The 230686-nt window shown below is 32.4% G+C and carries 210 protein-coding genes, 1 pseudogene and 1 riboswitch (2 of these 212 cut by a window edge); of the genes and pseudogenes, 77 read left to right on the forward strand and 134 right to left on the reverse strand.

Annotation, left to right across the window (positions count from 1 at the left end; genetic code table 11):
- Both BK821_RS00625 and BK821_RS00630 read right to left on the reverse strand, forming a co-directional pair.
- On the reverse strand, window positions 1–75 hold the 5' portion of the coding sequence (locus tag BK821_RS00625) for an alkaline phosphatase (protein ID WP_071330969.1). Its footprint begins 1359 nt before the window's first position; 75 of the gene's 1434 nt are visible here — the first part of the coding sequence; its start codon is at window positions 73–75; the stop codon falls past the left edge of the window.
- 302 nt (window positions 76–377) lie between these two features.
- Complete coding sequence (locus BK821_RS00630) at window positions 378–1766, reverse strand: amino acid permease (protein WP_071330970.1); 1389 nt, start codon at window positions 1764–1766, stop codon at window positions 378–380.
- 313 nt (window positions 1767–2079) lie between these two features.
- Between BK821_RS00630 and BK821_RS00635 the strand changes: the two genes are divergently transcribed.
- The 3 genes from BK821_RS00635 (at window position 2080) to BK821_RS00645 (ending at window position 3526) form a co-directional block, all read left to right on the forward strand.
- Window positions 2080–2910: a formate/nitrite transporter family protein gene (locus tag BK821_RS00635; RefSeq protein ID WP_071330971.1), complete on the forward strand. Its 831-nt coding sequence runs from the start codon at window positions 2080–2082 to the stop codon at window positions 2908–2910.
- A gap of 71 nt (window positions 2911–2981) precedes the next feature.
- Entirely contained in the window at window positions 2982–3344 is a 363-nt protein-coding gene (locus tag BK821_RS00640; RefSeq protein WP_046835734.1) for a hypothetical protein, read from the forward strand.
- Window positions 3341–3526, forward strand: coding sequence for a hypothetical protein (locus tag BK821_RS00645; RefSeq protein ID WP_046835735.1), 186 nt, complete (start codon window positions 3341–3343; stop codon window positions 3524–3526). Before BK821_RS00640 ends, BK821_RS00645 begins: the two co-directional genes overlap by 4 nt.
- 63 nt (window positions 3527–3589) lie before the next feature.
- Here BK821_RS00645 and BK821_RS13565 read toward each other — a convergent pair whose 3' ends face one another.
- From BK821_RS13565 to BK821_RS00660, 3 genes are all read right to left on the reverse strand, one after another.
- Window positions 3590–3781, reverse strand: a complete 192-nt coding sequence (locus tag BK821_RS13565) for a hypothetical protein (RefSeq protein ID WP_046835736.1) — start codon at window positions 3779–3781, stop codon at window positions 3590–3592.
- Window positions 3782–3792: 11 nt separating this feature from the next.
- Complete coding sequence (locus BK821_RS00655; protein ID WP_046835737.1) at window positions 3793–4431, reverse strand: HAD family hydrolase; 639 nt, start codon at window positions 4429–4431, stop codon at window positions 3793–3795.
- 242 nt (window positions 4432–4673) lie between these two features.
- On the reverse strand, window positions 4674–5588 hold the full coding sequence (locus BK821_RS00660; RefSeq protein ID WP_071330972.1) for a bile acid:sodium symporter family protein: 915 nt from the start codon (window positions 5586–5588) through the stop codon (window positions 4674–4676).
- 268 nt (window positions 5589–5856) lie between these two features.
- Here BK821_RS00660 and BK821_RS00665 point away from each other — a divergent pair, with 268 nt between their 5' ends.
- Complete coding sequence (locus tag BK821_RS00665) at window positions 5857–6387, forward strand: hypothetical protein (protein WP_046835739.1); 531 nt, start codon at window positions 5857–5859, stop codon at window positions 6385–6387.
- Window positions 6388–6489: 102 nt separating this feature from the next.
- On the opposite strand, the gene BK821_RS00670 is transcribed toward BK821_RS00665, so the two are convergent.
- The gene (locus BK821_RS00670) at window positions 6490–8079 is read right to left on the reverse strand and encodes an alpha-glucoside-specific PTS transporter subunit IIBC (RefSeq protein ID WP_046835740.1); all 1590 of its coding nucleotides are present in this window, start codon (window positions 8077–8079) and stop codon (window positions 6490–6492) included.
- Window positions 8080–8312: 233 nt separating this feature from the next.
- Between BK821_RS00670 and BK821_RS00675 the strand changes: the two genes are divergently transcribed.
- Window positions 8313–9074: a MurR/RpiR family transcriptional regulator gene (locus tag BK821_RS00675; RefSeq protein WP_046835741.1), complete on the forward strand. Its 762-nt coding sequence runs from the start codon at window positions 8313–8315 to the stop codon at window positions 9072–9074.
- 132 nt (window positions 9075–9206) lie between these two features.
- Here BK821_RS00675 and BK821_RS00680 read toward each other — a convergent pair whose 3' ends face one another.
- The 7 genes from BK821_RS00680 to hutU form a co-directional block, all read right to left on the reverse strand.
- Complete coding sequence (locus BK821_RS00680) at window positions 9207–9713, reverse strand: SRPBCC family protein (protein WP_046835742.1); 507 nt, start codon at window positions 9711–9713, stop codon at window positions 9207–9209.
- Window positions 9714–10000: 287 nt separating this feature from the next.
- A complete protein-coding gene (locus tag BK821_RS00685; protein WP_046835743.1) occupies window positions 10001–11293 on the reverse strand; it encodes a Na+/H+ antiporter NhaC family protein in 1293 nt (430 codons plus the stop codon).
- A 432-nt stretch (window positions 11294–11725) separates the two neighbouring features.
- A complete protein-coding gene (locus tag BK821_RS00690) occupies window positions 11726–12607 on the reverse strand; it encodes an SDR family oxidoreductase (protein ID WP_046835744.1) in 882 nt (293 codons plus the stop codon).
- A gap of 84 nt (window positions 12608–12691) precedes the next feature.
- Complete coding sequence (locus BK821_RS00695) at window positions 12692–13816, reverse strand: amidohydrolase (protein WP_071330973.1); 1125 nt, start codon at window positions 13814–13816, stop codon at window positions 12692–12694.
- A complete protein-coding gene (locus BK821_RS00700) occupies window positions 13816–14985 on the reverse strand; it encodes a SulP family inorganic anion transporter (RefSeq protein WP_046835746.1) in 1170 nt (389 codons plus the stop codon). The genes BK821_RS00695 and BK821_RS00700 overlap by 1 nt, the downstream gene beginning before the upstream one ends.
- Before the next feature lie 133 nt (window positions 14986–15118).
- Window positions 15119–16351 carry an imidazolonepropionase gene (hutI, locus tag BK821_RS00705; protein WP_071330974.1) on the reverse strand — a complete coding sequence of 411 codons (1233 nt, stop codon included), beginning with the start codon at window positions 16349–16351 and terminating at the stop codon, window positions 15119–15121.
- On the reverse strand, window positions 16348–18012 hold the full coding sequence (gene hutU, locus BK821_RS00710) for a urocanate hydratase (protein ID WP_071330975.1): 1665 nt from the start codon (window positions 18010–18012) through the stop codon (window positions 16348–16350). Before hutU ends, hutI begins: the two co-directional genes overlap by 4 nt.
- Window positions 18013–18360: 348 nt before the next feature.
- On the opposite strand from hutU, the gene BK821_RS00715 reads away from it, so the two are divergent.
- Window positions 18361–19236 carry a LysR family transcriptional regulator gene (locus BK821_RS00715; protein ID WP_046835749.1) on the forward strand — a complete coding sequence of 292 codons (876 nt, stop codon included), beginning with the start codon at window positions 18361–18363 and terminating at the stop codon, window positions 19234–19236.
- Here BK821_RS00715 and hutG read toward each other — a convergent pair.
- Window positions 19226–20155, reverse strand: coding sequence for a formimidoylglutamase (gene hutG / locus BK821_RS00720; RefSeq protein WP_046835750.1), 930 nt, complete (start codon window positions 20153–20155; stop codon window positions 19226–19228). The genes BK821_RS00715 and hutG overlap by 11 nt on opposite strands.
- Before the next feature lie 255 nt (window positions 20156–20410).
- Between hutG and sdpC the strand changes: the two genes are divergently transcribed.
- Complete coding sequence (gene sdpC, locus BK821_RS00725; RefSeq protein ID WP_071330976.1) at window positions 20411–21904, forward strand: peptidoglycan release complex CPBP-like subunit SdpC; 1494 nt, start codon at window positions 20411–20413, stop codon at window positions 21902–21904.
- Window positions 21905–22234: 330 nt separating this feature from the next.
- On the opposite strand, the gene BK821_RS00730 is transcribed toward sdpC, so the two are convergent.
- Entirely contained in the window at window positions 22235–22921 is a 687-nt protein-coding gene (locus tag BK821_RS00730) for a ribose 5-phosphate isomerase A (RefSeq protein ID WP_177165119.1), read from the reverse strand.
- 159 nt (window positions 22922–23080) lie between these two features.
- Between BK821_RS00730 and BK821_RS00735 the strand changes: the two genes are divergently transcribed.
- Entirely contained in the window at window positions 23081–23749 is a 669-nt protein-coding gene (locus tag BK821_RS00735; protein ID WP_071330978.1) for an MOSC domain-containing protein, read from the forward strand.
- Between the two features lie 82 nt (window positions 23750–23831).
- On the opposite strand, the gene BK821_RS00740 is transcribed toward BK821_RS00735, so the two are convergent.
- From BK821_RS00740 to BK821_RS00750, 3 genes are all read right to left on the reverse strand, one after another.
- Complete coding sequence (locus BK821_RS00740) at window positions 23832–24842, reverse strand: aldose epimerase family protein (RefSeq protein WP_071330979.1); 1011 nt, start codon at window positions 24840–24842, stop codon at window positions 23832–23834.
- 531 nt (window positions 24843–25373) lie between these two features.
- Window positions 25374–26612 carry an ABC transporter permease gene (locus BK821_RS00745; RefSeq protein ID WP_046835755.1) on the reverse strand — a complete coding sequence of 413 codons (1239 nt, stop codon included), beginning with the start codon at window positions 26610–26612 and terminating at the stop codon, window positions 25374–25376.
- Window positions 26605–27504 carry an ABC transporter ATP-binding protein gene (locus BK821_RS00750; protein WP_046835756.1) on the reverse strand — a complete coding sequence of 300 codons (900 nt, stop codon included), beginning with the start codon at window positions 27502–27504 and terminating at the stop codon, window positions 26605–26607. The genes BK821_RS00745 and BK821_RS00750 overlap by 8 nt, the downstream gene beginning before the upstream one ends.
- Before the next feature lie 244 nt (window positions 27505–27748).
- Here BK821_RS00750 and BK821_RS00755 point away from each other — a divergent pair, with 244 nt between their 5' ends.
- On the forward strand, window positions 27749–29365 hold the full coding sequence (locus BK821_RS00755) for a ribulokinase (protein ID WP_071330980.1): 1617 nt from the start codon (window positions 27749–27751) through the stop codon (window positions 29363–29365).
- A 125-nt stretch (window positions 29366–29490) separates the two neighbouring features.
- Here the strand turns inward: BK821_RS00755 and BK821_RS00760 are convergent, their stop codons facing one another.
- Window positions 29491–30075, reverse strand: coding sequence for a DUF805 domain-containing protein (locus tag BK821_RS00760; protein ID WP_046835758.1), 585 nt, complete (start codon window positions 30073–30075; stop codon window positions 29491–29493).
- A gap of 191 nt (window positions 30076–30266) precedes the next feature.
- Between BK821_RS00760 and BK821_RS00765 the strand changes: the two genes are divergently transcribed.
- A complete protein-coding gene (locus tag BK821_RS00765) occupies window positions 30267–30878 on the forward strand; it encodes a DNA-3-methyladenine glycosylase (RefSeq protein WP_071330981.1) in 612 nt (203 codons plus the stop codon).
- A 233-nt stretch (window positions 30879–31111) separates the two neighbouring features.
- Complete coding sequence (gene gltS, locus BK821_RS00770; protein ID WP_046835760.1) at window positions 31112–32320, forward strand: sodium/glutamate symporter; 1209 nt, start codon at window positions 31112–31114, stop codon at window positions 32318–32320.
- Between the two features lie 65 nt (window positions 32321–32385).
- Here the strand turns inward: gltS and fni are convergent, their stop codons facing one another.
- Together fni and corA are read right to left on the reverse strand one after the other, a co-directional pair.
- Window positions 32386–33426: a type 2 isopentenyl-diphosphate Delta-isomerase gene (gene fni, locus BK821_RS00775; RefSeq protein WP_046835761.1), complete on the reverse strand. Its 1041-nt coding sequence runs from the start codon at window positions 33424–33426 to the stop codon at window positions 32386–32388.
- A gap of 68 nt (window positions 33427–33494) precedes the next feature.
- The gene (corA, locus tag BK821_RS00780) at window positions 33495–34442 is read right to left on the reverse strand and encodes a magnesium/cobalt transporter CorA (RefSeq protein ID WP_046835762.1); all 948 of its coding nucleotides are present in this window, start codon (window positions 34440–34442) and stop codon (window positions 33495–33497) included.
- Between the two features lie 136 nt (window positions 34443–34578).
- Here corA and BK821_RS00785 point away from each other — a divergent pair, with 136 nt between their 5' ends.
- Together BK821_RS00785 and BK821_RS00790 are read left to right on the forward strand one after the other, a co-directional pair.
- Entirely contained in the window at window positions 34579–35046 is a 468-nt protein-coding gene (locus BK821_RS00785) for a thioesterase family protein (protein WP_046835763.1), read from the forward strand.
- Window positions 35047–35060: 14 nt separating this feature from the next.
- On the forward strand, window positions 35061–35462 hold the full coding sequence (locus BK821_RS00790) for a hypothetical protein (RefSeq protein WP_046835764.1): 402 nt from the start codon (window positions 35061–35063) through the stop codon (window positions 35460–35462).
- A gap of 310 nt (window positions 35463–35772) precedes the next feature.
- Here the strand turns inward: BK821_RS00790 and BK821_RS00795 are convergent, their stop codons facing one another.
- Window positions 35773–36672 carry an alpha/beta hydrolase fold domain-containing protein gene (locus BK821_RS00795; RefSeq protein ID WP_046835765.1) on the reverse strand — a complete coding sequence of 300 codons (900 nt, stop codon included), beginning with the start codon at window positions 36670–36672 and terminating at the stop codon, window positions 35773–35775.
- Window positions 36673–36962: 290 nt separating this feature from the next.
- On the opposite strand from BK821_RS00795, the gene BK821_RS00800 reads away from it, so the two are divergent.
- Entirely contained in the window at window positions 36963–37604 is a 642-nt protein-coding gene (locus BK821_RS00800; RefSeq protein ID WP_046835766.1) for a hypothetical protein, read from the forward strand.
- Window positions 37605–37679: 75 nt separating this feature from the next.
- On the opposite strand, the gene BK821_RS00805 is transcribed toward BK821_RS00800, so the two are convergent.
- The gene (locus tag BK821_RS00805; protein ID WP_046835767.1) at window positions 37680–39581 is read right to left on the reverse strand and encodes a DHA2 family efflux MFS transporter permease subunit; all 1902 of its coding nucleotides are present in this window, start codon (window positions 39579–39581) and stop codon (window positions 37680–37682) included.
- Between the two features lie 12 nt (window positions 39582–39593).
- Window positions 39594–40241 carry an HlyD family secretion protein gene (locus tag BK821_RS00810; protein WP_046835768.1) on the reverse strand — a complete coding sequence of 216 codons (648 nt, stop codon included), beginning with the start codon at window positions 40239–40241 and terminating at the stop codon, window positions 39594–39596.
- Between the two features lie 131 nt (window positions 40242–40372).
- Here BK821_RS00810 and BK821_RS00815 point away from each other — a divergent pair, with 131 nt between their 5' ends.
- Window positions 40373–40921, forward strand: coding sequence for a TetR/AcrR family transcriptional regulator (locus tag BK821_RS00815; protein ID WP_046835769.1), 549 nt, complete (start codon window positions 40373–40375; stop codon window positions 40919–40921).
- A 79-nt stretch (window positions 40922–41000) separates the two neighbouring features.
- Here the strand turns inward: BK821_RS00815 and tcaB (BK821_RS00820) are convergent, their stop codons facing one another.
- From tcaB (BK821_RS00820) to tcaR, 3 genes are all read right to left on the reverse strand, one after another.
- Complete coding sequence (gene tcaB, locus BK821_RS00820; RefSeq protein ID WP_046835770.1) at window positions 41001–42215, reverse strand: putative multidrug effflux MFS transporter TcaB; 1215 nt, start codon at window positions 42213–42215, stop codon at window positions 41001–41003.
- A gap of 265 nt (window positions 42216–42480) precedes the next feature.
- Complete coding sequence (tcaA, locus tag BK821_RS00825) at window positions 42481–43866, reverse strand: membrane-associated protein TcaA (RefSeq protein ID WP_046835771.1); 1386 nt, start codon at window positions 43864–43866, stop codon at window positions 42481–42483.
- A 347-nt stretch (window positions 43867–44213) separates the two neighbouring features.
- A complete protein-coding gene (gene tcaR / locus BK821_RS00830) occupies window positions 44214–44675 on the reverse strand; it encodes a MarR family transcriptional regulator TcaR (RefSeq protein ID WP_483316218.1) in 462 nt (153 codons plus the stop codon).
- A gap of 223 nt (window positions 44676–44898) precedes the next feature.
- Here tcaR and BK821_RS00835 point away from each other — a divergent pair, with 223 nt between their 5' ends.
- The gene (locus tag BK821_RS00835) at window positions 44899–45870 is read left to right on the forward strand and encodes a YdcF family protein (protein WP_071330982.1); all 972 of its coding nucleotides are present in this window, start codon (window positions 44899–44901) and stop codon (window positions 45868–45870) included.
- Window positions 45871–45990: 120 nt separating this feature from the next.
- Here BK821_RS00835 and BK821_RS00840 read toward each other — a convergent pair whose 3' ends face one another.
- Window positions 45991–46659: an ABC transporter ATP-binding protein gene (locus tag BK821_RS00840; RefSeq protein ID WP_046835773.1), complete on the reverse strand. Its 669-nt coding sequence runs from the start codon at window positions 46657–46659 to the stop codon at window positions 45991–45993.
- Window positions 46659–47711 carry an ABC transporter permease gene (locus tag BK821_RS00845; protein ID WP_046835774.1) on the reverse strand — a complete coding sequence of 351 codons (1053 nt, stop codon included), beginning with the start codon at window positions 47709–47711 and terminating at the stop codon, window positions 46659–46661. The genes BK821_RS00840 and BK821_RS00845 overlap by 1 nt, the downstream gene beginning before the upstream one ends.
- Window positions 47712–47866: 155 nt before the next feature.
- On the opposite strand from BK821_RS00845, the gene BK821_RS00850 reads away from it, so the two are divergent.
- Complete coding sequence (locus BK821_RS00850) at window positions 47867–48541, forward strand: response regulator transcription factor (protein WP_046835775.1); 675 nt, start codon at window positions 47867–47869, stop codon at window positions 48539–48541.
- Window positions 48534–49901 (forward strand): HAMP domain-containing sensor histidine kinase, encoded by a 1368-nt coding sequence (locus tag BK821_RS00855; protein ID WP_046835776.1) that lies wholly within the window; start codon window positions 48534–48536, stop codon window positions 49899–49901. The genes BK821_RS00850 and BK821_RS00855 overlap by 8 nt, the downstream gene beginning before the upstream one ends.
- An 83-nt stretch (window positions 49902–49984) precedes the next feature.
- Here BK821_RS00855 and mqo read toward each other — a convergent pair whose 3' ends face one another.
- Window positions 49985–51466, reverse strand: coding sequence for a malate dehydrogenase (quinone) (gene mqo / locus BK821_RS00860; protein ID WP_046835777.1), 1482 nt, complete (start codon window positions 51464–51466; stop codon window positions 49985–49987).
- Between the two features lie 417 nt (window positions 51467–51883).
- Between mqo and BK821_RS00865 the strand changes: the two genes are divergently transcribed.
- Entirely contained in the window at window positions 51884–53044 is a 1161-nt protein-coding gene (locus BK821_RS00865; RefSeq protein ID WP_046835778.1) for a glycosyltransferase family 4 protein, read from the forward strand.
- A 129-nt stretch (window positions 53045–53173) separates the two neighbouring features.
- Here the strand turns inward: BK821_RS00865 and BK821_RS00870 are convergent, their stop codons facing one another.
- Window positions 53174–54775: an L-lactate permease gene (locus BK821_RS00870; RefSeq protein WP_046835779.1), complete on the reverse strand. Its 1602-nt coding sequence runs from the start codon at window positions 54773–54775 to the stop codon at window positions 53174–53176.
- A 296-nt stretch (window positions 54776–55071) separates the two neighbouring features.
- Here BK821_RS00870 and BK821_RS00875 point away from each other — a divergent pair, with 296 nt between their 5' ends.
- Window positions 55072–56757 carry a CDP-glycerol glycerophosphotransferase family protein gene (locus BK821_RS00875; RefSeq protein WP_046835780.1) on the forward strand — a complete coding sequence of 562 codons (1686 nt, stop codon included), beginning with the start codon at window positions 55072–55074 and terminating at the stop codon, window positions 56755–56757.
- A gap of 139 nt (window positions 56758–56896) precedes the next feature.
- Here the strand turns inward: BK821_RS00875 and BK821_RS00880 are convergent, their stop codons facing one another.
- From BK821_RS00880 to BK821_RS00890, 3 genes are all read right to left on the reverse strand, one after another.
- Window positions 56897–57721 carry a hypothetical protein gene (locus BK821_RS00880; RefSeq protein WP_071330983.1) on the reverse strand — a complete coding sequence of 275 codons (825 nt, stop codon included), beginning with the start codon at window positions 57719–57721 and terminating at the stop codon, window positions 56897–56899.
- A gap of 128 nt (window positions 57722–57849) precedes the next feature.
- Window positions 57850–58767, reverse strand: coding sequence for a hypothetical protein (locus BK821_RS00885; protein WP_071330984.1), 918 nt, complete (start codon window positions 58765–58767; stop codon window positions 57850–57852).
- Window positions 58768–59032: 265 nt separating this feature from the next.
- Window positions 59033–59554: a GNAT family N-acetyltransferase gene (locus tag BK821_RS00890; RefSeq protein WP_046835782.1), complete on the reverse strand. Its 522-nt coding sequence runs from the start codon at window positions 59552–59554 to the stop codon at window positions 59033–59035.
- A gap of 274 nt (window positions 59555–59828) precedes the next feature.
- Here BK821_RS00890 and BK821_RS00895 point away from each other — a divergent pair, with 274 nt between their 5' ends.
- Together BK821_RS00895 and glcP are read left to right on the forward strand one after the other, a co-directional pair.
- A complete protein-coding gene (locus tag BK821_RS00895) occupies window positions 59829–60818 on the forward strand; it encodes an acrylyl-CoA reductase family protein (protein WP_046835976.1) in 990 nt (329 codons plus the stop codon).
- A gap of 413 nt (window positions 60819–61231) precedes the next feature.
- A complete protein-coding gene (gene glcP, locus BK821_RS00900) occupies window positions 61232–62596 on the forward strand; it encodes a glucose transporter GlcP (protein WP_177165114.1) in 1365 nt (454 codons plus the stop codon).
- A 302-nt stretch (window positions 62597–62898) separates the two neighbouring features.
- Here glcP and BK821_RS00905 read toward each other — a convergent pair whose 3' ends face one another.
- The 9 genes from BK821_RS00905 to BK821_RS00945 all read right to left on the reverse strand — a co-directional run bounded on the left by BK821_RS00905 (window position 62899) and on the right by BK821_RS00945 (window position 70471).
- A complete protein-coding gene (locus BK821_RS00905; RefSeq protein WP_046835783.1) occupies window positions 62899–63300 on the reverse strand; it encodes a GNAT family N-acetyltransferase in 402 nt (133 codons plus the stop codon).
- Window positions 63301–63400: 100 nt separating this feature from the next.
- Window positions 63401–64432, reverse strand: coding sequence for an NAD(P)/FAD-dependent oxidoreductase (locus tag BK821_RS00910; RefSeq protein WP_046835784.1), 1032 nt, complete (start codon window positions 64430–64432; stop codon window positions 63401–63403).
- 200 nt (window positions 64433–64632) lie between these two features.
- Complete coding sequence (locus BK821_RS00915) at window positions 64633–65049, reverse strand: DUF2871 domain-containing protein (RefSeq protein ID WP_046835785.1); 417 nt, start codon at window positions 65047–65049, stop codon at window positions 64633–64635.
- 76 nt (window positions 65050–65125) lie between these two features.
- Window positions 65126–65719 (reverse strand): YcnI family protein, encoded by a 594-nt coding sequence (locus BK821_RS00920; RefSeq protein WP_046835786.1) that lies wholly within the window; start codon window positions 65717–65719, stop codon window positions 65126–65128.
- Window positions 65720–65732: 13 nt separating this feature from the next.
- The gene (locus tag BK821_RS00925; protein ID WP_046835787.1) at window positions 65733–66983 is read right to left on the reverse strand and encodes a copper resistance CopC/CopD family protein; all 1251 of its coding nucleotides are present in this window, start codon (window positions 66981–66983) and stop codon (window positions 65733–65735) included.
- Between the two features lie 239 nt (window positions 66984–67222).
- Window positions 67223–67669, reverse strand: coding sequence for a ribose 5-phosphate isomerase B (rpiB, locus tag BK821_RS00930; protein WP_046835788.1), 447 nt, complete (start codon window positions 67667–67669; stop codon window positions 67223–67225).
- A 28-nt stretch (window positions 67670–67697) separates the two neighbouring features.
- Window positions 67698–68330: a dihydroxyacetone kinase subunit DhaL gene (gene dhaL, locus BK821_RS00935; RefSeq protein ID WP_046835789.1), complete on the reverse strand. Its 633-nt coding sequence runs from the start codon at window positions 68328–68330 to the stop codon at window positions 67698–67700.
- Window positions 68331–68342: 12 nt separating this feature from the next.
- The gene (locus BK821_RS00940; RefSeq protein ID WP_046835790.1) at window positions 68343–69341 is read right to left on the reverse strand and encodes a dihydroxyacetone kinase subunit DhaK; all 999 of its coding nucleotides are present in this window, start codon (window positions 69339–69341) and stop codon (window positions 68343–68345) included.
- Window positions 69342–69388: 47 nt separating this feature from the next.
- The gene (locus BK821_RS00945) at window positions 69389–70471 is read right to left on the reverse strand and encodes an MDR/zinc-dependent alcohol dehydrogenase-like family protein (protein ID WP_046835978.1); all 1083 of its coding nucleotides are present in this window, start codon (window positions 70469–70471) and stop codon (window positions 69389–69391) included.
- A gap of 175 nt (window positions 70472–70646) precedes the next feature.
- On the opposite strand from BK821_RS00945, the gene BK821_RS00950 reads away from it, so the two are divergent.
- A complete protein-coding gene (locus tag BK821_RS00950) occupies window positions 70647–71411 on the forward strand; it encodes a DeoR/GlpR family DNA-binding transcription regulator (RefSeq protein WP_069822914.1) in 765 nt (254 codons plus the stop codon).
- A gap of 52 nt (window positions 71412–71463) precedes the next feature.
- On the opposite strand, the gene BK821_RS00955 is transcribed toward BK821_RS00950, so the two are convergent.
- The 5 genes from BK821_RS00955 to BK821_RS00975 form a co-directional block, all read right to left on the reverse strand.
- Window positions 71464–72792: an LLM class flavin-dependent oxidoreductase gene (locus BK821_RS00955; RefSeq protein WP_046835792.1), complete on the reverse strand. Its 1329-nt coding sequence runs from the start codon at window positions 72790–72792 to the stop codon at window positions 71464–71466.
- The gene (locus tag BK821_RS00960) at window positions 72789–73805 is read right to left on the reverse strand and encodes an MsnO8 family LLM class oxidoreductase (protein WP_071330985.1); all 1017 of its coding nucleotides are present in this window, start codon (window positions 73803–73805) and stop codon (window positions 72789–72791) included. The genes BK821_RS00955 and BK821_RS00960 overlap by 4 nt, the downstream gene beginning before the upstream one ends.
- 244 nt (window positions 73806–74049) lie before the next feature.
- The gene (locus BK821_RS00965) at window positions 74050–74829 is read right to left on the reverse strand and encodes an SDR family NAD(P)-dependent oxidoreductase (RefSeq protein WP_046835794.1); all 780 of its coding nucleotides are present in this window, start codon (window positions 74827–74829) and stop codon (window positions 74050–74052) included.
- Window positions 74830–75039: 210 nt separating this feature from the next.
- Complete coding sequence (locus tag BK821_RS00970) at window positions 75040–76704, reverse strand: Na/Pi cotransporter family protein (protein ID WP_071330986.1); 1665 nt, start codon at window positions 76702–76704, stop codon at window positions 75040–75042.
- Between the two features lie 273 nt (window positions 76705–76977).
- Window positions 76978–78267 (reverse strand): YhgE/Pip domain-containing protein, encoded by a 1290-nt coding sequence (locus BK821_RS00975; RefSeq protein ID WP_071330987.1) that lies wholly within the window; start codon window positions 78265–78267, stop codon window positions 76978–76980.
- Between the two features lie 155 nt (window positions 78268–78422).
- Here BK821_RS00975 and BK821_RS00980 point away from each other — a divergent pair, with 155 nt between their 5' ends.
- Together BK821_RS00980 and BK821_RS00985 are read left to right on the forward strand one after the other, a co-directional pair.
- The gene (locus BK821_RS00980; protein WP_071330988.1) at window positions 78423–79028 is read left to right on the forward strand and encodes a TetR/AcrR family transcriptional regulator; all 606 of its coding nucleotides are present in this window, start codon (window positions 78423–78425) and stop codon (window positions 79026–79028) included.
- A gap of 81 nt (window positions 79029–79109) precedes the next feature.
- Window positions 79110–80048 carry a magnesium transporter CorA family protein gene (locus BK821_RS00985; protein WP_046835798.1) on the forward strand — a complete coding sequence of 313 codons (939 nt, stop codon included), beginning with the start codon at window positions 79110–79112 and terminating at the stop codon, window positions 80046–80048.
- A gap of 96 nt (window positions 80049–80144) precedes the next feature.
- Here the strand turns inward: BK821_RS00985 and BK821_RS00990 are convergent, their stop codons facing one another.
- Entirely contained in the window at window positions 80145–81587 is a 1443-nt protein-coding gene (locus tag BK821_RS00990) for a sucrose-specific PTS transporter subunit IIBC (RefSeq protein WP_046835799.1), read from the reverse strand.
- A 346-nt stretch (window positions 81588–81933) separates the two neighbouring features.
- Here BK821_RS00990 and rsp point away from each other — a divergent pair, with 346 nt between their 5' ends.
- Both rsp and BK821_RS01000 read left to right on the forward strand, forming a co-directional pair.
- Window positions 81934–84030, forward strand: coding sequence for an AraC family transcriptional regulator Rsp (rsp, locus tag BK821_RS00995; RefSeq protein WP_046835800.1), 2097 nt, complete (start codon window positions 81934–81936; stop codon window positions 84028–84030).
- A gap of 153 nt (window positions 84031–84183) precedes the next feature.
- Window positions 84184–84531 carry a DUF4889 domain-containing protein gene (locus BK821_RS01000; RefSeq protein WP_046835801.1) on the forward strand — a complete coding sequence of 116 codons (348 nt, stop codon included), beginning with the start codon at window positions 84184–84186 and terminating at the stop codon, window positions 84529–84531.
- Between the two features lie 143 nt (window positions 84532–84674).
- Here the strand turns inward: BK821_RS01000 and BK821_RS01005 are convergent, their stop codons facing one another.
- Together BK821_RS01005 and BK821_RS01010 are read right to left on the reverse strand one after the other, a co-directional pair.
- Window positions 84675–85949, reverse strand: a complete 1275-nt coding sequence (locus BK821_RS01005; protein ID WP_046835802.1) for a cation:dicarboxylate symporter family transporter — start codon at window positions 85947–85949, stop codon at window positions 84675–84677.
- A 485-nt stretch (window positions 85950–86434) separates the two neighbouring features.
- Window positions 86435–86791 carry a DUF3139 domain-containing protein gene (locus BK821_RS01010; RefSeq protein ID WP_046835803.1) on the reverse strand — a complete coding sequence of 119 codons (357 nt, stop codon included), beginning with the start codon at window positions 86789–86791 and terminating at the stop codon, window positions 86435–86437.
- 461 nt (window positions 86792–87252) lie between these two features.
- On the opposite strand from BK821_RS01010, the gene BK821_RS01015 reads away from it, so the two are divergent.
- The 3 genes from BK821_RS01015 (at window position 87253) to BK821_RS01025 (ending at window position 88793) form a co-directional block, all read left to right on the forward strand.
- Window positions 87253–87693, forward strand: coding sequence for a MarR family winged helix-turn-helix transcriptional regulator (locus tag BK821_RS01015; RefSeq protein WP_046835804.1), 441 nt, complete (start codon window positions 87253–87255; stop codon window positions 87691–87693).
- Between the two features lie 251 nt (window positions 87694–87944).
- The gene (locus BK821_RS01020) at window positions 87945–88322 is read left to right on the forward strand and encodes an Hsp20 family protein (RefSeq protein WP_071330989.1); all 378 of its coding nucleotides are present in this window, start codon (window positions 87945–87947) and stop codon (window positions 88320–88322) included.
- Window positions 88323–88358: 36 nt separating this feature from the next.
- Window positions 88359–88793: an Hsp20/alpha crystallin family protein gene (locus tag BK821_RS01025; protein ID WP_071330990.1), complete on the forward strand. Its 435-nt coding sequence runs from the start codon at window positions 88359–88361 to the stop codon at window positions 88791–88793.
- Window positions 88794–88898: 105 nt separating this feature from the next.
- Here BK821_RS01025 and BK821_RS01030 read toward each other — a convergent pair whose 3' ends face one another.
- Entirely contained in the window at window positions 88899–89435 is a 537-nt protein-coding gene (locus BK821_RS01030; protein ID WP_046835807.1) for a GNAT family N-acetyltransferase, read from the reverse strand.
- 244 nt (window positions 89436–89679) lie between these two features.
- Window positions 89680–90495: a formate/nitrite transporter family protein gene (locus BK821_RS01035; RefSeq protein WP_071330991.1), complete on the reverse strand. Its 816-nt coding sequence runs from the start codon at window positions 90493–90495 to the stop codon at window positions 89680–89682.
- A 202-nt stretch (window positions 90496–90697) separates the two neighbouring features.
- Between BK821_RS01035 and BK821_RS01040 the strand changes: the two genes are divergently transcribed.
- Window positions 90698–91099: an Rrf2 family transcriptional regulator gene (locus tag BK821_RS01040; RefSeq protein ID WP_071330992.1), complete on the forward strand. Its 402-nt coding sequence runs from the start codon at window positions 90698–90700 to the stop codon at window positions 91097–91099.
- Between the two features lie 63 nt (window positions 91100–91162).
- Here BK821_RS01040 and BK821_RS01045 read toward each other — a convergent pair whose 3' ends face one another.
- A complete protein-coding gene (locus BK821_RS01045; protein ID WP_071330993.1) occupies window positions 91163–91864 on the reverse strand; it encodes a GntR family transcriptional regulator in 702 nt (233 codons plus the stop codon).
- A gap of 171 nt (window positions 91865–92035) precedes the next feature.
- Between BK821_RS01045 and BK821_RS01050 the strand changes: the two genes are divergently transcribed.
- Window positions 92036–93931: a beta-glucoside-specific PTS transporter subunit IIABC gene (locus BK821_RS01050; RefSeq protein ID WP_071330994.1), complete on the forward strand. Its 1896-nt coding sequence runs from the start codon at window positions 92036–92038 to the stop codon at window positions 93929–93931.
- 20 nt (window positions 93932–93951) lie between these two features.
- On the forward strand, window positions 93952–95394 hold the full coding sequence (locus BK821_RS01055) for a 6-phospho-beta-glucosidase (protein ID WP_046835812.1): 1443 nt from the start codon (window positions 93952–93954) through the stop codon (window positions 95392–95394).
- Between the two features lie 64 nt (window positions 95395–95458).
- On the opposite strand, the gene BK821_RS13400 is transcribed toward BK821_RS01055, so the two are convergent.
- From BK821_RS13400 to BK821_RS01085, 7 genes are all read right to left on the reverse strand, one after another.
- On the reverse strand, window positions 95459–95635 hold the full coding sequence (locus tag BK821_RS13400; RefSeq protein ID WP_177165115.1) for a hypothetical protein: 177 nt from the start codon (window positions 95633–95635) through the stop codon (window positions 95459–95461).
- 82 nt (window positions 95636–95717) lie between these two features.
- Window positions 95718–96191, reverse strand: a complete 474-nt coding sequence (locus BK821_RS01060) for an SRPBCC family protein (protein ID WP_046835814.1) — start codon at window positions 96189–96191, stop codon at window positions 95718–95720.
- Window positions 96192–96785, reverse strand: coding sequence for a helix-hairpin-helix domain-containing protein (locus BK821_RS01065; protein WP_046835815.1), 594 nt, complete (start codon window positions 96783–96785; stop codon window positions 96192–96194).
- Window positions 96786–97074: 289 nt separating this feature from the next.
- A complete protein-coding gene (locus BK821_RS01070; RefSeq protein WP_046835816.1) occupies window positions 97075–97590 on the reverse strand; it encodes a YceI family protein in 516 nt (171 codons plus the stop codon).
- 180 nt (window positions 97591–97770) lie between these two features.
- Complete coding sequence (gene adcA / locus BK821_RS01075) at window positions 97771–99324, reverse strand: zinc ABC transporter substrate-binding lipoprotein AdcA (RefSeq protein WP_071330995.1); 1554 nt, start codon at window positions 99322–99324, stop codon at window positions 97771–97773.
- 163 nt (window positions 99325–99487) lie between these two features.
- Entirely contained in the window at window positions 99488–100093 is a 606-nt protein-coding gene (locus BK821_RS01080; protein ID WP_046835818.1) for a DsbA family protein, read from the reverse strand.
- A gap of 55 nt (window positions 100094–100148) precedes the next feature.
- Window positions 100149–100517 (reverse strand): cystatin-like fold lipoprotein, encoded by a 369-nt coding sequence (locus BK821_RS01085; protein WP_046835819.1) that lies wholly within the window; start codon window positions 100515–100517, stop codon window positions 100149–100151.
- 290 nt (window positions 100518–100807) lie between these two features.
- Here BK821_RS01085 and BK821_RS01090 point away from each other — a divergent pair, with 290 nt between their 5' ends.
- Window positions 100808–102046 carry an aminoacyltransferase gene (locus tag BK821_RS01090; protein WP_046835820.1) on the forward strand — a complete coding sequence of 413 codons (1239 nt, stop codon included), beginning with the start codon at window positions 100808–100810 and terminating at the stop codon, window positions 102044–102046.
- 311 nt (window positions 102047–102357) lie between these two features.
- On the opposite strand, the gene BK821_RS01095 is transcribed toward BK821_RS01090, so the two are convergent.
- Both BK821_RS01095 and BK821_RS01100 read right to left on the reverse strand, forming a co-directional pair.
- Window positions 102358–102705 (reverse strand): ASCH domain-containing protein, encoded by a 348-nt coding sequence (locus tag BK821_RS01095; protein ID WP_071330996.1) that lies wholly within the window; start codon window positions 102703–102705, stop codon window positions 102358–102360.
- Between the two features lie 158 nt (window positions 102706–102863).
- A complete protein-coding gene (locus tag BK821_RS01100) occupies window positions 102864–104303 on the reverse strand; it encodes an MDR family MFS transporter (RefSeq protein ID WP_046835822.1) in 1440 nt (479 codons plus the stop codon).
- Window positions 104304–104527: 224 nt separating this feature from the next.
- Between BK821_RS01100 and BK821_RS13305 the strand changes: the two genes are divergently transcribed.
- Window positions 104528–104635, forward strand: a complete 108-nt coding sequence (locus BK821_RS13305; RefSeq protein WP_101118117.1) for a putative metal homeostasis protein — start codon at window positions 104528–104530, stop codon at window positions 104633–104635.
- 290 nt (window positions 104636–104925) lie between these two features.
- Here the strand turns inward: BK821_RS13305 and BK821_RS01105 are convergent, their stop codons facing one another.
- The gene (locus tag BK821_RS01105; protein ID WP_046835823.1) at window positions 104926–105612 is read right to left on the reverse strand and encodes a 2,3-diphosphoglycerate-dependent phosphoglycerate mutase; all 687 of its coding nucleotides are present in this window, start codon (window positions 105610–105612) and stop codon (window positions 104926–104928) included.
- A gap of 377 nt (window positions 105613–105989) precedes the next feature.
- Between BK821_RS01105 and BK821_RS01110 the strand changes: the two genes are divergently transcribed.
- The gene (locus BK821_RS01110; RefSeq protein WP_046835824.1) at window positions 105990–106361 is read left to right on the forward strand and encodes an aggregation-promoting factor C-terminal-like domain-containing protein; all 372 of its coding nucleotides are present in this window, start codon (window positions 105990–105992) and stop codon (window positions 106359–106361) included.
- 224 nt (window positions 106362–106585) lie between these two features.
- Here BK821_RS01110 and BK821_RS01115 read toward each other — a convergent pair whose 3' ends face one another.
- Both BK821_RS01115 and BK821_RS01120 read right to left on the reverse strand, forming a co-directional pair.
- Window positions 106586–107455, reverse strand: coding sequence for a cation diffusion facilitator family transporter (locus BK821_RS01115; RefSeq protein WP_046835825.1), 870 nt, complete (start codon window positions 107453–107455; stop codon window positions 106586–106588).
- 194 nt (window positions 107456–107649) lie between these two features.
- On the reverse strand, window positions 107650–108036 hold the full coding sequence (locus tag BK821_RS01120) for a GtrA family protein (RefSeq protein WP_046835826.1): 387 nt from the start codon (window positions 108034–108036) through the stop codon (window positions 107650–107652).
- A gap of 277 nt (window positions 108037–108313) precedes the next feature.
- Here BK821_RS01120 and tcaB (BK821_RS01125) point away from each other — a divergent pair, with 277 nt between their 5' ends.
- Both tcaB (BK821_RS01125) and BK821_RS01130 read left to right on the forward strand, forming a co-directional pair.
- Window positions 108314–109519: a putative multidrug effflux MFS transporter TcaB gene (tcaB, locus tag BK821_RS01125; protein WP_071330997.1), complete on the forward strand. Its 1206-nt coding sequence runs from the start codon at window positions 108314–108316 to the stop codon at window positions 109517–109519.
- A 221-nt stretch (window positions 109520–109740) separates the two neighbouring features.
- Window positions 109741–110352 carry a C39 family peptidase gene (locus tag BK821_RS01130; RefSeq protein WP_071330998.1) on the forward strand — a complete coding sequence of 204 codons (612 nt, stop codon included), beginning with the start codon at window positions 109741–109743 and terminating at the stop codon, window positions 110350–110352.
- 239 nt (window positions 110353–110591) lie between these two features.
- On the opposite strand, the gene BK821_RS01135 is transcribed toward BK821_RS01130, so the two are convergent.
- Window positions 110592–111401, reverse strand: a complete 810-nt coding sequence (locus tag BK821_RS01135; protein WP_046835829.1) for a metallophosphoesterase — start codon at window positions 111399–111401, stop codon at window positions 110592–110594.
- A 198-nt stretch (window positions 111402–111599) separates the two neighbouring features.
- Here BK821_RS01135 and BK821_RS01140 point away from each other — a divergent pair, with 198 nt between their 5' ends.
- Both BK821_RS01140 and BK821_RS01145 read left to right on the forward strand, forming a co-directional pair.
- A complete protein-coding gene (locus BK821_RS01140; RefSeq protein WP_046835830.1) occupies window positions 111600–113621 on the forward strand; it encodes a cation:proton antiporter in 2022 nt (673 codons plus the stop codon).
- Between the two features lie 285 nt (window positions 113622–113906).
- Window positions 113907–114407 (forward strand): GNAT family N-acetyltransferase, encoded by a 501-nt coding sequence (locus BK821_RS01145; protein WP_071330999.1) that lies wholly within the window; start codon window positions 113907–113909, stop codon window positions 114405–114407.
- 88 nt (window positions 114408–114495) lie between these two features.
- Here BK821_RS01145 and pcp read toward each other — a convergent pair whose 3' ends face one another.
- The 3 genes from pcp to BK821_RS01160 form a co-directional block, all read right to left on the reverse strand.
- Window positions 114496–115137 (reverse strand): pyroglutamyl-peptidase I, encoded by a 642-nt coding sequence (gene pcp, locus BK821_RS01150; protein ID WP_046835832.1) that lies wholly within the window; start codon window positions 115135–115137, stop codon window positions 114496–114498.
- A gap of 142 nt (window positions 115138–115279) precedes the next feature.
- On the reverse strand, window positions 115280–115720 hold the full coding sequence (locus BK821_RS01155; RefSeq protein ID WP_046835833.1) for a DUF805 domain-containing protein: 441 nt from the start codon (window positions 115718–115720) through the stop codon (window positions 115280–115282).
- Between the two features lie 150 nt (window positions 115721–115870).
- Complete coding sequence (locus BK821_RS01160) at window positions 115871–117478, reverse strand: M20/M25/M40 family metallo-hydrolase (RefSeq protein WP_071331000.1); 1608 nt, start codon at window positions 117476–117478, stop codon at window positions 115871–115873.
- A gap of 273 nt (window positions 117479–117751) precedes the next feature.
- Between BK821_RS01160 and BK821_RS01165 the strand changes: the two genes are divergently transcribed.
- The 4 genes from BK821_RS01165 (at window position 117752) to lrgB (ending at window position 121532) form a co-directional block, all read left to right on the forward strand.
- Window positions 117752–119509: a sensor histidine kinase gene (locus BK821_RS01165; RefSeq protein ID WP_071331001.1), complete on the forward strand. Its 1758-nt coding sequence runs from the start codon at window positions 117752–117754 to the stop codon at window positions 119507–119509.
- Window positions 119506–120270: a response regulator transcription factor LytR gene (locus BK821_RS01170; protein WP_071331002.1), complete on the forward strand. Its 765-nt coding sequence runs from the start codon at window positions 119506–119508 to the stop codon at window positions 120268–120270. The genes BK821_RS01165 and BK821_RS01170 overlap by 4 nt, the downstream gene beginning before the upstream one ends.
- Window positions 120271–120390: 120 nt before the next feature.
- Window positions 120391–120834, forward strand: coding sequence for an antiholin-like murein hydrolase modulator LrgA (gene lrgA, locus BK821_RS01175; RefSeq protein ID WP_046835837.1), 444 nt, complete (start codon window positions 120391–120393; stop codon window positions 120832–120834).
- Window positions 120831–121532 (forward strand): antiholin-like protein LrgB, encoded by a 702-nt coding sequence (gene lrgB / locus BK821_RS01180; RefSeq protein ID WP_046835838.1) that lies wholly within the window; start codon window positions 120831–120833, stop codon window positions 121530–121532. The genes lrgA and lrgB overlap by 4 nt, the downstream gene beginning before the upstream one ends.
- A 178-nt stretch (window positions 121533–121710) precedes the next feature.
- Here lrgB and BK821_RS01185 read toward each other — a convergent pair whose 3' ends face one another.
- From BK821_RS01185 to BK821_RS01230, 10 genes are all read right to left on the reverse strand, one after another.
- On the reverse strand, window positions 121711–122469 hold the full coding sequence (locus BK821_RS01185) for an alpha/beta hydrolase (RefSeq protein WP_046835839.1): 759 nt from the start codon (window positions 122467–122469) through the stop codon (window positions 121711–121713).
- 18 nt (window positions 122470–122487) lie between these two features.
- Entirely contained in the window at window positions 122488–123174 is a 687-nt protein-coding gene (locus tag BK821_RS01190) for an ABC transporter permease (RefSeq protein ID WP_046835840.1), read from the reverse strand.
- Window positions 123174–124118, reverse strand: coding sequence for an osmoprotectant ABC transporter substrate-binding protein (locus tag BK821_RS01195; protein ID WP_046835841.1), 945 nt, complete (start codon window positions 124116–124118; stop codon window positions 123174–123176). The genes BK821_RS01190 and BK821_RS01195 overlap by 1 nt, the downstream gene beginning before the upstream one ends.
- A gap of 15 nt (window positions 124119–124133) precedes the next feature.
- Window positions 124134–124769, reverse strand: coding sequence for an ABC transporter permease (locus BK821_RS01200; protein ID WP_046835842.1), 636 nt, complete (start codon window positions 124767–124769; stop codon window positions 124134–124136).
- Window positions 124769–125953 carry a betaine/proline/choline family ABC transporter ATP-binding protein gene (locus BK821_RS01205; RefSeq protein WP_046835843.1) on the reverse strand — a complete coding sequence of 395 codons (1185 nt, stop codon included), beginning with the start codon at window positions 125951–125953 and terminating at the stop codon, window positions 124769–124771. Before BK821_RS01205 ends, BK821_RS01200 begins: the two co-directional genes overlap by 1 nt.
- Before the next feature lie 286 nt (window positions 125954–126239).
- Window positions 126240–126713 carry a thioesterase family protein gene (locus BK821_RS01210; RefSeq protein ID WP_071331003.1) on the reverse strand — a complete coding sequence of 158 codons (474 nt, stop codon included), beginning with the start codon at window positions 126711–126713 and terminating at the stop codon, window positions 126240–126242.
- Window position 126714: 1 nt separating this feature from the next.
- Window positions 126715–127680, reverse strand: a complete 966-nt coding sequence (locus tag BK821_RS01215; protein ID WP_071331004.1) for a 3-hydroxyacyl-CoA dehydrogenase NAD-binding domain-containing protein — start codon at window positions 127678–127680, stop codon at window positions 126715–126717.
- Complete coding sequence (locus BK821_RS01220) at window positions 127677–128567, reverse strand: beta-keto acid cleavage family enzyme (protein ID WP_046835846.1); 891 nt, start codon at window positions 128565–128567, stop codon at window positions 127677–127679. Before BK821_RS01220 ends, BK821_RS01215 begins: the two co-directional genes overlap by 4 nt.
- 181 nt (window positions 128568–128748) lie before the next feature.
- Window positions 128749–129294 (reverse strand): TetR/AcrR family transcriptional regulator, encoded by a 546-nt coding sequence (locus tag BK821_RS01225; RefSeq protein WP_046835847.1) that lies wholly within the window; start codon window positions 129292–129294, stop codon window positions 128749–128751.
- Between the two features lie 137 nt (window positions 129295–129431).
- Complete coding sequence (locus BK821_RS01230; protein ID WP_046835848.1) at window positions 129432–130028, reverse strand: YdeI/OmpD-associated family protein; 597 nt, start codon at window positions 130026–130028, stop codon at window positions 129432–129434.
- 188 nt (window positions 130029–130216) lie between these two features.
- On the opposite strand from BK821_RS01230, the gene BK821_RS01235 reads away from it, so the two are divergent.
- Window positions 130217–131578 carry an APC family permease gene (locus BK821_RS01235; protein ID WP_071331005.1) on the forward strand — a complete coding sequence of 454 codons (1362 nt, stop codon included), beginning with the start codon at window positions 130217–130219 and terminating at the stop codon, window positions 131576–131578.
- 244 nt (window positions 131579–131822) lie between these two features.
- Here BK821_RS01235 and BK821_RS01240 read toward each other — a convergent pair whose 3' ends face one another.
- The 4 genes from BK821_RS01240 to BK821_RS01255 all read right to left on the reverse strand — a co-directional run bounded on the left by BK821_RS01240 (window position 131823) and on the right by BK821_RS01255 (window position 135593).
- The gene (locus BK821_RS01240; protein ID WP_046835850.1) at window positions 131823–132995 is read right to left on the reverse strand and encodes an MFS transporter; all 1173 of its coding nucleotides are present in this window, start codon (window positions 132993–132995) and stop codon (window positions 131823–131825) included.
- Between the two features lie 233 nt (window positions 132996–133228).
- Window positions 133229–134005, reverse strand: coding sequence for an ABC transporter permease (locus BK821_RS01245; protein WP_071331006.1), 777 nt, complete (start codon window positions 134003–134005; stop codon window positions 133229–133231).
- A complete protein-coding gene (locus BK821_RS01250) occupies window positions 134002–134652 on the reverse strand; it encodes an ABC transporter ATP-binding protein (protein WP_046835852.1) in 651 nt (216 codons plus the stop codon). The genes BK821_RS01245 and BK821_RS01250 overlap by 4 nt, the downstream gene beginning before the upstream one ends.
- A gap of 161 nt (window positions 134653–134813) precedes the next feature.
- A complete protein-coding gene (locus BK821_RS01255) occupies window positions 134814–135593 on the reverse strand; it encodes a CPBP family intramembrane glutamic endopeptidase (RefSeq protein ID WP_046835853.1) in 780 nt (259 codons plus the stop codon).
- Between the two features lie 191 nt (window positions 135594–135784).
- On the opposite strand from BK821_RS01255, the gene BK821_RS01260 reads away from it, so the two are divergent.
- The gene (locus BK821_RS01260; protein WP_071331007.1) at window positions 135785–137371 is read left to right on the forward strand and encodes an FMN-binding glutamate synthase family protein; all 1587 of its coding nucleotides are present in this window, start codon (window positions 135785–135787) and stop codon (window positions 137369–137371) included.
- 73 nt (window positions 137372–137444) lie between these two features.
- Here BK821_RS01260 and BK821_RS01265 read toward each other — a convergent pair whose 3' ends face one another.
- Window positions 137445–137957 carry a thioredoxin domain-containing protein gene (locus BK821_RS01265; protein WP_046835855.1) on the reverse strand — a complete coding sequence of 171 codons (513 nt, stop codon included), beginning with the start codon at window positions 137955–137957 and terminating at the stop codon, window positions 137445–137447.
- Between the two features lie 209 nt (window positions 137958–138166).
- Between BK821_RS01265 and BK821_RS01270 the strand changes: the two genes are divergently transcribed.
- From BK821_RS01270 to BK821_RS01280, 3 genes are all read left to right on the forward strand, one after another.
- The gene (locus BK821_RS01270) at window positions 138167–139243 is read left to right on the forward strand and encodes a M42 family metallopeptidase (protein ID WP_046835856.1); all 1077 of its coding nucleotides are present in this window, start codon (window positions 138167–138169) and stop codon (window positions 139241–139243) included.
- A gap of 363 nt (window positions 139244–139606) precedes the next feature.
- Window positions 139607–141124, forward strand: a complete 1518-nt coding sequence (locus tag BK821_RS01275) for an NAD(P)H-binding protein (RefSeq protein ID WP_071331008.1) — start codon at window positions 139607–139609, stop codon at window positions 141122–141124.
- Window positions 141111–141617, forward strand: a complete 507-nt coding sequence (locus BK821_RS01280) for a TspO/MBR family protein (RefSeq protein ID WP_046835857.1) — start codon at window positions 141111–141113, stop codon at window positions 141615–141617. Before BK821_RS01275 ends, BK821_RS01280 begins: the two co-directional genes overlap by 14 nt.
- 64 nt (window positions 141618–141681) lie before the next feature.
- On the opposite strand, the gene BK821_RS01285 is transcribed toward BK821_RS01280, so the two are convergent.
- Window positions 141682–142107, reverse strand: a complete 426-nt coding sequence (locus tag BK821_RS01285; protein ID WP_046835858.1) for a pyridoxamine 5'-phosphate oxidase family protein — start codon at window positions 142105–142107, stop codon at window positions 141682–141684.
- A 108-nt stretch (window positions 142108–142215) separates the two neighbouring features.
- Between BK821_RS01285 and BK821_RS01290 the strand changes: the two genes are divergently transcribed.
- Both BK821_RS01290 and BK821_RS01295 read left to right on the forward strand, forming a co-directional pair.
- On the forward strand, window positions 142216–142584 hold the full coding sequence (locus BK821_RS01290) for a DUF1722 domain-containing protein (protein ID WP_071331009.1): 369 nt from the start codon (window positions 142216–142218) through the stop codon (window positions 142582–142584).
- A 27-nt stretch (window positions 142585–142611) separates the two neighbouring features.
- A complete protein-coding gene (locus BK821_RS01295; RefSeq protein ID WP_046835860.1) occupies window positions 142612–143988 on the forward strand; it encodes a cryptochrome/photolyase family protein in 1377 nt (458 codons plus the stop codon).
- 122 nt (window positions 143989–144110) lie between these two features.
- On the opposite strand, the gene BK821_RS01300 is transcribed toward BK821_RS01295, so the two are convergent.
- Window positions 144111–144929, reverse strand: coding sequence for an SDR family oxidoreductase (locus BK821_RS01300; RefSeq protein ID WP_071331010.1), 819 nt, complete (start codon window positions 144927–144929; stop codon window positions 144111–144113).
- A gap of 238 nt (window positions 144930–145167) precedes the next feature.
- On the opposite strand from BK821_RS01300, the gene BK821_RS01305 reads away from it, so the two are divergent.
- From BK821_RS01305 to hisF, 12 genes and pseudogenes are all read left to right on the forward strand, one after another.
- Complete coding sequence (locus BK821_RS01305) at window positions 145168–146709, forward strand: AbgT family transporter (RefSeq protein WP_071331011.1); 1542 nt, start codon at window positions 145168–145170, stop codon at window positions 146707–146709.
- 254 nt (window positions 146710–146963) lie between these two features.
- A complete protein-coding gene (gene ppx / locus BK821_RS01310; protein ID WP_046835863.1) occupies window positions 146964–148490 on the forward strand; it encodes an exopolyphosphatase in 1527 nt (508 codons plus the stop codon).
- 66 nt (window positions 148491–148556) lie between these two features.
- Window positions 148557–150716, forward strand: coding sequence for an RNA degradosome polyphosphate kinase (locus tag BK821_RS01315; RefSeq protein WP_071331012.1), 2160 nt, complete (start codon window positions 148557–148559; stop codon window positions 150714–150716).
- A 169-nt stretch (window positions 150717–150885) separates the two neighbouring features.
- Entirely contained in the window at window positions 150886–152187 is a 1302-nt protein-coding gene (locus BK821_RS01320) for a D-serine ammonia-lyase (protein WP_071331013.1), read from the forward strand.
- 282 nt (window positions 152188–152469) lie between these two features.
- A complete protein-coding gene (locus BK821_RS01325; RefSeq protein WP_046835866.1) occupies window positions 152470–153285 on the forward strand; it encodes an ATP phosphoribosyltransferase regulatory subunit in 816 nt (271 codons plus the stop codon).
- Between the two features lie 25 nt (window positions 153286–153310).
- A complete protein-coding gene (gene hisG, locus BK821_RS01330) occupies window positions 153311–153928 on the forward strand; it encodes an ATP phosphoribosyltransferase (RefSeq protein ID WP_071331014.1) in 618 nt (205 codons plus the stop codon).
- Window positions 153918–155186: a histidinol dehydrogenase gene (gene hisD, locus BK821_RS01335; RefSeq protein WP_235602276.1), complete on the forward strand. Its 1269-nt coding sequence runs from the start codon at window positions 153918–153920 to the stop codon at window positions 155184–155186. Before hisG ends, hisD begins: the two co-directional genes overlap by 11 nt.
- A complete protein-coding gene (locus BK821_RS01340) occupies window positions 155173–156177 on the forward strand; it encodes a pyridoxal phosphate-dependent aminotransferase (protein WP_071331015.1) in 1005 nt (334 codons plus the stop codon). Before hisD ends, BK821_RS01340 begins: the two co-directional genes overlap by 14 nt.
- Window positions 156155–156733, forward strand: coding sequence for an imidazoleglycerol-phosphate dehydratase HisB (hisB, locus tag BK821_RS01345; protein ID WP_071331016.1), 579 nt, complete (start codon window positions 156155–156157; stop codon window positions 156731–156733). Before BK821_RS01340 ends, hisB begins: the two co-directional genes overlap by 23 nt.
- Complete coding sequence (gene hisH, locus BK821_RS01350) at window positions 156730–157326, forward strand: imidazole glycerol phosphate synthase subunit HisH (protein ID WP_071331017.1); 597 nt, start codon at window positions 156730–156732, stop codon at window positions 157324–157326. Before hisB ends, hisH begins: the two co-directional genes overlap by 4 nt.
- A complete protein-coding gene (gene hisA / locus BK821_RS01355) occupies window positions 157301–158005 on the forward strand; it encodes a 1-(5-phosphoribosyl)-5-((5-phosphoribosylamino)methylideneamino)imidazole-4-carboxamide isomerase (protein ID WP_046835872.1) in 705 nt (234 codons plus the stop codon). The genes hisH and hisA overlap by 26 nt, the downstream gene beginning before the upstream one ends.
- Window positions 158002–159389: pseudogene (gene hisF, locus BK821_RS13570) on the forward strand (imidazole glycerol phosphate synthase subunit HisF). The gene hisA and the pseudogene hisF overlap by 4 nt, the downstream one beginning before the upstream one ends.
- 166 nt (window positions 159390–159555) lie before the next feature.
- Here the strand turns inward: hisF and BK821_RS01370 are convergent.
- Window positions 159556–160467, reverse strand: coding sequence for an ABC transporter substrate-binding protein (locus BK821_RS01370; protein WP_083248526.1), 912 nt, complete (start codon window positions 160465–160467; stop codon window positions 159556–159558).
- Between the two features lie 176 nt (window positions 160468–160643).
- Here BK821_RS01370 and BK821_RS01375 point away from each other — a divergent pair, with 176 nt between their 5' ends.
- Entirely contained in the window at window positions 160644–161012 is a 369-nt protein-coding gene (locus tag BK821_RS01375) for a VOC family protein (RefSeq protein WP_046835875.1), read from the forward strand.
- A 78-nt stretch (window positions 161013–161090) separates the two neighbouring features.
- On the opposite strand, the gene BK821_RS01380 is transcribed toward BK821_RS01375, so the two are convergent.
- The 3 genes from BK821_RS01380 to BK821_RS01390 all read right to left on the reverse strand — a co-directional run bounded on the left by BK821_RS01380 (window position 161091) and on the right by BK821_RS01390 (window position 162951).
- Window positions 161091–161645, reverse strand: coding sequence for a GNAT family N-acetyltransferase (locus tag BK821_RS01380; protein ID WP_083390143.1), 555 nt, complete (start codon window positions 161643–161645; stop codon window positions 161091–161093).
- Between the two features lie 38 nt (window positions 161646–161683).
- Window positions 161684–162184, reverse strand: coding sequence for a GNAT family N-acetyltransferase (locus tag BK821_RS01385; protein WP_046835876.1), 501 nt, complete (start codon window positions 162182–162184; stop codon window positions 161684–161686).
- Window positions 162185–162246: 62 nt separating this feature from the next.
- Window positions 162247–162951 carry an SDR family oxidoreductase gene (locus BK821_RS01390; protein WP_071331019.1) on the reverse strand — a complete coding sequence of 235 codons (705 nt, stop codon included), beginning with the start codon at window positions 162949–162951 and terminating at the stop codon, window positions 162247–162249.
- Window positions 162952–163137: 186 nt separating this feature from the next.
- Here BK821_RS01390 and BK821_RS01395 point away from each other — a divergent pair, with 186 nt between their 5' ends.
- Window positions 163138–163413 carry a DUF1413 domain-containing protein gene (locus BK821_RS01395; protein WP_071331020.1) on the forward strand — a complete coding sequence of 92 codons (276 nt, stop codon included), beginning with the start codon at window positions 163138–163140 and terminating at the stop codon, window positions 163411–163413.
- A 213-nt stretch (window positions 163414–163626) separates the two neighbouring features.
- Here the strand turns inward: BK821_RS01395 and BK821_RS01400 are convergent, their stop codons facing one another.
- The 14 genes from BK821_RS01400 to BK821_RS01465 form a co-directional block, all read right to left on the reverse strand.
- The gene (locus BK821_RS01400) at window positions 163627–163818 is read right to left on the reverse strand and encodes a hypothetical protein (protein ID WP_046835879.1); all 192 of its coding nucleotides are present in this window, start codon (window positions 163816–163818) and stop codon (window positions 163627–163629) included.
- Between the two features lie 202 nt (window positions 163819–164020).
- A complete protein-coding gene (gene uidA / locus BK821_RS01405) occupies window positions 164021–165814 on the reverse strand; it encodes a beta-glucuronidase (protein ID WP_071331021.1) in 1794 nt (597 codons plus the stop codon).
- Between the two features lie 56 nt (window positions 165815–165870).
- On the reverse strand, window positions 165871–167274 hold the full coding sequence (locus BK821_RS01410; protein ID WP_046835881.1) for a glycoside-pentoside-hexuronide (GPH):cation symporter: 1404 nt from the start codon (window positions 167272–167274) through the stop codon (window positions 165871–165873).
- 524 nt (window positions 167275–167798) lie between these two features.
- Window positions 167799–169013 (reverse strand): helix-turn-helix domain-containing protein, encoded by a 1215-nt coding sequence (locus tag BK821_RS01415; protein ID WP_046835882.1) that lies wholly within the window; start codon window positions 169011–169013, stop codon window positions 167799–167801.
- A 157-nt stretch (window positions 169014–169170) separates the two neighbouring features.
- Window positions 169171–170244, reverse strand: a complete 1074-nt coding sequence (locus BK821_RS01420) for a YkvI family membrane protein (RefSeq protein WP_046835883.1) — start codon at window positions 170242–170244, stop codon at window positions 169171–169173.
- Between the two features lie 429 nt (window positions 170245–170673).
- Window positions 170674–172032 (reverse strand): gluconate:H+ symporter, encoded by a 1359-nt coding sequence (locus BK821_RS01425; protein WP_046835884.1) that lies wholly within the window; start codon window positions 172030–172032, stop codon window positions 170674–170676.
- Window positions 172033–172250: 218 nt separating this feature from the next.
- Entirely contained in the window at window positions 172251–173798 is a 1548-nt protein-coding gene (gene gntK / locus BK821_RS01430; protein WP_046835885.1) for a gluconokinase, read from the reverse strand.
- 35 nt (window positions 173799–173833) lie between these two features.
- Window positions 173834–174514 (reverse strand): GntR family transcriptional regulator, encoded by a 681-nt coding sequence (locus BK821_RS01435; protein WP_046835886.1) that lies wholly within the window; start codon window positions 174512–174514, stop codon window positions 173834–173836.
- Window positions 174515–174993: 479 nt separating this feature from the next.
- A complete protein-coding gene (locus BK821_RS01440) occupies window positions 174994–175689 on the reverse strand; it encodes a GTP pyrophosphokinase (protein ID WP_046835887.1) in 696 nt (231 codons plus the stop codon).
- A gap of 195 nt (window positions 175690–175884) precedes the next feature.
- On the reverse strand, window positions 175885–176298 hold the full coding sequence (locus BK821_RS01445) for a DUF2188 domain-containing protein (RefSeq protein WP_071331022.1): 414 nt from the start codon (window positions 176296–176298) through the stop codon (window positions 175885–175887).
- 296 nt (window positions 176299–176594) lie between these two features.
- Entirely contained in the window at window positions 176595–178487 is a 1893-nt protein-coding gene (locus tag BK821_RS01450) for an FUSC family protein (protein ID WP_103356915.1), read from the reverse strand.
- A gap of 322 nt (window positions 178488–178809) precedes the next feature.
- Window positions 178810–179508, reverse strand: coding sequence for an acetolactate decarboxylase (gene budA, locus BK821_RS01455; protein ID WP_046835889.1), 699 nt, complete (start codon window positions 179506–179508; stop codon window positions 178810–178812).
- Window positions 179509–179685: 177 nt separating this feature from the next.
- Window positions 179686–179970 (reverse strand): putative quinol monooxygenase, encoded by a 285-nt coding sequence (locus BK821_RS01460; RefSeq protein WP_046835890.1) that lies wholly within the window; start codon window positions 179968–179970, stop codon window positions 179686–179688.
- Window positions 179971–180034: 64 nt separating this feature from the next.
- Window positions 180035–181312 carry a pyruvate MFS transporter gene (locus BK821_RS01465; protein WP_046835891.1) on the reverse strand — a complete coding sequence of 426 codons (1278 nt, stop codon included), beginning with the start codon at window positions 181310–181312 and terminating at the stop codon, window positions 180035–180037.
- A gap of 291 nt (window positions 181313–181603) precedes the next feature.
- Between BK821_RS01465 and uptA the strand changes: the two genes are divergently transcribed.
- On the forward strand, window positions 181604–182212 hold the full coding sequence (gene uptA / locus BK821_RS01470; RefSeq protein WP_046835892.1) for an undecaprenyl phosphate transporter UptA: 609 nt from the start codon (window positions 181604–181606) through the stop codon (window positions 182210–182212).
- A gap of 210 nt (window positions 182213–182422) precedes the next feature.
- On the opposite strand, the gene putP is transcribed toward uptA, so the two are convergent.
- Window positions 182423–183970, reverse strand: coding sequence for a sodium/proline symporter PutP (putP, locus tag BK821_RS01475; RefSeq protein WP_046835893.1), 1548 nt, complete (start codon window positions 183968–183970; stop codon window positions 182423–182425).
- Window positions 183971–184496: 526 nt separating this feature from the next.
- Here putP and BK821_RS01480 point away from each other — a divergent pair.
- Window positions 184497–186449: a fructose-bisphosphatase class III gene (locus BK821_RS01480; RefSeq protein ID WP_071331023.1), complete on the forward strand. Its 1953-nt coding sequence runs from the start codon at window positions 184497–184499 to the stop codon at window positions 186447–186449.
- A gap of 70 nt (window positions 186450–186519) precedes the next feature.
- On the opposite strand, the gene BK821_RS01485 is transcribed toward BK821_RS01480, so the two are convergent.
- Window positions 186520–188292, reverse strand: coding sequence for a cation:proton antiporter (locus tag BK821_RS01485; RefSeq protein ID WP_063410256.1), 1773 nt, complete (start codon window positions 188290–188292; stop codon window positions 186520–186522).
- A gap of 370 nt (window positions 188293–188662) precedes the next feature.
- On the reverse strand, window positions 188663–191644 hold the full coding sequence (locus BK821_RS01490; protein WP_071331024.1) for a glycoside hydrolase family 2 TIM barrel-domain containing protein: 2982 nt from the start codon (window positions 191642–191644) through the stop codon (window positions 188663–188665).
- 107 nt (window positions 191645–191751) lie between these two features.
- On the opposite strand from BK821_RS01490, the gene BK821_RS01495 reads away from it, so the two are divergent.
- A complete protein-coding gene (locus BK821_RS01495) occupies window positions 191752–192582 on the forward strand; it encodes an AraC family transcriptional regulator (RefSeq protein ID WP_071331025.1) in 831 nt (276 codons plus the stop codon).
- Between the two features lie 18 nt (window positions 192583–192600).
- On the opposite strand, the gene melB is transcribed toward BK821_RS01495, so the two are convergent.
- A complete protein-coding gene (melB, locus tag BK821_RS01500) occupies window positions 192601–193989 on the reverse strand; it encodes a melibiose:sodium transporter MelB (protein ID WP_071331026.1) in 1389 nt (462 codons plus the stop codon).
- 463 nt (window positions 193990–194452) lie between these two features.
- Here melB and BK821_RS01505 point away from each other — a divergent pair, with 463 nt between their 5' ends.
- Entirely contained in the window at window positions 194453–195868 is a 1416-nt protein-coding gene (locus BK821_RS01505) for an anion permease (RefSeq protein ID WP_071331027.1), read from the forward strand.
- Between the two features lie 83 nt (window positions 195869–195951).
- Here BK821_RS01505 and BK821_RS01510 read toward each other — a convergent pair whose 3' ends face one another.
- The 5 genes from BK821_RS01510 to BK821_RS01530 all read right to left on the reverse strand — a co-directional run bounded on the left by BK821_RS01510 (window position 195952) and on the right by BK821_RS01530 (window position 199846).
- Window positions 195952–196509, reverse strand: coding sequence for a cysteine hydrolase family protein (locus BK821_RS01510; protein ID WP_046835900.1), 558 nt, complete (start codon window positions 196507–196509; stop codon window positions 195952–195954).
- Window positions 196510–196742: 233 nt separating this feature from the next.
- The gene (gene mhqD, locus BK821_RS01515) at window positions 196743–197336 is read right to left on the reverse strand and encodes a methylhydroquinone degradation carboxylesterase MhqD (RefSeq protein ID WP_071331028.1); all 594 of its coding nucleotides are present in this window, start codon (window positions 197334–197336) and stop codon (window positions 196743–196745) included.
- Window positions 197337–197405: 69 nt separating this feature from the next.
- Window positions 197406–198305, reverse strand: coding sequence for a VOC family protein (locus BK821_RS01520; protein ID WP_046835902.1), 900 nt, complete (start codon window positions 198303–198305; stop codon window positions 197406–197408).
- Window positions 198306–198385: 80 nt separating this feature from the next.
- Window positions 198386–199342 (reverse strand): ring-cleaving dioxygenase MhqE, encoded by a 957-nt coding sequence (gene mhqE / locus BK821_RS01525; RefSeq protein WP_046835903.1) that lies wholly within the window; start codon window positions 199340–199342, stop codon window positions 198386–198388.
- A 72-nt stretch (window positions 199343–199414) separates the two neighbouring features.
- Window positions 199415–199846, reverse strand: coding sequence for a MarR family winged helix-turn-helix transcriptional regulator (locus BK821_RS01530; protein ID WP_046835904.1), 432 nt, complete (start codon window positions 199844–199846; stop codon window positions 199415–199417).
- A gap of 236 nt (window positions 199847–200082) precedes the next feature.
- On the opposite strand from BK821_RS01530, the gene aldA reads away from it, so the two are divergent.
- Window positions 200083–201525 (forward strand): aldehyde dehydrogenase, encoded by a 1443-nt coding sequence (gene aldA / locus BK821_RS01535; RefSeq protein ID WP_071331029.1) that lies wholly within the window; start codon window positions 200083–200085, stop codon window positions 201523–201525.
- A gap of 106 nt (window positions 201526–201631) precedes the next feature.
- Here aldA and BK821_RS01540 read toward each other — a convergent pair whose 3' ends face one another.
- Window positions 201632–202597, reverse strand: a complete 966-nt coding sequence (locus BK821_RS01540) for a metal ABC transporter solute-binding protein, Zn/Mn family (protein ID WP_071331030.1) — start codon at window positions 202595–202597, stop codon at window positions 201632–201634.
- Between the two features lie 199 nt (window positions 202598–202796).
- Between BK821_RS01540 and BK821_RS01545 the strand changes: the two genes are divergently transcribed.
- On the forward strand, window positions 202797–203075 hold the full coding sequence (locus tag BK821_RS01545) for a GNAT family N-acetyltransferase (protein WP_046835907.1): 279 nt from the start codon (window positions 202797–202799) through the stop codon (window positions 203073–203075).
- Window positions 203076–203178: 103 nt separating this feature from the next.
- Here BK821_RS01545 and BK821_RS01550 read toward each other — a convergent pair whose 3' ends face one another.
- A complete protein-coding gene (locus BK821_RS01550; protein WP_071331031.1) occupies window positions 203179–203724 on the reverse strand; it encodes a tubby C-terminal domain-like protein in 546 nt (181 codons plus the stop codon).
- Between the two features lie 182 nt (window positions 203725–203906).
- Between BK821_RS01550 and BK821_RS01555 the strand changes: the two genes are divergently transcribed.
- Window positions 203907–204716, forward strand: a complete 810-nt coding sequence (locus tag BK821_RS01555; protein WP_071331032.1) for a VOC family protein — start codon at window positions 203907–203909, stop codon at window positions 204714–204716.
- A 69-nt stretch (window positions 204717–204785) separates the two neighbouring features.
- Here the strand turns inward: BK821_RS01555 and BK821_RS01560 are convergent, their stop codons facing one another.
- From BK821_RS01560 to BK821_RS01580, 5 genes are all read right to left on the reverse strand, one after another.
- Window positions 204786–205445: an NAD(P)H-dependent oxidoreductase gene (locus BK821_RS01560; protein ID WP_071331033.1), complete on the reverse strand. Its 660-nt coding sequence runs from the start codon at window positions 205443–205445 to the stop codon at window positions 204786–204788.
- Between the two features lie 162 nt (window positions 205446–205607).
- On the reverse strand, window positions 205608–206420 hold the full coding sequence (locus BK821_RS01565) for a Cof-type HAD-IIB family hydrolase (RefSeq protein ID WP_046835915.1): 813 nt from the start codon (window positions 206418–206420) through the stop codon (window positions 205608–205610).
- A 153-nt stretch (window positions 206421–206573) separates the two neighbouring features.
- On the reverse strand, window positions 206574–207104 hold the full coding sequence (locus BK821_RS01570; RefSeq protein ID WP_046835916.1) for an NAD(P)H-dependent oxidoreductase: 531 nt from the start codon (window positions 207102–207104) through the stop codon (window positions 206574–206576).
- Between the two features lie 126 nt (window positions 207105–207230).
- A complete protein-coding gene (locus tag BK821_RS01575; RefSeq protein ID WP_046835917.1) occupies window positions 207231–208763 on the reverse strand; it encodes a sodium:solute symporter family protein in 1533 nt (510 codons plus the stop codon).
- A gap of 25 nt (window positions 208764–208788) precedes the next feature.
- A complete protein-coding gene (locus BK821_RS01580) occupies window positions 208789–209670 on the reverse strand; it encodes an N-acetylneuraminate lyase (RefSeq protein WP_046835918.1) in 882 nt (293 codons plus the stop codon).
- Window positions 209671–209891: 221 nt separating this feature from the next.
- On the opposite strand from BK821_RS01580, the gene BK821_RS01585 reads away from it, so the two are divergent.
- Window positions 209892–210764 carry an ROK family protein gene (locus BK821_RS01585; RefSeq protein ID WP_071331034.1) on the forward strand — a complete coding sequence of 291 codons (873 nt, stop codon included), beginning with the start codon at window positions 209892–209894 and terminating at the stop codon, window positions 210762–210764.
- A 54-nt stretch (window positions 210765–210818) separates the two neighbouring features.
- On the opposite strand, the gene BK821_RS01590 is transcribed toward BK821_RS01585, so the two are convergent.
- Window positions 210819–211616 carry a MurR/RpiR family transcriptional regulator gene (locus tag BK821_RS01590; protein WP_071331035.1) on the reverse strand — a complete coding sequence of 266 codons (798 nt, stop codon included), beginning with the start codon at window positions 211614–211616 and terminating at the stop codon, window positions 210819–210821.
- 163 nt (window positions 211617–211779) lie between these two features.
- Between BK821_RS01590 and BK821_RS01595 the strand changes: the two genes are divergently transcribed.
- Window positions 211780–212448 carry an N-acetylmannosamine-6-phosphate 2-epimerase gene (locus BK821_RS01595; RefSeq protein WP_046835921.1) on the forward strand — a complete coding sequence of 223 codons (669 nt, stop codon included), beginning with the start codon at window positions 211780–211782 and terminating at the stop codon, window positions 212446–212448.
- A 74-nt stretch (window positions 212449–212522) separates the two neighbouring features.
- Here BK821_RS01595 and srtA read toward each other — a convergent pair whose 3' ends face one another.
- Entirely contained in the window at window positions 212523–213116 is a 594-nt protein-coding gene (gene srtA / locus BK821_RS01600) for a class A sortase SrtA (protein WP_046835922.1), read from the reverse strand.
- A 211-nt stretch (window positions 213117–213327) separates the two neighbouring features.
- Between srtA and BK821_RS01605 the strand changes: the two genes are divergently transcribed.
- Entirely contained in the window at window positions 213328–213825 is a 498-nt protein-coding gene (locus tag BK821_RS01605) for a GNAT family N-acetyltransferase (protein ID WP_046835923.1), read from the forward strand.
- Between the two features lie 171 nt (window positions 213826–213996).
- On the opposite strand, the gene thiC is transcribed toward BK821_RS01605, so the two are convergent.
- The 3 genes from thiC to BK821_RS01620 form a co-directional block, all read right to left on the reverse strand.
- A complete protein-coding gene (thiC, locus tag BK821_RS01610) occupies window positions 213997–215733 on the reverse strand; it encodes a phosphomethylpyrimidine synthase ThiC (RefSeq protein WP_046835924.1) in 1737 nt (578 codons plus the stop codon).
- 97 nt (window positions 215734–215830) lie between these two features.
- Window positions 215831–215934: riboswitch (TPP riboswitch) on the reverse strand.
- 206 nt (window positions 215935–216140) lie between these two features.
- On the reverse strand, window positions 216141–217040 hold the full coding sequence (locus BK821_RS01615) for a phosphatase PAP2 family protein (RefSeq protein ID WP_071331036.1): 900 nt from the start codon (window positions 217038–217040) through the stop codon (window positions 216141–216143).
- A 405-nt stretch (window positions 217041–217445) separates the two neighbouring features.
- Complete coding sequence (locus BK821_RS01620; RefSeq protein WP_046835926.1) at window positions 217446–218120, reverse strand: haloacid dehalogenase type II; 675 nt, start codon at window positions 218118–218120, stop codon at window positions 217446–217448.
- Window positions 218121–218315: 195 nt separating this feature from the next.
- Here BK821_RS01620 and BK821_RS01625 point away from each other — a divergent pair, with 195 nt between their 5' ends.
- Both BK821_RS01625 and BK821_RS01630 read left to right on the forward strand, forming a co-directional pair.
- Window positions 218316–218579: a hypothetical protein gene (locus tag BK821_RS01625; protein WP_046835927.1), complete on the forward strand. Its 264-nt coding sequence runs from the start codon at window positions 218316–218318 to the stop codon at window positions 218577–218579.
- Window positions 218580–219373: 794 nt separating this feature from the next.
- A complete protein-coding gene (locus tag BK821_RS01630; protein ID WP_256201610.1) occupies window positions 219374–221401 on the forward strand; it encodes a helix-turn-helix domain-containing protein in 2028 nt (675 codons plus the stop codon).
- A 19-nt stretch (window positions 221402–221420) separates the two neighbouring features.
- On the opposite strand, the gene BK821_RS01635 is transcribed toward BK821_RS01630, so the two are convergent.
- From BK821_RS01635 to BK821_RS01670, 8 genes are all read right to left on the reverse strand, one after another.
- On the reverse strand, window positions 221421–222893 hold the full coding sequence (locus BK821_RS01635; RefSeq protein WP_071331038.1) for an ABC transporter ATP-binding protein: 1473 nt from the start codon (window positions 222891–222893) through the stop codon (window positions 221421–221423).
- A 9-nt stretch (window positions 222894–222902) separates the two neighbouring features.
- Window positions 222903–223622 (reverse strand): energy-coupling factor transporter transmembrane component T, encoded by a 720-nt coding sequence (locus BK821_RS01640; protein ID WP_046835930.1) that lies wholly within the window; start codon window positions 223620–223622, stop codon window positions 222903–222905.
- 1 nt (window position 223623) lies between these two features.
- Window positions 223624–224208: an MptD family putative ECF transporter S component gene (locus tag BK821_RS01645; protein WP_046835931.1), complete on the reverse strand. Its 585-nt coding sequence runs from the start codon at window positions 224206–224208 to the stop codon at window positions 223624–223626.
- 189 nt (window positions 224209–224397) lie between these two features.
- A complete protein-coding gene (locus tag BK821_RS13685; protein WP_071331039.1) occupies window positions 224398–226122 on the reverse strand; it encodes a glycosyltransferase family 2 protein in 1725 nt (574 codons plus the stop codon).
- 213 nt (window positions 226123–226335) lie between these two features.
- On the reverse strand, window positions 226336–228024 hold the full coding sequence (gene tarL, locus BK821_RS01655) for a teichoic acid ribitol-phosphate polymerase TarL (RefSeq protein ID WP_071331040.1): 1689 nt from the start codon (window positions 228022–228024) through the stop codon (window positions 226336–226338).
- Between the two features lie 106 nt (window positions 228025–228130).
- Complete coding sequence (locus BK821_RS01660; RefSeq protein WP_046835934.1) at window positions 228131–229159, reverse strand: alcohol dehydrogenase catalytic domain-containing protein; 1029 nt, start codon at window positions 229157–229159, stop codon at window positions 228131–228133.
- On the reverse strand, window positions 229152–229868 hold the full coding sequence (locus tag BK821_RS01665; protein ID WP_046835935.1) for a D-ribitol-5-phosphate cytidylyltransferase: 717 nt from the start codon (window positions 229866–229868) through the stop codon (window positions 229152–229154). Before BK821_RS01665 ends, BK821_RS01660 begins: the two co-directional genes overlap by 8 nt.
- A 367-nt stretch (window positions 229869–230235) precedes the next feature.
- Window positions 230236–230686: the final stretch of a gamma-glutamyltransferase gene (locus tag BK821_RS01670; RefSeq protein ID WP_046835936.1), read on the reverse strand. The gene runs 1142 nt beyond the window's last position; the window shows 451 of its 1593 coding nt (coding positions 1143–1593); its start codon lies beyond the right edge, outside the window; it ends in the stop codon at window positions 230236–230238.

Genomic DNA, 230686 nt, shown 5'->3' on the forward strand with positions numbered 1-230686 from the left:
TGTATTTCCCAATGCACTACCAACAAAAATTGCACTAGCTATAGAAACAGTTGCTAACTTATTATGAAATTTCATAAATTAATAACTCCTTTAATATGTATTATCTTACCTTTACATTTAGTGTACTGAAAGTTTTTTGAGTGATCATTTTTATTTTGTTAAGTTTATGTAAAATAAATATTATTTGAATTTGAAAATGCTAATTATAATTTCGAAATATTACACTCTAAAGGAAGATAATTAAACTAAATTCCATACCTTCTCAAAAAAATAGTTACACATCGATTGTTTTACTATCGACATGTAACTATGTATTTATATTTATATTTAAAATGATTAATGTTCTATAATATCAAACTGCTCAGCTATGCTTAAATTTAAATTTGTTCATCTTTACTTAACTTATGATATCCCTTAATGAAATAGAACACAGTCATAAATGCTAGGAAGATAATACCTATAACAATAGATACTACTGTTTCTTTATTAAACAACATTCCGATTAATACCATAATAAAGAATGCCATTGTTATATAATTAGTAAATGCACCGCCAGGCATCTTAAATGGATGACCTTTAACCTTTTCAGGGTATTGCTTTCTAAATCTCAAGTGACTAATTAAAATCATGAACCAAGGTACCATACCCGGTAAAATAGAAGCACTATATACATAAACAAAGATACTATCTGCACCTTTAATAAATAAAGGTAAGATGACATTTAATAAAGCACCCACTAAAATGCCAAGTGAAATTGCGCTCACAGTCCATACTGGAACACCATTTTTCATTACTTTCGTAAAGAATTTAGGCATTTGTCCATTTTTAGCTAATGTAAGTGTCATACGACTAGCACTGAATATACCTGAATTACATCCGGACATAGCAGCAGTCAATACAACAAAGTTAATTAAACCAGCTGCAAAAGTGATACCAACTTTAGAGAATGTAGCAACAAATGGGCTACCTATATTGCCTAATTCGTCCCAAGGATAAACTGTTACAATAACAAATATTGCGCCTAGATAGAAGATTAATATACGCCAAATTACGCCATTAACCGCGCTTTTAATATTCTTTTGTGGGTCTTTTGTTTCACCGGCTGTAATACCGATTAATTCAACACCTTGATAAGATCCGATAACGATTGAAAGGGCAAAGAAGAATCCAAGCCAACCATTAGGCATAAAGCCACCATGTGACCATAAGTTTGAAATACCAATAGCTTCTCCACCGTTACCTAAACCAAAGAATATAAGTCCAAAGCCAGCAACAATCATTAATACAATCGTCACTACTTTTATCATTGCAAACCAGAATTCAAATTCACCAAACGCTTTTACTGATACAAGATTAGCACTTGCTAATAAAGCAACTACGATGACCCCAGGTATCCATTGTGGTAAATCTGGGAACCAATAGTTCATATATTCACCGACCGCAATAACTTCACTCATCCCTACGACAATCCACTGGAATATATTGCTCCATGCAGTTAGATAGCCTGCCACAGGATGTATGTAATCACTAGCAAAGTTAGCAAAAGAGCCTGATGTTGGATCTAAATACACCATTTCTCCCATTGCTCTCATAACTAAAAATAAAAACATACCTGCAATCAAATATGCAAATATTACAGAAGGACCCGTCCACTTTATAGTGCTTGTTGCACCCATAAATAGTCCTACCCCAATTGTTCCGCCAAGCGCAATCATACGCATTTGACGTGCACCTAATCCCCTTTGCAGTTCATTATTCTCTTTCATTATTCAAACCCCATCTCTTTCAAATATAAGTATAAAAAATCACTTATCATGTCGCTATTATACTATAAATTCTAAAAATTAAAACAATTATCTTTAAAAATGTAAGCCCTTACATTTCCCGCTATCTATTGTAGGCGATTTTACAATAAAAAGCAAAGTATATTAGAAGATTCTTTTATTATCTCGCCGTTTTCAAAATATAGTTATGCTACCCAATACCTTTATATCAATATAATGTGTATTTATTGTGAAAATAATCACAATAAATACTTTCCATTGTATAATTAATCTGTAGAAAGTGAGGCGAAATAAATTGAACGAAAAAAATATTAAATGGGATAAAATATTTTATGGTAAGGTCTGGGTTACCCATGTAGTTGAAACAATTAGAACGAAAGATATACTTCAGAGTTTCTATTTCAAGCGCTACCTGTTGCGCGCTATTATGGCTGGCTTTATATTGGGGACAATAACGATATTTGTATTGTTGCTAAAAGCATCACTCAATCATGATATACCTCCTAGTGTTGTTAATATCATAGCTTCCGTAGCATTTAGTTTTGCTTTAGTTTTAATACTATTTACTAACTCTGAATTATTAACTAGTAATTTTATGTATTTTACAGTTGGTCTGTATTACCGTGTAATAAAGCCTTTACGTGTATTAAATATTTTTGCTTTATGTTTTATAGGTAATGCACTTGGCGGTCTTATATTTTTCTTATTATTAAGATGTTCAGATGTCATGTCTCCTGAAATGTTTAATCAATTAGAATCAACTATTATACATAAAACATTAACAGCAAGTTTTATCTCAATCATTACAAAAGGTATCTTTGCTAATTTTTTTATAAATATTTCTCTAGTTATCGCTATGCAAATAGAAGATATTTTAGCTAAGATGTTTGTCATGATGTTTGGAGTTTCAATATTTGCTTTTATGGGTTATGAGCATGTTGTATATAATTCCGTATTATTTGCTGGTGGCGTTGTCTATCAAAGTCATGTTCTATCATTTATACCTGCTGCAACAAATTTGATTGCCGCTGCAATAGGTAACTATATTGGCGGTGGACTTATCATTGGTTTATTCTATGCTTATTTAAATGACCATCATCAATTTGATACGAACCACAAATCGTAATTTCTAAAACTCTATATTATATCCTTAATATGTTATAATTTTGTTTAGATTTGATCACAAAGGAGTTCGCTATGAATAAACACTTAATCAAACGAACGATTACCATTTCAATTGTATTTGGTGTGTTATTTTTCTTATTAAATTATTTTAGTAGCTCACACCATAATGCAGTTGGTCAATTAATTTTAAAATCTTTACTTGCTATGATCGTCTTAGGCATTTTATATTATGTTTTATTTTCTATAGTCAATTCTCCAGAACGCAAATATAAATTTGGTATCACTATCCCTATTGCCCTATTAGTTGCAATTATTATCTGCTCGATAGTAGCCACTATCAAAATAGGTATTATTGTTGGTTTACTCATCGGTGTGATTGCAGGATATATGTGGGAATTTATAGAGAAAAATAAAAATGGTGGTGATCACAGATGAGTATAATTCTAGGTATTATTATCATTATTTTATTGGTTGTCAGCTTAATTCCCAACTTTAAAGCAGTTAAAAATTCTAAAGCAAACGGCGAAAAGAATCCTCGTTTTGCTATTATGGTTGGTATCGATGCGATACTCCTTGTATTAGTGGTAGTCACACTACTTTTTCAATTTTTAAATTAAACAACATCCTTATTGCTTCTTTAATAAAGAAGCAATAAGGATGTTTTATTTGTCTATTCCCTTTTAAAATCGGTCTTGTAACACTAAGTAATATAAAACAACAGCACACAATAAATAAATTACTGTTCCAACCATAAATGACCTAAATTGTATGGTGAATGGTATTTTTTTATTAAATATAGGTCCCAAGACTAAATTACTGAGCGCCAAAACTACAGGGCCAGCTAAAAAAAATAAAATTAAGTATCCATTCATGTATCTAACTCCTATTTTTTCTCAAAATAACTCGCAATCATTTCATTTACTGTTAAATCTCTACCTGAATATGCAACTTTACTAAAATCTTGTTGCTCCGTCATTTCATTAGTATTAACAATAACATCTAACCCTGCAGTAACAGCTGCTGTGGCTCCATTCACTGAATCTTCTATCGCTAAACAATTACCCGGAGCGTAGTTAAGTTGTTGTACTGCAGTTAAATATAACTCCGGATCAGGTTTCACAGATTCAACATCTTCTCTAGCCACGATAATCTCAATATATGCATCTAGTCCTAAGTTCTTAAAAGTTGGTAGAATATCTTTTCTATAACTACTTGTAGCTACCGCCATAGGTATATGACGTTTCTTACAATAATCCATCAACTGTTTAACATCTGCAATAATAGGTAGGTCAACGCTAGTAAGATTATGTTCTTCATAAATTTTTTGCTTGTTATCTATACCTAGTTGATTTTCTAAATAGTTATGTAATTCTGTTGCAGCACCACCAATAGATTGTCGATAATAATCTAGCGAAATTTCTGTTAAACCATTTTGCTTTAAATGTTTATTAATAATTTGAAATAAGTGCTTTTCTGTATCAATAATAGTGCCATCAAAATCAAATATTACTGCTCTATACATAATGATTCTCCCTTTTCAATTTATCGTTTGAGTTTAAACAAATTATAAATGCTTATATATCAATCACATTTAAGCATCTATTTATCTTGCCTATTCAAAATGAATTTACTAAAAGCTTATCATAATATGACTGATAATTATGTATTCCCACCTTATTTTTAGTTCTTACTTCATAAAAAAACTCACTCAATTAGAGTGAGCTAACTTATAACGATGTTTCTTACACAAAGTAATAAATACAATTATTTTTTGTGCCAGTATTTTGCTAATATAGGTCCAGTTATATTATGTACCAAACTAAAGACTGCCCCAGGTACTGCCGCCAATGGGCTAAAATGCACAGTAGCTAACGAAACCGCTAAACCAGAGTTTTGCATACCTACTTCAATTGAGACAGCTTTTTTATCCGCTCTTTCAAGTTTAAATATTTTTGCTAATGTATAGCCTAATGTATAACCTATAATATTGTGTAATATGACTACTGCAAAAATTAATAAGCCTGTTTGTAAAATTTGTGATTTACTGCCCCCTACAACTGAAGCCAATATTAATGAAATTGCTATAACAGATACGATAGGTAAAGCAGTCGCTGATTTTTCAGCAAATTTCTTAAACACTTTCTGTAAAATAAACCCTATAATGATTGGGATAAGTATGACTTGAATAACTGACCAAAACATACTCATAAACGAAACTTGCAACCATTGATGTGCAAATAAGTAAATAAGCGCTGGCGTTAATATTGGGGCTAACAATGTAGAAACACTTGTAATAGCCACAGATAATGCGACATTTGCATTCGCTAAATAACTCATCACATTACTCGATGTACCACCTGGGCAACAACCTACTAAGATTACTCCAATGGCAACTTCTGGTGGTAAATGGAATAACTTAGCAATTAAATATGCTGTAACTGGCATAATTGTATATTGTAATATCACACCAATGCCAACTGCTTTAGGTGATTGAAATACGATTTTAAAATCTTTAGGATCAATTGTTAAACCCATACCAAGCATAACAATACCTAATAAATATGGAACCCATCCACTCAACGTAGCGAGTTGATTTGGGAAAAAGAATCCAATTATCGCTGCGATTAACATCCATACCAAGAATGTGTTTGTTGCAAATCTACTTACTTTGGATAACATCTTTAAACACTTCCTCTATGTATTAATAAAGAAAAATGTATCACATTTTATACAAGTTAACAATATAATTTTCTAAATATTCAAAATCTTTTCGACCGAGGCAAACACTGCATTGTCGTATAATTTCAACTTCGTTCTAAAGACCTAGTGCTAAGGTTAAAAAAGAATGGTACAATTTAATAGAAATTAAAACAGGTAAAATTTAAGTACAAAAGAATATTATGCATAATATCCTAAATGTGACTTTATATAGAGGTGGAGGTATAATATGTTTTTAGATAGAACAGAAACATTTGTATTAAATATAGGCGGACTCAACCAACGCGCCACACGGAAACAATTAACTAAACTATGTAATCAAATTAATTTTTGTGATACATTCAAATTTACAATTTTCAAAGAAAAAAACTTGTATGCTTTAAAGATTAATTTACCAAAGCAGCAACTACCATATATAATTAGTTTCCTTAGCTTCCATAACTATACGATTTATCAAATTTTAGAAAATCATCATATTGAAGAATTATTAGATCCAACCCATTTACTATCATCATCCAAACGTTTTGAACTATCCATTGATGGATTACGTGATGCTTTTATTAAAGATAAAATGATAGATATTATGAATTTAATCAACAATACAGAACAAGTCATGTATACCTTCAACAGAGATAAGATTAATGTCTCATGTTCGCCCTCAACATTTGCTAAACTAATCTATCAAATTGCTACACACAACATAGATATACACGGTGCAATTTATCAACCGCGTTTAATCACTAAAGCTAGAATTTCTTAGAATTTATATATCATTTTAATAAAAAGCACAAACTCTCAGTAGTTTCTTTACTGTAGTCTGTGCTTTTTTAAGTTTATTTAAGTCAATAACGTCTAATGTTGACTAATTTTCTTCATTTCCAACAAGATGTTCAAACGCTTCTCTAACTTGAGGTACAGACATACCAACAATGACTTGGACATTTTTTCCACTTTTAACTAATCCATGGGCCATTTGATTATGGATAAAGTAATCATTATGTTCTACTTGTTCCATATCATTGACTGTCAATCTTAAGCGTGTTGCACAATTAGTGACATCTTTGATATTATCTTTGCCACCTAATCCTTCTAAATAATATATCGCTTTATCTTCAAACTCATTGCCAGCAGTTCCTTGCGGTGACTGGTCAGATTTTTTTCCTTTATAGTCTTGCTTACTATAAAGCTTAACACCTTCTTCGTCTTTTTTACGCCCTGGAAGTGGTATATTAAATTTTAAAATTAAGAAACGGAACACAACGAAATATATACCTGTAAATGCGAGACCTATAATCAGTTGTATTACATAAGTTAACCAATGATTCTGTGCAAGGGGGATCCAATTTGTTGCAAAGAAATCGATCAACCCACCACCAAAATTACCTACAAGCCCAAATCCATACATCAATGTATCCATTGTCGCTGAAAGTATTGCGTGTAGTACGAATAAATATGGAGCAATAAATAAAAACGTGAATTCTAAAGGCTCAGTAATACCTACCACTACAGCAGTTAATGTTGCAGGTATAAGTAATGCCGCAATTTTCTTTCTATTTTCTGTAGGCGTCGTCGAATACATTGCTAGTGCAATACCTATTGCCCCAAAGACTTTACCATTACCTTGTAACATAAAACCATATGGAAATTGCTCTTTTAATGGTTTTGTACTCTTCGCAAAATCATTAACATGTTCAAACCATTCAGCTTTTAAGCCTTGATTTACAACAACTGGACCTACTTCAATAGGCGCATAAATAAAGTGATGTAGTCCTGTTGGAATAAGTACTCTTTCTAAAAAATGGAATAGCCACACACCAATATAACCCGAACCAATAATAAAGCCTTGTAATGATGAAATACCATCTTGAATTGTAGGCCATACAATGCAAGTGATAACCGCTAATGGTAACATGATAAAAAATGAAATTGTGACAACAAATGTTAATCCTTGGAAAACGCCTAACATTTCTGGTAATTTTTTACTGTAAAATCTATTATGTACCCATGTCACAATACTAGAAATAACAATGCCACCTAAAATATTTGTGTCTAACGTTTCAATACCTGCAATAGCCTTAAGACCAGTAACATTTTCAACACCTTTTTCTAAGTTAGCGCCAAACGTGTGTGGCCATTGTGTAAGTATTGCATTGATAAATGTATTGAACATTAAATATCCCATTAAAGCTGCAAGTGCCGCATGGCCTGGCGCTTTTTTCGCTAATGACAGTGGCAGCCCTACGACAAATACCATTTCCATATGATCAAATATTGTCCAACCGCCCGCTTCGATTACGGACCAAATCTTAAACCACGTGGTTCCGTCATTGGCGATACTTCCCATTATTGAAGGGTTTTTAAATAAAGTAGCAAACCCTAATACAATACCAAAGAATGCAAACATAAGTACTGGTACAATCATTGCACTACCAAATCTCTTAATTGTGTTCATAGAACTACCCCCATTTATGACAAATTGAGTCACTTACATTGTAAATGAATGATACAGCTACAATATTTCAAAAATAATATTTAACGCTGCAATCAATGCTTTTAATTCTTATTTTAATCATAAAGGTAACGCTTACATTTAAACAATAGTTTGACACCATTCCGAATAATTTTGTATAATCAGATTATATTTTCAATATGTGAAAATATTTTCAGGAAGCGCGAGGTGATCTAATGTTTTTAGACAGTCGTATTAATAATAATTTTAATAAATTAAACGAAAATGACTTACATATTGCTCATTTTATCAACACACATATAAAGGCTTGTAAGACAATGAAAATACAAGACTTGGCTGAGCATACGCATGCTTCCAATGCTACAATTCATCGTTTCACACGCAAATTAGGCTTTGATGGATATAGTGATTTTAAATCTTATTTAAAATTCGAAGCTGAGCAATCTCACCAACTTCCTTCTGATTCTATTGAAGGATTTAAACAAGAAATTGAAAATACATTTTCATATTTAGATCGTATCGACTTTGAACTGGTCACTAATAAAATTAATCAATCAGAAACCATTTATCTATATGGTACAGGTTTGGCACAAATGAATGTCGCGCAAGAAGCACAAAGAATCTTCCTCACCATACATAAAAACATTATCGTATTACATGATATACATGAATTTAAAATGATTTTAAATAAAGCAACATCTAAAGACATCTTTTTCATCATTTCACTGTCAGGAGAATCCCATCAACTGTCAGATATTACGAATTTATTGCAACTACGCCAAAATTACTTTATTTCAGTGACTACTTTAAAAGATAATATGCTTGCTCAACGAGCGAATTATAATATTTATGTTTCTAGCAATACATTTTATTTAGAGGATGGGACGGACTATTCTAGTTTTATAAGCTATCATATATTTTTTGAAACCCTACTTCGTAAGTTTAATGAACGTAAAGAAAACGGGGAGATCATTTAAAACTACCTCATAGCTTTATTTGCTATGTTTAAATAAAAAAGGCTTATCGCATCCACTAAAAGTATGCAATAAGCCTTTTATGTATCACAATTAATCTTCAGCGCCATATACAGTTATATTTCAAACTGGGTATTATAGTCCCGCTTCGAACTCTTCTAACGTAAGTTGTAACTTATCAAACATAGTTTCAAAGCCATGAGCCGTAGAATCATGATATTCTTTTTTCTTTTGTTTATATTCTAAAGTTGTATATCGTCTTTCTCTTGGTACTAAAGCAATATAATTAAAAATCATTTGTGTAATACCTGGTTCTCTTTCAAATATTTCCACTTCAATCGTATCTTCCGAATCACTTAATTCTGGCATACCAATTGTCATGACAATATATTCATACGGTGTTAATGTAATAAAAGCACCTTTTATCACATTTTGTTTTCCGTTACGAGCATCAATAATTTCATAACTGCCATTTTGCTCTGTATTCACTTGTATAGATTTATTCGTTCTTGCAGTTGTCATAAACCATTGCTTAAGAAATCGTTGATCTGTCCATGCTTGATACAATAATTCAGGTTCGACTTTAAATAATCGCTCAAGTCTTATTTCAACGTTTTCATTTTCTACATTATATTTAGCCACGCTTGTTCACCTACTTTCACTCTTAAGTCTATTCTAACTTATTACACGAGACTTCTAAACTATAATCATGATATTTACAAAATGTTCATTGTATTTATACTAAAACAGGCGATTTACATATTTTGTTTTCTAGAAAAGTGAATGAACTTATTAAAAACAATGCTATTTTATATCTATATATTACACTATAATCACTCTAATTTTTAAAAATTAAGCTTATATATAAAGTAGGAAGGCATGTTTAACAAAATTTTGTTTAGAGAGGCCTTCCCACAATGCATTCATATTTATTTTTTATCTAATCTAGGCAATCCAAATACTATTGCAATTAATCCACACACACCTAAAATCATTGGATAAATAGAATATGGGACTAACTCAAACGGTGATATAGACGCAACGCCCGCAGCCGCTATAAGTTGAGGGCTATAAGGTAATAATCCTTGGAAACAGCTTGCAAACATATCTAAAATACTTGCCGACTTTCTCGGGTCTACATCATACGCTTCTGATATATTTTTAGCTAAAGGTCCTGCCATCAATATTGAAATCGTATTATTGGCTGTTGCTATGTCAGCAGTACTTACTAACCCTGCAATACCTAACTCTGCGCCACGTTTAGATTTAACTCTTCTACGAACGAAATTGAGCAGCCATGTGATACCACCGTTATGCTGAATCAGAGCTACAAGGCCACCAATAAGTAATGCTATAATAGCAATGTCCTCCATACCAATGATACCTTTAGAAATAGAGGTTAATAACCCTGACCATCCAAATGATCCATCAATTAAACCAATTACTGATGATAATACAATACCGCCAATCAGAACAATAATTACGTTGATTCCAATGATTGCTAATATCAATACTAATAAATAAGGTACAACTTTAATAAAATTGTAGCCGTAGTCTTTAGTTGCATCGATGTGAGCACCTTTTGTTAAGAACCATAAAACAATAATCGTAAAGATTGCCCCTGGTAATACAATTTTAATGTTCACTTTAAATTTGTCACCCATCTTAGTTTTTTGGGTACGCACGGCTGCAATCGTTGTGTCGGAAATCATTGATAAGTTATCACCAAACATTGCTCCACCAACAACTGTTGCCATTGTGATTGCTGCTGAAACATCTGTCGCTTGACTTAATCCAAATCCTACAGGAGCAATAGCAGCAACTGTACCTACAGAAGTACCCATCGAAACAGAAACAAACATACATATGATAAATAATCCTACGATAATTAGGTTTTCAGGTATTAATGATAAACCTAAATTAACAGTCGATTTCACGCCTCCCATGTCCTCTGTAGTTTGTGAAAAAGCACCTGCTAATAAGAAGATAAGCATCATCAATATAATATTAGAGTGCCCAGCGCCTTTCGTGAAAACCTCTACTTTTTGAGCGAATGTTTCTTTACGATTTAATACTAAACCTACAATTGATGCTACTATAATAGCAACATTTAACGGCATTGTTGAAAAGTCTCCTGTGCCAATGCCAACACCTAAAAACAAACCTACAAATACAATTAAGGGAATTAATGCCCATACATTGCCTTTCTTTGTTTCCTCCATACCTAACCAACTTTCTCCAAGGATAATATCACAATACTTTCATCGCACTAACATGTATACATATAAAAATTAAAAACTCTTTCCTACTTCATTGAAGAAAAGAGTATACGTTTATAATTGATTGCTATCTTCTAGCATTCATCCAAGCTATTGAAATTAGCACATGCATTACCATGTTGTCGAAGTATCGACAGACCTGCCCTATACCTCTCTTGATAAATATTTCAATGATTTTCTTACAGTACTTAATAGCTCATCATACGACAAATACTGCTAAATGTTAATATGGTATATACTTTTTGTCAATACGATATTAGAGCTGAAAATGACAAATACAAGAATTTATAATAAAGCATTAACTTAACTTTGGCATAATAAGAAGCTAGAAAATCTGTGGTATGATTTTCTAGCTTCTAAATTTGGTCTATAAATTTAGTCTAACTGCGTGCCTCCAGTTACACCGTATACTTGACCTGTAGTATAACTTGATTCTTCAGAAGCTAAATGGACATAAACACCTGAAAGTTCTACAGGTTGCCCTGCTCTACCCAGTACTTCTTTTTGCCCAAAGGTTGGTATTTTAGATTGTGGTTGACCACCCGAGATTTGTAGCGGAGACCAAAATGGCCCTGGTGCTACACAGTTTACTCGGATACCTTTAGCTCCCAATTCCTCTGATAAACTCTTGGTTAATGAGATGATAGCAGCTTTTGTAGCGGCATAATCATGTAAAATAGGACTAGGATTATAGCCCTGTACTGATGAAGTTAATGTAATCGTTGCTCCTGCCTGTAAATAGTCTAATGCTTTTTGAACTGTCCAAAATATCGGATAGACATTGGTTTCAAAAGTTTCCGAAAATGATGCGGTATCAAAATCTTTTATACTATTTTTGTATTGTTGATGACCTGCAACAAGTGTGACATTATCTAAACCACCCAGTTTATGATAAGCTTCTTCAACCAAATCATAATTGAATTGTTCATTACGTAAATCACCTGATATTAAAACAGCATGTCGACCTTCATTTTCTATGATTTCTTTTACCTCTTTTGCATCTTCTTCTTCATCGGGTAAATAGTTGATTGCTACGTCTGCTCCTTCTTTTGCATAAGCAATTGCGGCAGCACGACCAATAGCTGAATCGCCACCTGTGACTAACATCTTATAGTCTTTCAAGCGTCCATATCCCTTATAAGAGGTTTCACCACAATCAGGTTTAGGATCTAATTGTTGTTGTAGTCCAGGCGCCTGTTGTTCTTGTTGAGGGAAATCCGCATTTGAAAATTTTGTTCTAGGATCTTGAGATGCCATTATTAACACTCCTTCAATTAATGTCGTCTTTCATCCTTACCCAATTTTCATTTAATTTAATACATAGATACATCTGTTTTCTAGTTAGTTTTCATTCAAAAGCTTTAGTACAAATGTAATAAAGTAGTCTGGCACTTTTTCTAAAATGCGTTCATCTGGATCATACTTAGGGTGATGTAAATCATATTCACTATTTGAACCTATAAAAACAAACACACTAGGATATTTTTGTGAAAAACCAGAAAAATCCTCTCCTATTGTTAATGGTTTGTCCATAATCTCAACGTTATAACCTACTTGTTTTGCAACTTCAATCGCATCATTAGTTAGCTTTTCATCATTTTCAACAGCTCCAGGCAAGCGATGATAAATCGTTTCAATATCAACACCAAAAGCCTCTGCCAACCCTTTACCTATCGATTTCAAACGTGCTTCTATATAATCTCGTTTCTCTGCATCAAAAGTTCTCACAGTACCTTGAACATAGGCTTGATCTGCAATAACATTCCATGTATTACCACTTGAAACTTCACCGATTGTGACAACAGCACTATCGAAAGCTGATAAGTTTCTGCTAACAATAGACTGGATGCTATTTATTAATTGGCCCAGTACGATGGTAGGATCATTCCCTTGTTCAGGTTTAGCTGCATGAGCGCCTTTGCCTTTGATTTTAAATTCGAAACGATCTACTGATGATGTGATAACACCAGGTTTTACTGCAAAGTGTCCAATGTCTAACGTTGGATAGTTATGATAACCTAAAACAGCTTTAGCGCCATCAATAGCGCCAGTATCTGTTATGTGAAACGCTCCATAGCCCAATTCTTCAGCTGGTTGAAAAATAAGACGCACACGCCCATTGAGTTGATCTTCAATCGCTTTTAATCTCGTGGCTACAGCTAACACACTAGCCATATGTATGTCATGACCACACGCATGCATCACTCCTTTATTTGTTGAAGTGAATTCATGAATCACCTGTTCATCAATAGGCAAGGCATCGATATCAGTTCTTACAGCTACAAATTGCTCCCCTTGTCCAACTTCAGCGACTAATCCAGTCTCTAAAGGTAAATCTAATACTTTTATATCATATGATTCTAAAATACGTTTTAATCTTTTTGTTGTTTCATATTCAACATCCGACAATTCTGGAAATTGATGAAAAGTTCTTCTCCAATTAACGTAATCTTCATATTGTGGCATTATGTGTCACTACCTTTCTTTTTTAAATTATTAACTATATAATAACCAATTGTTACCAAAACAACACCAACTGCAAGGTTATTCGTAATTAATATAATAACGAATGTTAATATTACGGTACTACCATTAAGTATTGGAGCGCGTTTTATAAATGGTATTGTACGACGGTCAAAAGTATTAAGTGAAATGGTAATTAATACCGTAGATAAAACAGCCATTGGTATTTGACCAATGATTGCTCCAAAAATAAATATACTCACCAGTAAGAAACTGCCTGTTATAAATGTAGAAAGTCTGGAACTTGCACCCATTGACACATTGAATCGAGATTGTCCTACAAGTGCACTGCCCCCATAACCGCCTAAGATACCAACAATAAAATTTGCTATGCCTTGTCCAATAGACTCTTTATTTTTATCACTTTTTGAAGCTGTCACATCATCCATCATACGAGCTGTTAACGTTGTCTGCACGATAGCTACGATAGCCATTGTCACGCCATATACAAATGTAATCATTAAAAAATGCCAATCCCATACGTCTTTGGGAATAGATGGCTGTGGTATTTTTATATGAATTGGTGCCATATCACTAACTACTTTAATATTCGGTTTAAAGACCCAGGCAAACACAGTTAATATGATGATTGCTATTAAAGGTGCTGGTATTATTTTTATAAACTTAGGCGCAATCCAGATAAAGAAAAATGAAACAATCGTAATCATATAGGTTTCTATTGAGATATTGAAGATATTTTTCAACTGAGATGTAAATAATAGTATACCTAAAGCATTCATAAATCCAATTACAACACCTAAAGGAATCAAATCTAACAATTTATTAATATTGCAATATCCTAAGATGATTTGTATCGTCCCCATAAAAATTGTTGCCATAATTAATGCCTGCAAACCATGACTCGCTGCAAGTGGTGCGACTACAAGTGACACCCCACTGCTTGGTGCAGATACCATCAATGTCCTATTGCCTGTCACACTAATCACAAGCATCATCAGCCCTGTGCTTATCAATCCAATCGTCGGGCTAACACCCGCAATGAAGGAAAAAGCTATCGCTCCAGGAAGTAAAGCCAATGCAAGTAATATACCGGATAATATATTGTTACTTATATTTCCTTGCCACTGTTTAACATAAGTGGTCTCGCTCACATTAAACGTCACCTCCCCATACCTTTAATACTTATGTTATCATAATTGTCAAAATATTTAATCAATTATAGTTTATCCTTATTTCAACAAAAAAATGCAGTTAAGCTTTATATAGCTTAACTGCACTTATCTTTTATAAACTCAATTTATTATCAATAATAACTGCACCATCTTTAATCACTTTTTCAGCATGATTAATGCCATAGTGATATGGAATATATTCATGATTAGGCGCATCCCAAATAACGATATTTGCCTTATCGCCTTCGTTAATAGTACCTGCATCTACATCTATTGCTTTAGCAGCATTAACTGTAACTGCATTCCAAATTTCATTAGGTGATAATTTTAATTTTAATGCTGCAATTGACATAATCAGTTGCAGATTATTCGTTACACAACTTCCTGGATTGAAGTCTGTCGCAATTGCTATCGCACCGTTATTGTCTATCATACCTCTTGCATCGGCATATTGCTCTTTGCCTAAATAAAATGTCGTACCTGGTAATAATACAGCTACAGTATCACTATCTTTCAATTTCATTTTACCTTCTGTGCTTGAAGCCACTAAATGATCTGCAGAAATAGCTGCTTCATCAATGGCAAGTTCTAAACCACCAAGAGGATCAATCTCATCTGCATGTATTTTAACTTTGAAACCTAATGCTTTCGCAGCTTCCATATATTGCCTAGACTCTTCAACTGTAAACACTCCAGTTTCACAGAAAATATCTGCAAAATCTGCGTATCCTTTAACTTCTTGCAATAAATCTATCATTTCTTGCAAGAACGCTTGATTTGATTTTGCATCTTTCGGCACAGCATGCGGACCTAAGAAGGTATGTCTCATATCTAAGTTATATTTTTCAGCTAAGCGATTAGATACACGTAATTGTTTTAATTCGTTATCCTTATCTAATCCGTAACCGCTTTTACTTTCGACAGCTAGCACACCATGTTGAATCATCGTTAATAAGTTTTTCTCTGCTTTGTTAAACAGTTCATCCTCTGTCGCATTGCGTGTAGCTTCAACAGTAGATAAAATACCTCCACCTTGCTCAAGTATTTCTAAATAAGAAACACCTTGTCTTTTAAGGGACATTTCGTGTTCTCGAGAACCGCCGTGTACTAGATGTGTGTGTGCTTCTACAAGTGCTGGCGACACCACCTTACCTGTTGCATCGATTGTTTCTTTGGCCTCATAGTTATCAGTATGCGTCCCCGAATATATAACCTTGCCTTCATGGATGACTACTGTTCCATTCTCAACAATCTCTAGTTCGTCTAATTCCTTACCTTTTAAAGGACGGTCTATAGATTTAGGTAAAATTAATTGTTTAATATTTTGAATAATTAAATCGTTCATTTTTTATCTCCTTTGCCTGTAATCATTGGAATTTTAATACCTTTTGTTTTTGCTACATCGATAGATGATTGATAACCTGCATCAGCATGTCTCACTACACCCATACCCGGATCTGTCGTCAATACACGCCCTAAGCGACGATCAGCGCGTTCTGTCCCATCTGCTACTACAACCATACCAGCATGTAAAGAATAACCCATGCCAACGCCACCACCATGATGGAATGAAATCCAAGAACCACCTGCTGCTGTATTAATCAAAGCGTTCAAGATTGCCCAGTCCCCTACAGCATCAGAACCATCTTTCATACCTTCTGTTTCCCGATTTGGACTCGCAACTGAACCAGAATCTAAGTGATCACGGCCTATAACAATCGGTGCCGAAATTTCACCGTCTCTCACTAATTTATTTAATGCTAACCCCATTTTGGCACGTTCTTCATAACCTAACCAAGCAATACGAGAAGGCAAACCTTGAAAGGCAATTTTTTCTTCTGCTAAATCTAACCAACGAATTAATTTTTCATTATCAGGGAATAATTTTCTCATTTCTTTATCAGCACGCGCTATATCTTTCGGGTCTCCACTCAATGCTGCAAAGCGAAATGGTCCTTTACCTTCACAGAATAATGGGCGAATATAAGCTGGAACAAACCCTGGAAAGTCAAAAGCATTCTCTAATCCATTATTAAATGCAACTTGGCGAATATTGTTTCCATAATCAAATGTAACTGCACCTTTTTCTTGAAATTCGAGCATCAATTGGACATGTGCTTTCATTGAAGCTTCTGATTTTTTCACATATTCTTTTGGATCTTTATTGCGTAATGCTTTTGCTTCTTCTAAAGTATAGCCTTGTGGAATATAGCCATTTAATGGATCATGTGCACTCGTTTGATCAGTGACTATATCAATTTTAAAGTTTTTATCTAAAATTGCTTTGTGTGTATCTACAGCATTACCAACTAAACCAATAGAAAGCGGATTACCTTGCTGACGTGCCTCTTCAGCCAAGCGCAAAGCTTCATCTAAATCATGTGTTTTAACATCGCAATAACGTGTTTCAATACGTTTATCTATTCTTGTTTCATCTACGTCAACGCCAATGACTACACCGCCATTCATTGTAACCGCAAGTGGTTGTGCACCGCCCATGCCTCCTAATCCCGCAGTTAAAGTAACTGTGCCATTGAGTTTTCCATCGTAATGTTGGTTTGCCAGCTCACCAAATGTTTCATATGTGCCTTGAACAATACCTTGTGAGCCAATGTAAATCCAACTACCCGCCGTCATTTGCCCATACATCATAAGACCTTTTTTATCTAACTCATTAAAATGATCCCAGTTTGCCCATTCTGGTACAAGAACTGAATTTGATAATAATACGCGTGGTGCTTCTTCATGTGTTTTAAATACTGCAACAGGTTTACCCGATTGGACTAACATAGTTTCATCAGCTTCTAAAGAACGTAATGTTTCTTCGATTGCTTCAAATGCTTCCCAATTTCGAGCCGCTTTCCCTATACCTCCATAAACAACTAAATCTTCTGGGCGTTCAGCAACTTCAGGATCTAAATTGTTATACAACATTCTCAGCACTGCTTCTTGTTCCCAACCTTTACATTCAATATCTAAACCTTTTTTCGCTACTATTTTTCTCATGAACCATCACTCCTTGTGTTTAATAAAATACCTTATTCCAGTAAAAAATTATTTTTAAATACGCATGTTAACTAAGAAAATCATTTTAATGATTACGAATGTGATGATACAAAGTATGTACTTAATGCTTGTAAGTCGTTCAATGAATCATTGATTTATTTCTTGATTGAATACTTTCAACAACCAAGCACTTAACTATTTCATACCAGCTCAGACATCTCATTCGAAAGCATATTTTCTTCTATATTTCTTAGTATAATATGTTAATATATAGACTACCAATATAAATAAACTAATCATTTATAATTCAAAGCTATAAATCAACTAATTATTATTAGGAGGATGTACATGAAGATTATTCAATTAGAATACTTTGTCGCGGTGGTAAAATATAATAATTTTACAAAAGCAGCTAACTTTTTACATATTAGCCAACCTTCATTAACCGCTACTATTAAAAAATTAGAGAACGAACTAGGTTATGAACTTTTCATACGCACGACAAAAGATATTAAGATTACTGAAAAAGGAATACAATTTTACAATTATGCCGAAGAACTCATACAAACTTATCATCAAACTGTTGAAAAAATGCATGATCTCAATACTAGCCAAGAACCTAAAATCAAGTTATCCATATTAGAATCATCTAACCAATGGGTGTCACAAGTTATTGCTGCCCACCATAAGCACCATATGAACCAAACTTATCTCGTTTCAGAGATTCACGATCAAAATAAAATTCTTGAGCAGTTACTAAACTTCGAAAATCATATTGCTTTTACCAACGAACAGATTACACATGAAGCTATAGAATCTATACCATTATATGAAGAATCCTATGTCTTGATTGCACCTAAAGATACATTTCCAAAAACGAAAGCATTATCTATTCAATCATTACCACTCATATTACCAACTCAAGGTTCTCAAGTACGTAAACATCTAGATGATTACTTTAAACGGATGAATATACATCCCGAAATCATCATGGAAGTTGATCGTTTTGAAGCGGCTACTAATTTTGTACATAGAAGATTAGGCTATGCTGTGATTCCTCGTGTATACTATCAATCATTTAATGCCCGTGATTTAGATGCCATAGATATCCGACCACAAATTGGGCGTACCATCTATATTAATTATTTAAAAAAACGAAAGCACTCTGAACGAGTACTTTCGTTAATTGAACATTGCATTTCTTATTGGAATATTAAAGAATAAAATGATGGAAAAAATGAGCTGTCAATTTTGCAGTACGATTATCAACGTCATACTTAGGATTGGTTTCAGCGATACTAATTGTTGAAACCTTTTCATTTGGAATAATACGTTTAGCTAGTTCTAATACAACATGAGGGAATAAACCCAAAACTGCATTGGCGCTCACACCAGGTGCAAATGCACTATCAATTACATCCATACAAATTGTAAACATAATAACATCATGATCATGTATAAAACGTTCAATTTTATCTTTTATTGGAGGAGATATTTGATGTAAGAGTTCATCAGAATATACATAGCCAATATTTTTCTCTTCTGCATAATCAAAAAGCCCTTGTGTATTGCCTCCTTGCTGGATACCTAATACTAGATAGTCAGCGTTATTATCTTCTTCTAAAATTTGTCTAAAGCTAGTACCAGATGTAGATTTTCCTTCTTCTCTTGTATCAAAGTGGGCATCAATATTAATTACACCAATCGATGCATCTGGATATGCTTCTCGTGTCCCGAGATATTGCGCATATGCAATATCATGTCCTCCACCAAGTAAAAAAGTTTGGTTATGCCTTTGAATTGAAGTTGCTACATAATGTCCGAATTCTTGTTGTGTTTCCTCTAATGTTTCATGATCGTGTTCAACGTTTCCATAATCATACACGGCACATTCACGCACAACAGGAAGATTGGCAAAGTTTTGTTTAATGGCATCAGGCCCTTCACTAGCCCCTAACCTTCCCTTATTCAATTCAACACCTTTATCAACTGCATAACCTAATATCCCTACACCATGTCGTGATTCATTGGATTCTTCCTTTATATTTCGGAATTGGATTGTTTGAAAATGTCTAAACTGCTTTTCATCTGTTTCACTGTCAATTCTACCTGTCCATAATTCACGTTGTGCTAACTTATACATAGTCTTCCTCCTTTGAAATGCTACAACACATTTAAGTATACGCTTACATTTTTGTCAATTCAATTTATACTTACCTTTACCCGATAGTCCCAAATATAATATTTAAAATACACTTTAAATATTTCATTTACATGTTAGTTTACGTAAAACTATTACATTTCAATGATAAATACTTTAATTTAATTTATTTCTGTTTAATAAGTATGTATAATTAAAAACAAATGATTTTTCTGAAACCCAAATGGAGGTTACATAATGAATAAAAAGCGTATACCCGGTTTTCAATGGGCAATGATGATATTTATTTTCTTTATCATCTCTTATGCATTACCAATTATACTAAAAGATTTTCAAAATACAGTGCCGTTTAAAAGTTTTGTTTTTGATATGAGTGTCTTGGCACCGTTCATCGCTACAATTCTATGTATTATCGTTTTCAAACATAGAACGACTCAATTAGGTAGTTTGAAATTCACAATCAGCTTAAAGGTGATTGAGCGAATCTTATTAGCACTCATTTTGCCATTAATCATTTTTATTATAGCAATGGCAAGTTTTAATGTCTTTGCTGATAGTTATGTTTTATTACAATCTGAAGATTTATCAGTATCTATTTTCTCAGTTATACTCGGACAGTTAATAATGGCATTCTTAGTGGAGTTGGGTTTCCGTTCTTACTTACAACATATCGTTGAAACTAAGATGAATACCTTATTCGCTTCTATTTTAGTCGGTATTATGTATGCAATATGGAGTATTAATATAGCATTCAGTTTTGAATATACGTTATATAGTTTCTTATATTATTTCGCATTTTCTATGATTATCGGTGAGCTAATTAGAGCTACAAAAGGTCGTACAATCTATATCGCTACAATATTTCATGCAGCAATGGCATTTGGCCTAGTATTCTTGTTCAATGAAGAATTAGGTTATGTATTTTCTATGAAAGTCATCGCGCTTTCTACAACAGTAGTAGCAGTTATCTATATTGTGTTAAGCTTCATTATTCGTGGTATTTTCTACTTCTTTACTAAACGTAACTTAGACGAAGTAGATGAAAACAATTACTTAGATCATGTTAACGAAGACTCTGAAAATGATAATGCCGCGGCACAATCTCATACAAAACATGATGATAAATCACAAAAAAGTGAGCCAGCTACAACTCAACATGATAAACAAGTAGAGGACACACCAGTAGACAATGACAGTACACAGCAACAAGACTCGCAACATGCAAAGGATTCACGTGCTAATCAACAATCAAATCACGCAAGCACAAACCATACATCGCCTGTTGATGAACAAGACCTTGAACATCGTCATGATGAACCAAAAGCTAATGCCAATAATAATCAAGACATACAGAATGATTCAATCAATGATGATAGTCGTGCAAATATTATTTCACAGCCTACATCTGAGGATAAAGAAGATTCAAATCAAACAAAGCAAGTAGATAGTAAACAAAAACGCTATAGTCCTGTTGAAGCTTCAACGGAAAAAGCACACACTGATACTTCAAAAGGTACACAAGATGAAACAATTATGAAAAAAAAACGCTACGGTTCAAACCGTAAATCTTCTGCGGTGAAAAACGCTAAAGCATCTATAACGGAAGATAATGAACAAGATTCAGCTGAACCACAGCAAACAACTCAAAATGAAGAGTCAAATAATAATAAAAATAAATCGGCACAGCGTTCTCCTTTTAAACTAAAAAGTAAACGTGGCCATCGTCGATAGTGTAGTGACACTTAACTCATAGTAAAATATCAAAAAAAAGACAAAGCAAGTGCTAAAAATAGCATTTGCTTTGTCTTTTCATTTATCAAATACAATGTTGCATAATGACCGTAGAGTCGCAGCCTTTTTACAAGACTAATTACCATTTTTAACTTCATAGAAGGATTTTCAGGCTCATTCTTGAAGGAAAAATAATAACTAAACATTATAAAGTAAGACAATACTCTCAGAAAATATCCACAAAAAAACTGCCACAAAGTCAGAACGCTGGTCAACAATCTTAAACTTACATTGTTTTAATGTGAAGGTTTTCATATCGTTAAAGATAAATTATTTTTGAATCACTTTCACGCCTGCTTGTGTACCAATAATCACTTGGTCAGTTACATCTAGGAAATATCCTGTTTCCAATACGCCTACAAGATGAATAAGATATTCATGCATAGCATATGGATCTATATTTTTATGCAATACAATATCAAGTATGTAATTCCCATTATCTGTTATAAATGGTACATCATCAACCACACGACGAATCGTATTTACATTTTGGTCTGCTTCAATTTTTTTGGAAACGAGTAACCAATTAAATTTATCTACCTCAACTGGTAATTTAAATGTTTGGCCTAGGTAGTCTACACGTTTAGATTCATCAACTAATACAATAAACCTATCTGCCATTGCATCGATGACTTTTTCTCTAAATAACGCTCCCCCGCCGCCTTTAATCAAATTTAAATTTTCATCTACTTCGTCCGCACCATCAATTGCAACATCAATTCGATCAACATCATTCACATCCACTACTCGAATACCTAATTCTTTTGCTATAAATGCAGTCTTATTCGATGTACATACGCCTGTAATATGAATGTTTTCTTGATCTAGTTTGCTAGCAATTTTGGGAACAAGCAATTCTATTGTTGATCCAGAACCAATACCCACAATCATACCGTCTTTAATTTGGTCTAACGCATCATTAAATGTACTTATTTTCAACTGTTTCTTATCCATAATGCTTCCCCTTTACACACAGTACTTTTCCTTTTATTGTACATGAGATTTATAAAAATACATAGTTAAAAAAAGAATTTTCACTTCTAATTTATTGGTTTAGTTTGCATAATAGGAATATTGTTTTAAAATTATAATAATTAGTCTTTAAGGGGGAAAATAATGATATATGCCTTAAATGCAATCTCAACTGGTAAAATTCAAGATTTACCTTATAGTAAGAAACGCCCTATGCGTTCAGCACTAAACAAAGAAAAATTTCAAGGTACAATGTTACTCACTAAAACTGGATTTATTGAAGATGAGCAAGAATATAAAGGACATGGTGGTCCTAATAAGGCAGTTTGTGTTTACAGTAAAAAGAATTATAAATTATGGAAAGACGATTTACCAACTTTACCTAATTACGCTATGTTTGGGGAGAATTTAACTGTCCTTGATTTAGATGAAAAAGATGTCCATTTTGGTGATCAATTCTCACTCGGAGAAGCCATTGTCGAAGTTGCTGAAATCAGAGAGCCTTGTTGGAAAATTCAGGAGAAATATCAAATCCCTGACTTAGTCAAACGTATGTCCCGTTCATGTAGAACAGGCTTTTATTTCAGAGTATTGAAAGAAGGTGTGGTACATGATTCTTCAAATTTAAAATTAATAAAATCAGCCGATAAAGCTACATCACTCTCTGTTTTTGAACTTAATGATATTTATTACAATGACAATAAAAACATATCTCGATTAACATATGCATTAAATAATCCATACTTAACTGACGAACGTATTTCTAAGTTAGAGAAATTCTTAAAACGTGCACAAACCCTCGAAAACAAATAAAACCTATTCATATATAAGCGCATAATAATCAATTAAAAAGAACATACCACTTCAATGGTATGTTCTTTTTAGATGATCTTATTTATTGTTCAAAAATCTTATAAGACGTTTTAGAGTAATATGGTTTATTAGCTTCTAAGATTGAAGGTGCTTTATCTCCTAATAAATTAATATCATTAGGTATACATTGCGTTTCAAGTGTAAAACCAGAATGTGCTTTATAAATATTAAAGTCACTTTGCCAACTTGTAGTATCGTTAAATGTGAATATCACAATATTTGGCATATCAGTTTTTACTTTTAATAAAAAATGTTTGTTTTCGACAGTCATTTCATTACTTCCTAAATCAAATGGATGATCGATACCACCAAAACGATTCATTTGTTCTTTAATTACTGAATCTTCACTATTAAATATATCTTTAAATTGTATATTCTCAGAATTAAATTTATTCACTAAATCTACTGGCTCTAAACTTTGAACAATATTGTCTTCATTCAATAAATACATATCTAGCTTGGAACTTGCAATACTGTGATTATCAATAACCTTATTATCTCTATTCAAGTTAAAGTACACATGATTCATTGGATTAAATATCGTCTTTTCAGTAGCTATCGCTTTATATTCAATTGTCCATTTATGATCAACATCGTACGTATGTATGACTTCTAAATCAATATCTCCAGGGAAATGGTCAACTGAGCTCTTAATTGTAGTTTTAAAAATAACTTTCACTTGTCCAACTTGCTCTTCAACTTCATAATCAAAAAATTGTGTATCAAGTCCGTGTGGACCGCCATGAATATTATGTTGGCCATTATTGGAATCAAGTTGATACGTTTTTCCATCTAATTGGAAAGTTGCATTGGCTATTCTACCACCATAGCGACCAATTGTAGCACCAAAATTAAATGGATTTTCTGTGTAAAACTCATCCGCTTCTACTACATTACCAAGTACAATATTATTATCATCAAATTTCCATGAAACTATTCGTGCACCATAATTCGTAAAAACAATTTTCGTTTCCTCATTATCAATTTTTATTAAATCAATTCCATTACTTTGACTTTCTACTTTTGCAAACATCATCAATTACTCCCTTTCAAACCAAACATTTTCTCTTTATATCAACGCATGGTTTTATCATGAATAAAACATCAATTACAAACGTAACCTATAACCAATGCAAACGGGGTTATGTATCGGTTATAGGTAATTCTTAAATTCGCTAAAATCATCAACTGTCATACTACTACATGTTTCTGTATCCGAATGGGTGCTCTCATGCTTCCCTTAAACATAAGTGCATTACTGAAAGAAATTTAACATTAATCATAACTCATAGTATGAATGCATTCCTCTTACTTTTAATTCGTTATACTCTTATATTGTAACAATTTATACAAATATATATCTATACTAATCGTCAATTCTATCAAACTATTTCTAAAATTGTTATACTTTTTTACAATACTATGTATTTTCAACGCAAAATTTCTTTCTATTTTTAACATTTTCAAATTATAAATCATATATTACTTGTCTATATTTATTATATATTTAGGTTTTAAAAAGAAACGGTTACTTCCCTGGTTGGGGTTTAACCGTTTCTAAACTTTAATTTTTATTAAAGATATTTTTCATAGAATTCATAAAACCTTTATCAAAACTTAGTATCGTATCTTTATAACTTCGTACTGCTATCCATAACAACACAAAAATTGTTATTATCGATAACGCAATACTCACTAAAATTTCCCAAACAGCTACATCAGGCGTTGAAGCACGCACAAACATTACAAACGGAGAGAGTAAAGGAATAAAGCTTGTGATTTTTGCTAATAATGTATCTGGGTTGGTAGCACTAAAAATCGAGATATAAAAAGCTATCATACTCATTAAAGTCATAGGCATGAGTGCTTGATTGATATCTTCAATACGTGCAGTAATCGAACCTAAAATAGCTGCCAAAATAACATACGATAAAATACCGATAATCCAAGAAACGATACCTACAATCGTCAACTGCATCGTTAATTCATTAGGCTCTATATTAAATCCTTTGAGCATCTCTCCGATATCAAATATAAAGAAACAGATAACGCCTGTTAATATAATAATCACAATTTGTGTTAAAGCAACTGCAATGACAGCTGAAATCTTAGCAAGTATATGAGTCACTGGAGAAACGCTTGTTATAATCATTTCAATGACGCGTGACGTTTTCTCAGTTGCAATCTCCATCGCAACTTGCCCTGCATAATTGATAATGATAAAGAACATTAACATTATCCCTACATATACCATTACAGTATTAAATGTTTTTTGTGCTTCACTTAAATTTGACTGACTACCATTATCAGAGATAAGTTCTGTTGTTACCTTACTTTGTGATTGTAATTGTTTCAGTTCTTTTGGAGTAAGATCTAAATTCGAAGCTATAATTTGTGTTTGAATGGTGGTTAAAGTACCTTGTAATTTTTGCTTATCTTCTTCTGATACAGGATCTTTACTCAAAATGTTTCCCGATAGCTTGTTATCTTTATTTAAGTGGATCATATAAGCCTTATCCAACTTCTTGTTCTCTATTTGATATTTAGCTTGTTTCTCTGTTACTTTCTTAAACTTAGTATCATCATCCATTTGTTTGCCTTGTGCCTGAATAGCTTTATAAATATCATCATTTGAAGTAACGACTCCTACTTTATCTGGTCCGTCATCAAACACATCCATGATTTTATTTACATTTGAAGCGGCAATTATTAAAATAATGACAATTGTTGTGAATATCATAAATGATTTCGTCTTGATTTTGTTTTTGTATGTTAAGGAAAAGGTCGAAAGAAATTTATCCATGCAAATCACCAACTTTATCTATAAAAATCTCATTAAGTGATGGTTCAACAACTTGGAACCTTTTTACAAAACCATATTGTATAACAACCTCATAAATACTTTCAGCAATTGCTTCTGATTCAATCATCGCTTTAATCTCTTTCTTATTTCTTTCTACCTGAAGTACACCTGGTAAATTATCAATTTCTTTCATTTCGTGTTCTGTTTCTATAATGACGCTCTTGTTGCCATGGTTGGCCTTCACTTCGTTTATGGGCCCTGATACAACTAATTTCCCCTTATTCAATATACATACATCATCACAAAGTTCTTCTACATGTTCCATTCTATGTGAGCTATAAATTATTGTTGTACCAGCATTATTTAAATCTTGTACTGCTGATTTTAATAGCTCTACGTTAACGGGATCTAAACCACTGAAAGGCTCATCTAAAATCAGTAACTCAGGGTTGTGTAACATGCTTGCTAAAAGTTGAATCTTCTGTTGATTGCCTTTTGATAAAGCTTCAATTTTCTTTTCTCTATTTTCGCTAATATCAAAACGATTTAACCAGTAATCTATAGCTTTTGTTATTTCTTTTGCTTTCATACCTTTTAAAGTAGCGAGATAACGTAACTCTTTTTCAACTTTCATCTTAGGGTGTAAGCCTCTTTCTTCCGGTAAATAACCTATCCGGTTATATAAACTTCGATCGATTACTTTGTTATTATAGGTTATTTCTCCCTCAGTAATAGGCGTTAAACCTAATATCATCCGGAAAGTCGTCGTCTTCCCTGCACCATTTCTACCTAAAAAACCCAACATTTTACCTTGGTCTAACGATAATGAAATATCATTGACCGCAGTAAAATCTTTATATCTTTTAGTAATATGTTCGATTTTTAATGACATTTGTTCGACACCTCTCTTTTGTAAATAATATACCTTGATGATACCACTTCAAATTTAAATACACACTACTTTATAGGGTGTTATTTTTTATGTCACTTTCTAATCTTTCATACAATCTATGCCTTCTTTCACCAAAAAACATATTAGGTATATAAACTTTACATTATATTATGTAAGCACTATCATTATATTAAAATAGATTGTTCTTTATTTTCACTACTAATTATTTAGGAGGCTTCACAACATGAGTTATAGTATCGGAATCGATTATGGTACTGCTTCTGGTCGTGTATTCTTAGTAGATACATCGAACGGAGAGATTATTTCTACTTATATCAAAGCATATCCACATGGTACAATTTCAGGATCACTAAATGGTAAAGAACTTCCTCATAATTATTTTTTACAACATGCAGAAGACTATACAAATATACTTAAAGACGGTGTACAACAAGTAATTGATGACAGTAAAGTTGACCCTACTGCCATCATTGGTATCGGTATTGATTTCACAAGTTGTACGATTGTATTTTTAGATGAAGCATTTAAACCATTACATATGCACGATGATTTAAAAGATAATCCCCACGCGTATGTAAAATTATGGAAACATCATGGTGCACAAGATGAAGCCACTCATATGAAAAAAATCAGTGACGCTATTGATCCTTCTTGGTTAGATTACTATGGGCATAGCGTGAATAGCGAATGGATGATTCCTAAAATATTAGAGGTCAAACATCAAGCTCCAGAAATCTTAAAGCAAACTGCTTATATTATGGAAGCAGGTGATTATTTAGTTAGTTTATTAACTGGTAAAAACATTCGTTCTAATTGTGGTATTGGATTTAAAGGCTTTTACAATGAAGGTGATGGTTTTAATTATAAATTTTTCAAAGCAGTAGATGCTGAATTACCTGATATTATTAAATCAAAATGTGAAGGTGAAGTAATTAACATCGGTGAAAGTGCGGGAAGTCTTTCTCCATATTTCCAAAGTTTGTGGGGGTTATCTAAAGAAGTCCAAATCTCTCCATATATCATCGACGCACACTCTGGTGTACTTGGGGTTGGAGCAATTGAGCAAGGTGAATTTACTCCAGTCATCGGCACCAGTACGTGCCATTTAATGCTTGATGCTAAACAAGAAGCGATTCCTGCCATTACAGGTTCAGTAAAAGAGGCAATTATTCCAGGTTTATATGCTTATGAAGCAGGACAAGCAGCTGTAGGTGACCTATTTAATTATTCTGCTAGCCTAGCACCCAAACACATCGTTGATGCAGCAGAAGCTAAAAATATGACCGTCATTGAATATTTAGAAATATTAGCCTCTAATATTTCTATCGATAAGCAACACGTCACAGTGCTAGATTGGCATAATGGTAATCGTAGTATTTTAAGTGATAGTCACCTCACTGGCAGTATCTTTGGTTTAACATTACAAACACCTTTTGAAATGATTCATCGCGCATATTTGGAATCTACTGCTTTTGGAACAAAAATGATAATGCAACAGTTTGAGAATAATAACATTCCAGTCCATACCGTCTATGCAGCGGGTGGTATTCCTATTAAAAGTAAACTTCTTGTCGATATTTATGCAAACGTACTTAACAAAGAAGTCGTCGTCATAGATTCAAGTAATGCTACTGCATTGGGGGCGGCTATGCTAGGAGCCCATGTTGGCGGCGCTTATGATTCTCTAAAATCAACCGTCATGCATATGAAACAACCTGTATATTATCGTAAATATCCTGAACCAACAAAAGTTAAACAATATGAACGGCTATTCGAACGCTATCAAGCTTTACATGATTTATTAGGCATATCACACCCTGAATTGTCTTATATTAAATAATAATAAAACGCTGTAGTCTTATATAATTAAAGGCTACAGCGTTTTATTATTATTATTTAAAATTACCTTGTGATTCACCCATTATTTTATTTCTTAGATTACATTGGTTTTTAATCTACTATTTCTTAATTATAAATATCTACGTTACCATGACTTACTGGTTTAAGATGATTACCATATTTATGGCTCGGACCATATTTGTTTGTTCTTCTCTCACTATCTAGACAACAAATCACTATGTTATAGACACCCACAACTATATACATCACATAACTTACAATAACAATAATAGTACTTGATAAATACTGGTATTCAGGATCTTGATAATTTATTATCGACATTAATATGCAAGTTATAATTAATATAGTTAAAAATATAAGCGGGAGTACCATTGTTCTCCCTGTATCATGAAAACGTCTGATCAACATGGCCCAATTCGGAATTAATGTCGCTAAATTATAAATAGCGATATATATCCAACTTATAAATAATAAAATAAGACCTACCATTGCTGTAGTTGAATTATATGTGGAAATGCCTGTAATCATAGTCGTTAAACCAATTAATAATAAGATAAGACCCGGAACTATAAAGATAAGATGCCACAGCGCCATATACCAATACTCACTTCGACGTGCACGACCTTTAAAGTTAATATAATTCTTCCAAAATAGTTTCAATGCTTGGCCAAAGCCTATTTTTCTCTCCATATAATACCCTCATTTCACATACGTTAGTTCATTAGCTAGATTTTAGTTTTGTATTAAATTTTGATACATTATATATAAATAAAACTCATCCCAATATACTCAGTTTAACAAAACACAACGGGATTGATAATATAATTTTTAATAATTTTAAAAATAAATATTTTTTTAAAATTAAAATGGAGGCACAATCAATGGACTTTGTAAGTAGAGATACAGTTACTATAGCTAAAGATTTATTAGGTATACGTATCGTCTTTAAAGATGAGCTGCAAACCTTTACCGGTTATATAGTGGAAACGGAGGCATATGTAGGTGAACAAGATCAAGCTGCACACGGTTATAAAGGAAAAAGAACGCCAAAAGTGGAATCGTTATATAAAAGTGGTGGTACAATCTATGCACATGTGATGCATACACATCTTTTAATTAATTTTGTTACAAAAACGGAAGGTGTTCCTGAAGGGGTTTTAATTAGGGCTGTCGAGCCTGAAGAAGGTATTGAAGTTATGCAATTAAACCGAGGTAAAAAAGGGTTCGAACTAACAAATGGTCCTGGGAAATGGACAAAGGCTTTCAATATACCTCGACATTTAGACGGCTCTCGTTTAAATGAAGGCCGTTTACTGATAGATACAAAACATAGAAAATATCCTCAAGCCATTGAAGAGAGTGGCCGTATTGGAATCCCAAACAAGGGAGAATGGACATTAAAACCGCTTCGTTTTACAGTAAAAGGGAACCCTTATGTCTCTAGAATGCGAAAGTCAGAGATGACAAATCCTGACTTTACATGGCGAACATAGTATCACAAATATTATTTTATATTAGTTTAAAATAAGTTTATCCCTGTAACAATGGTATAATTTAATTATACTTAACCCATCCTTATGTCCTGTCATTAATTCTTAACTAGCATTATGATTCTCACATCTGTATAATAACAATCACGGCGTTTTGTAAACGCTTTTAATAATCACTTTTTTATTTATAAATCATGTACCAATCAGCTTGATTCGTATATTAAGGGGGAATGAAAATGCTAGAACTAGATGCTATTACAACTTTAGCACTGGCATGTGTCTTATATCTTTTAGGTATATTTATAGTTGACCATGTCTCTATACTGAGACGATTATGTATACCTGCACCGGTTATAGGTGGTTTGTTATTCTCGATAGTCGTTGCAATTTTACAATCAACACATATCATAACAATTAAACTAGATTCTGAATTTCTTCAGAATTTCTTCATGCTTGCGTTCTTTACAACTATTGGACTCGGCGCGTCACTCAAATTGTTACGCTTAGGTGGGAAAGTCTTAATACTGTATTTTATCTTTTGTGGATTACTTGCCGTTTGCCAAAATATTATTGGCGTCTCTTTAGCCAAAGTGCTCAATATACCTGCCTTACTTGGTCTAACAGCAGGTTCAATGTCAATGGAAGGTGGCCATGGCAATGCTGCCGCATATGGTCAAACAATACAAGGTTTGGGAATCGATTCTGCTTTAACTGCTGCTTTAGCTGCTGCTACATTAGGACTTGTAGCTGGAGGGTTAATTGGAGGACCTGTAGTTAAATACTTAATTAGTAAGTACGATTTAAAACCACAACATGCAGATGAAGCGACTAAAGATTATGGAAATGTAAAATCAAATCATTATTTACATAAGCGTATGAAACCTACGACTGTATTCTTTATTCAATTTACAATTGTGGCGATTTGTATGGCAATTGGAACTTACATTGGCAATACTTTTACTGATTTAACAGGAATTAATGTTCCTATATATGTAGGTGCTATGTTTGTTGCCGTAATCATACGAAATATTTCAGAATTTAATAATTTAAATCTTATAGATATGAAGATTGTAGATAGTATAAGTGATGTATCATTGAGCCTTTTCTTATCTATAGCTTTAATGAGTATTCAACTAACTGAAATCTATAAATTAGCTATTCCTTTAATTGTTATTGTATTAGTGCAAGTTATATTTATTGTTTTATTCTCAGTATTTGTTGTGTTCCGTGGCTTAGGTAAAAATTATGATGCTGCAGTTATGATTGGTGGTTTCATTGGTCACGGTTTAGGTGCTACACCTAACGCAATGGCTAACTTGGATGTTATTACGAAAAAATTTGGTGCTTCACCAAAAGCTTATCTTGTCGTACCAATCGTTGGCGCATTTCTAATAGATTTATTAGGCGTCCCTATCGTTACTACGTTCATTAATATTTTTAAATAGTTAACAGTGACTTCAATATATTAAAAGTGCCATCAAACTCAATTGTTTGATGGCACTTTTTATTATTAAATATTTAAATTTCTCTGTTCAATCCATGATTGAAGTTTAGGACTGAAAATCATTTGCGCATGTCTTAAATCTTCTATGTCTTTAGCATTAAGCATTGTCATAATTTTCTTCATATGATCAGAAAATTGCTCGACATATTCTAACGTAGCTGTAATACCATTATTTTCAACTTGATTTAAAAATGGACGTGACATTCCAACTGCACTTGCACCTAAAGCCAGACACTTCACTGCGTCTAATGGTGTACGTACGCCACCGCTTGCAAGTATATCCATGTCTTGTTGTGCGCCTGTACTTTCTAACATAGACTCAACTGTAGTTTGTCCCCATAAACCAAGATAATCCATATCTTTATAAGCACGTCTTTCATTTTCTATATCAACGAAATTCGTTCCTCCGCGTCCACTGACATCAACATAACGCACGCCTATTTCATTTAATTGTTTAATAGTTTCCTTACTCATTCCGAAACCAACTTCTTTAACGATGACAGGTACATCTACGTGTGCTACAATTTGAGATAAATTGTCCATCCAAGTGGAAAACGTTCTATTTCCTTCTGGCATCACAAGCTCTTGTGGTGCATTTACGTGGACTTGGAGTGCTTGCGCATCCAGTAGTTGTACTGATTCTTTCGCTTTATCTACAGGTACATCTGCACCAACATTACTGAAAATAATCCCTTGTGGATTCATCTCTCTCACTACAGTAAAAGAAGAAGCCATTTTACTATTACGTAATGCTGCATGCGTAGAACCTACAGCCATTGCCATTCCGGTTTCTCTAGCAATAACCCCTAGTTTTTCATTTATTTGCTTGGTCCATTCACTCCCACCAGTCATCGCATTAATATACAACGGATGCTCAAGCGTAAAGTCTTTCAACTGGCTTTGTAAATTAATATTCTCCACATCAATATTAGGAATAGAGTGATGTACAAACCTAATTTCATCAAAGTCTGAAATTGTAGAATCACTTTGTGCCATTGCAATTTCTACGTGTTCATTTTTTCTTTGTTCCCTTTTTAAATCGCTCATCTTTTTTGCTCCTACTTTCAATACTTTTTATATTTAAACTATAATTTTCTTTACCTTACAACAAATAATTAAAACCATTTCTTCCGTTTAAAATAAACAATACAAACTAGACTAATCAACAACATTATCGTGAGTACTATATAATAACCATAATGCCATTTGAGTTCTGGCATATGCGCAAAATTCATCCCATAAATACCCGTAATTAATGTTAAAGGTAGAAATACGACCGATACGAGTGTGAGTATCTGCATAATATTATTCATTTTAAACGATGTATAGGAAGCATAATTATCCCTAATTTCATTCGTCATTTCTTGTGACATTTTCAATATGTTTACTTGTTTAATCATATGGTCATCTATATGTTGAATATACATATGATTTTTATCATCTACAAGTAAAAGACTGTTTTCTTTTATATTATCTACTAATTCACGCATTGGATAAATCAAACGCTTTATTTTTATAATATTAGAACGTATTTTAAACACATTGTCCATAACTGTTTGACTTGAGTTATCATTAACATGTCTATCTTCAAACTCATATACTTTATCTTCAATAGCATAAATCGGTTCAAAGTATTCATCAACGAATTTATCTAATATATATAAAACAACATCAGATGCATCTAAGTCATTTTGAAAATGATTAGAAATCGAAGTATTTACCGTATCCAATATATCAAACGGCTTATGATGATAGGTAACCAGCATGTCATCTTTAATAAATAAATTGAGTGCCTTAATCCCCTCATATTTATTATCAATACTATGAAATACAAGGTATTGATATGAATCATAAGCTTTATACTTAGCTCGTGGCGTTCCATTCACTGTATCATCGATTTCTAATTTATTAAAGTTAAAGTATGATTTTAGTAGCGTATCTTCTGATTCAGTTGGCTCATTAAAGTCGCACCATATAAATGTTGCGGATTGTGGAATCTCATCAAAGTGTGAAACCTCCTTTAACGAGATATCAGCAGTCTGATATTTTATTGTGACACTCATCATTTCACACCTCAAATCATTTTCTTTATTTTACCATGAAATACAACCCGTGTAAGTTTTGAGTATTTTTAGTAAACTAGCCTTAAAATATAAATTTCAAAATATAATTTTTCTAATAATCAAGGAGCTGTTTGGTATGGAAACACCTTTTACAATGTATCAACACGTCACTAACGATATGATTGATCATAATGGCCATGTACATGATGCCAATTATAACATCATATTTAGTGAAGCTATTAATCAATTTAATTATCATCATGGCTTGTCTTTAAAAGATCGCACACTATTGAACTATACGCTTTTTACAGTAGAAGAACATACATCTTATCTTTCTGAATTAGTTGAAGGTGATCAATTTAAGGTGACAATTTATTTATACAATTATGATGAAAAAAGAGTGCATTTCTTTTCCATTATGACCCAAGAAAATGGTACAACTGTAGCTACCAATGAAGTAATGATGCTAGGTATAGATAGCGTAATAAAAAAAACCGCTCCCTTTCCACAGCAATATGCACATCAAATCAAGCAATACTATTGTCAGCAACCGCATATAGTTTGGCCAAAACAACTTGGTCACCGAATCAACATACCAAATTAAGGAGCTGTATTTACATGACACAAAGCATAAATGAAATTGTCCAATTACAACTTTACGATTTATTTGATGATACTAAATTTAAACTTAGTGAATTAAATCAAAATAAAAGTTTAGATATTAATGGTCCAGATAGTAAATTAATTAAGCGTGGATTAGATATTAGTTATTTGCAAGGACAAAAAAAAGCTATTGATGCAATTAATACTATTTTAAAAACATACCCTGCCACACAAGATTTCATCAATTACTACAATCAATATGCAAAAAATTATATACAGGAGTTTGAATCATCGAAGACTCAATTTCAAAATATGATATATCCACAAGATGAATTCGAAATTTTTTTAGCAAATTATTATCAGTTACTGGGTCAAAAATCAATTATTAATACAATCAATACGCTTGTAAACAACTGATTCAGCGTTAGAAATTCCTAATTTCATGCCTTTTTTATTTCTTTAGTATCCTATTTATTATAGGCGTAGTATTTTATGGCAAGCATACTTTTATATCACTGTACTGTTTTTGTAGCATTCATGCTTAGCTTATCCAAATGCTGTGGTTTTGTGCATAAAAAATTAGCGAATCGAGCCATATGAATTTAATATACACATTTAATTCATACGCAGAAAAAGCACACTTTCATTTAAATGAAAGTGTGCTTTTTCTTTTACCTATGGATATTTACATCTCAAATTCTATACTCATTTCTATATTAAATCCATTTTACGTATTAAGCGTCTCGACTATATGTTTCACGACCTTATGTGACTCTCTTATTGGTAATAATGGAAATGCGTTCACCATTCTCTTATATTCATAGAGATGTATAGGTTGTTGTTGTGCAGTCATCATATTCGCTAACTTGTACATATCAGGTAAATAAACCTCTCTTTCACCACCAAACAAATATAACGGTGGTAGATTGCTTAACTCCCCATAAATAGGCGAAACTTTAGCATCATTTAGTAATAAACCATCTGCCCAATAATTCATGATTTTTTGCACACCATCTCTATTAATAATGACATCTTTTTTCTCTAATTCTGGCGTTATTGACTCATTATTTAAGTTAGCGTCTAACAATGGAGAAAATAAATAAAGTTTGTTTGGCAATGGTTGATTCTCAATTTTTAATTGCTGTACGAAGCTTAAAGCTAGTGCGCCTCCCGTACCATCACCCATAACTACAATATCTTTATGACTAACTTCTGAGAGCAACTGTTGATACACATCTCGAATCGCTTGGAAAGTATCATTTATATGATATTGTGGTGCTTTAGGATATATTGGCATAACAACTTCATATAACGTACTTAATGCCAATTTATCCATGAACCTCCAATGAAATGCAGAAGGCTGTAAAATATTATATCCTCCGTGGATATAAAGTATTTTTTGCTTTTGGCTATGTCTAAATCTAAATCTAAAAAGTTGTATATCACCAATAAACTGTTTATCTAAATCTGACTTAACATTTAAGGTTTCTGGTTGCTTGTGTTTTTCTTTATTTAATTTCAATCGTAAATCTAAAAATTTTTCAAAGTCTTGATTGTCTTTAAACGTTATAGATCTATGAGGTAATAAATACTTATTAATAAATTTAGTTGTCAATCCTGATTTCATGTATAATCAACCCAATCTCAGTTTTATAATAAATGTTCAATCCAATGGAATTTTTTAGTATAACTTAGTTTTCAAAATAAATATTATGGTAAAATTAATTTAATGACATTAAAACAATAGTTATAATATAATGCGAGTAACTTAAAAATAGCGCTTTTAAACACTATATAAATTTAAATTGTTAACACCAATAGTTACTATTTATCAGTTATTGCATATTATAACAAAACAAAAATAAAAGTCATAAAATAAGTCGATGCTATTGTCCCCTATAGAGAAAGGAGCAGTTTATGCCTGAGAATAACCGTCAATTCAAAGATTTCGAACATACGCTAACAAGTGAGCCTATGCATAGAGGCAACCCCTATGGAAAAAAGAAAAAATCTTGGATGAGCATGATCATTCAATTTATAGTGCTGATTTTAGTGGCTATTACAGGTTATAGTATGTTTAAAGAACCTATATTTAATCTTGAGTTTGCAAAAGAGGCTGTCACTTTCCATCAACTTACAAACTTTCAAGAAACGGTTAATAATATAACAAATTTAAATATAAATATTGAAAACATTGATAACTTGCAATCTAAAATTGATTTGTTAATTTTAGTATTTTATGTATTTTTTGCCGCTTGTATCTTGAGTTTAATATTAACCATTTTCACTTTAGTTTTTAATAGAACTATTTTAAAAATTGTTAATTTATTCATTCTGGCAATTATGCTAGTTATTACATTTGGTTTTTCATATCTTATTAAAAATATTGCTGTTCGTATTTCTGACTCAATGAGTCAATACTATGTTACTGTAAAGCCTGAACAAATATTAACAGAATCTGATGCTATTCATAATGCTATTATTCTATTAACTTGTTGTATCGCATTAATTATTATAAGTCTCTTTTTTAGAAATAGAAAACCTAAACTTCACTCATAGTATTTCATAATTTATAGCTTAATCTAATAAAAACAGGAAGCCCATATATGAGGCTTCCTGTTTTTTTATCATCTCTTAATTTTCTTTTGACATATAATGTGATTTGCCTTTTAAGAATAAACTTAAAATAAATGCAAGTGCACTTAATCCTGTTGCGATTAAGAATGCACTATTCACACCATTAATCGAAGCGAGTTTTTGAACAAATTCAAGCACTTGTTGTGTAGCCATTTGATCTCCACCCATTGCTTGTCCCATTTCTTGTAAACGATCTTTTAAGAACGGATTCGTTTTATCAAGATCTTGTGTATATGTTGCTACATGTTCTGTTGTTTGCGTAGACATTACTGTAACTAACAAGGCAGTACCAATAGAACCAGCCAATTGTCTTAGTGTATTGGATAAAGCATTACCATGTGAAATTAAACGTGGTGGTAATGAATTCATACCAGCCGTCATAATAGGCATCATGATAAAACTCATACCGAATGAACGTACAATATAAATCATCATTAAATGACCATATGTCGTATTCATATTTAGTTTAGTCAATTCCCAAGTGGCATAAGTCATAATACCTGTACCTACGAGTGCCAATGGTTTAATACCAATTGTATCTAATAATTTACCCGCTATTGGACCCATTAATCCCATAATTAATGCGCCTGGCAGTAAGAGTAAACCTGATTGAATTGGTGAGAATCCTCTTAAGTTTTGTAAGTATAGTGGTAAAAGAATCATACCACCAAACAAGCTCATTGTAACAATCATATTAATGACTGTTGTTAAGGTGAATCCTGAATATTTCAGTACTTCCATACTTAACATCGGTACACGCATTGTCAATTCACGAATAACAAATGCTGCGATAAAAATAACACCTAATATGAGTGAAATCACAACAATTGGTGAGCTCCAAGTATTATTACCGGCCTCACTAAAGCCATATAACAAGGCTCCAAAACCTATTGTACTAAATATAATACCTGGTACATCCGCTTTTGGATTTGTTGTAACTTGATAAACTCTAAACCAAATATATGCAATTGCTAATGACACTAAACCGATGATAAACATACCATAAAACATTACGTTCCAATGATAGTTCTCAACGATATAACCTGATAATGTTGGTCCAATTGCTGGCGCTAATATCATCGCAATACCTAAAGTACCCATTGCTGCCCCACGTTTTTCTGGTGGGAAGATTGTCATGAATACGTTAGTCCCTAATGGCATTAATACACCTGCACCAATCGCTTGTAATACACGACCTGCCATCATCATTGTAAATGAACCTGATAAACCACAGACTAGCGATCCTAGTGTAAACAATGTCATTGCAACTAAAAATAGTTTACGGTAAGAATATTTATTAAATAAATACGCACTGATAGGAATCAAGATTCCGTTCACTAACATAAACCCTGTCATAAGCCACTGACCTGTATTGGCAGAGATATTGAAATCCGTATTTATTCTAGGCAAGGCTACATTAAGTAAAGTTTGGTTTAAAATTGCAATAAACATCCCGAAAATCATCGCAATTAAAACTTTACCTTGTGATGTCCCTTTTCCAAACATAAATGAACTATGTTTTTGTTTAAGCTTTTCATTAACGATAGCTTCTTCTGAGTCTGGATTGATACTTTCATGATCAACATCTGTAGGTCGTTGATCATCATTCACATCTGTCTCGAATGCTTCATCACCAGATTGTTGTAATTCAGATACTTCTTCTTCATCGTCATTCATCTTGCTTTTTGTTACTGACGCCTCAGTTGATTCTGTAGAATCTGCACGGTCTTTAACTTTAAATTTAGATTGATAATCTTCGTTAGACGCATTATTTTTATGCTTTGTTTGTTCCATTTGTCGATTAGCTTGTTTTTTTCGACTTTTAGTGAAAATTACATTAATCAAACCGACAAGAATGAGCGCTATGACTACGTAAATAATAATGAAGGTCATTGTCATTTTAGACCCCCCTTAATTTTTGTGAATTTTAACTTCAGCGTTCATTCCTGGAACAACGTTTTTAGATGGTTTTGAATCAAGTGAAATTTTCACAGGTACAACTTGAGATACTTTAGTATAATTACCATCACTATTTGATGAAGGCATCATTGAGAAGCTTGCAGCTGTTGCTTTACCAACTTCTTCTACTTTACCTTTAAGTTCGGCTTTTTCACCGTCAAGTTTTACATTTACATCTTTACCTTCTTCAACATCTGCAATATCTTTTTCATCAACATTTGCAGTAATATAAGTATCATCTAAATTATAAGCATAAGCAATTGGAGTCCCAGCTTGAGCCATTGAACCCTCTATACCGTCAGTTTTAACGATTGTACCTTTTTGTGGCATTTTAACATCCATATTTTGTGACTGGCCATCTTCACCTTTAGCTGCGATTTTTGCAACTGTGTCGCCTTTACTTAATTTGTCATTGTTTTTAACGTCGAAAGATTTTATTTCTCCAGATGCGGGTGCAGAAACCTTAATTTGCTCTCCATCAACTTTAGCATTGTCAGTACTTACATATCCTGTAGCTTGATTATAAAAGTGGAAACCAACTACTCCTATAATTACAAGTACTACAATGGTAATGACATTTACTAATACCATTTTCTTCATTACACTATTCCTCCTATTTGCTTTTAAATTACACTTTGTCTATTATAGAGACATGTAAAATAAAAAAACACCAACACATCATTAAAATGTGTCGGGTAATCATCATAAGTTGTTTTTTTGAAGGAGAAAAAATGAAACAGAATGCCAAAAATAAAATTATCAAAAATATGATTATCCTCTTAGAAGAGCAACCTTTTGAAAATATTACTATTAAAATGATTTGTGCCTATAGTGGTATTAACAGAACTACATTTTATGATTACTTTTTAGATAAATATGATCTGCTGTCTACAATTCAAAAACATCATTTACAGAAATATACCCATTTATTAAATGCTTTATACTTTAGCTATGATAAGTCAGAAATCAATCACTATAAACTATATAAATTCTTCAAAGTTATACTATCTTATATTAGTCGTCATTATGGTTTCTTTCATGCCATTTTAGTCGCTCATCCAAATCGAGATTTATTCTCTGAATACATTCAAACTACCAAAGAAACTTATACAAAAATGTTAGAAGACTATACGACTGTATTAAATAAGAAGCAAGTCGTCATTTATGCTGTGGGTGGACAAATCGGTCTTGTCTATTATTGGATTCGCGAAGGTTGTCCTGAATCTGAAGATGAATTGGCACAAATTTTACTATCTAATACGATTAAAATGAGACGCTAGTTGATACCAATAAAAGTATTTAATCAAAAGCATCCAAAAATAAGACCACTCAGATTTTTGAGTGGTCTTATTTTTCTAATTATGTTTGTCGAGGCACGTGTCTAAATACAAAATAATTCAATGTTTGTAAACTAATTAATAAAATACCAGCAATAATAATGATTGTAATATAAGGCATATAGCTTTCTTCCCCCATCATACCTACAAGCGGGGAAACAAGTCCACCTAACAAAGATTGAACTAATCCTAATAAACTAGAAGCACTTCCATTGCCACCTGTGCGTTCTTCCATAGCAATTGAAAACCCTAAGGTAGCCACACCTGTCACAGGTGCTACAAGAATAATAAAACTTATAAATAACAACCAAATCGATAAATGTGATAATAAAGTCAACACGACCAAAACAACACCTAGCAATTGAATCATCGTTAATATCCGTAACAATACTTGCCTATCAATATAATCCACTAACTTCCCTGTCAGTTGACTCGAAAATATAAGACTAATGCCAATAGCTGCAAACATGTAACTAAATTGTTGTGCAGTCATTCCATATATATTTTGTGTAATAAAAGGAGAAGCCGAGATATAACTAAACAACATAATAAATGTTACACCCTGTATTAACATTGGCAATACAAATCGAGGTGTAATTAATAATTGTTTGAAACCTTTAAAAATTCTACCAAGATGTGGACTGTCGCGATGATCAGTTGATAGTGATTCTTTAACCTTAAATATAGAACCACACAGCATTAACAATCCAAATATTGTTAGTATGACAAAAACCATACGCCATGTTGAAAAAGTTAAAATGATTCCGCCCAAAGCTGGCGCAAGGACTGGGGCAACACCATTTACCAACATGAGTAATGCCAAAAATTTAGTTAATTGCTTTCCACTATATAAATCACTTGAGATTGCTCTTGAGATTACAGCAGCTGCACCTCCGCAGAATCCTTGCACAAAACGAAGCGCAATCATCAACCAAATATTGTCTACAAATATAATACCAATACTAGCTAACGTAAATAATAACATTGCTATTGCTAATGGTTTTTTACGTCCGATTCCATCAGATATTGGTCCAACGAATAAGTTACCTAACGCTAAACCAATCATAAATAAAGAAAGTGTCAGTTGTGTATTTGAAGTTGTCGTGCTAAAATCCGACTGTATTTGGGGCAAGCCAGGTAAGAACATATCGATAGATAATGCTCCTATAGCAGTCAGCGCTCCTAATATAATAATAAACAGTAATGACTGCTTATGTTGTTCTTGATTGTTAGTCATACTCATGCTCCTTGAATTTTATAGTGGACTATTTATTTAGTTTTTAGAGTTATATCATCTACAGATGATTACTCACTTTTTAATACGTTCTTCATTTAGGTAAGTTATTTTCTTTGTATGTTGCTATAATTATAGCTTTTGCCAGAACAATTTTAAATAGCTTAAAGTAGATTACTTATAAAACATAAAAAAACACTAAGCAAATTTATAAAATGCTTTGCTTAGCGTCTTTAAGTTCTATTCAAATATAATCTGCTGAGATAATTTATTCTGAGTATTTCACTACTTTTAAATTACTTGCATTATCATTGCCCTCTAATTGGTAGTCCACTTTACCATATTGGCCATCCGATTTAATCGTTTGTGCAGTAACATAAAACGTTTTACCTTGCTTTACAATTTCAGTAATTTGCGGTTGTTGGAAATATGTTAAAGTTTGTGACGTTACGTTATTTTTAGTTTCTTTGTAGCTTTCCGTATCTTTCTTTAAATAAGAAGAAATTACTTTAAAATCACTTTGACTATATGCATTATTCAGCGCCGAAGTATATTTCCCGAAAAAATTAGTCACTTTATTTCTAAAGCTATTTTCTTCTTTTTCCTTTTTTTCGACATACGTTTTAATCTCATCACTATCAAAATTCAAAGTGACATGCGTTTGATCTTTAAGATTATCCGTTTTAACTATAGTTTCACTTGATTTAAATGTTTTTTTCTTCGCTTGGCCTTCTGCAGAAATCGTTAATTCTTTTGTTTTTGGATATGGTCCAATTTCTTTAGCCTTTTCATAATCAAACATTTTATCATTTATTTTAATTTTAAGCGTACGTTTATCTATTTCACTCGCACCACTTAAATCTATCAAGACATGAGCTTCATTAAAATCTTCATTAACTTCTATTGTTTCATTATTACTATCATTAAAGTTAAACTTAAGTTCACCATTAAACTGGCCATTAGCCATTTCTTTCTTTGCTTCAAGTATGTAACTACCTGGAATAAAATGACCTAAGGACGTTGCTTTATTTTTATCTGCAATAACTGTTTTTTCTTTATCATCAGCTTTAAATTTATACTTTGTATCGTACTTGGGCTTTACAATTGCCTCTTTTGTTGGTGCAGTAAAATTCATGTTATTAAATAAGAAATAACGTCTCCCATTTTTACTGATGCGCAATACTTTTTCCCCATTTTTAGCTGTGACAAAATTCGCTTCTTTATTCTCACTCTTATTTAATTGTTTAATTTGACTATTTACATCATTCACAAAGTTTTTCATGCCAACTTCTTTTTTAATATATTTAGTATAAGCCTTAGCCTCATTTTCATCTACACTATTGTCTTGTGTGCTTAATAGCGTGGCAAGCTTCTGTGTATCATTGTTATCTACTGCATTTATTAAGATTTCAGATTGTGCTTCAGGTGAATTGAAATTTTTCAATAAAAAGAAAATAATAATGAGTAGTATAATGATAAAGAATGCAATTCCCCAAGGAATAATTTTACGTGCACTAATGTTTGTGGTTTTATTACCTTCTTTAGATGCTCGTGTCATTTTTTCAGAGTCATTTTGACTAACCTGATACCCACAATGACGACATAATTTCTGTCCATTTCTCATGTTTCCCCCACACTTAGGACACTTTTGCATTTTATCACCTCTTCATACTTACATTTTTTACACCATCACATTATTTTAACATAACATGGGTTGAAACCATATGATTGTATTAACACTGTCACAGTTGAAATAGTATTGTAATTTGGAGAAACTTCACCTATTTTATTTCTATATTTTTAATTATATAAGGCGTCATAAAAAATAGATATACATATTTAGTCTAATATGGTTGGCCCTATAATGCTGATATCATCAGTAAATAAATAACCTCAAAAAATACCACTTCTACTAACAATAAGAAGTGGTACTATATCGTAATAATCTATATACATACTCACATAAATGACTAAGTATTATTATAGCTTTTTCAAATTGTTTTACAAATGGCCTCCAACATTAAAATTCTTCAAACGTTGGTCTATAACTTCTAATACGGAACGAGCTTGTTCAATTTCATCTTCGGATAAATCATGTAGAATATCACTTACGATGTTACTTATTATAGACTTACTTTCACGGTTAAACTGTTTTCCTTTTTCAGTCAATTTTATATACTTTAAGCGTTGATCTGCACTTTCTTCAGACTTATCCCACTGAACTAATTCTGCTTGAATTAATTTTTTAATCCTTCTACTGACAGCAGCTTTATTCACGCCTTGTCTCTCAGTAATTTCTGTTAAAGTCATTGCCTTTTCTTTTTCTAACATTAATATAACGTTCGCTTGCTCTTTTGATATATTATAAACCTCGCGTAATTCTTTTAATAATTTAGCTAACAATGTATTAACATCATTGATAAATTCTCTCATAAATTCTATATGATCTTTTATATTTTTCACCGTATTTGCACCTCTATCATCCGACTAAATACAATTCGTTTTTTGATTATTCAATATTCATATTAATATTATCAATATTCCCATCTTTATAAAAGGTAGAAATTTCAGAACTTTCACGCTACAAAACGTTGCTCAAACAAAATACGTGTAATAACATAGATACATTTGATTAATTCAAATCTTTACTCTACATTTAATATACAATAAAAAATCGGGGTGTAACATGGACATTTTGTCATTATTTTGCTGTTTAATTATTCTAATTCATTTCGTAGCCCTATATTTAAATTTAAAATATTCGGCAAACATCCGTTTCTTTATTTCCCAGGCAATATTAGGTTATATAGTTATAATATTGAATATCGGATATCACACATTACCACTCTATTTAATCGTTGCCATGGTTATAGGTTGTTTATTACTTCACTTTAAACATAAGCACTTATTCCAAGAACGTCAAAGTGTACTATTTATAAAACGTTTATATATGCTTATTTTTAAAGTTATTATCTTTATGGTGGCATGTGCTTATATTTCCTTGATTCCAAATGCTATCAACATCATATTTTTATGGCTATCTGCTATAGCTTTAAGTGCACTTTATACTTTTCTGTGCTTTATATCTACTTCTTCACGTTATCTAAATACCAATCATATCAAACACTTTGACATAATTTTCGTCTTGGGAGCAGGTATATTTAGTGAACAAGTCACACCTATGTTGGCCAATCGTCTTGATCAAGCATTAACACTCTTCCGCCAACACCCTAATGCACATTTTATTGTGAGTGGAGGCAAAGGTAATGATGAACCTATTTCAGAAGCGTTAGCTATGCGTCGTTATTTAGAAGCACAAGGCGTTGACTCATCACGTATATTAATGGAAGACCAATCTACCAGTACCTATGAAAATATTAAATATACAAAAGCACTTATAGCGCGCACCTATGATATTACACCAAACATCGTCTGTATAACTAGCCAATTTCATATTATGCGTGCCTTGCGATTCGGACAAAAATTAAATCTTAAATTAAATGGTGTCGGCAGTACTACGCCTTATCATTTTTTTGAAATTGCATTGATTCGTGATTTTTTAGCCTTAATGTATCAATATAAACTTTTATTGACCATATATTTTGCCTCATTATTTTTAATCTGTGCACTTACATTATGGTATATACCGAGATTTTAATACTTAAACTATAAATAAGAGGACAACCAGATTGAACTGGTTGTCCTCTTATTAGTTTCTAAACTTTATGCCTTAATATATTCTTTTGATATTTCTAATGTTAAAGTGCTAAGTTATAGTTTATGAATTTACAATAACTCCATCATCTAATTCTATAACTCTATCTGCATAATCAAATAATCGCTTATCGTGTGTAATCATGATTCCAATCATTTTTTTATTTTGAATTTGCGATTTTATCATTTCTATAACTTCTGTAGCTCGCTTAGCATCTAAACTTGCTGTTGGTTCATCTGCAAGTATAATTTTAGGATTATTCATAAAAGCACGCATTATTGCTACACGTTGCTTCTCGCCTCCCGATAACATATGAGGGAAAACGTTCAAGCGGTGTGCCAATCCTATTTGGCTTAATAACATCTCCGCTCTTTGTTCCGCATCTTTTTTTGACATGCCCGCTTCTTTTCCAATCGTTGTCAATTGCGCTTTAACTTTTAAATAAGGTACTAAGTGTGAAGATTGGAATATAAATCCAATCTCATTTAATCTTAAATCTGCCGGCTTATTTTTAACAGAATATAAAGGCTCATCATTATATACAATGTCTCCACTATCTTGTGAAAGTAACCCACCCAAAATAGTAAGCAAAGTAGTCTTACCTGAACCTGATGCACCATTAAGAATTACAAATTCTCCATCATTCACTTCAAAATTTATACCTTTTAATACAGTCGTTTCTGACGTTCCTTTACCAAATGATTTTTTTATGTCTTTAACTTGTAGCGTCATTAATCTGCACCTCCGATTGCTTCAATAGGATCTACTTTGAATAATTTAATAAATGATAATGCTGCTCCAATAATTGCAACAATAATGAATACAGCTACAACTAACAATAGATTTGAAAGTGTAATATGAAATGGCATTGTTACTGGCATCACTAATGATAAACTACTGACAATTCCAACAGATATTAGTACACCAATCATTGTTGTAATTAATATTTGGATAACTAAAGCGCTCAGTAAGTGTTTTGTTTTAATACCTATAGCTTTTAAAATACCTATTTCTGATATTTTTTGAATCGTCATTACGTAGAAAAATGCACTCAATACAATTGCTGATATTACAAACAGACTGACAATCATCATGTTTAATGGCGACTGTTCTGCTTGATAACTTGCAATTTCACTTGTAATTTCATCTTCACTGAACGTTTTTACACCAGCCATTTGGTCTATCTCTTTTTGTTGTTTCTCTGATAAATCTTTTACAGGATACACTGTACTTACTTGTTCATTTAATTTATCGAAACCAGCGTTATTCATCATCACGACTGAACTATGTGAATACATTGTATCATCAAGAATACCCGATACTTTTAATTTTTTGCCGCCTTTAACTTTTACAGTATCTCCAATAGTAATACCACCAGCAGTTAATTTATTGTTTAGCGCAACTTCATTATTATCAGTTGGATAACTACCTTCTTTTAATTTTGGCTTTTCATTATTAACAGTATTAGTCATGATTACATCTTCTTCACTTTTATCAATATTCAATGTCTGAGAAGCTAACTTTAATGGTTTTTGATCAGTAATATCTTCTATTTTCTTTTGTTGTCCTGGCTTAATTAATGATTTTTCAATTTGCGGTTTCTTATTATCTTGTAATATATACTTCTCAGTTTTCATGTTATCTAACATCGATACGTTTTCTCTTGCTAACCCTTGTGCTAATCCACTTATAAACAATACCATTATACCTAGTAGTAAAATGATCAACATGATTAATATAAAACGGAACTTATAAAATTTAATTTCTTGCCATGCTAATTTCATTATTGTTTCTCTCCTTCTCTAAAACTTATAAATAGAGTTTAGGACACTTATATGAACTCAATATGAACAACAATACATTTTTCTACTTTTCAAAATTTGTTATGTACAAAAGTAACGTTTATAATAGCTATAAAATGACTAAGGAGACCTTATACATGACAAGTTGCCTAATCGTCGACGATGACATTAAAATTTTGGAGTATGTTTCAAATTATATTAGTCGTGAAGGTTTAAAAACTATTACCCAATCCAGTGCAGAAGATGCCTTAACTTATCTTGAAACTCAACAGGTAGATATTGCAATCGTTGATATTATGATGGGAGGTATGAGTGGTTTTGAACTTTGTAAATTATTAAAAGAAGACTATAAAATCCCTGTTATTATGCTAACTGCACGTGATGCACTCAGTGACAAAGAACAAGCATACTTTTCAGGCACCGATGATTATGTCACTAAACCTTTTGAAGTCAAAGAACTTATCTTTAGGATTAAGGCAGTACTTAAGCGTTATAACATCAATGCAAATAACGAAATAACTATTGGTAATTTGACATTGAATCAATCATACCTTGAAGTAGCATCTGCCACAAAAGCAATGAATTTACCAAACAAAGAATTCCAATTACTTTTTTTACTTGCTTCACATCCAAAACAAGTTTTTAATCGTGATGATTTAATCGAAAGAATTTGGGGATTTGATTACGAAGGAGATGAACGTACTGTCGATGTACATATTAAACGTCTTAGAAAAAGGTTAGAAAAACTAGAAGCCTCTGTAACAATTCATACCGTTCGTGGCTTAGGTTATAAGGTGGATGATTATGTTTAAATCACTCTATACGCGCATTGCAGTTTATACAGTTATGGTTATGTTATTTAGTGCGATTGTCAGTTTCTTATGTACTAATATTATTTATCACAACCATTTAAAAGCTAATAATGACGCTAAAATCATGCGTACTTTAAAAGATTCAAGTACATATCAAAAAGAATCTAGTATGCACAATTTACCAGCATTTTTTCAACATATGGGCGAAATGAACTATCAAGTCATGACTGTTTCTGAAAAAGGCAAAAAATCCTTTTACGGTACTGCTTTTAGAAAAGATAATATTTCTAAGCAAGAAATACAATCTGTATTACAAGGTCATGATTATCATGGAATTAAAAATCTCCCTTACAATCCTTTTGTAACTGGTTTTTTCGAAAATACCACTAAAAATACAGTAGGTATTACTTTTAATCAAAATAATGAAAAGACTGCGGTGTTTATGCGACCTGATATAGGCAAAACATTTAGTGAGTTTAGAATATTTTTAGCTATTTTAATTACTTTATTGCTTATATTTTCAATTATATTAATAATTTCTTCAACTTATTCGATTATTAAACCGATACAGCAATTAAAACAAGCAACTAATAGACTTATGCAAGGCAACTTTGACACTTCCATTAACATTACACGCAAAGACGAGTTCGGTACGTTACAATATCGTTTTGACAAAATGCGCCTCTCACTCAAACAACTTGATGATATGAGACAACATTTCGTTCAAAATGTATCACATGAAATTAAAACACCATTAACACACATCCATCACTTACTTGATCAAATGAAATATGCAAAATCAAGTACAGAACGAAATCAATATATTGGTGATATATATCAAATCACAACACAATTAAGCGAGTTAACTAAAGAATTATTGTTACTTTCAGAAATAGATAATGGCGCGCATTTAGAGTTTAAAGATCACATCACTTTAAATAAACTTTTAAAACAAATCATCCGTCACGAACAATTTTTAGCAAATCAAAAAGATCTCATCATTATGTCCGATTTAGCAGATGTACAAATTATTGGCAATGAACGATTACTATATCAAGCATTTCAAAATTTAATAACTAATGCGATTAAATATTCAAAACACGGTGGTACCATTGAAGTTACACTCAAACAAAATATTGATACTATCATTTGTACAATTACTGATGATGGACAAGGTATGACAGAAGAAACACAAGCACATTTGTTTGAACGTTTTTATAAAGCAGGTAATAACGATAATAGTAACGGTTTAGGCCTCGCTATTGCTAAAGCCGTTTTTGAACTTCATGGGGGAAGCATCAGTGTGAAGAGCAAAAAAAATAATGGAACTACATTTTCTATCAGTATAGATAATCAATAAAAAAGCGCACCCTTCTTTTAGAAATACATCTAGAAGAACGGTGCGCTTAATACTGTATTGCTTTTATTATTAAATAATTAAAATTAATCTATTTTTAAATATTCTTTAATTTCTTTATTAACCTGCGTGTAGAGTGCTTCATTTTCAGATAGTTTCATACCATACGAAGGAACAAGCGTCTTGATTTTTTCCTCCCAAAGTTGGAATTCATCCTTATAACAACGCTTAAGTAAATCAAGCATAATATCTACAGCAGTAGAAGCTCCTGGTGATGCACCTAATAAAGCCGATAATGATCCATCTTCTGACGTGATAACTTCTGTACCAAACTGTAAGGTACCTTTACCACCATTTTCAGTATCTTTAATAACTTGTACGCGTTGACCAGCAACAACTATTTCCCAATCTTCAGTCTTAGCATTTGGAACAAATTCACGTAAATCTTCCATGCGCTGCTCATTAGATAGCGTTAGTTGTGAAATTAAATATTTTGTTAAATTCATTTCTTTAATACCTGCAGATAACATTGTAATAATATTATTAGGCTTAACAGATTTAATTAAGTCTAAATTTGATCCAGTTTTCATAAACTTAGGTGAGAAACCAGCAAAAGGTCCAAATAACAATGTTCTTTCTCCATCAATGTAACGTGTATCTAAATGCGGTACTGACATTGGTGGCGCACCTACTGAAGCTTTACCATAAACTTTTCCAAGATGTTTTTTTGTAATATCTTCATTTTTACAAACTAAGAATAAACCACTAACTGGGAAACCGCCTATGTGCTTAGATTCTTTGACTCCTGTTTTTTGTAGTAATTGTAAACTCGCGCCACCTGCACCAATAAATACAAATTTACTTTCAACAACCGTAACTTTGTTTGTTTTTAAGTCTTTTACTTTAACTTCCCAAAGCCCATCCTTACGTTGTTTCAAATCTTCTACTTCGTGTTCATAGTTTAATTCAACCTGTTTCGTTTCAAGATTTTTAAATAATTTTTTAGTTAATTCACTAAAATTCACATCTGTTCCAGTTTTATCATATGTAATTGCCATAGGAATATGAGACGTGCGCCCTTCCATTATTAATGGCGTCCATTCAGCGATTTTCTCTTTATCATCTGTAAATTCCATATTATTAAACAAAACGTTTTTATTTAGTCTATCCACACGTCTTTTCAAGAAATCTACATTACGCACCCCTTGAACAAAACTCATATGCGGTACCGGTTTAATAAATGATTCTGGACTATCAAGCTGACCATCTTTAACTAAGTAACTCCAAAATTGTTTAGAAATTTGAAACTGTTCATTAATTTTTACAGCTTTACTAATATCTATTGATCCGTCTTTATTTTCGTTTGTATAGTTTAATTCACATAATGCAGAATGCCCTGTCCCCGCATTATTCCATGCATTAGAACTTTCTTCAGCTGGTGTAGCTAATCTTTCAAACACCTTAATTTCTTTATCGGGTGCAAATTCTTTTAATAAAGTTCCTAATGTTGCGCTCATAATACCGCCACCAATTAAGATGACATCTGTTTTGCTATGTAGTTTACTCATAACAAACACAGTCCCCCTTTATATATGTTTATAGATACGTTATCTTCATCTACTTAAAATTAGAAACCAATCTATTTTTCATAGAATAAAGCGTTTTCTATAACTAAAAAATAAAAAACTTTTCAACGCTATTTTCATCTTAAAGAACAATGTCATAACGATATAAACCTTCTTAACTACTCTAATTATATACGTTATTGCCCTATGAAAAAAGGGATTTCAGTAATTCTACACAAATTTTGTTAATATGTGTTAACTAGCATCGAAGCCATTCGTCCACCTACGATTGCGTCAAAGATTGATTTCATCCTATTTACCATGCTAAAGTGTATCTTTTTTGATGTTATAAGGTGCTTAAAAACATTTCATGCTATAATGTATTTTAATTTAAGTTTAGACAATTTTGGAGGTTTTCTTATGAAATCAATCACATTTTTCATGCACAATGTTTACGCTATGGGAGGTACGGTTAAATCTATTTCGCAATTAGCTAACACACTCGCAGAAAAAGGACATAGTGTAGAGATAATCTCAGTATTTAAAGGAAACGATCGTCCCTATTTTGATCTTCATAATTCTATAAAGATAAAACCTTTAATTAATTATCAATTACATCCATTAAATATTAAAGACCTTGTATTTAATCGCATTAGCAAATACACATCATTTTCTAATCCTCGTCTGCTCTCTCAATATGAGCCAGGCATCAACCAATTCTCGCATTATATTGAAAAAAAAATGATTAAAGCAATTCACAAAGTGAACACTGATGTAATTGTTGGAACAAGAGCAAGCTTTAATATTTTAATTGCAAAATATGCTGGCAAATCTGTAGATAAAGTTGGTATGGAACATATGAATTTGGATGCACATCCTGAGGCCTATCAACGCGAAATCTTAAATGCATATACTTATTTGGATAAAGTAACAACACTTACTTCAGCAGATCAACAAAAATATCAAGCGTATATCCAAACTCCTGTGTTTGTTGTGCCAAATATTTTAAATGAGCCGAGATTCAATAAAACTAAGGAAAAATTAATTACTGCTGCGGGCCGTTTGGAATTTGAAAAGGGATTTGATTTACTAATTAAAAGTATTAATCCCATTCAACAAATTGTTCGGCAGTTCGGTTATCAAGTGCATATATATGGTAGTGGTCAAGAAGCAGCTGAATTACAACAACTCATTGATCAATATCAACTGCATGACATTGTAAAATTACAAGGATCAACACAACAGTTAAATGAGAAACTATCTATTAGTGAAATTACTGTCATCCCTTCTCGAAATGAAGGATTCGGAATGGTTATTTTAGAAGCAATGAACCAAAGTAATATTGTCGTTAGTTTTGATGGTAACGTAGGTCCTGATTCAATTATTAAAAACAATGTGAATGGTTACTTAGTAGAACATGATAATGTCGATGCGCTATCAAATAAATTACGTAGACTGATTAATCAAGAATTTAAAGAAACTGTAATTATTCATAATGCCTATCAAACAGTGAAAGCATATGCACCAGACGCTATTTATCAAAAATTTGAAACACTGTTAAATTATAACGCACCACATTAAGTAAAATTTTATAAGCGAAAGTATTTTCAGCATTGTTAAATTATCATTAAACACAGCATATCAAGTGTCTTTGAATAATTTAAATAACGCAAAATACTTTCGCTTATTTTAATGACTTATAAAATTATTTTAAATCAACAAGTTTAAGATGAATGTCCAAATACAAATGAATATTAATAATGCAAAACTATAGCGTAATGTCATTTTTAACAATTCAGATTCTTTACCTACTTGTTTAACTGCCGCTGTCGCAATTGCAATAGATTGCGGAGAAATTAATTTACCTGATACGCCCCCGACAGTATTAGCTGAAACTAATAAAGAGCCGTTTGTACCTATATTATGGGCAACCGCAGCTTGGATAGGTGCGAACAATGAATTATTATTTACAACTGACCCTGTCATAAAGACACCTAACCACCCAAGTACTGGAGATAGTAGTGGAAATACATTTCCAGTTTTAGCGATACTTTCTCCTAATATTGAACTTAATCCAGCATATGTCATTAATTTTGAAATAACCAATATAAAACATATTGTTAGAATAGATAACCATAATTCTTTAAATGTTTCTTTAAATAAACGACATGCATCTAAAAAATGAACTTGTTTAGACAACAATAAGGTAATTAATATAACAATTAAAATTGCTGTGCCCGTTTGTCCTACGATATTCAATGGCAATACAATCGCTTTGTTAGCAACCTCGCTATAAGTTCCAGGCACTGTTATATTTGCTACTAAATGTGCAAGCGCTCCGTTTGGCTCAAATAAACTTTTAAATTGAGGTGTGCTCCAAATCATAACAATAACTGTCAAAATATAAAAAGGACTCCATGCGTACATTACTGATTTAAATTTATGTTTTACTACTGGTTCTGGCTTAACATCTTTTTGAACTCTGAAAATATGTTTGGGTTGGAATCTTTTAGAAAATAATGCTAATGCTAGCATGGATGCTAACGGTGGAATGATGTCCGCTAATTCAGGTCCAATAAAGAATGTAATCACGCCTTGTAATATTGTATACGTACTGCCTACAACTAATATTGCAGGTAATGTTTCCTTGATACCTTTAAAACCATCTACTATCCATATTAATAAAAATGGAATAAACATATTAATGATTGCTAAAGTCAGTACGGACATTTGTGAAACAGCCATACTTTTAATATCTCCAGTTAAATTAAGTGAATCTATGACTGATACCGGTAATCCAATTGCGCCAAAAGCACCTGCTGAAGCATTAGCAATTAGACATAACATAGCTGCTTGTAAAGGACCAAATCCAAGTTGTGTAAGTAATAATGCACATATAGCTATTGGAACCCCAAATCCTGCTACGCCTTCTAAAAAACCATTAAATGCAAAAGCAATTAACAGCAACTGAATACGTTGATCTTGTGAAATACTAGAGATACTGTCTTTAATTGTATGAAATTGTCCAGTTTCATTTGTTATTTTGTAAAGTAATACTGCCATGATTACAATATAACCAATTGGTAATACGCCTTGAAAAAATCCTTCCACAAATGCTCCAGATGCAATCCCAATTGGTAATTTAAAACATGAAATCGCAATGATTAAAGTTACAACTACCGTAGTAATAGCCCCATATATACCTTTCATCTTAAAAACTGTTAAACATAATAAAAATAAAATAATTGGAATTGCTGCCACTATACTAGATAGCAACATGTTGTTAAAAGGGTTAAAATTATCTACAAACATTTTGACTCACTTCCATTTTCTATATTTATTTATATCTAGCTAGAATATGTAAAAGTTATTGTGAATTATTTCACAATTAGATTATATCACTTTTAACGCTAAAAACAATATGTTTTTTAAAATTCACATTAACTTTTTTACTTGTTTTATATTGTGAATAGTTTCAATAAATTAGACATTTATGTTATATAATCTTGTGTTTTAATTTTTTCTTTTTCCAGTTATAAAGGATTCTTTTATCTAAAGTATGGGACGTGGTAAAATAAAGGGAACAACTATTGAGTAGAGGGATATTAATGATAAAACAAATTGATTTAGATTCGTGGGACCTTTTAGAAGATCAACTTCAAAAAGCATTTTCAGAAGGGTATTCACATATTGTACTAACAAATAATAATATAAAAATATATAAAAATATGATGGCTCATGTGCAATTAGAACCTTGTACTATTGTTCCTGATTATACGATTCATCAACAATATTTAAATGACTGTCGCTATTTCGGTAAAAAAAACATTACTTTTAATGACTGGATTGAAAATATCAATCATTACCCAAATATCATCTTTCATATCGAAACTACCCAATCCATATTAAGTAGTTTTAAGGTCAATCATTTATTCGATTTAGCATTGCTATCTTTGCTACAAGATGAAGTAATCACAGATAGTCATGTTGTCTTTGATTTCTCTTCAGAACTCATAACGAGTAAAGAAGTTTGGAAGGATATACATCGATTCGAACCATTAAACACTACAGCTTTTAATTTGAATAAGCTAGCTTACGCACATAAACATGCATTGCCATTTAAATCTAGTGAAACACTTTCACCAGAACAAATGCGTTTTACTGATAAGTTATTGAAGTCCACAGGTTTTAAAGTTCCCCACTGGATTTTCAACTCAATACATCATCACTTTGTGAAAAAACATCGCGCATTAAGCTATATTTATGAAAAGGATACTTCAAAAATTAAGAATCATATCGTATTTTTAGGTTTTGATTATGGTTTTAGAGGTAATTCACGTTATTTATTTAACCATTTTGCGAAGCATTTTACGAAATTGCCGATTTATTTTATTACTGCTGACGTAAACGGTCCAAATTTTATTAAACCAGATGATCCAAAAGCCAAAGAAATTATTGAAAGTGCACGTGTAGTCATTTTGGAAAGTTATATTCCAGATAATTTAAAACCTAACGGCACAATTATACAACTTTGGCATGGTACTCCAATAAAGAAACTTTTCCTAGATAGTCGAGAACCACAACAAAATTTGAATATATATAATTATCGTGCAAGAAAATATAACAAATGGTTACATCAAGATTATTTTATAAGTGATTGTGAAGATATTATTGATTATTTTAAAACAGCATTCCCACAGCAACATACACATATATTAAATTGTGGGTATCCAAGAATTAGGTACTTATTAGATAAACAATCTGATCAACCATACCTGTCATTCATCAAGCAAGAGCTAAAACTAGATACTAATAAACCAACTTTACTTTACGCACCAACATGGAAAACTGAAACCAACGAATCTGATTTATTACCTATCAGTGATGGGTTACTTAATAAATATAATGTTATTTTTAAAGGTCATATTGAAGATAACTCTGACTATATACCTGAAAATGCTATCCTTGCTCCTGCCCATATTGAGGTCCAAGATTTATTATTAGTTTCGGATATCGTTTTAACAGACTATTCTTCTATTATCTTTGATGCATTAACTATTGATAAAATTGTGTGTCAGTATACACCTGATCACGAAAAATATATTTCAGAACGAGGTGTATATGAGGATGTCATGCACTCACTTGCTACAGTAAGATATAGTGATTCAAAAGCATTGCTCAATGATTTAATCAGTCATCAAATGAAAGACATCCACACTAGTGCATTTGTCAATAAGGATAATCATGCCTTCGAAACACTTTCCCATATAATAAAAAAATGTATTAACACTTAACAATTTTATTGCTTTAATAAGACTAAAAATTATGGCTACATAATTAAAAACTGGACATCCTCATCTATATTGAGGTTGTCCAGTTTTTTATTTAATGTTAACAAACGTAGTCATTATATCTTTTAAAAGCAAAGTATTTTTATTGTTGATAAGCTGGATCTACAACTCTTACAGTACCTTGTTGATCTACTGTAGCAATAGAATAAGTACCTGGTTGTGCTTGATTTTGGAAGCTAAAGATATAACTATAATTACCCTCACTGCCTTCAACACTATAGTCATTGTAATAATTAGACTGACCATTAATTGCATTCACTTCAGCTGTAGCGTTATCTAGTGAATTTTGAAAATTAGGTAAATGTTGTAACGCGGTTTGATTATTGACACTACCTGATGAAATGTTTTGTGATACTGGTACTGCATTCTGTCCTTGATATGGCACAACATATTGTGTTGTTCCATTATTCGAACTATTGTTATTCGCGTTACTATTGGCATTTGCTGTCGTATCTGAATTACTATCTGAACCATTTGTATTACTACTGCTTCCATCTGTAGTGCCACCACTGTTATCACTTGTACCATTTGAACTACCTGCACTGCTACTACCATTAGTGCCATCATTATCTGAATCTGAGCTACTATCAGTACTTGATGAGGCACCATTGCTAGAGTTACTATCGCTATTACTATCATCAGTACTTGCACTATCTGATTTATCATTGCTAGAGTCACCATTTGAATCTTCGCTTGAACTATCTTTATCATCTTTACTTGAGTCTTTGTCTTTATCAGAGCTATCATTATTCTTTTTATCATCATTTTTTGAATCTTTTGACTTATCATCAGAAGATTGTTTATCCTTAGCGCTATCGTCCTTTTTACTACTATCATCCTCGCCACCATTTGAACATGCCGCTAATGCTAAAGATAATGTTAAGAAACCTGCTAATAGTTTTTTCATGATTGAAAGACCACCTTATTTTTAATCTACATTATTGTTATGTTTTCACAAGTCATCTTTTTCACTAGATGAATTTGAAGTAGTTTAAGTATCACTACTTAAACTACTTCTTCTAGACCTTATATATCCTATGATTCAGTGCTTGCTGAGTCTTCTGTTGAACTAGTTGAACCGCTGTCGCTCGTTTGGCTACTTGATGACCCTTGATCTGAGCTTTCTGAACCGCTATCGCTCGTTTGGCTACTTGATGATCCTTGGTCTGAGCTTTCTGAACCACTATCGCTCGTTTGACTACTTGATGATCCTTGGTCTGAGCTTTCTGAACCGCTATCGCTCGTTTGACTACTTGATGATCCTTGGTCTGAGCTTTCTGAACCGCTATCGCTCGTTTGACTACTTGATGATCCTTGGTCTGAGCTTTCTGAACCGCTATCGCTCGTTTGACTACTTGATGATCCTTGGTCTGAGCTTTCTGAACCGCTATCGCTCGTTTGACTACTTGATGATCCTTGGTCTGAGCTTTCTGAACCGCTATCGCTCGTTTGACTACTTGATGATCCTTGGTCTGAGCTTTCTGAACCGCTATCGCTCGTTTGACTACTTGATGATCCTTGGTCTGAGCTTTCTGAACCGCTATCGCTCGTTTGACTACTTGATGATCCTTGGTCTGAGCTTTCTGAACCGCTATCGCTCGTTTGACTACTTGATGATCCTTGGTCTGAGCTTTCTGAACCGCTATCGCTCGTTTGACTACTTGATGATCCTTGGTCTGAGCTTTCTGAACCGCTATCGCTCGTTTGACTACTTGATGATCCTTGGTCTGAGCTTTCTGAACCGCTATCACTTGATTTACTATCTGAACTACTTGAGCTATCTTTGTTATCTTTGCTATCTTTTTTTTCTTCAGTTTTTTCTTTTGCTTTGTCTTTCGCTTTTTCTTCAGTTTTTTCTTTTTCAGAACCTGCTTTACCACTATCCTCGCCACCATTTGAACATGCTGCAAGTGCTAAAGATAAAGTAAGAAAACCAGCTAAATATTTTTTCATTATTGAAAGACCTCCTAAAATTTTAATACTCAATAACCATGCAATATTTATATTTAATTACACAGTCTTATTGAGCATTAGTACGTTATTCACCTGAAAACAATAAATAAACGTTTTTTATTGGAAATCCATCTCTTTTTATAAAAAAATAATACAAGCTAAATAAACTTTAAATATGCTTTACATAAACTTTAATTGCCCTCTTTTCGACTTTGTAAAAACAAACTTAATGTGTATTATTACTATAACTTAATTTCAGATAATTTTATAGTTCTTTTTCCATAATTAAATCAACGTCTTCAACTGATCCTGTATAAAAATAATGTTTCCCCGTTACATTTAACCCCTGTTTTTTATAAAATTCAAAAGCTTGTTTATTTTTTTCATAGACTCCTAACCATATTTTAATTTTATTTAGCTCTTTAGCTTTTTGTATTGTGAATTCAAATACATGCTTACCTCTGCCACCACCTTGGGCATGTGGTAAGAAATAAATTCGTTGCAACTCAAGATGTGCGTCTCCCATTTTTTCAGTTTGTGCATCATTTATATTTAATTTAAAATAACCTACAACTTCTTCATCTTCTTTATAAAAATATGTAAAAGCATGTTCATCTAATAGTTCACTTGTTAACTGTTTAACACTATAAGCGTTAGCAAAATAATGGCTAAAATCTTCATCTGTATATTGTTCTTCATCTTTAAAAGTGTTTTTAAAGGTTTGAATAGCCAAATTTTGTAACTGCTCGACTTCTGATAGTTTGACTTTTTCAATACTATAACTCATAAATCTTCCTCCTTTTAATATAAATATTTATCATTTATTATACTAAAATGAGCTTGAATTTACTATGAATTATTAGAATATTCAAATAATATTTATTTGTTTTACATTAATTAATTTTTTTGAATTAGAACAAAATTTATTTAATTACAAAATAAAGCGCTTACCTCTAAACGCTGTTAAACAGGCATATTGTGTAATATTCAATTACATGATAAAGTGGTTCTAGTTTTTTAATTGTTCATAAATATATACATAAAGGGAGTGCCTAGTGGCAATGACTGAAACATTTAAAGCTTTTGTGGTCGACGAACAAGACGGCAAAGTTACTAACCAAATTAAAAATATAACTATAGATGACCTTCCAGCAGGTGAAGTGCTTATTAAAGTTAAGTATTCAGGGATTAATTATAAAGACGCACTAGCAACAGTAGAAAATACAAAAGTTGTAAAATCTTACCCTATCGTACCGGGAATTGATTTAGCAGGTGTTGTAGAAAGTTCAGAGACGCCAGCTTTTGAACCAGGAGATAAAGTCATCGTTACTGGATATGATTTAGGAATAAGCCATTTCGGTGGGTTTAGTGAATATGCACGTATCAAAGAAGAATGGATTGTACCATTACCTAAAGACCTAACACTTGAAGAGGCAATGATTTATGGTACGGCTGGATATACAGCAGGTTTAGCTATTGAAAAATTAGAACACAACGGTCTATCTGTAGAAAATGAAGCTGTGCTTGTTAGAGGTGCAACTGGTGGCGTTGGTACACTAGCCGTAATGATGTTAGATTCTATTGGCTATGATGTTATTGCAAGTACTGGTAAAACAAATACTGAAGCTAAACTTAAATCATTAGGTGCAAAAGAAGTCATTCCTCGTATTACAGAAACTGATAATAAACCACTTGGGAAGCGTACTTGGCAAGCAGTGATTGACCCTGTAGGTGGCGAAAGCTTATCACAAATTATCAAACACCTTGATTACAACGGCAGTGTCGCAGTGATTGGAATGACTGGTGGCAATCAATTTGATAGTTCGATATTTCCTTTCATATTAAGAGGTACAAATATCATAGGCGTTGATTCTGTTTATACAGAAATGAGACAACGTAAACATATTTGGCGCAGACTCGCTAAAGATTTAAAACCAGATCAGTTACATGAAATTAAACAAGTCATTAAATTTGATGATATAGAAGAAAATATAAAAAATGTGTTAAAACATAATAATTCTGGTAGAATTGTTGTTGATTTAGAAGCATAAGTAATATAATCTTCATTTCATTATAATGATTGAAGCATATATTCCATTATAATGAAGCGCTAATGGATTTTGATATGCGCCCTTCAAAGTAGACATAATATAAGTGCCTATTTTGAAGGGCGTTTTTTATTATTAAATTACAAATATTAAATATGTATCCCCTACAATAGCTATCATTTTTAAATATCTATATATCGATATTTAAACCTACTCTCATTAATATTATGTATAATTTTTACTCCCTTTCTTACTTTTATATCTATTTAAATATGCGCACATTTATATTTTAATGACAAAAGTATTTTGTTTGATATAAACATAAAACAACAAATAAAATTCTTATACTTTAACATTTACAAGCAATAAATGTAAGCGTATACTTATGTGTGTCTAAAACAATCAGGAGGGTTTTTATGGGAATTAAAGTAAGCAAAAAACTCATCTTTTTCCTTGGTGCTTTGGGAGGCTTACTCTATGGTTATGATATGGGAGTAATCTCTGGTGCCTTACTATTTATAAAAGATGATATACCTTTAAACAGTGTTACAGAGGGCCTTGTTGTTGCCTCAATGTTAGTAGGGGCTATCTTTGGGGCAGGTGCAAGTGGCCCATTATCAGATAGGCTCGGACGTAGACGTGTCGTATTTATTATAGCTATTATATATATTGTGGGAGCCTTAATATTAGCATTAGCACCATCAATGCCAATATTAGTTATTGGGCGATTAGTCATCGGTGTTGCCGTAGGTGGTTCTACTGCAATTGTGCCTGTATACTTATCAGAAATGGCACCAACAGCACAAAGAGGTTCTTTAAGTTCATTAAACCAATTGATGATTACAATAGGTATTTTATCTTCATATCTAATTAACTATGCTTTCACGCCTATTGAAGGTTGGAGATGGATGCTAGGTTTAGCTGTGTTACCTTCGCTTATCTTATTAATTGGTGTCATATTCATGCCAGAAAGTCCAAGATGGTTACTTGAACATAAAAGTGAAAAGGCCGCTAGAGATGTAATGGGACTGACATTTGAGCACAGTGAAATTGATAAAGAAATTGCCGACATGAAAGAAATCAATCGTATTTCAGAAAGTACATGGAAAGTATTAAAGTCTCCATGGTTAAGACCTACATTGATAATTGGCAGTGTATTTGCGCTATTCCAACAAATTATTGGCATAAATGCAATTATTTACTACGCACCTTCTATATTTAGTAAGGCTGGTTTAGGAGATGCTACTTCTATTTTAGGAACAGTCGGCATCGGCACAGTCAATGTATTAGTTACTATTATTGCCATTATGATTATTGATAAAATTGACCGTAAACGCTTATTAGTAATAGGAAATATTGGCATGGTTGCTTCATTATTAATTATGGCAATTTTAATTTGGGCAATTGGTATCCAATCTTCTTCTTGGATTATTATCATATGTTTAACACTTTTCATTATATTCTTTGGTTTCACATGGGGCCCAGTACTTTGGGTTATGTTACCAGAATTATTTCCAATGCGTGCGCGTGGTGCAGCAACTGGGATAGCCGCATTAGTATTATCAATTGGTAGTCTACTCGTGGCGCAATTCTTCCCTATATTGACTGATGTATTACCAGTTGAACAAGTATTCTTAATCTTTGCAATTATTGGTATTGGGGCTTTAGTTTTTGTTGTTAAATACTTACCTGAAACAAGAGGACGTAGTTTAGAGGAAATTGAAGCTGATTTACGTTCTAGAACTAATGCTACTAACGCTCAAATTGATAAAACAGAATAAATTCAATTCAATATAATAAAAGATGTTGAGGAATAAGTATCTTCTTAGATAATTTAAAAAGATGATTTCTATTTAAGTTTTGCAGAAATCATCTTTTTATCTATCTATTGAAAATATTTCATAATGTACTTATCTAAAACTCTAGTATAGGTGAAAAATCGGCACTTTGTACCACCATCATCACAAGCATGGACAGTTAAAGAATAATATATCGAACATAAAAAAGTACACCTCTGTAACGAAAGGAGGTGTACTTTTACTTTAAAAACAATTGTTCATGTGCTAAATCATTCTGTTTCAATTTAATATTTTCTATACATTCCACCTGAATAAGGTTCAGTAGTTATAAATCCATACTGAGCATAGAGTTTGTCAGCGGGATAATCAGCTATAAGACTAACATAGGTACCTGATTCTGCTACAGAGGAAATATATGCCATTACATGATTCATAATAGTCTTCCCATATCCCATTCCTTGATAGTTTGGATCCACTGCTATATCAATGATTTGAAAGGCTGTTCCGCCATCGCCAATCACTCTGCCCATTCCTATCAGTAACTGATTATCATATATCGTCACATTAAAACAAGCATTGGCCAGACCTTTTTCGGCTGCGGCCTGAGATTTTTCACTTAATCCAGCTATTTTTCTCAAATTACGATAATTTGAAACTGTAGGTGGTTCATGTTTTATTTCAATCATACTTTAACATCTCCTAAAACACTATAAAATGAGTTATAATCTCTCAAAAGTAAATATTTATGTTTTTGAAAGTAACTGTTTTATCTTTAATTCCCAGTTTTTATAAATATTTTTTCATGACTATTTGATTAGATGCTTTGAAAACCTCGTTATGACTTGAGACAAAACCTTCTGGTTTAGCTTGAGGTTCAATATATAATTTTGCTAAATTAGCTGCATTGGCCGCATCACTAAATGCACTAGCAATAAGGTGTGCTTTAGCTTCATGATAAATAATATCGCCACAGGCATACAAACCATTAACACTTGTAGATGTATTACCAAATCCTTTAATTGCATATTCATTAAACATATCTACTTGTGTTGAAGACTGTTCAAGCAAAGTATTTTCTACATCAAATCCATGGCTGATAATTACTTCATCAAAAACCCTTGTTGTTTTCTCTTTTGTCTCAGTATGTTCTAATATCACTTGTTCTATTTTACTATGCGATTGATCACCTATAAGTTGATGTATATGTGTGTTAGGCAACTTATCTATATTTAATTCGCTGAGTATTTTTTTCATGGCTTCATAGCCTTTAATATCTGATTTGCGATAAATAAGCGTAACACTCTTAGCATATCCACTTAAGTCTTTAGCCCAATCCAAGGCCGAATTACCTGCACCAGAAATTAAGACATCTTTATCCTTAAATTTTTTCAATGACTGAACTACATAGTTTAAATTCGTTAGTTCATATCTCTCAGCATCCTTAATATCAAGTTGTTTAGGATTAATAATTCCGCCACCAATAGCTATAATAACTGATTTAGATTCATATATATTTCCTTTTGCCGTTTCAACTTCAAAATGCTGTTCATCTATTTTTCTAATATCTATGACACGTTCTTCTAAGCTAACTTTTGGATTGAAATGCAGACCTTGCGCAATTGTATCTTTTATAACTTCATAACATGGTTTAGGAGCTAGCCCCCCGATATCCCAAATAATCTTCTCAGGATAAACTTGCATCTTACCGCCAAGTTTATCCTGAATATCTATAATGCGCACGCTCATTCCTCTTAATCCAGAATAGAAACTAGCAAATAAGCCAGCTGGACCGCCACCAATAATTATTACATCATCCATAATGCATCCTCCCAAAAATCTATCTTATCTTTTAATCTTCATTATGCTACAATTGATAACTATTATCAATGGAAACGATATTTACAACGCTGATATAGAATAAAATTCACTTGATCATAAAGAAAAGCCTAACTATTCTAATGAAATAGCTAGGCTTTTACTTAACATTATCATTTCGTTATATGACCGCCAGATGAGCCTTACTCATCTTTAGGGTCCTTTACAATCGCATTTCTAAGTAGGAAAAATAATAATATGAATCCTGCTGTAAGCGTTGTATGTCCAATCCCTGCAAACCCAGCAAATGATTCAGGTACTGCAAGTCCTAACACTTGGTACGTTCCTTTCGTAAACATCATACCTATCGTAGTTAAGACGCCGATATTATAAACGATAAAGAACCAATTAAACAGATAATAACTGCTTAATTTAAATATTTTTGTTATAGGTAGTAAAATAAGGTGCATAAACATTCCTAATATCAGTGTGTGTGTATGTACGACCACAAGTTGCGTATCTCCTGTAAAATGATGTGCAACTGTTAATTCTCGATAATAAAATCCACTCAGTAATCCTAGGATTGTATAAACTAAAAATGCATACAATATTCTGCGCATCGATACTCCTCCTTAATGCTATTATAGGCTAACTCACTAATCATTACAGTGATAAATTTCATTAAAATTTCTAAGTTTATGACTTATCGCTCTTTTGCTTAAATAATGCTATTAAAGATAAGATAATAGCTATGATAGATACAATCCACAGTATAATAGGACCATTACTTGCTTGACTACTTTCACTTAATTCTTTTGATGTGTCACTATTTTTTACAACTTTTGTAACTGGCGCTGGCTTTTCTGCCTTTTCGTCACCAATCCATTTTACAGTCTCTCCATCATCATAAGTTTGATAAGCATTCCATTTAAATGAGGCCTCTTTTTCTGGATTTGCTACTTGAATCGGTAAATCGACAAATTCATTGGGTCCAATCCCTTTATCCGTTGCAGTCCAAGTTATTTTTGTTATGTTCCCATTTTTATCCTTTTTTAATTTATGTTCAAATAAAGGGGTCGGCTCTATTCCTACAACACTGAGTCCTTTAGGAACTTTCAATTCAATTTTAGTCGTATGTGCATCTTTTTCTACAGGAACTCTCACATCATATTTTTCATATGATCCTGGTTCACTCGTATCTGGGTTTAACGTTACATGAGCATCCGCATTCTTTGACAATGCCACTGCTATCACACAAAACATTATTATTGATATAATTTGTTTTAACATCGTTTTCACTTCCTTATCCTGGAATATTGATTTGACTCATAATAACACCTACAAGTATCAATAAAAGTCCCAATATGAGTTCTAAATATAAAGCCTTTTTATTCGCACGCTGTCTAATTTTTAAAGCACGCGTTGTTTGATAAAAACCTAACAACATCATAAGTAATGTTACGAGTGCTTTCACTATAAGTAATGCACTCCATGTTTGAATATTTGACCAAATCCCCAATATATTTGTTTGATCTATAGACATTAACACCCCTGAAATGATAATCAACGCCACAGCCGTTATGTTTACTTTCAGTAAGAAACCCCTTATTTGTTTTACATCATATGGTCTATGTGTTTTTATAACAAAGACTAAATAAATAAGCGCCCCTATCCACATTGCAATTCCACTAATATGCATCGTCCTAATCATTATAGACCATAACGGCACACTTTGAGACCATGCATGACCAGACATACTCAACGTCACTAACAATGATATAGACACTAATATATACCAAACATGCATCATATTTCGCAATGTGAAGAGGAAAAGCAATACGATGATTGCAATTATAGTTAAGATGAATGGCGTTTGTGATAATGTAGCTGTTTGTAATGTGATTATATCTGTGACAACATCTGAAGAAAGTGTCATAAGATACATTGCCCCTGTCATAACTGTTAGCATAGCTATTATCCAAATTATAGGTTGCTTATATTGATCAGTAGCAAAGTACATTATCTTTTGTCTTTTTGCTAATTGATTCACTAAAAATACTCCTGTGAATACGATAATACTACCTTCAGTAATAAAACGTATGAGTCCAAACCAAAAATCGGCTTTTTCATAAAGTGGTATTGAGGTATCAATATGACCAGCGGTAGCCTTCCCGATTGAAAAATCAAATGAATTACTAATTTCATGTCCATCTGCTGACATCGTATGCCATTGAACATGATGTGTGCCACTGTCTAAATCGGGAACAGTAAATGATAAAGTTTGTGTTGAAGCTGATGTATCAGGCTTAATTTCAGATATTTGCTTCCCCTTATCATCAAATAATTTAATACTAGAATACTTTGCATGAACCGGTTCATTAAATTGCAGTTCAATGTTATTGGGTGGGTTATCAACTACACTATTTTCCGTAGGTGTCACTTTTTCTAAAGTAGCATGAGCTGATGCTTGCTGAGTTAATCCTAGAAAAACAGTTAAAAAAATGATAATAAATAATATTATCGTTGTTTTGGAAAACCTATGTGCAAATTGCACGATTATTCCTCCCTAGTTATGTCTTTATATTTAATCATATTAAAATCAAAGCCCATTCACAATATTAATTATAATTTGTCATATTTCAGACAAATTGCTTCAAATAATTATTTGAAATAGTATAACTTACTTGAATAAAATACTTCTCCTTATATTTTATAATTGTTGATAAAAATTTGAAAAAGACAAAAATGCATGCCTAATACTTAACATATTAGGCATGCATTTTTGTCTTTTTTCTATTTATTTTCGTCTATTTCTACTTGATCAATTTTATCTACTTTACGTTGGGAGCCACCTTCCCAGCTTACATTAAGATATGCTTCGACATTTTTCTTAGCAACTTCTATTCCAATAATTTGGGCACCCATCGTTAATATTTGGGCATTATTACTGAGTTGTGCACGTTCTGCTGAGTAATAATCATGTGCTAATGCGGCTCTAATCCCTTTCAATTTATTAGCTGTAATGGCTACACCTATTCCAGTACCACAAATGAGTATTCCTCTTTCATTGTGACCTTGTTGGATACTTTGCCCCACTTCTACTGCTACATCCGGATAGTCAGTCTCTGCGCATTGATGACAACCAAAATCTTCTACTTCATGCCCTAATGATTCAACATGAGCCTTAACTGCTTCTTTTAAATCATATCCGTTATGGTCTGCACCAATAGCTATCTTCATACTAATTCCTCCTCATTAATTTGGTTACTTAAATAAATGTTTTAAATTCATCTAACATAAGATACGAAGACATCGCACCCGGATCAACATGCCCTTGAGAACGATAACCTAATCTTTTCGAACGCCCTTTATTCGATATAATATCTTTTGTACTTTCCATTCCAGCTTTGGCATTAGATAAAGCTTCAATATATGCATTGGCAAATGACTTATTTTGAGATTGTGAATCTTCAAGTGATTTATAAAAAGGCTCTAACGTATCTACCATTGTTTTGTCTCCTATTTCTGCCTTACCTCTATCTTTAATCCCTTTGCTAAACGCGATCCAAAAATCATATAAAGCTGTGTCATCTAATTGTGTTTTATTTTTTACTGCAACTGCTGCTTTTAAAAAGCCAGAAGCATATAGCGGACCTACTGAAGAACCAACAGCATCTAAGAACGTTTTACCAACTGCTACACTAATTTTGGCAATGTCATCTTGAGAATGTAATTCATTCTGAAGTGTTGTTTTAACTGCCTGATAACCAATATTCATTGTGATCCCATGATCTCCATCGCCTATTTTACGATCTAATTCACACAATTCATCTTTTTGTTGCTCAAACAACTCTGTTAAATTTAAAATGTATGATTTAAAAGATTGACTTGTTAATACCATAACAACTTCCTCCTAGACTTCCTTAAAGTTTGGGCAATCTACTGGATGATCAATGCAAGATTTTAAAGTTTCATTTAATTTCATTAACGTCACAGAAAAGCCACCCATTTCCATAGACGTAATAAAATTACCAACATATGATTTATACGTATTGATTTCACGTGCTTTTAATATTGCATCTACCTCTTTGTTAATAATATAAAGTTCCATTTGTGATGTAGCGCCTAAACCATTTACAAGTACAACTACATCATCGTTTTCTTTATATAAACCCTCTTTTAAAATATTTTGCATCATAACTTGTACAGTTTCCTTCGCTGTACGAATCGTCGTTTTTTCTATACCAGGTTCACCATGATGACCTAAACCAATTTCCATTTCATTATCTTCTAAATCAAAACTTGGCTTTCCTGTTTGTGGCAAATAGCAAGGGCTCAAACCAATACCCATAGAACGCGTATTATCATTAGCTTGTTGAGCAATACGACGTACTTCTTCTAAATCATAACCAAAGTCAGCGGCCGCTCCTGCAGTTTTATACACTAAAAGTTCTCCCGCTATACCTCTGCGATCATCTATATCTTTGGAAGAAGCGACATCATCATTTCCAATTACAGCAGCTGTTTGAATTTCGTCTTCTATTTCAGTCATTTCACTCGCCATTTCAAAATTCATTAAATCTCCAGCATAATTACCATATATATATAACACGCCGTGACCATTATGAATTTCTTTTGTTACAGCTTGAATTGGTATCGGAGATGGGGAAGCAAAAATATTTCCCACTGCCACACCATCAGCCATTCCTGCACCTACATAACCTATAAATGCCGGTTCATGACCAGAACCACCACCAATTAATATGCTTACTTTACGATTAGGATTCCGTTTTTTACCTATTAATGCTCTTTGATGGAGTTCTGTTCGTCTAATATATTCAGGATATGCAATTATATAACCTTCCATTAGTTCTTCAATAACATGATCAGGGTTATTAATCATCTTTTTCATTACATTTCTCTCCTTTATTTCTCCGCACTCAATCAATTTTTAGTTATTTATGGTACGAGCACTACTTTTAATGATTTATCACCTTTTTTCATTAGCTCAAATCCTTCTTCAAAATCTTTTAGTGCTAGTTGATGCGTTACAACCCCTTCTGTGGGAAAATCATCTTTTTGAATACCGTCAATTACAAGCGGATAACAATAAGGACCTAAATGGCTACCTAATAAATCAAGTTCTTTACGATCAGAAATAATACTCCAATCTACTGTTACAGGCTCTCCAAATACTGAAAATTCTACAAAACGTCCCAGTTTTCTAATTGCACTTAATCCCTGTTCAACTGATTTAGGATGTCCCGTAGCTTCAATATAAATATCACAACCATAGCCTTCAGTCATATCTTTAATCTCTTTAACAACATCTACTTTCGCTGGATTCATGACTATATCCGCACCAAATTGTTTTGCTAATTCTAAGCGATCCTCTTTCATATCTAGTACGACTAATGTCTCTGCTCCAGATTTTTTAGCTGCACCGACCATTCCTAAGCCTAAAGTGCCTGCTCCGGATAGTACAACGAAATCTCCTAATTTAATATTTGCACGCTGTACTGCATGTAAACTACATGCGTATGGCTCTATTAAAATTGCTTTTTCAATTGGCATATCCTCAGGCACCTTATAATTGATGGCCTCTTTGGTAAATTTCATATATTCAGCCATTCCACCATTCACATTATTTTGGAACCCATATAAATCATGCTTTTCACACATCCAATATTCTCCACGGTTACAAAATCTACAGTCCCAACAAGGAACAATTTGTTCAGAAATTACACGATCACCAATTTCAAAATCTTCAACTGCTTCACCTTTATCTACAATACGCGCGATAAATTCGTGACCTGGTATCATTGGCGCCTTAATATATGAAGGTTGTGTTTCATCTCCCCAGAAACTTGGCGCACCACCATAAGCTTTAATATCACCTGCACAAATACCGCAAGCCTCTACTTTAACAACAATTTCTTTTGGGTCATCGATTGTTGGTGTATTGACAGTTTCATATTTATAGTCACCAGGTGCATAAGCTACTACTGCATTCATTTTGTTTGGATAATTTTTATTATTCATCATATCAGCAACTCCCCTTTTATTAGAAAACGCTTTCATTTACAACTATTATTCTAATATATTTTTTTATTTCTTTCAAATATTTTTTCGTTTATTTTCATTTTGTATTTTTTCGCTTTGTTTATATATGATTTATGTTAAAATGAATTACGATACTGAAGAGGATGTGATTCATTTGAAAATGTATGCAGACGAACGTAGAGAGCATATCTACACTTATATCAAGTCGCATAAACGTGCTACTGTAAAGCAACTTTCTGACTATTTAAGTGTTACTGAAGCTACTGTTAGAAGTGACCTTAGACGATTAGAAAGTGAAAATAAATTGACACGAACGCATGGTGGCGCAAAAGTTACTGAAAATATAACTTCAAAGTTAAACTTTTCATATCGTTTAACACAAAAGCATACTGAAAAATATAAAATCAGCAAATTTGCTCTGAAGAAAATCCAACCACAACAATGTATTATGATTGATGCGAGTTCAACGACTTACGAATTAGCCAAACTATTATCAGAAACAACAATGGAACTAACGATTATTACAAATGGCTTAGAAAACGCAGTATTATTAAAAGAAAATCCACACTTAACTGTCTTAGTTGTGGGAGGGTTTGTCTCTCAAGATTCAAACGCAATTACTGGTAATATAGATTCTCAAATTCTGGAAATGTACCATATCGATTATTTCTTTTTATCTGCGAATGGTTTTACATTCCAAAATGGTTTGACTGACTTTTCACTACCAGAAGTACAGCTAAAAAAACAAATGGTTCAAGAAAGTGAAAATGTGATAGCACTTATAGATAAAAGTAAATTCGATGTTTCTTCTACGCTATCATTCGCAAAAATCAGTGATATTACTGAAGTTATAACCGATGAAATGCCAGATAATAAATGGACACATGACATGCCTTTCACATTAACAATTGCTAAATAAATAAAAAAATAGGCACACTTTATTAAATAAGGTGTGCCTATTTTTTATTAACTTAATGTGTAATCACTGATTTGCTGTATCTATTTTCTTTATAGGGTACACCTATGTTTTCACGCAATGTATGACCTTGATGCTGCTTAGTGAAGTAGCCTTTTGTTTCTAATATAGGTAATACTTCAGTTAAAAAATCTTCATAAATCTCTCCATAAATATGTGGACCAAAAATAAATCCATCTGCTGCACCTTGTTCAAACCACTCAATCATTAAGTCTGCTACTTCTTCATATGTTCCAGTAAAAGGCGAACGTCGGGCAGTTTCTTCCAAAGCTACATCTCTTAAAGTTAAGTTCCCTTGTTTGGCTCTATTAGCAATGGCATCAGTCGTTGCACGAAAACTATTTTGTCCTACTTCTCCTAATTCAGGAAATGGGGCATCTAAATCATATTGGCTAAAGTCATGATGATCATAATAACGACCTAAATAGTCTAAAGCATCATCGATTGTGGCTAATGATTTTATTTCATCAAATCGTGCCTCCGCTTCGTCATGCGTTTTTCCAATAACTGGTGCTAACATCGGATAGACCTTAATATCTTCAGGATTCCTTCCAAATGCGACAGCCTGCTCTTTAATACTATCGTAATTACTTTTGGCAATTTCTAAAGACTCACCTAACGTAAATACTGCATCTGCATATTTCGCAGCATATGCTTGACCTTTTGGCGAGGCACCTGCTTGAAATATTACTGGTTGCCCTTGTTCTGAACGACTCGTATTTAAAGGCCCTTTCACATTAAAATACTGTCCTTTATAATCTAGTGTATGCATTTTTTTCTTATTAACATACGCATCGTTCTTAACATCAAATGTAAATGCATCATCTTCATATGAATCCCATAATCCTTGTACGACTTGAATATGTTCTTCTGCAATATCATATCTTATATCATGTTCAGGGTGCTTACCCTTACTGTAATTATTTGCGCTACCTTCAAGTGGAGATGTCACCACGTTCCATCCTGCACGTCCGTGACTAATCTTATCGATTGTCGCAAGTTGACGTGCGACTGTGAATGGTTCACTATATGACGTTGAAATAGTTCCCACTAAGCCAATATGCTTTGTTACTGGTGCAAGTGCCGCTAGAAAAGTTAAAGGTTCATGACGGTCTAAAAAATGAGGTATCGATTTTTCATGTATATAGAGTCCATCTGCAACGAATAAAAAACTAAAGCCTGCTTCTTCTGCTTTTTTAGCAATTTCCAACTGAAAATCAAAATTTGTACTCGCATCACTTGGTACTTCTTTTGATTTCCAAGCATGCATATGACTTCCTGGACCGTTCAACATGATTCCAAAATCTATTTTTTTTCGACTCATACTACCCCTTCTCTCTGAAATTTCTTTTTATAAATAGGTGCAAGTTGCTTAACTGTTTTAACCCTTAGCGCATGTTTATATACTGGCATATGCAACATAAATTCATTTATATTACCCTCTTTATTAAGTTGATTTAATTGATCACTTATGTCGTTGGCAGAACCATTAAAAACTTCTATTTGTTTTTCTTCAATTGTAAACACTTCATTACTTTGCTTTTTAAACGTCTCGACTTGAGATTTTGTATTAACAGTAATTTTTTTACCATCTTTAAAATGTAAAGCGTAATTTGTTCTTCCTTCTTCGACCAGATCTTGATCATCTTGTGTTTCTGTAACAACTGCGGCTACTGCCACAATTACTTTACCTTCAGGGTATATCGATTTATATGTGCTAATTGCTTGTTTCAATACATTGATATTAGAATTAATGAAATATGCATATATAAAGCCGACCTGTTCTTCAGCTGCAAGTTGCGCTGATTGCTCACTTCCTCCAAGTAAAAATATTTTTGGTGCAATTACTTCTTTATTTCGAATTGAGGTTTGTAACTGATTGTATGCATCATCTTTTGAGAATGACTGTGTATTGAATTGATTTAATAAACGAAATTTATCTTCAAATGGTTTTTGTGGGTCTTTCAATTCAGCTTGTAATGCTTGTGTAGATAGAGGAAATCCTCCCGGTGCCTTTCCTATACCTAAATCAACTCTTCCAGGCGCTAAATTACTTATCAAATGAAATTGTTCTATGATTTTAAATGGGCTGTAATGTTGTAACATCACCCCTCCTGAACCTACCCGTATATTCTGGGTGTGATTGAGAATATGTGTGACTAATATTTCTGGACTCGTCCCTACTACTTGTGGCATATTATGATGCTCAGCAACAAAATATCGCTTATAATTCAATTTATCTGCTAATTGTGCTAATTCAACTGAGCGCGCGATACCATCTCTTACAGTTTCATTTATATCAATTGGACTTTGATCAAGGATACTAATAGATGCCATACAATCCCCCTTAAATCTAATTTTAATTTATAGTAATATTAGCTTTCTCATGTTCCTTTGTCAAGTATCCCTATCGCTTTACTAAGAATTATAATACTACTTACGTAAATGATTGTAACTCTATTAAAAATCAATAATTGTTTGATGTTCATAGCCCTTTCATATAAAGAAAACCTGAAATCTGCACACATAGATTTCAGGTTTTCTTTATTGAAGTTATTTATCAAGTTATATTTACTATAGTTTATAAAGCTGTATAACCTCCATCAACTGTGATTACACTACCTGTCACAAAAGATGAAGCATCTGAAGCTAGGTATAGTGCAGCACCTTGTAACTCTTCAGGTATCCCAGGTCTACCAAGTGGAGTGAAACGCATCCATGTATCTATCATGTCTCCACCCTTTGCAAAGTACGACTTAGTTAGCTCTGTTTTCATATATCCAGGCGCAATGGTATTAACACGAATACCATGTTGAGCCCATTCACTAGCTAGACTTTTAGTAAACATAATAACAGCACCTTTTGATGTATTATAAGCAGCTTGAGGTTGTGGTGTATTTACGATAATACCTGACATGGAAGACGTGTTAATAATCGTTCCTTTTTTCTGCTCAATCATTACTTTTCCAACGGCTTGTGATACTAAAAACATACTATTGATATTGACATCCATATTTTTTATCCAACGTTCATATGCCATATCTTCAAATTTAACATGCTCATTAATACCAGCATTATTAAATAAGATATCAATACGACCAAAATGATTCATGACATCGGTTACCATATGCGCTACATCATCTACATCTGTCACATCGACTTTACATGCTATTGCTTTATTACCAGTTTCAGTTTCAAATTCTGTTGCCGTAGCTTTAGCTAAATCATAGTTAATGTCAGCTATAACGAGATGCGCTCCTGCTTCTGCTAAACCTTTTCCCATTGCTTTACCTAACCCTGAAGCACCACCGGTAATGATAGCAACCTGATTATCTAATTTGAACTTATCTAATACACTCATAATAGTAACCTCCATTTATTTCATAAGTTATTTATAATTGTAAGATAAATAACTTATGAATAATAGTGTAAACGCTTACCCTAAACTATTGTTAATTTTTTATAATAAAAAAACGTAAAGGTTCACAATTCAGAACCTTTACGTTTCTACTACATTAATCTTCTAAAGAAAAGATATTATATTCAAAGTGCCTTTGTAATAACATCGCGTTTAGTAGGCCCATTCAAGCGAATGGGGCGACTGATCATCTGTTTCAAGTTCATCTATATTAATCATAGATTCTGAAATATTTCTAGAATGGTAACCAATACGTTCTAATATTGCAATTAAATCTAAATACAATAGACTGCCATCTGGTGAACATTCACCTGAACTTAATCGCTTAATATGTTTTTTTCTTAAATCATGCTCGAGCATGTATGAATCTTTACTCAAATTAACAATTTCATCCTTTTTCACACTGTCATATACATTAAACATTTCAACAGTTTTTTCAAAAGAAATATTTACATGATTATATAATTTATCTATGCTTTGTTCAGCCTTATCTGAAATTTTAATCGACTCTGTTTCTTTTTTCTTTAAATCTAGTAAATACGCCTGTGATAAACCTGCTACTTTTACCATTGTTCTATTTACATCAAATAATACCGACATTCTTTTGGCGTCTTTTTCAGATAATTTTTTCTCAGAAATTTTCGTTAAATATTGTCTAACGTTATCATACATATTCTCCACAGCGCCGTGCTTTTGCATGATTTCTTTTTCAATTTTCACGTCATAATTGTTTACATCATTTAACATCGTAAAAGTCATACGACCAATGTTTTGAATTTCATCTTGCGCTTCTTGTAAAGCAATGCTAGGTGCCCTATCGATAATACCTTTATCTAAGTGTCTTGGTTTATATTTTTCATTTAAATCTTCACCTGGAATAATTTTTGTCACTATCCACGCTAGGACAAATATAAATGGCAATTGTATTAATGTATTTGTCACATTAAATGTTCCATGTGCAAATGCGATAACCATTTCAGGTTTTAACTGTAATACACTTTGCATCCATTCCATAACCCATTGATATAACGGTAAAATGGCTAGGAATATCGTTGCACCTATGACATTAAACAACACATGTACCGCTGCTACACGTTTTGCAGCCATTGAACCTGCTAAACTTGCTAATACAGCTGTAATTGTTGTGCCAATATTGTCGCCTAACAATACAGGTAAGGCACCTTTTAAACTGATTAAATCATTAGCAAAAAATCCTTGTAGTATACCAATAGTTGCACTTGAGCTTTGTATAATGACCGTTACTAGCGTACCTGCAAACACACCTAAAATTGGATTCGCTGACATGTCTAACATGATTTGATTGAATCCTTTTAAGTTTGCTAATGGTTTAACGGCACCACTCATTAATTCTAATCCATAGAAAAGAGCTCCAAAACCAAATAGAATCATACCTATATTTTTAACTTTTCTTCTTTGAATAAAGAAGATTAAAAATGCACCAATTGCTAGAATGGGTAACGCATAAGCACCAATATCAATACCTATAATAAATGCTGTAACCGTTGTACCTATATTCGCCCCCATTACTACTCCAATTGCTTGGCGCATCGTCATGAAACCTGCGCTTACAAGCCCTATCGTGATAACTGTTGTACCTGAACTACTTTGTATTAAAATAGTCACAATCATGCCGGCTAAAACGCCCATAATTGGATTACTCGTAAATTTATTTAAGATACTCCTGAGTCGATCACCAGCAGTCGCTTGAAGACCGTCACCCATTTGTTTAATACCATATAGAAATATTCCTAACCCACCGATAAAAGTGAAAATTATTTCCATCACAGATGAATCCATTGTCACACCTCTTTAAATTATTTGTAAACTATGTGAAGTGTAACTTATTTTTGTTAATTTAGTGTTAAGACAACGTTAAAATTTAAATTTTTTCCTTATTAAACTTGTAATAATATTTCACCATTATGTTTATGCTAACTTGCGGATTACATTTGAATAGGATATCACCTTGTATAAATTTATTTTTAAATATTCTTTAGCGTGTTTTATGATAAAAGAAGATGATACTTTTCAATCTAAAAAGTATCACCTTCCAAAAATAAACCTATTGAATTATGACGGTATTTCTGTACGTTTTTCACTATGTTTTCTAACTATTGAAGCAAGTAACATAGAAAGTATTCCAAAAATCATAAACCCAATAAACATCCACATTGTTGCGTTCATTTGTAATGGTTGTCCCATATATATTAACGCTCTTAAATATTCAGCATAATGTGTGAATGGATTCCAACTTACGATATAGTCTTGGTAAAATTGTGGTAAGAGTTGCTTAGGAAATGTGACGAGCTGCATACTAAAGAACATGAGTATAAAGAAGATTGGAATTGACTTTATACCTAACCATGTCATAACCCCTAGTATCAAACCGATAAAACCAAGTATCGCTATAGTGATATAAATAGCAATTTTATTTATATCTGTAAAATCAAACCCTTGAACACCAGACATAAAATAAACATAACCAAATCCACCGACTAAAGCCGTAATGACTGCTAATATCATTTGCCCTAGAGAAGCAATTAAACGTTGTGAAATCTTAATATTATTACTTTTTCTGAAGGCAAAGAATAATAATAAAGAACTAACAATTGAGCTCATCCAGACTGGCATGAACATTAAGAATGGCGCATTTCCACTACCTTGATGCTTTTTAACTGGATTTACTGTTTGATCATCTATTTTAATAGGATTCGTAATACCCTCAATATCTGTAGCGCTCACTTTCACATGTTGTTTATCCAATGTAGCTAAACTCTGTTTAGAAATTTGTTTATTGAGGTTATCGCCGATACTAGTTAATACATTATTGGCAATTTGAGATGCTTGTAAATTTGCGCCACCGTTTGTTATTGCCTTAAATGTCGCTTGCTCACCTGTGATATGATTCGCACTATTAGATTTATCCATCTTCTCTTTCATTTGTTGAGCTTGCTCTCGAGGTATCTGTCCAGATTTTATTTTGTCTTCCATTTCTTGCTTCTTACTATCCATGACTACCTGTTGTGTTTGACTCATAGCTTGTTTAGAAAAGTCTTGTTCAAGGATTGCTACACCAAAATACTTTTGCTCATTTAATCCTTGACGTGCTTCTTTTTCATTATCAACTTTAATCCATTTTATCTTATCTGATTCACTGTCGCTCAATTTATCTTCTAAATTCTCTCCAACATTGATAGTTCTACCTTGTATATCCGTACCTTTATCATGATTTACAATCGCAATAGGCATATCTTTAGGCTGCGGGTTATAGGCAGGATAAAACGCAGTTGAAAATATAATTAATAATATTAAAATTACTATTGGTGTAATCCATAACAATTTATTTTTAAATATATTCATAACCATAAACTCCTTATATATTATCGTATTGGTGATTCATTACTTTGTTTATTATAATAAGGAATATAAGATATTCAATATGCAATGATTAACGTATTGTTCATTTATCAACACATAGACCTAAATTGTCTATTAAGTAGGAAGGAGCATTTATAATGCAAGAAGATCGACGCGTAAGAAAAACGAAAGCTGCTATTAAACATGCATTTATAAATTTATTGAAAATAAAAGCATTAGATAACATAACGATTCAAGATATTACATCACAGGCTGATATTAATCGCGGTACTTTCTATTTGCATTATGAAGATAAATATATTTTACTTTCGAAGATAGAAGATGAATATACCTTAGCTTTATCGTCTGCAGTCGATTTCGACAGAGTCATTATGCAGAATGATGACTTAGAGGATTTTGCTAAGCATTTTACAGAAGACATTTTAATAAAAGTAGTGACTTATTTATATGATCATATAGATTTCTACAAAGTTATTTTTAGCTTAGAACGTAAAAGTCAAATTGAAAATAAAATTTCTGATATTATGCTGAATAATATGAAAAAACATGTTTCAAAAAACAATACAATTGCAGATATTCCTTTAGACTATTTTCATAGTTATACTGCAGGGGCTATGATTTCATTGATTAAACATTGGGTACAAGATGAGCAAAGAATGGCCCCAGATACTTTAGTTGAACACATATTTAAAATCATCTTTAACGGCCCTTTACGTCTTTTAGTGAGACCACATAATGAATAGTCGATTTAAATAAATCTTGTCATCTATCTATTTCTTCGCTAATATTAAAAAGAATTTTATAAGAAAGGATATATTTGTATTATGATTAATCCATATAAACACGCAAATACACATGAGATTATTGAATCTAAATTGGATTATAATACTTCTTGGATTAATGTCGTCGATCCGACTCGTGAAGAAATAGAGACATTAATGAATTTATATAATATCCCCGAAGACTTTATAAGAGATCCATTAGATTCTGAAGAAAGTGCTCGTGTAGAATATGACGAAGATACTGGTTACTCACTGATTATAGTCGATATCCCTATTGTTAATGATACCAACTTAAAGGTACTTTCATTTATTACCATTCCTTTAGGTATTATCATTGGGAATAAAAAGATACTAACCGTTTGTAATGTAGAGAATGAATTCCTTGAAAATTTTGCACGTCAAAATATGAACTTGCACTTTCATAGTCGATTTGCACTTAATATCTTATTGACTATTGCTAATCACTATAATAGAAATTTACGTTTACTTAATAAGACACGTTTACGTATCGAACGTAATCTTAAGAATAATGTTACCAATAAACAACTTTATAACTTAATGGAAGTAGAGAAAAGTTTAGTATATTTTCTTGCAGCACTGAAAGGTAATGACAGTATTATAAAAAAACTATTCAGACTTCCTGCAATTAAACGTTTTGATGAAGATGAAGATTTGTTAGAAGATTTAGTGATTGAAAATAACCAAGCAATTGAAACGACCGGGTTGTACACGGATATACTGGAAAGTATAACGACCTCTTATGCTTCACTACTTTCTAATGAAATGAATAATACAATGAAAACACTCACATTATTTACAGTGTTTTTAACATTACCTACTTTAGTTTTTAGCTTTTTTGGTATGAATGTACCTTTACCTATTAATGATCAAAGTTATATTTCATGGCTAATTGTTATCGGAATATCTTTGGTCATAGTTTCAATTGTTGGTGCTTTTCTCTGGCGTAAGCAAAAGTTATAACAATCGTTTTAGAAATTCAATAGAGGATTGGCAGACATCCTGCCGATCCTCTTTGATATTTGTAAACATTATAAAATCTAGATTTTCACTTTGCCGTTATTCTACAGAATCCTTATATACTTTCTTATATGAAAGGGCATACGTAATTGCGAATGCTACTATAAATGTAACAATCATCCCAATACCATAGTGTAGCCATCCATTATTTTGACCACTGATTGAAATAAATCCCGGTATGCCTGCTGTACCTAGTGCAATACCTTTCACTTTAAAAAACGATATATAAGCTGACCCTATCCCTGAACCTATAATAGCGCCAATAAATGGGTATCTCAGTTTCAAGTTCACACCAAACATTGCTGGTTCAGTAATGCCTAAAAGTGAAGATATACCTGCTGCAGATGCCACACCTTTTAATTTCTTATTATTTTTCACAATAAAGAATGCTGCAATTGCGGCTGCTCCTTGCGAGATATTAGACATTGTTGCAATTGGGAAAATAAAAGATCCTCCTGTCGTTGCACTATCAGCAATAAGTTGTGTTTCTATTGCAATGAAGCTATGATGCATACCCGTTATAACGATAGGTGCATAGAGTAAGCCAAATAGTAATCCTCCGATAGCACCACCAAATTCATATAGCCATGTTAATCCGTCAGATAACCAGTAACCTAACGTCCTAGTAATTGGTCCAACAAATAAAAATGTTAAAAATGCTGTAATCAATATAGAAAGTAACGGTGTTAATAGATTATCTAAAACGGTTGGTACAATTTTACGTAGCCCTTTTTCAATGTTCGCCAAAATATAAGCAGCAGCTAACATTGGTAAAACTTGTCCCTGATAACCGACTTGGTTAATTTCTAAACCAAATAAATTCCAATGAGGAATGACTTTACCTTCTTCTAAAGCTTTTGGATAGTCATATGCACTCATCAGGTCTGGATGGACGAGTATCATCCCCAATGCCGCTCCTAGAAAAGCATTACCACCAAATCTTTTGGCAGCACTAAAACCAATTAAAATAGGTAATAAAGTAAAGGGCGCATTAGCAAAAATATTTATCATTTCTGCTAAACCTTTAAATTGATCATGCACATCAATCAATGATTGTTTATCATAAAATATTCCTGGTGCAGTCAGAATGTTATTGATTCCCATTAATAATCCTCCAGCAACAATAGCTGGTATAATGGGTACAAAAATATCTGATAACATTTTCACAAATTTTTGAAATGGATTCATGTTTTTATTGCCCTCAGATTTAACTTCAGAGGTTGTTGATGCTTCTTTCCCTGTTATTAATTCTAACTCTGAAAACACCTTATTTACTGTCCCAGAACCAATAATGATTTGATATTGTCCCCCTGTAGAAAAGGTTCCCTTAACCACATCTAAATTAGATAATTTCTTTTCATCAACTATGCTTTCATCTTTAAGGACAAGCCTTAAACGCGTCGCACAATGTGCCATTGCATCAATATTTGCTTCTCCACCTATTGCATGTAAAATATCTTCAGCTGATTTCTTATAGTTCATATGTAAGCCTCCTATTAAAATAGAACCGGTTCCAAAAATTTCAATAACATCATTGTAATCGGTTTCAATAAATAACGCAATAACTTTTTTATATGATATTGGCTAGAAATGAAGCGTAACCTTTTTATTTGTATAATAGTGTGTCTCTATTTTATTCATTCAATTTCATTACATGAATTGTAATATGATATTTGCACTGTGAATTTCCTGAGACTTCATTTTATAAAGTAACAAACGTCATTCAACATTACTTTTTATATTTAAAGCATTAATATTCATAACGTTTTGTTATATAATGTAATTTATTCAGTAACAAATTACATTTATTATCAGGAGTTGTTAATCAGTGAAAGGTACATTATGTATTCATGAACTTTTAACTACTAATACTCGAAGATGTATAAATCAAGTAATAGTACTATTTTCTTTAAATCATCAATTTAACATTGTAATTAATGGCAAATATGAATCTGTAAATAATGATGTTATCATTATTAATCACAATGATTTATTTCAAATTAAGCATGCAACTAAACTTGTAGAACTCGTATTACCAATACAACAGTTTAATACAGTGCATCAACCGTTTTTCAACACCTATTATAATTTCAAACAACTTACTTCAACTGACGATATTAAACATCATATTTTAACTATGATAGAACAATTATATAATCAATATGAAGTGGATGACCAAACCATTTCTAAGTTGATAGATATTTTAAATAGCGAAACGAAAATTCATTTAGACACGCTCTATATTCCGAGCATCTTATCAGAGAATGCTTTATTAAATAATATTACAGAATTTATAAAAACACATAGTACTTATCCCGTTACTTCAAAAGAAATCACAAATGTCTTTTACATTTCAACATCCTATATTTCCATTCTATTCAAAAAATATTTAGGCATTAATTTCAAACATTATGTTGCAAGTTTAAAAATTGCACTTTCCTTAGACGAATTAATGTATACCCAAAACACCATCCATCGAATTTCAGAACATGTAGGTTTTAATCATTATTCAATTTATACACATCATTTTAAAAAGTATTTAAATATAACACCTAATATGTATAGAAAAAATTGTAACCGTAATAACACAATTCCAATAAAACTTGTTACTGCGGATATTGTTAATTATGCCCCCTATTTCAAGTCAATAGAAATAAATCAACCTACCAAATATAATCAAATAAATGTTGATTTAGATGATTTATGCTATGACACATTAACCAAAGTTCCCAAGGTATTTATTCACATAGATCATATAACTGATATGATTCAAGCTAACATAAACAGTAAAATGAAATTCAGTGATTTTGCGGAAATATATTTACTGTTGAATAACTTAAATAACCTTGCTCTTGAAAAATTATCTCTCACAACTGTGATAACATTTTTGAATTCAGTATTTTCAAATCAAGTTCACTTAGCGGTACGTATTGAAACAATAAATCAATTTATAGCAATCGAAAATATTATTTTACAAATTACAAACTCTACCCTGGCATTTGATATTCAAAGCAATATGGATAACTTACTGTTACTCTTTGATGCAAAACAACTTTCCCTTAAAGATATCAAGCGTTTTTCAAGTAAGATCCGAAATATAAATACTCAAATTAAATTAGCTATAACTGTAGAAGGTGTGATCAATCAATCAAGTTCATTAACTTTGGCTTTAAAGCAGTTACATAATTTTAACTTTGACTTCAATTTCATTGATATCGAAACATCTAACACACGTTCTTCTTTATATGCGCTGCATAAGGATTTCAAAAAAGAAATGAGTTATTTTGAGTGCTATAATAAACTTATTGAAATATCACATATTCCATCTACTAAATTTGTATATACGAAATTAACCAAAAATTGTTTCAAATATTATGAATCCAATATTCCATTAAAACTTTCAGATTTAATGTGTCATATGATGGCTATGCTTACCAATGGTTGTGGTGTGGGTTATTCACTTATAAATAAAAATGAGACAGAGTTAGCAATAATGAACCATTATTGTCTTTATGAGCCGTTAATCTATTTGTATCAATTTATAAACCCTTTTATCGGAAAACGTTTATATATGCATCAAAATTATATTGTTTTTAAAGACGAAAGTAACATACACATATTGTTATTCAATGCATTACATCAACATTTAACAACAAATCACTCTCAAACATTTGTTTTAAAGCATTATGATTTATCAAGACAATCCGTTGTATTCATCCAAACACTTAATAAAGAACATGGGTTAATTGACTATGTATTGCCTCCGTCTTTCGATAATACATATATTGAACGTTCCATTTTGCAACATATTGAACAATCAAGTCAACCTAAAGCTGAAATCAAGCAGCTTACCACACTAAATAATTCCTTAACATTTACAATTGCCCAGAATGAATTAAAATACATTCGCATTTCACCACAATAAGACGTATTCAATGTTACACTTAAAATGGAATATATTAACAATGTGTGTTGATGAAACAATTATTTTAAGTTGGCTTATGTATTCATCTTTTAATTGCATTATTTTACCTTTTTAGATATAACAGAGTAAATAAACATAAAGGAGAATTCAACGTTGAAAAACAATAAAGTATTTGCGATTACTATAAGTGCTATCATGTTGATTGTAGCTATTGTATTAGTCATTATGATGATGTCTGGTGGGCAAAAAGAAACCTATTATGGTTACATGAAAAATGATACTACTGCTGAAAAAATAGTGAGTGAAAAAGATCATAAAGTAGAAAAAAATGTCAAACTTCCTTCTGAATCAGGCTTTTCACCAAAACATGGCGATTTTGTAAAATTAATTAAAACTGACGGCGATGATGCTTTTAGTAAAATGGAAGTTGTAAGTCATGATGATATTCCTCATGGTTTAATGATGAAAATTCATGATATGGGCGAAATGAAAGGTATGTAATTTCATAACCTAGCTCATATTTAAATATCTTCTATTACATTGAATAGCTTATTGATTTTCTAATTGAGCACTAATGTCATATCATTATAAAAACACCAAGTAGTGTATACACTACTTGGTGTTTTAATGTCAGAATTAAAATTTTATATTGTTTTTAAGTATTCTTGCCCTTTTTCTTTATCATAAACATTTTCCCATTTCGCAATGACTATAGTAGATAATGCGTTACCCATTACGTTTACGCATGTTCTTACCATATCAAGCAGACGATCAATCCCTATAATAAGTGCTAGTCCTTCTGCCGGAAGTCCCATAGAAGTCAACGTTGTAATTAATACTACAATGGAGACACCTGGAACTCCTGCCATACCTTTTGATGCAACCATTAATGTTACCATTAACATAATTTGCTGACCGATAGACATATCTATACCATACATTTGGGCAACAAATAATGCTGCAATAGATTGGTACAAAGCAGAACCATCAAGGTTAAATGTATAACCTATAGGCACTACAAAAGATGTAACTTCTTTTGGAGAACCAAATCGCTCCATTTTTTGCATAATTATAGGAAGTACAGATTCAGAACTTGAAGTTGAAAAGGCTAGTAACAATTCATTTTTTAATATTTTCATTATTGAGAAAATATTAACACCACAAATTTTAGCTACAATCCCTAATACAACAACAACGAAGAATACCATTGCACCAACAACGACAAGTAATAATTTTAATAATGGCAGTAGTGCTGAAGCACCAAATGTCATTATCGTTGTACAAATAAATGCGAATACACCTATTGGTGCTAATTTAAGAATTTTATTTATCATCCAAAATACAGCTTCTAAAGCACCATTAAGCACGTCTTTAACCGGTTGGCCCTTGTCACCAACTGCTGACAATGCAATTCCAAAAAATACTGCAAAGAATATAATAGGTAATAATTCACCTTTAGTTAAAGCTTCAAAAAAGTTTGTAGGTACTATATTAACAATTGTATCGATAAAATGATTTCCGTATGTACTATGCTCTGCTGCCTTCGCAGACGATTCATAATTTGAAATATCACCTTTCGGTAATTTGTCCGGATTTAATCCCATACCTGGTTTAAATATATTTGCAAAAATTATCCCTAATGCTATAGCAATAGTTGTTATAATCTCAAAGTATACGATTGTTTTAAAGCCATAACGGCCGACTGTTTTAGATTCACCTACATTTGAAATAGATAAAGCTAGTGAACAGAAAACAACTGGTATAACGATCATTTTTATTAAATTCAAGAAGATATCGCCAAACGGTTGAATATAATTAACGAGTTCATCGTGCCCGTAGAGTAATAACCCTACAATCACACCTAACACCAATGCGATAATAACTTGCATCGGCAAACTAATTCTTCTAAAAATTGCCATGATGTTTCTCCCCTTCTTCTGACATTGCTTAATTATATCAAATTACATTTTCTTTAGATATAAAATTTTTATACAAAAAAGTTATTTTTTTACCTTAAATTTACATTTAACCCTATAATCATATATATAAGTAACATGAAGGTTTTTGCGCCTCACTTAAAAATCTCCTTATAACTACAGTAACAGTCGTTAAACGCATATTTATCTTCCTTTTTTTCTAGTATTTCAACACTATTTATCACTACTCTTTTCCAATTAATTGTATTTGAGTAACATACTATCAAAATGATCTTTAACGCTCCTTGTCTTACCTGAGTTTTGATGAATATTTATAACATTCTTAACTTAATACTTCAATAATATATAGGATAAACAGTGCTTCAAAAACACTATTAATCAATAACACCGACAAAGTATAAAAGCACCTACAATAAATTGTAGGTGCTTTTATACTTTAAATCTTCTTTTATGATAATTAAAACGAGTTAATCTTTAGGTTTATAGTCCTTTTTAAACGCATTGTGCTTTGCATCTTTTACATTTTTCTTCGTTTCTGAATCAAAGCCTTGAACAACAATACCTTTATACGTACTGACAGGTTGAACGACATACGTTAGACTTGAATCATCTTTAAATTTAACCTCTTTATAATACAATCCTTTTTTACCACTATATAATGTTTTTTCGGATTTTATTTGTTCAGTCAAATTTTGTTCTTTCATATAATGGTCAACAAGTTCCAAATTTTTATGACCTTGATACGTTCTTAAGCTAAAGAAAAATACAATAGCAATTATAAGTGATAAAACGAGTAACCCAAAAATTTTAAAAAATGTCTTCATCTTAATTCTCCTTTAGTTGAATCAATATCTTCCTATATTAAAATAAGTCCTTTTGACAACAAATACGAATGATTTAGTCCGCCTGAGTATTCATACTTATTTTCAATCATAATGTTATTAGTATGACTGATTATAATTAATTTATAAAGAGGTATAACATTTCTGTAACAAAATCTCCTTATATTATTATGCTTTAACAATTTTTGAGCTGACATCATTTTTTTAATTGCAGTAATCACATTAAAGTTGTTCACCCTTGCTTTAATCATATTTATAATACTTCATATGACCTTTTATTTTTAACAATTATCTTGTGTATTATGAGTTTATTTAACCTTTTTATATTTATCACTATGTAATCTATTATTAATAGTATAAAAAATTTCCAAAAGAGGCGCACAATCGTTCCTTGACAATGACTATCGTTCATAATAAGGTTAAATTTCAAAAGGGGTGATTAAATGGAGGAAAAAGATAGCTATCTCGAACGACAACTTTGCTTTCTTTTTTATGTTTCTTCTAAAGAAATAATTAAAAAGTATACTTCCTATTTAAAAGAGTTTGATTTAACATACACAGGTTATATTGTCTTACTCGCAATTAAAGCAGATGACAAGATTAATATTAAAACACTTGGTGAACGTGTTTTTCTAGACTCAGGTACACTGACACCTTTATTAAAAAAACTTGAGAAGAAGGGTTATGTCACTCGAACACGTGAATTAGATGATGAGCGTAATTTACAAATCACGCTTACTGATAAAGGTGTAGAAGTACGAGAACCACTCTCAAAAATTTCAAGAAAAGTTTTTAGCGAATTTAACATGGATCTTGATGAAGCTATTCACTTAAAAGAGACATTACAACATTTCGTTAATAAGAATTTTTCTAAAGATATCTAACTATACATGAGGTAATTTAAAAGTAAGGATTTGTAATCATTGCAGCCATTCTTCAACTTTTTATTGCCTCTTTTTTATACCCTTTTCTTAATTATTCACTTTCCATACTCACCTTTCTATTTTAGCAATATCTATTATTATACCCCTATTCACTTACAGCACATTTAAATTTTATACATAAGCCTTGACTTTGACTTTCTTTGACTAATATCTTATAATATGGTTATAAAGTTAAAGGAGAGGTGTTTAAGATGATACAAAATACTAGCACTCGTAATCTTCCAAACGATTTATTTGATAGTTTGTTACCAGAACGCCAAGATTTCAAAGTAGATGTTTATCAAGATGAAAATCAATACTTTGTGAAAGCTGAACTCCCTGGATTTAATAAAGAAAACGTTTCTATTGACTATAATGAAAATACTTTAACAATAACAGCATCGAACGTTAATACTACAAATGAAGAAATATCATCCTATATAATTAAAGAGCGAAACACAAGTGAAGTTAGCAGAAAATTCATATTCAAAAATATTAATGATACAAACATTTCAGCATCAATGGCTGATGGTATGTTGACTGTTAAGCTTCCTAAAAAACAATATAAAAAACAAATTATTATCGATTAAATTTATTTAAAATTAACTATAAAGGAGCAATGTATCATGACTTTTGAAAAAAAATCTTTTAACAATCCATTATTTGACGTGAATCCTAGCGACTTATTCAAAGACTTTGGCCGTCAATTTTTTGAACAATTCCCTGGTAACAGTTCTATTAAAGCAGATGTAAAAGAGTTAGATGATCAATATGTCGTTGAAGCTGAACTGCCAGGATTCGAAAAAAGAAATATTTCTCTAGAATTTGAGAACAATATACTCACAATCGAAGGTAAACAGACAACTGAAAATAAATCAGCAGATGATAACGGGCAAGTGATTCATCAAGAACGTAGCTTTAATGATGTAAAACGTCAGTTTACATTTAATAATGTAGATGAAAATGCAATTCAAGCTGCTTATGATAAAGGTGTGCTCAATGTGAGATTACCTAAGAAATCAGTTAACGACGAATCAAAAACAAATATTCAAATCGATTAAACAAACTAGTAACTCTGCAATAATAGTAAGTTTGCAACACTATTTCATAAAATAAAAAACCTGGACGAGTGGTCATTGCACTCATCTAGGTTTTTTTATTATTGATTAAAACGGTGGATGACCAAGGACATCTTCGTGAAAACGTTCAGGTATAAGTACTTTTCTCATAATAACACCTAAATCGCCATCATCACTTTCGTGTTCAGCATAAACTTCATAGCCACGTTTTTTATAAATATCAAGTAACCATGGATGCTTACGTGCAGAAGTACCTAACGTTACTGCCGGTGCTTTGAGTGTATCTCTTAAATATGTCTCTTCTACATATTTTAATAATTTACTCCCTAATCCCTTACCATCGTATGAGGGTTTTGTAGCAAACCACCAAACAAATGGATAAATAGATATACGACGCTTACCTTCCCATGGATAGCGAACAGTGATCGTAGAAATGATTTCAGTTTCATTTTCTAAAACAAACGTTGTGCTAGTGATAAGATTATTTTTCACTAAATCCACACTGGCATTGACTGATGGCCAATCTATCTCTAATTCTCTTAGTGGGGTGAATGCTTCATACATTAATTTTTGTAATTCTTCAGCATCCGCTTCTACAGCCACTCTGATGTTATATTCAGACATTGAGACACTCCTTTTTTATATGCAGTATATATTTTCTACTATAATTATATTTAAAATCAACATTTCTTTTTATAATCATAACAATACAATATGGGTTCTTGATATTTGAGTCAATTGATACGTTTTATAAAAATAAAATCCTTGTATATCTAGATGTATCACACTTTTTATGTAAGCCCTTCAAATAAAAAACCTCATAATTTTGATTACGAGGCTTTTCGAACATATTTTATAATAATTATATCTACTGCAAACTATCTCTTTTACCATTCAAATAGGCATATAATAAACCTACAAAAATACCACCACCGATAAAGTTACCGATAAATGCAAATGTAATATTTTTTAATACATGTAACCAAGCTACGGCATCAAAGTCATAAAAAATCATCCCTACATAAAGTCCAGCATTAAATACTACGTGCTCATAACCCATAAATACGAAAACAATCACACCACATGCGATAAAAAATGCTTTCGATAAACCATCTTTAAATTGTATTGAGATATAAATGCCAATATTAATAAAAAAGTTACAAAAGATAGCTTTACCCAATATTGCAAACCAAGTGCTATGAACCGTCTTACTATCTACAAGCGCACGCAAACTCTCAATCATTTCGGGTGTCATGATAGGGGTGATTTTCATTATGATAAACAAAATAAAACCACCTATAATATTAAAAAAGAAGCATACTAATGCAATAGCTAACGCTTTATTAAGCGCGATTACTTTATAATACCAACCTACAGTTAAATACATAAAGTTACTCGTTAATAATTCTGAGTGTGTAAGTACAATCAATACTAAAGCTAAACTAAATGCAATAGCTCCCACTAAATTAACTAACCCTTCATTGGCCCCTTCAAATTGCGCCTTGATTGCGAGCATAAATACAGTGACAAGCGCTAATAGAAACCCTGACATTATTGCCTTTAAAGCATAACGCCCTGGCGTTTGACTGAATAATACCGTTTTCATCTGTACCTGACTATTAATATTTTCAATTGTTTCCCTCGACATGTATGTATCTTTGATTGCTTTATGATTATCTATCATAAAAGCGCCCCCCTTATACAATTAAATTTCCTAATATGAAATATTACTCATACATTAAAGCCATTATATTATTTTCAAGCTATTTTTAATAGTTCAATATGGCAATGTTTTATATTTTAATACATTGATAGTTCTAAAAAAATGGCGTAAACTTTACTTGTATATAATAAATACACAAGTATCTAGTATTGGAGGCACTCACTTGAACACACAATTTTCAGTTTCAATTCATATACTTACCTTGTTAGCTACAGAAAAAGAGGCAGTATCTAGTCAATATATAGCTGATAGTATTAATAGTAATGCAACTTTAGTGAGAAAAATATGTCGTTATTTAAAAAATGGCCATTTTATTCATAGTAGCCAAGGTAAGGCGGGGTATAATTTGTCTATACCTGCAACAGAAATTAAATTAGGGGATTTATATCAATTAATATTTTCAGAAACTGCACACTTTGCCAAAATTCATAATGATACAAACCCTAATTGTTATGTTGGGAAAAATATTAGCCATGCCTTAGACGAAATATACAATGAGGTAGATCATGCAATCGTCAATCAACTTAATATATATACTATCCAAAGCGTTATTGATCGCTTTTAAAAAGCTTGTTTACCTTGTGATGTACTTAATTAAAGTTAAGTCATTACAAGATAAACAAGCCTTTTATTTTTGAGATGGAATATAAAAATGTGCATTTTGGTAATGATATAACAAATTTGAACAATCGAATGGTATGCCCGTGGTAGTATAAAATATTTGTTCGTATCTTAAACAAGGGTCTCCATTACTTAATTCTAACTTTTCAGCTTCCTGTGACTTTAATTTATCAACTGCAAAATAAATATCTGAAAATCCTATTTTTACTTTTAAATTTTGCTCTAAATATTTAAACACAGAATTTTCAGCTATAGATTCATTTAAATATAATACAATATCTTTATTAAAGTATGATTGTTCGAAACATAATACTGCTCCATCAACATAAACTATACGTTCCAATACATATACAGATGTATCATGCGATAGCTTTAACTTCTGACAAACATCTTTAGGGGGTAACACCTCTTCTACACGCAACACTTTATTCGTTACATGACTGCCCTCAATTTCATCACTAAATCCACTAGAAGAAAATAAATTAAGATATCCTTCTCTTTTTTGATTACGCACATATATGCCACTACCACGAGCTTGGTAAATATTCCCCTTTTTCTCCAAAGCTTCTAACGCTTTGATGATTGTACTCTTACTCACATTATATTTAGTTTTCAAAGCTTCCACGCTCGGTAATTTATCACCAGCTTGAAAATTTCCTTCTACAATATACCGATTTAACTGTTGAGCAATTTGTTCATACTTGAGCATACATATACCCCTTTTATAATAAAATTCAAATCATTATAACATGAACTTCATTTTAACATACATCACATATAATTTGTTAGGGTCTTTACAAATTGTACCGGTATAATTATAATGAAGTAAATCGCTTACATTAAAGTGTGTTTAATATATCAATGAAGGAGTTGCAAAAATATGGCAGATAAAAATGAAGTGCTTGCCCAGCAAATCTTAGATGCTGTTGGTGGCGAAGAAAACCTTGTCAATAGTACGCATTGCGCAACTAGATTGCGTTTAGTATTAAAAAGATCTATACCTGATGCTAAAAAGAAAGTGTCCGAAATTGATGGCGTCGTTACAGTCGTTGAAAATAATGGGCAGTTTCAAGTAGTTATAGGTAATAATGTTGGTGAGGTATATCAATCATTCGAATCTTTAACAGGCGATGATGTTAGAAGTAGCGACCTAGAACAAGAAAATAAAGGCACTGTTATTAACAGAGTTATCGCAACTATGTCTGCAGTATTTGCACCTTTTATATATATTTTAGCTGCCGCAGGTATATTGCAAGGTTTACTAATTGTTATCAACCTCATTGCCCCTACTTTTAAAAATACTGGCACTTATGAAGTGTTTAATTTAATATCATGGGCGCCTTTTACATTTTTACCTATATTCATAGCAATCACTGCAGCCAGACATTTTAATGTAAATATTTATATTGCAGTCGCTTGTACTGCAGCACTCGTTAGCCCTGAGTTAAGTGATATAGTAGCTAAAATCCAAGATGGTGAATCAGTACGATTATTTGGTATTCCATTAACAGAAACGAGCTATACATCATCTGTTTTACCGCCTTTATTATTAGTCTGGATATTATCTTACGTTGAAAAATATTTAAATAAGTGGATACATGATGTGGTTAAGCCATTATTCACACCCTTTTTCAGTATTATTATAATGGTCCCAATCACTTTGCTTGTAATTGGTCCAATATCCACACTTGCTGCACATGGTATTGCGGGTGGCTTTAACTACCTAGTAGCTGTTGCTCCTTGGTTGGCAGGCGCTTTAATTGGAGGATTATGGCAAATATTTGTAATCTTTGGTGTTCATTGGGGAATCACTCCTGTTATTTTAGCCAACTTTGAACAACATAAGAGTGATGCGTTCCAAGCTTTCCAGACAATTGCTGTCATTTCACAATTTGGCGCAGTATTAGGTGTATTCATCAAAGCTAAGCGTACAGAAATTAAGAGAGTGTCATCATCTGCTGGTATCACAGCAATCTTCGGTATCACTGAACCTGCAATGTATGGTGTGAACTTACGCTTTAAAAAACCCTTTATCATCGCATGTATTAGTGGTGCCATAGGTGCCTTCGTAGCTAGTTTCTTTAATCCAAAATATTATGCCTATGCTGGCCTTCCTGGTCCTATAACTATAGTTAATGGTTATAGCGCAGATAATCCTACCTCAATTTGGGGCATCTTAATTGGTAGTGCTATTGCTATCATTTTACCAATTATATTAATTCAAATTTTCGGTTATGGAGATGATACAACAGAGGATGTTAATACTACTAATGCGAATAACGATGATACATCTATGATTTCGCCTCAAAATGAACATCTCGAAACAACGATTTATGCACCAATCCATGGTCAAACCATCGCATTATCAGAAGTTAACGATCCTATATTTTCAGAGGGCATGATGGGAAAAGGAATTGCTATTAAGCCACATGATAACACTATACTGGCTCCTCTTGATGGTGTGATTAGTATGATTGCACCAAGTAAGCATGCTATTGGCATTACTTCTGAAAATGGCGTTGAACTATTAATACATGTTGGACTTGATACAGTTCAATTAAACGGAAAAGGATTTGAATTATTAATTCAAGAAAATGACACGATCACACGTAATCAACCATTATTAAATTTTGATAAAGATACAATTCAGTCACAAGGCTACGATACTGTCATTCCTATTATAATTACAAATTCGAATGAATTTGACGACATTATCGTTGAAGACCCAGCTGAAGTTAAACAAAACGAAGCAATATTTACAATTATAAATAAATAATATAAAGGAGCTTGATTAAAATGACAAAATTACCTAAAGACTTTCTATGGGGTGGCGCTTTGGCTGCCAATCAATTTGAAGGCGGATATGATGAAGATGGCAAAGGGTTAAGTGTAATTGATGTAATGACGAACGGTGAACATGGTCAAGCACGAGAAATCACTCAGGACATTGATGATAATAAATATTATCCTAATCATATCGGAATCGATTTCTACAATCGCTATAAAGAAGATATAGCACTGTTTAATGAAATGGGACTTAAATGTTTACGTACTTCTATCGCATGGTCTCGTATTTTCCCTAAAGGTGATGAAACAGAACCAAATGAAGCCGGACTTCAATTTTATGATAATGTTTTTGATGAGCTCTTAAAATATGGTATAGAACCTGTTATCACACTCTCCCATTTTGAAATGCCATTGCATTTAGCTCGTGAATACGGTGGCTTTAGAAATAGAAAAGTGGCTGATTTCTTTGCACACTTTGCCGAAACAGTCTTTAAACGCTATAAAGATAAAGTAAAATATTGGATGACTTTTAATGAAATCAATAATCAAATGGATACAGATAATCCTATTTTCCTATGGACAAATTCTGGTGTGCAAGTTAAAGCACATGAAGACCCCGAAGAAGTACTATATCAAGTAGCTCACAATGAACTCATCGCTAGTGCTAAAGCAGTGAAAATAGGAAAAGAGATTAACCCAGATTTCGAAATAGGCTTAATGATTTCTCATGTGGCTATTTATCCGTATTCTTGTAATCCAGAAGACATGATGGAAGCTGTTAAAGCGAACCGTCTCCGCTTCTTCTTCCCAGATGTACAGGTACGTGGTTACTATCCAAGTTATGCTAATAAAATGCTCGAACGTAAAGGCTATGATATTGGCTGGCTAGATGGAGATGAGCAAATATTACGTGAAGGTACTGTAGATTATATTGGTTTTAGCTACTATATGACAACAGTGGTTAAGCACGATGCAGAGTCTTATACCGGCGAGAATGTTACCAATGGTGGTTTAGCACATTCGGTTGATAACCCGCATATTCAACAAAGCGACTGGGGATGGGCCATTGATCCTACTGGTTTACGTTATACTTTAAACGTATTATATGATCGTTATCAGATACCACTCTTTATTGTTGAAAATGGCTTTGGCGCTATTGATGAATTTGATGAAAATGGCCAAATACATGATACTTACCGTATTGACTATTTAAAATCACATATTGAAGCGGCTATTGCTGCGGTTGATGAGGACGGTGTAAATCTAATGGGATATACACCTTGGGGCATTATTGACATCATTTCCTTTACTACTGGCGAAATGAAAAAGCGTTATGGTCTTATCTATGTAGATAGAGACAATAATGGCAATGGTACATTAGAACGTAAAAAGAAAGCGTCATTTGATTGGTATCGTAAAGTAATTGAAACAAATGGAGAAGTACTTAATTAACTTAAATATCTACACAAAGAAGTCAGAGCATACATTAGTAATGCTCTGACTTCTTATTATAAAATCAAACTTTAAATTTACTTAAAGTGCGCAAACCATAAGCAAAAATAGCATAGCCCATTAATGTACGTAAAAACCATCTGAACATACGTTTATTTATACATTTTTCATTTATAATCCCAGCTGGTATAAGTGTACTCAATGTATATAAGACAAGTACTTTAACATAACGTTTATTCAATAGACCCACCTCTTTTCATCTTCTATTATAACGAGGTTAGCTTTTAAATAGACGTTGTATTTTTAACATATTTTTGACTTTTCTAAAATGTTTTCACTAGTGCTTCCAAGTTATCAAAAGTACCGTCCATACCTTCTTCAACACCCATATCCAGTAATTGTTGAGCTGCTTCGGCATCTGGTAATTCAGCAATTGATTTAATGGTTGTAGTGCCATCTTTATTATCTTTAATATGAATCGTATTATGCATGCCTGCCATTGTCTTATCGATATTCCCATCTTGATCTGCAAAGTAATCATAGTAATCAATAAGTGTAGGCCGTTGGACATCATTATAATTTGTTACAGTGTAACTTGTTCCTTGAGGGCCTCGAATAGCAAAAAATGCATTGCCCTCGGTCTGAACATTAAACGTATATACTTCTGTGATTGCGCCTTTAGGATGGAACCATTGCTCAAATAAAGCTTGTTCCGTATAGGCATTAAATATCTGATCTGCCGTTGCATTAAAATTTCTAATAAATATAATTTTATTTTGTTCAATTTGTATACTCATTTATACATCTCCTTCGTCCATAATGACATATGAGGTTATTGTTTTTACTTTAGCATCTTTCTGGTGACTTTCAAATTCAAAGAAATCTGCAAAATATATCGTTGAACCATCCTTTGCAATTTGAGTACCATGCAACGCACCAAACTTACCATGAGATAAATTTTGCGTAACATTTAATGAAACTATTTCAACTTGGTGTGATTCCAATTCTTCATAAAAAGCATCTAACCCTTGTATCTGAAATGCATCGACTACATTCCAAACAAAATTTTCAGTGACAGTTTTAATTAGTTTTTCCTTTTCAATGAGGGCACAACCAATTAAAAATTCTAACATCATACGCCTTTTAGGTGCATTATCACAATTTAAATCTCCTGTTAACTTAAATGGTAACGCGGGCAACACATCATTTTTAAAACTTAAATCTACGTCCTTTAATGCTTGTTCAAGTATCTCAATAGCTTTAGGACCAATACCATGTATATCTAATAACGTTGTTCGTTCATAACTTGCTACTTCTTCTAAGTTTGTTACTCCGAGTTCTTTTAGTGCTTTTGTGGCAGGAACGCCAATTTCAGGTATGTCCGTAGTCATATTATCGCCCCTTTCTTATCTCCACTATACCCCCTACGCATGATTTTTAATTCAAACATATTATTTTATATCTCTTTATCAAAATATTTTTTACAAGTCATGTTTGAATATTTACTATGTTACTCAATAGGATTAGTATATATTTTTTATAATCAATATTTTATTAGGCTATCCACCACTAATAATAAAGAAAGAACTCTATCAGCTTTTAATACCTGATAGAGTTCTTTTATAACTTAGCTTTGTAACATCTATAATTTTATTTTCTTACTTTAAATAATGCATAATATTAATCTTCTAAAGCAAATTCTAAACTCACTTGAAATTTAATATCTTTGCCAATCATAACGCCACCTGTTTCGAGCGTTTGGTTAAATGTAACCCCATATTTGTCACGTTCAATTGCACCATTTACGATAAAACCTACCGTTTCGGCACCATTCATTGGATTTTTACTTTTTCCTTCATAATTCAATTCAAATGTTTCTTCTTTTGTTACATCTTTTATAGTTAAGTTACCAGTAATTGATTTATTATCAGCATGAGTAATTTCAAATTTGATTTCTGGATAGTTTTCAACATCTAGGAAATCACCGCTACGTAAATGCCCATCGCGATCTTCTACACGCGTATCAATTGAATCAGCTTTAATAGCGAACTCACCTTTAAGTGTACTCAAATCATTTACATCGCCTTCTATTTTAGCATCAAAATCATTAAATCTACCTTTAATGTTTGAAATAACTAAATGCTTAATTGAAAATTCCACTGCTGAATGTGCTGGGTCAAAATTAAATGTTGTCATAGAAACATACCTCCAAAGTATTTTTGAATTTTACCACTATACTTATTATATCAACTATATTTTATATATCAACAAAAATGGTTTCTATTTTCACTCTTTAAATTTTATTCCCTTTAAATGTCAATTTACTCATTTTTATTATTAAGGTTTCGTAAAAGTTTAAAACCACCTTATTTATGATTAGTGTGCTAACATCTCCTCTTTTATTTCCTTTTTAGTTAAATCTTGAGGATAATACGTCGGCCAGTTATCTAATTCTTTTAAGACTTTTCCTCTATCATTACCTATAAATATATGAAAATGATGTGATTTTGTCGGCGCTATATTATGATCACTAAATTGCACATATTTAGGTAATGTTTTATCTTCGCCTTCTGTAAGTTTATACGTAAACCTAACACCTCTATTACCTTTTTCATATTTCAAAATATCTTTTCCATCATATTTATATTTACCTTGTATTTTCTTACCATCCTTCGTGAATGCAATCGTATCATTATTTATTTTCAAATTTTCAATATCAGTTTCGTAACCCTTTTCATAATATGCCTTATATTCTTTTTCTGACATTGAATCATCTTCATTAGCTTTATGTTTCATTACTTCATCCAAGCTACCATCTTTTAAGTATGGATATATTGATTGCCAGTCACCATTATAATCTGAAAGCTTTCTATCTTTAACTTGGCTATCTTTAAAATAACCTTCCGATATAGCTTTCTCATGCTTGTTCTTTTTACTGTCATCGTTGACTTTAATATTATCATTTAAAGTCATATTAATATGCTTAATGTTTTTCTTCATTAATGATTGGAAGGTGATTGTTTTATCACTTTGTTGTGCTTTAGTTAATGATTCCATATTATAAAATTTTAATGGTTTTGCCTTAGTTTCTTTACGTATTGTATCTGTCACCTTATTTGAAACGTTATCTTCATAGAGAATATATTTAGTACCAGACTCATTAATTTCTTTTACAATTTTAGTTAAATCTTTTTGTGAAGGATCTTCAGCATTCATATTTTGGACACCTTTTTGTACAAATCCATAACGATTAGCTAGATATCCCATTGATTCATGAGAAATAAATACTGCGTTCCCTTTTTTATCCTTTGTTGTATCTTTCATTTTTTCATCAATTTGTATTAATTCTTTATTTAATTTTTTATAATTTTTCTCGTATTCTTTTTTATGATTTGGGTCTTTTTTAATCAACTCATCTTTAATTTCTTTCGCAAAGGTTTGATCAAACTTAGGATCTAGCCATATGTGTGGATCATATCCACCATGATGATGATGACCTTCTTCACTACCGTGATTATGTTCTTCTGACTCCTCGTGACTATGTTGGTCTGTCAGTAATTGCGATTTATCCAATTTATCTTCCAATGCCAATTTTTTATCTTGTGTTTTAATTGTGGCTGCTACTTTTTTAGCAACAGGGTCTAAATCATCACCCGTGTAAATGAATAAATCAGCCTTACTCGCGCTGATAATATCTTTTTGTGTTGGTTCAAAGCTGTGCATGTCTGTGCCTTCTGGATAAATAGATTCTACAGAAACATGCTCTCCACCAATTTGTTCTGCAAATGATTTTAACGGATAAACTGTAGTGTTTATTTTTATTTTTTTGTCATCTCCTTGAACGTTACGCTCTGCATCGTCTTTTCCACATGCTGTCATTACAATAGATAAGATAATAACTAGAAATGATATGTATATTGTTCTCTTCATAATTTCCCTCCATTAAATAGTAATCGTTACGATTTAAAATTATAGCCTTAGTTCGTTTGAAAAGCAATACCTTAAAATATTTTTTCGTAATAATTACGATTTAAAAATCATAAAAAAAACCCCAGTACAATCTTTTATGAAATTGTACTGAGGCATAATTTAATTATTGCTTATCTAATAACTTTTTATAATTATCATAGTGATAAGGGTCTTCTAGTTTTTTACCAGCAATATAAACTGTAGGTGCAGTATCAATGTGTTTATCTTTGTATTGCTTTTGATCATCTTTAGCTGCTTGCCATGATTTACTATTTTTTGTTTTATATTCTTTTTTTATTTTCTCTTTAGTCGTCTTTTTAATCGCTAATTTATCAATTTGTTTGTCCACCACTTCTTCGGTAATCCATTTTTTTTCTGAATCGGGTTGTTGTTCAAACATTAATGATTGAAATTTTAAATAGCGACTTGGTGCTATTTGTTTAACTGCATGCCCAGCTCTAGATCCAATTATAGAATCTTTTCCTAAAAATGCCATATTTACAAATTGATAGTTTACTTTGTTCTTGTCGATATAATCTCTTTTTAGTTTTGGCATGATATTATGTTCAACTTTTTTACAATAAGGACATTTAAAATCACCATATTCGATGATTTTTATTTTGCCATTACTATCACGTTTGTCATCTTTATGTGCATGCTCTGGATTCGTACATCCCACCAACAGTAATATTGTTGCTGCTATCATTAAACTTATCCATAACTTTTTCATATGCTTATGTGGACACCTCGATTGCCTTTTGAATAATAGCTAAACTGCGGCTTCTTTATTCATTAATATTCATATTTTCTTCTTTATAATCTGCTTCATGAGTTTGTGTATAGCCTTTTGAATTAAAATCAATTAAATATTTAGCTTTTCCATTTTTAAATTTATAAGTATAATAATGCACTTCGGCATCTTCTTTTAATGGTTTATAAGCTAATGTTACATATTTCCCTTTTTCATATACATAAATATTAGCTTCTTTTTTATCGAATTTTTTATGCGCATCGCCTTCTTGTTTCTGAGCTAAATGCTTTTGATATGTTTGTTGCTGATTGACAGCTTTTTCTATTTTGTCTGTATATTTACTACTGCTGCATCCCGCACTTATTGCTACCGATACAACAATCAAAATCAATAACTTTTTCATTACTTACCTCTCCTAAAACATCCCCATTTTTTTAATAGAATTCTATTTTAATATACACCATTATTCCGTATGTAACATCATACAACGAAAAATCCAAATGTTCTAGTCTATTTTGCCCATAGAAATTATGTGAAAAACCACTAACAATTATATGCATCTCACAATTAATCACTATACCAACAATCTTCTTATACAATGTCATTTAACATTAATTTTGATATACTGTTTATATATCAACCAATTTAATAAAAAAAATTTAAATTACCCCTTTAAGGAGGAAAAGAAATCCTATGCAATTTGTGAATATTACCCCTGAAGAATTTGCTGAATTCACACACAATAATTTTTCTCATTATACTCAGACGCGTGTGAATTATGAAGCACAAGATCAATCCGACGCACATTTACTAGGTGTTAAAAATAAAAATGGTGAAATCATTGCTGCTGGTATGTTTACCGAAGCACGTGCTTTAAAATTTTTCAAATATTTTTATAGTCAACGTGGTCCTGTACTAGACTACAATAATATTGCATTAGTTAATTTTTACTTCAAATCACTAACTTCATATTTAAAAAAACATAACTGTCTATATGTATTACTCGATCCTTATATTTTAGAAAATTTAAGGAATGCAGATGGTGAAATCATTAAGTCTTATGATAATCGCATGTTAATTAGTACATTAGACCAATTAGGTTATAAGCATCAAGGCTATCCTGTTGGTTATTCAAAGACTAGTCAAATTCGTTGGCTATCTGTTTTAGACTTAAAAAATAAGACCGAACAGCAATTATTAAAAGAGATGGATTATCAAACACGCCGAAACATTAAAAGAACTGAAGAGATGGGAGTTAAAGTTACAACACTTCCTATTGAAGAAACTGAAAGATTTTTCAAGTTATTTAAAATGGCAGAAGAAAAACACGGTTTCTCTTTCCGAGATGAGCCTTACTTTGAAGAGTTACAAAAAGCATATAAAGGTTATGCTTCTTTACAGTTAGCTTATATTGACTTAAACGAATATATCGCGAGCTTAAAAGAAAAACATAATACCTTAAACAATCAACTACTTGAAGTTGAAACAGCATTAACAGAAAGTCCAAATTCAAAAAAACAAAAAACAAAGCATACACAATTAACACAACAAATTAATAGTGCACAGCGAAAAATAGATGATACAGCAGCAACTATAGCTACAGATGGCTCAATACTAGATTTGGCCGCTGCAATTTATATTTATAACGATTATGAAGTATATTATTTATCAAGTGGCTCTAATCCTAACTATAATGCATATATGGGTGCGTATAAACTACAGTGGGAAATGATTAAATTTGCTAAGAGACATAATATTGACCGCTACAATTTCTATGGCATTACTGGAGATTTCAGTGAGGATGCTGAGGATTATGGTGTACAGCAATTCAAAAAAGGCTTCAATGCTGATGTTGAAGAATATATCGGGGACTTTGTAAAACCTATTAAACCTTTAGTCTATAATATTGGCAAATTAATAGGGAAATTATAATAAGCGAAATATGAGTCGTTCAGTAATCCAATCGACGACGATGTCGATTGGATTTAGTCTGTCGACAAAGATTCCAACTTAGCGTCAGTTTTTTTATACTTTCCACATCCACACACTCTATTTTTAGCCTTGCATCTTTATAGTAGATGTTCGATCAAATAGCTATTATGGACTTGAAAACGGAAATTTGAATTGTAACAAATTCTGAAATTATTTGAAAGACCACTGTTATTTAATAAATAGCAGTGGTCTTTGTTTTGAGTTGATATTACAGTCTATTTACCTAATTATAACCGACATGTTTATCAAGATTATTTTGATACTACACGTATTTTTATAGCTAATGCCCCATAGTTTAATTCATCTGTTTGACTATATATTTGATAAATTTGAGCCAATTTTTGAGATAATTGCATTTTTTCATCCATGCCAATTTCTTTATTAGAATATGCTTTAAGCAATGCTTGAAACGATATATATTGTATTACTTTTAACACTTCAACTTTAATACTTTGATTCTTCTCAATATTTTCAAAAACGATAAAATCTCCCGCCTGTACTTCTTGTCTCTTCTTATCATTTAGTCTGACTTCAATCGTTTTTGAGCCATTTTCAATTAACCGAAATGGCTTATCATACAATTTCATATTATGATCCATTATTTATTTACCTCATTTATTTTGAAAATAACTTACTATGCTATTTATAGACTTCAAATTATTATGATCCTCTATAAATTATTACTGATAAAGAAAAAGCCGATAGATGTTCTGTTTGAGTTGTCCCCTCGCCCACATATCTATCAGCTATTATATACTTATTCTTGTTCTAAATTCATTTTCTTCTTACTTTTCAACAGGAATACACAAATTAAACTAAGGAAAGAAATAATTACAGCAAACCAGAAGGCGCTATGATAGCCATTTAGCAATGCATCATGTTGCACTTGAGCTGCTATTTCTTGTTTACCCATTCCTTTATAGTCACTCATGTCTGGTGTGAAGTTTTTTGATGATTGACTCATTGTTGTGAAAAGTGCTGCTGTACCAATAGATGCTGAAATTTGTTGCAATGTATTGGTCATAGCTGAACCATGCGCATTCATTTCGTATGATAAGAAGTTCATTGTATGCGTCATTAATGGCATTAATCCTAAAGCAATACCCACCATGCGGATACCATAAATAGTTGCTAGCATAGTAGCAGATGTATGCTCATCCATAACGACAAAATAAGAAGTCGTTATAACTACAATAATCATACCTATAATAGCTAAAATTCTAGCACCATACTTGTCAAATAATAATCCAGATAATACTGACATCACTCCCATGACTATAGCGCCAGGCAATAATATAAGACCTGATTGTAATGCAGAATCTTTCATAATATTTTGCACAAACATAGGTAATATTGTTTCAGAACCAATCATTGATATCATCGTAAATGACATGATTATAATCCCTATAGTAAATTGATTGATTTTAAATAGTGAAAAGTCGAGTAATGGATTTTCTAATCGTGTTTGTCTAAATATAAACAATGCGATTAAAATGATTCCACCGATGACAGTTGTTAGTACGATCGGATCATTCCATCCCTCACGAGAAATTGTACTTGTACCATATAGTACACTACCAAAGCCTAGTACCGACATAATGATTGAAAGTACATCAATAGGTGCTTTCTTTTTCAAACCAACATTTTTCACAAATTTAAGTGCTGCGAGGAATGTAACAGCAGCAACTGGCGTAACCACATGGAAAAGTGAGCGCCACTCGAAATACTCAACTAGATAACCAGAAAGTGTCGGACCAATCGCTGGTGCTAAAGCAATAACTAGCCCAAACATCCCCATGTATTTACCTCGTTCATGTGGTTCAAATACATCTAAGACCGTAGTCATCATTAATGGCATCATAATTCCTGAACCTAACGCCTGAACAATTCTTGCTATTAATAATATTGTAAAGTTCGGACTGAACCCAGCAATAAGCGTACCGATCAGGAAGATTAATATTCCAGTTAAAAAGACCTGCCTTGTTGTAAATCTTTGTATAATCATTGCTGATAATGGGACAACTACCCCATTAGTTAATAAGAATGCCGTTGTAAGCCATTGTACTTTTGTATAATCTATATTAAATTCTTTCATTATACTAGGTAATGCTGTCGTTAATAAGGTTTCATTTAATAGTCCAAAGAATCCACCAAGCAGCATTACAAATATCATTATTAATTTTGTTTTGTGCTTCATACCTTTCTCCTTTTCTACAATAATATATAAAACTTAAAATTAGCTGTAATAATGAATTATACATATATTTTATTAACATATCATTAAAAAAGTTTGGCATATTGTAAAAAACTTTATTGTTCTAATTAAGTTCAGACACATTTATTATAAATCGTAATTATTACTATTTACAAAACGCTGTTTTTCCTTCATAATTGTGTTAGTTACTAAAGGAGGTCATTTCCATGAAACTAGATTTACAAACTGCTCGCCGTAATTTAAACAGCCCTAATATCAAAACACGTAAGCTTGCGCGCAAAATTATTCAGCAACATAAACGTAATAAGTCATAATTAAATTACCACTTTTACAATTTTGATTACATATTCGCTTTTGCTGAAAATATGATTAATCTTTTTATACTCAACTATTTTTATATTTTAATGAACCAAATGAACCATTTCTAGAATCTTATACTAACCATTTAAGAATCTAATAGGGTACCTAATGATTAGGCACCCTATTAGATTCTTTTTTATACAACTTTTATATATCAATTTTAATAAATAACATATGTCTCTTACCTTAATAAGAAACTATAATGATATTTGTATCTTCTCAGTCATTCTAAAATTGAATACTTTTATAAGTAATATTTATCTATGACTTGTAAGTCATCAGTAAGTTCAAAAATTAATGGCGCCCCAGTTTTTATTTCATAACCAATGATATCTTCATCAGATATATGTTCTAAATATTTAATAAGTGCACGTAAAGAGTTGCCATGTGCAGATACTAAGACTGTTTTACCATCTAATAATTGTTGTGATATTTGATCGTTCCAATATGGGATTACTCTAATTAAGGTATCTTTCAAACTTTCTGATTCTGGCATAACTCTTCTATCGAGATGCTCATATTTTTTATCTTTTAAGTAATCATTCCTTTGAGATTCACTTTGTTTAGGAGGTGCTACATCATAGGACCGTCTCCAAATATGAACCTGTTCTTCACCAAATTTATCACGCGCATCATCTTTATTTAATCCTTGCAAACCACCATAATGACGTTCATTTAATCGCCATGATTTTACAATCGGTATAAATAACTGATCAGATTCTGATAACAAATGATACGTCGTTTTAATTGCCCTAGCTAATAATGAAGTAAAAACAATATCAATCTCTATGCCTTGTTCTTTTAACTTTTTACCAGATGTTTTCGCTTCTGCTCTACCTTGATCTGATAAATCAACATCTGCCCATCCAGTAAATAAATTTTTTGCATTCCATTCACTTTGACCGTGACGACATAAAATTAATTTTGGCATACACTATCTTCCTTTCATTTCATTAAGTTTGTCACAACTTTTACAAACTCGTTACAGTACAATGGCTTCGCTTCGTTACTACAAAGCCCTTTGCTAAGTCATTTCTCTCTTTTTCTCTAGAATGTACACATTAAAATTATAACAATTTACACTGAACTTTGAAATAATTGTATTCTTTTGTTCATAAATGAAGTCTTTTTTTTATTTTTCTGTAACCTATGTACTAATTTTTGATGTTATAGTTGTAAACGTTGAATTAAGAAAAAACATACAGCACTCATGACGCTTAGTACACATCACATTGCATGTGACTAGAAAAATTAAACCTGACTATCCACGATTATGTATCAGGTAAATCTATTAGGAGGATTTATTTAATGAAAAAATTATTATTAGCATCTTTCGCATCAATCACTATTGCAGCAACTGGTTTCGGAGTAAGCTCTAATATACAAACAGCAGATGCCGCTGAAACACAAGAAGCTACACAATCAACAAGTGAGGTTTACAGCCAATTTATTGAAGCTGGTGGCACTAAATCACTTTGGGATAATGTTGTAATGCCTGAATCCAGTGGTAACCCTGACGCTGTAAACGAATTAGGATATAAAGGTCTAGGACAAACTAAAGAAGCATGGGGAACAGGTTCAGTAGAAGAACAAACTAAAGGTATGATTAATTATGCTGAAGAACGTTATGGCTCAATCGATGCAGCAGTAGATTTCCATGTAGCTAATGGCTGGTGGTAAAATCAATGTTTAGTAGCTTTCTACTAAACATAAATTATGCTAAGAAAACAGTGAAATCGCTTTACAATAGACTGCCTACAAAGTTACTGGCTTTGTGGCAGTTTTTTTGTATATTCCCTAAATTATTACTACTATCACTTATAGTTAGTTACTAAAATAATAAAAGCCAGGCATTTACATGCCCAGCTTTTATAGGTTTCTTAAATATGTGCGTTAATTCACTATCATTGAATAGACGCTGGCTCAGGGTGTACATAAACTGAAGAAATCCCCTTCTCATGCATGTGTTGTTCAACAGCATCACATATATGGTGCGCATCTTCTAACGAAAGATCTGATTCAACAACAATTGTCACGTCAACAAATACGCTACTACCGTGATAGCGCCCTTTAATATTTTGAACGTCTATGACATCTTCGATATCTAATACATAGTTTCTATACTCTTCTAACTCTTGTTCATTAAACCCATCACTTAACGTAAAGATAGATTCTTTAAAAATTCCAAACCCTGTATATAAAATTAATAACCCTAAAATGGTCGCTAAAATCGTATCAATGATTGGTAATCCAAATTGAGTAAAAACCAAACCGATTGCAGTACCAATACTTACCAGTGCATCTGATAAATTATCTTTTGCTGCTGAATTTAACGAGCTGCTATTTGTACGCTTGGCTAATCGTTGATTAATGAAAAATACACCAATCATAATGATTCCACTGATAACACTAACATAAATTGTAATAATGTTAGGTGTATGATGTTCATTTGTAAATATTCTAGGAAAATTCTCTATTACGACTTGAATACCAACAAACATGATGATGAATGAAACTAATAATGTTGAAATATTTTCAGACTTTAAGTGGCCATATGGATGATTTTTATCTGCTGGCTTAATTGAGATTTTCAAACCAATAATCACCGCCAATGAAACGATAATATCAGTCATATTATTTAAACTATCCGCTCGTACAGCCGCTGAATTATATAAATAACCTACAGTAAACTTAGCTATAGAGAGTATGATATAGACGAATAGACTTAGATATGCGCCTTTTTGAGCAATTTTTAAATTTTCAGTTTGTGACATGACATGCGACCACCTTAATAGATATTGGATATATATTATGACCTATTGCAAGCACATTTACAATAATTTTTTATTAAAAAAATATTTAATATAATTGTTCTAATTATTTTTTAGCCTTTCCTAAAAATGATTATTAAATTGCGCAAAAATTAAGAAGGGCGCCTCTTCAAATTTAAGATTTGACCCTTCTTATATTAATCTTTAAGTATGTATTTAGATAACACAAATGTGATAGGAATTGTAATGATTAAGCCTACAAATGGTGCGACGACTGATGAAACGTGGAACCACTGTACAAAGATATATAATAACACTGTTTGAGTGCCCATATTGATCACTTGTGTTAAAGGAAATTGAATGAATTTCCGCCAAGTTGGTGTTACTTTATATACAAAGTAGCAGTTTAAATAATATGAAATAATAAAACTAACAATAAACCCACTAATATGACTAACCAAATAATTCAACCCAAGTATTTTTAATAAGAATAAATAAATAATATAGTAATCGAGTGTATTAATGCCCCCTACAATCACAAATTTTATAATCTCATAATGGGTTTTACTTATACTTAACTTCATACATTTACCCCTTTGCACTATGTTAAATATTAAAAATATGCCTTCATTCTATATGTAAAAATTAATTTATCATTAATTATTTACATGATACTTAGATTACGCTTCATACTGTATCATAATATAGTATGAAATGTATGATTCAACTAAAAAGAAACAAATGAACCGAACATAAACGATGATTGCATTTCATAAATCATATGTAATAATTACTTAGTTACAAAGTAACTAAACATGGTTATAATAAAACATTAGAAACATGAAAAAAGGAGAACATAATATGGACAAAACTTCCACACGTCAATTGCCTTTGATGGTCATCATCGTCTTAGGTATTATGACTACTTTTGGTCCTTTAACAATAGATATGTACGTTCCATCATTACCAAGTGTACAGAGTGATTTTAGTACAACTGCATCACAAGCGCAACTATCACTATCATTCGCTCTGATTGGTCTGGCAATTGGACAATTTATCTTTGGGCCACTATCAGATGCATTTGGACGTAAAAAAATTGCATTGATTATTATTGCTATATATGTGCTCACTTCATTTACAGCAATATTCACTTCTTCTATGTCACTTTTATTGATATTACGTTTGATTCAAGGATTAACAGGCGGTGGTGCAATTGTAATTGCTAAGGCGTCTATTGGTGACAAGCATAATGGCAAATCTTTAGCTAAAGGCCTAGCCTCACTACTAGTAGTAAATGGGATTATTACTATTATTGCCCCGCTACTTGGTGGCTATGCACTGAGTATTGCAAATTGGAAAGCCATTTTCCTAATACTAACTATCGTTAGTTTAGTTATATTTTTGTTTGCATTATGGAAAATGGAAGAAACTCATACACGAGATCTTTCAAAATTAAACTTTGGTGCGATTTTTAAAGATTTTGGTTATTTATTAAAGAAACCAACATTTATTATACCTATGTTATTACAAGGTCTAACATATGTAATGTTATTTAGCTTTTCTTCAGCTGCACCGTTCATCACACAGAAAATTTATGACATGTCTGCTCAACAATTTAGTGTACTGTTTGCGGTTAATGGTATTGGGTTAATTATTATGAGTCAATTAACTGCTAAATTAGTGGAATATGTAAACCGCTATGTTTTACTCATTTGCCTTACACTTATACAAATTTCGGGTGTAATACTCATTATCTTTACTCTGACATTACATTTACCTATTTGGGTATTAGTCATTGCGTTCTTTTTAAATGTCTGTCCTGTAACAGGTATCGGACCTTTAAGCTTTGCTTTAGCAATGGAGTCGCGGACTGGTGGTAGTGGCAACGCTTCAAGTTTACTTGGTCTTTTCCAATTCATACTAGGTGGTGTTATGTCCCCACTTATAGGGATAAAAGGTGAATTTAACACTACACCTTACTTAGTCATTTTAATTATCACAACTATATTAATTATCTTATTGGAAATATCATTAAAAGTCATGAATAAAAATAATTTGGTACGTTAAAATAAAATAGAGTAGGTTCCAAAAGTAAGAGGATAGAGACTATAGCGTAGCCTCTATCCTCTTACTTTTTTATTAGGGTAAGTATTCAACTTAACTATTACAATCTGTCGATTTCTTTTAAGCATTTTAATATGTATATTCACTAAATAAATATATAATATAACCAATAAAAATAATAAAACACAACATATTTCATAAAATGAACTAGGGGTGACGACACCATGAGTCAATTAATTTTACCAGTAAAACCGATTAGTCAACTTTTCCCAATACCTATGGTTATGGGATGCGAAGGCGTATCTGCTGCCATGATTCTACAATTTAACCAACATACAGTTCCAGCCACTGAAATTATGAAACATTGGCCTAAACATAAAAACAATCCATATAAAGGGTACGTTGGACATCATCTCTGGGTTAAGTGGGGGCATCATCAAACAATATTCCCTACAGCTTTAGTTCCTCATCTCAAACAATATAATAAACATATCGTAGATAGTACAGGACAATCTTTATCAGAATTATGTCAGGTTATTGATCATGGTCAACCCATTGTTATCTATCATACTGTTTTAGGTCAACGCCCTTATAAGCGTATATTTAAATTAGATGAACAACCCACTAAACTTGTATCGAATATCCATGTAACTGTTTTAATTGGTTACGACGCGAACTACTATTATTATATTGATCCTTTATGGTCACATATTGGAAAATCAATTATTTTACCAGCATTCATACCGAATAAATACCAAGTTATTAAAATTAGAAAATCTAAGTTAGAAGCAAGCTACAATGCGCCGGGCCAAATGAGTTTTCATATTCAGTCATAATACTTAATTCGGCTCTTTAAATAACACGTTGCCAATCTCATCACACGTTTTTTAATGAAACACAAAAATTAAAACACTACCCTTTAGTTTTCAAATAAATTTACAATCTATATTTCGGTGCCGCTAAAAATTATAGACCCCCTACTGTGTTAGCTATGGAAAATCGATTTACCAATATATCAACAAGGATTTATCCTTATAACTTCCTTGTTGATTATAAGTTGTATTAACGCGCTTACTTATAATGAGAAACTATACAATGCATGATTGATTTCTTGCTCAATATTAGAAGTACGCCATTCCCGTTGGTAACCTAGACAAGGACATATATATGTTGTGCCGTTTTCTACAAATGTATTCCTAAAATGAACATGGCCCATAATACTATAACGGATATCATACTGCTGATATATCTGATCAAAATCAGATGTTCCAATAAATGCATTAAAGTAATCAAATATTCTGTGTGGTGTGGGTACAGCAAATCTAGGGTGCGTCACAATATGAGTCATAAGAATTATTTTCTTGTCTTTAACTCGTTCAATATCTTTAGTCGCTTGTCTTGCCGCTATATTTGATAACTTTCGGTCTTCCATGGGCCAATCAATCTTCACCTTGTCTTGCCAAGTAGCGCCATAATACTTTCTGCGTGCCACTCGTTCAAGCGAAAATTTCGGATTAGCATAGGTGTAATCATACCACCCTGTATTACCAACAATGGCCCATTCATCATTGATTACATAAGGTTTTCCTATGAGACACGCATCCATTTGTAGATAAAAATCTAAAATTTCTGCAGAGGTCACATCGGTTTCCGTTGCCCAAAAATCATGATTTCCTGGAATAAATAGTACTTTAATTTGCATTTCATACTCAATGTACTTTACAAATTGATTAGTCAACTTGTAATTATTCGAAATGTCTCCAGCAATCAATAATAAATCTATATGACGTTGATATAATACATTGCTTAAAACGTTCTGATAATCTTCAGGTGTCAAAGTTTTATGTCTATCAACATGTAAATCTGAAATCACGCCTATTTCCATTATTTATCACATTCCTCTTTTTTTATAACAATGTCATTATCACATAATTACTTATTACTTAAGAAATAATGCGCTTATATATTATATTAAGCACTATTAAAATCTTTTTATTTTTATTTGCCTTATAAGAAAAACTACTGTTTATGCGTTTTATATAATGGTAAAATAGAACAAACAAAATTATATAGAGGAGTATTTATGTTATTATTAGAAGCATTTTTAATTTTCATCATCGCTGTCATTATCAGCTCAATCATACATAATAAATTCCCTAAAATACCCATGGCTTTTATACAAATTGCACTTGGCGTCTGTGTATACATTCTTCCCATACCTATCCATTTTGAATTTGATTCAGAAGTGTTTATGATGGCTGTCATTGCACCATTACTATTTGTTGAAGGTACCCATGTATCACGCACAAAGTTATTAGAATATCGCAAACCTATTATTCTGATGGCAATGGCTTTAGTATTTACGACTGTTATAGGCGTAGGTTACTTTATTCATTGGTTTTGGCCTGAATTACCTATGCCTGCTGCTTTTGCAATTGCAGCAATCCTATGTCCAACTGATGCAGTAGCCGTTCAAGCCATTACAAAAGGTAAAATATTACCTAAAGGTTCGATGAATATTCTTGAAGGTGAATCATTACTAAATGATGCAGCTGGTATTATTTCTTTCAAAATCGCAGTTACAGCGTTAGTAACTGGCACTTTTTCGGCTTTTCAAGCTATTGAACAATTTATCATTTCAACGATTATCGGTATACTTATCGGGGCTATTTTTGGTTTTGTAATAGTTCGATTACGTATTTATTTATCTATGCATAAAGGTCTCAAAGATAGTAATACAATGATATTCATACAACTATTAACACCTTTCGTTGTATATCTTATCGCAGAAGTTTTTCACGCATCAGGGATTATCGCAGTGGTTGTAGCTGGACTCATGCATGGCTTTGAACGTGATCGTTTGATTCGAGCGCAGACTGAACTTCAAATGAACTATAACCAGATATGGAGTACTTTGAGCTATGCACTTAACGGCTTTGTATTTGTGGTATTAGGTTTTATCGTTCCTAAAGTTGTAGCTGAAATCATCAAAGAAGAACCACAAAATATTAAATTTTTAATTATTACTACACTTTTAATTGCATTAGCCATATATGTTTTTCGTTTTATATGGATATTCATTCTATTTAAACAATTTTATTATCCAAATAATATCCAATCTTATCTTAACGATGAACAAGAAGTGCCGCCTAAGCGTGCACACTATGCGTTTATCATGACCATGTGTGGTATTCACGGTACAATTTCACTTTCTATGGCCTTAACCTTACCAACATTATTGTCGCAAAATCAGCCATTTGAATTTAAAAATGATTTATTATTTATTGCTTCCCTGATGGTGCTTATTAGCTTGGTATCTGCACAGATTATCTTGCCGTTAATTACACCATCAGAACGTAAAATAACTACATCCACAATGAGTTACCCTGTAGCCAAAATATATATCATCGAAAATGTCATTTCTCATTTTAAATCTTTATCTAAAAAGGAACAAACAACAGATTATAATGCTGTGATATCAGAATACTTTGATGAAATGTTCTTCTTACTACAGATGACACCTGAAAATGAAAATTCTAAAGAAGTAAAACGCTTAGAGGATTTAGCTAATGAAATAGAAACTGAGACTTTAGAAAAATTAATCGCTCAAAATAAAATAGATAGACAAACGATTTTAAATTATCGTTCTGCATTAGAAGCATCTAGACAATACCAAGAATCAACCACACTTCATAAATTTAATATTGTCATTAAAATGTTAGTCTTGCGCCTAAGAGCGAAACGCCGTTCAAATATAACTAAATTTGAACAATATAAATCAAACTTCCAAGAAGTGAAAAAGGTAATGCGTATTGTACATCATAATGTTACATTGCGTATAAAAGCCGAACAAACAAACGACAATGTTTTAGAAGTAAGTATCGTCCTTAATCAATATTATAATCGCCTTCGATCAATTAGAAAGAATCAGAACAAACGCTTCCCAACATCTGATTCAACTACAGTTGACCTTAAATTAGAAGGGCTTTATTTACAAAGAAAGCATTTAGATGAACTTATTCGTAACAAACAAATTGATGCATCTATCGCTGCTCAAATAAGAGAAAATATTAATTACAATGAAATTATAGTTACAACAGAATAAACAGAAATCGTTGTTCCATGCTTAGTATTTTTTAGCATTGGTACAACGATTTTTATATACCTGAAATTTCATCTATTTTATTATTTCAAACATGCATTCTATTGCATTGCGTTTATATTTGATAAAGTTTGTATTGGAGTGAATTTTTGATGTGCCTTATATAAATCATAGTTTCATTCGGCATATGCTTTCAATCAATAAATTACTTATAATTATTTTAAAAATTGTTTTTCCAAAATTATTGATGCTATAATAAAATCAATTTAGTATGTAAGGGGGCTGTTTATGGAATTCACAATTAGAGAGCTGACAGAAAAAGATAAACATAGTAAAGCCATTGTCCATTATGAAAGTTGGTTAGAGACTTATAATCATATTTCTGTTAATGATTACTTAAAAAATCTTGATAAAGAACAGTTTATAAAAAAATCCTACTTACATGATGTGCCTACCCTAGTCGCTGTCGTAGACAATGAAGTTGTTGGATTTATTTCTTATGGTAAGACGCATAACTATACTGCATCTGATAATTGGAGTGAAATTTATGCTTTATATCTATTAGAAGAATATCAACACCATATGATTGGTTTTGCGTTAACACAGCGTGCACTTGAATTATCCTATCCAGACAATGTTACACTTTGGGTTGTAGAAGAAAATGAAAATGCAATCCAATTCTATGAACAAGTTGGATTTAAACAAACAAACCAAAAGGAACCTGTTTACTTCGGGAAATTATATAATGAAGTGCGTATGAATTATGTACGTATAGATCATGATTATTAAGAAACGCACGCCGTGATTTCATACGACGTGCGTTTTGTTTTTGTTATAGATTTCACTTGTTTAGTGACTCAGGTCCAAAGCTAAAATATTATTGAATTTCACCTAAAGGCTTCTTTATATCTTCATTCGTATCTACTATCGTTGCTATTGCTGCTTGTAATCCTCTTTCCATCATTTCTAATGACATGGACGGTTGATTCACTTTGTTCACAACCTGTTCAGGGATAAATGGCACATGGATAAAACCAAATTTCATCTTAGGATATTGGGTATCTTGTAAGAAGCCTAGTTGATATAAAATGTGATTACATACAAAAGTCCCAGCTGTATTTGATAAACGTGCAGGTATACCTTGTGCTTTAATCGCTGCTGTCATACTTTTTACTGGTAAATTTGAAAAATATGCTTGTGCTCCGGTAATTTGTATCACTTCATCAATTGGTTGATTTCCTTCATTATCTGGTATACGTGCATCGTCAATATTCATAGCTATGCGCTCAGGTGTAATTTCAAATCTACCACCTGCTTGACCAACTACTAATACAATATCATATACTTTTTGCTGCAATTTCCCTTCAATGACTGTTTTACTTTTATGAAATACAGTAGGTATCTCTAGTTTATCTATAACACTCCCGTTAATTTTTTTCGGCAATAATTTTAAAATTTCCATAGCTGGATTAATTTGTTCATCACCAAATGGATCGAATCCTGCAACTAATATATTCATATTAATTTTCCCCTCCTTAAATATGAAAATGGAAGCATTCATTCCTATAAACGAATACTTCCACATTTACTAACATTTAGTAGCGGCCCTTATTTAAATACTCACCTTTGAAAGATTACATTATTAATGTATGTAACAATATTTATAACCATTTTAATTGTTCATCATCCACATGCCGTGAAGGTAATAATGTTATTACGATGAGTATCAGGGTACAAATCACTGAAATTATATTTAATGTAATCGCAATACCATTAATTTGACTGATATCAAAACCAATATCTACTAGTATGGATGTAACAATTAATATAACGGCAGATATTCTTTTTCTACCGGCATCATAAAAACGACGTAAAGTCACAGCAAACATAGGTACTAGTATAGCTATAACAAACATTCCTACCAAAGCAGACAAGATCACTCCTATAATAAATGACCCTGCTATAAAACTAAAAATACCAATCACTGCGATAATGAACAGACCAATAATATGAATTAATACTGGTGTCCAAAATTCTAATCGATCAGATTTACCTTGAAAATCTATGTATCTTTTCCAAAATTCCTTATACGCCTTTAACATATTGCAACCACTCCATTTTCTTTGTTGTGGACATTGCCATGTATTTTACATTAACTAATATATCGTAATACCCTTTAGATTAAAATCCATGCACAATAATATATATTTTCACAAACTGTAATATATTAGTAATAGCTGTTTACGATTTAACTAAGTTTCATCTATAAAACTTTTTATAATCTGCTCTAAAACTATAGGTAATTCTTCAAAAGCACTTTGTTTATGCAAACGTTCACTCACTTTATGTGCGTCTTTACCAATTGGACCACATAATAATGTGGGTGCGCTTACCTTCTGCATTGACTCAAAAGGTATTGTGTAGGTTTGGTTAAAATTTGGTGCATTTTGACTATAGGTTGCCATTTGTTCTATGTTACCATCAAATTTCAAATAACTTGAGTCACTGATTCCATTAAAATAATGGATACGTTGGCTCTCACGATTAAATTGGTTTCGTAAAGTATGATGCACAATTGCGATAGTATCCTCAACTCGTGCGTCATAAGAAGCGTTTACAGCAGGATAATACGGTGTAGCAAAAAATGTTACAACGGCTGGTGCAATATTTCTACATAATTGCATTAAAGCATCAACTACATTAACACTTTGCATATGTAATGCTTGCGTGTGTTGTATCGCTTTGTCAATTTGTTGATTCACATATTTTTCACCATGCTGTTTAATCGCATATTGTTTTAATTGATTATATGTTAGGACATTAATTTTTGTGTCGAATTGTATGTCCTCTTCTTCTAAAATTGTTAACCAGTCACTTTCGCAACGTTCTATAGCCCGAATCACATTATCAATAAATTGTCTAAATAATTCATCTGGTGTTTTTTTAAATAAAAACATATTAAAGAGCCCTATTGTTCGAAAAGGCGTTTGTACATCATATGTCGATTTTTTGTCTCGCGTTACTAGTGAAACAGGTACAGGCGTCGCTTCATCTTCAAAATGCTCTTTAAACGCAATATTATATTCGATAGCTTGAGTAATATAACTCATCATAAAGTTGGAACTTAGCCCTTCAAGTGGATTACCTACATGTGTTTCTTTTCCATAACATAATACACCAGGCATGATTTTCCCTATAGAACCTGAATAGGTATAATGCTTTTCATCTGAACCTGCTTGTTGAAATGTCGGTTCACTATTTAAATGTAACTGAAAGTCCAATTGATAACGCTCTTTTAATTCAGCAATTGTTTCTATAGCTTTTCTCATTCCCGAAGAATTGACCTCTTCATCAGGCACTGTAACTAATATTAAGTTAACATCCCATGCCTCGAGGCTAGCACGTTCAATTAAGGATAGATGTAACATTAATCCTGCTTTCATATCCATTGTTCCTCGGCCAAATAAATACGTGTCATCGTTCAAATCTTTAATTGCTTGTTCATTTAAATAACTATCATTTTGTTTGAATAAAGCTGTTAATGCATCCGAATCAAATGCTTCAGCAGAAAAATAGCCATAATCATCCACACTTACCGTGTCATAGTGACTGATTAAAGTAATCGTTTTAGTTGAAGTATGTGCCTTATAAAATGCGACTACCGCTTCTTTATCATCTTCCGTTTGAACCATTTGTATATGAGACTTATTCATTTGAAAATATGTAAGTTGTAATAATAGTTGCTTTATAAAACTAGGAAATGTTAATTCACCTTCTGTATTGGTAACTGTTTGGTGCTTTACTAAACGATTTAATAAAGTTGCTCTATCTTCGTATGATTGCCACAATGCTTTTGTCACTCAACGACCCCCTTGATGTAAGCGTTATCCAAATTATAATACATGATACTTTTATAGCCAATCGATTCATTGTAATTTTAAATATAATTTGTAATTTATGCTATATTACTTTGTTCTTTTTTTCAAATAGTATTCACTTAATTGCTTCTATAAAGAATAACTGCCATCATTAAAACAATATTATCGTCATTGATGATTATCATTAATGAACTATTTAAAAAAAGAAGTCTGCTGTATAATAATATAAACAATCTATTTAAAAAGGTGTCTATCATGTTAAATTTATTTATTTTATTACTTGAGCGGGTAGGACTGATTATTTTAATCGCCTATATCCTCATGAATATCAACCATTTCAAAACAATGATGAATGAAAGGGATAAACGCTATGCGCAATGGCAACTCATCATCATTTTTGGCTGCTTTTCTATGCTTTCAAATTTCACTGGTATTCAAATTCAAGGTGATCAAGTGATTAATGGATCCGTATACAATCATTTAAACCCTGATGCTTCATTAGCAAATACACGTGTGTTAACAATTGGAGTTTCTGGTTTAATTGGCGGACCGATTGTAGCATTAGCCGTAGCTATTATTTCTGGACTCTATCGTGTATATATCGGCGGTGCCGATGCTTATATCTATTTAATTTCTTCTATTATTATTGCACTCGTATCTGGATACTTTGGCCATAAAGCTATGCGTGAACGTCGCTATCCTACGATTTTCAAAGGTGCACTCATTGGAGCTACTACCGAAGTCATCCAAATGCTTTGTATACTCATATTTTCAAACAACACTGAGCATGCTTGGAATTTAGTAAAATTAATTGCACTTCCAATGATTTCAATTAACTCAATTGGTACTGCAATCTTTTTATCTATTATCTTATCAACCATTAAAAAAGAAGAAGAAACACGAGCGATTCAAACACATGATGTTTTACAATTAGCAAATCAAACACTTCCCTACTTCCGGTCTGGTTTAAATGAACAATCAGCTAAACAAGCTGCTGAAATTATTCTAAACCTTATGCAAGTTTCAGCTGTCGCTATTACAAATCGTAAAGATATACTAACTCATGTAGGTGTAGCAAGTAATCATCATGTTGCTCAAAAACAAATCATTACTAACTTATCAAAAAAAGCGATTCAAAGTGGTACGCTTAAAGAAGCCTATTCAAGCGAAGAAATTGGTTGTAATCATCCAGGGTGTCCATTACAAGCTGCCATCGTCGTTCCTTTACATGTAAAAAATGAAGTTGCTGGAACTTTAAAATTGTATTTCACTGACAAAAATGATGTCACTTTTTCAGATAAACAACTTGCTACTGGACTTGCTGATATATTTTCAAGTCAACTCGAACTCGGTAAAGCCGAAACACAAAGTGCCTTAATTCGTGATGCAGAAATAAAGTCCTTGCAAGCACAAGTTAATCCTCATTTCTTTTTTAATGCGATTAATACAATTTCTGCTTTAGTCAGAATCGATAGCGAAAAAGCACGAGAATTACTTTTACAATTAAGCCAATTTTTCCGGTCTAACCTCCAAGGCGCCCGTAATAATATAATCTCTTTAGAAAAAGAATTACAACAAGTCAGTTCTTACCTATCATTAGAACAAGCACGCTATCCAAATCGTTTTGATGTTGATTTCGAAATAGAGTCGTCTTGCTATGATGCACTCGTACCACCATTTGCAATTCAAATACTGGTAGAAAATGCCATCAAGCATGCTTTTAAAAATCGTAAGCATGATAATAAAATACTCGTTAAAGTAATTAAAAATGAAAATGGCATACAAATATCTGTTTCTGATAACGGATTGGGTATACCAAAAGACAAACTGAATATACTTGGTAAAACAAGTGTGTATTCAGACTCTGGTACAGGCAGCGCCTTAGAAAATTTAAACCGCAGATTAGATGGCCTATTTGGTTTAACTGCAAAACTCAAAATTGATTCTAACCAATTGGGTACAAATGTGAGTTATACTATTCCATATTATACTTCTGAGGAGGATAACAATTGAAAACAATCATTGTCGATGATGAACCTTTAGCGCGTAATGAACTTCGCTATTTATTAAATAAAATACGCACATTCGAAGCTATAGACGAAGCTGAAAATGTAGCTGAAACCTTAGAATTACTTTTGTATGAGGATTACGATGTGATCTTTTTAGATATAAATTTGATGGATGAAAGTGGATTAGATCTCGCTAAAAAAATAAAAAAAATGAAGCATTCACCTTATATTATTTTTGCAACAGCACACGATACATTTGCAGTTAAAGCTTTTGAATTAAATGCCATTGACTATATATTAAAGCCATTTGAATTACAGCGTATTACACAAGCCATTCATAAAGTAGAAATTGCTCTAGAAAAATACTCTGTTAAAAGTAATAATGTTGATTTATCGCATAATGCACAGACACATACTGACAGTATTGAATTCCCTCAAGCTGTATTACCAATTGAAGTTAACGAACGTATTCACATTATTAATCTTGAAGATATTATTGCAATTTCCGTAAATAATGGTATAACCACGATACACACTAAAACGGAAGATTTTGAAACAAACGAACCACTTAGTCAATATGAAAAACGTATTTCTAACCAACAATTTATGCGTATACATCGTGCAACCCTTATTAACAAAGCACATATTCTAACGATTGAGCATTGGTTTAATTACACGTACCTACTCACTATGACTAATCAATTAAAATTTCAAGTCAGTCGCTCTTACATGAAACCGTTCAAACAAGATATGGGATTATCTTGATTTTCACATTCTAATTTATGCATTTCAGAGATAACGTCTAGTAAGTCACTTTAAAACCACACATAAGTAATCGCTTTCATTTTATAATTGACCCAAGATCATTACGGGAGGCAATTTATTATGAAAGCTAAAAACCTACAAGATACAGAAAATAAACATCCATCAAAAACATATCATTTTTTCCACCAAGCACTAGTAATAGCAATCATAATGTTTGTATCAAATATTATTGAAAGTTTTATGCCAATTCCAATGCCTGCTTCAGTAATAGGGTTAGTGCTACTGTTCATAGCACTTTGTACAGGAATTATTAAACTAGGTGAAGTTGAAAAAGTCGGAACAACTTTAACAAATAATATTGGGTTCTTATTCGTACCTGCAGGCATATCAGTCATTAATTCACTTGGTGTTTTAAGTACGAGTCCAATACTCATTATTTTATTAATAATTATATCAACACTATTGTTGCTATTGTGTACAGGATTCTTTTCCCAAATGCTTATTACCAAATCCTTTATTCCCAGAAAAAAAACACACAAAAGACTTGCGGAGGATAAGATATGATTGAACATTTAGCGATTAACACACCCTATTTCGGTATTTTACTATCATTAATACCTTTTATTATTGCGACTTTGTTATTCAAAAAAACAAAAGGTTTCTTCCTATTCACACCATTATTTGTATCTATGGTTGTAGGTATTGCATTTCTAAAATTAACTGGAATCGATTATGCAAATTATAAAATTGGCGGAGACATCATTAATTTCTTCTTGGAACCAGCAACAATTTGTTTTGCTATTCCATTATATAAAAGACGTGATGTTTTAAAAAAATATTGGAAACAAGTACTTGGAGGTATTACACTCGGTACAACAGCTGCACTAATTTGCATTTATTTAATAGCAGAAGCATTTCAATTTTCTAATGGCATCATTGCATCTATGTTGCCTCAAGGCGCTACAACTGCGATTGCACTACCTGTATCAGCAGATATCGGTGGTATTAAAGAATTAACATCTCTTGCCGTGATTCTGAATGGTGTCATCATTTATGCTTTAGGTACAAAACTTATTAAATTATTTAATATTACTAACCCTATTGCTCGTGGTCTTGCACTCGGTACCAGCGGACATTCCCTTGGTGTATCATCTGCGCAAGAATTCGGTGAAACCGAAGCATCAATGGCATCCATTTCATTAGTCATCGTAGGTGTGATTGTCGTAGTTGTTGCCCCTATTCTCGCAACTTTATTATTGTAATTATATGATACGCAACTATTACACTGCCTTGAGATATAGGCAATGATTTATATCAGTACTTTAACTATATAACCTAAAGTTATTTCGTATCATAATATAATAAAAAGCCTCATGCTTTATCGGTACATTGTTGTGTACCAATGGCATGAGGCTTTTTATTTTTTTCAGTTAGCGTTAGTTACGCTACAAACCATTCAATTGCACGTTTAATAGCTTGATCCCAATAAGCATAATCATGGTTACCAGGTCCATCTTCAAATTGATATCGTATCCCTTTATCCTCTAAATAATTTATAAATTGTTTATTATCCTCATAGAGCATATCTTCTGTACCACACATAATAAGTAACTCAGGGATGCTTTTATCTTTATTTATAGCTTCATCGACTAAATAATAAGGATCTAGTTCTGTCCCCTTAGTTGTTTTATCAACACCTGCAATGGCTTGTCCTGAAAAATCGTGCCAATCAATATCCATGAATGCTTGTGCATTAAATACAGATGACAGTGGACAGGCTTTTGCAAAGCGATGTCCATGAGTTAAAGCATATTTTATCGTTCCATATCCACCCATTGAGTGCCCTGCGATAAAATTATCTTCTCTTGCATGTGATAATGGTAAAATTTGGTGTGCATAATCTAACACTTCCAACACATAGTCAAAGTATTTATGACCAAATTCCATATTACTATAACCACTATGATCAGCATTTGGCATAATCACTGCCATTTGATGATCATTAGCATAACGTTCAATACTTGTATAACGCATATATGATGTTTCGTCACTTGATAAGCCATGTAATAATAACATAGTTTTTAATTGTTTCGGTTCTTTATCGGTATTAAAGTAACTTATATCTTCTGGTAATATTGCTATAAATTGATGATTCATACCAATCGTTTTCGACTTATAATTGATAGTTAACATTGCCATATCATTTCACTACTTTCATCATTGATTAATCCCTTGAGGTTTTTGTTTTTTCTGAGTTCTAGTTGTAGGATCTAATCGTTTTTCTAAAAATCTTAACCCAACATCTATTAGAATTGCAATTAATGCGATCGGTATTGCACCTGCTAAAATAAATGTCGTCCCATCAGTAGCATTCGTACCTCGAATTACAATATCACCTAATGTTGGCGCACCTATAAATGAACCAACAGCTACAACGCCGATAGCTACAACAAGCGCTATTCTTAAACCACCTAAGATTACAGACAAAGACAATGGTAATTCAATCATACGCAATACCTGATTGCGTGTCATTCCCATGCCTTTACCAGCGTCTTTGATATTTTCATCTACACCGACAATACCGGTAAAAGTATTTTTAATAATCGGGAGTAATGCATATAAGAACACCGTTACCACTACTGTGGTAGGGCCTAATCCCATAACTAACATTAAAATCGCTAGCATTGCAATGACTGGTACTGTTTGTATAATATTCGCAATCGTAATAATCGCCCATGATAGTTTCTTATATCTAGCTATAATAATACCTAGTGGAATACCCACAATTGCTGCAAATAACACACCATACACAGACATAAGTAAATGCTTAATAAATAAATCCCAAAGGTAGCCAAAGTTTACTGAATAATATTCGACTAATTGCTGTAATAAATTACCCTCCATTAGTTTTGACCACCCTTCTTATCATTTTCAAAATAGTTATATTTTTTCAAGAAGTTTTCTGCAACAACTGCTGGCTCTTTACCTTTACCATCAGCTTGATAATTAAGCTCTTGCATTTCACTTGTTGAAATCTTCTTCTCTAACTTATTAATAATCGGTTTTAATTCAGGATATTTATCTAATAATTCATTTGTTGCTACAGAACTAGCTGCATAAGGTGGGAAAAAGCGTCTATCATCTTTCAATACTTTTAAATCATATGCCGCAATTCTCCCATCTGTTGAATACCCTACTGCTACATCAAGGTTTTTAGAATTTAATGCATCATATACTAAACCAATTTGCATCGGTCTAACTGTATTAAATTTAAATCCATATTCTTTTGTAAACCCTGGATAACCATCACCTGCACGATTTAACCATGAACTATCGACACCTAATTTTAATTCATCACTATGTGCTTTCAAATCAGACACTGTTTCCAAATTATATTTTTTAGCTGTTTCTTTTGTAACCATAAACGCATATGTATTTGCAAAACCATATGAATTAAAGAACGTTTGATTAAATTTCTTTTGGAAACCTTCTTGGGTAGCTTTCATTGCTTTTTCTGGATCTTTAATAGGATCTTCATTTAATGCACCTGTTAAGTCTGTACCATTGTAACGAGCACCAGACATATTAGCATCACCATTTACAAGAGCGTTGTGCTGAATTGTACTCGATCCTAAGTTATTTATTAATGTTGGTTTAATCTTTCCATCTGTATCATGTTCTATTAAAAGCCTCAACATATGAGACATAATTTGTGATTCACTCGTCGCAAGCGCTGTAATCTTAACTTCGTTGTCTGAGCTATTTCCACCTAAACCGGGTAAACTACATCCAGATAACACCGTCAGACACAGTACAAGTGCGATACAATACTGTTTCAATCGTTTCATAATGTCCTCCTTAATTTATCTGGATACTTTTAATCCTTTTGGCACTGCCCATTTTTCAACTAATGATAGTAACACATCAACAATTAGGGCTAATGCCGTTACTAATACTGCTGCACTTACAATCATTAATGGATCATATAAATTCAAGCCGTTAAATACAAAGTCACCTAAACCGCCAGCACCGACATAACTCGCAAGTGTAGCCCAGCTGATTACATAAACTGATGATAATCGAATACCACCTAAAATCAACGGTAAAGCTAATGGCAATTCCACATCTTTCATTAATTGAAAACGAGTCATGCCCATACTTATTGCCGCTTCTTTAATATTACTATCGATATTTTTAACACCTAAAACAGTATTATTTAATATTGGTAAAAGTACATAGATAAATAAAGCTATGATTGCTGGTAATTTTCCGACACCAAAAATTGGTATCATGACCGCAAGTACAGCCAATGTAGGAATCGTTTGTAATACACCAGCAACTGTAAGCACAATGTTTGAAGTTCTCTTCATCTTGGATAGAATTATTCCTAAAGGCACAGCTACTACAATGGCAATCAACAAAGCGATCATTGAGATATAAAAGTGTTCTACTGTTTTAGAAATCAGTTGACCACCATATTGCTCTATGAATTGTTTCATTATATATCAGCTCCTACATTATCGGGCTCTACAATTGCATCTTCAGTAGCGCTAACATCTTCATCTAATTCTCCCCAAATACTGTCATAAACGATATCTACTAAGTTGGCTCTCGTAACTAATCCAATCAATGTTTTACCATCACTATCCACTACTGGCACATTTCTTACATTTCTCTTAAGAATAGTACGAACAGAGTCTTGTAATTTACTGTCTATTCTCACTCTATAAATATCACGTTGCATCATATCAATAAGATCCTTATGCGTTCTTAAACCTTGATTGATATCTTCAATATCTAAGTAGCCTAATAATCTGCTATTGTTACCTACTACAAAAATAGTATCGACACGACGTGCCCTCATAATTTCTACCGCTTCATTCAGTGTACTATCTGCATGTACTGTAACTGGTTTAATCATCGCATCTTTAACCGTACGCATGTTAGGTCTATCTTGTATCAATCTATTTTGACCAATAAAGTCACGTACAAAGTCGTTTGCTGGATGACGCAAAATATTGTCAGGTGTGTCATATTGAATCACTTGTCCTTCTGACATAATACAAATTTTGTCGGCTAGCTTGATAGCCTCATCCATATCATGAGTGACAAATATAAATGTTTTACCTAATTTTTGTTGTAACTCTTTAACTAAATCTTGTAGCGTGTCTCTAGTAATTGGATCTAATGCCCCAAAAGGCTCGTCCATCAGAATAACATCTTGTTCAGCTGCCAATGCTCTAACAACACCTATACGCTGTTGTTGACCACCAGAAAGTTGTGATGGGTATCTATCTAAAAACTCTTCAGGTAAGTCGACTAATTTAATTAATTCTTTTGCCTTTTTTTCTTTCTTTTCTTGTGACCATTTCAATAACTTAGGTACTAAAACAATATTTTCTCTAATAGTCATATGTGGCATCAATCCGATTTGTTGTATAACGTAACCAATTTTTCTACGCAATTCCACTGGATTCATCTTACGGACATCTTTGCCATTAATTGTAATTTGTCCCTCAGTTGCTTCTATCATCCTATTTATCATTCTTAAGGCAGTTGTCTTACCACTACCACTCGTACCAATAAATGCTATAAATTCACCAGATTCAACCTCTAATGAAATATTATCCACAGCTTTTTTACCGCCGCCATAGACTTTAGATAAGTTTTTAATACTTAACATGGGTCAATTCCTTTCTATGTACATATTCAATTTCAACTATTCCCTAATAAATTTAGGGCTACCTGTGGATGTTATACAAATTCTAAAATAAGTAAAAACATGAGCACATATAGCCCTAATTTATTCATGTTTCGCTAAATACATATAAATAAATAGCCATTTTTGCTTAGATATTTTATCAACCTATATATAATAAGATACATCAATTAATAAAATTAAACAATTTATAATAGCGAACTTTGTTTCTTCACACATTCAAAAAAACTTTTATTCAATAGCCTAAAATTTATTTTCGTTTGATTCCAATATGATGCCCAAGTTCTTCTGGTTGATGTTGAATTAATGCAATATCTGCATAAAATTCAACTGCTTTTCTAATAGTTTCTGGAAATGGCTTCGGTTTATTAGATTCAGTATCCACACCCATTAGCATCACTTCATATGTCGCACATCTGTCATTTTGCTCATTTTTTAATGTCATAAATACGTGTAAACGCTTTGCGTCAAAATCAAACAATTCTACTGTGACAGTGATGGACTCATTTACTTTTATTTCTTTTAAATACATCACGTGATTTTCAAGCGTGAATATTGTATATTTCAATTGTTCAATCGCTTGTAAATCTAACCCTAAAGTAGCTAACCACGCGTCTGTTGCATCGCTGAATACTCGATTATATTCAGCATCATTCATATGACCATTATGATCTACCCAAATTTGTTTTACGGTTGTCGTATATTCAAATAGTGATTGAGTCATATTAATACACCGACTGAGTATTGCTTTTTTTCATTGAAGGTGTATCTTCTGGCCAATATGTTTCTGCAAGTTGTTTCACTTTAACTAAAAATTCATTTCGTTTTTGGTCAAGTTCTGACATTGTTTGTCCTTGTGATGAAGATTCACATCCATTGACGACTTCATCATAAAGTTCTTGTGTTAATTCAGGAGCTAATAACTTAGTCCAAGGTTTTTTCAATGCAGGGCCAAATTGTTTTAACATATGACGCATACCGCCCTCACCACCAGCTAAATGGAATGTCATAAACGGACCATATTGTGCATAACGCAATCCAGCTGCGTGGGTAAATGCTTTATCTACTTCTTCTGTAGTAGCGATGCCATCATTGACTATATGCAATGCTTCTCTCCATAAAGCCTCCATCAGTCTGTCAGCTACATGTCCTTCAATTTCATGTCTCACATGTAGTACATCCATACCAATATTCTCGTAAATTGTTTCAGCTTTTACAGTTGTTTCTTCTGTAGTTAATTTACCAGGAACAATTTCAACTAATGGTAAAATATATACAGGATGGAATGGATGCGCTACCACAAGCCTTTCTGGGTGTTGTAAATTCTTTTGTAATTCTGAAGGCATGATACCTGATGTACTAGAACCTATTATAGCATCAGGTTTTGCATAGAAATCTATCTCAGTTAATACTTGATCCTTTAATGATTCAATTTCTGGCACATTCTCTTGAATGTGATCTGCATCTTTAACTGCTTCTTCTAAATGAGGGGTAAACGTTAAATTTTCTAAGGATGCATTTTCTGCTAAGCCAATTTGTTCAGCATATGGCCAATTTTGTTTCACTTGTTTCAACATACTTTCAAATGCATTTTCACTCGGATCTGTCGCAATGACTTCATGTCCATGTGCTAATATTCTTGTAATCCAACCGCTACCGATTACACCCGTACCTACAACTGCAAACTTCATTTTGTACCTCCTTGTGGCGATCTAAGCTGATACTTTTCACGCGCCTCTGCCGGTGTCATCGGCTCAATGTCTAAATCTTTGAGTATTTCCACTGCTTTTTCAACAAGTTGTTCGTTAGATGCTTTTACACCCTTTGCTATATATAAATTGTCCTCTAACCCAACACGAACGTTACCACCACGTTTTGCTGCTTCCTCTACTGTTGGAAATTGCATTCTTCCAATACCAAATGCTGACCATTCTGCATTTTCAGGTATACGTGTTTTAAAATATTCGATGGTTTCTGGATCATTTTCAGCGCCCCATGGAATACCTAAACAGAATTGGAATAGCGGTGTACCTTCAATAAGCCCTTCATTTATCAATTGTTTTGCAAAAGAAATATGACCACTATCAAAGCACTCTAGTTCTGGTTTAACCCCTGCATCCTTGACCAATTGAGCTTGTTTCCTCAACCAATCTGCAGGACTCAAATAAATAGCGTCGCCCATATTGACGCTGCCACAATCTAATGTACACATTTCAGGTAATAACGTACCAACTGGTTCATGTCGCTCATCAGGGGTTTGCATATCGGATCCTTTTTCTGCTTTATACGGATCTTCGAGGCTTGGAATAAAATCTCCGCCTCCACCTGATGTAATATTAATAATGATATCTTCATCTGCTTCTCTAATTAGTCTTACTGCTTCTCTAAAAAACTCCACATCATGACTAATCCCCCCTGTTTTTGGGTCTCTCGCATGAATATGTGCTACAGTAGCACCAGCCTTTGCACATTTAATTGCAGAATCAGCAATTTCTTGTGGCGTCACAGGGACATGCTTATTTTTATCTACAGTATCTCCAGCACCTGTCAATGCTGCTGTTAGCATAACTTTTTTCATTGATATAAACCTCCAAGAGAGTTTTTAATACATCGGTTAGTATACCAACTGGACGGTTTAGTTTCAAGTCCTTGAAAATTTAAAAAAAAGAATAATCAACTTTAACTTGTTGATTATTCCTATACTATTGCACCTTATAACGTATTTTATTTTTTATAATTCTTTTTATATTTTTATATTTTTAAGTATTTGAATTGTCTGTATAAGTTGTTAAACGATCTAACACTTGTGCTCTCATAGACTCATCAAGGGCATCTAATCCAAAGATTTCCGATAACCATAAACCATCTATCGCCAACCTTATTATCGTAGCGTCAACCTTATCAAGACCGTCATGCTCAATTTTGTTTTGCCATGTCTTATAAGTGTCTTGCAATGGTAATAATAATTGACTGTTAATACCTTGCGCTGCAAGCATCCCTGAAGTTATAGAAGCATTTTCTGAACGATGTTCCCGTGTCGCTTCAATAAATGCCCGTACCCACTTACCTTGTTCTTGTGGATCTTCTTGCACACGGTGATTCACATTACTTCTATACAATTCATCAGCATGATCAACGAGTCCTTGTACTAATGTTAATTTATTTTTAAAATGATACAGTAATCCACCTTTACTAACCCCAGCTTTCTTAGCAACCGCATCCAAAGTTAAGTATTCACTACCTTGTTCATTGACAATTGCCGCCGCTGCTTCAAGTAATTGTGTTCTCTTAGAAACTCTTGGCATGCGTACATCTCCCTTTCAATTTCCTAGTCACCTAAAAATTTATTTATTCGAGCAAACTATATATGATATAGTACCACGTTGCAACTTATCTTTTTTACCACTCGTCTATACACATTGTATTAACAAGTGTTTAACGTTTATTTATCCTTCAAGCCTTTTCCATCTAAAATATGTGTTACATACTTTTCTACGCGTTGTTCTCGTGTTGTCGATCTTTTAGCCTGTCCAATATAAAACATGTATTGCCGTTGTCTTCCTGGAGTTAACTGATTAAATGCTTCTTTCAGTTCAGGCATAGTTTCGAGTTTCGCTTGCAACTCATCTGGCATAGCATAATCTTCGGTTTGCTTCATAGGTACTTGTTTTCCAGATTGTTCTATACGTATGGCTTCGTCTAGATACCACTTAATTTCATCTTTACGTCGCTCTATTTCTTCTAAATTTTTAAATCTCAACTGTCTAGCAGCTTGTACATTTTTGGTTTGTTGAATCAATGATTCATAAGGATCATCCATAATTGCCCCTTTTTCAAATAATAAAGCACAATAATGTTTAAAATCTTGGACAATTACAACATTTTTATTTTCAAAAGTATAGCATGGATGCATCCACTTATAATCTTCGATTAATTCTGTTTTCTGAATGATTGTTCTGAGTGTTTTGAACTCCTCTTGCCATTGATTTAACCGCTCTATAAAAGCATCTACCTTTACATGGTGTTGTTGATTAGCCATTAGATATCCCACCTTTTCATTTTATTTATATTTACCCTCATTTTACTATGATTCTCTTTTATTTATCTATGTATATGAGGTAAATCCAAAATAAACAAAGTATTCCGATTAACTTACTATGAATTAATAAAATATTATGCTATGATACTTTTAATTATTTTATTACATACATTTTCAGGGGTGATTGAGTGCAACAAACAACAAATTTAAAAAAAGTATTAGGTTTAACTGATGTTATGGGGATTGCAATCGGACAAATTATAGGGGCAGGGGTCATGTCACTCACTGGCATCGGGATTCAAATGACTGGTAGCGGCATCACACCAGCATTTATTTTATCCTCAATTATAACGTTACTAACAATTTTTCCTATCGCAATTTTAGGTTCAACGTTACCTACAACAGGTGGAATGTATCAATATACAAGTCGTTTATTATCTCCAAAAATCGGAATATTTTGGTTGCTCCTTTTCATTTTCATACAAATTACATTATCTCTCTATGCACTTTCATTTGCTCAATACCTTGAAGGTTTGTTCCCTAGTATACCAATTAGAACAGCTGCATTTGTGTTATTGACACTTCTATTTATAGTGAATCTTGTAGGTGTAAAATCAGCCTCTATCGTTGGTAATTTAATGGTTATTACCTTAATCATTGCACTTTCATGCTTCATCATTTTTGGTATGCCTCATGTTAACTTTAATGTATTCACACCGGCTTCAATGTTACCTGACGGTTTCACAGGATTCTTTACTGCGGTAGGCTTAGTATCTTTTGCTACAGGTGGCGCTCAAGTTGTAGCTGAACTTGGTGGTGAAATGAAAAACCCTAAACGTGATATACCTATTGTTATAATAGTTGCGACGATTTTTGTAGGTTTACTGTACGCATTTATTGCGTCAATAGCTGTCGGCGTACTACCTATACCGGAAGTCTCTGGGAGACCATTAACAAGTGTTGCCAAAGAAGTATTACCTACACCCATTTTTATTTTCTTTATGGTAGGTGGTGCAATGTTTGCATTGGCAACCACGTTAAACTCTACATTTACATGGGTAACCAAAAGTTTACTTATAGCCATACAGGATGGTTACTTACCCAAAGCCTTAGGTAATGTAAATAAACGCTTTGGAACACCTCATTGGTTATTATTCATCTTTTATATTATAGGCGCTTTACCTATTATTTTCGGCATGTCTTTAAACGTCGTTGCTCAACTCGGTACAGGCATATCACTTATAGTCTTTGCATTTCCAGCGATTGCTGTCACACAATTGCCTAAAAAATATCCTAAAGCCTATCAGCAATCTCCATTTAACATACCGTATCCTATATTATTAATCATTGCTGTTATAGCAGTTATTGTATTAATATATCAATCCTATTTGCTCATTTCTGATTTGAAATTAATCTATATTATTGGAACTGTCACCTATATTGCACTTTCAGCATTGATCGCGCACTTTTCTAATCGTAAACTTAATTTAAAAATTAATTCAATAACTTTTAATACAGCTAAACAATCTAAAGAAACAATTAAATCTTGATTCATTATCTGCTATATACTGATTAAAAAATTAAAATAGCAAAGTGCATTAAAAAAACTTTGAAATTATAATGAAATTAGCCAAATTAAGAATTTAATAAAAAAACAAACCAAACTCTACTTTTAGCGCTTGGTTTGTTTTTGCTCTGGCATAAAAGTTTAACTTTGTTTTAAATTAAACGGGCATATCAGTTGTTTGGTATTTTTAGAAACCTTCCAAATGTTCAACTTTTGTCTATACTCTTTTATGCATGATTATATTTTGAAATATTTTTCAAACTCAATACTAAGATAAGAGCCACAATAGCAATTGCAGCAGAGAAATAAGTAGTCGCAAGTACGTTGAGGTTCGACACGACTAATCCTCCAACTATACCGCCAATACCTATACCGGCATTAAGACTGGACATATTCCAGCTCATTACTTGGCTTGTATCACCTTCGACATGTTCGATCATACCACTTTGGATAGCTGGATTAGTACTCCATTGCATAATGTTCCACATAAATATCACCAATAATAGTAAACCTGTTCCTGGCAAGAATATATTCAATATCAATAGCATGATAATAAAAATGGTTGTGGCAATCGTTAACCAACGTTTACTTGTTAATTTATCTGATAAGAAACCACCCATAGAAGTCCCTATTACACCTGCGATACCATTAATGAGTAACGCTATTGATACAAATGATAAATCATGACCTCCAGATAATATTAACGGATTAATATAAATAAATGTTACTGAATTAGCTACAAGTAATAAGAATGTGATACCTAGGAATTTCACAATTTCTGTAGGTCGTAAAATTTTAGATTTTGTACTTGAGTTTTCTCTATTATTACTCGTTTCAGTAGTCTCTTGAAACATTGGTTTAGGCACATATATAAACATTAACACGCCTACAATAAGACTGACAGCAACAATAAATAAAAAGGTATAACGCCATCCTACAAGATCGCCAATAATTGTCCCAATCGGCACACCAAATACATTGGCACCACTAAAACCAGAATAAACGATACCTATCATTTTCCCACGATGTTGAGGCGCAGTTAACAATGCTGTTAAAGCAAGAATTTTTACAACGATTAAAGCTGCCGCTGCAGATGATAATATACGGCCCAACACTAAAATTGTAAAATTCGGCGCTATTGCGATAATTACGTTGCCTACAATAAAAATCGCAAGCGCCGATAATAAAACAGGTCTTGGTGAAAAACGATTTGTCAGTTTAACTAATATAGGACCTGCAATTGCAAAAGTGATGGCATATAATGTCACCAACTGACCCACTATAGCTTCAGATACATGAAGATCATTACTCATTAAATTCATAATACCGGCTACCATCATTTCTACCATACCTACGATAAATATACTTAAAATAAAGGTTATGATACGCATAGCTGACATACTATACACTCCTTTCTCGAGTTATTTTTAAAATTTTTCATAACTCTTATATTATAAACCATACGTCAACACATTGACGCTTTATCCTTATATAAGATTAATAATTTAATTACCTTTTATTGAGAAAAATATGAACTATATAACTTAAAATATCTTGCACATAGAAACCCCCTTTAATACGACTATATTAAAGAGGGATAAATATGATTTATAACAATATCCAGATTTAATTTTCATAACTTTTTTTCTTTCAATAACTCTCGCCCTATAAGTTGATGACGTTCATTGAAAAATTGTTTATAACTTAAATAAGTTGCAATAAGCGCTGACATAATCGTCGCTGTGGTATGAATAAATACAACCATTAATTGAAATTTAACTGCATCTAATGGCGCAACGCCCCCAATGATTAAACCTGTCATCATTCCTGGTATAGATACAATGCCATAAGTCTTTACTGAGTCAATAGTTGGTACAATTGCAGTCTTTACACTATCACGAATCGTTGCTTTAGAAGAAATTTTGGGGTTTGCTCCTAATGCCAACTTCGCCTCAATCTGACTCATTTCTTTTACAAATTCTCTATCTAAATTCTGATATGCCAAATTGATTGCAATCATCCCATTACTCCCCAACATTCCAGCTACAGGTATTAGTTCATTAGGTTTAAATTGAATTGCTCCAGTTAATATAACACCTGTTAAAGGCAATGCCACACCAATAAAAATCGCAATGAATGATATCCAGAAAACATGATGCATTACAGGTGATGCCCTACCTATCGTATTCCAAGAAGCATTTATAATGATGACTAGCACAAATAAGAGTAAGATCCATTTTTGATTCACATTAAAAATAAAATGCAATAAGTATCCCAAAATCACAAGCTGGACAACAGCACGTATCGTGGCAACAAGTAAGTCTTTAATAATATGTAATTTCTCTTTATACGATACAATAATTGGAAAGAGCAACAATAATCCTGTAAGTGCTAACGCGGTTGTACTCATCGTAAATGCTCCTCCTTCTCAATTTTGCCATCAACGAGTCGAATACGCTTTTTAAAATGTCTCATACTTTGATTATTACTATGTGTAATCCACAAAACAGAAATGCCTTCTTCAGCTAATTTAAATATAATTCTTTCAATATTTTCGCTATTTTCAGTATCTAAAGCACTTGTTGCTTCGTCTAACAACAGCATTTTAGGTGTATACATCAATTGTCTAGCGATTGTAATACGTTGACGTTCTCCACCAGATAATCGCTCTACTCGAGTATTAAAATGATAATGTCCTAATCCTACTGCTTTCAATAATGATTTGGCTTTTTTTCGATCAAATTTATCACCCCTCGCAATAGATGGAAATGCTAAATTTTCACCTATGGTTCTATCAAATAAATCACTTTCTTGTAGTAAATAACTGATATCCATGCGTAATCTTTCCGGGTTAATTTGATTGTATGCTTTGCCGTTTAAATATAATTCACCTTGCGTAGGGCTAATTAGATTACTAATAAGGCGTAACAAGGTGCTCTTACCACTTCCAGAAGGCCCTATAATAGCAATTGTGTCACCTTTTTCTATCTTTAGGTTAAGATCATTAATAATGACTCGATTATCTACCTTATATGAGATATTTTCTAATTTTAACATCTTATAACCTCCTATCATTGATACGCCATTTAAATGATATCCCAAACAGATAGCGGTATTAATAAAGCATTACTATATATGCTTTATTAACATGACAAATGACTATCATTCTGATTGCTAGGATATATAAGTCTTTATAAACAACGCTCTGCGTTATACTTTTATTTAAAAACGATTGTAGCTATAAATGAAATAAAATTAATTAATGCATGTAGCGAAATAGATACCGCCAAATTCATACCACTCTTAAGATAAACAAAAACAAGACCTGTAGCGATAATGATATATCCACCAATTTCAAATGGAGAAGTTGCTCCCAATACGTGAATGCTTGCAAAGAGAATCACAGAAAGCATTGCTGCCAAACTATATGTAATTTTTTTGCCTAATTCATGAATAATTAAATGTCTAAATAATAATTCCTCAATCATAGGTGTAAGGATTACAATATCTAAAAACACTAACGGTAATAGCCACTTCTCTTTAAACATACCGTTTATTTCTTTTTGATTCTCTGTTACCCCATATTGCAATGCTTTAGGTAAAAAGGTGATTAACCATTCATATATAGGTGATAAAATAATAATGAACATATAGGTCGCTATTATAAGTAATATATATCTAGTTACATTTTTAAACCGCTTTATACCAATATAAGCAATACCCTCTTTATGATGAAAGGCATAAAAACTTAATAAAATAATGATTTCAGCAAGTAATCCACCTAAAATTGTAATCGTATTAGTTGAAATTAAAGCTTCATTTTTCATATTTAAGGTTAACATTATAATATAGAGAAAAAGAAATAACATTGTAGGAATAATAGTATAAGTAATTATATAAATAGGAATTAGCCAAAAATCTTTTTTTACAACTTTATTTTGTCGCCAAATATTCATTTCATCTGTAACATCTCTTTGTTGTTTTAATTGTTCTGTCATGTAAATAAAACACCTTTCTCAATAATATATACAATATATCACGATTTATTCTAAATATGTACATCTCATAAAATGAAAGTTTATATATTTTTATAAAAAATATAATATTAAAAGATATATTTTTTCGTTGATAGAATTGTTGTAATATTTGTTTTTTGTTGTAGTATATACATAAATAGGAGGGGTATGAAATGGCTATATTAACTGTATTGCAATTCATCGTGAACATCACTATTGTTTTATTTTTATTAAGTATGCTCATCATTGGCGTACTATTACTATTTAAAGATAAACGTCAAAAACAACATAGCGTGTTACGAAATTATCCTTTACTTGCGCGTGTACGTTACTTCGTTGAAAAAATAGGCCCAGAACTCCGACAGTATTTATTTTTGGCAGATACTGAAGGTAAGCCCTTTTCACGTAATGACTTTATTAATATTGTGATTGCAGGAAAATACAATACGCGCATGACAAGTTTTGGTACACAACAAAAATACGAAGATGGCTTTTATATTCAAAATACAATGTTTCCACTTCAAACGACTGAATTACACATCGATCAATCACCTATGATTTCAACGTTTGTATACCACATTGATAATGAACGTTTATTGGATCGTGAAGAACATCGTAATAAAACTGAAATAGATCCCTATTATTTATCTGATGAAGATGCCATAATACTCGGTAATGACCTTAAGTATCCTTTCAAATTGAAGCGGTTAGTCGGTCAATCTGGTATGAGCTACGGCGCCTTAGGTAGTCACGCTATTACTGCACTTTCAAAAGGACTGGGACGCGCTGGTACTTGGATGAATACAGGTGAAGGCGGATTGTCAAAATATCACCTTTCAGGGCATGCTGATATCATCTTTCAAATAGGCCCCGGTTACTTTGGAGTAAGAAATAAAGCAGGTGAGTTTGATTTAAAAGCATTTCTACAGCTTGCTAATAATAAAGCAGTAAAAGCATTTGAAATTAAGTTGGCGCAAGGTGCAAAAACGCGTGGTGGACACATGCAAGGCAACAAAGTTACAGAGGAAATAGCAGAAATTAGAAATGTTGAACCTTGGAAAACAATTAATTCTCCTAATCGTTTTGATAATATAGATACACCAGAAGCATTGCTCAATTGGGTAAATAATCTACAATATCATGGTCAAAAACCTGTTGGCTTTAAAATTGTCATCAGCAAAATATCTGAAGTTGAAGCGCTAGTTGATGCTATGATTCAGACTCAACAATATCCAAACTTTATTACTGTTGATGGTGGAGAAGGCGGCACAGGCGCTACCTTCCAGGAATTAGAAGATGGTGTCGGTTTACCATTATTTACTGCTTTACCTATCTTAACAGCAATACTTGAAAAATATGGAATCCGAGATCGTATTAAAATTTTCGCCTCCGGTAAACTCATAACCCCTGATAAAACTGCGATTGCACTAGGCCTTGGTGCTGATGTAATAAATGTAGCTCGTGGGATGATGATTAGTGTTGGATGTATTATGAGCCAACAATGTCATATGAATACTTGTCCTGTTGGAGTGGCAACGACTGATCCTAAGAGAGAAAAAGGTTTGAGTATAGATGAGAAAAAATATCGCGTAACTAATTTTGTTACAAGCTTGCACGAGGGATTATTTAATATAGCAGCTGCAGTGGGCGTAGAATCTCCTACAATGATATCTAAAGAACATATTATTATTAAAAAGAAAGATGGCGGCATTCAATCCGTCCAAGACTATAAATTAAAATTAATTGAATCTACTAAATAATATAAAAAGCTCTATGATATGCATCAGTACCCAACATACTGTTCGTAGTCATAGAGCTTATTTTTATAAAAAATTATGCTTCATTTATTTGTTGTACTAATTTTGATTCGATGACATTTTGTGTATCTTCTAAGGGATTAAACTCAAACTTTTCACCATTAATAAACACTGTTGGAATTCCGTTGATTCCCCTTTCAAAGGTTTCTGTATGAATTGCCAATGACCGCGCATCTGCCGAATTTCGAGGCGTTAATTTAAATTCTTGCTCCATTTTCCCTTCAATAGCAGCAAAGCTGACTTTCCATTCTCGTTGCGTATCATATAGTTTATGAATGATTTTTAATGTTTCATCTGGTTGGTGATAATCCAAATAAATATTAGCAATTGTACCTTTTAATAAACCTTGCTTTGTTTTATCAAAGTGTTTGATGACGTGTTTCACTTTTCCTTGCTCTATAAGCGGTTGCAGTGTTTTATCTGCAGCTTTAAAATAATTTTTACAATAAGGACATGCAAAGTTTATAAATGATTCTACTGTAATAGCTGCATCGTCCGAACCAAAAGTAAGATGTGTTATTTCTGTCATATAAAAATCCCTCCACTCTCCTTATATTTATATTGAAACATGGCTATTTATTTATTGCACCTTTTTAGTCTTACTTTTTAACTCGGACTTAAACTAAAGTTTGTATTTCTATATCCTAGTATTTATCAACAGCTGTGATATTCAAATTACTATATATTCAATAACTTCATGGTAAAATAAAGTTATCAAATTTTAATGGGAGGAATTATATGAACAAGTCAGTAAAATTATTAAAATCTTTAACAGATGTTGATGGTATTGCCGGACATGAAATGGACGTTAAAGCTCTAATGCATGATTATTTAGAACCAGTGAGCGATGAAATTGTAGAGGACAATTTAGGTGGCATCTTCGGTAAAAAGTCCGCAACTAATGGGACTAAAACTTTAATGGTTGCTGGCCATTTAGATGAAATAGGATTCATTGTTACTAAAATAGATAATGAAGGCTACTTAAAATTCACGCCTATTGGTGGTTGGTGGAATCAAGTCATGTTATCTCAAAAAGTAACTATTACTACTGATGACGGCAGAAAAATCAGAGGCATTATCGGTTCAAAACCACCTCATGTATTATCTCCTGAAGATCGTAAAAAAAATGTCGATATGAAAGAAATGTTTATTGATATCGGCGTTAAAAGTAAAAAAGAAGCCGAACAATACGGTATTGAGGTCGGTAATATGGTCACGCCTTATAGCGAATTTGAAACTTTAGCAAACCAAAAATATTTAACCGCTAAAGCATTTGATAATCGCTATGGTTGTGCATTAGCTGTAGATGTATTACAAAATCTCAAAAATGAAGCAATTGATGTGAACCTTGTCTCTGGAGCGAATGTACAAGAAGAAGTCGGTCTTCGTGGTGCGAAAGTTGCAGCAAATAAAGTTAAACCAGACTTAGCAATCGCAGTTGATGTTGCAGTGGCTTATGACACACCAGGTATGTCTGGTCAAGTAAGTGATACTGCACTTGGTAATGGACCTGTTGTAATTATAATGGATGCGTCAAATATCGGTCATGTTGGGTTTACCAAACATATTAAAGCCGTTGCCCAAAAACATAATATTTCAATTCAATTAGATACAACTGCTGGTGGTGGTACAGATGCGGGAAGTATACATGTAGCCAATGAGGGTACGCCAACTGTATCTATCGGCGTAGCATTACGTTATATGCATTCAAATGTTTCTGTATTACACACAGATGATTATAAAAATTCTGTCGCTTTAGTCACTGAAATTGTTAAGTCATTAAATGATGATGTTATTGATCAAATTATTTGGTAATACTTGGCATTATTCATATATAATATTTCACAGTCTAAATATACGTTTTGTCTATTATATTAGTCATTGCAATAATCTCTTACAATTTTTTGTAAGAGATTATTTTATATGCTTTATCCTCCTATAAATTCATCTCTATCTAACATTTTCTTATAGAATATATTTTAACCCTTTTATTTAAATTTAATGTATTACGTTACATGTTTCCTCCCCCTAATAAAGGGAATATTTTTATAAATAAGTGGATAATTTCAAGAAATTATCCACTTAACTTTTAATCAATTACTTATGATATTTTACTTTTCTTCATTGTTCTGAATAAGGATTGTCTTAATAAAAATATGAGGTAGAGGAGTGTGAAGTATGCCAAAAATCTTATTAACAGGTGCTTCGGGTTATATCGGCGGGCACCTTAAAGAAAACCTCCAAAAAAATCATGAAATAGTTGCTATTTCAAGAAATATAAAAAATAAAAAAAATGATAAAAATGTGACATGGAAAGCTGCAGATCTATTTGATTTAGATGAAATAAGTGAGGTAATGAAAGATGTTGATATAGCGATTTATTTGGTTCATTCGATGATGCCGTCAGCCAAGCTTACGCAAGCTAATTTTGAAGATATGGATGCTTTACTTGCAGATAATTTTGCTAGAGCTGCACAGAAAAATAGTATTAAACACATTATTTTTTTAAGTGGACTAATTCCAAATACTGACACTTTATCTCCCCATCTGAGAAGTAGATTAGAATGTGAAAAAATACTAGGTTCTTATGGAATACCTGTTAGTACACTAAGAGCTGGTCTAATTATCGGTGCCAAAGGCAGTTCCTATCCCATACTCAAAAAACTCGTTGAGCGATTACCATTACTTGTTTTACCTGCTTGGGCCTATAACATGACATTACCTGTTTCAATTAATGATGTTATCAATGGCCTCACAACTTTAGTTGACAGACAGCCTAAACAAAACGAGTCCATTGATATCGGTGGCCCTGAACATATGACGTATAAATCGTTATTCAGACGCACCTCCCGCGTACTTGAAAAAAATTTACCTATGATTGATATCCCAATCATTCCAATATGGTTAAGTAAATATTGGGTAAAAGTGATTTCTGGAACTTCAAAAGAAATGGTGTATCCTTTAATGGATAGCCTAATTCACGACATGACTAGATCACAAAAACACACCGTAAATGACATTTCAATCGGTAAAATAAATTATGAAGAAAGTGTTGAACGGGCACTAAAAGAAGAAGAAAAACAAAGCTCAAATAAAAGTGCTAATACAAAAAAACAGTTTCAAATCAAAGATGTTAGAGCAATTACACGTATAAAAGTGCCTCACGACTATACAATAAATGATGTAGCAAACGAGTATTCAGATTTTTTAAGACGCTTTACTTTTAACTTTGTTAAAAGCGAAATTAATCATAATTACTTTAAAATAAAAATACCCCTACTGAATAAATTATTATTACTATTAAAAAAAGATCATGAAGCATCTAATACTAATAGAGTCTTATATAGAATTATTGGTGGTGACTTTGCTTATTCAACGAATGGTGGTAAAGCAACGCTGGAATTTCGACGCATCTTAGATAGCGACAAAGCTTTAATTGCGTTGCAAGAATACCAACCTACATTACCATGGTTTGTTTATACTTTAACGCAAGCTAAAATTCACAAAAGCGTAATGAATATTTTCGCACGAAAAATGAATACGCTCTCAAAACCCGACTTTGCTCATACTCATAATATTAAAATTAAAAAAAAATTAATTCAAAACCTTAGTATTTCATTAGGGTTTTTCGCTATTTTAATAACATCCACAAAACTTTTACCAAAGAAAAATATACTATTGAATGTCAAACACTAAGGAGTGTGCCATTTTGTCTATAATTACTAATATATTCAGAATAACTTTACCTCTCATAGGTGGTAAATTCATAGGTGCATATGCAGTAAAAAATGCACGTGCAGATTTAAGAAAAACAAAAAAGCCACCTTTTTCACCACCTGGCTATGTATTTCCTATAGTTTGGTCTATATTATATACATGCATGGGTATTGCATATACTTTAGCAAAAAATACTCAAAATAATTCATCACACATTACAAGCGTACATTATACACAATTAGGATTGAATTATTTATGGTCCTTGTTATATTTTAAATTTAAATTACGTGGCTTGGCTTTAATAGAAAGTTATATTCTATTATTATCAGTTATTGTTATGTGTATGAAGTTTTTTAAAGCACATAAACTTAGTGGCTTAATTATGATTCCTTATGTATTATGGTCTACATTTGCGAGTTATCTGACTACTGGTAATTGGTTTTTAAATAAAGATAATCCTGATTATCACTAATTAGTCAAAATATGTAAAAACGTTCAATCTCACCGTTTCCTAAGTGAAATTGAACGTCTTTAAATTACTCAAATGTAATTGTTTGTGGTGTATCTATATTATCATCATTCATAACTTTTATTGATTTTGGCGTTATTTTTAGTACGCATAAGTCAGTATCTTCCTTAGAATCGAAAAATGTTTTATCTTGCTGTTCCCATAACCAATCAATCGTTGCTTGATCTTTAGTAATTTCCACAAGTCCATCTATTTCAAGAAAACTACGATTGTTCATTTCATCATATCCAAGTAAAACGTGAGTTCTAGGATTATCCTTAAATGCTTTAACTTTAATAGAATCTATACTCGTCTTAGTAAAGAGTGTCAATCCGTCATTGTAGAACACCATATACCTGCTACGAGGTACATTATGATGTGCAGTTGATAAGACGCCAATTTTTGATTGGCTTAATATATTATTTATGGTTGAAAGTATTTTATCATTGTTCATTTTTTAATTCACCTCTATTTAATCATTACCCTAAAAGTGAATTGTAAACACCCTATTTAAGATTACCAAGACACACTAAATTGTTTATTAGGAGATAAGGAGTTATTTATGAAAGAAAAACAAAAAACCGAACATTTATGGCGTACAGAAAAATATAATGTTCTATGGCACAATCATAAAAGTTATTTATACATACGTGAATTATTAAAAGATGACGCCTCCTATCCAGTAGTTGAGAATGAAATTAAAATAGCTTTAAAAACACCTATTACAAAATCCAATGTTATTAACGCCGCTGATCATATGTGGGGATATTTTAAAAAACGAGCATCATTTGAAGAAAAAACGCATTATTTAGAACTTAAATCTGCTTTTAAAAATGATGAAAAAGGCGAAGAAGTACTGAGACTATTTTTAAAGAAGTTAGCGCATCAATATCAAATCCAATATTTAATTGAAAGTACAATACTAAAATAGTTTAAAAGGCAAGGAGGCATTATTATTATGTATTTAGGGGTCTTACTTAATCGTGTTTTTAGAATTAACAACAATCCATTATTTGATTATGTAATACATAATCAAGATAAAATCAAAAAACTATATCTTATTATACCTTTAGAAGACCTTTCGGATGCAGGAAAAGCAAAGCAAGATTATTATGAAAGTGTAGCAAGCGGTTTTATTAACTCCTTACAGCAACATAATATTCACCCTTACATTGTCCCGTATAAAACTTTACCGACATTAGCTAATCAACTAGAGTTAAGTCATATATTAATAGGAAAAGATATAATGAGTTATCACCATGATGAATATGATTTCCCACACCTTAAATCACGTTTCAATAACTTTAATATAAAGGTGATTGGCAAACGCGTGAACCATTATTTTAAACCTTCAAGTACTTTGAATAAGCAATTACATCCTTACAAAATTTTCACAAGTTTTTACAAAACCAATAGAAAATATATTGCGAATCGTTCAAATAAAAATTATGATTTAAAGCAATTAAGTCAAATCGCAGAAAAAGGTTCGAATCAAAGTAAACTATCATTACGTTATACACAAGACTTAGAGGAAATGGCACTAAAAGATTGGCAAAATTTTTTGGATTTTGATATTTCTTCTTACAAAGATTTAACCAATGATATTTCAAACGATTATGTGAGCGGATTAAGTATTTATTTAGCTTTTGGATTAGTTGATATTCAGGAAATCATTAACGATTTGTTAAATGGTTATGATAGTGATGAAGTTAATTATGAAGCATATATAAGAGAATTAATGTTTCGCGAATTTTATTATATTTTGATGACTTACTATCCAGCAACTGCCACTCAATCGTTTAATAAAAAATACCGTACTATACAATGGTCAAATCATACTCAAAATTTTGAAGCTTGGAAAAATGGTGAAACTGGATTTCCAATTGTTGATGCTGCAATGCAAAAATTAAAGCAAACTGGTTTTATGCATAATCGTCTAAGAATGATTGTATCTCAATTTTTAACAAAAGATTTATTTATTGATTGGACCCTCGGTGAATGTTATTTCAGAAAATATTTAATTGATTATGATAATGCGTCTAATGTTCATGGGTGGCAATGGTCAGCGTCAACAGGAACAGACGCAGCACCCTATTTCAGAATGTTTAATCCTGTTCGACAAAGTGAGCGTTTCGATTTACAAGGAGATTTTATTAAGTCACGATTATCCATTTTTAAAAACATACCTAGTAAGTTCATCCATGATCCTACAAGTAATAAAGATATACTAAAAAGTGAGTATAATATAACAGTAGGCACAGATTATCCAAAAGCATTGATAGATCATAAATTGAGTAGAGATTTAGTTATCGAAACCTTTAAAAGTCTCAAATAAAATAATTATAAACAAAGGTTATCTCGTATTTTAAACGAGATAACCTTTGTTGTGTTCAAAACCCAAATATTATTTTTTTAAGTAAACATAATGTTTAAACTCTAAAAACAATAACTCTTTCACTATTTAATGTTTTGTTGCCAACTTTTATCACTTAACATCTCTCCTGGCCATGTATATGCCATCACACCGCCATCTATTGTAATTGACTCACCTGTAATAAATGAGCTGTCATCTGAAGCTAAAAATGCTACGAGTTTCCCCACTTCCTCTGGTGTACCTAATCTACCAAGTGGTGTTACCCATTTTTGATTTTCTCTGAAAACTTTTCCAGCTTCATCTTCAGCCGTCCCCGTAAGTTTATCTACAAGTGGTGTTTCAATTGTTCCCGGTGCAATTGCATTTGCTCTAATATTTTCTCGACCGTATTCAATCGCTGTTGAACGTGTAAAGTTCACAACACCACCTTTAGCGGCATTATATCCAGAACGATTTAAATCTGCCGCATGGCCTGAGAATGAAGCAGTATTAATTATAGAGCCTCCTTGATCCATCATCATTGGAATAAAGAATTTCGTCATTAGAAATGTACCTCTTAAATCAACACCCATAATTTTATCGAATACTTCAACTGGGTATTCATGTATACGTCCAGCAGCATTGTCTATCCCTGCATTATTAAACAAAATATCTATTTTACCGTAGTCCTCTTTAACTGATTCGGCAAAACGTTCTACAGCATGTTCATCAGAGATATCAACAACATACCCGGAAGCCTTTTGACCCGCTTCATTAATTTTTTTTACGATATCATGTACTTTATCAGAAATATCTGCCGCTAATACATGTGCACCCTCGTTAGCCAAAATTTGGGCTGTTGCTGCGCCAATTCCCGTACTTGTACCAGTGAGTACTGCCACTTTATGATCTAATCTTCCCATTTATAATCACAACTCCTTTATTATTATCACATCATTACCTGTATTTCCTTTCTACAAGTTACTAAAACGTCTCTCATCTATTCTCCTTAATAATCTATAGCGAATCATTTTTAAATCACATCAAATTTACCTTAAAAGCAATAAACAATTATTTTCTAATGAAATTTTTCTGAATATTCTTTCTATTTACATGCATAATTTGATATAATTTCGTTAACTTGTTTGGGAGGTCGATACAATGGCTAATAACTCGAAAGCAAAGATATCTTTTATAAATAAGTTTTTAAACATTGTTGAAAAAGTAGGAAATCGGTTACCGGATCCCAGCATTTTATTTTTTTTAATGTGTTTGGGTCTCGCTATACTTACATGGCTTGTCTCACTATTTCATATTACTGTTAAACATCCCGGTACTGGTGATACGATCACAATTAAAAGTATTTTAAGTAAAGATGGACTCGCGATGATTCTCAATGATGCCATTAAGAATTTTTCGGAATTTCCAGCACTGGGGTTAGTACTCGCAGTTATGCTTGGTATCGGCGTTGCTGAAAAAACTGGTTATTTTGATAAGCTCATGGTTCAAGTTGTACATAAAACACCTCAAAAAATTATCATACCCGTTATTATAATTATTGGTATTTTGGGAAATGCTGCTGGTGATGCTGCTCCAATTGTATTACCTCCGCTTACAGCAATGGTATTTATTAAGTTAGGCTATCACCCTATCGCAGGACTAGCGATGGCCTATGCCGCTGCTATTGGAGGCTTTTCAGCAAATTTCATGATTGGTATGTCAGATGCTTTGCTCTATTCATTTACGGAGCCTGCAGCAAAAATAGTTTCTGATGATGTACATATCAATGTAGCTATGAATTGGTATTTTATTGCTGCTAGCGTCATCGTATTATTACCTGCTGTTTATTGGGTAACCATGCGCTTTGTTATTCCAAGACTCGGTAAATTCGATGCATCTCAGTCTGACATTCAGGTGAATGATGCCAATTCCGGTCAGACACCACAAGAGAATCGAGCGGTATTTTGGGCTAATATTAGCTTTTTTGTAGTTATCGCACTAATCATTATCTGTTCTATACCGCAGAATAGTTTTTTAAGAAATGCAAAAACTGGCAGTTTACTGAATGATGCTCCAATTATAAACGGCGTTGGATTACTCATCTTAATACTATTTTTAGTACCTGGACTAGTTTATGGCGTTATGATGAAAAAATTCAGAAGTACAAAAGACTTAGGTAAGATGCTTGCTGACTCAATGTCTTCTATGGGTTCATTTATCGTTATCGTATTCTTTGCTGCTCAATTGCTCGCTTTTCTACAATGGAGTAATTTAGGTATTATTGTAGCTGTTAAGGGGGCTGCCTTGCTTCAAGATCAAAACGGTGTCGTTCTCATTTTAGGTATCATATTATTAAGTGCTATGATTAATTTACTTATCGGTAGTGCTTCGGCTAAATGGGGCATTTTGGCTCCTATTTTTGTACCAATGTTGATGATTGTAGGATTTCATCCTGCTTTTACGCAAATGCTTTATCGTATAGGGGATTCAATCAGTAACCCAATAACTCCAATGATGCCTTACTTACCATTGTTATTATCTTATGCGCAAAAATATGATAACAATATGAAGTTAGGGTCGTTATTATCTAGTTTAATGCCCTATACCATTATTCTAAGTATTGTTTGGCCATTATTTATGATTATTTGGTATTTATTAGGATGGCCACTTGGTCCAGGGGGGCCATTAATGATTAAACATTAAACACTATACTATATTTTCTTACAAAATAAGCAATCGCGAGGCATGCTATTGCGTAGCATAGAAACACCTTCCTCTCGATTGCTTATCTTACTTTTAAAATTTTATTACATATTAAAACGTAAATTCATTCTAATTTTTATTTAATTACAATTAATATATTTGGTTCAAATTATTTTATTTACTGTAATATTAAGGTAATAAACGGGTAAACATATACATAAAAGTATTTAACCATATATGTATAGGAGGCAACCATGGAACGTATAGGATTAATAGATATTGGTTCAAATACCATTAGACTTGTTATTTTTGAATTTGATACTAAAACAGGATTAAACGAAATATTAAACATAAAAACACCTGCCAGATTAAGTCAATATTTAACTCCGGATTTATCCATGAACGATGAAGGTATTTCGGTATTAACTAAGGCATTATATAGCTTTAAAAAGGTGGCTGAAAAATTCAAAGTTAATGAATTACACCCTGTTGCTACAGCTGCCATCAGACAATCTTCAAACCATGACACTATTCTTACTCATATAAAAAAAGAGCTCGATATTCATATAAAAATAATTCCAGAAAAAGAAGAAGCTTTTTATGGTTTCTATGCAATTACGCATACAACAGATATTAATGATGGTATATCTGTGGATATTGGTGGTGGCTCGACTGAAGTCACTTTATTTAAAGATAAAAAATTAATAGAAGCATACAGTTTTCCATTTGGTGTGGTTACGCTAAAAAGAAAGTTCTTTGAAAACAAAGAACATAATGATAAAGCAGCAATAAAATCTATGGAAAAATTTATTTCAAAACAATTTGATCAACTTGCATGGATTAAAAATCAAAAAGTCAGATTAGTTGGTATCGGAGGATCAGCACGTAACGTAGCACGTATTCATCAATCTGAACATGCCTACCCTATTGGGGGTGTACATAATTATACAATGGTTGAAGATAATATTGAGGAAGTCTATTCAATTATCAAAAAAAGCTCGCGAGATGAATTAAAAGATATCGATGGATTAAGTAGAGACCGCGTGGATATTATTTTACCAGCTGTTGCCGTATTCAAGACTTTATTCAATAAAATGAATGCAACACAGTTTACCTTTTCGCGTAAAGGGTTACGTGAAGGTTATGCTATGAAATTAATTAGTGAACGTCATCCTGAAGAATTTAAAAAAGAAAATATTAGAAAAGATGCTTTATATCATTTAGCTAATGAATACGGCATTGAGGAAGAAAGTGCTGAACAACGTGCTAAATTAGCCTATTCCTTATTAAATCAATTGATTGCTTTAAATCAATTAGAAGTATCTAGAAATGAAGTGAGATTATTTGCCGAAGGTGCATTTCTGTATTACTTAGGTCGCTTTATAGATGCTGATTCAAGTTCACCACATACGTATTATATTATCGCCAATTCAATGATTGATGGCTTCTCTCATGAAGATAGAGTAAAACTCGCACTACTTGCCAGTTTCAAGAATAAATCGCTATTAAAATTCTTTAGTCACGAAACAAAATGGTTACGTGGTAAAGAGCTCGATAATATTCAATATTTAGGTGGCATTATCAAATTCGTGAACGCTTTAAATATTTCGCACACGAATTCAGTTGATCGCATTGAGTTACAACACAATAACGACGGTTATACGCTATATGTTTACTATTCTGGAGAACCTATTGCAGAAGAATATCAGGCACAAAGACAGAAAAAACATATTGAAAAAATATTAAAAACGGAACTGTCTATAATCTTTACAAAATCTTAAAACTCATATGCTATGTTATACGTAGCACAATATGTAATTTAGACTATAAGAGGTGTAAAAAGCGCTATGCAGAGAAATTTGGGAGAAAAAGATTTCAATTTACCACAATATTATAATAATAGAGAATTGAGTTGGTTGGATTTTAATTATCGTGTATTACAAGAAGCCAAAGATAAAAATAATCCTCTCCTCGAACAACTTAACTTCATTTCAATTTTCAGCTCTAACTTAGATGAATTTTTCATGGTTCGTGTAGCTGGCCTACAAGATCAAGTTAAATTGGGATACAACAAACCTGAAAATAAATCGCAGTTAACACCATTACAACAACTTAAACAAATTAAAATTAAAAATAAGAAAAATGTAGAATTACAATACATGCGTTATAATGAATTAGTAGACGAATTACGTCAGTATCATGTTGAAATTGTTAAACCAGAGGAACTCCCTGAGTCACTTCTACCGCAATTACAATCAGAATTTACAAAGGATATACTACCAACACTTACACCGCTAGGTATTGATGCGTATCATCCTTTCCCCAAATTAAATAATAAAAGTTTAAATATATTTGTTGATATAGATACTGAGGATGCAATTAACTCAGCAATTGTCCAGATTCCATCACTAATACCTCGTTTTTGGTCATTAAATCAAGGTGAAAAACAATATATTATCATGGTCGAAGATATTATTACTTACTTTATTAATGATTTATTTACAGGATATGAAGTATTAAATACTTTTACTTTTAGAATAACAAGGAATGCCGACTTAACTATTCATGAAGATGGTGCTGAAGATTTATTAATCGAAATAGAACGCTTCTTAAAAGAGCGTAAAAGCGGTACAGCTGTACGTTTAGAAGTAGATGGAAGACATGCCACTAATGAAGATATTCTTTGGATTATGAATCAATTAGAAGTCCAGGATGAAGATGTATATTTCTTGAATGGCCCCCTAGATTTAACTATGCTTTTTGACTTAGTAGGTCATTTATCACATAAATTAAATCATTTAACATACAACAAATATGTCCCTCAACTACCTAGAGATTTAGGTAATGAAAATATATTTGATGTTGCGTTAAAACAAGATATTTTCTTCCATCATCCTTATGAGTCATTTGAACCGATTGTTGATTTTATTCGCGAAGCCGCCGATGATCCCAACACAATTGCAATTAAGCAAACCTTATATCGTGTAAGCAAAGATTCTCCCATTATTAATAGTTTGAAAGTAGCCGCTGAAAAAGGAAAGCAAGTCACGGTACTCGTTGAACTTAAAGCACGTTTTGATGAGGAAAACAATGTACATTGGGCAAGAATGTTGGAAGATGCTGGTTGCCATGTGATTTATGGCATGACTCACTTAAAAACACACAGTAAAATTTCACTTGTTGTCAAACGTATTAATAACACACTGACTTCTTTTGTTCATTTAGGTACTGGAAATTACAATGATAAGACTGCGAATATTTATACAGATATGGGTTTAATTACAACTGATAAGGAAATCGCGGAAGATGCAATCAAATTCTTTAATTATTTGAGCGGATACTCAGTCAAACCTATTTATAACAAACTTATCGTAGCCCCCTTTGATATCAGGGATGTCTTTTTAGAACGTATTGAATGTGAAATTAGAGCCCACCGTCAACACGGCAATGGACATATCATCATGAAGATGAATTCTTTAACAGATAAAGATATTATTCTGCAACTATTTAAAGCTTCATGTGCAGGTGTTAAAGTTCAATTAATCATTCGTGGCATTTGTTGCTTAAAACCAGGTGTCCCTGGCATTAGCGAAAATATCGAGGTTGTTAGTATTATCGGTCGCTTCCTAGAACATTCCCGTATTTACTATTTCCATAATAATGGTGATGAAAAAATCTATCTATCTTCTGCTGATGCCATGACACGTAATATGATTAAACGTGTAGAGATTTTGTTTCCTATCGAAAGCAAATCTATTGCTAAACGCTTATTAGATTACTTGCAACTTCAATTATCAGATAATCAAAAAGGACGTTATCAAGATCAATATGGTAATTACCATTATATAAATAATAGCGCCTCACCTTTGAACTCCCAAGCTTACTTGATGAAAGAAGCTACAGAATGCGGATTAGAATTTAAAAATGAAATTACGCAACCTCTAGGATTGCCTGTCAATTCAAAGCATAGTTGGTTTTCTAAAATTCGTAATTCTTTCAAAAAATAAGCGTAATTATTATTATTATTACCTTTAAATCAAGAACTGATAGAACATTTTATAGCTCATCTATCAGTTCTTTTTATCGTTGTTAACCTTTACATACTTTTTTCTGAATTTGCTATAATTTTTATTGTAAACGCATAAAAAATTGATAATAACTTATTGGAGGATTTTCATGACAGATTACGTACAGCTAAAAAAAGATTTCCCTTTAATTAATGACATAGCTAACTATACGCCTATTTTTTGGAAGAATCCTAACTTTAGAGCCCCTGCGTCTTCCCCTTTCTCAATCCATGATATTAAAGATGCTGCTGCTCGTCTTGATCGTTTTAGTAGTTATATTCGTAAGGTTTTTCCAGAAACTGAAACAGACCAAGGCATCATTGAATCACCGCTCAAGCAAATACCAAATATGCACAGCGAAATCGCGCGTACAGAAAAATTGAGAAGCTCTGGTAAAGTGTGGTTAAAGTGTGATAGTCACCTCGCTATATCAGGGTCAATTAAAGCACGTGGTGGCATATATGAAGTACTTAAATTTGCTGAAACAATCGCTATGAAACATGGGAATCTCAAATGGACAGATGATTATGCCAAGTTAGACGAACCCTATTATAAACAATTATTCAGCAAATATAATATCTCAGTTGGTTCTACTGGTAATTTAGGTCTAAGCATCGGAATTATGAGTGCTAAGTTAGGCTTCAGTGTGACTGTACATATGTCTAGCGATGCACGCCAATGGAAAAAAGACTTACTGCACGCTCGAGGGGTTAGCGTTATCGAACATCAATCTGATTATCAGTTCGCTGTAGCAGAAGGTAGAAAAATAGCTAAAGATGATCCAAATTGTCATTTTGTGGATGATGAGGGTTCTGTAGATCTTTTCTTGGGTTATACAGTTGCTGCGCTACGCCTCAAAGCACAATTAGAAGCTCAAAATATTCAAATTGATGCTCAACACCCATTATTTGTTTATTTACCATGTGGTGTCGGTGGAGGTCCTGGTGGCGTCGCATTTGGATTAAATAAAATATTGGGTACACATGTCTATTGTGTTTTTGTAGAACCAACACATGCACCCTGTATGATGCTTGGTATGATGACACAAAGGCATGATCAAATTTCTGTATCAGATATCGGATTAGATGGGCGCACAGATGCAGACGGGCTTGCAGTGTCTCGCCCTTCTCGTTTAGTTGGACAAATTATGGATACACTATTATATGGTTCGTGTACAGTGGAGGATAATCAAATGTACAAGTACTTATATATGCTACATCAAAAAGAAGCTATTTTTATAGAACCTTCCGCCGCTTCAGGTTTTGCTGGTATTTCAAGTGCAATCAACCAAGCGTTAATAGATGGTATTCCTATAGAAAATGCTAATCATATTGTTTGGGCAACAGGTGGGCACATGGTTCCTCAAGAAGAAATGCAAAAATATTTAGACTATGGTCATAGTGTTGTTTAAAAATACACCTACCTTTTTAAATACGAAATGTTAAATGTCATAATCCGTGGTAAATTACCGCACACAAAGCGCTAGGCCGAACTTATGATTGGCTTATCTTTTTGTATATATTTGGTAATTCACACACTTAATCAGAAATATAATACATTGCAAATATAAACCCTTACCATTATTTTCTGAATATTTATTGAATTTAAAAAATAACTGTGTTAAAGTATTGTTTATCGCAAATACTTTAGTTCGGTAGAGAGACAAAGTAAATAAATAAGAGGTGGTCATACCATGGATACAACAACTTTAATCAAAAATAAAGAATACGAATTAGCCTTTTTAAAACATTTTCAACAAGCTGGATATCATCTTGTAGATTTCAGCTTTATTGAATCCTTGTCATGGCAAACACTTACAACTGATGATTTGCAACAAATGACTGAGCGTAGTTTCTGGCAACATGACCATCACATCTTTGCGCTCCGCAATGATTTTACCGATCAACTATTACGTTATTACAGCAATTACCCGCCGCAATATCAAAGTGTCGCATATACAGGACCTATTGTTCGTGATAATGATGTATATACTCAGCTAGGTATCGAACATTACAATCCAACTATAACTGATATGCAAAATGACTTTACAACATTTTATGATTATATTAAAACAACACTCAATGATGATATAGATTTTGTTATACTCGGTCACTATCAATTAATTGATTTACTCTTGACTCCAAAAGAACAGAGTTCATCAATATTAAAGTTAATACAAGAACGCAATATATCTGAACTGACATCGCAGTTGAGTATCTCACACCCTGTAGTTCAACTATTAACAACAAAAACGACAGAACAATTAGATTTATTAAGTCAACTCTTTCCACACGATCACCGTACGATTCAAGCTTTACGTCGTTGGGAACAATGGTTTAAATCACAAAATATTACCGATATTCACTTAGATATTACGCCTCAACCACCACGTTCATATTACAAAGGTGCATTTATGAGATGTCATCTTAAAAATAATAAAACACAGCAATTAACCGGAGGGTTTTACAAAGGTCAACTAGAAGGTTTTGGACTAGGATTTATACTTTAACTCATATTTTAAAGGAGAGAACATCATGCTTACTGTAGCTTTAGCAAAAGGTAGATTACTTAAAAGTTTTATTGCTTATTTAAATGATATAAACGCTAATGAAATGGCAGTTGCACTAGAGCAAAGAGATCGCCAACTGCTTATTTCTATAAGAGATATCCAATTTGTCTTAGTCAAAGGCAGTGATGTCCCTATTTATGTAGAACAAGGTGTTGCAGACGTAGGAATTGTAGGTAGTGATATTTTAGAAGAAGGCAATTATACAATTAACAACTTACTCGATTTGCCTTTTGGTGATTGTCATTTTGCCTTAGCTGCAAAACCTGAAACTACTCATTTCAAGAAAATTGCAACTTCCTATACTCAAACAGCAAGAAATTATTTTGAATCACAAGGTTTAGATGTCGAACTAGTCAAATTATCAGGTTCAATCGAATTGGCTTGTTTAGTTGATATGGTAGACGGCATCGTAGATATTGTTCAAACTGGTACTACATTAAAATCAAATGGTTTAGTTGAAAAAGATACTATTAAAAATATAAACGCTAAGCTTATTACTAATAAACAATCTTACTTCAAAAAATCTAGTGAGATTGATGATTTAATTAAGACATTGGAGGTGTCTCTCGTTGATTATAAATAAAAACACATTTCTCAATGATTATTTAAGTCAATCTGCATTAAATGAAGATTTATATCCAATCGTCAAAGACATTTGTGACAATGTTAAATATCATGGTGATCAAGCCTTAAGAAATTATAACGAACAGCTGGATCATGTCACTACACCGGAACTTGAAATACCTATGCAAGATTTAGAAACAGCCTATAACAATATAGATGAAAATTTGCGCAGTGCACTTCAACAAAGCCACGCCCGTATCAAAGCTTATCAAACGTCTATTAAATGGTCAGACAAACAAGGCTCGTCTGAATGTTATGAAATGTATCACCCCTTAGAACGGGTAGGCGTTTATGTGCCAGGTGGAAAAGCAAGTTATCCTTCTACAGTATTAATGACCGTCACACTTGCTAAAGTCGCTGGTGTCAAAAATATTTCTGTCGTTACACCACCACAATCAGACGGGGTACCAGATATTGTATTAGCTGCCTGCTATATTGCTGGCGCGGATCGTGTCTTTCAAGTGGGAGGCGCACAAAGTATTGCAGCGCTAGCTTATGGTACCGAAACACTTCCAAAAGTAGATAAAATCGTTGGTCCAGGTAATCAATATGTAGCCTATGCAAAGAAATATCTATTCGGTCAAATCGGTATTGATCAAATTGCTGGTCCAAGCGAAATCGCTTTAATTATCGACGATACAGCTGACTTAGATGCAATCACATACGATGTATTTGCCCAAGCTGAACATGATGAACTAGCTCGAACATTCGTAATTAGTGAAGATACACGTTTATTACAACAACTAGAGCAACGTATCCAAGACAAACTGACACAGATTGAGCGTCAACCGATTGTAGAAGCAAGTTTAGCACACAATCATTTTTTAATCTCAGTGGATAATTTTGATGCTGCATGTGACTTAATGAATCAAATCGCACCAGAGCATGCATCAATTCAAACCGCTTCACCGCGAGATTATTTACAACATGTCCGTTACGTTGGCGCGCTATTCTTAGGTCACTATTCTCCTGAAGTTATCGGTGATTATGTTGCTGGTCCAAGTCACGTGTTACCAACTAATCAAACAGCTAGATTCACAAACGGTTTATCTGTAAATGACTTTTTAACACGTCATTCAGTTATAGATCTATCTGAAGATACTTTTAACCAAATTGAAAAATCCGCACGTGATCTTGCACATGTGGAAGCACTTTATAACCATGAACAATCTATCAAAGTCCGAACAACAAAGGAGTCTACTGATGATAAGAATTAACAAAAATGAAAGCCCACTACGCCCTTTATCAGCAGCACAACTAGCAACACTTATTCAAGAAGCCTCATTTAATTTTTATCCTGATGATGAATATGAGCGTTTTAAAGCAGCTTATGCTAAATACTATAATATTTCTGCAGCACAAGTCATTGCAGGCAATGGATCTGATGAGTTAATTCAAAAATTAATGCTGATTATGCCTAAAGGCCCGGCACTTACTCTAAACCCAGACTTTTTCATGTATCAAGCTTATGCTGCACAAGTAGACCGCCCTATTGAATTTGTAGATGCAGAACCAGATTTAAGCTTTAGTCTTGAGCGTATACTGCAGCGCATTGATGAAGTTCAACCTGCTTTCTTTATCATGAGCAATCCGCATAATCCAACTGGTATTCAATATAGTACAGCATTTTTACAGGCAATTTCTGACAAAATGAAAGCTATAGGCGGGTATTTTGTCATTGATGAAGCATATTTAGATTTCGGAGAATCTTATGAATTAACGATGCAACCGCATATCCTGCAAATGCGCACTTTATCGAAAGCATTCGGTATTGCTGGATTGAGATTAGGTGTATTAATTAGTACCCAAAATACAATACAACAAACACAAAAATTAGAGCACCCCTACCCGCTCAATACAATCACATTGCATATTGCTATATATATGTTTGAACATCCAAAAATGACAACTGATTTCGTGAATCACCAAAGACAATTAGCTTTAAAACTTCGTCAAATGTTTACTGATTTAGTTTCTGACATTATGACAGTTTATCCGTCAGCCACAAACTTTGTATTGACTAAAGGTGATGCCGCCCATAACTTAGGACGCTATATAAAATCAAATGGTTTTCTTCCTAGGTTATACGATGAACCATTAATGGCTGACTATGTACGTTATTCTATTGCTACAGATGAACAATTAGACGAATTAAAGGAACTCATAAAAAATTGGAGGTCTCAGTATGATTTATCAAAAAACACGTAATACTGCCGAAACACAATTAAAAATTGCTATAGCCGATGATAATAGTCCGAGTAATATCCAAACAGGCGTCGGTTTCCTAGATCATATGTTGACACTCTTTGCCTTTCACAGTAAATTGACTATCACCATTGAGGCAAATGGTGATACGGAAGTTGATGATCACCATGTTACTGAAGATATTGGTATTGTACTCGGACAACTTCTATTAGAAATGGTTAAATCACGTACAGCTTTCCAAAGATATGGTGTAAGTTATATCCCTATGGATGAATCACTTGCACGTGCAGTGGTAGACATTAGCGGCAGACCTTACCTTTCTTTCAATGCAGAATTAAGTAAAGAAAAAGTTGGTACCTTTGACACAGAACTTGTTGAAGAGTTCTTCCGAGCATTGGTAATTAATGCTCGACTTACAACACATATTGATTTATTACGTGGCGGTAACACACATCATGAAATCGAAGGGATTTTCAAATCATTTGCACGTGCCCTCAAAGATGCTCTATCTGATAGTGATTATGACAGCACACCATCTTCCAAGGGTGTGATTGAATGATTGCCATCATTGATTATGGATTAGGTAATATTAAGAATGTACAGCGTGCTGTAAAACATTTAGGTTATGACGTGATTTTAACTGATAAACAAAGTGAAATTGAAGCGGCAGATATCATCATACTACCTGGCGTAGGACACTTTAAAGATGCGATGCAAGCAATTGAACAACGTGGACTTAAAACTATTTTAAAAAATATTACAGATAAACCAATTATCGGTATCTGTCTCGGTATGCAATTATTATTTGAATGGAGCGCAGAAGGTAATGTAGATGGACTTAAATTTTTACCTGGAAATATTGTTCCTATCCAAACACCTTATCCAGTACCACATTTAGGTTGGAACAACTTAATCAGCGACCATCCTCAATTGACCCGTGATGTTTATTTTGTCCATTCTTACCAGGCACAGATGTCTGAACATGTTGTTGCTTATGCTGATTATGGAACACAAGTACCGGCAATTGTGCAATATAAACATTATATAGGGATTCAATTTCACCCAGAAAAAAGTGGTGCTTATGGTTTAACAATACTCAATCAAGCTTTGAAAGGCGGTTTCTTAAATGATCAAACTTTGGCCAGCAATTGATCTAATCAATGCAACAAGTGTTCGACTTACAGAAGGTAAATATGATTCAGAAGAAAAAATGGCACGAAGCGCTGAAGAAAGCGTTAAATTTTACAACCAATTTGATTGTGTAGACCGTATTCATATCGTTGATTTAATCGGTGCCAAACAACAGTCTTCTGTTGAACAAAATTATATTAAACTGCTCCGTACGCTTACGGAAAAACCAATGGAAGTTGGTGGCGGCATACGGAGTTTAGATACTATCGAGCAATACTTTGCAGATGGCATAGATTATTGTATTATCGGGACTAAAGGCATTCAAGATTTAGATTGGTTAGAAACAATGACTAATCAATATCCTAACCGTTTATATTTATCTGTGGATGCTTATCGTCGCGAAGTGAAAATTAATGGTTGGGAACAAGATGCACAACTTGATTTATTTGAATTAGTTAATAAAATTGAATCCTTACCGCTTGGTGGCATAATCTATACTGATATTTCCAAAGATGGTCGTCTATCAGGACCTAACTTTGAAATTACAGGACAATTAGTTCAAGCTACTCAAAAACCTGTTATTGCTTCCGGAGGGATACGTCATCAAGATGACCTCGCTCAATTAGAAACGCTAGGTGTAGATGCTGCAATAGTTGGTAAAGCTGCCCATAACCCTGATTTTTGGGAGGGCCTTTCATGATAAAAAAAAGAATCATTCCCTGCCTAGATGTCAAAGACGGCCGTGTAGTTAAAGGGATTCAGTTTAAAGGATTGCGCGATATCGGCAACCCTGTAGATTATGCCATGTATTATAACGATCAGGGGGCAGATGAGCTGGTGTTTTTGGATATTTCTCGCACTGAGGCTGGTCATGACCTTGTGCTTGATGTCATTGAAGAGACTGCTGAAAAATTATTCATACCACTCACTGTCGGTGGGGGCATCTCAACATTAGATGATATTTCACAATTATTAAATCATGGGGCAGATAAAGTATCCTTGAATTCTAGCGCACTCAAAAACCCACAATTTATTAAAGAAGCCAGTGAAAAGTTCGGTAGCCAATGTATTTGTATTGCTATCGATAGCAATTACGACAGCGAACTTAATGACTATTTTTGTTATACACATGGTGGTAAACAACGCACAGATATACGTGTCTATGATTGGGTGCAAAAAGTCGAAACATTAGGTGCTGGGGAACTACTCATAACGAGTATGACACATGACGGTATGAAGCAAGGATTTGACGTAAAACATTTACATGAAATCGAAAAACTTGTTAATATCCCTGTTATAGCTTCTGGAGGCGGTGGTAACGCAGACCATTTTGTTGATTTATTTAAACAGACTGATGTATCTGCAGGACTAGCAGCCAGTATTTTACACGATAAAGAAACAACCGTTGATGAAATTAAAAAAACGATGTCACAAGGAGGTATTCCAGTAAGATGACCCAACAACAACCTGATTTTAGCAAAGGACTATTACCTGCTATCTTGCAAGATGTAAATACAAAGCAAGTCTTAATGCTTGGTTATATGAATGAAGCAGCTTATAAAAAAACACTAGTGGATGGTGTCGTATGCTTTTATTCACGTTCTAAACAGCGATTATGGACAAAAGGAGAGACTTCTGGTCATACCCAAGTTGTTCAAAATATTTATTTGGATTGTGATGAAGATACTATTTTAATTGATGTAATACCTAATGGCCCTACATGTCATACAGGTAGTCAAAGTTGTTTTAATACGGATGTCCCCTTCAAAGTACAACAATTAGAACAAACTGTTGCTACTAGCGCAAACTCAAACAAAGATAACTCCTATACGAAATATCTACTCAATGAGGGACTTGAAAAAATCACTAAAAAATTCGGTGAAGAATCCTTTGAAGTCGTTATAGGAGCTATGAAGTCAGATAAAAGTGAAGTAACAAATGAAACTGCTGATCTTATGTATCATTTATTTGTATTGTTACAAGCTTTAGACATAAAATTTGATGATGTTGAACAAATACTCGCAGAACGCCATCAAACTTCAAATAATTTTAAAGGTGAACGTACTGATGTTGAAAATTGGTAATATCTACTATTAAATTATGCTAATCCCCTTTTAAAATTACTATTCAATATTAAAAAGCATAAAAAATACACATCCGTTTATACACGGATGTGTATTTTTATTATTAAACGCTTGCACTTTTGAATATAAAGTATTTATCTACAATCATGCTTCCAGTCACTTTACATCATTCATTCTTCTTCATTAGTTCTTTTTTGAATACTTCAGCTTGTTTTTCTATTGATATTACATCTGCATAAATTGCTTCATCCATTGGGTAATAAATTACGTTATTATTTTTTACTGCTTCATTGTTTTTCCATACGTCTGATTTAACAAAATCATTATTTGGCTGCTTACCATCTTTTGAAGGTATCATTAAATAATCGCCTGAGTAATCATTAAATTTTTCTTTAGGGACCTTCATAAATTTATCTTTAGGCATAGCTGCTTTAGCATCAGCGTCTTCTTTAAAACCAAATCCTTCATAAATCGCTTCACTTCCCCTACCAAATCGAGGACCAAATTGATATATATCTTTTGCCTGGACATCCATTATAGAAAACGTCTTATCCTTACCTATTTGTTTTTTAATCGCTTGACCATCTTCAGCTAATTTTTTAGATAATGCACGTGCTTGCTTTTTAGCTTTTGCTTCTTTACCCACCAATTTACCTATTTCAATATGTGTTTCTTTATAATCCATATTCTGTACTTTTATTGGCACAGTAGGTGCAATTTTCGCTAATTTTTTATTATTTTTATTTTCTTTATAAGTAATGATTAAATCCGGTTTTAGTTTAGCTGCAGCTTCTACATCTTCTGGATCAATTTTTTTCACTTTATCCATATTCAAATATTTAGAATTTGGAAACAAACTTGTTATAGCAATAGGTTTAACGCCCAATTTTTTAAAATTACCATAATTAGCTGTTAAATCTAGCACTCTTTTAGGATGTTGAGGTATTTGTATTTCTTTGCCATCATCAGTAGTATATGTACGCTTCTCTTCACTTGTATTTGAATTACTTTTATCGTGATTACCGCAAGCTGCAATAAACATGGTTAAACATAATATCAAGCATAATAATTTTTTCAAAAAATAACCTCTTTCATTTTATATTACCTATATTATAAATGAAAACCATTATCACTTACAACGTTATTAATTTAATTTTTAAAATTATATTATTGAAAATTTTTTCGTTTCCAACTATCCTTCGTTTTATATAATATTATTTGCTATTATAAAATTAGAATAAGGGGGATGATACTATGAAAAATAAATTCTTAGGTATTGATCATGTCCAAGTGGCTGCACCAGCACATCATGAAGTAGAAGCGCGACAATTTTATGCTGAAACACTTGGATTGAAAGAAATTACTAAACCGGATCGATTAGCTAGAAATGGAGGGGTGTGGTTTGAAATTGGACACCAACAACTACATGTTGGTGTTCAAAAAGACTTTATACCATCCCAAAAAGCGCATCCTGCATTACTTGTAGAAAACATTTCAGATATAAGAAGACATCTAGAATCCAAAGGTGTAGAAATAGTTTACGGAGATGAGCTTGAAGGCGCCGATCGATTTTATATCTCTGATCCTTTTGGCAATAGAATTGAAATTATCGAGTGGTTATAGCTAATAGCATATCTTACAACATAATAAATAATATACCTGCACAAAGCTCATTTGATGTGCAGGCATATTATTTATACTTTAGGATTCAAAAAAATAAACGTCATCATAGGATTCAAAATCATCATAATGACTATCTCTTACGAAACCTAATGATTCTGCAGTCTTAATAGATGGCAAATTATTTATTTTTGTACGAACTAATATTTTATTATTTACTTTTGCAGTCGTTTTCACATTCTCAATAACTGCCTTACATGCTTCTTTAGTATAACCTTTACGCGTATGTTGCGTTTCAAGTCTATAAGCTAAATTTAAATATGTTTCACCATTTAATTGTTTATAGCTCAATCCACATATTCCTAACATTTTACCTGTTTTCTTTTCAATCATTAAACAATATCCAAAGCTATATCTCAACCAATGATTCATCCATGTTTTAAGCATCGCTTTAGTTTCTTCAATGCTTTGATGTGGCCCATCGGGATTATATAGATTAGTTTTAGGATTAGCATGTAATTGGTGTAGCTTTTCAAGATAATAGTGCGAAGGTCGAATTAAAAATAAACGTTCCGTCTCAATAATAAAGTTTGTCTCCATAATACGGGTATGTTCTATCACGCAGTTTGTTTCCATTCAGTACCCCTCCTTAAATAATTATCCTCATATTGCCATTAAAGTTCTAAACACATTAAATCTTCATCATAATAAACATTTCCATCAAACAATGATTTCGGTTCGATGCCATATCTTCTAAAACCTAACTTTTCATATAAAGCAATTGCATGATAATTGTCCGATAAGACAGATAAAGCTATTGTCTTTACTTTGCCTTGTTGAGTGACAATATCGATAATATTGTGTATCAATTGTTGTGCTAACCCCTGTCTTCTAAAATCAACATGACAATATACGCCAACTAAATTGCCTTTGTGTTGAACCTTTTCTAAAGTTTCACTATAAAACGTCGCCATACAAATTAATTTTTCATGCTCAAAAGTCCCCATCGTAAATTTTTCTGAGGAAGAGGCAATGCGTGATTTGAACGCATCCATAGGTAATTTAATTTCTCTATCATATGTCGAAGCAAAACCGTTTGGATCCGTCTTTAATGATGTTAAACGTAAAGCTCTATATTGCTCTACGTCATCTTCATTTAAATACCGAATGAACATATTATCACTTCTTTCATTTTTCACTATTACCTGAAGCATTATTTATATTTCATGTATCTTATTTAAACAGGGCGTACTGTTATTTCATTCACGTTAACATGACTCGGTTGTTGTAATGCATATAGCACTGCTTCTGCAATGTCGTTAGGGTCCAGCTTTTTACGTTCTCCCCAATCTGTATCTCCACTCAATGGTGTATCTACCATGCCAGGCGAAATACTTGTAGCTCTCACACCTGTCTTCGCTAATTCCTTTTCTAAACCTTGAGTAATAGAGTGTATAGCTGCTTTCGTTGCGCTATATAGCGTACTTTTTTTTGTGACTTCAAAACCAGAAATAGATGAAATATTGATAATATGACCACTAGACTGTTTTAAAAATTCCGGTAATACTGCATGTATACCATAAAGTGTACCTTTCACATTAACATCAAGCATCGTATCCCAAGCATCTACATCATCATCTGTAATTGCTGATGAAAGCATCTTACCAGCGCTATTTACTAATATATCCACCCTACCAAATTTTTCCTGAGTATGACGCACAAGTCGTTCAATATCACTTTTTTGTGTGACATCTACAGTTAACGTATCCACCTCTGTTTGTACTTCTTCTTGAATGCGTTTTGCCACTACATTTAAACGTGATTCATTTCGTCCAGATAATACTACTTTCACACCATGATTAGAAAGCGCATGTGCAATACTCGCTCCTATTCCACTACTCGCACCTGTTACAATTGCCACCTTATCCTGTAACTCTATCATTTATATCTTCCTTTCTATTTATTAACTATTAAAACACTTATTTATGCCATTCCCTATTTTCAGTTAATCTATCATCAAATATCATGTTATATCATTACTAACTTCCCTATCCCCTTGTCATCACTCTTAAATCATAATAAAGTGGGTATATATTAATACATAAAATTTTATAAAGGAGGATGCATAATGCATTTTGACTTCGATCAACGTATCAAACAGTTAAGAGCAAATTTAGGACGTACAAGCTTTAACTTTCAATTTGAAGATTTATTTGATAAACAAGAATGGTTAAATATGTCAATACCACAACGTAAAAATTCAGAACGTGAATTTCGTATATTTATAGAAAACCATGACCATTTACGTATTCCTTATACCTCTGAAGATCACATTCGCATGCGTATGTATAATTCTTTTTATGATTACAATGAAATAAAAAACAACTTTAAATCGTATGTATAATATATACCCGAATTTTGAGCATAACAAAAGCCTACACTACTTAATTTTAGTAGTTGTAGGCTTTTGTTATTGCTTAAGCGCGTTTCGTAAATCATGAAAGGTGCTACTGGGGAGAAAAATATGCAATATCTTAAGACACTATTATTCATTATCTAAGATAATTTCATCCGAGGTAGTATCTTAAAATCACTACACATAGATGTATACAGCGTATTAATTATTCACTAATATCTTTTTCTTTAAACCATAGTTGTAAATCTTTTCTGCATCAACATAAGCTATATAATCAATACTTCTGTATCCATCTTTAATATCATTAATAATACCTTGATTCACACCTGTGTGTGTGTAAATATCATAACTACTTTCATCTGAAAAAATGACCTGTTCAATTACTTTCCTCATCTTGATCACTCCATATTTTAGCTTTCGCTATGCTATATATGCCTCTTACACTTATTATATTAATCGAATCTTGAAGAGAAATAAAGCATTTGTGATTGTTTTCACAAAACTATCACAAATGCTTTTATTTATTTTTTCACGAACTGTTAATAGTTGACATATTTTCACAAAATAATATTATATTTTCATTGGATTGGTAAGTTTACTTTTTATATCCAAAATTGGGTATATTATCCCAACGCTTTTTAAAATAGTGAGCAACTGCTTTAGGTCGTCTTTCACGAGTGAAGATACCTTTCTTATTCCCTTGTACCCTTATTAATCCACTAGCTGTTTCAAAGTCTGCAAAATTCCAAGTTTGTTCACCAATAAATTGTGGATATTTATCAATAACTTCATGATTTGCTTCGTAATAACGAAGTTGATATTCTTCTGTAAATAATTCGTCATTTATAGCATGCATGCCGGCAATTGTATCAGCCCCATATTCTGTAAACATAATTGGTTTATCTGGTTGTTTCTTACTCCAGCCATCCAATTCTATTTTCAAAGCTTCTTTTGCAGCTGTTAAATCCCCCGTTTGTGTATACCAACCATAATACCTATTTAGACAAAGCACATCTATCAAATCTTGAACTTGACATGCATCAGGTTGTGCAGTCAGTATTGTCACAATAGTGACTGGACGTTTTTGCGGATCACATGCACGTGCTAAGTTTACTAAAGGTTCAAAATATTCTTTTGCACCTTCTTCTGTCGAAGCAGGCTCATTCGCAATTGACCACATCACTACACAAGCATAATTCTTATCACGTGCTATAAGTTCCTTAATCACAGCTTCATGTGCTGCTTTTGTACCTATTTCTTCAAATGTTTTACGCGTTGACTCGCCAGATAATATAGCACTAAAGTTAAGATGTACACCGACAGCTGTTGTCTCATCTATAATAACTATTCCTTGTTCATCAGCAAGACGCATCATTTCCTCTGAGTATGGATAGTGTGACGTACGGAATGAATTAGCACCGATCCATTTCATAAGATTAAAATCTAATACATTTGTAACTTCATTCATACCACGGCCATTATAATAGGAATCCTCATGTTTACCGAAACCTTTGAAATAAAAAGGTTCATTATTAATTAAAAATTTCCCATCTTTCACTTCAACTGAACGGATACCAAAACGTTCTGAATACGTATCTATAGCTTTTCCATCTTTAAGTATCGTTACTTCTAAGTAGTATAAATAGGCATTTAAAGGTTGCCATAAATGAGGTTGTGTAACTTCTATTACGCCCTCCGCTCCACTAGTTGTAGCAACGACATTACCTTGTTTATCAAGTAAACGAATTTTAATATCGTTGATTGTCTCACTCGTAGTAACTCTATAATTCACTCTAGCCAAGTCTTCTAAAACTTCTGGCACAATTTCAATATCTTCAACAAATACTTTTGGTGTTGTATATATCTTAACTGGTCTATGAAGACCTGAATAATTAAAAAAGTCAAAATTAGGTGTATTTTTCTTAATTTTATTTCCCTGATTATCTACCGTTTCACTATAATCACCTACAGGTAAGGTTGTTTCATCTAATATATTATTGACACAAACTGTGAGGCGGTGTTGGCCAGTTGAAAATTGAGAATCTAACTCCACTTCAAACGGTAGAAATCCACCTTTATGTGAAGTTATTTCTTGTCCATCAATATAAACTGTCGCAAAATGTGTAGCAGAGCCAAATCGCAATACCTTACGTTCATCACGTAAAATATTGGGAATAGTAAAAGTTCTTTCATACCAAACATTTCCCACATGATTACGTATATCAGCAGTTACACCTTGGTCATTATATGAACCAGGCACCGCCATGACTAGTTCAGTATCTAAGGGTTTAGAAACATCGATTTCATCCTTTTCATTTTCTAATTTAAAATTCCACACTTCGTTTAACTCAATAATATTTCTAGTTTCATTTGTCACTGGATACAACATGTAAACATGCTCCTTTCGTTATCTAAATATTGTTTTATTATTTAACCTTAAAAACTTTATAATTCATCTCTAATTGCCAACTCTTTAACAATTTGTTTATGACGATGATCGGTTAAAGGATATGCGAAGAAAAATAAAATTAAAGCTATTAGACATGCCGTAGCAGGAACAACAAAGAATAATACTTTTAATCCTGTTATTGTGTCCGCAGATTGTGCGACATTAGGCACATAACCGATAACTGTTAAAGCAAGTCCTGGTAAGAACCCTGCCAATGCTTGTGATACTTTTCTAGTAAAACTATAACTAGAATAGATGATACCTTCTGACCTTATGCCAGTTTGCCATTGTCCATATTCAACGACATCAGCAATAAAGGCCCAAGTCACTGTATTAGGTATCACTAAGAATAGTGATGCGAGTGAATTTACAACTAAAAATGTCATAGTTTCGTCTGCAAAGAAAAAGAAGTTAATAAATTGAAATACTACAAACCCAGAAACACCAATGATTGCTGTCATTTTCTTTCCAACTTTTTTACTCAAAAATGTTGTAAGTAATAGCCCTGGAATCAAAACTAAAAAGTTTAACGCACTTACAATACCTACTAAATTGGGTTCATCTAATACATATTGGAAATAGTATAGTTGTGAAGACTGTTGTAAAAACAGTGCCATGATTGTTAAAAGTGTATAAATTGCCAATATGATAAATGGTCTGTTTTTCAATAAATTTAAAAAGGCTTTACGACCTATTCCTTTTTCTTTAGGTCGCTCAACAGTATGACGCTCTTTCACACCTTTATAACAAATTAAATGAAATACTACGCCACATATTGCAAGTAAGCCAACCGCAATTGGATACCCTGTTGCATGATTTGGAAATAGATTAACCATAGGAATAACAACAATACCTGCAATAAACATTGCGCCTTGTGACCCTAAGTTACGAAATACTGATAATTGTGTACGATCCTCTGCATTAATTGTCATTGAAGCAGATAATGAACCATAAGGGATATTAACAAATGAATAAGCCATATTAAATAACATGTAAGTTGCAAAAGCCCATATCACTTTTCCCTCGTAACTGATATCTGGAGAAAGGAAAGTTAAGACAGTAAGTAAGGCTAAAGGAATCGTTCCATATAAAATAAATGGTCGAAACTTACCTTTCTTTCCAAAGTTGCGTCTATTATCTACCATTGTGCCTACTCCTGTATCAACAAAAGCATCAAATATTTTAGAAACCAAGAATACTAACCCACCATAAAATGGCGAAATACCTAAAATATCAGTAAAAAATTTAAGTAAATAAATTTGACCCATGTCAAACATCATGCCATTACCTAAATCTCCAAATCCGTATGCGAGTTTCTCTTTGAATTTCAATTTGGGTTCTTGGATTTCTTTGAATTTCATTAACTTTTTATTTGCTGGTTTTAGCTTTGCTGTAACCATGTCGACTACCTCTTTCCACTATCGAAACGTAATGATATTCTCACTCAATGATAAAAGCGCTCCGTAGTAAGTATTAGTGATTGTGGCCATCAATCTGTGCAAATCAAGCATATAATTGTAAGCGTTTTCTTATATACTTAAATTTTTTTATCTCCATAAACCGAGTTCATATATTTATATAAAATATATCTCTCGTCCGCTTTTTATAGAGATCTTACTTTCATTATATTTTTAATTTTGAAACAGTCAACAACAAAATAACAACGTTGTTATAAAATGATATTATTAAAAATTGAGCTTGATCATTTGCAAATATTTACAAACTCTATATCTAAAGCATCTTCGAATATATAACACCTACAGTACATTTTAAATTTGCACACAAGAACTGTTTTTATCACAGTTCATGAAGAGAGCAATTCCTTTTAATTTAAGGCGTTTTTTATAATATTGTTAATATTTTTTATAAAATATTAACATAAAATAAAAAATTACGTTAAGTGATGGTTTCAAAGTAATCTATATTAATAAAATACTTTATGTTCCGTCCGAAACTTCAAAGGTGACTTACCATATTGCTTTTTAAAGCATTGTGAGAAGTAGCTTTGTTCTCTAAATCCTACATAACAGGCAACTTCAGCAATCGTCATGTTTGTTCTAACCAGAAGATCTCGACCTTTTTCGATTCGTAATTCTGTAATATATTGAGAAATTGATTTATGTAGTTCTTGATTAAATATTCTAGATAAATAACTTGGAGCAAGTTCAACATGTTCAGCAAGTTTATTTAGTGTGAGAACACTATTTAAATTACGCTCTATATATTGAATTGCTTTACTTAATTTGGGACTGAAATCATTGAATTTTGCCTTCATTGCTAATTTTGAATAAGCTATAATTGTTGAAGCCATTAATTCATCTAACGTTACTATGTCTTTAGCTTGATCAATACGTGAAGCAAAACTTGTAGAAATTTCATCAATTTGTAACAGACCCACTCCTACTTTTTCTATAGCTTTTCTACATAATGTATTAATCAAGTATGCTTTATAGCGTTCATTTGATAAGTCATCTTTGACTCGACTTAGTCCTACCAGAGATACAGACATCTTATGGAATGTTGCTATTGCTTCATCAACGTTTCCATATTCTACTGCTGTAAGGAGTTGATTTTCCAATTTATAACGATATTCAATATCTTCTAATGTATAATCCATTTGAACTTGGTTAGACGCAATATTTTCTTTCTTTACATGAAAATGAAAATCAATTTTTACAATATCATAAATATTATTTCTTTTCTTCAAAAATTGAATGGCTAATCGACACATTTTTTGAGCTTTAAGCTTATGACATAAGGGAATTTTTAGTAAGTATTGTTTTAAAATTGAAAACTGGCCATAGTCAATATTTAATTCTTTCATAATTTCATAACAGCGGCGCTCATTTGGACGCTTTTCTATAAAGGGACCTATAATATAAATTTGTTTATACTTTTTAAACTTGAACATTAAAAAATTCACGCCAAATTGGTTCTTATAATGATAAATTTTATTACTATTCATATACTTTAAGAAATGCTTCAACTCATCTTTGTATTGTTTGCTTGTTGTCCTTGTAAACGGTGTCCTAATGCAATTACCTATGCCTTTAATATTATTGCTTTCATAACTTTCTAGCCGAATTCCTAATAGTTGAAGTGCATGCATTTGTAAAATCTCCAACGTCTCTTCATTCATAAAAACACCCCCTAATCTTCTAATTCCATTATAGCGAAAATTAACAATTAAGACGTGTCTGAAAAGACAAAATCTACATCACTTTTTAGTACAATCCTTACAATAACAAAAAATCATCTTCCTTTATTAAGTTAGATGATTGGTTGTTAATACTACATTATAATGTTTTTTTACCAAATTTTAATTTAAATGGTGCATAGAATAACACTAAGATTAAGACTAGGCCAAGATAACCAATTAATGGATAAAAAATAGCAACTAAATCTGTGAATCCAACAAAGCTCAATAATAATCCTATAATCACAGCACTAGTGTAAAATATTTTAAAGCGTACTGTATCTACAACTGTAAAACGCGTAGCAAATGCATAAAACATCCCTAAACCTGTGTTAAAAATCATACCAAAGATAACAATTGCCATTATAATTCCAAGTATTGGAGAAATATGATTTACAATTCCTAACATCGGCATTTCCATATCCCCAACAACATCTATTTGTTTGAAAATAGCTAAGTGACTTAATACGATCATAACGCCTAGAGCAATGCCACCAACTAAACCACCTGTAGCTGCTACCTTGGTGTTTTTTTCTGATCCTCCCATGACAATTGCCATAGAAGCACCTACTGCAGTATTAAATGATGCATAATTAATACCTGCAACAAACCAGTTAGGTAAAGATGATGGTTTCGCATTAGATAAGTCATTCAATTGAGATATCGGCGTATCTGTTGAAAGAAAACTATAAAAAGAAATAATCAAAATAAATATGATTAGAAAAGGTGTTATATTTCCAATCACTTTGACTACTCCTTCAACCTTTAACATGCCTGCCAAAATAATGAGTACTGTCATTAAGAGTGTTCCAATAATAGGTGGTAACCCGAACTGTTGATTTAAGTTTGACCCTGCACCTGCAATCATTACAACACCTACACCAAAAAGCGTAAAAATAATCACTAAATCAATAATCCATCCAAGTAATTTTCCAAACGTAGAAGCGCCCGTAATTTGGTGTATAACTTCTTTATGGGAATCTGTTTTTGATTTACTCCCTAACCAGACGAGCATCATACCTACATAAGCAAATAACGCCGTTGTTATAATTGCACCTATCGTTCCCATTAATCCAAAACTCGTAAAATACTGTAAAACTTCTTGACCTGAAGCAAATCCCGCACCTACGATAACCCCGATAAAAGCACTTGCGATTAATAAAATTCTTTTCATTATTCAATCCCCTTTGCTGTAGCTTTTCATATAAATTTTTCAACAAGTATAGTTCAATGCTAACTTCACATACAGTTTATCATTTATATTTTTCAACTGTATCTAAATAAAATGAAAATTTAACAACTACTTCATTTTATCATTTTCTAGTTAAATCGTATCGTATTTATTTATACATTCACCGTTTAATTTTCTATATGTATATAAGTTATCACATAATTATGATTAAGATTTTTATACTTTAACTTCTCTTTAAATGCATAAAATTTATAATCAGTGATATGTTTAATAATAAAAAGACTCATGTATTATAAAAATAAATTTATATACATGGACAATATGCAAAAAAACTGACAATAAGTCATATGACTTATTGTCAGTTTAATAAATGTTGAAATAAAAATAGTTCTTATTATCAATGTACTCAGTTTACACAAATATACTTAATATTAATATAAATACTAAACCAGATACTGAAATAATAGTTTCTAATAGTGACCATGTAAGGAATGTTTCTTTTACCGTTAGTCCAAAATACTCTTTGAACATCCAGAAACCAGCATCATTTACATGAGATAAAATAACACTACCTGCACCAATTGCAAGTACTACTAATGAAACGTTCACATCTGAAGCTTGAAGTAATGGTAATACAATACCCGTTGATGATATCGCCGCTACTGTTGATGATCCTAAGGCTATGCGTAGCACTGCGGCTACAATCCAAGCTAATAGTATTGGAGACATTTCTGTACCTTCAAACATCTTAGCTATAGTGTCTCCTACGCCACCATCAATTAATACTTGTTTAAACGTACCACCGCCACCGATAATTAAAATCATCATACCAATCGGATAAATTGCATTTGATACAGAATCCATAATATCTGCATTTTTGCGACCTTGCTTAATTCCCATTGTAAAGATAGCTAGTAATACAGCAATAAGCATTGCTGTACCTGCAGTACCAATAAAGTAAACAACTGATTCGAAGCCATTTTTAGCTTCTTCATGACCAGTAATTAATTGTACAATTGTTGATAACAGCATTAAAATAACTGGTGAAATTGCTGTTATTAAACTAACTCCAAATCCTGGCATTTCTTCTTCAGAGAACTCTCTTTGTGCACCTAGAGCTGAAATATCACCTTGACGATTATAAGCTGTTGGTGCAATTTTTTGTGCTATTTTATTGAAAATTGGTCCAGCAATAATCGTCACTGGAATTGCAATAATAATACCGTATAGTAATACATGACCAAGGTTTGCTTGTAATTCTTTTGCAATAACTACTGGTCCTGGGTGTGGAGGCAGAAATCCATGAGTTACCGACAATGCTACAACCATCGGTAAGCCTAATTTCAATTGTGATACATTTGCACGTTTAGCAATCGTAAATACTAAAGGTATCAACAATACTAAACCAACTTCAAAGAATAAAGCTATACCGACGATAAACGCCGCAATAAGCATTGCCCATTGTACATGTTTGTGTCCAAACTTTTTAATAAGGGTATCAGCTATTCGCGTAGCACCACCGCCATCTGCAAGTAATTTACCAAGAATAGCGCCCAAACCAAATATTAACGCAATATGTCCAAGTGTACTTCCCATACCTTCTTCGATTGTGTCAATGATTTTATCTAAAGGCATACCGAGTAATATTGCTGTTACGATTGATGTGATAATTAAAGAAATAAAAGTATTTAATTTCAAGAAAATAATAAGTGATAATAGTACAATGATTCCGATTACGACCGTAATTAATGGCCAAATTGTTTCAAACATAATTGTTCTCCCCTTCCAAATTCAAGATAGAAGACACTTCTAATTTAAAGATACTCCACACTTGATAACGCTTTCTTTAATGACTAAAAAATTTTCATATGTTAATTACAACTAAAAGCATATAGTAGGTTCCAAAGACAGCAACATGTATTAACGTTCCCTTATACCACGTTGCATGTCTTTTAGATTTAATCCCACACCTACATTGAATTAGCTTACTATTTTGTATTACTCATGTGTTCTCGTTGGAAAGCCGCTATTTCTGTATAACGCTCTTCCAATGAACGACTTAAATTAATGAAGATTGAAATCAATTGTTGATACATTTGAACATTATCTTGATTCGGTTTGTGTTCATTTGTTGTACCAACCATATCTTCAATGATTGAGAAGTCTTCGATTTCACCAAGTGCTTTCATTCCTAATACACAAGCACCCAAACATGAGCTCTCATAACTTTCAGGTACAATTAAGTTTGTATCGAAAATATCTGCCATCATTTGACGCCATACTTCACTTTTAGCAAAACCACCTGTCGCCTTAATCGTGGATGGTGTTTCGTTCATTACCTCAACAAGTGCTAAATAAACCGTATAAAGATTATAAAGCACACCTTCTAAAGCTGCTCGAATCATATGCTCTTTTTTATGAGTTAATGTTAAACCAAAGAATGATCCCCGTGCATCTGCATTCCATAGTGGGGCACGCTCACCAGCAAGATATGGATGGAATATCAATCCTTCAGCACCAGGTTTCACATTATTTGCAATTCTAGTTAACACATCATATGGATCTACACCAAGACGTTTAGCTGTTTCAACTTCACTTGCTAATAATTCATCACGTAGCCATCTTAATACCACGCCACCATTGTTTACTGGTCCTCCAATAACATAATGATCCTCTGTTAATACATAACAGAAAATACGTCCTTTATAATCTGTACGCGGTTTATCAATCACTGTTCTAATTGCGCCCGAAGTACCAATAGTTACAGCAACTTCTCCTTTTTTAAATGCATTTACACCTAGATTAGAAAGCACACCATCACTTGCACCAACGACTATTGGTGTGTTCTCATCTATGCCCATTAATGTTGCATAGCGTCGTTTCATGCCTTTTAAAATATGGGTAGTAGGAACGACCTCAGGGAGTTGTGACTCATTAATACCTAGTAATGCTAACGCCTCTTTATCCCAAGAAAGTGATTCGAGGTTAAACATACCTGTCGCTGATGCCATAGATTGATCTATAACAAATTTCTCAAACAGTTGATAAAAAATATACGTTTTTATATCAGCAAACGTTGCTGTCTGATTATATATTTCTTGTTGTTCATGTTTCATCCAAAATATTTTAGACAATGGGGACATTGGATGAATAGGTGTTCCCGTTCTCTTGTATATTTCAATACCGTCATGCTCATTTTTAATTTTATCTGCATATTGACTTGCACGATTATCCGCCCAAGTTAAATTCTCAGTAAGTCGTTGATTGCTTGCATCCATTGCTATCAAACTGTGCATTTGAGCACTAAAGGAAATTAATTTAAGGTCTTCTTTAGCAATATTCGCTTCTCTCATAACATATTTAATTGTCATCAATACTGCATCAAATAATTCATCTGGATTCTCTTCTGAGACTTCCACGTTAGGTGTATGCAATGGATAACCAATATTGTGTTTCATTATAAATTGTCCTTTTTCATCATACAGTACGGACTTGGTACTTGTTGTTCCTATATCTACACCTATCATGTATTTCATGATTCTTCCTCCTAATACTTTTCCAGTTTAAAATGCTAATTTAACCAGAAACTATCAATATCTTCGCCGACATCATCGAAGTTCAAATGGAATGCCTCTCTGAGTTTTTCAGCGTCTTGTCTAGCTATGGCTTCTATAAATACCTCGTGATTGTGATGAATACGCTCAAAATCTTCAGGATTTTCATTCATACGCTTACGCATCGAAAGTAGAATAAGCGCTTCCATTACAGGCTTTAAATTATTCCAATACGTCTTTAAATATTGGTGTTTAGAAGCCAGTATAGTCACCTCATGAAATTTCATATCATGTTCAGTGAAAGCTTCTGCATCTTGGAATTGAACGGCAACTTTCATCATTTCTAGTTGTTTGCGTAACTCCTTTACAATCTGGTCATGATTTTTCGCCTTAATTCTACTAAAAGCAAAAGACTCTAACATAATTCTTAAATCATAAAGTTCTTTTTTTTCATTATCATCAAACGGTAATACTTCTGCACCCATACGTTCTAAATGAATTAACTGGTCTTGTTTTAATAATTTAAAAGCATCTCTAACAGGAGAACGACTCACATTAAATTCTTTAGCAATTTGATTTTCTGTCAATAATGTATCTGGTTTAATAGAACCATCAACGATTCTTAATCGAATCTCAGCTGCTATCATTTCACCCTTAGATACGCCATCTAACCATTGTTCGGGATATTCATACTTCACTATGACATCTCCTATTCATTATTGCAATATACTTGTATACAAGTATGGTAATACACAACTTCTATAATTGCAAGCGCTTGCAACAATAATTTCATTATTCTTTTTTATAAAAATACCGACACATTCAGTATTGAACCAAATTTGCCGGCAGTAAAAAATTTTTATAAATCATGCTTTTCATTTATGTACTTTTATATCAATTACTTACAAGATTATAGTCAATTAGTATCTTTTAAACAGCATACGTACGTCTGATATATTAAAATATTTTTGAAATTTCCATACTCTTATCATCGCATAAACACTACTTGTCTTGTACGTTTGAACATTTGATGGTCCTTTTATCACAGTTACATTGCATCACAATTAAGTATTTGCTAAAAAACAAAAGCCTACAAAAAAATTGAAACACATTGTCACTCATAACGAATTTTCAATACTCGTTAATTCAAGTCACAATGCGTTTCAACTTTGTTTATTTAATTATCGAACACTTCTGAGCGTATATTCTGCATTTTACTTTCAACAGTAGAAATTTCTCCCGCACATGTTTTTAATGCTGATCTATAACATTCAGTGTCAGCATTATTTTTGTACCGTATTTTATGTTCTAAACTTGCCCACATATCCATGCCTATAGTTCTAATTTGAATTTCTACCGGCACTGTTTCAACTGAATTTGCTAAAAATACATGGACAGAAACAACAATATGCAGACTTCGATAACCATTATCTTTAGGATTTTCAATATAATCTTTACGTTTCAGTAATTTTACATTCTCTTGTTTAAGTAATAATGATTCAATCACGTATATATCATCGATATAATTGCAAACTACTCTGATACCTGCAATATCTAAGATATGCGCTTTAGCTGCATCAGTACTAATATCATAACCTTTACGATTTAACTTATTAATTAAACTTCTCATTGTTTTAACACGACGTTCCATATGGTGAATTGGATTATGTTTGTACATTTGTTGGAAATTATCATCTAATATATCTAATTTAGTACTTATTTCTTTTAGTGCTGAAGAATATAATTGCTCAAGTGCAACAAATCCAATCAACATATCGAATGCTGATTCATCACTACTAAATTGGCCTATACTTTCTTTTAGTTCCGCCTTCAAATCTTCTATGTTTAATGAAGGCTTTCTCTCTACGTACATATGTTGGACCTCCAAAGTGTTTACTCATTGAAAAACATTTTATCTAATGTAATTTTATATTTCAAATCATAAGAAAACGTCCATCGTTACTGTTTATAAAACGTTTCACGTAATATTAACATTAAATATCGCATATGTTTTCATAATTTATGACAAAAGCATCCACCTATCAATTTAAGATAAAAATATAATGATTTATTCGTCTTTTTTATGCTCAATAATTTCTGTATTTCTATTATCGGCAATATTTCTGGCACGTTTCATCGCATCTGCCTTCCTCTCAAAACTATCAGATGCTTGCTTAGCACTATCAGATTTAATTTTCCATACGTCGTCTTCAAAATAAACATCTACATCTTTTTCATTCAATTGTGGATTAGACGAATCATCCGCGTCATGCTTAGTTATTTTTTTATTTTTTAATTGCTCTAAATCTTTTTCAGAAGCATCTTTATACCAAGATTCAGCTTGTTTAGTAGCGATAGGAATAGCATTCTCTTCTTTATAACCATCTTTTAGCATTGCATTACCAATATCAATCGCTTTTTTGCGCTCCAACTTATCCATATTTTTCCAACTTTGTGGAAAGTCATCCATAGTCCAAGGCATCACAAAAAACCTCCTATACTTTTATTTTCTTTATATAGTGTTTACCTCTTATAAATTAAAATAAACAGTGAGTAAAATTGCATATATCTATATTTTTTTAATATTTCATAGCTATATTTCTGTTTAAATAATTATTTTTAATAGCCATCACTCATACTTCCGTTACACAAACCGTAGACTGCGCGTGTACTCAGCAATTTATATAAAATCATTTTTATCACAACAAAAATAAGCCAAACCACGAAGCAATAATCGTGAATTGACTTATCCTGTTAAAACTGTGATAACGAAGCATTTTATCTAGCATTCATACAATTACTTTGAATATTCGTTAATGATGTCCGTATATTAATATATTGTGGTAATTCTGGTAGATTTTGAATTTGGATATTTGTACCTCTTTCAAAATGTTTCGCTATATTTTCAAAAACAAGTAAATATTGTCCCATTTTTTCGTCGTTAATATGATATCTTTGTTCGTTATTCAATGCCCTATTGAACATAAAGCTCAACTCTTCTAATGCGTAAATACTTGGATAATAATATTGAATCTCACTTTTATTACTAAAAAGTTCGCCGTTCGCATTATTATATATTTGTATCATATTATTGAGTTTAACACTGAGGTTTAATAATTCGCGTTTATCTTGTTTTATAGATGAGTATTTATTACTTGAGAATAGATAATGGAACAACACTGCTTCATTTCTAGCAACATCTGCAAGCGACCCCGGTAACATTGATGACGCTGTTTTTCGTCCAATAAAGAGTAAACAAACCACTGCAATCACAATGCCTACTATCACATCAGTAATTCGTGGTAAGGCGATGACAATAGATAAATGATTAGACGCTAAGCCATTTAACAAAATAACTTGGATTGTGATAAAAATAACCGCAAAAGAATAATTAGCACCTACAAACATCTCTGTTATTGCCGCTGACGCAGCTAACAAAATAATAGCAACCAGTATTGGAGGCGTTGTTAACAATATTAATGACAGCACGAGCACACCAATGATTGTTCCTATACATCTTGCCCCTGCTCGTTCAAAGCTATGTAAAGTAGTGGCACCTACCAACACCGTATGTGTACTCAAAGGAATCCAATATGCTTTATCAAAATCAAACATTAATGCAATAAAAATTGAAATTCCCATAATAATTGCATACTTCAAAATATTTCTAAAGACAAAGGAATCCAAAGTTAGATTAGATAACATGCGGTGTCCATATACTGGCATGCGGACATTCACCTCATGTTCTACACGTTCATTATCAGCATTTATAATAGCATCAACTTTAAATATATTATCAACTAAATTTTGATACTGGGAATCTATTTCTACTTTTTGAGTCCATTGTGTCTTAATATTACCTTCTGAAAACACCATTTTAATGACAAAATCTGCCATCTGTTTAATTTCTTTCGGTAAAGGGCGTATTTGTTTCTCATTCAACTCTAATAATTCTGAATGAATACCCTGAGCTGTATTATGTAATAGCAATAAGCGTTGAAATTCAGGAGAAGCTTTCGATTTAAACGTGCTAGAAGTGATTAATTGATTATCAGAGTTTCTAAATGCACTCACTGCAAACTGTGAAGCTTTTGCAAATGCTTTAGGATCGTCAAAATTATATATCAACTGTTTAATGATATTATAATCACTTTTAACAGCTTTCATTTCTGCAGATTCTTTAGAAAATAGTATAACAATAATAACCATTAATGTGGCTAGTAATCCTCCTGCAAACATGGCCATCCCTCTATACAAAGCATCCTCTGGAGCGAAAGGTAAATTTGTAGGCAAACTAAATGCCACGATAAAAAAGATTGATGAAGGCCCTACAATATTTAGAGAACTGAATATGTAATGCGGAATAATTGTAATAACCAGTAATAAGATACCAAATAATATAGGTTGATTTACAGTGAGCGATCCTAACATCATCGCTATCGATAATCCTACCGTTGAAAAGAAAACAACACGAAGTTTAGATTGCGCTGGTCCACCAAATACATATATATGCGCTAACGTACCAGTGGCAATTAATAACCCTGTAGAAAAATGATTGGTTAAGTAACCAATTATGAGTGGAATAAGCATTAATATACCTTGCCTGAAACCTTTAGCGACGTCAATTTTCATTGTATTAAAACGTATCAGTGATTTTAAATATTTAATCAAAGTTGGAAAGCATCTCCTTTATTAATTTATCTTTTACTTTCTATGTTTTTAAATATACTATAGAAAAAATTGCATACAAAAATACGTTATTTAGCAATAACGTATTTTGGCATAAACATATGTCATTTAATTACTGAAGTGCTATATCATTTATTATCTAATACATTACAATATTAAAATGATGCACATGTTCAAAATCCAAACAATACTCTACTATTTTAACACTAATTTTTTAATCATCTACAGGCTTTATATAAATTTTATAATTGTCATTCTCATATAAGAATATGTTTTCTGTCATACCAGTGCTTTATCCAAATAGTTATTCTGTTTCTTTTATATCTTCATTCACAGTCGAATAATCAATGTCTGATTCTAAAAAAGTTTTGTCATTAGTAGGAAAATGTTGCTCTAATGTCTCAATATTACTTAATTCTACTAATCCTTTGTTAACTTCAAAGTTTAATACATGACCACCTAACGTTCTAGCTTCATCAATAAAATGTAAATGAAATCCACTTGCAGCTATGCCATGGAACAGTTGTGGTGTATAAAACCCTACAATGCTGCCCCTTACGTGTTCATATTGAAATTCTGGTTGTCTTTTAGCTGACTCTATAAGTTTTGTATAAGGTTTTTCTTGTTTTGGCATCATTCTAACGTGCATAAACTCAAATTCACCTGTGATTTTAATCGCTATAAATACACTGTTACTTCCAGCTTTACACTGAACTTCATTCAAAACAGCTTCTGAATCTGTAATATTACGTATTTCAAAATGATTATTAGGTTGAAATGGTGTCACTGTAGCATAAGGCGTCATCTCATGACCATCTAATTGTTTAAAATCACCAAATTCATTGGCATGATAAGCCACGCCATCTAATATAATGACTTCCCCATCTGAACCTGTTAACGTCCCAATACCTAGATTGCCATGTTCTAATACTTCATTGATTGATGCAGTACCATCTAATAAACCAGCCATTAATAAGCCTAGTGTACCGTGTTGATATAACATGATTATTTCTCCCCCTTATCAAAACAAATTCCGCTTTATATTAATCGATTAATATGACTATAGACGTTTAAATTTATACGCTGTTATAGTTATTATTTCTCACTTTCTAAAAAATAAAACCTAAACTTATACCCTATTAGGTAAGTTTAGGTTTTATCTCATATTATTCCACAAATTTTATTTGCTTTGAGAAACAGTTATAGCAGGCTTTTCAGTAAGATATTGACTTACTTCTTTGAAAAATTGTTGGAAATGCTCCGAATTATTGTGAGCTTCTACCGCTTCTTCATCTTTATATTGCTCGATAAACGCAAATGTATTTGGTTCGTCAGTTTGTTCAAATTGTTTATAAAATAATGAACCTTCTTCTTTACTAGCACCTTCAACTAAAGGTTTCACTAATTCTAAATAATCTTCACGCTTTGATGGATCTACTTTCATTATTGCATTAATTGTAATCATATATTTTCCCTCCTAAGTATAACAATTATACTTAATAATAACCAAAACACAAATAATGTAAACTTTATAGATCTTCTTTTTCAATTAAGAGCGGTTTATCAGGTTGTACAAAGAACCACATAATGATTGCAAATATAACTGGGATAATGACAAGCTCTAATGTGACAGTCCAGCCAACGATATCTACCATCATACCTGCTAATAATGGACTTAATAACGCACCAATATTTCCCCATAAGTTCATCCAACCTGAAACTGAACCAGAGAAATTACGCCCTAAATCAGTTGCTGCTGCCCAGCTCATTCCTGTGGCAATTCCAATACCACCTAAACATAGCGATAACCAGAAAACATTAACTACAAGACTATCTGTTTGTATAGACATAAAGAGTGAAATACAAAAGACTAAAAACCCAATAATTGCTATAGAAGCACGTGCAACAAAGCGAGATTTTCCACTTTGTAAAAGTTTGTCTGAAATCGCTCCACCAAGGAGAATCAAAATAAACATCGCTATCCATGGTGCTCCAGCTGCCCAAGCCATATCAGGATCACTTAATTTAACATGATACTGTTCTGTTAGGTAAGTTGGTAACCAAATTAAAAATAATGAAACAACAAATTGTACTACAAAATATTGTGCTGCAAGTGCATAAAAACTGAATCTTTTTAAAAATAAATTCCAAGGCGCATTTGCTTTTTCAGTTTTAATAACATCACGATTTTCCAATATATACTGTCTTTCAGCTTCATTAACCATTTTATGTTGCTCTGGTAAATCTTTAGAAATAATAACCCATAATACTGAAATCAATAACCCAATGACACCAAAGATATAAAACACTGCTTGCCAACCAAACATATTCACGATAGCGATTGTAACTACCGGTGCAATAACCGGTCCAAAATAGGAACCTGCTAATAAAACACTAGATGCACGTCCCTTTTCCCCTTTTGCAAACCAAAATGAATTGAATACTGCATTCGAAGGATACATTGGTGCTTCCCCTATACCAAATAGGAAACGTACTGCATATAACAGACCATGGTTTTTAACAACGCCCGTCAAAATCGTAAATGCACTCCACCATACAAGTGCAATGGTAAGCATTTTTTTAGAACCAAATTTTTCTGCTAAAAATCCTGAAGGAACTTGCATTAATGCATATCCTAATGAGAAAAATGATGCTAACAAACCGAACTGTGTCTTAGTTAAATGTAAATCTTCCATCATTGGTCCAGCAATAATAGATATATTAGAACGATCCATATAAGCAATAACCCCAATAATAAAAAATGCAATCGCAAAATACCATCTGACATTTGATCTTTTTTGTTCCATATTCTCTCCACACTTTCTCCCTTAAAGTTACTAGTCATCATATGACCTATTGTGTTTCCTAGATATTACCACATCGTGTAATCGCTTACAATCTTTTTTTTACATATTACTCTTATAAAAGGAATTTATTTAAACTTATCTTAAAAAATAAATCTTACCTTTTTAGAATGAATTCATACTAAAGTAGTAGTAACTTTTTCTGCACAATTCTCTAAATTGGACTATAATGAATGCAAATGCTTAAAAAGCAATAATAATACGTTCATTTTCAAAGGAGCTCATTTCATAATTATGGAACAAATACTTACTAATTTTATCAGCACATGGGGCTATGCAGCCATTGCGATACTAATATTATTAGAAAATATACTACCTTTTATACCCTCTGAAATTATATTAACCTTTGCTGGCTTAATGTCTGTTAAATCTGACTTATCCATCGGCACGCTGTTTATCATATCTACATTCGCTTCTCTTATAGGATTAATTGTACTCTACTATATCAGTAGACTCGTTTCAGAAAAACGTTTATACCGTTTTGTGGATAAATATGGAAAATGGATTAAGCTCAGAGGCAAAGACGTAGAACGCGCGAATAACTGGTTTAAACATTATGGTCCAATCGCAGTATTTATATGTCGATTTATCCCTGTATTACGGGTACTTATTACTATTCCTGCTGGGATTAATAGAATGAACATTTTTATTTTTGTCATATTATCATTAATTGGTACGACAATTTGGAATTTCGCTTTAATTTATTTAGGTAGTGTGCTAAGTGGCAGTTGGGATGTATTAATGAACGGATTACATACATACTCTTATATTATGTACGCAATTATTTTTTTAGCAATCATTTATATTTTTTATTATTTATTCAAAAAAAATCGTGCACAGTAATTTCTTACTATTAAGGGCTACGTAAGCGTAGTCCTTTTTTGATGTAAAAAAAGACTAACTCCCCCTTTGAAGTTAGTCTTTCACGTTCTCTATATTTCTCCCTTTTTCATCTAGACAATTGATATTAAGTAATACAAATCAAAGAAGTGCTAAGTCTAGTACTTTGTTTAATTATCAATCATAATTTAACCCCTAAATAAATTATAATTGTTAGTTCTTAATGTCACCTTTAACAAGTTGTCGTACTTCCTCTAAATCCGATTCAACATCAATTTGAGGCTTCTTAGTAAACTTACTAATAACAACTGTTACTATCAAACTCGTTAAGAACCCAGGTATAATTTCATATAAATTGAAGAAATCATTTACCTCTCCTAGTGGTTTAACATATACAATCCATAATACAACTACGATTGCACCAGCTAACATCCCACTTACTGCACCAGTTCGACTTAATCCTTTCCAATATAATGACAATAGAACAAGTGGTCCAAATGCTGCACCAAAACCTGCCCAGGCATTACCTACAAGATTTAAAATTGTATCGTTTGGAGACCAAGCAATTATAATTGAAATGATGGCTACAACGATAACAGATAAACGTCCAACAAGTACAAATTCTTTTTCATGTGCCTTAGCTGCCGCTTCTCCACGAAACAGTTTGTAGAAATCTTCAGTTAAAGAACTTGATGTTACTAATAGTTGTGAAGAAATCGTACTCATAATTGCAGCTAAAATTGCAGCTAATAAGAATCCACCAACTAAAGGATGAAATAATATTTGTCCCATTAAAATAAATAATGTTTCTGGATCTTCTAGCGTTACACCGCCTTCATTGACAAATGTAATTCCTACTAATCCAACACCTACTGCACCTAATAAGCTAATTATCATCCACCCTATCCCAAAACGTCTGGCTGTTTTAAGTTGTGCGACTGATTTAATAGACATAAAACGAACAATAATATGAGGTTGCCCAAAATAACCTAGGCCCCAAGCAAAGAACGAAATAATACCTATCACTGTAGTCCCTCTAAATAAATCTAGGTTTGTAGGTTTTAACGCTGCTGCTTGTGATAATGTATCAAGACCACTCAATTGCATCATTGCAACTATCGGTACCATTACCATGGCAATTAACATGATTACCCCTTGAAAAAAATCTGTTATAGACACGGCTAAATAGCCACCGAAAAATGTATATGCAATAACGATTGCAGCTACTAAAACTAATCCAAAATGATAATTTAATCCAAATGCACTATCGAATAACTTACCTCCAGATACCATTCCCGAGTGAGTATAAAGCGTAAAAAACACTACTATAATTGCACCGGAAATAATCTTAATCACATTTGATTGATCATCTAAACGATTCTTAAAAAAATCTGGCAATGTAATTGCATCTCCAGCCTTCTCTGTATATACACGAAGACGTGGTGCTACCACGATATAGTTTATGTATGCGCCAATTGTTAAACCAATTGCTAGCCATGCTGCTGATAAACCAGTTGTATACACTTCGCCTGGCAATCCCATTACCATCCACCCACTCATGTCAGATGCACCTGCAGATAACGCTGTTACATATGGACCAATATTTCTACCACCTAACATATACTCGCTTAAATTCCCTGTTGATTGTTTATATCCATAATACCCAATAATCAATAACACTAGGAAGTAAGCACTAAGCATAATATATGTCTGCCAATTTGGATTAACTTGGCTCGACAATGTTGCCCCCAATGTAAACATGAAATAACTCCCCTATAAATAATTTTGTTACATGCATTCATTATACAAAAGTATAGAGATTTTTAAAGGGCTTTTTATAAATTAATTCTATATTCAATTACGACAAAACGCACTTTTTAGCTATATATCAACATTTAAAAGGGTTTTATAAGTTACATAACCAATAGTATATTTAGTTTTTCAATTAGTAATAAAACACATATTAACATTCATTAAAATGAATGTTTTCTACAATGTTTATACAAATAACCATTTTTATATATTTGAGTAACATAATTTCTTTTTCCCTTATTAACACCTTAAAATCATAATCTTTACAGTTGTTTTAACTACTATCCCCCTAACTTTCAATTAATTTATGTTATACAACAAGCCATATTTTAGAATTTAATTAAAATTCATAATATAATAAGAAATAGACAAAGCAGTCAAAATTAGTGCTACAATATACGATATAAATGGAAGCGTTTTACTCAGACGTGTAGACCATATAAATGAAAATATTACAACTGGAGTGACCTAAATAATGCGTAAACCAACAGACAAAAGCGTGAAGGGGAGATACTTAGATCTCTTATCTGAACAATTTAACAATAAAGAAGAGTTAGCTACAGAAATCATTAACCTTGAATCTATACTAGAGCTTCCAAAGGGTACGGAACATTTCGTTAGTGATTTACATGGAGAATTTCATGCATTCCAACATGTATTACGCAACGGTTCTGGAAATGTGCGTTCCAAAATAAATGACATCTTTCAAGATACACTCACACGTAGAGAAATTAATGAATTTGCAGCACTTGTTTATTATCCCGAGGAAAAATTAAAATTAATCAAAAATAGTTTTAACTCTAAATCTGAATTGAATGAATGGTACATTACAACCATTAATCGTTTAATTAAATTAATTACTTATGCATCTTCAAAATATACACGTACAAAATTACGAAAGTCTTTACCTAAAAATTATGTTTTTATCATTGAAGAACTCCTTTATAAAAGTAATAAATATAACAACAAACAATCTTATTATGAAAAACTAATCAATCAAATCATCGAACTTGAACAATCTGACGATTTAATTATTGGGCTGTCCTTTACTGTTCAACACCTTGTTGTCAATCACTTACATGTTGTTGGAGATATTTATGACCGTGGCCCTGAACCTGACAAAATTATGGAAACTCTGATTGCGTACCCTTCTGTGGATATTCAATGGGGCAATCATGATGTTTTATGGATAGGTGCCTATGCAGGATGTAAAGTTTGCTTAGCTAATTTACTACGTATCTGTGCTCGCTATGATAATTTAGATATTATAGAAGATGCTTATGGTATAAATTTACGTCCCTTATTAACACTTGCTGAAAAATATTATGATGGCTCAAATTTAGCTTTTAGACCTAAAAATCCTGAAGCATTGACAGATCCAGAATTAGAACAAATTACTAAGATACATCAAGCTATCGCAATCATACAGTTCAAACTAGAAGCACCTATTATTAAGCGTCGTCCAACTTTTGAAATGGAAGAACGCTTAGTATTAGAAAGTATTGATTATGAAAAAAATGAAGCAACGCTTTATGGAAAAACATATACTTTAGATAATACTTGCTTCCAAACAATTGACCCTGAAGACCCAAATAAATTAATTGAAGAAGAAGCTGAGGTCATGGACAAACTACTATTGTCAGTACAACAATCTGAAAAATTAAAACGTCACATGACATTTTTAATGCAAAAAGGAAAACTGTATTTGCCTTATAATGGAAACTTGCTTATACATGGCTGTATTCCTGTAGATGAAAATGGAGAGATGGAATCCATGACTATTGATGGGGTTAAACATTATGGTAGAGATCTATTAGACCATTTCGAAGATTATGTGAGAGTCGCCTTTGATCACAAAGACATCGAGGATGATTTGGCAACAGATCTTGTATGGTATTTATGGACCGGGAAATATTCTTCATTATTTGGTAAACGTGCTATGACAACTTTCGAACGTTACTTCATAAAAGATAAATCAGCTCATAAAGAAACCAAAAATCCATATTATCATTTACGTGAAGATGTAAATATGTGCAGAAAAATGCTTAAAGACTTTGGACTCGATCCAGATCAAGGCCATATCATTAATGGACATACACCGGTTAAAGAAATTGATGGTGAAAACCCCATTAAAGCTGAAGGTAAAATGATTGTGATTGATGGTGGTTTCTCTAAAGCATACCAGTCAACAACTGGTATCGCCGGCTACACGCTACTTTATAATTCATTTGGTATGCAACTCGTAGCACATCAACATTTCAATTCAAAAAAACATGTATTACTTAACGGTGCCGATGAATTATCTATTCGTCGTGTTGTTGATAAAGAATTGAAACGAAAAAAAATAAGAGATACTAATACAGGTCAAGAAATTCAGGAAAAAATAGACATACTCAAAGAACTGATGCATGATCGTTATGTAAACTAAATACCTAAAACATAAAACAAATTTAAAACCCATTTGCTCAAAAATTTAATTAAGCGCAAATGGGTTTTCATTATATATTTTGATGTAAATATGCATCTTTCAAATAGCCAATTGTGCCATTATCAGCATCAATTAAACTATTATTACGTTTAAAAGTAACAACTTTATTATCGCTAATATGATATAAGATCATGTCATTTTTAGTTAATTGTCGCTTATTTGAAACTGGAATTTCTAATATATTATGATTAACGATAAAACGATTAAACCAATGTGAAGTGAAATTTTTATCAAATAAAATATGGTTTCTAATCGGTCCATCGACATTACTACGAGCGTGTTCATCAGTGAATGACACTGGCATCATGTCGACATTTTTCAATCCGAATTCAGGTACAAGTTCATTAAAGGCTAAACTATTAAAGACAAATGATTGCGTCATAAGTAAACATTTATTATAACGCGTCATATCTGCATAAATACGATCATTACTTGAAAGTAAGTTACCTTCAAATACTTCGAAATCCAAATCTTTGGAACGTTGTGATGTATTATTAAATAAATTAAATGTCATAACTGGTATTCGATGCGCTCTTAGCTTCGCACCGAGATGAAAAGAAAATTCACTTTCGCCTACTATGATTACGCCTGGTGGTTCTGTACTTGAAAGCCGCATAACTTTACTCAATGGCAAGAAACTAAAACCATAAATAACCACTGTTACAAATACCAAGCCAAAAGTAACCGGAGTAATATATTCAGCCATCGGTGTGCCCTTTTCTACAAACAAACCACCAAAGAACTGAGCTACTGTTAGCACAACGATACCTCTTGGTGCCATCATTGATACCATTGCTCGTTCTCGTTTTGAAATTTCAGTATTAATTGTAGCTAACAAAATTGATAAAGGCCTAACTAAAATAATCATAATTGCACAAAAAATAAATAATTTCCACGATAAGATACTTTTCAAGACTTCTAAGGTCAACGATGAAGTAATCAATATAAATACGGTTGAAACCATAATTGTCGACATATTTTCAATAAAGTGATCTGATTCTTTAAATATGAGGTCATGTCGCTTCATTCGAGCCATCATTAAACCAAATATTGTAACTGCTAATAAACCTGATTCTGGTAGGAATTCATCACAAATCGCAAAAGTCAGTAGGATGAATACCAATTGAATCGGTGGCATTAAATTTTGTGGTATAAGATCACGTTTAATTAACCACATAAATAAATAAGATGCTGCAAATCCAACAATGACAGCAATGAATGAACGTAAGACAAAACTCAAAATAATTTGTAAGTTAAAGCCTTGTTCTATAATTTGAAAGACATAAAATGCACCTAACGCTAACATCGGTCCAATAGGATCTAGGATAATACTTTCCCATCTTAATATTGAATCCACACTTTTGCGCACTTTAGCCTGCTTTAATAAGGGTTGAATCACAGTTGGTCCAGTTATTAAAAACAGTCCACCCAAAACCAACGAAATTGCAATTGAAAAATCAAGCACATAGTGCAGCGTAATTGCACCTAAAATCCATGCGATAATTGCACCAATTGTAATAATGCGAACCACTGCTTTGGATATACCTCTTAACTCACGAAAATCCAAATTACTGCTACCTTCAAAAAGTATAATCGCAACTGCTATAGACACTAACGGACTAAACGCTGATTCTCCTAAACTTTCTTGTGGATTAATTAAGCCAAACACAGGTCCCACAAGCAACCCTACTATAGCCATAACTACAATAGATGGCCATTTGATTCTAGAAGCAAACCACTGGCTGAAAATACCTAATGCTAAAAATATAACAATGACTAGCATTAGTGGCAAATTTAGTAAAGACACGTATACTCCCTCTCTCTATTTCATTTAATTATCAAACGTCTACAATCATGCAATTCAACGAACGATATCACTCAAAAAAGCATTAAGCAAACATACTACCAAAATTTGGAGCGTAACGCATTAAAATAAGCTTCATTTATTACTCATAATATACAAATTAAGTTCACTTTTATATTATTTTTCTTTTTGTCTAAATTTACATTATAACTATATACCTATTTAACATTAGATAAACGTCAAAAAACTGAAAGACACAAGTAATGTATCTTTCAGTTACTTCTAAATTTATAACAATTTTTATTACCTCATACTTCTGCTACCTAAATATCACATGATTGTTTCAATTTTAAAGCTTGTTAAAATGTATTTTATATTTCAATTTAAATTGTGATTGGTTTAATTGATACTTTTCTGGTAGTCTAGGCCCACAGCTATTTGTACCAATACCACTTTGTCCCTCATCAATAGTTAAAAATGTATAGGATTCTGCGGTTAATTCATCATCATGATTAGCTACCGTTAATTGGTAATCTGAATAATGTTTTGCATTAAAACTTATTGGTTTTTCTGCTATCACTTCTGCTTGATACTGGCCATCAGTTAATGCGATGTAACTTGTATCAATGTGACTTCCTGTTTCTTGAGGCATAATATGATGTTCAAAATTCTGAGTTACGGTTGTTTCAAACATATCTAAATAACTTGCTTCTCTTTTATCAATATAACTACAGAATGGCCCGAAACCATAATATTTTAATGCTTCAAACTGCTCAGATAATTTAAACGTCATACCGAATCTAGGTAAAAATGGCGCTCTTGCCTCTTTCTTCATATTGTAATCTACTGATATTTCACCTTGATTTAAAACACTCCATGTTAGTGTCCCTGTCATCACTTTAGGTCGACGATCTTCTATAAGTGCTAGGTCGAAACAAATCGTAATGCTTCCATCATGATGTTGCTTCACAGATGTCTCATAGACTCTTGGACGTAATGAATCATAATTCATCTTTTTCCATTCAACTTTGACATGACTATCATTGTCTGTCGGTGCTCTCCATACTGTAAGTTGTATAGGATCATTGACTAAAATATGCTGCTCGTGCACCACTTTCGATAGCACACCACAATGTTTATCAAAAACATAATACCAATTCTGGTACTTAACAACGACTTCTTGTGATGTGTCCTTGATTAGAGAAACCTTTTCTTGCTGCTTGTTATTCAAAGCAGCTATATCTCTTCGTTTATAAATAACTTGATCGGTACCTAAATAGGTATCTTTTTGTAATAATAATTGATCCTTTTTAACTACATAAGCAAATGAAACATCACTGACTGTATCTAGCATAATATATTCACTCAAATTCATTTCGATAATTGTATGAGGTTTAAATTCAGGTAACTCTAGCTCAAATACAACCTTTTCACCGTCTCGATGAGTTACTGTACAAATTATATTAATTATTTCAGATACATCAACAAAATCCAGTCTATTTTCGAAAATATAATTAGTAGCGTTGTGTTCTTTTAAAATAATAGGACGATGTATTTGTTGAAATTCAAAATAATTATCATGCGGCATTCTATCTGGGTTCACAATACCATCTACACAAAAGTTACCATCATGTACCTTTTCTCCAAAATCGCCGCCATATCTATATACCGATGCGCCATTTTGGATAGTTGTTTTGATTGCATGATCACACCACTCCCATACAAAACCACCTATAAACGCATCATAATTCTCCATTAATTCATGATATTCTTTAAGACCTCCAGGAGAATTTCCCATAGCATGTGCATACTCACATAGAACAATAGGTTTATCTAAATCTTCTTTTGATAGATAGCGTTGTACCAATTCATCGGTAGAAGGATACATTCTACTAATCATATCAATCAGTGATAAATCATGATGATCCTCAGCATACAACGCCCCTTCATAATGTAATGGTCTCGTAGTATCTAATTGCTTTGCTTGTTCCAGCGCCCTCTCAAAGTTACAGCCAAAACCAGCTTCATTGCCCATAGACCATGAAATAATTGAAGTGAAATTTTTCAATGGGACGATCGATGATACTACTCTTTCTATAATGGGTTTCTCAAATCGTTTATCATCTGCAATGAGGTTATAATCCTCGTTATTCTCTTCACCATATAGTAATACGACACCATGTGTTTCAAGGTCTGCTTCGCTCATAACGTAAAAGCCATATTGATTCGCAAGTTCATAAAAATACGGGGACTTCGGATAGTGCGCTGTACGAATCGCATTAAAATTGCCTGCTTTCATAAGTTTAAAATCCTCAAGTAATCGTTCTTCACTTATTGAATATCCAGTTTCAGGATCACTATCATGGTAATTGACCCCTCTTAATTTAATCGCTTGGTCATTGATTAATAATTTATTATTAGAAATAGTAACTTCCCTAATTCCGATTTTTTGGCTAATTACTTCATCCGCTGTTATTACAAATAATTCATATAAATAGGGACGCTCTGCACTCCATAATTTCGCTTCTGGCACAGTGATTGAAAATCCTTCTAATGCTGCATTATCAACAGCAATAACATTGCCTTCATTATCTAATAATTGATAAGTTACTTCAGGGTTTTGTTTCTGCTTTAAAATCGCTACTTCAATCGTCGCTTCTTTATACTCACCTAATTTTGTCTCTATTTTGAAATCAATAATACGTTTTTTACTTCTCCCTACCACATAAACATCTCTAAAAATACCTGAATGTCTAAACATGTCTTGATCCTCAAAATAAGTGGCATCCGAATATTTGAACACTAATACTTCAATTTTATTATTTTGTGCTCTTACAAATGAAGAAATATCAAATTCATTAATATCATGTGCAATTTGTCCGTATCCTACAAATTGGTGATTTACCCATACATAATATGCACCAGCTACACCTTCAAAGTTTAAATGATAGTCTAATTTTTCATCGTAATTTTTTATATCAAAATCTTTTTGGTAAAAACCACATGGATTCTTTTCAGGTACATAAGGAGGATCGTATGGAATAGGATATTGTACATTTGTATACTGTAATTGATCATATCCATGTAAATTCCAAACGCTTGGTACAGGAATTTCATCAAATTCTAATAATTCATGCTGCTTTAAAAACTCATTTAAACTCTCAAAATATCTAAATTTCCATGTTCCATTGAGCAACGTTACTCTATTCATATGTTCCCGCTTCGGATTAGAAAAAGCTTCTGTCTTATTAGTATATGGTACAAAATAAGCATGTTTCGGTAATGCGTTTACACTTTGTTTTTCTATATCAGTATGAAATTTAAAATTCAAACAAATCCGCTCCTAACTTTTATCTTTTCCAATAATATATTCAAATATTATTTAATATATATGTGGTATAATAATTTAAAACTAATCTTTATAAAGTGGGTGTCCTCATGCATTTATTATGGAAAAAATTCAAAAAATTTAATTATGAAGCCCAAGTTGATGAATGCGGTATTGAAATAGGCACATCTATTATTGGATATGATTATATTGTTACTCGGCCTGTTGTAATTCACATTGTTTCAGAAGGTGAAGGTGATTTTATATATGATGGCGTAAAGCATCATTTATGTTCTGGCGATGTTTTTGTTTTAAAAAAAGGCATGAAAGTTCAATATAACCCTTCAATAAATAAGCCTTGGCGCTATTATTGGGTAGGTATAAGTGGCAAACAAGCACATACCTATTTTTCTCGTTCAGCTTTAGCTGAGCATATTGTAATGAAAAATTATGATACAACACTACTATTTTCAATTATTTCTAAAATATGTGATTTATCCGCAAATATGGATATTAAAAAATCACAAGATATCTTATTAAATCAATACTTATTTGAGTTGTTACATTGCTTACAAGAAACATTTCCGACCAATCAAGACATACTAGATAACCAACAATTACATACAAATATTCAAGTAGCATTAGATTTTATAAACCAGAATTTCACTTCAAACATTACTATTGATGACGTTGCTAAAAAAGCGAATTTGAGTAGAAGTTATCTTTATAAAATGTTTATTAAGCATTTCAATGTATCACCTAAAACATATTTGATACATCTTCGTATGTATCAAGCTGCTCAACTGTTAATACAAACTTCACACCCTATTAGCTATATTGCTTACAGTGTAGGTTATAAAGACCCGCTCGTTTTTTCTAAGTCATTTAAGCACTATTTCAAAATAAGTGCTACAGCATATAGAGCACGTTACGGTGTTTAATGCGCAATGATACAACGACTAAATATCGGTTTGTTTTTCTTTATTTTTACGCTTATAATACAACGTTTTTTGTATATCACTTAAAAAATCGCCTTTTAAATTAAATGCCTTATGGTAAAGTACACCACAAGCAATAATAAATATGAGCGGTATACCAATCATTTCAATTCTCATTCCTAAAATTGTCCCTGCTGTTTGAGCTTGGTTTGGGATATAACCTACAAGTGAAAGACCAAGACCTACACATAAGCCAGCTACCGCTTGTGCCAACTTCACTAAAAATGTTTGTGTAGATGTAATCACACTTTCATTGCGTTGACCAAATTTAACTTCACTATAATCTATAACATCTGCTAATGCGACAGTATTTACACCTACTAATGTTCCAGTACCATATCTGATGAGACCGCCTCCCAAAATAATCCATAAAGGCGCTTGGGGTGCTACAAATCCTGCAATTAATATGACAAAGAGACCCATAATAACACTTAAAATAGCACTATTAAATACTATGGTACGTCCTAACCTTTTCACTAAAAATGGAAAGACTAACAAAGCTACCATTTCCATAATAATTAATGTATTAAATAGCGAGAATAAACTTTCAGCGTTTGTTACATATTTAAAATAGTAAATAATAATGCCATTAATCATTTGACCACATAAGTTAAATGCAAGAATTACACCAATAATCGCTAATAGTTCTTTATTTTTAAATAAAATACGCCATATATCTTTAAAATTAACTTTAATAGCATTCTGCCTTTCAATTTCTACATCTTCTTTAACAAAAATGACTGTGATTCCTATAGTTATAATAAAAATAACACTACAAATAATAGCTAGTATAAAGATACCTGTTTCCCTCGAACCACTATCAAACAAAGCACCTAATTCATCTATAAACCATAGACCAAAACTACCAATAATTAATGCTGCAAAGCTCGCAAAAAATCGTGGAACTACAGCTATTTCTTCTCTTTCCCTGGGGTTGCTTGTTAAGTTTGGTAACCAAGACCAATAAGGAATATCCATAATTGTATATGTCATTCCCCACAGTATATATACAATCGATATATATACGTACATCGAAGTGGTAGACATATCAAAATTGGTAAATAATAACACCGTGATTACTGCATTAATCAATGTTCCTACAATAAGCCATGTTTTAAATTTACCTAGCTTATTACGTGTATTATCTACAATCATCCCCATCACCGGATCATTAATAGCATCCCAAATCCTAGCAACAAAAAATAACACCCCTGCAAAAGCTGGAGATAATCCTAAAATATCACTCATATAAAACATCAAAAATAAACTTACAATGTTAAATACAGCGTCCTTGCCGACTGTACCAAATCCAAATGCATACTTTTGAAATTTAGTTAAATTTCTTTCCATTCACTTGTCACCTACTCATATTCATTTTGGGTTTAAATTGTTACAATAAATTTTGATTAGAAGGCCTTCCTCTATATGAAAACGTTATCATCTATTTTTAAAAATTACGATAGTTTAATCAATCCTTCACATGTCTTTATGTTTCCTATTAATGGTATTCTATAATCAGTTAAAGCCTTGCATAAAACAACTAATATTTGCTGTCCCTACCTTTGATAATATTAAGGTGTATGTCACCTTTACAATATGTTTTGCTGACACTATAATTATTATGAAAATTATATATTAAAATTAAGAAATGAGATGGAACTATTGAAGGTATAAGATATACGAATCCATACGCATTACATCACTTCATTCAAATTCATAATAGTCTTTTCTCTTTTATTGATAGTGGGTAGCTATGCATGCAAGCTTAGTTCCTAATATTTTAAAAATTGAAAGTAAAGAAAGGTGAATATTTGTGAATAGTAATATTAATTATAAAAAGTTCATTGTCCCTGTAGTTGTTGGGCTCATCATTTGGTTTCTTACCCCATTTAAACCAGATGGCGTAGATGCAACAGCATGGCATATGTTCGCTATATTCGTTGCAACGATTATTGGTTGTATTACTCAACCTTTACCAATTGGTGCAGTCGCAATGATTGGTTTCTCACTCACTGTGCTTACGAGTACGGTCAAAATAGATACTGCGGTCGCTGGGTTTGGTAACAGTAGTATTTGGCTAATTGCCATGGCTTTTTTTATCTCAAGAGGATTTGTAAAAACAGGCTTAGGGAGACGTATCGCATTGCAATTCGTCAAACTATTCGGCAAGAAGACTTTAGGTCTAGGCTATTCACTGATAGGTGTTGATCTGATTTTAGCACCTGCAACCCCAAGTAACACGGCTCGTGCTGGTGGGATTATGTTCCCAATTATTAATGCGCTCTCTCGCTCTTTTGGTTCTAAACCTGAAGACGGTACACAACGTAAAATGGGAGCATTTCTTATTTTTACAGAATTTCATGGTAATTTAATTACAGCTGCTATGTTTTTAACTGCGATGGCTGGTAATCCATTAGCTCAATCACTCGCAAAACATCAAGGTGTCGATATTACTTGGATGAACTGGTTCTTAGCCGCCCTCATCCCCGGAATTATTTCTTTAATTTTAGTACCTTTAATCATCTATAAGTTATATCCACCTGAAATTAAAGAAACACCAAATGCCAAAACATGGGCTCAAAATGAGTTAAACGATATGGGTACAATATCTAAGAGTGAAAAATTCATGATCGGTATCTTTTTAATAGCACTCATACTTTGGGTATTAGGTAGCCTCTTAAATATTGATGCAACCTTAACTGCATTTATTGCGTTATCTCTTTTACTCATTACAGGCGTACTGACATGGAATGACGTCTTAAAAGAAACAGGTGCTTGGAATACATTAGTTTGGTTCTCAATCTTAGTTATGATGGCAAATCAACTCAATGAACTTGGTTTTATACCGTGGTTAAGTAAAAGTATATCAGGCAGTTTAGGCGGCTTAAGTTGGCCAATTGTCCTCATCATACTAGTGCTCTTCTACTTCTACTCTCACTATCTGTTTGCAAGTTCGACAGCACATGTGAGTGCCATGTATTCTGCTTTACTTGCCGTTGCAATTGCAACGGGTGCGCCACCATTATTCAGCGCTTTAATATTAGGTTTCTTTGGTAATTTAATGGCATCTACAACACACTATAGTAGTGGCCCTGCTCCTATTCTTTATTCTGCCGGCTATGTAACTCAAAATCGCTGGTGGGCAATGAATGCTATATTAGCTATATTTTACTTTGTTGTATGGTTAGGTATTGGCTCACTTTGGATGAAACTTATCGGCCTTATGTAATATAAAAACCCCAAGTTAACGCTCGATTCCCTTGGCTTTAAATGCCAGAACTGAATCTTCAACGATAACTTGGGGCTTTAATTTTATTGTACTGCTGTCCATGAATGTGTTGAACTGATTTCAGCATATCTTGTCAGTATTTCATTCATTAAGAATTGATGCTTTTTACTATTGTTATCAGTGACAGCATCTTCTAATATAGTGATTTTATAGTCTTTATCTGCTGCTTCAACTGTCGTAGATAACACCACTCCGCTCGTACTTACACCTGTTAACACTATATGATTAACTTGAAGGCCTCGTAATAATACTTCTAAATTACTGCCTGTAAATGCGCTTAGCCGATGTTTAGTTACAATTGGTTCATCTTCTTTACGATTTAATGATTCAATGATTTGTGTTGATTCATCAGTCAATGACATCTGTTGACCGCTTGCTTGATATTCAGAGAACATTTTGTTATTGGGAGAGACTTCTAGAAATGTTCCATTAAAAGCCACTCTTACAAATATAACTGGTATGTTATTTTGCCTTGCTGCTTCAATAGCTTGCTGATTATGTTTAATTACCTCATCTTTAAATTCTAAACCATTTACAATGCCATTTTGCATATCCATTACTATTAACGCGCTATTTTCCATAATGATGGCCACCTTTATTTTCGTTATATTTATATTTTATAATTGTAGCTCACTTTATTTTGAATATCTAAATATTAGTTTATTTCTACATCTACCACTAACACTTGATATGTTATTTTTCCATTCACTAAAAAAGCGTTGAGACACAAGTTATGCTTTCAGAAAATAGGTTTTATCCTCTATTAAAGCAATATTTGTCTCAACGCTTAAAATTCAAATCATTTAAATGCCACTTATTGATTCAACACTTTTTGCCCTGCTTGTACACCCGCTTGTGTAAGTTCATGGCTATTTACCCATAACTCAGTCACATTCGCTCCGCGATTTTTAAAAATATCAATGACATTCTTACTATCTTCTACTGTGACAATTGGGTCATTTTCTCCCATAGAAAGCAATACATTCATTTGACTTAAGTCTTTATCGTTTGTAATCTCTATAGGATAAAGTGGTGCATACAATAGCGCTGTATTAAAAATAGTATCTTCATGTAATATCATACTAATTGCAATGTTTGAACCATTTGAAAAACCTACAGGTACCGCTTGTGACAAATCAAAATTATATCTTTGAGCCGCTTCTTTTAAAAATGTAATTAAACGTTCAGTTCTATAATTAAGATCTTCAACATCATACTGACCTTCTCCATGACGTTTGAAAAAGCGATTCATACCATTTTCAGAAATTTCACCTCTTACACTTAATACATTATATTTATCATTTAATACTGTAGCCAAAGGTAATAAATCTTTCTCGTCTCCACCAGTGCCATGCAATAAAATAAATGTCGGCGCATTTGCTTCGCCTTCTCTATAAATATGTTCCATATTATTTCAGCTCCTTTTTAAATCAATAAATTAGCCATTGTAGTTAGTTATAATAATAGCCCTTTTACGTTATATACGGATGGGTGGTAATAATTGCAATAACGCTGCTCTTTGTTCTTCAAGTTGAGGTGGTAAGACTAGACTAGATCCCAATTCGTCAAATCGTTCGTCAATAGTAAATCCCGGACCTTCAGTAGCAAATTCAAAAATAATACCGCCACGCTCTTTCATATAAATTGCTTCAAAATAATTGCGATCTTTGACATCAGTAACATGATAACCTTTCCCACTCATTTTTACCTGCCAAGCACGATGTACTTGTGTTGATGGTACTGACCAAGCAATGTGATGTACAACGCCTACACCCCAGTGTACCGCCGTTTCAGGTGTCTCTTTTTTTACCATAACATGATGTTGCCAATCACCAACAGTTTCTAAGTGGATGTGCGTTTCATCTTCGTTTATTTTCTCTAATCCCATATCATTAGTTAGTGTGTGCACTGTTGCCAAGGGATCAGCTGATAACATCGTTACGCCATGAAAACCAATAATATCTTGACTTCCATCGTGCATATCTTCACTTTCAACCAATGCCAATGGTAGCTCATGAACATCATTAAATTCCAATGTTTCTCTATCAAATAGTTGAGTGCGAGAGACTTCTATATCATGTGCTTTCAAATGTTTTTCCCAGTGACTTATTGCATCTTTTGGAATTCTAAAAGCAATTCTTTCAACTTGGCCTGAACCAATACGACCTTTATGTGCATTTGGCCAATTAAAGAATGTTAGAATTGTTCCATTGTCCACACCATCATTAGAAAAATATAAATGATACGTAGATGGGTCATCGAAATTGACTGTTTTTTTGATTAATTTTAAATTTAAAATGTCTCTATAAAATTTAATATTTTCTTCTGGATTACCTACAATTGCTGAAATATGATGAATATGTTGGATAGCTTCCATAGTATAACCTCCTTCATTTATAACGCTTTGAAATGTTGAAATATTACCACAACATTCTAAAATAAGCTTATATTTATCATTTATCTTTTTGTATTGAATGGTCGAATTTCTGATTCGATATATTCACGTTGTTTCTCTAAAAATGGTGGTAAAGCTAAGCTTTCACCTAATGTTTCGTATGGCTCATCTCCCATGAATCCTGGTCCATCTGTAGATACCTCAATTAAGATATGTCCAATACGTGCATATAAAGCTTCAAAGTAGAATCTATCAACTAGACCTGAGTTTCCTATACCTGCGGATTGATATTTTTCTAACCATTGTTCAATCGCTTCATGATCTGGTAATCTAAAGGATACGTGATGTACTTCACCATATCCTTGACGTGCTGCCGGTGTTTCTGTATCTTTTCTTAAAATAACTTGACCACCATTGCCACCTTCACCAACTTCTAATAATGCAACATTATCCTCACTTGCGATTTCTTTCATTCCATAAATTTGTTCTAATATTTTTTTGAAATCTTCAAAATAGCTTACTGTTATTTCAATAGGACCAAGACCATATATTGCTTTATCTGTTGGCACTGGACCATTTTTCCATGGTTTTCCAGGTGCTACACCTTTATTATTTTCATCAGAAACTAATTGATAACTTTGACCATCCGCTTCTTCAAACGGTAAAACTTTTTTTCCAAACAATGACTGAATGCCTTCGTGTTTTACTCCATATTCATTAAACCGTTGTTCATAATATGCAAGTGCGTCATCATTAGGTACTCTAAATGCTGCGCGAGAGATTGAATTTGTGCCCGCTGCACCTTTAGGATTATTTGGAAAATCGAAAAATGTCATATCTGTGCCTGGAGAGCCTTCATCATCTGCAAAGAATGTATGATACGTATAAATATCATCTTGGTTCACTGTTTTTTTAACAAGTCTCATACCTAATACTTCTGTAAAAAATTTATAATTTCTTTCTGCATCATCTGTCATTGCTGTTACATGATGAATTCCTAATAATTGATTATTTGTCATAATAAACGCCTCTCTCTTTTTAATTTTATCTCGGTTTCGAAGTATTTTTAGTTAAAAATTTAAGTGCTTATCCTACTTTATAGGTCGCGCACTTAATTTTTTCAAAGCTTTCTGTAAGGTTGTAATCTCTGCATCGGTTAGTACCGAAAATGTTGATTCTAAAGTTTCTGCATGTTCTGGGAATATTTGATCCATCATCGTACGACCTTTCTCCGTAAGCGAAGCATTGGTCACACGTTTATCTTTATTATTGCGTCTTCGAATGACGCAACCCTTTTCTTCTAATTTGTCTACAACATAAGTAATACTGCTACTAGCAATCAATACTTTATTACCAATACGTTGGATAGGTTGATCACCTTTATTATAAAGTAGCTCCATTACTGCAAATTCTGTTATATTTAGCCCATGACGTTGTACATCTTTACGAACAATTTTTTCTAAATGATCAAGTGTACGGTTTAACCCAATAAATGTATTTAATGATTCTTTAGTACGATTCACCACATCACCCACTTTAAATTTATTTCGAATTCGAGATAAATTATAACGCCATAATAAAAATAAGTCAACACATAAGTATAAAAAATATATTACTTTATAAAATCATTACTTTGTTCATCTATTAAACGCCATCTTTAACAATCTTTTTCATTTTGCAAAATAAATATTCTTCTACAAAGGTGACTAGAATTATGTTATTTCTGTTTTCACATTCTTTATAAGTGGTAGAAGTGATAATGTGGAGGTGTCAAACATTGAATAAACTATTTATTAACAATGAATTTATAGCAAGCAAATCGACTGACACAATGGATGTAATTAACCCTGCTACAGGAGACAAGCTAGATACAATAACATTTGCTACCGAATCAGAAGTCAATGATGCAGTAGCAAAATCTAAACAAGCACAGTTAGAATGGGAACAAGTGCCAGAACCTACACGCGCTGGTTATGTAAAATTATTAATACCTTTACTAGAGAAGTATAAAGATACATTAGCAGACCTATATGTTAAAGAACAAGGCAAAACGCTAGCTTCAGCCAAAGGTGAAATAGATAAATCAATTCAATTTATAGATTATATGACGAGCCTGAGTATGTCTAACAAGGGCGAAGTTTTACAAAATAGTCGAGAAAATGAAACGATTTTACTTACTAAAAAACCACTCGGTGTGACTGCAGGTATCGTACCTTGGAACGCTCCAATAATGGTCTTAATGAGAAAAGTCATTCCCGCTGTTATCACAGGCTGCTCTGTTGTTATTAAACCAAGTGAAGCAACCTCGTTAATAACATTAAAACTTGCCGAACTTATCCGTGAGTCTACTATTCCTGCTGGATTAGTACAAATACTCCCTGGCACTGGAGAAACAGTAGGTACACAATTAGCACAACATCCAGATATCCAATTAATATCATTAACTGGCAGTATGCGTGCAGGTAAATCTGTTTATGCAGCAAGTGCAAATACTGTTAAAAAAGTTAATTTAGAATTAGGTGGTAATGCCCCTGCCCTTGTTACAGAAAACGCTAATTTAGACAAAGCTGTCGACTATCTCGTAGCAGCTAGAATTAATAATGCAGGACAAGTTTGTACTTGTCCTGAACGGATTTTTGTACATGATGCTGTACATGACGCATTTATTAATAAATTAAAAGCCAAAATGGAGAAATTAACAGTTGGCGACCCATTCTCTGAAACTACTGACTATGGTGCAATAATTAATCAACAGCAATTGGATAGCATCGATGAAAAAGTACAATCTGCCATACAAAATGGCGCTACTTTAATAACAGGTGGTCATAAAATTGATCAAACCGGCTATTTTTATGCGCCAACAATTTTAGACAACGTTAAAACAACGGATAGTGCTTTTAAAGATGAAATTTTTGGACCTGTATTACCAATAGTTACTTATAAAAATTTTGATGATGCAATCAATTTAGCTAATGACACAAACGCTGGATTATCATCTTATATCTTTTCAGAAGATTTAAAAGAAGTTATGCGTGCAACTGAAAAACTTAAATTTGGAGAGGTTTATGCAAATTGCGAAGCTGAAGAAGTAGTTAACGGCTATCATGCTGGTTGGAGAGAATCAGGTTTAGGTGGTGCTGATGGTATTCATGGCTTTGAAGAATATTACAATACTACTGTATCCTATATTCGATATGATTGATACCTAGCTAATCATTTATAGCTGTTAATCAATATTATGAAAGCCTCGAAATCATGTGATTTTTCATCACTATTTCGAGGCTTTTCTTAATATTCATCCTATATTTTTAATGATTTAACGCTTTGTCTAAAGATTTAATATTACGTTTCATCAATGATTGATATGATATATTTCTTTCCTTTTCTTCATCTTTGGATAAAGTTGCCATGTTATGGAAACTTACCGGCGTTGTATTTGATTCTTTCTTGATAACATCAGTTACCTTAGATGAAATGTTCTGTTCATATAAAACGTAGGGTTGTTGTGATTTTTCTATATCTTCCACAATTCCCATTAAAGCTTTTTGACTTGGTTCTTCATTATTCATACCACTAACGCCTTCTTGCTTGAAGCCGTAGCGCTTCGCTAAATAACCAATAGAATCATGTGAAATAATTACAGTGTCTCGTTTTGGTTGATTAGTAATTACTTTTAATTTTTTATCGATTGCGTTGATGTCTTTTGCAACTTTTTTATAATTTGCTTCATAGTAGGCTTTATGTTCCGGATCTTTTTTCACCAAATTATTTTTAATTTCTTTAGCAAATTTTTTATCTAAGACTGGGTCAAGCCATACGTGTGGGTCTTCACTGCCTTCTTCATGAGCTTCATCTTCATGTTCGTGTTCGTGCTCATGCTCGTGTTCATCATTTGCTACAAGGTCATGACTACTTAAATTTTGGGCTAAAGGCAATTTCAAATCATCATTTTTAATAGACTTAGCAATCTTTTTAGCCACTGGATCCATTTCATTATTTGAATATATAAATAAATCATCTTTTGCGATATCAATCATATCTTTTTGTGTTGGTTCAAAAGAATGAATATCTGCCCCTGGAGGATATATTGAATGCACGTCCACATATTTACCGCCAATCTGTTCTGTAAAACTTTGAAAAGCAAATGCAGTAGTAGATATCTCTAATTTATTCTTTGTGCTTACATCTTTTTTTTCTTCTTCGTTTGTGTTTCCACATGCACCTAATACTATACCGAGCGTACATATGAGTAACAATAGTATACTTTTTTTCAAAATCCGCCCCTCCAAATCGAAATTATTCCGTTAAAACTATAAACTTATTTCAACTATATTTCAATGGTTAATGCTCAAATCATACTATTTTATACTATTAATTTGGTTAGAGATAACTTAAACGTTTAGATATAATTGTTTAAGTTATCTCAAAACGTGATATTTAGTAAGTGTTACGTATTATAAAAGGAGTGGTAAAATGGCTGAAATTAAACAAGGTACAAATAAATTCTATATTGGTGACGATGAGAATAATCCACAAGCAGAAATCACTTTCCAATCACAAGACGATAATCAAATTGACATTAATCATACTGGTGTTCCTGATGAATTAGGCGGCCAAGGCATTGGTTCTTCACTTGTTAAATCTGTAGTTGACTACGCCCGCGACAACGATTTAAAAGTAGTAGCATCTTGTCCATTCGCCAAGAGTGTCATTGAAAAGAATCCAGAATATCAAGATGTATATGTAGGTTAAATCTTGATATAACTCTCTTTAAACAAGAAGCACCATTAACTAAAACTATAGTTAGTGGTGCTTTTTTCGTATTTCTATTTCCCAAAAATATTAGTATCAATGATTAATTCGATTGCTTTCTTTGTTGTTCTTGAAATTCATAAAATACTTGAAACAACATTACAAGCATAGCAGGATGATATGTTTCAGTGTATATATCAAGGTCATGACGAGATGCTAATTTGAAGCGCTCCGATTTACTGTGCATAATTTCATGACGCCCCTCCATAACTTTCACACTTCTTGAAATAAAACCTGATTGGAATTTTAAAACATCTCCCTTATTCCCTTCGAATAACATAGTTGCTTTAATTCCCATTTTTGAACGAAACGTTCCAATAACCGTCCCATTTTTCTCAACTTGCCAGACAGTTTTAAACGGTGTTTTAAGCGCACCACGTATTGTTTTTTCTTGTAAAATACGATAAGTAGCTTGGCCATCAGTAATTTCAAAATTTTGTTTATTATTGCCAAACATTGCAAATGCTTCTTGCGTAGCAGATGTATAAAATAACTGTAATTTGAAACACGCTTCATCACTATCATTAAAAACATCAATAGCAGATTTTGAAGTATTAAAAAAATGTTCTTTAAAATAATAATGTGCCATGAACCTATCCCCTATTAAGTATGATTTGTATTCTATACCCATTTTAAATGACTCAATATACAAGAAACAACTTATTTCCACACTCACCTAAAGAACTTAATAGTTGACCTAGTATATTTTTTATATTAACATCAAACTTGTAACTAATAAGAATACAAGTTTGATGTAAGGAGTTTGATATAATGACTTTTCATGATAATGCCTCAACACACGTAACAAATATTACACTCAATGTTTCTGATTTATCTACTATGCGCATATTCTATAAGCAGATATTAGGTTTAACAATTAGATATGAGAACAAAACATCTATCGTTTTTAATATAGGAAAAAACAGTCATACGCTTACTTTAAATGAAATTATCGATGCACGACGCCCTTCTATGAGAGAGGCTGGTTTATTCCACATTGCTATTCTGCTACCTACACGCGCTGACTTAGGCAATTTTTTATACCATGCCTCAAGTATGGGAATTCAAGTTAGTGGTGGCGATCATCTTGTTAGTGAAGCATTATACTTCGCTGATCCAGAAGGTAACGGCATTGAAGTCTATTATGACCGCCCTAAATCTACTTGGGCGTGGGATAACAGTAAAGTCAAAATGGATACACTTGCAGTAAATGTAAATGATTTAGTCGCACAACGTACTGAAACAGGCTGGGACAGTATGCCTGACAATGCTAAGATAGGCCACTTACACTTAAAAGTAGCTGATTTAGCGCAAGCCAAACAGTTCTATATGGGGCAACTCGGTTTGCAACACATATCCGACTTCCCTCAAGCTTTATTTATGTCTACGAATAACTATCATCATCATATCGCTACGAACACTTGGCAATCTGATACAGTTCGTATAGATAATTCAAATAGTCTTGGCTTAACGCATGTAGACATCTACAAACCAGAATCTGAAAAACTACCATTACTTTCTCCAGAAGGATTTAGTGTAACTATTCACAGCGACACTTCATGTGTAGCAGACAAGAGCTAACTAATTTAAAATTAAGTTATGATTAATACAAAAGGCTTGAAGCTAATGCTTCAAGCCTTTTGTATAGTTTTATTCAAACCATTTCACAACATCTGACTGTGGTTGGCGTATTTTAGCTTTAGGTTCAGTTTCTCTATAACCAAATGCGACCATTACTGAAGGCGCAAAATGTTCTCCATCCATAATATCTTCATCAATTAACAATTGGTTCACTGCATCTAAATCAAACCCTTCAATAGGACAAGAATCTATATTTAATAATGCTGCACTTGTCATCATGTTACCAAGTGCTATATATGTTTGTTTTCTAGCCCAATCCAATAATGTACGTTCATTATCATTGATATGAAATCCGGTTTGGAAATTATCGAATTTTTCTTCTGTTGCTGGAATACTTTCTTCACTATATTGTTTAATATAGCGTAATAAATGTTGCACAAACGGTGATTTAGAAGTAACATTTTTTCGCGCTAAAATTACTACAAAGTGACTTGCAGTATCTAATTGTCCCTGCGCGCCCCAACTTATAGCTTTTAATTTTTCTCTAAGTGTTTTATTTTGTACAACGACAAATCTCCATGGTTCTAATCCAAGTGAGCTTGGAGACAGTCTCCCCGCTTCTAAAATTGTATTAAATTCATCTGAACTAATTTGTTTCGTTGCATCAAAACGTTTCGTTGCATGTCTAAAATTAAATGCCTCAATAATATGTCCTTGCATTTGTGTCATTACTTTATGCCCTACCTTTCCTAATGGTTCATTTTTATATTACTCAGTATAAGCTAAAGTTTATTTCTTATTAAAGTAATATGTTTATAAACCATTAGCATGGCTTAATAGCATTTATAGAAATCTTGCTGGATTGAAAAGACGTCCATAAATAATCTGTATCTATTCTTTGCCGATTGCTGTTAAAACGTTATCTTCAATCACTGTTAACACGCCTTGCTCATCATTGGAAGGTGCAATATGATTTGCGATATCAAATAGTGATTTGTCATCACTGTTCTTCATAACATAGCTATGTTTAGCTAGTTGCAACATATCTAAATCATTATTTGCATCACCAAAAGCCATTAAGTTATCCCCTGTCATATCCCATTTGGTCAATAACCTCTGTAATGCATTCCCTTTCGTCATCCCAGGTATAATAAGGTCGATACTATCGCGTCCACTGGAGACCAGTTTTACATTTTCACTGAAATAGTCATTTAAATCTTGGTCTAGCGTTGGGTGCGTGTGTCTATCAATATTTAATGCAATTTTTACGTATTCATCTTCTGGCAATTGTTGAAAGGAATCAATTTCTTCTAATTGATGATAATAAAAATGAGCAATTTCTTTAAACATCTCTGCAGTATCTTTTAAGATGTAAGCACTATTCAAACCACAAACGATGAGATTATCGATGCCTCGTTCAATATTTAAGTAGTCAATTACACTTTGATATTGTTTTCTATCAAACGCACAGTAATCATATAATGTATTACCTTCATATATCACTGCGCCATTTTCAGCAACAAACAACATATCTCGTTGTCCAAAAATGGATTTTAATTTAGCATATTGGTTCCCACTTGCTGCTATAAATTTAATGTCTTGAGCTTTGAGTTTTTGAAAAATACTTTCAAATCTATCTTGATCATAATTTTTCTTTGAATCTAAAAACGTACCATCCATATCAACCGCAATCGCTTTTATCATATTGTCCCCTCAAATCTTCCAATTATTGTAATGTCTTTATTATATCTACTATCTCACGCTATTCAAAGTAACTCTACTACTTCAATTAAATTAAAATAAAAAAATACCTTTGATCGCTTAAAGAAGCTTCAAAGGTATGAATAGCGATATGCCTTATTGTTCTAATTGTTTTATAAATTCCACATATGCTTCTGTATTATTTGTAAGTTGACTTGATGTAATAGTGAGTGCACCATATAATTTATGAGAACCTACATAATTCGCTTTAACAAATCTAGACGTCGCAATCATTGGACTCAATAATTCATCAACCGTATACTTCACATTGCCTTCTAATGTATATGATTCCGGTAACGCACCAATGGATACAGCAAGCGCAATACTTTTTCCTTTTAAAGCATTACCTTCAGAGCCATAGGCCCATCCATAAGTAAGTACTTCATCTAAATATTGTTTCAATAATGGAGGACTACTATACCAATATAGCGGATATTGAAACACAATATGATCATGTGTCTCTAATAACTTTTGTTCTTTCTCAATATCAATTTTGCCATGAGGATATTCTGGATATAGTTCATGTACTGTTACTATATCTTCATGTTTTGATAAAGCATCTCTCCATTGTTTATTGACTGTAGAACTTGTAATATCTGGATGTGCAACAATCACTAATGTAGACAATTTTCATTTTCCTCTCTTTAATTCAAATTTAATAATTTTATATTAAACTTACTATGACTAAAAGAAAAATAATTTGCCTAAACGCTTACAGTCATTTTTCATACTAAATATAAATAAACATTACTATTATTTTTCTCTTACATGTATTTTGGAAATGTAATTCGACTGTTCATTTTTATCAAAAATAGTTAATCCTTTGATGTCCTTTTTCTTTCCTGGTACTACTAAACTAATCAAGTAGGAAAAGACAAAAGCAACTGCAAATGAAATGATTGAAACAAAGAATGGTGAATTCCCACCGCCTATACCGTTAAAAATATAAGCAAATACTACGCCAAATATCAGTCCCATAATTACCCCAAAGGTATTCGTACGTTTTGTAAATATGCCTACCGCAAATACACCTGCAAGTGGTACACCAACTAGACCAGTAATAAGTAAGAATAAATCCCACAAATCATTAGAGTCCGAGGCAATAAGGTAAATAGACATACCAAAACCAATAATGCCTGATATAATAATCATCCATCTCGCAAAGCTCACTTCATGCTTCTCGTTACCTTTACCAAAAAATCTATGTTTTATATCAATTGACAAACATGCAGAAATTGAATTTAAACTGGATGAAATCGTTGATTGTGCTGCTGCAAAAATTGCAGCAATTAACAATCCAGCTACAAATGGTGGCATTTCTGTAAGAATAAAGTATGGTACTACAGAAGACGTGTTAAACCCTTTCGGCAATGTACTTTCATGATTATAAAATGAATACATCATTGTCCCCATACCGTAAAATAAAGGTGCAGATATTAACGCTAAGGCACCATTCATCCATAATGATTTAGTCGTTTCTTTCAAAGAGTCTGAAGCTTGATAACGTTGTACTACATCTTGACTCGCGGTATATTGATGTAAATTATTAAAAATGTTACCTAAAAAAATAATTGGTATTGCAGCAGCGGCAGAGTTCAATTTCCAATTATCTACACTCACTATTTTTTTGTGGTCAATCGCATCACTGACAACTGTTCCCATACCACCTTGAATATGAATGACGCCTAGGATAATAATGGCTGCAGCGCCACATAATAAAATAACGCCTTGAATAAAGTCACTCCAAACGACACCTTCAAATCCACCCAAAAAGGTATATAATATACATAGTATACCGACAAGACTTGCAACTAAAAAAGGATTTATGTCAGATACAGAAGTGATTGCCAATGTGGGTAAGTAGATTACTATTGCAACGCGTCCTAAATGGAATAGTACAAAGAGCATTGACCCAATTACGCGCACGCTCGGTCCAAATCGTGCTTCTAAATACTCATATGCTGAAGTTACTTTTAGCTTTTTGAAAAAAGGTACATAAAAATATATTAACAATGGAATAATCGCCACAATCGCGATATTACCAACGATATATGACCAATCTGTTAAAAATGCTTTTTCCGGTGTTGACATAAATGTAATGGCGCTTAGTGTCGTAGCATAGATAGAAAAACCTATCGCCCAAGAAGGTAACCGTCCTCCACCAGTAAAGAAGCTATCAGTATTTTGACTTGCACGTTTTGTAAAATAAACACCGACTAATAGCATTATTACGAGATATACAATCACAGCTACCCAGTTCCATAGACCAAATCCTATTTGTTGCATTCATTTCATCCCCTTATGCGATGTCTTATAAGTTATATTTTTTAATTAAAGTTTCTAATTGGCTTCGATTACTTTCATCAAAAGGTTTAAATGGACGTTTAGGTTGACCACCATCAATCCCGCGTGAACTTAATATTTCTTTTAATGTTGGGTATATGCCCATAGCTAATATATTTTCAATAATGTCATTAGTATCATGTTGAATTTGATAAGCTTCAGCAATATCTCCATTTTGAGCTTTGTCAAAAATCTGTCTTGCACGTTTTCCGTTCACATTATATGTCGATCCAATTGCACCATCCACACCAGATATTACTGCTTGCACTAACATTTCATCAAAACCAGAAAGTATTAATTTATTTGGAAAAGCATTTCGAATGCGTTCAAGTAAAAAGAAATTAGGCGCTGTGTATTTCACACCAATGACTTTTTCATGGTCAAAGAGTTCTCCAAATTGTTCAATAGAAATATTTACTCCTGTTAAATCAGGTATTGCATATATAATAAGGTCATTTTGAGTAGCTTCAATTAACTCAAAATAATACGCTTTAATCTCTTCAAATGAAAAAGGATAATAAAATGGTGTAACTGCAGAAATCGCGTCATAGCCTAATTCTGTAGCATATTTACCTAGTTCTATTGCTTCATTCAAGTCTAGTGAACCAATTTGAGCAATCATTTTCACATCTTCACTAACGGCTTCCTTTGCTAGTCTAAATATCTGTTTCTTCTGTTCTTTATTTATTAAAAAATTTTCTCCGGAACTCCCATTTACATATAATCCATCTAACTTTTCAGTTTCAATGGCATTTTGGGCAATTTGTTTTAATCCTTCTTCTTTAACTTGACCTCGTTCATCAAATGGCACTAACAATGCTGCGTATAAACCTTTCAATGTATCTTCCATATAATAACCTCCATTTTTTAAGTCTCATGCCCATACGAACAGGCGTATATTTTTCATTTACAGTTCAAATTGTAAACGCTATCATAGAGAGTGGCAATAGCTTTATGAAAATAATAATCAAATAGTCTATATATCTTTGAAAATATTTTTCATAAAACAACAGACATTTCCCTTCATTTGTGTATGGATTAGTAATTAAAAATCAAGGAGGCTGATTCTAGGTGGAAAATTATAAAATAGCAATAGATATCGGAGGCACCGCGATTAAAGCTGCAGTTTTAGATGAATCATATCATTTCATAGATTATAAAAAAGTACCTACGCCAAACAATATCAATCACTTTATCGTTGATGTCGTATATGACTTAGTAGAAACATACCAACAGCTATATAACATTAATCCTTTAAAAGTTGGTATTTCTAGTGCAGGTGTCATTGATGAGGTTCATGGCAGAGTGGTTTATAGTGGACCAACTATTCCTAACTTCAAAAGTACAAATTTCCATACGTTACTATCACCTTTAAGTGCTCAAGTACATGTGTTTAACGATGTAAATGCTGCATTATTAGGTGAACTCGTTTTCCATAAATACGATCAGGAAAATATATTTTGCCTTACTTTGGGTACTGGTATTGGTGGCGCGTTTTATAATAATACGTTACAGCTATATAATGGTGAACGAAATAGGGCTAATGAAATAGGATATTTATTATATAAAATAGAAGATGGTACAACATTTGAACAACGTGCCTCCACTTCAGCACTTAAATCATTGATGCATGACTATGCGTTTGCATATGCTGATGATGTACCTAAGTTATTCGAAGCAGCAAAATATCATGACCGTACAGCTCTAGCTATACTTAACCAATGGGGGAACGATGTTGCAGAAGGTCTTGCTCAAATACAAATTATGTATGATCCAGGATTAATTCTGATTGGTGGTGGTATATCGACTCAAGGTAACCAATTACTTAAATATATTACACCGAAAATCAATCAATTTTTACCACACCAATTTGGACATGCACCTATTCAAACTGTACGTAGTGAAAATCATGCCGCTTTATTCGGTGCAGTGTCTAGATTTTAATATAACCTGAGAAATATTTGATATTGGAACATCAGTATTTCTCAGGTTAATTTTTTATTCATTCAAAATAACATGCTTCGTTTTTTGATAAACACCTTGCATATACTCATCGTCTAACAATAAATAACTTACGATATCAATTAAAAAAAGTGTAGCGATTTGAGTATTAATAAATCTGGAATCATTGATTCTAGATTGATCTGTTGTGATTAACACTAAATCTGCACATTGTGTTAAAGCACTACCCTCATAATTTGTAATTGCAACGACGTAAGCCCCTTGCTCATGTGCAATTTCTGCTGCTGCGATAAGTTCTGCAGTTTCACCACTATTCGATATAGCTACAAATGTATCTGATGCCGATAATAGAGAAGCAAAAATTTTCATTTGATGGGCATCTGTTGAAACATTTCCTTTCAATCCCATACGCATCATCCGATAATAAAATTCTGTAGCCGATAAGCCAGAACTACCTAATCCAGCATAAATAATTTGTCGACTACGTATGATTTGATTCACGAAACTCTGTATTTTATCATCTGCGATAAATTCACCTGTTTGTTGTATGATATCTTGATGATATTTGTGGATACGTTGTATAAGCGGGCTATTTTCAATTTTTTTATCTGTCATTTCTTGCTGTAAATTGAATTTCAAATCTTGAAAATTCTCGTAATTCAATTTATTGCTAAAACGCGTAATCGTAGCTGGTGATGTACCGATTGCATAAGCCAAAGAATTGATGGTTGAAAATGTATCATCAAAATCATTACTTTGAATATAATCTACAATTTGCTTATCCGTCTTGGTAAATAAGTGATGATAGCGTTGTATTCGGTTTTCAAATTTCATTTAAGTCACCTCTCAAAATAAGTATAAACAAAGTATAAATGAAAATGTTTTTCATAACAAACAAATGTATTGATTAATATTTTCTTGGTGTTATATTGAAATTACCTGCCAAATATAATTAAAATTATTTTTTAAAATTACTAAAGTTATGGAGTGTGTAATTATGTTACCAAAGGGATTAATTGTTTCTTGCCAAGCATTATCTGACGAACCATTGCATTCATCATTTATCATGTCAAAAATGGCCCTAGCAGCATATGAAGGTGGCGCAGTTGGTATTAGAGCAAATTCGAAAGAAGATATTATCGCAATCAAAAAAGAAATAGATTTGCCTGTTATTGGTATTGTTAAACGAGATTATGCTGGATCAAATGTCTTTATTACTGCCACACGTCAAGAAATTGATGAACTTATTACAAGCCAGTGTGAAGTTATTGCCCTAGATGCTACAATGCAAACGCGTCCCAAAGAATCACTTCAAGACCTTGTTGCTTATTTACGAGAAACTGCACCGAATATTGAGCTAATGGCTGATATTTCTACAGTGGAAGAAGCACAGTATGCTGATAAACTCGGATTTGATTATATTGGAACGACTTTACGAGGCTATACACCATATACACAAGGTCATATTTTATTCGAAGATGACTTCCAATTTCTTAAAGATGTGCTCAATCAAGTAAATGCCAAAGTCATTGCTGAAGGTAATGTTATGACACCTGAAATGTTAAAACAAGTCACGGATCTTGGTGTTCATTGCACAGTAGTAGGTGGCGCAATTACACGTCCTAAGGAAATTACCAAACGCTTTATACAAGCTATGAATCAGTAAACAGATAAAAGACCGTGAACATGCATTGTGTAATTAATTACTCAAACATTAATGTCATTGCGGTCTTTATTGATTTATATCTCTTTTGCTATAAATATTTTACGTTTTTCCCATTCCCCTGTTTGTTCATTATAGTTGTCACATGTTATCAAAGTTAATTGTTTAGTAGATGTATCTTGCTCATCTAGCACTTGTACATCATCTGGTTGCACATCAAATACTTTAGTAATCTTATAAGTGCGCTTTTCGTTTCCTACATTGAAATAAACTTTACTGCCTTTATGTACTTTAGGTAAACTTGAAAATTGATAATCAGAAGATCCTTTAACTGTATGTCCTGCAATCGCAATATTTTGATCGTTTAGTGACTCATTTCCTTCAGCAAAACTTACCCCTCTATCAAGTTGATTCGGCGTAGCAGGACCAGGATAAACTGGCGTCTTTATGTCAGCATCTGGTACCGAAATATAACCGACCATTTTTGTTTTATCTTTAGGTATAGCGGTGGATGTATGATGTCGCTGCCTACGTTCGTATTTTTCAACTTTTTTTTCATTATCTTTGACAGCAAAATAGTGTTGAATGGATGGTTTAGCAAACATATAAACAGCAGTTAATATGAGTAATATGCCAACAGTTGTAATGAGTCGGTCGCCCCATTTTTTCATGCTCTAATACCTCCCTTTACAGTTACATTTATTACTTTAAATATAGCGCAACACTTTATCATATATATTTATATTTATCATACCTTATCGTGATATTTTCGTAAATTTTATTACAATAAATTGCACCTTAATCAAAATAAGTGTTAAATATAAATAAATAGATACTTTATAATTACATTACCTAAAATAATCGAAAAAGGATGGTTTGCTTATGATACGTCATGCTACTAAAACAGATTTACCAAATATATTAGATATCTATAATGATGCAATCTTAAATACTACTGCAGTATATACATACAATCCACAAACTATTGAGGCACGTGAAGAATGGTTTGAAAAAAAAGCAAATAATCATGAACCTGTACTCGTATATGAAGAACAAGGCGAAGCAATCGCATTTGCAACTTATGGGTCTTTTCGTGATTGGCCAGCCTATCAATATTCCATTGAACATTCTATTTATGTAAATAAGCACCATAGAGGTAAAGGTATTGCTTCTCTATTGCTTGCTGAAATTATTCAAACTGCACGTGATCATGGATATAAAACATTAGTAGCTGGTATTGATGCAACTAATGATTATAGTATCTACCTACATAAGAAGTTTAAATTCACCCATTCAGGCACAATTCATAATGTAGGCTATAAATTTAATAAATGGCTAGACTTAGCTTTCTATCAACTCGACTTAAGTAACAACGAATAAATCGCTCATTTAAGGTGATTTTTATTGCAAAAACATTATGTTTAAAGATAATGACATATATTAACTTAAATTTCTAGATAATGATTGAAGAAAGCATACAAAAAAACTGCCACAAAGTCGGGAACCTTGTTGGCAGTCTGAAACTAAACATTATATGCTGTGACCTTATATTTAATGGTATATTTTACTACCTTCGGACACAAATTCTTCTGACTTTTGTTTCAATCCTTCTGCTTTCAATTCGGGGTTTTTTCGTAAATCATGAGAGATACGCATTGAACAGAATTTCGGCCCACACATACTACAAAAATGCGCAACTTTTGCTGATTCTGCCGGTAACGTCTCATCGTGAAATGATCTCGCTTTATCAGGATCTAAAGAAAGGTTGAATTGGTCATACCATCTAAATTCAAACCGTGCCCTACTGATCTCATCGTCTCTTTTTTGGGCACCTTTCATACCTTTTGCTAAATCAGCTGCATGTGCCGCTATCTTATATGTGACTACCCCTTCTCTTACATCATCTTTGTTAGGCAATCCTAGATGTTCTTTAGGTGTAACGTAACACAACATCGCAGTGCCATAACTCGCAATCTGTGCCGCTCCTATTGCAGAAGTAATATGATCATAAGCTGGGGCAATATCTGTTGTAAGCGGTCCTAAAGTATAAAATGGTGCTTCTTGACAATAAAAATCTTCAAGTTCCTGATTTTCTTTTATTTTATGAATTGGCACATGTCCTGGACCTTCAACCATCACTTGAACATCATACTTCCATGCAATAGCTGTAAGTTCTCCTAATGTTTTTAATTCCAAGATTTGGCTTTCATCATTTGCATCATAAATTGATCCAGGTCGTAAACCATCGCCTAAAGATATTGCAATATCATATTCTCTTAAAATTTCACAAATTTCGCTAAAGTGCATATATAAGAAACTTTCTTCATGATGCGCTAAACACCATTGTGCCATAATTGAACCACCACGCGAAACAATACCCGTTAAACGACTCACTGTAGTTGGTACATATCTTAATAATACGCCTGCATGAATCGTAAAATAGTCTACACCTTGTTCAGCTTGTTCGATTAAGGTATCTCTATAAATTTCCCAAGTAAGATCTTGTGCGTTACCATCTACTTTTTCTAACGCTTGATATATTGGAACTGTCCCAACTGGAACAGGAGAATTACGTAATAAAAACTCACGTGTTGCGTGAATATTTTTACCAGTTGAGAGATCCATAATTGTGTCAGCACCCCAGTGAATTGACCATACTAATTTTTCTATTTCTGCTTCTATTGAAGAACTCACTGCTGAATTCCCTATATTAGCATTAATTTTCACTTGGAAATTTTTCCCGATAATCATTGGTTCTGATTCTGGATGATTTATATTATTAGGAATAATTGCGCGTCCACGTGCAATTTCAGAACGTACATACTCAGCTGATATATCTTCTCTTGTTGCAATAAATTTCATTTCTTTTGTAATAATACCTTGTCTTGCATAATGCATTTGTGTCACATTTTTTCCAGGTTTTGCTTTACGTGGTTTATATTCAAAGGGTGTTTCTACGAATTTTTTATGGTTATCTTTTTTAAAACCATTATCCAATGAAACGACTTTACGTCCTTCATAAAAGTTCGTATCGTCACGTTCTTCAATCCACTTGGCTCGTAATTGTGGTATGCCTTTTTGAACATTCACTTCATAATCATCATCATGATAAGGTCCAGCAGTATCATAAACAACTACTGATTCATTAGGCGTTGTGCCTTGCTCTGTGACAGTCGGTGATAGTTCTATTGACCTAAAAGGCACTTGAATATCTCGTTCTTCACCGCTAATCCATAATCGTTGACTAGATGGAAATTGTTTCTTTAATTCAATTTTATCTTGTTCCATAAAAAAACTCCTTAGCATGTATTATTGCTAGGAGACCTGGTCAGAAATCGCATATATAGTGAAGTTAAACAACAAACAGTATCAAATTACATTTTGAAACTGCTATGTTATGCTTCCCTACGCTGGTATTAACCAGATCAGGTTCAAAGGGTTGAGACCAATGTCTCTTTCAGCTATTGAAAAGCACCCCTAGCAATTGATATTAAATTCTGATTCAAACTTAACACTAATCATTTTTAATTACAAATAAATTTATAAAAAATATTCATATTCTTTTTCAAAAATTCATCATATTTTTCACTGTCTAATTTATCAGTGCGCTAAATCCTGTAAAAAAGCCAGAAGATATATAGTACTTCAATATCCTCTAGCTTAAACTTATTTTGAATATATATTAACTTCAAATATTACATTTTGTACGTATTCAACTTATTAATCATATAATCTGCTGCAATCATTAGCATAAAAATTAACATAAACGACATCGTAACGTCGCCTAAAAAATGGGCACCAATACGTAAACGACTGAGACACATAATAATTGTATACGCCAATCCAATATTGAATATCACTTTTTGCGATTTTAACTTTTTAAAATAAAAGGCTATAAACATAAAATATGCCGCATCAGTCGTATGCCCTGAAGGGAAAGAACTATGTCCAGTATTACCATTTATCGTTAACCAATTTGTAAAATGCGCTCCATGAGTGCCGATTTCATATGGTCTTGCGCGTCCCCATAATTCTTTTATACTATCAATAGTTTCTAATCCAACAAGTAATACAAAAAAACTAACTAGCGCTACTTTAAACAACCTTTCTATTTCATTTTGATCTATACGTTTTAACCAAAATTGATAGACAACTAGTATAATAATAAGCAAAATAATAAATGTAATTAAGTACCCTGCACCTATAGATAATGCACTTCCTGCATCACCTTCATTACTAGCCACGCCTATCGGTTTATGCTTCTTAATATTATCTAAACTTGATACGACATACTGCACTGTTTCTGATAGAAGTGAATTAGTTTTTATTAAAGTATAAATAAATGTCATAATTAGAATGATATATTTAGCTAATTTGCTATGTAATCTTGAAAATATATAAAAATTTAAAATAATCATTGAAATAATTAATATTAACGTAGGCGGAAATAACCCTAAATCTTGAAATATTGTTCCAAATACAGAATTCTGATTCATAAGAAATTGTGAAACAGGTAAGTCAATCCATAAAGCCGCAAGTAAAATGCTGCTAAGTATGACTAGAATGAGTGTCGCTAATCTTTTCGAAATAACCATATATCCTCCAGACTTCAAATAACCAAAAATTTTAAAAAATATTTATTTGATTTAAAAATATTTTTCAACTCATCATTACCCTTAATAAAGATAAATATGTTTAAAATTTAAATATTATATAATATTTTATTGTTATTCACCTTTATTAATGCAGTAAAATTAGCGATTTAAGGTTAAATTTCATCATTATAAATATTCCTCATTTTTAGTTAATGTGACAGTACTGTAAGGTCACAAATCTCCTATAAAATGATATATTAAATGAGTAGCGAAAATTATTTTCATAAAAAGTTCTTCATATACTGAGTTATGCTCAGTCAGACATAAAACGACAGACCTCTATAACATGAGATCTGTCGTTTTACTTTGTTTATTATCCATTATAATATAAATGTTCTTTTAGAATTATTTATTCATTTCCAGCCACTTTACCATTTCATTAAGATTGTTCACTGTAATAGTAGGTTGCTGACCATTTTCATCAAACACTTCATTTTTTCGATTTACCCAAACCGTGTTAAATCCAAAATTGGCAGCGCCTGTAACATCCCATGTATTCGATGATACGAATAAAATATCTTCACGCTTTAATTTATAATATTCTAAAACGAGTGCATAGCTAGCAGGACTCGGTTTATATTGTTTAATTTCATCCACGCTAATTACGGTATCGATATATTCAGCTATCTTTGAATTATCAACTAATGGCATGAGCATATTATCACTACCATTTGAAAGCACACCCAAATCTATATTCTTTGCTTTTATATCTGATAATGCTCTAGGGATTTCCTTAAAATAGGTTAAATCTAAATATGCTTCAAATAATCTATTAACGTCCTCACGATTATATTGAATTTCATGAACATCTAAAGCGTAACGTAATGTCTCTTTAGTCAATTCATCAAATGAAATATAACGTTGCATTGCTTGCCTTAAAAACATGTGCCTCATTTGCGTCTCTCTCCACAACTTTGCAATAGAGGTCGCTAAATCATCATCAAAATCTGGCATATTATTTTTTAGAGATGATATATCAAAAATTGTGCCATATACATCAAAGATTATAGCTTTATACATATTAACCCTCCCTCTTACAAATAAAAAATCAAACTTACTTACTCTTATACACTTTCACAATAATTTAAAACAGGTTCTATTGTATTTTCAATATTTTTTTATGGGGCTCTTTGTAAATTTTGTGTAAATTTACAAATTGCAACATTAACATTCTTAAAATCGGATATAGAAAAGTAAGAGAGGAGGCTGGTTGTTATGAGAAAATTATTTGCACATGATTTATTCAATCTCTTTTTCATCGCGTTCTGTTATATGGTCTTGATTACTTTAACGCTATTTGTATTTGATATTTTTGAAGTAAAAACAACCGGTTCTGTATTTTTAGAAACTTTAAGTTCAATTACTATTTTTAAAATTTTTAACAACACTTTGTTTAACGGTTTATTCACTTTATTTTTAATCATTTCATTCGTGCTTGTCGTTTATAAATCTTTAGACCTTTATATAAAAAAAAGATAGCACTTTCAAAAATTAATTTTATATTTTAGCTATATTAACAACTTTCGTAGTTCTTTATAGCCTACTTTAAGTTGTATGAATTATAATTCTAATAAAAATTATATTGTAACATTACAATGCAAGTTATATAATATTCTTAGAGAATGCTTTAGTGTTTTATATCAATTCTATCAATGTGCCATCTATCATCATAGTTATATTCCATTCCCAGAATTAAACTTTATGCACCCATTAAAAATACATGATATAAAACCGCATTCTTATCAAATTCAAGCTTATACACAAGAAGCTTATTTGAAAAAAGAGATCTAAAATCGCTTTCAGGCAGTGATTTTAGATCTCTTTCAATATTCGTGTGTTATTCACTCATGTATGTTTTAAAACTGCTGATTCTCAAGTTATACTTCGTAACACAATATAATTATTAACCACTCATACATTTAAATGCACTTTCCATGTGAAACCTGTTTTTCATATATTTAACCGAACACTTTCTCTTACAACTATTCCTTTAACTAACTTTTAGTAAATTTATTAATCAAACCTATATTTTTTTTACTACTCTCTCTTTAATAAGTTAAAAATTATCTTTCCAACTTCTAATTATTAATTCTAAATATACCTTTATTAATCTTTGTTAATATCCATTCATTTTTAAGGGCTTACAGTTGTAAAATAGTTTTATTACTTATTAATAATAGTACCATTTGAGGCCAAAGGTGATATTTGTGATTAGTTCTATATCTATAAGAAACCATTACTCAACTGAATTAGCACGATGTATAAATGAAACCATGATATTAATACCGTTAGGAGATCCCTGTAAATTATTTTTAAATGGGGCTGTTGTTACCATAGAAGACGGCATAATCATTAATAATGCAGACTTATATCAATTGTTAGATGTCCATAATCTTATTGAAATAAAAATACCGTTACCTTTATTTATGACAAGAGATGCTTACCTAGTCAATGCTTATTTTGACTTTAACCGTATTAAACATATAGATCAATTTAAAAATATGATTTTGCAAGAATTACACAAAGATTTTTCTAAAGAAGCGCATCTCACTTCCTATATTTCTAAAATAATAGATTATTTAATAAAAGAAGCCAAAGTGCCTTTGCAGGATATATATTTACCTCAACTACATACAAAACATCCTTTATTAAATAAAATCATTCAATATATACATAAAAATATATTTGGAACACTCACGACCCAACAAATTTCTAAGGCGTTTTATATATCTCAATCTTATATTTCTATTCTATTTACAAAAGTATTGAATATTAATTTCAAGTATTATACTACTTCCTTAAAAATAGCTTTGTCTTTGTATGACTTGGCACAAGACAATAAAAATATTTATGATATTGCCGCTAAATATAGTTTTAAAAATGTAAGTACATATACAAAGCATTTTAAATATTATGTTAATATGCCACCTAAGCGATATATCTACCTCTTTAGATGTGGAGAGTTTGATATCCCTTATCGGCCTGTAACTGATCATATAGTTTTGTCCAAACATATCTCTGAATTTTATAAACATACTACTTCTAATAATGAAGCTGTTAACGATATAGATTTAACTCACATTAAATATAACCATTATTTTAAAGATCCTTATATCGTAATTGAGTTAGAAAACATGTACGATTTATTAAATTTCAAGAGAAATAATATAGAAAGTATAATCTATTCACAATTTTCAAAAGTAATATTACTAATTAAAAACATAAACTTTGATTTTATAAATAATCTAGCAATGCAAAAACTATTTAATGCAATTGAATTTCTGACACGGAAACATTGCCACTTAACATTTAAAATCACTAATATCTCTTCATTCCAATCGTTCAACTATTATATATTACAAGCATTTAATACATCACTATCTTACATACAATGTTTAAATAGTATCTCCCTACTATTTGAGCTTACATCTCATAGTATCAATAAGACGAATCACTTAGTTAAACGTCTACAAAAAAAATATTCTAATTTAAAATTAGGCATTTGTGTAGACGATATCATCCTCACTAAATTAACTTTAAGTGACATGATTACAACTATCACTGCTTTCGATGTTGATTATTATTATATTAATCTTGATTTTATTGAACTAGGAACACAATTAAAGCAAAAATCAAAACAAAATAACAACGAATACAATTTAAGAGAATCAATCTTACTCTTTATTAATCGCATGACTAACGCCTATTCACACAAATTAATTTTCAATAATATTACACATCACGCATTGAGACGCTACTTTAATAATCTTAATTGCGAAAGTCACATACTTTTACTCCATTTACTAATTGATTTAAATCAAAAAATTGGTGGTCTGGGTTATCCTTACTACTCAAATGATAAGAATAGACTCATGCTTATTGGAAGTCATCAAAGTACAATGCCAATTGTGCATATTTACAATTTATTACAACCATTTATCAATCAACATATCATGTTGCATTCCTGTGGTATGGTAAGTAAAATAAATAATCACTATCATTTATTGTTATTTACTAATCTCATCAGGAACCCTAGTCAATCATCTATAATTGTTAACATTTATCACCATTATTCTAAAGATTTCCCAATATTCACGCGCCTGCTGAATCAAAACCATGGCATTATAACGAATATGATTTCAGCTGATTTAAATTTAAATTCTATTGAGCCTTCATTGTTAACACAAATTAATAAGGCAAATCATCCATTAGCTAAATTAAGCTTACATAATCATAATCAAGCTATTACATATGCCCTTTCTAATTCATCTATACAATATGTAGTTATTCCACCAAATTAACCACAAAAAGCCCCAGATATTATTCATCTGAGGGCTTCTCTATTTCAAAGAACGTTTGCAATTTTTCTAAGTTATATTCATCTAATCTATACTGTGATACGACAGAACCTGCTTCCAATTGTAATACTTCATCTGCACATGATAGTAATAACTCATAATCATGAGTTATTACTATTATTGTATGCCCTTGCTGGGCCAAATCATTAATAATTTCGCTCATTTCTCTCATTCTTTTACCATCTAGACCACTTGATGGTTCATCAAATATTAAAACGTCTCTTTGGGTTTCCACAGCGCTAGCAATGGCTAAACGTTGTTTTTCACCACCTGAAAGTGCTAATGGATGCCGCTCAATATGACTAGCTATCCCATATCTTGTTAAACACGATTTAATTGCTTCATCACTCAATTGATCATTACTTAATCTCAGTTCTTCTTCCACATTTTCTGCAAATAGCTGATTATTAACATCTTGAAAAACCATATATACATGATTTAATCTCTGGTTTCGAGTTAATACACTCTTTTCATTATTTACTTTACCTTTAAATTTACGTTCAAGACCTGTTAAGCAACGTGCAAACGTAGATTTTCCAGAACCATTGTAACCAATTAAAGCTGTCACTTCTCCTTTAGGTAACTTTAGCTTATCGATATTCAATGCAAGTGGTTGTTTAGCTTTGTATCTGAAATAAAAGTTATGTAAGTTTAAATACGTGGTACTTTCACTTTTAACTCGTTTGGGTTTCATATGAGTGAGATGCGTGTGCCTCAAACCTAATGAAGTCAACGTCTCAAGTGATAATGTATTAAAAGTGTAATTATCATATCTTTTTTTTATAGTTCCTTGCTCCATAACGATAAAACGATCTACTACATCTATTAAATAGTGTAAGCGATGCTCCGCAATTACTATAGTCTTTCCTGTGCTTTTCCAAAGTTCAATCATGCTTTTTAATCTAGTAATCGTCTTAAAATCTAAGTTAGATGAGGGTTCATCAAGTATAATCAATGCATGTCCAGAAACTTGAATTGCCGTGCATGCAATAAGTTGCTTTTCTCCTCCTGAAAGGCTAAAAATACCTCTATCTAGTAAATGTTCGAGGTTAAATTGATATGCGCTATATCCAATATCTGATTTTATTTGCGTAGGGTTAACGCCATAATTTTCAGGTTCAAAGGCAAGTTCACTTGTTGTGTTCAAGCAAAAAAATTGAGATCTAGGATTCTGAAATACGGACCCACTTTCTTTAGAAACATCATAGATAGATTGGTCTTTCATATCTTTATTATTGATTATTATTTCACCTTCAATATGCCCCTTAAAAAAATGAGGTATTGCTCCGTTTAATATGCGCGTTAATGTCGTTTTACCACAACCTGAAGCGCCGGTTAAACAAATCACTTCCCCTTTATTTACAGTAAGATTTATATCGTTCAGTGCCTTTTGTTCATTTTCATAATTAAACGATAATCCTTTTATTTCAATCATTTTTTAACCTCACAATAGATAATAAGCAATGTATAATAATAATCCTATACCTAAAAACAACCAATCCAACCAACTTAACTTTAATTTTATGATAGCTGTTCTTCTATGCGTTAAATTCAAGCCACGCGTCATTGCAGCAACAGTCAATTCATTGCCTATTTTCACAACACTACTTAACATCGGTACAATACGATATTCTATGTATTGAATTGGTTTTTTTAAAGCAAATCGCAATGAGATGCCTCTCATTTTCATAGCATCTCTAATTAAAGCTGATTCCACCTTAATTGTCGGTATGAATCTAAACATCACTGATATAGGTATCGTAATCTGTCTAGGTAACTTCAAACTTTCCAACCCAACGATGAGCACTTCTACTTGTGTAGTCTTGAAAATATAATACCCCATAACAAGTGCCGGTAAAAAGCGCGTAACAATACCTGAAGGAATAAATATTGCTAGTGTTGCAAATTGACTCTGACCAACTGTAATGAAGGCTTCTCCATACCAAGCACAAGTAATGAGTACAAGTGCTGATATACCTTTTACATATTTACCTATCATCACTATTAATACGACTGGTATCAACATAATTAATAATCTCACTATAACTTGATTACCAGTTACACTACCGGTCAATGAGATAAGCGATACAATGATCATAAGTGCTAACTTTATTCTTGGGTCCAGATTATATAATTTATCTTGCTTTATTATATGATTATACATATTAAATCATACCTGCACGCTTAAAATGCTTTTTCAATACACCTTTTGCAATATATGCGCCTAACCATGCCCCAACAATTGTTGTAATAATGATTACAGGAATCATTCCAAATGAAAATAATCCTGCTACTGTCGCCTCATAATTTGCACCATATTTTTCTCGAATAAATGATAAATATGAAGTTCTCATAAAGTAGAATGGCAATAAATTACCAACAGACCAAAATGAAAATACGATATAACCTACAATATTATATTTCCAACTTTTATAGCGTCCAACAGACATGATAACATCTGCAATAATTATTATTGGGACACTGAGGATCAATGCTATCCATGGATGTCCCATGATTGCTAATATTAAACTAACCACTATTCCACATATGGTCAGCGCTCCAAATTTTTGAGTTTTACTGAGTAGTAACATTATAGGAATAGCACCAATTAAACCTATCATTGCTGGAAGTAACACCATAAAAATAGGGATAATGCCTAAAATACCTGGTGGTGCTATAAAAATGAAATAGACAGCCGTAAACAATCCAATATTTATTAAGTCTTTAACATCAATCTTATTATTCTTCATCGATAACTCCTTTTAACATCAATCAACATTTGCTTCTTCAATATCAAACACTGTTACAAATATGTAATTAACGATCGTACTCTACATATTCCCACGATACTATAATTGAAAACGATTATCAATAACAGCGCGCTGTATATTAAAGAAAGTGATCTAATATATCATTAGACCACTTTCCATTATATACAATTAATATTTTAAAACTAAGTGCGGTGTTTCAATACGAAAGTCTTTTTTTAATTCACTTGTTTTTATCTTATTTAAAAGCGTCAATTTATATATCATCCATTTTTCATCTGTAGCTGTAGTTAGATAGCCATATGTAAAATCACTTCCTAACATAAGTGCTGTCATACCTTCAGATATTAAATAATTAAATTCTAAACTTCGTAACTGCATCGTATTTTTATCCACAGCCTTCACTTCTATCATATCGTTCAACCTATTTTGTGTTACATAAAACGATAAATTATCATAGTCTTTTGTAAAATAAGGTGTAAAGCGATAGTAGTGGTTCCCATTTTTCGTGATTGTGCTTGTCTCCGCCTCATAAGGATATGCTTTACGTTTATTACCAATACGCTTTTCAATCGTCATATTATCAATACGCATTTCTAAAAATATATCCCACACTTTTTCTTTAATTAAATATGGCATAATCTCGTCCATAGTCACCCCAAATTTAAAGCGTGTTTGATCATTAACTGCTAAAGGTATATAAATCATTTCTTTCTTATTTCGCGAAACAAGTTTTAATTGAATCATAGTAGCTACCTGGTTAGGATTAATAATGGATTTTAAAAACTCTACTTCTAAATTAAAACCTTTATCATTAAAATTAAATTGTGTAAGCATTAAATCAGGTTTAGTAAGTTGTTGAAATTTAAAAAATGGCTCATCTTTATCGAATTGAATTTCTAATCCTTCTTGGTATGCATTAAAGTTATAAAATCCACCATTCTTATAGCTTTCTTCGACAATTTGATAATGGTTCATATCCTTCTTACGTGCATAATATAATAATGGTTTTAACCCATCTTTTAATAATGCATCCACGCGTGAAGGTACTTTTAGGATAAAATCACCTAAGGCATCCATCCACTCTTGTTTTTTATCATCTGCTATTTTTAACGAAAAGTTGTTTGTTCTTGAGAAAGAAAAATGTCTGTCTATGAAACATGCTAATACTTCATCTTTATTATCTAACGTACTATTTATGATTTCTTCAGTAATCAATGACATGACTTGATAAAAATCTTTAGGTGAGACATAAGCTGAACTCATATGTTCCCCTTCACGTTTTGTTGCATAATAATATGGTTTATCACAGAGTACTGCTATTTTTTGAGCATTTATATATGCTTTCATAGTAAATAATTGGTCTTCCGCACTTTTCAAATCTTCTGGGAATACAATACCATGCTTTTTTAGAAGTGAGGTTCTATAAAACTTTGTAGGACTTAATGTGTACATAATTCTAGAATTGGAAAGTGTCACAGAATCACTGGTTCTTTGGAACATTGATTTTGGCACTCCACGACCATTGACGCCTTGCATTTTCACTAAGACTACATCAGCATTATTATTGTCCACAAAACCTGCGACATCTTTTAAAGTATCTGGGTTAATGTAATCGTCAGAATCTACAAAGAATACATATTCCCCTTGTGCAATTTCTAACGCTGTATTTCTTGGTTTACCTGGTCCACCTGAATTAAATTCAAGCTGCTTTACAACCAAATTCAATGTGTTCTTAAAAGGTTCTACGATTTTTAGTGTGTCATCTGTAGAGCAATCATCAACAAGTATCACTTCAAAATCTTTTTTATTAAACGTTTGTTGTTGAAGGCTTTGCATAAGCTCTTTGATATATGCCTCTGAATTATAACTCGGTACTATAATTGAAAATTTCATTACTAACCTCACCTCGTAAAAAAGTGAGTGCCATTACAAAGTCGTATACTGCGCTCAATAAAGATATTAAAAAATCAGTCGCTTGTTAGTTAACAATCCTACTTTATGGATTTCTTAACAATAATGCTGTTCAATCTTTATATACTTAGAGTTTATATTTTCCTTTGCACTTCACTCACAAAATTTAACCTTATATTTAGCTTATAGATATTCTTAACTTCCGAATAAATGTCTTACCAAACGTTCACTAGAGCGTCCATCTTGATATTTAAAGTGTTTATCTAAGAAGGGCTCTACTTTCTCTAGTTCATAATCTTCGTTGTCTAATGACGTAATTAAATTATCGAATGATTGAACAATCTTTCCTGGAACGAAAGTCTCATATGGTTCATAAAAGTCCCGAGAAGTAATGTAGTCTTCTAAATCAAACGCATAAAATAGCATAGGGCGTTTGAAAACTGCAAATTCGTATACCAAGGAAGAATAATCACTGATTAAAATGTCTGTAATAAACAAGATATCGTTTACTTCTCTCATATCTGATACATCTACAAAGTATTGTTCATATTCTCTAGGAATTCTTAATCTATTTTTAACAAATGGATGCATTTTAAATAATACGACTGCATTATTTTCACGACAATAACGTGCAAATCTTGCAAAATCAATTTTAAAAAATGGATAGTGTGCAGTATGATGACCATTACCTCTAAATGTAGGCGCAAAAAGCACTACTTTTTTCCCTTTAATAATAGGTAATACTTCTTCCATTTCCGTTACTATTTGTTGCTCATAGTTTTTGTCAAATAACGTATCTGTTCTAGGTACACCAGTTGGAATAATATTTTGTTCTTTTATCCCAAAAGCCTCCCCATAAAATGGAATATCTGTTTCTGATGACACAAAGGCTTTTGTGTAATTTCTATGATTAACAGAGTTGAAAAATGGACCACCCTTTTTACCTGCACGGCTGTATCCAACAGTTTTAAATGCACCTACAGCATGCCAAACTTGAATGATTTCTTGGCTTTTCCTAAAATTCACAGTATAAAGTAATGGGTGAAAATCATCTACAAATATATAATCAGCTTTACCTAGTAAATATGGGAATTTAAATTTATCAATAAAGTTTCTTCTCGCAGAAATATTAGATTTAAATAAACAATGAATTTTGTATTTTTCGTCTAAATTTTGTCTTAACATTTCATTATATACATACTCAAAATTCCCAGATATATCGGCTCTTGAATCAGAAGTAAACAAGACCGTATTCCCTTTTTTCAAATGGAAAAATTTTGTTGTATTAAAAATGAATTTAAACATTGTATTTCGTACATTAAAAGAATATTGATTATATTTTAATTTTAACTCTTTCATCTTTTCTTTGACTGGATTCATTTTAGGTACAGGCACTTTAAAATTAATATTTAATACAAATTCATTTACTTCACTCGAAATCATTGGTCTAACGGTATATTCTGTTGTCTTTGAGTTGCCACCTTTTTTGAATGTCCACTTATAGCAATTTAATAGATAATTGTTTTTACCATTTTCTGTTTCCTGGTTTTCATATGCTTCTAATTGTTCCTCTGTTAACTCATATTCATTTGCATCTAATAATCGTTCATTAATATTTCCAATGTAATCGTAGTCACCTTTATAAATTAACAAATATTCTCCTGATGGAAGGTAGTTTCCATTATCAAGAATTGCTACATTAAAGCGTGCTTTAAATTTATTACCATTTATCTGTACATTATTGGCAAGTAGCTCCTTTGTCTCAGTTAAATTTCGTAATATAAAATTGTGCTTATTCATTATGATGTCATCTACATGACCTTCAATAAATAATTGAATACGTTCCCAGTAGATATTATCAATTATTATTTTAGATTTACCCAATTTAACAAATCCTCTCTAATTGCGTTATGAAGTTTATCTTTCATCTTAATTGTGTAGATTCAAGCGAATGAGTATGATTGCTGAATCGAGAAAGTATATGTGCTAATTACATAATCCATTTAATTACCGTTTTTCCCCATGATGTTGATAAATCTTCTTCAAAAGCTTTCACAGCATCATTAATGTTCTTAACTTCAAACTCATTTCCTTTTAATAAGGCTAACTTTTCAACAACATCAGGATGATTTTTATATAAATTAGCAATATCTTTAAAGTCTTGCACACCACTTCTACTACTACCAAATAGCGTTAATCCTTTTTCTAATACTAAACGCGTATTTACTTCTACAGGATATTCATTTACGCCTAATAAGCTAATCGTCCCTTCTGGAGAAATCAAATCGATGATCTGGTTAATGGCTGATTGACTACCTTTTCCACCTACACATTCAAAACCATGATCAAACGTTACACCTTCAGGTACATCATGTATATGAAAGACCTTTTCTACAAATGAAAAATGACTTAGTTTATAATCTGTTTTACCAAATACGTAAATTTTAGCGTTTGGATAAACTGTGTGAAGTAAGATAGCAGTTATATATCCTAAATTCCCATCTCCCCAAACTGCAAAACTATTCTTATAAGCAATAGATTTACGTTCAAAGCGTTGTATTGCATGCCAACTCACTGTTACTAATTCAGAATAGGCAATCGTACTTAAATCTTCTATACCCTCATCTATTTCAACTACTCTATCATGATTCATAAAAACATAATCTTGCATAAATCCATCATAACCGCTAGACCTAAATTTGCTACTTGCTAAATAGTTCTCAGCAATCACTTCATCTTCTTCTACGGGTGTATTTGGAACCATAAGTACTCTTGTACCTGGATGATATATCCCTTTATTGTCATAAACTACTTCTCCTACACCCTCATGAATTAATGACATAGGTAGCTTTTGTTCTAAAACTTTATGATTTCTACTTCCTGTATAATACCTTTGGTCCGCTGCACAAATAGATAAATACAAAGGGCGTACAATGACTTTATCACTTTTTATATCTTCGTTATTGTACGTTACTTCAAATTGTCTGGGCGATACAAGTTGATATACTTGATTAATCACGCGACATCCCACCTTTTATGATTGAGTTAGCAACTTTAAGATCATAAGGGGTCGTAATTTTAATATTGTATAATTCTCCCATGACAATTTTCACAGGTTTACCTGCCACTACCAGTATCTTACAAGCATCCGTCAATATTTTCTTATTCTCATTTGATAACTCATTGTAAGTATGTTTTAACAATTGAATATTAAATGATTGAGGGGTTTGCCCTTGATACATTTCACTTCTTACAGGGATAGATTGAATGGATTCCCCATCATCCGAAGTAATAATGGTATCTGTAGCTGGTATCACGGTATCAACCGCACCATGTTGAATCACAGTTTCTATATTTTCTTTGATGATACGTCGCGTTAAAAACGGACGTACTGCATCATGCGTTATAATTACATCTTCTTCATTGACTCCATTTTCTACTTCAACTGCATGAATGATGTTCATAATCGTTTCATTGCGGTCGGAACCACCTTGTACAACTTCAATTCTGTCGTCAGTAATATTATGTTTACGTAAAGTATCTTTTGTATGTGAAATCCATTTTTGAGGTGTTGCAATAAAAATTTTATCAAATTCACTTGTAAGTAAGAATTTTTCAACTGTATGAATAAGTATCGGCTTGCCATCTAAATCTAAGAATTGTTTAGGTAAAGGAACGTTTCCCATTCTCGAACCAATACCTCCAGCTAATATACCAGCATATATCATATATTTTCCTCCTAAATATCCGGTTCATTCATAGTTATTATTATTGTAAAATTTATTGAATTTCTCTATATGAATACTTAAAAAAATACCTCCCACCAATAGTGTACAAAGTTAATATTTAAGTATAATATTACCAATTTCCAAATTTCTTTTCTAGTTATATCCATATTGCCTCAAGTTAATCATTGTCATACTTATATTATTTTCTATATTATTTGAACTTCAGTTCACATTACCTGAAGTTTACTCTCTAAATGCAAAAAGCCAGTAGACATCCTGCAATAGGATATCCACTTGCTTTTATGTTTTATTTAAGCCTTTCCTTATCGTAGTTTATAGGATATCTAATCATCTTATATCAACTTGATTATCTATTACCTACATCGTGACCAATTTCTACTGTCTTATCATTTCGATTATATAATGCAGCTTGAACACTTCCAAAGTTAGGGTCATTACGTTTCTCTTCAACTTGGAAACCTAAACTCTTGAAAATATCAATATCTTGCTTGTTCGTCGCATTTTCATAGAAAATTTTGCCATAATCATTATAGAAGCGTGGCTTATCAATAGATTCTTGTAGTGTACCGTTACCTCTCAAATAATCTATAAGCACTTCGTTAATCGTGGTTGGTATTTTATTACCACCTGGTGTACCAATGCCCATATAATAATCCGGTCCAACTACTATACTTGGCGCTGTAAATGACCTAGGCTCTTTATGTTTACCAGCATAATTCGGACTCGCAGGGTTCGAAGAAAAGTTTGATAAAGAGTTGTTCATATAAAAGCCCTCTTTCATAAACTTACCTGTTCCA

The organism is Staphylococcus sp. LCT-H4 (genome assembly GCF_001866145.1).
Taxonomy (GTDB): Bacteria; Bacillota; Bacilli; order Staphylococcales; family Staphylococcaceae; genus Staphylococcus; species Staphylococcus succinus.

What these genes read in the sequence shown, in the direction of transcription:
- BK821_RS00630 (WP_071330970.1), bottom strand. Translation starts at nt 1,766, where the DNA reads ATGAAAGAGAATAATGAACTGCAAAGGGGATTAGGTGCACGTCAAATG.
- BK821_RS00640 (WP_046835734.1), top strand. Translation starts at nt 2,982, where the DNA reads ATGAATAAACACTTAATCAAACGAACGATTACCATTTCAATTGTATTT.
- BK821_RS00645 (WP_046835735.1), top strand. Translation starts at nt 3,341, where the DNA reads ATGAGTATAATTCTAGGTATTATTATCATTATTTTATTGGTTGTCAGC.
- BK821_RS13565 (WP_046835736.1), bottom strand. Translation starts at nt 3,781, where the DNA reads ATGAATGGATACTTAATTTTATTTTTTTTAGCTGGCCCTGTAGTTTTG.
- BK821_RS00655 (WP_046835737.1), bottom strand. Translation starts at nt 4,431, where the DNA reads ATGTATAGAGCAGTAATATTTGATTTTGATGGCACTATTATTGATACA.
- BK821_RS00660 (WP_071330972.1), bottom strand. Translation starts at nt 5,588, where the DNA reads ATGTTATCCAAAGTAAGTAGATTTGCAACAAACACATTCTTGGTATGG.
- BK821_RS00665 (WP_046835739.1), top strand. Translation starts at nt 5,857, where the DNA reads ATGTTTTTAGATAGAACAGAAACATTTGTATTAAATATAGGCGGACTC.
- BK821_RS00670 (WP_046835740.1), bottom strand. Translation starts at nt 8,079, where the DNA reads ATGAACACAATTAAGAGATTTGGTAGTGCAATGATTGTACCAGTACTT.
- BK821_RS00675 (WP_046835741.1), top strand. Translation starts at nt 8,313, where the DNA reads ATGTTTTTAGACAGTCGTATTAATAATAATTTTAATAAATTAAACGAA.
- BK821_RS00685 (WP_046835743.1), bottom strand. Translation starts at nt 11,293, where the DNA reads ATGGAGGAAACAAAGAAAGGCAATGTATGGGCATTAATTCCCTTAATT.
- BK821_RS00690 (WP_046835744.1), bottom strand. Translation starts at nt 12,607, where the DNA reads ATGGCATCTCAAGATCCTAGAACAAAATTTTCAAATGCGGATTTCCCT.
- BK821_RS00695 (WP_071330973.1), bottom strand. Translation starts at nt 13,816, where the DNA reads ATGCCACAATATGAAGATTACGTTAATTGGAGAAGAACTTTTCATCAA.
- hutI (WP_071330974.1), bottom strand. Translation starts at nt 16,351, where the DNA reads ATGAACGATTTAATTATTCAAAATATTAAACAATTAATTTTACCTAAA.
- hutU (WP_071330975.1), bottom strand. Translation starts at nt 18,012, where the DNA reads ATGAGAAAAATAGTAGCGAAAAAAGGTTTAGATATTGAATGTAAAGGT.
- BK821_RS00715 (WP_046835749.1), top strand. Translation starts at nt 18,361, where the DNA reads ATGAAGATTATTCAATTAGAATACTTTGTCGCGGTGGTAAAATATAAT.
- hutG (WP_046835750.1), bottom strand. Translation starts at nt 20,155, where the DNA reads ATGTATAAGTTAGCACAACGTGAATTATGGACAGGTAGAATTGACAGT.
- sdpC (WP_071330976.1), top strand. Translation starts at nt 20,411, where the DNA reads ATGAATAAAAAGCGTATACCCGGTTTTCAATGGGCAATGATGATATTT.
- BK821_RS00735 (WP_071330978.1), top strand. Translation starts at nt 23,081, where the DNA reads ATGATATATGCCTTAAATGCAATCTCAACTGGTAAAATTCAAGATTTA.
- BK821_RS00740 (WP_071330979.1), bottom strand. Translation starts at nt 24,842, where the DNA reads ATGTTTGCAAAAGTAGAAAGTCAAAGTAATGGAATTGATTTAATAAAA.
- BK821_RS00745 (WP_046835755.1), bottom strand. Translation starts at nt 26,612, where the DNA reads ATGGATAAATTTCTTTCGACCTTTTCCTTAACATACAAAAACAAAATC.
- BK821_RS00750 (WP_046835756.1), bottom strand. Translation starts at nt 27,504, where the DNA reads ATGTCATTAAAAATCGAACATATTACTAAAAGATATAAAGATTTTACT.
- BK821_RS00755 (WP_071330980.1), top strand. Translation starts at nt 27,749, where the DNA reads ATGAGTTATAGTATCGGAATCGATTATGGTACTGCTTCTGGTCGTGTA.
- BK821_RS00760 (WP_046835758.1), bottom strand. Translation starts at nt 30,075, where the DNA reads ATGGAGAGAAAAATAGGCTTTGGCCAAGCATTGAAACTATTTTGGAAG.
- BK821_RS00765 (WP_071330981.1), top strand. Translation starts at nt 30,267, where the DNA reads ATGGACTTTGTAAGTAGAGATACAGTTACTATAGCTAAAGATTTATTA.
- gltS (WP_046835760.1), top strand. Translation starts at nt 31,112, where the DNA reads ATGCTAGAACTAGATGCTATTACAACTTTAGCACTGGCATGTGTCTTA.
- fni (WP_046835761.1), bottom strand. Translation starts at nt 33,426, where the DNA reads ATGAGCGATTTAAAAAGGGAACAAAGAAAAAATGAACACGTAGAAATT.
- corA (WP_046835762.1), bottom strand. Translation starts at nt 34,442, where the DNA reads ATGAGTGTCACAATAAAATATCAGACTGCTGATATCTCGTTAAAGGAG.
- BK821_RS00785 (WP_046835763.1), top strand. Translation starts at nt 34,579, where the DNA reads ATGGAAACACCTTTTACAATGTATCAACACGTCACTAACGATATGATT.
- BK821_RS00790 (WP_046835764.1), top strand. Translation starts at nt 35,061, where the DNA reads ATGACACAAAGCATAAATGAAATTGTCCAATTACAACTTTACGATTTA.
- BK821_RS00795 (WP_046835765.1), bottom strand. Translation starts at nt 36,672, where the DNA reads ATGAAATCAGGATTGACAACTAAATTTATTAATAAGTATTTATTACCT.
- BK821_RS00800 (WP_046835766.1), top strand. Translation starts at nt 36,963, where the DNA reads ATGCCTGAGAATAACCGTCAATTCAAAGATTTCGAACATACGCTAACA.
- BK821_RS00805 (WP_046835767.1), bottom strand. Translation starts at nt 39,581, where the DNA reads ATGACAATGACCTTCATTATTATTTACGTAGTCATAGCGCTCATTCTT.
- BK821_RS00810 (WP_046835768.1), bottom strand. Translation starts at nt 40,241, where the DNA reads ATGAAGAAAATGGTATTAGTAAATGTCATTACCATTGTAGTACTTGTA.
- BK821_RS00815 (WP_046835769.1), top strand. Translation starts at nt 40,373, where the DNA reads ATGAAACAGAATGCCAAAAATAAAATTATCAAAAATATGATTATCCTC.
- tcaB (WP_046835770.1), bottom strand. Translation starts at nt 42,215, where the DNA reads ATGACTAACAATCAAGAACAACATAAGCAGTCATTACTGTTTATTATT.
- tcaA (WP_046835771.1), bottom strand. Translation starts at nt 43,866, where the DNA reads ATGCAAAAGTGTCCTAAGTGTGGGGGAAACATGAGAAATGGACAGAAA.
- BK821_RS00835 (WP_071330982.1), top strand. Translation starts at nt 44,899, where the DNA reads ATGGACATTTTGTCATTATTTTGCTGTTTAATTATTCTAATTCATTTC.
- BK821_RS00840 (WP_046835773.1), bottom strand. Translation starts at nt 46,659, where the DNA reads ATGACGCTACAAGTTAAAGACATAAAAAAATCATTTGGTAAAGGAACG.
- BK821_RS00845 (WP_046835774.1), bottom strand. Translation starts at nt 47,711, where the DNA reads ATGAAATTAGCATGGCAAGAAATTAAATTTTATAAGTTCCGTTTTATA.
- BK821_RS00850 (WP_046835775.1), top strand. Translation starts at nt 47,867, where the DNA reads ATGACAAGTTGCCTAATCGTCGACGATGACATTAAAATTTTGGAGTAT.
- BK821_RS00855 (WP_046835776.1), top strand. Translation starts at nt 48,534, where the DNA reads ATGTTTAAATCACTCTATACGCGCATTGCAGTTTATACAGTTATGGTT.
- mqo (WP_046835777.1), bottom strand. Translation starts at nt 51,466, where the DNA reads ATGAGTAAACTACATAGCAAAACAGATGTCATCTTAATTGGTGGCGGT.
- BK821_RS00865 (WP_046835778.1), top strand. Translation starts at nt 51,884, where the DNA reads ATGAAATCAATCACATTTTTCATGCACAATGTTTACGCTATGGGAGGT.
- BK821_RS00870 (WP_046835779.1), bottom strand. Translation starts at nt 54,775, where the DNA reads ATGTTTGTAGATAATTTTAACCCTTTTAACAACATGTTGCTATCTAGT.
- BK821_RS00875 (WP_046835780.1), top strand. Translation starts at nt 55,072, where the DNA reads ATGATAAAACAAATTGATTTAGATTCGTGGGACCTTTTAGAAGATCAA.
- BK821_RS00880 (WP_071330983.1), bottom strand. Translation starts at nt 57,721, where the DNA reads ATGAAAAAACTATTAGCAGGTTTCTTAACATTATCTTTAGCATTAGCG.
- BK821_RS00885 (WP_071330984.1), bottom strand. Translation starts at nt 58,767, where the DNA reads ATGAAAAAATATTTAGCTGGTTTTCTTACTTTATCTTTAGCACTTGCA.
- BK821_RS00890 (WP_046835782.1), bottom strand. Translation starts at nt 59,554, where the DNA reads ATGAGTTATAGTATTGAAAAAGTCAAACTATCAGAAGTCGAGCAGTTA.
- BK821_RS00895 (WP_046835976.1), top strand. Translation starts at nt 59,829, where the DNA reads ATGACTGAAACATTTAAAGCTTTTGTGGTCGACGAACAAGACGGCAAA.
- glcP (WP_177165114.1), top strand. Translation starts at nt 61,232, where the DNA reads ATGGGAATTAAAGTAAGCAAAAAACTCATCTTTTTCCTTGGTGCTTTG.
- BK821_RS00905 (WP_046835783.1), bottom strand. Translation starts at nt 63,300, where the DNA reads ATGATTGAAATAAAACATGAACCACCTACAGTTTCAAATTATCGTAAT.
- BK821_RS00910 (WP_046835784.1), bottom strand. Translation starts at nt 64,432, where the DNA reads ATGGATGATGTAATAATTATTGGTGGCGGTCCAGCTGGCTTATTTGCT.
- BK821_RS00915 (WP_046835785.1), bottom strand. Translation starts at nt 65,049, where the DNA reads ATGCGCAGAATATTGTATGCATTTTTAGTTTATACAATCCTAGGATTA.
- BK821_RS00920 (WP_046835786.1), bottom strand. Translation starts at nt 65,719, where the DNA reads ATGTTAAAACAAATTATATCAATAATAATGTTTTGTGTGATAGCAGTG.
- rpiB (WP_046835788.1), bottom strand. Translation starts at nt 67,669, where the DNA reads ATGAAGATAGCTATTGGTGCAGACCATAACGGATATGATTTAAAAGAA.
- dhaL (WP_046835789.1), bottom strand. Translation starts at nt 68,330, where the DNA reads ATGGTATTAACAAGTCAATCTTTTAAATCATACATTTTAAATTTAACA.
- BK821_RS00940 (WP_046835790.1), bottom strand. Translation starts at nt 69,341, where the DNA reads ATGAAAAAGATGATTAATAACCCTGATCATGTTATTGAAGAACTAATG.
- BK821_RS00945 (WP_046835978.1), bottom strand. Translation starts at nt 70,471, where the DNA reads ATGAATAATAAAAATTATCCAAACAAAATGAATGCAGTAGTAGCTTAT.
- BK821_RS00955 (WP_046835792.1), bottom strand. Translation starts at nt 72,792, where the DNA reads ATGAGTCGAAAAAAAATAGATTTTGGAATCATGTTGAACGGTCCAGGA.
- BK821_RS00960 (WP_071330985.1), bottom strand. Translation starts at nt 73,805, where the DNA reads ATGGCATCTATTAGTATCCTTGATCAAAGTCCAATTGATATAAATGAA.
- BK821_RS00965 (WP_046835794.1), bottom strand. Translation starts at nt 74,829, where the DNA reads ATGAGTGTATTAGATAAGTTCAAATTAGATAATCAGGTTGCTATCATT.
- BK821_RS00970 (WP_071330986.1), bottom strand. Translation starts at nt 76,704, where the DNA reads ATGGATTCATCTGTGATGGAAATAATTTTCACTTTTATCGGTGGGTTA.
- BK821_RS00975 (WP_071330987.1), bottom strand. Translation starts at nt 78,267, where the DNA reads ATGAATATATTTAAAAATAAATTGTTATGGATTACACCAATAGTAATT.
- BK821_RS00980 (WP_071330988.1), top strand. Translation starts at nt 78,423, where the DNA reads ATGCAAGAAGATCGACGCGTAAGAAAAACGAAAGCTGCTATTAAACAT.
- BK821_RS00985 (WP_046835798.1), top strand. Translation starts at nt 79,110, where the DNA reads ATGATTAATCCATATAAACACGCAAATACACATGAGATTATTGAATCT.
- BK821_RS00990 (WP_046835799.1), bottom strand. Translation starts at nt 81,587, where the DNA reads ATGAACTATAAGAAATCAGCTGAAGATATTTTACATGCAATAGGTGGA.
- BK821_RS01005 (WP_046835802.1), bottom strand. Translation starts at nt 85,949, where the DNA reads ATGGCAATTTTTAGAAGAATTAGTTTGCCGATGCAAGTTATTATCGCA.
- BK821_RS01010 (WP_046835803.1), bottom strand. Translation starts at nt 86,791, where the DNA reads ATGAAGACATTTTTTAAAATTTTTGGGTTACTCGTTTTATCACTTATA.
- BK821_RS01015 (WP_046835804.1), top strand. Translation starts at nt 87,253, where the DNA reads ATGGAGGAAAAAGATAGCTATCTCGAACGACAACTTTGCTTTCTTTTT.
- BK821_RS01020 (WP_071330989.1), top strand. Translation starts at nt 87,945, where the DNA reads ATGATACAAAATACTAGCACTCGTAATCTTCCAAACGATTTATTTGAT.
- BK821_RS01025 (WP_071330990.1), top strand. Translation starts at nt 88,359, where the DNA reads ATGACTTTTGAAAAAAAATCTTTTAACAATCCATTATTTGACGTGAAT.
- BK821_RS01030 (WP_046835807.1), bottom strand. Translation starts at nt 89,435, where the DNA reads ATGTCTGAATATAACATCAGAGTGGCTGTAGAAGCGGATGCTGAAGAA.
- BK821_RS01035 (WP_071330991.1), bottom strand. Translation starts at nt 90,495, where the DNA reads ATGATAGATAATCATAAAGCAATCAAAGATACATACATGTCGAGGGAA.
- BK821_RS01045 (WP_071330993.1), bottom strand. Translation starts at nt 91,864, where the DNA reads ATGCTCAAGTATGAACAAATTGCTCAACAGTTAAATCGGTATATTGTA.
- BK821_RS01050 (WP_071330994.1), top strand. Translation starts at nt 92,036, where the DNA reads ATGGCAGATAAAAATGAAGTGCTTGCCCAGCAAATCTTAGATGCTGTT.
- BK821_RS01055 (WP_046835812.1), top strand. Translation starts at nt 93,952, where the DNA reads ATGACAAAATTACCTAAAGACTTTCTATGGGGTGGCGCTTTGGCTGCC.
- BK821_RS01060 (WP_046835814.1), bottom strand. Translation starts at nt 96,191, where the DNA reads ATGAGTATACAAATTGAACAAAATAAAATTATATTTATTAGAAATTTT.
- BK821_RS01065 (WP_046835815.1), bottom strand. Translation starts at nt 96,785, where the DNA reads ATGACTACGGACATACCTGAAATTGGCGTTCCTGCCACAAAAGCACTA.
- BK821_RS01070 (WP_046835816.1), bottom strand. Translation starts at nt 97,590, where the DNA reads ATGACAACATTTAATTTTGACCCAGCACATTCAGCAGTGGAATTTTCA.
- adcA (WP_071330995.1), bottom strand. Translation starts at nt 99,324, where the DNA reads ATGAAGAGAACAATATACATATCATTTCTAGTTATTATCTTATCTATT.
- BK821_RS01080 (WP_046835818.1), bottom strand. Translation starts at nt 100,093, where the DNA reads ATGAAAAAGTTATGGATAAGTTTAATGATAGCAGCAACAATATTACTG.
- BK821_RS01085 (WP_046835819.1), bottom strand. Translation starts at nt 100,517, where the DNA reads ATGAAAAAGTTATTGATTTTGATTGTTGTATCGGTAGCAATAAGTGCG.
- BK821_RS01090 (WP_046835820.1), top strand. Translation starts at nt 100,808, where the DNA reads ATGCAATTTGTGAATATTACCCCTGAAGAATTTGCTGAATTCACACAC.
- BK821_RS01095 (WP_071330996.1), bottom strand. Translation starts at nt 102,705, where the DNA reads ATGGATCATAATATGAAATTGTATGATAAGCCATTTCGGTTAATTGAA.
- BK821_RS01100 (WP_046835822.1), bottom strand. Translation starts at nt 104,303, where the DNA reads ATGAAGCACAAAACAAAATTAATAATGATATTTGTAATGCTGCTTGGT.
- BK821_RS13305 (WP_101118117.1), top strand. Translation starts at nt 104,528, where the DNA reads ATGAAACTAGATTTACAAACTGCTCGCCGTAATTTAAACAGCCCTAAT.
- BK821_RS01105 (WP_046835823.1), bottom strand. Translation starts at nt 105,612, where the DNA reads ATGCCAAAATTAATTTTATGTCGTCACGGTCAAAGTGAATGGAATGCA.
- BK821_RS01110 (WP_046835824.1), top strand. Translation starts at nt 105,990, where the DNA reads ATGAAAAAATTATTATTAGCATCTTTCGCATCAATCACTATTGCAGCA.
- BK821_RS01115 (WP_046835825.1), bottom strand. Translation starts at nt 107,455, where the DNA reads ATGTCACAAACTGAAAATTTAAAAATTGCTCAAAAAGGCGCATATCTA.
- BK821_RS01120 (WP_046835826.1), bottom strand. Translation starts at nt 108,036, where the DNA reads ATGAAGTTAAGTATAAGTAAAACCCATTATGAGATTATAAAATTTGTG.
- tcaB (WP_071330997.1), top strand. Translation starts at nt 108,314, where the DNA reads ATGGACAAAACTTCCACACGTCAATTGCCTTTGATGGTCATCATCGTC.
- BK821_RS01130 (WP_071330998.1), top strand. Translation starts at nt 109,741, where the DNA reads ATGAGTCAATTAATTTTACCAGTAAAACCGATTAGTCAACTTTTCCCA.
- BK821_RS01135 (WP_046835829.1), bottom strand. Translation starts at nt 111,401, where the DNA reads ATGGAAATAGGCGTGATTTCAGATTTACATGTTGATAGACATAAAACT.
- BK821_RS01140 (WP_046835830.1), top strand. Translation starts at nt 111,600, where the DNA reads ATGTTATTATTAGAAGCATTTTTAATTTTCATCATCGCTGTCATTATC.
- BK821_RS01145 (WP_071330999.1), top strand. Translation starts at nt 113,907, where the DNA reads ATGGAATTCACAATTAGAGAGCTGACAGAAAAAGATAAACATAGTAAA.
- pcp (WP_046835832.1), bottom strand. Translation starts at nt 115,137, where the DNA reads ATGAATATATTAGTTGCAGGATTCGATCCATTTGGTGATGAACAAATT.
- BK821_RS01155 (WP_046835833.1), bottom strand. Translation starts at nt 115,720, where the DNA reads ATGTTAAAGGCGTATAAGGAATTTTGGAAAAGATACATAGATTTTCAA.
- BK821_RS01165 (WP_071331001.1), top strand. Translation starts at nt 117,752, where the DNA reads ATGTTAAATTTATTTATTTTATTACTTGAGCGGGTAGGACTGATTATT.
- lrgA (WP_046835837.1), top strand. Translation starts at nt 120,391, where the DNA reads ATGAAAGCTAAAAACCTACAAGATACAGAAAATAAACATCCATCAAAA.
- lrgB (WP_046835838.1), top strand. Translation starts at nt 120,831, where the DNA reads ATGATTGAACATTTAGCGATTAACACACCCTATTTCGGTATTTTACTA.
- BK821_RS01185 (WP_046835839.1), bottom strand. Translation starts at nt 122,469, where the DNA reads ATGGCAATGTTAACTATCAATTATAAGTCGAAAACGATTGGTATGAAT.
- BK821_RS01190 (WP_046835840.1), bottom strand. Translation starts at nt 123,174, where the DNA reads ATGGAGGGTAATTTATTACAGCAATTAGTCGAATATTATTCAGTAAAC.
- BK821_RS01195 (WP_046835841.1), bottom strand. Translation starts at nt 124,118, where the DNA reads ATGAAACGATTGAAACAGTATTGTATCGCACTTGTACTGTGTCTGACG.
- BK821_RS01200 (WP_046835842.1), bottom strand. Translation starts at nt 124,769, where the DNA reads ATGAAACAATTCATAGAGCAATATGGTGGTCAACTGATTTCTAAAACA.
- BK821_RS01205 (WP_046835843.1), bottom strand. Translation starts at nt 125,953, where the DNA reads ATGTTAAGTATTAAAAACTTATCTAAAGTCTATGGCGGCGGTAAAAAA.
- BK821_RS01210 (WP_071331003.1), bottom strand. Translation starts at nt 126,713, where the DNA reads ATGACTCAATCACTATTTGAATATACGACAACCGTAAAACAAATTTGG.
- BK821_RS01215 (WP_071331004.1), bottom strand. Translation starts at nt 127,680, where the DNA reads ATGAAGTTTGCAGTTGTAGGTACGGGTGTAATCGGTAGCGGTTGGATT.
- BK821_RS01220 (WP_046835846.1), bottom strand. Translation starts at nt 128,567, where the DNA reads ATGAAAAAAGTTATGCTAACAGCAGCATTGACAGGTGCTGGAGATACT.
- BK821_RS01225 (WP_046835847.1), bottom strand. Translation starts at nt 129,294, where the DNA reads ATGCCAAGAGTTTCTAAGAGAACACAATTACTTGAAGCAGCGGCGGCA.
- BK821_RS01230 (WP_046835848.1), bottom strand. Translation starts at nt 130,028, where the DNA reads ATGGCTAATCAACAACACCATGTAAAGGTAGATGCTTTTATAGAGCGG.
- BK821_RS01240 (WP_046835850.1), bottom strand. Translation starts at nt 132,995, where the DNA reads ATGTCAGCTATGCGTATCATAACCTTTATTTTAAGTATATTTATCGTA.
- BK821_RS01245 (WP_071331006.1), bottom strand. Translation starts at nt 134,005, where the DNA reads ATGAGTACAACCGCGTTAGCACTTACAGGATTATTGTTGCTCTTTCCA.
- BK821_RS01250 (WP_046835852.1), bottom strand. Translation starts at nt 134,652, where the DNA reads ATGTTAAAATTAGAAAATATCTCATATAAGGTAGATAATCGAGTCATT.
- BK821_RS01255 (WP_046835853.1), bottom strand. Translation starts at nt 135,593, where the DNA reads ATGACAGAACAATTAAAACAACAAAGAGATGTTACAGATGAAATGAAT.
- BK821_RS01260 (WP_071331007.1), top strand. Translation starts at nt 135,785, where the DNA reads ATGGCTATATTAACTGTATTGCAATTCATCGTGAACATCACTATTGTT.
- BK821_RS01265 (WP_046835855.1), bottom strand. Translation starts at nt 137,957, where the DNA reads ATGACAGAAATAACACATCTTACTTTTGGTTCGGACGATGCAGCTATT.
- BK821_RS01270 (WP_046835856.1), top strand. Translation starts at nt 138,167, where the DNA reads ATGAACAAGTCAGTAAAATTATTAAAATCTTTAACAGATGTTGATGGT.
- BK821_RS01275 (WP_071331008.1), top strand. Translation starts at nt 139,607, where the DNA reads ATGCCAAAAATCTTATTAACAGGTGCTTCGGGTTATATCGGCGGGCAC.
- BK821_RS01280 (WP_046835857.1), top strand. Translation starts at nt 141,111, where the DNA reads ATGTCAAACACTAAGGAGTGTGCCATTTTGTCTATAATTACTAATATA.
- BK821_RS01285 (WP_046835858.1), bottom strand. Translation starts at nt 142,107, where the DNA reads ATGAACAATGATAAAATACTTTCAACCATAAATAATATATTAAGCCAA.
- BK821_RS01290 (WP_071331009.1), top strand. Translation starts at nt 142,216, where the DNA reads ATGAAAGAAAAACAAAAAACCGAACATTTATGGCGTACAGAAAAATAT.
- BK821_RS01295 (WP_046835860.1), top strand. Translation starts at nt 142,612, where the DNA reads ATGTATTTAGGGGTCTTACTTAATCGTGTTTTTAGAATTAACAACAAT.
- BK821_RS01300 (WP_071331010.1), bottom strand. Translation starts at nt 144,929, where the DNA reads ATGGGAAGATTAGATCATAAAGTGGCAGTACTCACTGGTACAAGTACG.
- BK821_RS01305 (WP_071331011.1), top strand. Translation starts at nt 145,168, where the DNA reads ATGGCTAATAACTCGAAAGCAAAGATATCTTTTATAAATAAGTTTTTA.
- ppx (WP_046835863.1), top strand. Translation starts at nt 146,964, where the DNA reads ATGGAACGTATAGGATTAATAGATATTGGTTCAAATACCATTAGACTT.
- BK821_RS01315 (WP_071331012.1), top strand. Translation starts at nt 148,557, where the DNA reads ATGCAGAGAAATTTGGGAGAAAAAGATTTCAATTTACCACAATATTAT.
- BK821_RS01320 (WP_071331013.1), top strand. Translation starts at nt 150,886, where the DNA reads ATGACAGATTACGTACAGCTAAAAAAAGATTTCCCTTTAATTAATGAC.
- BK821_RS01325 (WP_046835866.1), top strand. Translation starts at nt 152,470, where the DNA reads ATGGATACAACAACTTTAATCAAAAATAAAGAATACGAATTAGCCTTT.
- hisG (WP_071331014.1), top strand. Translation starts at nt 153,311, where the DNA reads ATGCTTACTGTAGCTTTAGCAAAAGGTAGATTACTTAAAAGTTTTATT.
- BK821_RS01340 (WP_071331015.1), top strand. Translation starts at nt 155,173, where the DNA reads ATGATAAGAATTAACAAAAATGAAAGCCCACTACGCCCTTTATCAGCA.
- hisB (WP_071331016.1), top strand. Translation starts at nt 156,155, where the DNA reads ATGATTTATCAAAAAACACGTAATACTGCCGAAACACAATTAAAAATT.
- hisH (WP_071331017.1), top strand. Translation starts at nt 156,730, where the DNA reads ATGATTGCCATCATTGATTATGGATTAGGTAATATTAAGAATGTACAG.
- hisA (WP_046835872.1), top strand. Translation starts at nt 157,301, where the DNA reads ATGATCAAACTTTGGCCAGCAATTGATCTAATCAATGCAACAAGTGTT.
- BK821_RS01375 (WP_046835875.1), top strand. Translation starts at nt 160,644, where the DNA reads ATGAAAAATAAATTCTTAGGTATTGATCATGTCCAAGTGGCTGCACCA.
- BK821_RS01380 (WP_083390143.1), bottom strand. Translation starts at nt 161,645, where the DNA reads ATGGAAACAAACTGCGTGATAGAACATACCCGTATTATGGAGACAAAC.
- BK821_RS01385 (WP_046835876.1), bottom strand. Translation starts at nt 162,184, where the DNA reads ATGTTCATTCGGTATTTAAATGAAGATGACGTAGAGCAATATAGAGCT.
- BK821_RS01390 (WP_071331019.1), bottom strand. Translation starts at nt 162,951, where the DNA reads ATGATAGAGTTACAGGATAAGGTGGCAATTGTAACAGGTGCGAGTAGT.
- BK821_RS01395 (WP_071331020.1), top strand. Translation starts at nt 163,138, where the DNA reads ATGCATTTTGACTTCGATCAACGTATCAAACAGTTAAGAGCAAATTTA.
- BK821_RS01400 (WP_046835879.1), bottom strand. Translation starts at nt 163,818, where the DNA reads ATGAGGAAAGTAATTGAACAGGTCATTTTTTCAGATGAAAGTAGTTAT.
- uidA (WP_071331021.1), bottom strand. Translation starts at nt 165,814, where the DNA reads ATGTTGTATCCAGTGACAAATGAAACTAGAAATATTATTGAGTTAAAC.
- BK821_RS01410 (WP_046835881.1), bottom strand. Translation starts at nt 167,274, where the DNA reads ATGGTTACAGCAAAGCTAAAACCAGCAAATAAAAAGTTAATGAAATTC.
- BK821_RS01415 (WP_046835882.1), bottom strand. Translation starts at nt 169,013, where the DNA reads ATGAATGAAGAGACGTTGGAGATTTTACAAATGCATGCACTTCAACTA.
- BK821_RS01420 (WP_046835883.1), bottom strand. Translation starts at nt 170,244, where the DNA reads ATGAAAAGAATTTTATTAATCGCAAGTGCTTTTATCGGGGTTATCGTA.
- BK821_RS01425 (WP_046835884.1), bottom strand. Translation starts at nt 172,032, where the DNA reads ATGTTTGAAACAATTTGGCCATTAATTACGGTCGTAATCGGAATCATT.
- gntK (WP_046835885.1), bottom strand. Translation starts at nt 173,798, where the DNA reads ATGAAATACATGATAGGTGTAGATATAGGAACAACAAGTACCAAGTCC.
- BK821_RS01440 (WP_046835887.1), bottom strand. Translation starts at nt 175,689, where the DNA reads ATGTACGTAGAGAGAAAGCCTTCATTAAACATAGAAGATTTGAAGGCG.
- BK821_RS01445 (WP_071331022.1), bottom strand. Translation starts at nt 176,298, where the DNA reads ATGCCTTGGACTATGGATGACTTTCCACAAAGTTGGAAAAATATGGAT.
- budA (WP_046835889.1), bottom strand. Translation starts at nt 179,508, where the DNA reads ATGTTATATCAACACGGTACACTAGGCTTATTAATGGCTGGTTTATTA.
- BK821_RS01460 (WP_046835890.1), bottom strand. Translation starts at nt 179,970, where the DNA reads ATGATTACAATTAATGCAATAATGAAAGTAGATCCATCAAAGCGTGAA.
- BK821_RS01465 (WP_046835891.1), bottom strand. Translation starts at nt 181,312, where the DNA reads ATGGAACAAAAAAGATCAAATGTCAGATGGTATTTTGCGATTGCATTT.
- uptA (WP_046835892.1), top strand. Translation starts at nt 181,604, where the DNA reads ATGGAACAAATACTTACTAATTTTATCAGCACATGGGGCTATGCAGCC.
- putP (WP_046835893.1), bottom strand. Translation starts at nt 183,970, where the DNA reads ATGTTTACATTGGGGGCAACATTGTCGAGCCAAGTTAATCCAAATTGG.
- BK821_RS01480 (WP_071331023.1), top strand. Translation starts at nt 184,497, where the DNA reads ATGCGTAAACCAACAGACAAAAGCGTGAAGGGGAGATACTTAGATCTC.
- BK821_RS01485 (WP_063410256.1), bottom strand. Translation starts at nt 188,292, where the DNA reads ATGCTAGTCATTGTTATATTTTTAGCATTAGGTATTTTCAGCCAGTGG.
- BK821_RS01495 (WP_071331025.1), top strand. Translation starts at nt 191,752, where the DNA reads ATGCATTTATTATGGAAAAAATTCAAAAAATTTAATTATGAAGCCCAA.
- melB (WP_071331026.1), bottom strand. Translation starts at nt 193,989, where the DNA reads ATGGAAAGAAATTTAACTAAATTTCAAAAGTATGCATTTGGATTTGGT.
- BK821_RS01510 (WP_046835900.1), bottom strand. Translation starts at nt 196,509, where the DNA reads ATGGAAAATAGCGCGTTAATAGTAATGGATATGCAAAATGGCATTGTA.
- mhqD (WP_071331028.1), bottom strand. Translation starts at nt 197,336, where the DNA reads ATGGAACATATTTATAGAGAAGGCGAAGCAAATGCGCCGACATTTATT.
- BK821_RS01520 (WP_046835902.1), bottom strand. Translation starts at nt 198,305, where the DNA reads ATGGAAGCTATCCAACATATTCATCATATTTCAGCAATTGTAGGTAAT.
- mhqE (WP_046835903.1), bottom strand. Translation starts at nt 199,342, where the DNA reads ATGACAAATAATCAATTATTAGGAATTCATCATGTAACAGCAATGACA.
- aldA (WP_071331029.1), top strand. Translation starts at nt 200,083, where the DNA reads ATGTGGAGGTGTCAAACATTGAATAAACTATTTATTAACAATGAATTT.
- BK821_RS01545 (WP_046835907.1), top strand. Translation starts at nt 202,797, where the DNA reads ATGGCTGAAATTAAACAAGGTACAAATAAATTCTATATTGGTGACGAT.
- BK821_RS01550 (WP_071331031.1), bottom strand. Translation starts at nt 203,724, where the DNA reads ATGGCACATTATTATTTTAAAGAACATTTTTTTAATACTTCAAAATCT.
- BK821_RS01555 (WP_071331032.1), top strand. Translation starts at nt 203,907, where the DNA reads ATGACTTTTCATGATAATGCCTCAACACACGTAACAAATATTACACTC.
- BK821_RS01560 (WP_071331033.1), bottom strand. Translation starts at nt 205,445, where the DNA reads ATGACACAAATGCAAGGACATATTATTGAGGCATTTAATTTTAGACAT.
- BK821_RS01565 (WP_046835915.1), bottom strand. Translation starts at nt 206,420, where the DNA reads ATGATAAAAGCGATTGCGGTTGATATGGATGGTACGTTTTTAGATTCA.
- BK821_RS01575 (WP_046835917.1), bottom strand. Translation starts at nt 208,763, where the DNA reads ATGCAACAAATAGGATTTGGTCTATGGAACTGGGTAGCTGTGATTGTA.
- BK821_RS01580 (WP_046835918.1), bottom strand. Translation starts at nt 209,670, where the DNA reads ATGGAAGATACATTGAAAGGTTTATACGCAGCATTGTTAGTGCCATTT.
- BK821_RS01590 (WP_071331035.1), bottom strand. Translation starts at nt 211,616, where the DNA reads ATGAAATTTGAAAACCGAATACAACGCTATCATCACTTATTTACCAAG.
- BK821_RS01595 (WP_046835921.1), top strand. Translation starts at nt 211,780, where the DNA reads ATGTTACCAAAGGGATTAATTGTTTCTTGCCAAGCATTATCTGACGAA.
- srtA (WP_046835922.1), bottom strand. Translation starts at nt 213,116, where the DNA reads ATGAAAAAATGGGGCGACCGACTCATTACAACTGTTGGCATATTACTC.
- BK821_RS01605 (WP_046835923.1), top strand. Translation starts at nt 213,328, where the DNA reads ATGATACGTCATGCTACTAAAACAGATTTACCAAATATATTAGATATC.
- thiC (WP_046835924.1), bottom strand. Translation starts at nt 215,733, where the DNA reads ATGGAACAAGATAAAATTGAATTAAAGAAACAATTTCCATCTAGTCAA.
- BK821_RS01615 (WP_071331036.1), bottom strand. Translation starts at nt 217,040, where the DNA reads ATGGTTATTTCGAAAAGATTAGCGACACTCATTCTAGTCATACTTAGC.
- BK821_RS01620 (WP_046835926.1), bottom strand. Translation starts at nt 218,120, where the DNA reads ATGTATAAAGCTATAATCTTTGATGTATATGGCACAATTTTTGATATA.
- BK821_RS01625 (WP_046835927.1), top strand. Translation starts at nt 218,316, where the DNA reads ATGAGAAAATTATTTGCACATGATTTATTCAATCTCTTTTTCATCGCG.
- BK821_RS01630 (WP_256201610.1), top strand. Translation starts at nt 219,374, where the DNA reads ATGATATTAATACCGTTAGGAGATCCCTGTAAATTATTTTTAAATGGG.
- BK821_RS01635 (WP_071331038.1), bottom strand. Translation starts at nt 222,893, where the DNA reads ATGATTGAAATAAAAGGATTATCGTTTAATTATGAAAATGAACAAAAG.
- BK821_RS01640 (WP_046835930.1), bottom strand. Translation starts at nt 223,622, where the DNA reads ATGTATAATCATATAATAAAGCAAGATAAATTATATAATCTGGACCCA.
- BK821_RS01645 (WP_046835931.1), bottom strand. Translation starts at nt 224,208, where the DNA reads ATGAAGAATAATAAGATTGATGTTAAAGACTTAATAAATATTGGATTG.
- BK821_RS13685 (WP_071331039.1), bottom strand. Translation starts at nt 226,122, where the DNA reads ATGAAATTTTCAATTATAGTACCGAGTTATAATTCAGAGGCATATATC.
- BK821_RS01665 (WP_046835935.1), bottom strand. Translation starts at nt 229,868, where the DNA reads ATGATATATGCTGGTATATTAGCTGGAGGTATTGGTTCGAGAATGGGA.